We start from the raw sequence: 215,729 nt of genomic DNA on the forward strand, positions 1-215,729 counted from the left end.
AAGGGAGTACACTCTTGCCACGATATTTCATCCTGATCGCCCTGTTGTGGCTGCCAGCTGCGCTAGCAAATACCTATCGTGTCAATATCAGCGAAGCTTTGTCATATACGCTCGGGCAGCAGCAAATCACAGCGATGTTCAGCGCCATTTATGCACCATTGGGGATCCAACCGGAATTTGAGTTCTTGCCAAGCGAGCGGGGCCTGCAATTGGTGAATGAGGGTGAACTGGATGCGGAAGCCGGACGCGTTGACTTAGTTGGTGCACGCTATGCTAATTTAATCGCTGTGCCTGCACCACTCGGTCAACTCAAATTGATGCTGCTTTGTACAGATCCAAAGTACTGTGACCTGTCTTATGAAACAGACCTGGCAATCATTGCCGGTAATCTGATCACAGTTTGGTTTTGTCAGCAGCACCAGCTCAATTGTAACCGGGTCCAGAATGACATATCAGCCTATCAGGCACTGAGCCGTGGCCGCGTCAATCGGATATTAGCCACAGATAAATATGCCTTGGGCTCCTTATGTGAGTCCGGATTGACCACACTGTATAGTAAAACGGCCTCAGCACGTACTTTTACCATCTATCATTATGTTCATAAAAAGCACCAGGCTCTGGTACCGAAACTCAGTGCCCACATAAAAGCAATAAGAAAAAGCGGACAACTCAGGCAATATGCAGAGCGACTGGAAAACGCCTTTTCTCAGTGTCAGGGGCAGCTGATCTCACTAGACTAAAGAACAGGCGGTCGTACCTTAGCCATATGTGAGTTAAGGTTCAATGTCATGCATTTGAGATTGAATAATTGAAAAGACAGCCCCCTGAGGGTCAGTGATCACAGCAAATCGACCAACCTGAGGGATATCCGTCGGCGGCACACACACTTGCCCACCCAGAGTCCGGGCTTTATCGGCCATGGCATCGCAATCCAGCACTGCAAAGTAGGCCATCCAATGTGCGGGGATCTCATCTCCCCATTCTTCACTCATCTGTAACATGCCCGCCACAACTGTGTCGCGTGCGCTGAACAACACATAATCCATGCCTTCCATAGGCTTATCTTGCGCCTGCCAACCCAGTAGTGCACTGTAAAATGCCCTACTTTTTTGGCTACTCCGTGTCGCCAACTCAAACCAATAAGGCACATTAGCTTCCAGCTCTCGGTGGCACCCCGGGTGCTCTTTTGCCTGCCAAAGCGCAAAATGGGCCCCCTCTGCGGGTTCCTGTAACATCACCATTCTGCCCGCTTCAGGCACATCATGCGGGCCGGCAATGATTTCAGCGCCCAGTGCCTGGGCTCTGTCAGCCATCTCATCCACATTCTCAACCGCGATATAGCTCAGCCACTGGCTCTGCGCACCCGCTTCTTTCTGCTGCGGCATCATCTGATACATAGCCGCAATATCATCGCCCTGTTTTTGCAGCATTGTATAATAAGTGCCCTCTCCAATTGGTTGATCGTCAAACCCCCAGTCAAAAAGTTGCGTGTAAAAGGCTTTCGCCTCCTGCCAATTGCTGGTGCACAGCTCTGCCCAGCAAAACGCCCCCACCCGGTTATAAGAAACTAATGCCATATTGCACCCACTGATAAAATACCATTCACCGCTTAAGTGAAGCACTGGATACACGATTGAGCAATAATTAAGTCACCATGCACCTAATAATGCAGAACAAATTGCACACCCAACTCATGGTTTTCATAATCACGATTTCGCTCTAGTTTAAAAGACAGATTGAACATACTGTCCTGGGTCATAAACCAGCTCAGGGAAGTATTTAAGTAATGACTGCGGCTTGACTCGGCGACAGCACCGCTTATCGCCCCCAACTCCAGCGTAAATTTACTGTCTACCAGTACATCTGCCGATAACCCTGCAGTGGCTTCGATATAGCCACGGGTATGGCTGACATCCGATGTCAAACCGCCACCCAGTAACCAATAACCCAATATGTCTCTGTGTAACTGATATGATTTGCCAGCAAGACCTGAGAACTCCAGCAACGACTTTTCATCGAGCTGTTGTGTTTTTTGTGGCCGGTAACCAAAGTACACTTGTGAAGATAATTGTCCAAATGCAGGTAAAGATGCCGCTAAAGATCGCGCTTTATAGAGCGTCAACTCATCCAGGCTCAAACTTTGCGCATCAAAATCATAAGCCAAAACGGTATAGCCCATTTGTAGTTCTGATTCCGACAAATACTGCCGAGTATCACTTTGCAAAAAATGTCCAGCGGGTAACCAGCCTAGTTTAATTACATCATGGCCATTTCTTTGCCTCGCAAATCGCAGATCAAAAGAAGAATCTTGGGGAGCCTTAGTTGGCATTTTATGATGCATCAAATTAAGCTGATGTTGATCGACTTCAGCCTGAAGATCCGCAACATAAGTCTGTGCACGCTCGGAGACAGAAAGGTACTTTAGCGATCTCATCAGGTACTCTTTCTCAAGCGGCGTTAATGACACCTGTCCCAAGGCAGACAAATCACTGGCAAGCAACTGATCCATTCTAGCTAGGCTGGAGGCTGGTAGCTCTTCAGACATGGCATGTACGAGCCATAAATCCGATGCATCGACATGAATTGTATCTACTTGCTTATGTTTTGTAGCTGCCTTTACAACATCCAAAGGTGACACAATACTGCCTTTTTCATCGATAATATCGATATTGAGCAAAGCCAGAAGTTCAAGCGTCATCGTAGCGCAGTTATACGATTGAAAATAGTATACTAACTCTTTACCTTTAAGCTCCCATAAGTGTAACTGCAATAACGATAGCTTTTTAGGGTCTGCCTTTAATTTATACTGCCACAAGCTGCGTTGTTCAATATCACGATACTTCACCAAATCTTTGGAAAATGGCCGCACTGAGAAAAACCCAGGCATTCCCGTGTAGGTACTCTCAACCAGTAGTTTAAGTGGGTTGAATGTGGTGATTTCCGTAAAATAAGCCAAAGAGTGGGCCACGTCCGTCCCTTTGTGATTTTTGCCTTCGGCCTTAAAAAATATATGCCCCATCATACTGGATGCAGACGTCACCACTTCTGATGCAAAAACCAGTGTCAGTGAATCAAAGGGAACATAATCAAGAAACTTTTGTAATTCAGGGCATTGTTGAGCCATATCGGGGGAAAGTATCTGCCCGGTGGCTTGCGATATAAGCGTCACTCGCGCAGGAAACTGGCAATAAGCAAGGCGAAGATCTTCATTCATTAACGCCAGTGTTTTATCCAACTCAGCCTTTGCCGAGAAGTGGCCAGACTCAGCAGAAAGTACAAACTGTGGGTCCTTAATCTGAGGCATACCGTTGTCATCTAAATGAAGTAACAGATGCCACTGTTTTGAATTAGCAAGACGCTCCAATGGTGCTGTGGTATGTGCAACAGACTGCACCGTGAATAAAAAAAAAGCTGTTATAAAACAGCTTAATATTTGTTTCATATTGGAACTACAGCTTAGTTATCACACTGGATTTCTACGCTATCTGCATAGTCCCACATTTTACCTGTTGAGGAATCTGTGGTTGAACCAAACACGCCTCCGATAAGGATGTTACCGAAAAATGCAGGCGTAACAGATTTCTTAATTGGTGTTTCAGAAGCACAGCCCGCAGCAGTGGTTCTGATCACTTTATCCTGACCATCTCTCAGCACCTGAACGGCACCTGGGGTGTTTGCTAGATTACCATCAGCAGTCACTTCAACAACTTTACCTGTGTTTGTTGTTACCTGGATAGTTTGCATATCAGAAGTCATAACGCTTGCGCAGCCAGACAACATTACTAGTGCAGCAGCAGGGATAATTGAGTATTTCATTTCCATTTATCTTTATATTAAAAAAGTTACCCAAATTCTACACGCGAGCACTAACCTGTCAATAAAAATGTTCATTATACATTCAGAAAAAACAAAAAATTGAATAAACATCAACCAAAAAAACAATCTCTGAATATTAAACATTTAACATTAATGAAATGAACAACGCTCTCGTCAAATACTGAGAATATAACTACTCAAATTACGGCTAAAGAAGCGTATTTAGTGATTATAAGATCGTATATTAATCATTAATTAATCAGCTTTACTACTCTCTTTCCTAATTCAAATTCATGTCGGGTTATAATCATGGTGCACTGCACAAGTCGCAACAATGGTAACTGTGTTCCGTGACAAATCATCGTATCGCCTGATGCTAATACCGCAATCTCTTTCGCAAGGGTGGAAAGTGTACGACAGAAGTATCTGGAGTACTTTTGAACAGCTATGCTGGCTCGAAGAGCGTAAGGCAAGAAGCACGGAGTCACCACCGCTTCGCAGCATGAGGAGGTGAGCGCACGGACCCACATGGATGCGGGGAAGTAGAATAATGCAGGAGCAATTATCGAGATGCGCGATGGGCACCGCTACAAGGATGTACTTCCACACCGCATTTTCCATCGCCATATCTCAGGCATTAAAAAAGGCCGCCTAAGCGACCTTTTTCAAAGTGTTACTGCAATCTGTAGATTATTCTACGATTGTAGCTACAAGCACCTACATTACCCTGTGGAAGGCGCCACCTTCACATGATGGCTTTCACTCAGGCATTAAAAAAGGCCACGCTCTTTATTAGAGAATGGCCTTTTTCACAATGCTTATTGCATCACTACTGTTGATTACTCAACGATAGTTGCAACTAGCACCTACATTACCCTTTAGAGAGTGCCACCTATCGTGCAAAGGATAATGACACAGTGCTTGCACTGGCATTTCCTTTGCGCAAGGTGAAGTGAGCCAGTTTAACCAGACACACTACTTTCCTCATATCTCAGGCATTAAAAAAGGCCACGCTCTTTATTAGAGAATGACCTTTTTTACAATGCTTATTGCATTAACTAAAGTCGATATTACTCAACGATAGTTGCAACTAGCACCAACATTACCTTGTAGAGAATGCCACCTATCGTGCAAAGGGCTAATGACACAGTGCTTGCACTGGCATTTCCTTTGCGCAAGGGCGACGAGTGAACGAAGCACCGCTTCGCAGCACGAGGAGGTGAGCGCACGGATGCGCGATGGGCGTCGCTACAAGGATGTACTTCCACACCGCATTTTCCATCGCTATATTTCAGGCATTAAAAAAGGCCGCCTAAGCGACCTTTTTCAAAGTGTTACTGCAATCTGTAGATTATTCTACGATTGTAGCTACAAGCACCTACATTACCCTGTGGAAGGCGCCACCTTCACATGATGGCTTTCACTCAGGCATTAAAAAAGGCCACGCTCTTTATTAGAGAATGGCCTTTTTCACAATGCTTATTGCATCACTACTGTTGATTACTCAACGATAGTTGCAACAACACCAGCACCTACTGTACGGCCACCTTCACGGATCGCGAAACGTAGACCTTCGTCCATCGCGATTGGAACGATTAGCTCAACAGTCATCTTGATGTTGTCACCAGGCATTACCATTTCTACGCCTTCTGGAAGCTCAACGTTACCAGTTACGTCAGTTGTACGGAAGTAGAACTGTGGACGGTAGCCTTTGAAGAATGGAGTATGACGGCCACCTTCATCTTTAGACAGTACGTATACTTCTGAAGTGAACTTAGTGTGTGGGTTGATTGAACCAGGCTTACAAAGAACCTGACCACGCTCAACTTCATCACGCTTAGTACCACGTAGAAGGGCACCGATGTTCTCACCTGCACGACCTTCGTCAAGCAGCTTACGGAACATTTCAACACCTGTACAAGTTGTCTTCGTAGTTTCTTTGATACCTACGATTTCAACTTCGTCGTTCACGTTGATGATACCAGCTTCAACACGGCCAGTTACAACAGTACCACGACCCTGGATTGAGAATACGTCTTCGATAGGCATGATGAACGGCTTATCGATGTCACGCTCTGGCTCTGGGATGTAAGAATCTAGTGCTTCTGCAAGCTCAACGATCTTGTCTTCCCACTCTTTCTCGCCTTCTAGCGCTTTAAGAGCTGAACCCTGGATTAGAGGCAGGTCATCACCTGGGAAGTCGTACTCAGAAAGAAGTTCACGAACTTCCATCTCTACTAGCTCTAGAAGCTCTTCGTCGTCAACCATGTCACATTTGTTCATGAATACGATGATGTAAGGTACACCAACCTGACGAGAAAGTAGGATGTGCTCACGAGTTTGAGGCATAGGACCGTCAGTTGCAGCAACTACCAGGATCGCGCCGTCCATCTGAGCAGCACCAGTGATCATGTTTTTAACGTAGTCAGCGTGTCCAGGACAGTCAACGTGCGCGTAGTGGCGAGTTGGAGTGTCATACTCAACGTGTGAAGTTGAGATTGTGATACCACGCTCACGCTCTTCTGGAGCGTTATCGATTGATGCGAAGTCTTTCGCTTCACCACCGTATACTTTTGCAAGTACGTTAGTGATTGCTGCAGTTAGGGTAGTTTTACCGTGGTCAACGTGGCCGATAGTACCAACGTTAACGTGCGGTTTCGAACGTTCAAACTTTTCTTTTGCCATGACGGAACCTATAAGTTTTGTGTATCTAGATTACATATAAAAATAATCCACACGCCACAACGGCGGCAGATTAGAATTATTCAGTACAATTATAAATGTTTTTATGACAAATCAAAGGAAGTATTTAGGAAGATCCGAAGACTGGTGCTGATAGGCAGATTTGAACTGCCGACCTCACCCTTACCAAGGGTGCGCTCTACCAACTGAGCTATATCAGCACACCAGAAAACTGGAGCGGGCAGCGGGAATCGAACCCGCATCATCAGCTTGGAAGGCTGAGGTAATAGCCATTATACGATGCCCGCTTTAGGAACCTGTTCTTAACTACCTCTAACCGTCAAGAATAAAGTGGTGGAGGGGGCTGGATTCGAACCAGCGAAGGCAGTGCCGTCAGATTTACAGTCTGATCCCTTTGGCCGCTCGGGAACCCCTCCACGTCAAAAAATTCTTGTCTAAAGCGTTGCTATTCAAAAACTGGTGCCGACTATCCGAGTCGAACGGATGACCTACTGATTACAAGTCAGTTGCTCTACCAACTGAGCTAAGTCGGCACTGCTTTAGTACGGGGCGAGATATTAGAGGAATGGCCGGGACTATGCAACACCCAAATCAAAAAAAATCACAGATAATTGTTTAAATGGTCACATTTACAGCAAAAACTTGTATTGCAGGCAAATTATTATGCAAACTGCTGATATTTACGCCAGTACATCAAACCTTGCAGGACCAAAATATCGTTATATGTACTGGGGCGGACCAAGTGTTGTTGCATTAATTCGCCGTATCCACCGGCGCATACAATCACAGGATCCTCGTTCGACTTGCTCAGGTAAAACTCCAAAGCACCAAGCGTCGCAACCAAGGCCCCATTTTTTATCGCATTTGGTGTGTTCTTGCCGAGCTCTGGCAAAAATAAGCTGGTATCGTCACTGAATACTTTCTGAGTGTTTGCAACCAAACTACTGAGCATCATATCCAGACCCGGTAAGATCCAACCCCCTAAGTGCTGCCCTTCACTATTTAACACGTCAATTTTACTGGCGGTCCCACAATCCAGTATCACACAGTACTGCTGTGGATAAAGGTGATAGCAAGCCACCACGGTCAGCCACCTATCTATACCCAGATTTTCAAATTGCGGATAAGCGCACCGCAGTTCACCCAATGTCGCGTTCACAGTCGCATAATAATGAGGGATAGCCAATTGCTGCGCGCGTTCTATCAATGGCGCCACCAACTCGCCTTTACCAACCTGAGCGATCAGCACTTCCTCTATCTCTGACCAGGGAATATCCGTCTCATCAACCAGGGTGATCGTCTCTCCTGTCAGAGTCGCAGTTTTCAGTGCCGTGTTACCCACATCAACTAACAGCTTCATGACAACTCCTTACGCACAGAAATTTCTCCCCCATAATAGGTCTTCAGCTCACCATCCTGACGCAGCACCAACCCACCTTGCTGATCGATGCCTTCACAAATACCCCGCCATTGTCTCTGCCCGGTAGTCAGTGTCACTGCCTGCTGGCGATATACGTTCAATGCGTTCCACTGCTCACTCATTACACTCAGCCCATGACGCTGATAAATCTCCAGGCGCTTTTGCAAACACAAAGTCAGCACGGCCACCAGCTGATTTTTATTTACCGCACTGACGTGCTGGCTCAGATCTGTCCAGGCCTGATCTATCGCCCCGGCAGCACTGTCTGGCATCGCCACATTCAGACCGATACCAATCACCAGATGACAAGGGCCTTCAACCTGACCGTCCAACTCGACCAAAATACCCGCCAGTTTCTGTTCATTCAGATAGACATCATTCGGCCATTTCAGTTGTACCTCCAGATCAAATAACGCCTTGAGCGCATCATATACCGCCAGTCCGACGGCTATTGATAACCCCATGGCAGCCTGCATCCCCTCTTCCAATTGCCAGTAGCAGCTATAGTAGAGATTGGCACCAAACGGAGACTGCCACTGACGTCCTCGCCTGCCGCGCCCTGCCTGCTGCATTTCCGCAACCAGCACTTGCCCACGTGGAATTGGCTGCTTAGCCTGAATACGGCGCATCAGCTCGCTATTGGTTGAGTCAATAATTGAATGCACTTCTATCTGACATGGCGTGTCGCTGAGCTGCTCCCAGCTCTGACGGATCTCGGCTTCCTCTAATAAAGGCAGGCTATTATTGAGCCGATAGCCTTTGCCCGTCACCTTAAAGATATCAATGCCCATTTGCTGCAAAGACTTAATATGCTTAGACACCGCCGCGCGGCTGATCCCCAGCTGCTCGCCCAATGCCTGTCCCGATACAAATTCACCGCACTTCAGGGCATGTAAAATAGCCAACTTATTACCATCTGGTGCTTTAACCATAGTGCGCTTCCTGTATTGTAATTTCACCTTGATGGCCTATCAGCCTGACTTCATGCTCCAGCACAATGCCAAACTTGTTGAATATCATCTGTTGAATATGGCTGATCACTGCTTTGAGATCCTCACCACTGCTGTTCCCTTCGTTTACCAACACCAGAGCCTGGCGCTCATATACTCTGACGCCCCCCTGTTGATAGCCTTTTAACCCGGCGTGTTCAATCAGCCAGCCAGCGGCCAGTTTGCAGCGCTTTGCGTCTACCGGATAAAGGGGTAAATCAGGGTAGCTTTGCGCCAGGGCTTGAGCTTGCGATTTGTCAATTACTGGGTTTTTAAAAAAGCTTCCAGCGTTTGCCAGCGTCTGCGGGTCGGGCAACTTACTGCGCCGGATTGCCATCACTTGCTTTGCGACTATCTCAGGTGTCACCGTCTCATTGCGTAATGCCTGTAACGGCCCATAGTGCAACACAGGTTGCCATGGCTTGGGTAAATGCAACGTCACTTCAGTGACTATAAAACAGTCTTTCAGGGCGTGTTTAAAGACAGAGTCTCGATAGCCAAGCTGACATGCCGCTTTATCCAGTGTTTTCAGAGCCCGACTGGCTATATCAAATCCGCGTACCTGATATAATAGATCTGCCAGCTCCACCCCATAAGCACCAATATTCTGGATCGGAGCCGCGCCCACAGTACCCGGGATCAGCGCTAGGTTCTCCAGCCCACCAATGTTGCGTGTCAATAAATGCATCACCAGTGCGTGCCAGGATTCGCCAGCGGCCGCACGCACAACATAGTGTTCGGCCTGCTCCTCTACCTCCACACCCAAATTTGCCATCTGGATCACGGTGCCCTCATAATCTGCGAGAAACACACTGTTGCTGCCTTCACCCAAAATATAAAACGGCGTACAAAAATCGTGGTCGTAAAGCTGCGCCGGATCGGTGATACGCAGTAAGGTACGACATGATGCCGGTAACGAAAATGTATGTAATGACTGCAAAGACGGCACGCCCGACCCCTGTAACAAATGCAAAATTGCCGCTAGTGTAGCCTATCCGAAGCTCTGACGCATCAAGGTGTCATTTTGGCACTTAAGTGGTATAACAACGGCTCTACTCACATCATGAGCAAGGATAATAATGAAACTTTCTGCCCTAACCTTTGGTCTTGCCTTAGCAGGCCTGTCACACACCGCGCTGAGTGCTCAGGCGGTGGACGAACACACCTATGCCAACCTCAACGACGTGATCAGTACACACCTTCACCTCGATCTGGATGTCGACTTTGCAGACAAACAGCTGGAAGGTTTTGTTGAACACACACTGGCATGGCAAAACAAGCAAGCCAGAACCCTAGTGCTGGACACGCGTGACCTTGAAATCGATAAGGTGATGTATCAGGGCAGCAACGGCAAATGGTACCCAGCGGCTTTCACACTTGCAAAACGCGATGATGTAAAAGGGTCTAAGCTGACCATTCGCTTCAAACAGCAAGCAAAAAAAGCCCGTATTTACTATAACAGCTTACCGCAGGCATCTGGTTTGCAGTGGCTGACACCAGAGCAAACCGCCAGCAAGTCCCATCCTTTTATGTACAGCCAGTCTCAGGCTATCCATGCACGCAGCTGGATCCCCGTCCAGGATACGCCAGCGATGCGCGTTACCTATTCTGCCCGTGTTAACACCCCTGAAGACGTGCGTGCGGTTATGAGTGCCGACAACAGCGGTGCGTTAATCAAAGACGGTGACTATTGGTTTGATATGCCACAAGCCATTCCGCCTTATCTGATAGCGATTGGCGCAGGTAACCTTGAATACAAAGAGATGTCGCACCAAACCGCTATCTTCGCCGAGCCGCAGATCCTGGATGCGTCTGTCGCTGAATTTAATGATACCCAGGCCATGATCGACAAAACCAATGTCATGTATGGGGAGTATGCCTGGGGACGCTATGACTTATTGATGCTACCGCCCAGCTTTCCGTTCGGTGGCATGGAAAACCCACGTTTATCTTTTATTACCCCAACCGTCGTCGCTGGTGATAAAAGCCTGGTTAACCTCATCGCCCATGAACTGGCACACTCCTGGTCAGGCAACCTGGTTACTAACGCCACCTGGGAAGACTTATGGCTGAATGAGGGTTTTACCTCCTATGTAGAAAACCGCATTATGGAAGAAGTCTTTGGTCGCGAGCGTGCGGTCATGGAACAGGCATTGGATTCCGCCCGGTTGCGTAACGTCGTCAAAGAACTACCAGCACCTGACACCCGCCTGAATCTGCGCCTGAATGGTCGCGATCCAGACGACGCATTCAGCTCTATTCCGTACACCAAAGGGCAGCTCTTCCTTATCTATTTAGAGGAAAAGTTTGGCCGAAAGGTGTTTGATGCCTTTGTGAAAGGATATTTTGATGCGTATGCGTTCAAATCGCTGACCACAGCCGAGTTTGTTCAATACATAGAGAAACACCTCATCAACAAACACCCTGGCATTGTCAGCATGGATAAGGTCAATGAGTGGATCCACGCGCCAGGCTTGCCTGCAGATGCACCTAACCCCACTTCTGATGCGTTTGACAAAGTCGATGCTGCTACTAAAGCCTGGTTAGAAGGCAACAGCACATTAGACAGCATACCCACCGCGAGCTGGACAGTGCATGAGTGGCTGCACTTTATCAATAATCTGCCACGCGATCTGGCCGAGAATAAAATGGTCGCGCTGGACCAGGCGTTTGGGTTAACTGACTCAACCAACGCGGAATTGGCGTTTGCCTGGTTCATGCTCGCAGTTGGCAACGGCTATGAGGCCATCTACCCGGCACTCGACAAACACCTCAGCGGTATTGGCCGTCGCAAGCTGATTGTTCGCCTGTACAAATCACTCGTTGCTAATGGTAAACGTGACTGGGCCTATCAGGTGTATCAGAAAGCCCGTCCGGGTTACCACCCATTAGCCCAGGGCACCATTGACGCTATCTTTGCGAACTAGTTAGTATCGCAGCCAATAAAAGTGCAGCCTCACCGGGGCTGTACTTTTTCTAAAAACGCCGCGCGCTGCGCCGGGCTGGCTTGTTGCCACCAAAAGTCCAGCATTGCTGCGGCATCAGGCTTTCCAGCCTGAGGTGCCACGGGCGGCTCTACCGGCAAAGAGTCTGAAAATTGCGGTTTCACTGGTGCCGCCTCTGGCATAGGTTCGGTGGTTGGTACGGCCCGCACCTGCAGTTGATGTGCAAGCGCCTTTATCGGTGTGCGTGTGCCATCAGGGGCCTTCAGCCAGAGTCTGGGCTGCTTTGCAAACTGCTTAGCCGCTTTTAGTGTGTCGGCCCGATCAAACCCAACCTGATAGCCACCCAGCTCCTCGACCTCAACACTCACCCAAAATGGTTTTGATTCAATCACTTCATGATCGTCATACCCAATCTCGTACAAGTCCGTATACTTGACTTTTACCTGGTGCGTGCCCGCGCCGAGCGTCAGATCCCGCACTTTATTAAAGAAGGAATGCTCTATTTCCTGTTGCCCGACCTGTAGCGGTAACAACTCTTCTGGAAAAGATAATTGCGCTGCCACTGCTCGACCACTCAGCAGGCTGAGTAACAGAAAGTAAAAAATGCGTTTTTTCTTCATAATTCCTCTTTATTTTGTTGTTAATGTGGCTGACACTTAGCTTTGAACCCAAAATAGCCACAGAGAATTCAAGCGCTCAGTTAAGGCCAACATACCCGCTCCACTGGTATGGGTATTCGGTTTTCAGGTGACCAAACTCTGAACAACACTTTTCGCTTGTATCTTACTCTTTGCACGCTATGCTGATCAGCTAAACTATCGTCTACAAGGAAAAATAATGAGCCAAGAAACAATTTTTACCAAGATAATTAATCGGGAAATTCCCGCCGATATCCTGTTTGAAGATGATCTGGCCCTGGCATTTAAGGACATTAACCCACAAGCGCCCTTTCATGTTCTGGTGATCCCAAAAACCCCCATCGCCACCATGAATGACATTAATGAAGAAAATGCACACCTGGTTGGGCACTTATATCTGGTAGCAGCTAAACTTGCCAAAGAGCATGGTTTTGCAGAAAACGGATATCGCGCAGTCATGAATTGCAACAACGATGGCGGTCAGACCGTTTACCACATTCATTTACACGTGCTTGCCGGGAAAGAAATGGGCTGGCCCCCATACCAGGATAAGAAAAAAGTACTAGGCTAAATTATTCTTTGTTAATGAATGTAATTTACTAACATATTAGCAAATAAAAAATTAAAATTATAAATTTCATAGCCTTAGTTATTTCGCTAAGGCTTTAATTCGACAACAAGATCAGAAATGCCACAATATATAGCAGAACAATCTATTTATTGATGTGATTTCTAATACAAAAGGCCTGAATCACGTGATAGCATTGCGTAATCAGACAGAATGAGAGTGTTTTCCACATGAGCAGTACTGCATTTTTATTGCTAGACAAAGAGCCTATTAACACCATAGGCGTCAATGTATTACAACCATTGCTGAAAACTCAGGGGTTGGACGTAATCACTGGGACCGATATTTCAGATGTACCAGAGAACACTCGTTTGCTCTTCATCGAAACAGCCGTCAATGACGCCTGGGGTCAGTTGAAAGAACAGCTGGTTAACCTGAAAGTCAGTTGTGACATTGTCCTGTTTAACCTGGATGAGAACCCTGAGCTGGCCAATCGCGCATTGCTCAGCGGTATCCGTGGTGTCTTCTACACCACAGATAATGCGGATGTGCTGATGAAAGGTATTCGCCTGCTGATGGAAGATCAGCTCTGGTATCGTCGCGAAATTATGTGTAATGCATTAAACCGTATGTTGCAGTTTAATAAAGATGCGCTACACAAACTGACCGAAGGGGATATTGAGCCGGTTAAACTCACAAAACGTGAAAAAGCCATTATTACCCTGATGAGTAAAGGGTCAAAGAACAAAGAGATTGCCGAAGATCTGAACATCAGCCCACATACGGTGAAGACGCACTTGTATAGTGCATTCAGAAAAACGAAATGCCGGAATCGAATCGAATTATTGTCCTGGGCGCAACAAAATATCCCAGACGAGATCCGCTAACCGCCTTCTCTACTGTATCCAGTGTCGGGTCAACCCCGACACTGTCTACCGCTTTACTGATATCTCACTTGCTTTTATGCTAGCAAAGTCGATTGATTGCTAGGGCACACCATGCTGGATCCCAAAACTCTGTATGTCACCAGCGTCGTCATGACGGCGATGATGACCCTTCTAAATTATCTAACATGGCGGGCTAATAAAGACACCCCCGGCACTGTGTTATACATTTTTTACCCTATGGTATTGTTTGCCGGCATTATCGGCTTTGCGCTACACAGCCACTTCCAGCAGTGGCAGACCATAGGCATTGCAAACGGTCTGTTATTTGCGGCATCCGTGCTGCATTGCTGGGCGATCAGCCAGTTTCTCGGGGTCCGAGATAAAGCCTTTCAGTTTTATCTGATAGTCACAGGGGTTTTATTTTGTGCCCTTGTTTATTTCAGTGCTGTAGCGCCGGGCCTCAGACAGCGTATTCTCATCTCCGATCTTCAGCATATCGCCGAGGCCCTGCTGTTACTGTACTACTTTATCCGCTATGCCCATCCTCTGTATCCCAACGGCAGTATTGTCTATCTCATCGTACTGAGCTTTATTCTGTGTGTGTTTACTGGCCGAACTTTACTCATGGGGGAGATCCACCATGGTAACCTGCTGGACAGTCCCTGGTTCACCATTACACTCTTTTTCAACGGCGTGCTGGCACCTATTTTCTATGCCACTGGCATGGCAATTTTATGTAATGAGCGTCGCGAACATAACCTCAACCGATTGACAGAAAAAGCACAACAAGACCTTGAGATCCGGGGGCTGTTCTTGTCCACCGTCAGCCATGAGATCCGTACCCCGCTCAACGGCATCCTGGGCAGTGCGCAACTGGTACTGAACCGCATTGGGGATCAGGCCAGTAAAGCCTACTGCGAAGCCATTATTAACTCCGCTGAATCACTCAACCTACTGATCGATAAAGTGCTCGACTATGCCAGTCTGGAACAAAGTGACGAAGTGCTGGCCGCCGAGGACATTGAATTCAAGAGTTGGCTAAACAACCTGTGCCTGCTGATGACACCCATGGCTGAGCAACGCGGGCTGACCTTTACCCTGGTGTACGACATGCCCGAGCAGGTTTGCTACTACTGCGACCAGCAAAAGCTGCGTCAAATCCTGCTGAACTTGGTTGGCAACGCCATTAAATTTACCGATCAAGGCGAAGTAAAGGTCTGTGTCGAGCTGATCAAAGAAGGCAATATGGAACACCGGGTGCGTTTTAGCGTGATAGACACCGGTCCGGGCATTGAAGAAGAGGACATCGAAAAACTGACCGAGCCATATGTCCAGAGCAGCGCGGGTAAAACCAAAGGCGGCACCGGACTTGGATTAGCTATCACAGCACGCCTGCTGGATAAAATGGGCAGTCAGCTCGAGATCATCAGTGAACTGGATAAAGGCAGCTCCTTCAGCTTTGATCTCACCTTAACGGTCGGCGAGCTCAGCCTGGTCGAAAAGCGCCATCACAATGTCGACTACGCGACCGGCCTGGATGTTCTCTTGGTGGAAGATCTCGACCTGAACCGTAAAATAGCCATCGAATTTATGGCCATTGATGAGCACCGAATTAAGCTGGCCAACGATGGCCAAAGTGCCATAGAACAACTTACGGAGCATGCCTTTGATGTTGTTCTGCTGGATATGAACTTGCCAGACTTAACGGGTCAGGAGGTGCTCAAACGGCTTAAGAACATTGAGCATAAAAATCGCCGCACCCCATTTTTAGCCTTTACCGCAAGCCTGAGCCCCGAAGAGGTTAAAGAGTACCTGGCACTGGGGATTCGTGACGTTGTGGGCAAGCCGATTAAACAAGATAAACTGCGTCAGGCCATTAGCAACTCGCAAAAGGCGCAAACCCCTGACATCAGCGTCGAGCTCAGCGACACCCTGTACGACGAGAGTGCGGTGGGCTCCCTGAGCGGCTTCAGTGAAGACGAAGTGTCTTCCATTTACAATGAATTTGTTTTGTCCGCCCGCACGAAACTGCGCCACATTCAGCAATTACTGGATGAGGACGATCAACAGTGCATCAAACTCCTGCACCGACAGGCCAGCACAGCGCTGCAACTGGGTTTCAATCGCTATGGTCTGACACTCAAGAAAATTGAGCGCAGGCTGCTGGATAAAAAACGCTGTGACGAGGAACTGGCCGATGCCATGGTGTTGTGGCAACAAAGCCTGGAAGCCTATTTGCAGTACGTACGGCATCAAACACTCAGCTGAGGTGAAACGCTGAAAGCCAAACGCACAAAGCGGTACTTTTATCGCCGCAATGTCGACTTTATTGGAAAATTTAGTCATTCTAACCGACACAGGGTACCCGACGACCCAGATAACAAGAAATCTGAAGGAAATTTATAAAATGACACTACATAAATCATCGCTGGCCATTGCCATCGGTGCGGCCATGATTGGCCTTAGCACGCCCAGCGTGGCAACTGCCACAGAACAGGCATCACAGGCGAGCACCAAAGAGTGGAATGTACTAAATCCGCCAGGTGACAAGCAAACCATTACCATAGACACCAATGAAACGACCTGGAGTAACCTGGACGTCAGCCCCGACGGTAAGTCCATTATCTTTGATATGCTAGGTGACATTTACGTCATGCCTATTAAAGGTGGCAAAGCAACCGCCATTACCAGCGACAGAGCCTGGAACTTCCAGCCTAAATTCTCGCCGGACGGCAGCAAAATCGCCTTTATTTCAGATCGCGAAGGCGCTGAAAACCTGTGGGTGATGGACGTCAATGGCGACAACATGCGCAAAGTCTCTGATGAGTCTCACAACCTGCTACATAACCCAGCCTGGTCGCCTGACGGTCAGTACATTGCTGTCAAACAAGGTCAGGTAACGGGCCGTACCATTCCGGGTGGCTCGATCCGCATGTATCATATTTCAGGTGGTAAAGGCGTTGTCGTAAGAGATCGTTTGCACGGCGCAAAATCACAGAAGAACATCGCTGAGCCCGCTTTCTCAACCGATGGTAAGAAGCTCTATTACTCCGTCGATGCCACTGCAGGCGTACGCTGGGAATACAACAAAAATGCACTGGGTTCAGTGTTTGAAATCCGCTCCTGGGATCTGGCCACCGGTGAAGAAGAAACCGTGATCCGTGGCTCCGGCGGTGCAATTCGCCCAACGCCGAGTCCAGATGGCAAATCTCTGGCGTTCGTGAAACGTATTGAAAATGGCGAGGTGATGCAAAGCGCCTTGTATATCAAAGATCTGAAATCCGGTATCGAAACAGAGATCTTCTCTGGACTGGACCGTGACCTGCAAGAAGCCAATGGTGCTCAGGGTAATACTCCAGCATTCGCTTACACGCCCGATGGCAAAGCACTGGTTTTCTGGGCCGCTGGCGTCTTCCATAAGGTAGATATTGCAAGCAAACAAGCCAAAGTGATCCCGACCCGCGTGGTTGCTGAAAAAGAGATTACCCCGGCACTGAAATTTGCCGTTGATGTGGCACCGGATGCATTCAAGGTCAAGCTGGCACGTTGGTCACAAATTTCACCAGACGGTAAAACCGCGCTGTTCCAGGCACTGGGCCACCTGTACACCAAAGACATCGCCTCTGGTAAGGTACGTCGCGTTACCAAACAAAACGATCATTTTGAGTTCTACCCAAGCTTCTCACGTGATGGTAAGTACATTGTATACACCAGCTGGGACGATCAGGACTTAGGCGCCGTACGCATTGTTTCAGCCAGTGGGGGTAAAGGCCGAGTGATCACTCAGGACCCGGGTCACTACATCAACCCAAGCTTCTCGCCAGATGGTAAACACGTACTGTATCGCAAAGTGACTGGTGGCTACCTGCTCAGCGGTGACTGGTCGATGGAGCCAGGCATCTATCTGACCAGCGCCAAAGGTGGCGAAGCCAAGCGCATCATTAAGCGTGGTGACAACCCACACTTTGGTGCGGAAAAAGACCGTATCTATTTCAGTGTGATGAGCGATGAAACCCATCGCGAACTGAAATCAGTCGACCTCAGCGGTGAAAAAGAACGTTCACACTTCAAAGGCGACTACATTTTTGATTATCGCGTCTCTCCGGACGGCAACTATGTTGCTTTCATCGAGAACTTCAACACCTTCGTTGCGCCCTTCACCAGCACAGGTAAAACCTTGTCTATCAACAAGGGCACTAAATCATTCCCAGTGCAACAAGTCTCTAAATACTCAGGAGACTTCCTGAACTGGAAGGCGGACAGCAGTGCCCTGACCTGGGCCTTTGGCCCGACTTTATATCAGCGCAAGCTGACCGATACCTTTGCGTTTTTGAAAGGTGCCGTAGCCGAGGCTACACCTTTAACTGCCGAAGGCATCGACCTGAGCTTTGAGAAAAAGGCCGACAAGCCTGAAGGCATATTGGCCCTGGTTGGTGGTAAAGTCGTGACCATGCGCAACGCCGACGAGCAACAGGAGATCATCGAAGATGGGGTAGTGTTGATTGAAGAAAACCGCATTATCGCGGTCGGTACCCGCAGTGAAGTTGAGATCCCGAGCAAAGCCAAGGTAATGGATATCACAGGTAAAACCGTGATCCCGGGTCTGGTCGATGCGCACGCCCACGGCAGCTATGGCAGCTACAACCTGCAACCTGAGCAAAACTGGAACCAGCTGTCTAATGTCAGCTTTGGTGTGACGACCATTCACGATCCATCGAATGACTCTAATGAAGTCTTCTCTATGGCTGAATTACAACGTGCCGGCCTGACCGTAGCACCGCGTATTTACTCCGTAGGCCGGATCCTCTATGCCGGTAATGCACCTGGGTACAAAACGCCGATCAGCAACCTGGAAGATGCTCAGTTCCACGTTAAACGTCTGAAAGACGCCGGTGCAATCACGGTTAAGAGCTACAACCACCCGCGCCGTGATACCCGCCAACAAGTGCTGGAAGCAGCAAAGCAGATGGAGATCATGGTAGTACCAGAAGGCGGTTCTAAGTTCCAGCAGAACATGAACATGATCATCGATGGTCACACGGGTCTTGAGCACGCCCTGCCAATCCCGAACATCTATTCAGACGTCACTCAGATGTGGAGTCAGACAGAAGCGGGCTTTACACCCACCTTTAACGTTGCCTACGGTGGTATCAAAGGGGAAGACTATTTCTATGACACCACAGATGTGTGGAAGAATGAACGCCTGGCAAGCTTTGTTCCGGACTACATTCTGAACCCGCGCTCTGTTCGTCGTGAAAAAGCCCCTGAGCACCACTACAACCACATCAATGCAGCTAAATCTGCCAAGCAATTGCGCGACAAAGGCGTAACCGTGCACATCGGCGCACACGGCCAGCGTGAAGGTCTCGGTGCACACTGGGAACTGTGGTCAATGGCACAAGGTGGCTTTACACCATGGGAAGCGCTGCGCAGCGGTACCATTGACGGTGCGAAATACCTGGCAATGGACCATGATATCGGCACCATTGAAAAAGGTAAACTTGCCGACTTAGTGATCATCGACGGTGACGTCCTGAACGACATCCGTGAATCAGAAAAAGTCGCTTATACAGTACTGAATGGTCGAATCTATGACGCCGCGACCATGAATGAAACCGGCAATTATAATGTGAAGCGCCAGCCGCTGTTCTTCGAAAATGGCAACAAGACGCCAATGCATCCGGCTACGGAAGCTTATATGGAAGAGAAAGCACATAAATATCACTGGAAACACTAATATCTGGTCATTTCATTCATAAAGCAGCCGAAAGGCTGCTTTTTTTTCACTAAACACCACATTTAAGCATTTATCTTCTGGCAACAAGGCCTTACACGCATCTCTTTGTCCCGATCCATGTGCTGGATATTGTCGAGAACTGTTCTAAACTGTGTCACTGAATAGGATACTCTGTCGTCAAGCTCATGCTATGATGGCTGTGTAACGAGGTCGTCAATCTAGGTTTTATCGGTCAGCCTCACAGGTATATCAGCGAATACAAGGAGCAGGGAGCATGTCTGATCTCAGCCACTTTTTTAAGTCACTTAACCTGACGCAAAAATTGATCTCGGCCTTTCTACTGGTCGCCCTGATCCCCACCGCCATCATTATCGCCATGGCGCTGATACAATCATCCGATGCAATGAGCCGGCAAGTCTATGCCCAACTGGGCGCGGTAGGCGAAATTAAAGAAAGCGCCATTGAGCGCCATTTCAATGGCGTCCAGGACAAGCTGGTATCGCTGGCTGTCAATCCCTATGTCCAACAGGCGGCTACAGATTTTATGGGCGCCTATGGCGAAGTTGAGGATGCAGTTGCCACCCCCACCAGCCTGACACGCTTCTACCGTGAGCAGTTTGCGCCCCAATTTAAATCACTCAATGAGCAGGCTGCGCCCCCCGCAATATTGCTCTCGGAATTATCACCTCAGGGGATCACTTTACAGACTCGCTACCTGGCCGAGAACCCTCACCCTCTGGGCGAAAAAGTCAACCTGACCAGCAGCGGTGTTGATGATGCGTATGATGAAATACATAGCCAATACCACGCATTTTTCACAAAAATTGCCGATGTTTACGAGTTCTACGATATTTTTATCGTCGATAACCTGAATGGCAATGTGATCTATTCGGTTTACAAAGAGAGCGATTTTGCCACTTCGTTACTGTACGGCCCCTATGCACAAAGTAACCTTGCCAAGGCATTTCTGGCAGCCCGCGAGCTCACCAAAGAAGGAGAAATGGCCTTTGTTGATTACGAGCAATACCTGCCTTCTTACAATGCTCCGGCAAGTTTTGTTGCTGCGCCTTTGGTCATCGATGGTCAGGTATCAGCCACACTAATCTTCCAACTCTCCATTGACGCCCTGAATACCATCATGACTGAACGTCAAGGATTGGGTGAGAGCGGCGAGACCTACCTGGTTGGCCCGGAAGGCCTGATGCGCTCAGATTCTTATCTGGACCCGGTTCATCACTCTGTGACCGCCTCATTCCGTCACCCTGAAAAAGGCACAGTGAATACCGAAGCATTTAAGCTGGCCATGCAGGGGCAACAAGGGCAAAAAGTGGTGCTGGACTACAATGGCAATCCTGTGTTGTCAGCATACACATCTGTAGACGTATTTAATGTACGCTGGGCCTTGCTGGCTGAAATTGATGAGGCCGAGGCCTTCGCCCCCATTAATACTTTGCGTACTCAGCTGCTTATCGTACTGGCGGCCTGTGTGCTGATGATCATTCTGGCCGCATTCTGGTTTGCCCGAACCTTGACCCGTCCGGTTCATGCGCTGGTCAATACCATGCGTCAGGTAGAAAAAGAAGGCGACTTTGCACTACGCACCAAGATTGACACCAAAGATGAAATTGGCCGCTGTGGACAAGCATTCAACTCACTACTGGACGCACTGCAATTGTCTATTTCGGAAACAAACCGAGTTATGGACCGCATGGCGGCCGGTCGCTTTGATGACCGGATCAGTGCTCCCTGTAAAGGCGAGCTGGATACCCTTAAACGCGCCACCAATGATTGTGCCCAGAGCCTGCAAAGTGCACTGAGTGACATCGGCCAGGTGATCCACGCCATGTCGGAAGGTCAGTTTGATAAACAGTTGCAGTCAGACATGTGTGGCGACCTGGCAACCCTGAAGCAGCACATCAACAGCTCAATGCATTCAATCAATACCACCATGACGGAAATTGTCTCCGTGATGTCGGACATGGAGCAAGGCCACTTTAGGGGACAAGTACAGGTAGAAGCACAAGGTAGCCTGCAGCAACTCAAAGTAAGCGTCAACAATTCCGTGAGCAGCGTCGCCAGCGCCATAGATGGACTGGCAGCGATGATGAGCGCACTGCGCCAGGGCGATTTTAGTAAGCGTCTCGAATTGCCGCTGCGTGGTCAACTGGAAGAGCTCAAAGAAGACACGAATTCCAGTGTCGAAAACCTTGCCGCCATTATCGAAGACATTGGCCATACCATGGCTGCGGTCAGCGAAGGGGACTTTAAACAGGAAGTATCAACACCAGCTCAGGGGCAGCTTGGTGATTTGAAAGAGCACATAAACGTGTCGGTCAGCAGTGTTGATGAAGCCATCAGTGAGATTTCATCTGTGATGATGGCAATCAGCCGTGGCCGCTTTGATCGCACCATCAACTCACCCATGCGGGGCCAGCTGGACACCCTCAAAGGCGATATCAACCACTCGGTCAATAACCTCAGCCGTGTTATTGAAGAACTGGCCAGCGTGATGTCAGCCATGAGCCAGGGTGATTTTACCATCCAGATAGAATCCGACTTGCAGGGTCAGTTACTGCAACTTAAGGAAGACGTGAATACCTCAACAACCACGGTCTCTGATGCCATCAATGAAGTCACCCGGGTACTCGGGGCACTGGCTAAAGGACAGTTAAACGAGCAGATCAACGGTCACTATGAAGGTGTGTTTGAAACCCTGCAGCGTGACGTGAATGCCACCATTGCCAAGTTGACTGAAGTGATTGAAGGGATCCAGTATGCGGCCGGCCAAGTCACGCAGAGTGCTGGCGAGATAGCCGCCAGTAACACCGAGATCAGCCAGCGCACTGAGGAACAAGCAGCCAACCTGGAAGAGGCCAGCGCAAGCACAGGCCATATGCTGGAAGAACTGACTCAGGTTGCACAACAATCCGGTACGGCTGTGGAATTGGCCAGCAACGCGGAGACCATCGCCAAAGAAGGTGGCTCCTTATCGCAGGACACGGTTGATGCCATAGGCGAAGTTAACCGGGCCAGCAAAGACATTAATGAAATCGTGTCGGTGATCGACGCGCTGGCATTCCAGACCAACTTACTGGCCCTTAATGCTGCCGTAGAAGCTGCCCGCGCCGGCGAGAATGGCCGGGGTTTTGCCGTGGTTGCCAATGAAGTGCGTGAATTAGCGGGCCGCAGTGCCGCGTCTGCAAAGCAAATTAAAGAGATCATCGCTAACAGCAACGAAAAAGTGGAACAAGGCACTCAACTGGCGAATAACTCAGGCGATAAGCTGCACCAGATAGTGCAGGCAGTTGCCGATGTCAGCCAGAATATAGTGAAAATCAATCAGTCGACGACCACGCAGCAACAGTCCATCAAAGAGGTAGACATTGTGGTGCAACGCCTGACCGATTTAATTCAGGAAAACTCAGCCATTACGGAAGAAACCATGGCTGCGGCCAGGCAAATGGCGGATCAGGCGAATGCAATGCGTGAGTTGCTTGGCTATTTTTCGATAGCCTCGCCACAGCAATCAGCGCTGGCTCCTCCTGAGCAGGAGCTGCTCATCCACAGCTACAATGCATCTTAGGTCGTATCGGCAGGTATGCCAGATTTAACTTAGCGCGACGAATTCATTCGTCGCGCGGTCCTTTTTCCAATGCGGGTAACACGAAGTCATCTGCATCAAGGTGAGCAGGAAACCCTTGTTTAAAGGTTTCCAGTGACGCCTTTTCCAGACTAACTACGAGTACATCGGCAGCGTCATCCGGGGCACCGGCCAATAATGCGCCTGTAAAGTCATAAGCGGCGGTGCCACCGTTGTGCGCCGTTCCATAGCCATCGTCACCAATACGATTGCAGCCCAGCACATAACACTGATTTTCAATTGCTCTGGCTTGCAATAAGGTATCCCAGATCCGACGTCGCGCAGCAGGCCAGTTAGCCACATTGATCATCACATCATAATCATTGCGGTTACGCTGGAACACCGGAAAACGCAGGTCATAGCATACCTGGGGTAAGATCCGAAACCCCTTTACCTCAACAATGACCCGTTCCTGTCCGGCATGCACATAATCCCCTTCTTTACCCAGACAGAATAAATGGCGTTTGTCATAATAGCGCACGGTGCCATCCGGCCAGCACCAGTAAAAACGGTTGGCTTTCTTTTCGCCCAGCTCCACCAACACACTGCCCGCCACGACGGCCTGCCAGCGCTGTGCCAGCTGGTGTAAAAAAGCCAGAGCTTCTCCCAGGTCAGGTGGCTCGGCACACGCTTCAGCCAATGCAAAACCGGTTGCAAAGGTTTCTGGCAAAATGATCAGATCGCAACCACTGAGTTGCGCCTGCTGTGCATCCAACAGCCTTTCCAGCTGAACAAAGTTATTCTGGGGAGCCAGCCACTCAATGGCCTGCTGAACCAGAGCGACAGTTAAAGCTGACATAAACGCTTCGCCGCCTCCAGTAAGGTGTTATCTTCTTTGGCAAAACACAAACGGATCACTTTATCTGTACTGCCGTCGGCATAAAATACGCTCAGCGGAATAGCGGCTACCCCGACTTCTTCCACCAGATAATCACAAAAGCGCACATCATCCAGTGACGAGATAGCACTGTAATCCAGCAACAGGAAGTAGCTCCCCTCGCTGGGTAAAATAGTAAACCGCCCGGGTTTAAGCGCCTCAATGAGCAGATCGCGCTTATGCTGATAAAAATCAGCCAACGCATCCACATGCTCAGGCTCTTCATTAAGCATGTCTGCCAGTGCCAGCTGCGCTGGCGTAAAACAGGAGAAGGTTACATACTGATGGATCTTACGAAACTCCTTGCTCAGCGCCTCTGGTGCGATGCAATACCCCAGCTTCCAGCCAGTACAATGGAAGGTTTTACCAAAGCTGGCCACCACCATCGCACGCGCAGCCAGCGTCGGGTCACGCAACGCACTCAAATGTGGCTGCGCATCAAAGGTAATGTGCTCGTAAACTTCGTCGCTGATCACATACAGGTCATGCTCAATCACCAGGGCCTGAAGCGCTACCATATCTGCTGCTTTGAGTGTTTTCGCACTCGGATTATGTGGCGTGTTAACAATAATAGCGCGAGTTTGAGGTGTGATAGCTGCCGCAACCTGCTGCCAGTCAACCTGGTAATCAGGCGCCTGCAAAGCAATGTGCACACTGGTGCCACCTGCCAGCTCTATCGCCGGATGGTAAGAGTCATAGGCCGGGTCAAACACGATCACTTCATCACCCGGGCGCACCAGGGTCTGAATGGCAACAAACAAGGCTTCTGTGGCGCCGGCAGTGACTGTGACCTGCGCCTCGGCGTCGATCTGCGCACCGTATTTGCGCTCTGCCAGGGCCGCTATTTGCTGCTGCAGCGCCGGCACACCGGGTGATGGCGCGTATTGGTTCATCCCCGCTTGTACATGCTGAGTCAACCGCAGTTTAAGGCGCTCTGGCGCATCAAATTCAGGAAAACCCTGAGACAAGTTCAGTGCACCGTGCTGATTAGCCAGCGCAGTCATCTTAGAAAAAATACTGGTGCCTACATGAGGTAATTTACTTTCCACTGCCAAGTCCTCGTTTGTGTGTGGTGTAACGGCCCGAGCGATGCTATCATTGCTGCAAATAGAAGTATAGCCGTCTAAAATTATCCACGATGTTACTCGTGAGAGGTAAGCGTATGCAATCAGCACAAGCGAAACATGCCCTGATAGACGCCGGACGTTGGCTCAGTGAGCAAGGCTGGGTACCGGCAACCGGGGGCAACTTTTCCATTAGAACAGAGCAAGGCTTTGTTGTCACGGCCAGTGGTCATGACAAAGGGGCGCTGCAACCCGAGCATTTTCTTGAGTTCAATACCGAAGGCACACACATCGCAGGAACCGGTAAGCCCTCAGCCGAAACCGAGCTGCACCTTGCCCTGTATGCACTCAGTGCGCGTACACACTGCATCTTGCATACCCACTCCGTTGCGGCAACAGTTCTGTCTCGCCTAACAGCAGAGCACAGCCTGAACATTCAGGGGTACGAAATGCAAAAAGCCCTGCATGGTTTCACCAGTCATCTGGAGACCCTGGCTATTCCGGTTTTCGACAACGATCAGGATATTCCAGCCCTGGCACGTCGGGTGGCTGAATACCATGCCCACACGCCTGTGCGGCACGGGGTGCTGATCCGCGGCCATGGACTTTATGCGATGGGGGCAGACATCAGTGAAACGCGTCGTCATATCGAGGCACTGGAATTTTTGTTTAACTGCGAACTGACGCGCAGACAACTGGAAAAAAACGCATGATCAAAGCAATTTTGACCGACATCGAAGGCACCATTACCCGTATCTCTTTCGTCAAAGAGATCCTGTTCCCCTATGCCGCAAACAAGCTACCCGATTTCGTGTGCCAGCATGCACACACCCCGGAAGTGACTGCACAGCTGGATGCAGTGCGTGCTGAACTGAACGCACCACAAGCCTCACTGGATCAGGTTGTCCAGACGCTACTCAGCTGGATCGCTGAAGATAAGAAAGTCACGCCTCTGAAACAATTACAGGGCATGATCTGGCAACATGGCTATCAAAATGGCGATTTTACCGGCCATATTTACCCAGATGCGCACCAGTTTTTGTCTACCGAACATGCTGCGGGCACTGCACTCTACGTCTATTCGTCTGGTTCAGTGCAGGCCCAACAACTGCTGTTTGCCCATTCGGACTATGGTGATATGCGTCCCTTATTCAGTGGTTATTTTGATACCCGGATAGGTGCCAAACAGCAACCCGAGGCCTATCAGGCCATCGCCAGTCAGCTATCCTTTGCGGCGCATGAAGTGCTCTTTCTGAGCGATGTGGTGGCCGAGCTGGATGCGGCAAAAGCAGCAGGCATGCAGACCTTGCAATTATGGCGTGACGGACAGCCACGGGCGCAGGCACATGCCTTTATTGAAGATTTCAGCCAATATAATGCACAGGAGTCACGATGAGCCAATTGACCATTTACCATGATCAGCACCCGGATAACATTGAATTCCACAGTGATGCACACAACCAGATAGCCGCTCAGCTTGCTGAGGTGGGTGTCCGCTTCGAGCAATGGCAGGCCGCCTATGAGATTAACCAGACGACATCACATGATGACATTCTTGACGCATATGAGCAGGACATTAATCGCCTGAAAACACAGGATGGCTATCAGACTGTAGACGTGATCTCTTTGCCAAAAGGTCACCCCGACGCGCCCGTTATGCGTCAGAAGTTTCTGTTTGAGCACACCCATAGCGAAGATGAAGTACGTTTTTTTGTTCAGGGTCAGGGGCTATTTTGCCTGCATATTGGCGAACGGGTTTATCAGGTTCTTTGTCAGCAGGGCGATTTGATCTCAGTACCCGCGATGACACCTCACTGGTTTGATATGGGCAGCGACCCTCAGTTTACCGCAATTCGGCTGTTCAACAATGAACAGGGCTGGGTCGCACAAAGTACTGACAGCCCTATCGCCGAGCGCTTTCCGTTGCTGGATTAAAGCGCTCGCCCGGCACGGTGTCGTCATACCGTGCCTAAAACGCCCGCCGCCACGTCCTGCGGATAATACACGCCCGTATCCAGTACCCAGGCCGTGATCAGCTCAGCTGGTGTGACATCAAAAGCCGGGTTATACACTTGTGCCTGTACGGGTGCCCACTGACAGTGACCAAAGCTGCCACTCACCCCAGTCACCTCGCTTTCAGCGCGCTGTTCAATCGGGATCTCTGCGCCCGAGGCACAGCCAATGTCCAGAGTTGTTACCGGGGCAACGACATAGAAAGGGATCTTATGATAGTGGGCCAGCACAGCCAAATTATAGGTGCCCACTTTATTGGCAAAGTCGCCGTTCGCAGCAATGCGATCAGCCCCGACAAAAATTTTATCGACCTTGCCTGCTGCCATCAGACTGGCCGCCATATTGTCACAAATCAAGGTATAAGGGATCTGCCACCGCGCCAGCTCATATGCAGTCAGTCGTCCTCCTTGCAATAATGGCCGGGTCTCATCAACCCAGATATGGATGTCCGCATGCTGACGGGCAGCATGATGGATCACGCCCAAAGCGGTGCCCACCCCAGCAGTGGCCAGCGCGCCGGTGTTGCAATGTGTCAGAATATTATCTGAGGGTTCGACCAGCTGCGCACCCAATGTGGCCATTCTGTCGCACAGTGCACAGTCTTCTTCAAACAATCGCTCCGCCTCCGTCACCACAGCCAGGGCAAAGTCTTGCTGTTGCAAGGCAGTGCGCAGCCTCGCCATGCAGTGCATCAGATTCACTGCCGTCGGGCGGGTGGCTTCCAGCTCGTCAATTGCCTCACTAAGCTGAGTTTTACTGTGACCCTGCTCCGCCAGGTAAGCAACCAGCAGACTCGCTGCTAAACCAATCAAAGGAGCGCCACGCACTTTCAGCGTCAGGATCAGCGACGTCATTTGCGCCACACTGGTGCAATGATGCCATGTCTCCTCATGTGGCAGTAAATACTGGTCCAGCACCTGAACCCTACCAGCCTGATACTTCAAACTCCGCGCAACTAGCTCTTTCACCGTTGTTTACTCCGATTTGCTCCTGACGACTGCCCATTCATATCGATGGACAGGCAAGTATGAAGTCTGGCACTGACCGTGCCGTTATGACCTCTTTGTGTCATCTGTCACCGACGAAATTACTTCATCTCGACAGTGCCCGATTGAAAAAACGAACGGCTCTATTCTACATCAAGATCTAAAGATGTATAGACTTCTAAACGTTTGCAGGTATAGAATGCTGATCTAATTTTATGCTATCTGGATGATCCAAATGAGTGCTTATCAGGCGTTTGACAATGACAAGGCCATTGAATACATCAATAACCTGGGGGGGATGTTCCCACCAGACGCACAGCTGAACTGCTATGAGTTTGGCGATGGCAACCTGAACCTGGTTTTTCGGGTCACTGATCAACATAACCACAGCGTGATCCTTAAGCAGGCGTTACCCTACGCGCGCTGTGTCGGTGAAAGCTGGCCACTGACACTTGATCGGGCCCGCATTGAAGCCAGCGCCTTACGTCGCCATGGTGAGGTTTGTCCCACCCATACTGTCAGGGTATTGCACCACAACAGTGAGCAGGCAGTGACGATACTTGAAGATCTGGGTCATCTGAAAATCTTACGCAGTGAACTCAACGCCGGGCGTACTTTTGCCAATCTGGGTCGGGATGTGGCCCGCTATCTGGCCACAACCAGCTTTTATCACAGCGATTTCTACCTCACGCCTGCAAACAAGAAAGCCCTGATCCAGTCTTTTACCAACCCGGAATTGTGTGCCATCACAGAAGAGTTATTTTTTGACGACCCCTATCAGGATACCGAGCGTAACCACTATCCGGATGCGCTGAGCAAAGAGGTCGACAAGCTACGTCACAATACAGCATTAAAACTGGCCATTGCTCAGCTCAAGCAGCGTTTCTTGTCTTCTCCGCAAGCGTTACTGCATGGTGATGCACACAGTGGTAGCCTGTTTGTCGATGACACAACCACCAAGTTTATTGATCCGGAATTTGCCTTTTTTGGTCCCATTGGTTTCGATCTCGGCTCTTTTATCGGTAATTTGCTCCTCAATTTCTGTGCTCAGCATGGCCGTATCAGTGAAGCGTCAAAGCGTCGTGATATGCATACTTACTTGTTGCGCACCATAGATATCTGCCTGGGTGAATTTGACTATCAATGGCAGACGTTGTGCGAACAACATGGCACAGACAGTACATTGCAGGCACCTGGTTATACGGCATTGTTTCTGCGTGATGTATTACAAGACGCCATTGGGTATTGTGGCAGTGAGATGATCCGCCGCACCATCGGGCTTGCCCATGTCAGCGATTTGGATGAAATTGAAGATGAGCAGGCACGCCTGCTAGCACAGCGCCTGGCATTGGAGGTCGGTGAACAGCTGATCCTGAATGCCCGCAGCTGTCAAAGCAAAGACGCCTGCTATCAGTTGATCATCAGCGTCTTACAGTAATATCTGTAGCACCTGGATCAACTCAGGCCAGGCTCAGAGTTGATCCACCTGCCCGTTACTATGTCTGGCTTGTGTTTTGCGCCGACGCAATATACTTATCGATCTGCGTTTCCAGGACATTTAACGGCACAGAGCCATGACGCAGGATCTGATGGTGGAACTCACGAATATCAAAGGCATCCCCTAACGCCGCCTCGGCTTTCGCACGCAAACGTTTAATGGTCAACTCACCGACCTTGTATGACAATGCCTGACCTGGCCAGGATATGTAGCGATCCGTTTCTGTCTTCACATTGTGCAGCGACAAAGCCGTATTATCACGCATAAAGTTCATCGCCCGCTCCCGGCTCCAGCCAAACATGTGCATTCCGGTATCCACAACCAGGCGAGCTGCCCGCCACATTTCGTAGGTCAGGCGGCCAAAATTGCTGTACGGGTCCTGATAAAAGCCAGCTTCCAGACCCAGATATTCAGCATACAAGCCCCACCCTTCTCCAAATGCAGAGATATAGGAATCGCGACGGTAATCAGGTAAATAGTCCAATTCCTGGTTCAGCGAAATTTGCAAATGATGTCCCGGCACCGCTTCGTGCAGGGTCAGGGCTTCAAGCACATATAAAGGACGCTTATCTAACGCATAGGTATTGACCCAGTAAAAACCTGCGTCAGTGTCCTTGCTTGCCCCCAGATATCGCCCGGTAGTGTACTTAGGTGCAATGGCATCCGGCACCGGCGCAACCCCATAAGGGCGACGCGGTAGTGTATGGAATAACTTAGGCAACTGCGCATCCATTTTCTTGGCAATGAAAGCGGCTTCTTTAAGCAACTCTTCTGCACTGCTGGCGTAAAACTGCGGATCGGTTCTTAAGAACTGGACAAACTCGGCAAAGCTCCCGTCAAATTTGGTTTGTTTGATGATCTCCATCATTTCACTTTTGATCCGGGCCACTTCTTCCAGCCCCAACGCATGCACCTGTTCAGGTGTCATCTGTGTGGTCGTAAAGTGCGCGGTCCGATTGCGGTAAAACTCAACGCCATTCGGGGTGCTGGAGATACCAATGTCATCACGTGCACCTGGCCTGTACTGCTCGACAAAAAATGCCAGATACTCGCGATATGCCGGGATCACCTGCTGTACGATCACTTTCTGTGCCTGCTTTTGTAAGCGCTCAAACTCGTCATCTGGTAGGCCGCTGCGATTATGCTTGAAAGGACGGAAGTAGGTCGACTCCGTCGCCTCATCGACAATAAAGGCCTCAATAGATGCCTCGTACCCAGCCAATACTGCTTTTGGCTGAGTCAGGCCTGTTTCAAGCCCCTTACGCATCCAGGCAATATTTTCTGCAAAATAACGCGGCACTTCTGCCAGTTTACTCAGATACAGCGCATAATCATCGCGGGTTTTAAACTCTGTACCACCCAGTAGCCTCGGCAGACTGCTGTGAAAGCCGCTTTCAGACTTAAGTGGCATGTAGTGCGCATTGAAGCGATAGCGATCTACCTTGTCCTGGATCTGAGCACGCAGAATGATCAGGTTTATACGATTTTCTTCACTTAATTTTGTTTCATCCAGTGCGTCTATACGCTGCAAAAAGGCTACGCGCTCGGCATTTTTAGTGGCCAGATAGGCTGCACTCAAATCCGGCAGTAAAGTGCTTCCCTGTGCCTGCTTGTCATTGCGAAATACCATGACTTGCTGAGCTAAAGTCGTAAATTGCTGGTCAGCGCTGACCTGAGTTAGTTCACACCCTGCCAGGCCCAGTGCCAATGTCACTGCGCACAAAGAGCGGGATAGGGTTGTTTTCAGTGGGAAGCTCACGTAGATGTTCCTTTAACAATATTGTGAAATTTGCGCAACACATAAACATGCTCGAGATGGGCTTGCAACTTAATACGACCAGTGGCTACTTTGAGCCATCAATGCCCCTGCAACGCCCAGTCAAGGAGACAATAAAAAAGTGATTACTAATTCAACAACACCCATAAAAAGCAATAAATTTGTCTCATTACGCGGATTTTTGCTTTTCAAAACTCTACAGAGCGATTAATGTAGCCGCAACGAAGCCAGGTATCTCATAGGAACCGTTTCGAGTATTTCTGCCAAGTATTTAACAGCAACTGATTATTGTGGTAAGTAAAATGATGTTCCATGATCCCATGGCAATAGCACAAGAAAAAATGACCAAAGTTTGTCAGTTTCTGGAACAGAATCAGCTGCCGCCTACCCCCCTAAATTACCACATTGGCTATGTCTATATCAGCCAGACTCATCGCGAGCTCAATGAACAGCTGGATCGCGATATCCGAAACCGTGCCAACATCGACAGTATTTACATTGAGCAGCTCTACTACGAGCACCTGCAAAAAGAGCATCAAACTGAGGCAACGCTCATCCAGCAAGTTGGCGGCATGATCGATCACCTCAGCGACTCAGCGCAGCAGTCTCAGCAAAGCCTGATTGGATTTGCTAAACAGATCAGCCACTGTATCCACAATCTCGATGAGCATAACGTCGTTAAAACGCGGGCGGCCTTAACTGACTTCAGCGCCCACACAGAGCAACTGCTCAAACAGCATCAGCAGTTTAAAAACGCTCTGCGCAAAGCCCGGGAGCTACACGAAAAACAGCAGCAACAATTGCTGACTCTGCGCAAGCAACGCATTTTAGACCCACAAACGGGTTTGTATAAACGCCACTACCTGGGCCATAAAACCCAACTATGGCTGACCCAGGATAAACCCGTTTTTGCCATTTCCATCTTAATCGAAAACCTCGACGACTTTAGTCAGGGGTTTGGCGAGCTGATCGGCGAAACTGTATTGCAGCGGGTCGCAAAAAGGATCAAAAAGTACGTACTCCACAGCGGCTTGCCGGGACGCACAGGCAGACAGGAATTCACCATTGTGCTGGCAGACTGTGACGCCGATACGGCCCAGGTCGTCGCGCAAAAAATTCGTCGTGGCGTGAGTCGCCTGAAATTTGTCAGTGCCAAAGGCGATGTCTCGTTTCCCGACATTGATTTGGCCATTGGCATTGCACAACATCAACCCGAGCACGATTTCAATACCCTGGCCCAGCGTGCTGCCTTTGCTGCCAAAAAAGCCCAGTCGCTCGGTCAGCACTACTATGTCTCTGCCGCTACATAACATTTCCTCAGTTCATCCGGCTTCAGTGCAGCGGCCTGTTGATTAATCTGCTTAAATTGCTGACACCGATTGCGCTCACTGAGTGCTATCAAGTACACTATTAACACCCAGATCCGGCACAAATAACACACATGAAAGAAGCAAACCGCGACACCACACACTTTGGCTATCAAACAGTAGCAACGCAGGAAAAGGCCTCAATGGTGGCCGACGTTTTCCATTCTGTGGCTGCAAAATATGATGTGATGAATGACCTGATGTCATTCGGGATCCATCGCTTATGGAAGCGCCAGACCATTGCGTGCTCTGGTGTCAGACAGGGCCACAAAGTTCTGGATCTGGCCGGTGGTACCGGTGATCTGACAGCCAAATTCAGTGAATTGGTGGGTGAAACAGGTCAGGTGATCCTGGGCGACATCAATGACTCCATGCTACGTGTAGGCCGCGATAAACTGCGTGACTTGGGCCGGGTTGGGAATATCGAATATGTGCAAATGAATGCCGAAGCACTGCCCTTTCCGGACAATAGTCTGGATGTGATCACCATCGCCTTTGGACTGCGCAACGTCACAGACAAAGATAAGGCACTGCGTTCCATGTACCGAGTATTGAAGCCAGGTGGTCGTCTGTTGGTGCTGGAGTTCTCTAAAACAGACAACGAAGCGCTGTCGAAGCTATACGATTTCTACTCATTCAATATCCTGCCAACTATGGGTAAATTGGTTGCCAACGACAGCGAATCCTATCGCTACCTGGCAGAGTCTATCCGTATGCACCCAGACCAGGAAACCCTGAAAACAATGATGGAAGAAGCAGGCTTTGAACAAGCGAGCTACCAGAACCTGACGGGCGGTATTGTGGCGCTTCATCGAGGCTTTAAATTTTAATTTCGAAGAAGCAAGGAAATTGTATGTGGATCACGCTGCTCACCGCCGTTGCCGAAAGCGCACTGGATCAGCTGCTGAACAAAGAACCTGATTTAGCACTGCAGCTGGCTCCCACGCAGCACAAAACGCTGGCGATCACCTTAACCGATCTCGGCTTGTGCTGTGCGCTGCACTATGTGGGTGAACAACAAGGGAAACCACATTGTTTTGTCTATGGAAACTACCAGGACAAAGCCGACTGCCACATCACGACCACCTTATCGACCTTAGGTGAAATCTCAGATCCCAGTCAGCTGACGCGTCTCATCCGTGAGGAAAAGCTGGATCTCGAAGGCGATTTACAACTGGCACAAAGCTACAGCAAAGCATTTTCCGGCCTCGATATTGACTGGGCAGAACACCTTTCACGTCATCTTGGCGATGCGCCGGCCCAACTGCTGGTCGAGCGCTGCAAGACAGCCACGCAACGTGGTGGCAGTCATCTCAAGACGCTACAACGGACCTTTACACAATTGTGCCAGGACGAGCTGAAAGTAGCCGTTCACCCGCTGGAAGTCCGCCAATTTAAATCCCATACGCGACAGTTGGCTCAACAACTGGCGGCGCTGGAACAACGTATCAACGCGTTAAGCGAATTATAAGGAGCTGGGTTTGTCCATCGCTCGTCTGTATCAAATCGGTAAAACTTTTCTTAATTACGGCCTGGACGACCTGCTTCCAAGGCACAAGCAACCCTGGTATGCCCGGGCGATTAGACGTAGTTTATTTTGGCTACCCAATCAGCACAGCGACAAACCCGTCGGTGCCCGCCTCAGACTGGCACTGCAAACATTAGGACCGGTATGGGTCAAGTTTGGCCAAATGCTGTCAACGCGTCGCGACTTACTGCCACCCGACATTGCCGAAGAACTCGCCCTGTTGCAGGACAAAGTTGCCCCTTTCCCTGGCGATCAGGCACAAGCACTGATAGAAAAAGCACTGGGCCTTAATAGTATCCACGATGGTTTTGTCGAATTTGAACAAACACCGCTGGCCTCGGCTTCTATCGCGCAAGTGCATTGCGCCAAGCTAATCGTTGAGGAAGAATTAAGAGAAGTGGTGGTCAAAGTGATCCGCCCGAATATTGAAAAACAAATCCTCGCGGACCTGTCTTTGATGGAGCGTTTTGCTCATCTGCTGGCCAGCCTAATCAGTGCCGGTCGCCGCCTGCGCCCGGTCGAAGTGGTCAGGGAATATCGAAAAACCCTGCTCGATGAACTCGACCTGATGCGTGAAGCCGCTAATGCCATCCAGCTCAGACGTAACTTTGAAGGCTCGGCTTCACTTTATATTCCAGAAGTGTACAGTGATTATTCAAGACGCAATGTCCTGGTGATGGAACGCATTTACGGTATCCCTGTATCGGATACAGAAGCACTGCTGGCCCAGGGCACCAATATGAAGGTGCTGGCTGAGCGCGGGGTCGAAGTGTTTTTTACCCAAGTTTTCCGCGACAGCTTTTTTCATGCCGACATGCACCCGGGTAACATTTTTGTGTCACGCGAAGATCCGCATAACCCGAAATATATCGGCATTGATTGTGGTATCGTGGGCACCTTAAATCGTGAAGATAAACGCTACCTGGCAGAGAACTTCATTGCCTTTTTCAACCGCGATTACCGTCAGGTTGCACAGTTACACGTCGACTCAGGCTGGGTACCCCCCGACACCTGTGTTGAGGAGTTCGAGTTTGCTATTCGCACTGTGTGCGAACCAATCTTTAACAAACCACTGGCCGAAATTTCGTTCGGACATGTACTGGTTAACCTGTTCAATACCGCTCGGCGTTTTAATATGGAAGTGCAGCCCCAACTGGTGTTGTTACAGAAAACCCTCTTATACGTTGAGGGTCTGGGCCGCCAGCTCTATCCACAGCTGGATTTATGGAAAACGGCCAAACCCTTTTTAGAAAAGTGGGTGCAGGATCAGGTCGGTCCTCTGGCAGTGGCCAAAAAACTCTACACCAACTTGCCATTTTGGGCTGAAAAAATGCCTGAGCTGCCAGATCTTATCTATCAGAATCTGAAGCGCAGCCAGCGTCAAAGTGCACCCATTGTGCAACAAAACCACACAGACACCCGTGCATTGCTACTTGGCCTTGCCGCAGCAGCGCTCACCATTGTGGCTGGTTTGTGCTTTGTTGATGAGCGTCAGCTCGCAAGCGGAATCTGCGCTACACTGGCAATTGCAATATTTATTAAAGCATGGCGCAAAACAGGGTGATATTTTACACACTCGGCGTATAATCTTTCTTAATTCAATAACACATTAAATGGAGTAGACATGGGTTTTGGTGGTATCAGTATTTGGCAGTTGCTTATCATTCTGGCCATTATCGTGCTTTTGTTTGGGACGAAAAAACTGCGTGGCATTGGTAGTGATTTGGGCAATGCGGTAAAAGGCTTTAAAAATGCAGTGTCTGAAGACGAAGAAGAAAAAAAGTCAGAAAAAACGGATAGCAAAGAACAGCTGACCGATCAGGCTGCACAGGCTAAAACAACCAGCGAAAAAGAAAAAGACAAGGTGTGATCTGACATGGGGATGTGGGAACTCGTCGTAGTGTTGATCGTTGGCCTGGTTGTGCTCGGGCCAGAACGCCTGCCTGTTGCGATCAGAACGGTCAGCCGCTGGATCAACACAGTCAAATCTGTTGCCAATTCCGTCAAGGCGGAAGTAAGCGAAGAGCTGAGAGTACACGAGTTGCATAGCAACCTGAAAAAAGCCGAAGAACAGGGCCTGGACAATATTTCCCCAGGTCTCAAACAATCGGTTGAGGAGTTGCAGCGTGCGGCAGAGTCAGTACGCCACAGCTACAGCAAGTCTCCAGATCCGTCGAAAAACGACAAAGATCCGTCCTCTCAAAACTAACCGTTTACGAGTTTTTGCATGTCAGATATGACAAATAGTGGCTTTATTGGCCACCTTATTGAGCTTCGAAACCGTCTAATTAAGGCGCTTCTAAGCATCCTGATCATTTTTATTTCTTTGGTTTATTTTGCCAACGATATATATGCATTTGTGGCAGCCCCACTGGTTGAAAGCCTGCCCGCAAACAGCACTATGATAGCCACAGATGTCACGGCCCCTTTCTTTGCCCCCTTTAAACTGACCCTGTTTGTATCACTGTTTCTGGCAGTGCCTATGATACTGCATCAAATCTGGGGATTTCTGGCACCCGGCCTGTATCAGCATGAAAAACGCATGCTGATGCCCATTCTGCTGTCCAGTATCCTGCTGTTTTACGCCGGTATTGCATTTTGTTATTTTGTCGTGATGCCCATTATTCTCGGCTTCTTTACCGCCGTGGGTCCCGACATGATGACCCTCTCTCCGGATATCAGCAGCTATCTTGGCTTCATTTTGAAGTTGTTCTTTGCATTCGGCGTTGCATTTGAAATACCCGTGGCCATTATGCTGTTGTGCTGGAGCGGTGTCACGACCACACAAAGCCTGGCACAAAAACGGCCCTATATCATAGTCGGCGTGTTTGTCGTCGCGATGTTTTTAACGCCTCCCGATGTGTTATCGCAAACACTACTCGCCGTTCCGATGGCACTGCTGTTTGAATTGGGGTTATTGTTGGCCAGGCTGTACAGCAAAAAGCCCGTCGCAGAGGAAGAAAGCCATGAATAAAATCACATTTTTGCTGATCGGTGCAGTGATACTTACCGCTGTGCTTGGCATACAACCAGCTCAGGCCAAAGGTAAATTACCGCATAAATTGCAAGCATGTAGTCAGCAGCAATCCGACGACAAGCGCTTAGCCTGTTACGATCAACTGGCCGCTGACTATGCCAGTAAGCCACACCCGGTACGCTCTAAGCCGCCAGCAACGAATGCCAAGTCTTTTGGCCTGGAACACAAACAGGACAGCGAACAGACAGTCAACGCAACTGTGGTGGAGGTGAGCAAATCCGCCAATGGATTACGCCGGTTTACGCTCGATAACCAGCAATGCTGGCAGCAGATCGGCACACAAGCCTTCTTTGCAAAAGAAGGGGACACAGTGACCATTCGTCGTGGCTCATTCAATTCTTTCATCATGCAAAAAGATGGCTCTAACCGCTCAATAAAAGTGAGAAGGGTAGATTAAATGGCGACCTTTATTGATGCTGGCGTCAACCTGACCAGTACACAATTTGATACCGATCGCACAGCCATCCTGACCCGGGCGGCGGATCAGGGCGTAGAATCTATGTTGCTGATTGGATGTGACTTACTCACCAGTGAGCAAAGTCTGGCGCTGGCACAAGAATATAACCAGTATGCGACCGCAGGTGTGCACCCTCATGATGCCAAAGACGTGCCGGACGATTTCATCGCCCAGCTGCGCCACCTGGCAGCCCAAGATCACGTAGTCGCTATTGGCGAGTGTGGGCTCGACTTCAATCGTGACTACTCACCGCGCCCGGTGCAACAACTGATCTGCGGTGTGCAACTGGAGCTGGCTCAGACACTCGACATGCCAGTGTATCTGCATGAACGCGAGGCATTTGATACGCTCAGTGCCATGCTGGACGAATTTTCCCTGCGCGGTGTACTACATTGCTTTACTGGTGATAGGCACGCTTTGCGCCATTACCTGGATTATGGCCTGATGATTGGCCTGACTGGCTGGCTGTGCGATGAGCGCCGGGGTGAAACCTTACGGGAGTTAGTGCGTTATATTCCAAAAGATCGGATCCTGCTGGAGACCGATGCGCCCTTCTTACTTCCCAGAACACTCAAACCGAAACCGAAATCCCGCCGTAATGAGCCGGCTTACCTGCCAGAGATTGCACATCATGTTGCGGCGCTCAAAGGCATTTCCCTGACGCAACTGGCCCAGCAAACCACGGAGAATTTCAAAACCTTGTTCCAGATATCAGGGAACAATGCCTGATGGTGTGGCGCTGGCTGCTACTTTTTCTGTGCTTATCCGGTGCTGCTCAGGCACTGGAGGTATCTGCTGAATTTAAGCAACACCAGGCATTGTCCTATCAGTATGCTTTCAGCCAGGCCGACACCATTCAAACATTACTGGCCAGTGATCCACACTGGCAACCAGGTCAGCGCCAGCCGTTAAAACCGCCCGCAAATACCCAAGCCTGGATCCGCGTATCTTTACACAACCCGGGCCCCATTGAGGTGCCCCTGCTACTGAGTATAGATAACAACTTACTGGATAAAATCACCGCCTACATCCGCCATGATGATGCCTCTTTTCTGACTCTGGCGTTGGGTGACGCGCTGCCACTAATGCAGCGCCCCATTAAACACGAAGCCCAGCTCATTCCGTTAGAGCTGCCGGCACAGAGTCACAGTCAGGTCTACTTGCAGCTCAGCCATCATGGTACGCTGAATATCCCCTTGAGCCTCTGGCATCCAATAGAGTACCTCAAGTACAAGAGCAAGTTTAATCTGGTCTACGGGATACTGGCCGGATTTATACTGGCCATGATCGCCATTAACTTTACCCTGTATAGTTTTACTCGCCGGCGCTATTTTTTACATGGCACACTCATTATCGGGCTCTTCTGGCTGCTCATAGTGCACCTATATGGTTTTGGCTACCGTTATCTGTATGGTTCACACGTCTGGTTGCAACAATATGGTCAAAGCCTGCTGGTGATGTTCTCCACACTGGCCCTGATCCCCATTCAACGCAGCAAAGCACTGCCCAACCTGCTGCCAATAAAATATGACCGCAAGCTCACGCAACTGCTGATACTGGGTCTGATCTTAACCTTACTAAGCCAGCTCCTGCCGCTGACACAAGCCACCTTTGCAGCCTATGGCATGGCACTCACACTCGTATTAGGATATATCGCCTGCACCCTGCGCAGCCGTTACCGTCGCACCACCAAAATCACGGCCCTACTGATCTACATTATTATGTTAATCACCCTCAGCTATCAGTTTGGTTTTGAATTGGGTTTATTTGGTGGCGCTCAATTGGACCGCCCGGTGACTTATATCTGTTACTTGATCCTGAGCCTCTATATCAGCTTTGTGCTGACTCGGCAGTTCATACTTGAACGTGAAAAGCACATCAAGACACAGCAACATAAGCTCGCCCGTACTCAGGCAGAAGACGCCCTGCTCAAAGAAAAACTGAAACTCCAGGAACAGGCACAGGAAGAGCTGGAAAACAGCATTGATGAACGCACTTTTGAACTTCAGGTGACGCTGAGAGAGCTGGAAGAGAAAAACCATGAGCTGGAAAAGCTCAACATGGAAGACCCCATGACCAAAGTAAAGAACCGTCGTTACTTTGATAAGCGTCTGATGATGGAAGTCCGCCGTTCTCGTCGGGAACAAACGACGTTGAGTCTGATCATTCTGGATATTGATTTCTTCAAAAAAGTAAACGATAACTACGGTCATCTTGCCGGGGATCACACCATTTGTGCGTTCGCGCGGCTCATAGAGAAACACCTGAAAAGACCCCATGATGAAGTATTTCGCTATGGCGGTGAAGAATTTGTGATCCTGCTGCCCAACACCTCACAGGAAGGCGCGTTGGAGCTGGCCGAGCAGATCCGCCAGGCCACTGAAGCCCATGAGCTGAAAGTCGCCGGTCACCATATTAAATTTACCACCAGTGCCGGGGTTTACAGTGCCATCGCACAGAACACCAACAACCCCACACTATTTACCGATTTGGCTGATAAAGGCTTGTACATGGCCAAACAACAAGGCCGCAATCGGATCTGTATTTACCAACCTAAGCAGGAGACTTAACGTGGCTCAGTCAGGACTGGATCTTTTTCCCTATACGCGTATGCGCCGTATGCGCAAAGACGACTTTTCCCGCCGTATGATGTGTGAAAACACGCTCACGGTAAACGATCTGATCTATCCGGTGTTCGTCCTGGAAGGCAAGAACCGCAAAGAAGCGATCCCTTCTATGCCCGGCATTGAGCGTCTGTCGATCGACCTACTGGTAGAAGAAGCCAAAGAACTGGTGGCGCTGGGTGTACCGGCTGTCGCCATTTTCCCGGTTACCCCTGGCGACAAAAAATCCTTACATGCGGAAGAAGCTTATAATCCTGAAGGGCTGGCACAACGCACCGTACGCGCACTTAAGAGCGAGTGTCCGGAGCTGGGAGTGATCACCGATGTAGCGCTTGACCCATTCACTACGCATGGCCAGGACGGCATCATAGACGAAGCGGGTTACGTGATAAACGATATCACCACTGAGGTACTCGTCAAGCAGGCATTGTCTCATGCAGAGGCTGGTGCTGATATTGTCGCCCCCTCAGATATGATGGATGGTCGTATTGGTGCTATCCGTGATGCGCTCGAGGAAGTCGGACACATTCATACCCGCATCATGGCCTATTCTGCTAAGTATGCATCCAGCTATTACGGCCCGTTCCGCGATGCAGTTGGCTCAGCAGGCAACCTCAAAGGGGCGGATAAGAAGACCTATCAGATGGATCCGGCTAATTCTGATGAGGCGTTACGTGAAGTCGCATTAGACCTTCAGGAAGGTGCTGACATGGTGATGGTTAAGCCAGGCATGCCATATCTGGATGTGGTACGCCGAGTAAAAGATGAATTCGGTGTGCCCACCTTTGCTTATCAGGTGAGCGGCGAATATGCCATGCACAAAGCGGCTATCGACAATGGCTGGCTGGCAGAAAAACCAACCATTATGGAGTCATTACTCGCTTTTAAACGTGCCGGTGCCGATGGCATTCTCACCTACTTTGCAAAGCAAGCCGCTATCTGGTTGAATGATAAATAAATAATAGGTGATTATTAAAAAAGGAGCAATAAATTGCTCCTTTTTTGCATTTTTACGATTAACATTGTGTCATTTTTGTGTAACATAGCCCCCGTAAGCTTATGTACCCATTTGGGTTTAAACTACACACGGGAAAAACCATGATAAAAACAAAATTCACTCCACTGGCACTTCTTGTGGCCGCAGCTACTGCCCCTGTGCAGGCTCAGGTCATCATGTCAGAGTACATTGAAGGTAGCTCGAACAATAAAGCAGTAGAGCTTTTCAATACTTCAGAAAACGCAATATCCCTGGACGGATATACGCTTAGCTATTATTCAAATGGCAACACAGATCCATCAAATACCATTGAGCTTAGCGGTGAAATCGCAGCAGGTGGTACTTATGTCATTGCAAACAGTAGCGCCGTTGATGCAGTACTAAGTGCTGCACAGCTAACAATAGGTGGCAGCTGGTACAATGGCGACGATGCGATTGTATTACGTAACGGTGATACGGTGCTGGACAGCTTTGGCCAGGTTGGCTTTGACCCAGGCAGTAACTGGGAAAATAATGGTGTTGCAACAAAAGACAAAACACTACGTCGCAACCTGGAAGTGACAACCGGTCGCACAACCTTTGACGCGGCATTCGATCCAAGTGCCGAGTGGATACAGTTCGATAAAGATGATTTTTCTGGCCTAGGTAGCCATAGCGGCGATACCGGCGGTGGTGATGACGGTGGCGACGATGGTGACACGCCAGAGCCTTTAGTGTGTGGAGAAGCCGCCACAGCCATTAATGCTATTCAGGGTAATGCAGACGAAAGTCCGCTTAAAGATCAAATTGTGACCATTGAAGCTGTGGTCACAGCAGACCTGCAAGAAGACAATCAGCTTAAAGGCTTCTTTGTTCAGTCACTGGCTAATGACATGGACGAAGACAGCATGACCTCAGAAGGTCTATTTGTATACTATAAAGATGTCGACGTAAACGTTGGTGACCAGGTACGTGTTAAGGGTACGGTTCAAGAGTTTTACAATGCCACTCAGCTGGGCAATGTCACTCAACTAGAAGTCTGTGGCAGCGCAGAAATTCAGGCGCAGGTGCTGACCCTGCCAGTCTCCGAAGTAAGCGATCTGGAGGCCGTAGAAGGCATGTTAGTTAGCCTGTCAAATGACATGGTTGTGGCAGATACTTATAACTTAGGTCGTTATGGTGAAGTTGGCTTAGCAACAGAACGCCTTTACCAGGGTACACAATTAGCGATGCCTGGTGATGAAGCCAATGCACTGGAAGCAGAAAACAAAAAGAAGTTCCTGCTGATGGATGATGGTTCAACCGTTCAGAACCCAGAAGTGATCCCATATCCAAGTACCGGCCTGGATGCTTACAAAACCATCCGTCTGGGTGACACGGTGTCTAATGTGCAAGGGGTTATTGCTTACAGCTTTGGCCAATACCGCCTAAACCCAACCACAGCCCCGACTTTCAACAACACCAATGAACGTGCTGAAGCTCCAGAGCTTGAAGGTGAAGGTGATCTGCGTATCGCCAGCTTCAACGTCCTGAACTATTTCAATGGCGACGGCCAGGGTGCAGGATTCCCAACACCACGTGGTGCAGACACAGCAGAAGAGCTGGTCCGTCAGGAAGCAAAACTGGTATCCGCTATCACTGCGCTGGATGCCGATGTTATTGGTCTGATGGAGATCGAAAACGACGGATTTGGTGAGCACAGTGCCATTGCTGATTTAGTGAGAGCGATTAATGCTGAGTCTAATTACACCTATGCATTTGTCGACTTCAACACCGACACAATTGGTGGTGACGATATCACAACAGGCATTATCTACCGCACCGACACAGTAGAAGAAGCGGGTACTGCTAGCTTCACAACTGCTGTGCCGTTTGATTACAGCAACCGTCCACCTACGGCGCAAAGCTTCCGTAAGCTGGACAATAATGAAGAGTTTACCGTTGCCGTTGCTCACCTCAAATCGAAAGGTTGTGGCAGCGCAGAAGGTGATAACGCTGATCAGGGCGATGGTCAGGGCTGTTGGAATGTCATCCGTACTGAAGGCGCAAACGCGTTCGCAGACTGGCTGGCGACCAACCCAACAGGTAACGACGATGAAGACGTTATCCTGGTAGGTGATATGAACGCCTATGCAATGGAAGACCCGATGCGTGCCTTCGCGGATAAAGGTCTGAGCAATGTTATGACTCATGTGGACGGTAACACACAGAGCTACTCTTATACCTTCTCAGGACGCTTGGGTAGCCTGGACCATGCCGTGGCATCACCTTCACTGTTAGCTAAGGTCACAGATGCGACAGACTGGCACATCAATGCTGATGAACCACGTATGCTGGATTACAACACTGAATATAGAACGGATGCACAAATTGCCGCGCTATACGCACCACATGCCTACCGTGCATCTGACCACGATCCAGTGATTGTAGAGATTAAAACAGAAGCCGCCGCGCCGCCCGTTGATCCACGCCCAGTGATTGCAGCTGGTCAAAGCTTCGACGTAGCAGAAAACACACCGATAAACACTGCTATTGGTATGCTTGAATTCTCAGATGCAGATGCTGACGAGACGCCGGTAGAGCGCTTTATTGTAACTGGTACAAACGTCATTTCGGTCAATGAATCTGGTCAGGTTGTTGTTGCCGGCGAACTGGATTATGAATTCGATAACCGAATCGAGTTCATGGTTCAGGCACAAGACAGTGCTGGTAACCTGTCAGAGCAAGTACAGGTTGTTGTCAACGTTAAAGATATCAAACAAGGTGATGACAATGACGGCGATGATGACTCAGGCAGCCTGGGCTGGTTAGCCCTGTTTGCGGCACCTCTGGCGCTGCTGCGTCGTCGCACAAAATAAATGTGAGTGTGATGGCTGAAGCATGTAAAAGTGCTTGAGCCATACCTGCATTAAAGAAGATAGAAAAATGCGCCTTACGGCGCATTTTTATTTACTCTCAGTTTTTAAATCAATTCACTTGGTGAAGCGAAGTGAATTGATAGCTCATCAAGCTTTCACTTGATGTTTTCTCCCCGATATAGGTACCGACAGTACCTGAGCTGCTTTTTGCAGATCAGCATCATCAATAGACCAATAAGGAAAGGACAATCTTCGGTTGTTATGAAGGACAACCTTTAAACATTGCAATGGACCCAGCTTTTGTAGCTCCAGTGACGCTATTTCGTCTGCGTGCACATATCGTGTTTTCACCCATGTGCGATAACAAATTCCTGCTTTATCAATATGTACAAAGCGCTTGTCGGTCAGTGTCATCAGCACAATCAAAGCGACACCCGACAGGGATACAACCACCAGTGACGATGCTACGCCGTGAAGCGCCACCAAGTTCATCATCACATAACACAGCGAAATACCACACACTGTGGCTAAAATGGCAAACCAGCTGATATCCAAATCTATGGTTCTCATGAGTACCTCCCAATTTTACTCAATCACAAACAGAATCGACTGACTCTGGACACTAATGATAAAGTTGCAAAGTCCCTAAATCAAGTCCGTTTATGTGATTTTTAGCAATAGTTGGACTACCCTGACAGGCGGGAAAAAGTGGCATGATTTTATTTATATTTTTGTTTCATAGGATGAATGAACTACTGAATTGTGCAACATAGCAGAAAATTCAGGCATTAAAAAAGGCCGCGAATGCGGCCTTTTTTCAGAAATCAGTCAACTAATTACTTAGCTGCTTTTTTCTCTTTCTCAGCTGCGATTACTGCGTCAGCAACGTTTGCCGGGCAAGGTGCATAGTGAGAGAATTCCATTGAGAACTGACCACGACCAGACGTGATAGTACGCAGGTGACCGATGTATCCGAACATTTCAGATAGCGGTACTTCACCTTTGATACGAACGCCAGTTGCGCCAGCTTCTTGGTCTTTGATCATACCACGACGACGGTTAAGGTCACCGATTACGTCACCTACGTTGTCTTCTGGTGTGAACACGTCAACCTTCATCACAGGCTCAAGAAGTTGAGGACCTGCTTTAGGGATTGACTGACGGAATGCGCCTTTAGCTGCGATTTCGAAAGCGATAGCTGATGAGTCAACTGCGTGGAAACCACCGTCGAACAGCTCAACTTCAACGTCTAGTACTGGGAAGCCAGCTAGAACACCTTCGTCCATCATCATCTTGAAGCCTTTCTCAACTGCTGGCCAGAATTCCTTAGGAACGTTACCACCAACAACTGAAGATGAGAAAGTGTAGCCAGAGTTAGGCTCACCAGGCTTAATACGGTAGTCGATCTTACCGAATTGACCAGAACCACCAGACTGCTTCTTGTGCGTGTAGCTATCTTCAACTTCTTGCGTGATAGTTTCACGGTAAGCAACCTGAGGCTGACCAACAACAAGTTCAACACCGTAAGTACGCTTAAGGATGTCAACTTTGATGTCCAGGTGAAGTTCACCCATACCTTTAAGGATGGTTTCGCCTGAATCTTCGTCAGTTTCAACCTGGAATGAAGGATCTTCTGCAACCATCTTACCGATCGCGATACCCATCTTCTCGTTACCACCTTTATCTTTAGGTGCTACCGCGATAGAGATTACCGGCTCAGGGAAGATCATCGCTTCAAGTGTACATTCGTGCTTAGGATCACATAGTGTGTGACCAGTCTGAACGTTCTTCATACCAACAACCGCGATGATGTCACCCGCTTGTGCTTCAGTCAGTTCGTTACGCTCGTCTGCTTGCATCTCAACCATACGGCCGATACGCTCTGTTTTACCAGTTGCAGAGTTAAGTACTGTGTCACCTTTTTTCATGCGACCAGAGTAGATACGGATAAAGGTCAGGGCACCGAAACGGTCATCCATGATCTTAAACGCAAGCGCTTTAAGCGGCTGCTCAGCGTCAACAGTTGCAACTTCACCAGTAGGCTCACCAGTGTCTTTGTCTGTAAGCGGCTGAGGATCAACTTCTGTAGGTGCAGGTAGGTAGTCTACAACTGCATCTAGTACTAGTTGCATACCTTTGTTTTTGAATGCAGAACCACAGTAAGTTGGGAAGAAAGCAAGGTCACGTGTACCTTTACGGATACATGCTTTGATTTGCTCAAGAGAAGGCATTTCACCTTCCATGTATGCTTCCATCAGGTCGTCGTCTTGCTCAACCGCAGTTTCGATCAGCATTTCATGGTATTCTTCAACTTTGTCAACCATGTCTGCAGGAACGTCTTGGATCTCGTAGTTTTCAGGAAGACCAGTCTCATCCCAAACGTACGCTTTCTTCTCAAGTACGTCTACAACACCACAGAACTCGTCTTCGATACCGATAGGCAGCGTCATAACAAGTGGGTTAGCAGCAAGTACGTTTTGAACCTGATCTACTACGCGGTAGAAGTCAGCACCCATACGGTCAAGCTTGTTTACGAAGATACAACGTGCAACTTCTGATTCGTTCGCGTAACGCCAGTTAGTTTCTGACTGAGGCTCAACACCGCCAGATCCACAGAATACACCGATACCACCGTCAAGTACTTTCAGTGAACGATACACTTCAACTGTGAAGTCAACGTGTCCAGGAGTGTCGATAACGTTTAAGCGGTGGCCTTTCCACTCACAAGTTACCGCAGCTGACTGGATTGTAATACCACGCTCAGCTTCCTGCTCCATGAAGTCAGTTGTAGACTCACCGTCGTGTACTTCACCGGTTTTATGAATTTTACCAGTAAGCTTTAGTATACGCTCAGTGGTGGTAGTTTTACCCGCATCAACGTGCGCGAAAATACCAATGTTTCTGTACTTTGATAAATCTGCCATTGTTTTGCTCTATTTAAAGTAGAAAAATTATTCGGCGGGAGTATATCACCTCTTTAGGCGAACATCATCCTTCAAGTCGTCTAAAATGCAATCAATTTGAGAAAAAAGTGGTTTCCAATGGAATGTATTTTGCTTATATGGCTTTTATGCGTTCTAAAACACCGTCAGATAAAGGCTGTCCCCATTTTGTTCAATGACCAAAGTGTCATGAACAGGCCAAATAAGCGGTCATTTTAATGATCTAAATGACCGCTTATTACTACTCAGACTTACCTAAAACAGGGGCTTTGACGATGATCTCGCCCCTGAGCATAACGTCTCCTTTAAGCCCGTTAAAACCAGATAAACAAACCCAGGATCAGCCCAACCCCCAATAAAGGCACTAAGACAGTCAACACCGCCAACGGCCAGTACGCATCCTGATGCTTCTCGCCACAGATCGCCCGCACTGTGGTCACGACATAACCATTGTGCGGCAAAGTGTCGAGCGCGCCTGAGCTGATCGCCACCACCCGGTGAAGCTGACTGGCATCCACGCCTAAGTCGAGATAATGTGGCGCCACCAATGGCAGGGCAATGGCCTGTCCACCCGATGCCGACCCTGTCAGTGCAGCAATCACGCTGACCGCAATCGCGGCGCCGAGCAGTTCGTTGCCGGGAATACTGGTCATCAGGGCAACGGCCTCATTAAAGGCCGGCGTGCCTTTGGCAACCGCACCAAAACCGACCACCGCAGCCGTGTTTCCGATCGCCACCAATGCCCCTGTGGTGCCTAAGTTCACCGCCTGAGATAAATTATGAAAATGTCTGAAGTTAATCGCTAATATCGTCAGCACTCCACCCAGTAATGCGACGATCAGCGCGTTTTGCTGGAGAGTGCTATGCAGAGTAAATGACAAAATCAACACGACCAGCAAGGGCAATAAACCCGTGATCGGGTGCGGTAAGTTGCGCTGGATCTGTTCCGGGTCATTGTCCCGCGCGACAAAACATTCGCCATTGGCCACCGCCCGGCGGATCATCCAGCTTAAGAGTACATACCCTAATCCCGCCATAAAAATGGCTACCACCAGGCTTTCCTGCCAGGCAGCATAAGGCGAAGTCCCCAGATATTTGATTGGGATCCAGTTCTGGATTTCGGGCGACCCCGCAGAGGTCATGGTAAAGGTCACGGAACCAAATGCCAGCACCGCCGGGATAAAGCGTCGGGGTAAATTGGCATCTTTAAACAGACTGAGCGCCATCGGATAGACAGAAAAGGCCACAATAAACACGCTGACGCCGCCATAGGTCAATAAGGCACAGGCCAATACCACAGCTAACACCGCGTATTTCATGCCGATTTTGCCAATCACATAATGGGCAATGGCATCCGCAGCCCCGCTGTCTTCCATAAATTTGCCAAACAGGGAGCCCAGCAAGAACATTAAAAACCAGGCTTGCAAAAACCCGGCAAATCCGGCCATATAGAGAGACACAAAGGGTTGGCCTGCGGTGGCATTAAAAATAGCAATGTCACTGGTCAGGGCCACGATTAATGCGCACAGAGGCGCAGCGATAAACAAATTGACCCCTCGCAGGGTCAGGCCAATCAGTAACGCCAATGCGCCGATTAAGCCAAGTAAACTCAGCATACATGTCCTGTTGATTTTTTGTTATTTAAGGTTAGTTATACGGCAATTTGGCACTGGGATCGAGCACCCCAAGCAGATCCTCACTGAGGGGCATCACCGACTATCGAATAAGTATAAAGGGAGCACACTATGGCTAAAAAGATCACTTCTCTGGGAACACTCTTTGCTCTGGCGCTGACCACCAGTGCCTGTGCACAAGCGACGGAACGCGCAACCTGGCTGTGGAAAAAAGGCGGAGATCCGCTGGGGGCATCCGCCATGATCACCAGCCAGTCGACGCAGCAGACGCTGATCGATTTGCTGCAACAGCAACATATCACTGCCGTCTATGGCTCCTACGGACAATATACACAAACGCAGTCTCAGGCCGTCGCACAGTGGAACCAGGCACTGGCTGCGCATGGCATTCAGTCACATTACCTGATGGCGCAAAATACCTGGGTTTTCGCGCAAAATCACAGCAAAATGCTCAACAAATTACAAACTCGTCTTATCGATTATCAGCGCAATGCTGCGCCTGATGCTGAATTTACTGCACTGCATCTGGATATTGAGCCTCATGCACTGGCTGAATGGAAGCAAGGCACACCCCAGTCTCGTCAGGCGTTGTTGTGGCAGCTCATTGATACATTCAGAGCCATCAGAGCTTTGCTGGATGATCAGGGTATGGCGCAATTAAAGCTGTATGCCGATATTCCCACCTGGTATGACAGCTCGGCTAAAATTGGCTGGGCCGATCAGGGGACGGCCTTTTTCGCAGCACTGGAGGAGGTACTGGATGGGATTTCAATTATGGCTTACGAGCGGGATAACAGCACGTCCATTTTAAATGCCACTGCTGATGAACGGGCACTGGTCTCCCCCACGTTTTCGGTGAGACTCGGCGTAGATGTCAGCAGTACCTGGCAGGATCCGGCCCATTTACACCGGGTCATTGGCGAGCTGGAAGCCACGCAACAGCGCGTCGATATTCACGATGCCACCGACTACTATTACTGGCTGCAAGCACACTAAGCCCACGTCTTTACTCACCCTGATGCTCGCATGTCAGTGTTACCCGCACGTGCGACGTCATGGTGTGTGCCTGCTCTTTGCAATGATAACCCTGTCTTTGAGTAAAGCGGTGCAGCTCCTGCTCATCATCGCGCTGATCCGCATCATTCCAGTTCGCCTCGTAGGTTACCGAAAATGACGTTGGGCTGAGCGTGGTAAACTGAAAGTTATCGTTCACCAAACAAAGACCCGGTCGCGCCTCACGAGTGCAGGCCTGTATAGGGATCACCGAGCCGGATTCTGGGGTCGTAGAAACGATTAACAATTCAAAAATGTTCTGGTCAAATGAAGTCAACTCCTGAAATGTCACATCCGTTTCCAGCAGCATACGAGTTGTATTGAAACTCGGCCAGCACCCCTCAAGCACATTTTGACAGGGCAGAACATCCGCTTTGTCTGACACGCCGACCGCCTCTCGTGGCATCGCCCATTCCAGATCACGGACCATTTGCCGCACAAAGCGTGAGTCATCACATTGCTGATCCTTGCACTGTGCCCAAAAGCGAAGACGTATCATTTGCCCTGAATGTGGTACAGGCAATGTCTCCAGATAAATTGTGTGGCCCTGAGAGGCAAATGAAAATAACTGGGTGTTGATATCAAAAGAGTCCAGAGCATATGCAGGCAGGCTGAGTGCGGCTACTGCTGCAACTGGCAAAAAACAGGGGGTCATCATAAATTCCTTTTTGCAATTCAAGCAAACCCAGAATAACAACTTACTTGTTTACAGAATAGATACTCCCCATGCATAAATTCATAAAATAGCACCGTACTACAATACACAACACACCAAAAACATAAATGAGAATTATTTTCAAAAAGCAATTGACAGGCACAGAGATCTAATTGATAATCACTCTCAACAAAGTGACTTGACGGTTCATTTTGTTACTCTAATTGTTTCTCGACCCTGAAACGCGTGTCGCGCACGATAACAGCATTGGTTGTTAATGAGTTACATTGACGCCCCTTGGTGTAACTCAACAACCACCTTCTATTTTACTTGCTACATTGCTCATATCGGTGACGGTAGATATGATCCCAAAAAGCCCTCCTCAGGGCTTTTTTCATTTCTGAACGAAGGCAGACTCCCTTTCGTATTCTCCCTGACAACTAAGTGCCAGCCACATCATCAAAAACGCCTGTGTAATGCCCCGCACAACATCAACGGATACAACTGCAAGAAGGAAGAGAAAAACCAAATGAGAACTATTTTCAAAAAGGCATTGACAGGCACAAAGATCTAATTGATAATCACTCTCAACAAAGCGAGATTGACGGCTCACTTTGTCGAAGTACGTAATTTGTTTCTCGACCCTGAAACACGTGATGCGCACGTAAACAGCACAGGTTGCAGGTGCTATGTATTAACGCCCCTTAATGCAGGATACTTGCAACCAACTTACTATTTTACTTGCTACATTGCTCATATCGGTGACGGTAGATATGAACATAAAAAGCCCTGCTCGGGGCTTTTTTTATGCCTAAAATTTACTGCCTGATGATCCAATCACAAAAACGCAAATGAGAATTAATTTCAAATAGATGTTGACTCCTGGAAAGAACTAATTGATAATCATTATCAACAAGGCGAGATTGACGGCTCAATTTGTTGATGTTTTAACTTGTTTTCGACCCAGAATAAGTACGTGTTGCTCACGCAAAAAAGCTTAGGTTGCAGGTGTAAAGTACCGACGCCCCTCGGTGTGGCTCACAGGCAACCAACTTACTATTTTACTTGCTACATTGCTCATATCGGTGACGGTAGATATGAAATCAAAAAGCCCTCCTCAGGGCTTTTTTTATGCCCGGAATTTAACTGCCTAACACAGAAGAACCTAAATGAGAATTAATTTCAAATAGGTGTTGACACTGAATCAAATCTAACTGATAATCATTATCAACAAAGCGAGATTGACGGCTCAATTTGTTGTAGTACTCAGTTTGTTTCTCGACTCAGAAGTACGTGTTGCTTACGCAAAAAGCTCTGGTTGAAGGTGAAAAACATTAACGCCCCTTGATGTGGCTCACAGGCAACCAACTCACATTTTACTTGCTACATTGCTCATATCGGTGACGGTAGATATGAAATCAAAAAGCCCTGCCCCGGGCTTTTTTTATGCCTGATTTTTGCTTCAAGCCCACAGATTAACGACGGTTTTTACGCGCACGAGCACGGCGCTGACGTTTTTCTTCTTCTTTGGCTGCTTTCTTCGCCTCTGCGGCCAAACGCAACTGGGCCACCATTTCTTCTTCCTCATCCCGCATTTGTGGTGTTTCCATGGTGATACGGCCAATGACGGCATCGCGCAGTTCGTTGATCAGGATCTCCGACATTTTGTGCGTATCGACCTGATTGCCACCGCGAATACAGCCACGCTTACGTCCGGCCATTTCAATAAAAGTCCAGTCGCACTCGGGCAGCTCGTCAATTTTATAGCGTGCCTGCAACAGTTGAGGGTAGGCCTGTAACAGATACTCTGCGGTATAACTGGCCACTTCCTCATAATTGATTGCAGTATCACGAATGGCGCCGGTGGCAGCCAGACGATATCCCGAGTTTTCGTTTTCTACTTTAGGCCACAACATGCCCGGCGTGTCATACAACATAATGCCGTCTTCCAGCTTAATACGCTGTTGGGCCTTAGTGACCGCCGGTTCGTTACCCGTTTTAGCCACAATTCGTCCGACCAAAATGTTAATTAAGGTAGATTTACCGACATTGGGGATCCCCATAATCATGGCCTTTAGCTGCTTATCCTGACCCACTTTTTGCGGTGCCAGCTTCTTACACAAGGCATTGATCCGCTGTACCTCGTTGCCCTTGTCATGGCCAAATGCGAGGGTTTTGACGCCATCTTCGCGCTCAAAGTAGTCCATCCAGGCCTGGGTCTGCTCAGGGTCGGCCAGGTCAGCCTTGTTCAGAATTTTGATGACCGGCTTGTCGCCGCGCAACTGCGCCACCATGGGGTTTTCACTGCTGTAGGGTATACGGGCATCCAGCACTTCAATAATCACATCCATCTGCGGCATGATCTCTTTGATCTCATTGCGCGCCTTGTTCATATGTCCCGGAAACCACTGGATACCTGTTCTGCTCATCGTTTTCTACCTTATTAAATCTGGCTGTGTCAGACTGTAGACGCACAGAAAACATACTTTCTGCAACCCGGCCACGCGACACATGAATAACGCATAGTGTACTATAAACGTGGATATTGGGGGATCAAAGATGCAGCAACAGGTTACACCAAACAGGGAGCATGTGTTTTGAAAGGAAACTGGGACAGAGCCGCGGTCAAAAGTGTCTTTTACACCGGCCTGCTGCTATTACTGGGTATTGCGGCTTTGATGTTTGGTGACTTCCCCGGTCCAATCGAAACGGTGCGCCTGTTTACCACCATCGCGCTCCTCTCTGCATTTTACCTTGCTTTCTCTGTGATAGGCTGGCTCACTATCGGGTTGCCGGTTCACTGGCTGTGTGGCCGCTATACCAATGGTCATCTTGTTTTCTACGCAACCCTGCCTGCTATACTGCTGATACTCTCGCTGACTTATAACGGACCCTGGTTACTGCCTAGCTGTGCGCTTTTGCAGGCGTGTCTGTTCCGTTACTACCTGCACCGTGGTTAGTGCAGATCCGCCTCACTTTCCCCGCACAAATTGTGTATTTACCGATATAATGGCGTTTTTGCTAAATTGGACAGGCAATGGCACTCAAATCAACTATTTTAAAGGCCAACCTCTCGCTCAGCGATATGGACCGTCATGTGTATCAGGACATCAGTGTCACGCTGGCACAACATCCATCAGAAAACGCCCAACGCGTGATGGTCAGGCTACTGGCGTTTGCACTGGAATATCAGGATGGACTCAGTTTTAGTAAAGGCTTATGTGTCGAAGATGAGCCGGATATCTGGCTAAAAAACTACAGTGACGAAATTGAGCTATGGCTAAGTGTTGGCTTACCGGAAGAAAAATGGCTGAAAAAAGCCAGCAATCGAGCCAAACAAGTGGTACTTTATACGTATGGTGAGAACAATCAGGGCCCATGGTGGCAAAAGAACCAAAACACCCTGCGCCAGTATAGCAACCTAAAAATCATCAGCCTGCCATATAGCGCCACCAGCGTGATGGCTGAAATGCTAACGCGTACAATGGCGTTAACCGTCACAGTGCAGGATGGCGAGATTTGGTTCAGTGATGAGCAACACAGCGTGCATCTGATCCCCGAAACACTACAAGGATAAGCTCACCCGGGTGCAAAAGAGGTAAAAACAATGGCAGTAACCAAAGTGGTCGTCTTACATGGATTGTATATGTCTGGATTTGTCATGCGCCCGCTGTGCGAGCGCCTGGAAAAACTTGGCTTTGACATCCTCAATCTCAGCTACAACACGCTGACACCCGACAGACACGCTATCTTTGAACAAATCGATGCCTTTGTTGCGGGCCATGATGCCGCGTTGGTCTGCCACTCCATGGGTGGCCTGGTGGCCCGGGATTACCTCACTCACAATTCAGCCGCCAGTGCGGCCATCAGCAAAGTGATCACCCTGGGGACACCACACAAAGGCAGCTATATCGCCAAACACATGCATGATCACGGCTTCGATATGCTGCTCAAAAACAGTGTCGAATACCTGCTCAGCCAACAGCAAAACTGGCCGTTTAAAGCCAAGCTCTATAGTATCGCCGGAGACTTGCCAATTGGTCTGATGCCGCTGTTGAAAAAAGGCAGCCGTTCCGATGGCACCGTGCTGCTGGACGAGACCAAATTGCAGGGCATGGCCGAGCACAAGATCTTTCGTCTCAGCCATACCACCTTAATTTATTCCCGGACGGTGCTCGATTACATCGTCGAAGTACTCGAACGTAATCAATGATCGCCGTTGGCTGCAATTTTGTAAGCCACCAATGCGATGATCCCCACAATCAGAGGAATGGGCGCAGCAATATATCCAAACGCATCTGAATTTGCATAGCTGGCACCTGCCAGGTGGCCAACCAGGCCCACAACAAAGGTCAACAGTGCTATCACCACGACAGCGATTTCGGATTTATGTTGAGAAGGGGTTTTACCTTGCATGATACGCTCCTTGGGTGCTGCACAGTATTTGTGCTCTGACACACCGAAATAATAACCTAACGGGATGGCTCAGATGCGCACTTAAATTACCCTGAAAAAATACACGCTCTGTGCCTGTTAAGTTCATTATGCGCCTCTGAATCGTGGAAATTTTGACCTGAATCAAAACGCTGCTGTGGCAAAAATACAACCCATTTTACGTTTGAGATAGATCAACTTAGCTGTCGTTGTTGGGGTGCGGCGTGTCAAATTGGCAAACTTTAAGCATCCTTAACACCCACGCTAAGCGCTTGCTGTACCTTCTTTTTTCTAACAAGGAGACACGCGTGTGGCAGCACTGTCTTCAATAATCTCGATACCGGCAATCGACTTTTCCCATTTGGCATCTGCCGCCTTTTTAGTCACACTAAGCATCAATCAGACGCATCATGTCGCGTCCTCTTTTTTAACCACAGTACAGGAGTAAACAATGAGCAACAGCATTGGATTAGACAGTCAGAAAAGTCAGGCACTGGTAGGCAGCCTCAATACCCTGTTAAGTAGTTACCAGATCCAATATATGAATGCCCGCAGTGTTCACTGGAACATCAAAGGCCGTAACTTCTTCGAGTTACACGTTAAGTTTGAAGAAATTTATAACCAGTTACTGCTTCAGGTCGATGAAATCGCAGAGCGTATCCTGACTATTGAAGGCACCCCTTTGCACGCCTTCAGCGATTATCTGGAGCACAGTCAAATCAGTGAAGCGAAAGGGATCAGTGATGGTCAGGAAGCGGTAAAACGCTTACTGGATGGCTTTACCACCTTGATTAAAATGCAGCGCAATATTCTGGAGCAGGCAGGTGATGCCAGCGATGAAGGCACCGCAGCAATGATGAGTGATTACATCAAAGAGCAGGAAAAACTGGTGTGGATGCTTAAAGCGTATCTCGCATAATACCAATTAACTTAATTAAGTGGAGGGCACGCCCTCCACCTCAAACAAGGCGGCTCAGCTCAGCCAGGACGTCGCCTCACGATAATGCGGGTGCTGGACCAGGTAAGCATCGGCATCCAGGTAAAATAACACTTTCACCGGCTGTGTCTGCCACAATTGTGTCAATAATTGACGCGACACCGCATTCACCCCGATAAAATCAATTTCCTGATAACCGCGCTGGGCCACATCCGCAAAATACACCTGCAATGCAGCCAGACTGTCTGCGGTTGCCAGTTCACACTGGGTCAGATTTATCACCACGCGCTGAAGCTCACCAGCGGTACAAGGCGCGATTTCAGTCAGCACTTGTTGCTCAAACGCCCGCACTCCTTCACGATTAAATGCGCCAACCAGATCCACAAATATCACTGGCGGCACAATGTCGATTTGCCATTTTCCATGTGCTGAAAACATACCTTGTTCTCCAAACGTTTGTATCACCTGTGTCACGTTTTCTGGCAAACCGGCTGACAGATGCCAACCGACGGTTGCACCAGTTAGTGTTCTAACAAGCCAATAAAGAAAGCCATTTCCAGGGCTTTTTCACGCAAACTCTTAAAGCGACCTGAAGCACCGCCGTGCCCTGCATCCATATCGGTTTTAAACAACAGTTGATTGTCATCAGTTTTTAACTCACGCAGCTTAGCCACCCACTTCATCGGCTCCCAATACTGCACCTGAGAATCATGCAGGCCAGTTGTTACCAGAATATTAGGATAGTCCCCTGCGCGCAGGTTGTCATAGGGTGAGTAGGCTAAAATGGTGCGATAATCCGCCTCATCATTGGGGTTTCCCCACTCGTCATATTCATTGGTGGTCAGCGGGATGCTTTCGTCCAGCATGGTTGTCAATACATCCAAAAACGGCACATGACATCCGATACCACGATAGAGCGCTGGCGCCTGATTCACCACGGCTCCCATCAGCAGGCCACCGGCACTGCCACCAGAGGCAAATACTTTATCCGCAGCACCGTACCCTTGTTCAACCAACGCCCGGGTTACATCTTCAAAGTCGTTAAAGCTGTTTTGTTTATGCGCTTTTTTACCTTGCTCATACCAGTGACGACCCAGCATTTCTGAACCACGAATATGCGCAATGGCATACACAAAACCACGGTTCAGCAGACTCAGCGTATTACTGGAGAAGTTCGGATCTATGGTGATCCCATAAGCACCATAGCCGTACTGCAACAAGGGGTTGGTGCCATCTTTATTGAATTTGTCTTTGCGGTAGACCAGAGACACCGGCACCTCAACACCATCGCGCACAGGAATATGTAATCGCTCGGACGCATAGTGATCCGGGTTAAACTCACCCAATACACGTTGCTGCTTCTTCAAGGTCTTTTTGCCCCCTTCCAATGCAAAATCATAAATACTGCTTGGGGTAGTCAGGCTTGAATAATAGATCCGAACCACCTGAGCGTCGGGCTCAGGGTTATAGCCCAGGCCAGCGTAGAAGCAGGCATCATCAAATTTCAGCTGATAACTGTGCCCGGCATAATCGTGCACCACAAAGCGGATCTGGCCGCGCTCGCGCTCTGTCACCACATAGTGGCTGTTGAACAACTCCATGCCCTCAAGCAGCACATGTTCTCGGTGTGCAATTAGCTCTTCCCATTGTTCCGGCTCTGCCAGCGTATCTTTGGTAGCACGCAACAGGCGAAAGTTTTTTGCTGCCCGGTTCGACACCAGGTAGTAATACTCGCCCAGCTTATCCAGCCCATATTCATGACCCGGCGTGCGTGCCAGCAAAGGCTCAAACTTACCCAGAGGCTCATCAGCCGACAACGCCAGAATGTCTGTGGTTTCCGTTGCCGCCAGATGAATGTAGATTTCGCTTTCATCTCGGCTCTTGCCCAGGCCCATATAGAACTGACGATCCTGTTCTTCATACACCAGCTGGTCGTCACTTTGCGGCGTACCCAGGACATGGCGGTAAACCTGATAACCCAGCAGGGTTTGCAAATCTTTACGGACATAAAACACGGTTTTGCTGTCGTTGGCCCAGACCACTTCCCCTTCGGTTTCGGTCAGTACGTCACTCAGCATCTCGCCGCTTTGTAAGTCTTTAAAGCGCACAGTATAAATACGCCGGCCATCCGTATCTTCACTGTAGGCCAGCAAATTGTCATTGGGGCTGACGGCAATGTCACCCAGTTCAAAAAACTCGTATGCCTGCGCCAGCTGATTGACATCCAGTAGTAACTGCTTGTCTGTCATGGCTTCATCGCTGCCACGATAATGACGCGAGTATTCATCGTCGCCTCTGACTTCGCTCATATACCAAAAACGCCCATCCTTAACCGGCACCGTGCTGTCATCTTTGACAATGCGACCTTTCATTTCTTCAAACAACTGGTCCTGCAGCCCTTTATGCGTTGCCATCATCGCCTCACAATAGGCGTTCTCAGCATGCAAATGGTCTAATATCTCGGCGTTCTGACGTTTATCGTCACGCATCCAGTAGTAGTTGTCTGTCCTTTGATGTTGGTGATGTGTCATGGTGTGTGGCACTTTTTTAGCCACTGGCGGGGTCAGGGTTTTGGTCACTCACTTGTTCCTAATTTGTTAAAAACCGTTGTAATCCTAACATAGCAAATAAACGCCTGAGATGTCATTTAATTCACTGTGAGCCGCTGAGATTCTATCTGAAAACGAAAAAGGCCAGCGAATGCTGGCCTCTGAATAGTGAACGCGGCTTTATTTCATTACACAGACCATTTGCAACACCCTGCCCCCGCCTGTATCTGTATAAGCTGGGATACATTCGTACTCTAGATGGTGCAGATAGTCTCGAATATCCTTCTCCCGCTGCCAGTATTTTTCACTGTCGCCTCCACCAGAGCCATCACTCACGGGAACAGATACCGCGATCTTGCCACGGTTTAAGTCACGAATTGTCACATCGATCTGTTCTTCGCAATCTCCGGGGACTATCTTACATATTGAAAAGGGGATTTTCTGACCTCGCTTATTATAGGAGCTAAAGCGGTATGTCTTAAATTTACCATTCTCGTCTGCACTATCTGCCTTTAAAAAATCAGCCATGGCACCAATCGATTGTGAGCCTGTTGCCTGAGCCATTGAATGTAGGAACGTCTGCAAATAACTAGGGTGACTGGATTGTGGTTCTGGACGATATCCACCTCGCCTTTGAATATCATCATTACCAGTTTTCAACCCTCCTTCAGAAGATTCAATTCCCATTGGTATACACCCAGGTGTAACATCACAAGGATCAAAAGGTACATAAACATATTTATAGAATTTTTTGTATTTTAATGCTGCAACAAAATCATCCATCATTTGCATACTGAATGCATTTGAATGGCACCGAGTATGGTTGCGATCACATACAGTTGAAAAAATAATGCGCTCAAAGGGTGAGTATATATTATCTCTTTTGAGATCAACTTTGACCTCAATTCCCTGAGATTCAAAGTACAACCCTCTAAATTCCGGGTCCATCGGCATAGATGCCAATGCCGACAAAGATGAAAGCAAGGTCAGTAACGCCAGGCCAGACCTAAAAAATGTTGATTTCATGACTATCTCCTTATTTAAAATCAACGCAAATGTAACACCAAAAAAAACACCTATTCAACAATAATTAACCAAAATAGAAACACCCCCTGAATCACCACTGAGTTGCGCACATAAAAAAGGCCAGCGAATGCTGGCCTCTAAAGATTGTAACTCTGGCAGATAGTTAGCCTTGCGGCTGACTTGCCCTGCTGTTAGTAACACGACGTGCGGCTTTACCAAACACACCGAATACCCCGCCAAATACCTTGCTGATATCAATTAAAATGATATACAGGCACGGTACCAGCACTAAGGTAATTAAGGTCGCAAACAGCACCGCAAAGCCCAGTGATACCGCCATGGGGATCACAAACTTAGCCTGTAAGCTGGTCTCAAAGATGATGGGCATAACACCGGCAAAGGTCGTGATAGACGTCAGGGTAATTGCCCTGAAACGCGCACATCCAGCTTCAACCACGGCATCTTTCAGCTTCACGCCTTCTTTTCTGACCTGGTTCACATAATCGGTCATGACCAGCGAGTCATTGATCACAACCCCTGCAGCCGCAATCAGACCATAGGTCGACATCATGCTCATATCCAGACCAAAGAACCAGTGGCCCCAGATGGCACCAACCAGGCTGAACGGGATCACCGACATAATGATTAACGGCTGACCATAACTCTTCAGCGGCACCGCCAGTAAGATATAGACAATGAACATACCGGCAATGAAGAACATCATTTGCTCGTTGGCCTGCGCCTGATCTTCTTCGATATCACCGCCCAGTTCGGTCTTCACCTCAGGGAACTGTTCAAACAGCTTAGGCAACAGGTTATTTTTGATATTCTCAACCACCTGATTAGGTTCAATCACCTGCTCATCAATGTTGCCGTAGATATACACAGTGCGGTAGCCATTTTCACGACGAATATAGCTCACACCCGGGCGCTCCACGAACTCAACCACATCGCCCAGCATCACATCTTTGCCCTCAGGCGTTGTGATGACCGTATGCTTCAGGGATGAGAAGGCTTCCCTGTCCAGGCGCGGGTAACGCACCATCACTTTGATTTCTTCACCATCGCGGATCACGCGCTGCGCTTCACCACCATAGAAACTCATGCCGACCTGGTTAGCAATGTCTGACAGGCTCAGGTTCAAATCGTACGCCACCTGCTTGAGCACCAGCTGCACTTCTTTGCTTTCCGGGTCGATACTTGAACTCACATCAAACAGACCCTTTTCTTGTTGCAGCATAGAAATAAACTGGCGACCCGCAGCATTGAGCATATCGATGTCCGGACCATACAGCAGATAGCCAAACTCGCCCTGCCCCTGGCCTTCATCGTTAACGTCATCAATCACGAGCAAAGACTTCACACCAGCAATGTCCGGCATGTTTTCACGCCAGCGGCGCGACAGCTCAAAGGCATCAAACGGACGGTCGTCTTCTTCTACCAATACCGCCAGCACGTTGCCTTCTGTGCGACCCTCATTCCAAACCATGATGTCTTTGATCATGCCCTGTCCATACTCCTGCTCGATCTCGTCTTCCACCTTCAACATCATGTTTTCGATGGTGGTCAGCGCTTCCAGCGTTTGCGAGTCCGAGGCGTTGTCGTTCAGGGTCAGTTTTACCATTGGGTAGTCGTGCGGTACTTTGGGCATCGCCACAAACCTGACCTGATTCGAGGTGATCAGTGATACGCTCAATATTAGCATACCAACAAAGCCACACAGCACCGTCCAGCGCCACTGTACACAGGTTTCGATGAGGTTTCGGTAAGGCCCATTCACAAAGGCGAAGAAACGCGTATTGAACTTCGCACGCCAGCTGCCCTCACGCATCGGTGAAAACTTGGTATGGCCAATGTGTGCAGGCAGGATCCACTTAGACTCAATCAGACTGAAGGCCAGACACAGCATGACCACAACCGCAATCGATTTAAAAAATGCCGCTTCCGGGCCACTCGACAACACCATAGGGGCAAACACCGCCATGGTCGTCAACACCCCAAATGTGGCCGGAGTAGCGACCCGTTTCGCGCCAACAACCACGTTATTCACGCCAGGTCCTTTGCGCTCAATTTCGGTATAGGCGGCTTCACCGATGACAATGGCGTCATCCACCACGATCCCCAGCACCATGATAAAGGCAAACAGAGACACAATGTTCATGCTGATCCCAAATACCGGCATCATCATAATAGCACCCAGGAAACACACAGGCAGACCCACCATAACCCAGAACGCGAGCTTAAAGCGTAAGAAAATGCTCAGCATAATGGCGACCAAAATCGCCCCCTGGAACATGTTCTTTTTCATCATGGCCAGACGGGCTTCAAGGTAGTAAGTCATGTCCACGAAGGCAGTTAACTCAACTCCTTCCGGTAGCGTTTCATTCTTCGCTTCAATGTAGGAATGGATCGTATTGGCGATCGGCACCATGTTTTGGTCATTGGTTGCTTTAACCGACAGGTAAGCCGCATTCACGCCGTTAAGTTGAAAGTAGAATTCGCCTTCAATAAAGGCGTCTTTAATGTCTGCAATATCCTGCAGCAGCACTTTAGCGCCATTTTCGCCCACTTTAACCGGGATACGGCGGAACTCGTTACCACGGTATTTCTGATTTTCGACCCGTACTGAGATCAGGCCTGAATTGGTGCGGATCTGACCGGCTGAGACATTGGTTGAATAGCGACTGATCGCCATGGCCACTTCTTCCATCGACATGTTGTAACGGCGCAGCGCGTCCGGGTCAACTTCAATGGCGATTTCATATTCCGGCATATTACGATCGACCAAAGAAATATTAGACAGCTGCAACAGCTCGTCTTCGACTTCTTTCGCCAACGGCTTCAGTTGTGTCAGAGGCAGATCAGCCACCAGAGCCATCTGTACAACATCCTGAGTAAACTCTATTTGTTGCACACGGATCGGTTCCATCGAGGCCGGGAAGGTTGCGATACCATCGACCCGGGATCGTACTTTGTCGGCGACGTCGGCCAGCTCTGCACTGGTATCAATCTCCAGTTGCACACTACCGCCGTTACGGTAGGCACGATACACCGCCTTATCTATTTCCGTAACATCCTTAAGTGCTTCTTCTACCTTTATCAGAATGCTTTCTTCAATTTCCTGTGGCGAAGCGCCCGGGTAGGTCGCATTAACCGAGATGAGATTAAGCTCAATACTCGGAAACATCTGGCGCTGGATCGTAAAGTAGCTGATGATCCCCATGATCAGGATAAATATCATCATCAGGTTCGCAGCGACCGGGTTATGGGCAAAGTAGGCTATCAGCCCCGTTTGCTTTGGTGTAGGTTGTTCACTCATTATCCGTCCCTGCCGTTATAGCTTTTCCAGGCCAGAGCCCTGTGCATTGGATTCGTCTGCACCCGCAACTTTCACCGCCATACCACGTTGTGGATACTCAGGTAAGGTGACAACCACCTTGTCGCTGTTGTTCAGTCCGGCACCCACCAGGAAGTATTCACCTTCCTCACGGACCACCTGCACCTCACGAGGCTCAAGTTCCGCATTGTCATTAAGTAACCAGACCGTCTGGTTATTGACCAGCTCTTGCGGCAAACGATAAATTTGTTTGAGCGTTTTACCTAAAAAGCTCACCTGCACATAAGTACCAAACTTCACTTTTGGCTTGTCACTGTTCAGGCCATATGGATCTTCGATACGCACGACCAGATTGCTCATGCGTGTTTGCGTATCAACCGTGCCCAGGTCACGATGGATCTGCGCTTCGCGGGTAAAGCTATTCACGCCTTTGTTAAACACCGTTGCTTTGGTACCACCCACGGTTTCAGGTAAAAACACTGAATCGAACCCAGCGATGGGGATCACCACTTCAGCCTGCTCAATGTTATTAAGCTGGGCAACGACACTGCCCGTTGACACAAACTGACCCAGGCCCACGTCACGAGACACAATCAAACCGTTGAATGGCGCAACCACATCACAATTATCCAGATCACGCTGAGCACGCATTAATGCGGCCTTAGCGGATTTAACCGCAGCCTTGGCACTCATCACCTGAGGTTTACGCAAAAACAGGTCGGTGTGTTTTTTGTTTGGAAAACGTTTGGCTTCATCTGCTGCCACGTCTGCTTGTGCCTGCTCTTCGATCAAGGCTGCTTCAGCACTGGCCAGCTGAGCTTCGGCCTGTAAAACCGCCGCTTCGTAATTGTCTTTTTCTATGCTGAGCAAAATATCGCCCTTCGCAACCACGCCGCCGGCCAAAAAGCTGGGATGCCAGTAAACGACTTCGCCAGCTACCTGAACAGACAACTGGGTTGTTTCAAGCGGTGTGACTTCACCATAGCTCTGAATAAGAACCTGATGATCCTGTGCCTGAACGGATTCGACCTGTACCACAGGACGTGTGTCCACGACCTGTTTATCTTCCTCACCCTTTGCGACCGCGTTGATGGCTGAAAAGCCTGCCACCCCAAGGCCCAACGCCACAACGGGAAAGATCCATTTTAGTGCTTGTGCTTTCATGACTTTACCTATTGATATTTTCCTACCGCCTATCTTACCAATATAGAGACGTTCAATAACGTGACATTTGTAAGAATCTGTTACTGATTTAGCAAAAATCTTTCAGCCGGCTTTTAGTATGGTAATAGTCCAGCAATAAAACCATTAAAAACATAAAGGTAACAGCCATTAAAAAGCTGGTTACCAGGCCCAGCAACGCCGTTTTAAACACCCAGCACAGCAGAGTAAGTAACAACAATGCCACAAAAGCAACTGGTAAGACCTGACAAAACCGCCTGATCAATTGCTCTTTTAGCAACGTGCCCGCCTTGGCACCCACCTGCCACTTGATGTGCCACACAGGTGCAGACAACAGCGCCAGGTAGCCCAACACCCCATATAAGCCTGCACCGACCAGCAGCAACATCAACAGACTCAGGGTGATACCCGTATAGGCACTGAGCCGGGCCGATTTACTCAACGCAGCAGCACGCGCCGTCATACTGGTTAACTGAAATACACTTTGCGTAGTATCTTGTACGCGCAGCAGGGCATTCAGATCAGATTTTGCGAGCGACTGCCCCGGCTTCAGCCGGATAATCAGATTACTGACAAAAAAGTTGTGTGGCAGATACACTATGTCCGGCGTCCCCAGTGTCGGTGAATAGATATCTTCGACAATGGCTTGTAATCTGACCGGACGCTGATTACGAGAATACAAAGTGGTGCCGACATCTTGCAGCGTCAAACCTAGCTTACCTGCCAGACTTTGGTTAATAATCACCACCTCAGCTGGAGTATCCAGCGTCAGTTGTTCCGCACTGAACGCCTGACCTGCCAGCACGCGTTGGCCAACGGTGGCAAAGTAGCCCACGCCACTCCATTGCCCAAAAGCGGTCAGTTGCCGGGCACTGTCTGGCACTGTGCTGATAGGCTCGACCCACGACATTTCCAGAGGATCATTGGCAGCCAGACTGACCGCGGCTATCTGGGGCTGAGCCAGCAAGGTTGCAATATTGGCTTCACTGAGCTGACGTCGTGCCCGGGCTTTTTGTTCACCGCGCTCAAAGTCCAGTTGCTGCATCTGCACGTGAATTAAGCCCTTGTCATCAAACCCCTGTGCTTTACCTATCTGTGCACCGTAATGACTTAACAGCCAGATGCTAAAACACAGCACCACGATGCCTATCGTCAATTGTGCATTGATCAGTAATTGACTGAGCCAGCCCGGTAATTGCTTTACCTGACCTTTACCTGAGCCACTGAGTTGCTGCCTGAGCCCACGTAAGTCAACAAAGGTAAAGACACTGCGAGCAAACCCCCAGGCCAGTAATAACGCCACAAACCACATCCCCAGGTAAGCAGGCCAGGACAATTTCAGCCAGGTAATGCTGCCCAGAATATCCTCCCCCCAATATTGCACCAGCGCCATCAAGCCCGGTGCCAGCCCCGTTGCTACCAGAGCCGCCAGTGCAAACAGCGCAACTGCATGGCACAACACCTGACGAAACAATCGGGACTGACGCGCCCCCAGTGCCAGATGTAACGCCAGCTGAGACTGGCGGCTTTTAAAATCCAATAAATAAAGTGCAAACAAATTGCACAGGGTCACTACGATTACGCCCAATGCAGCGCCAACCAGCCATTGCCCCATATCCTGTAGCGCCCCTTTGAGTTTAGTGTCGAGCGGGCTCAGTGTCAGATGAAGGGTTGTTTCACCAAATCCATATTGCTGTGTCAATGCATTGATGCGGGCACTCAGCTGCATAGCTTCTGAATGTAATACCCTGGAGGCCTGAGGTAAGGTCCTGCCGACCAGCAGTACATTATTACGGATCGCCATATCGGCAAACGGGGTCATGTCGGTCGCGGTGTGACTAAAAAAGGGTAAAAAGACATCACTATACTGTGCAGCCCGAAACAGCTCCGGCTCCCGGCTGTCCTCGGCCAGAATGCCCACCACCTGAAAACGCCGATCATCGAGCTGGATCACCTGCCCGCTGGCCTCCTGGCCCGGCAAATAACGGTGGGCAAAACGCGCACTGACAACGGCCTGAGCAGCACTTTGCGCTTGCTGCCCTTGTAAAGACGACGCAGCAAAATAATCGCCACTTTGCAGTGACATATTAAACAAGGAAAAATAACCGGGCTCGACCAGTGCCGTCGCAATTTTAGGCTGTTCGGGATGATCCACATACAACATATCCGTGTAATAAAGTGGCGTGGCCAGCTCGAATAACCCATGCGTTTGATGCAAATGCCAGGCAGCGGGAACAGACAGCGATTCGCTGAGGGTTACCTCACCCTGCTCATTGCGCAACTCACCATCTACCCAGGCAAGCTGCTCTGGTGCGTCATAAGGCAATGGACCATGTGCCTGCCAGGCAATCACGCCGGCGACCAACAAGGCCGCCATGGCGCTGGACAACAACACAATAAAAAACACCGTCATACGCCAACGGGTATGCAACGCCTTCAGCGCGTCCTGAATATCTAACCACATTTCATAGCATTCCTTCAGGCAATCGCACTGCGTGCAGTGCGATGAGTGTGACTGCCGCCGACGATTTCACCATCGAGAAGACGGATCTGCCTCGCTGCCATATCGGCATACCTGGGATCATGCGTCACCATACAAATGGTCGTCCCTTGCTGATGCAGCTGCGCGATCAATTGCATCACCGCGTCACCACTTTTGGAGTCGAGGTTACCTGTGGGTTCATCCACCAGTAAAATGCTGGGGTGTGCAACCAAGGCCCGGGCAATGGCAACCCGTTGCTGTTGTCCACCAGAGAGCTGATCTGGCTTGTGCCCGGCACGATGCGACAACCCCACCTTGTCGAGACAGCTTTGTACGCGACTGTGCACCTCTGCACGTGATAATCGGGTCTCGCTATAACGCAGCGGCAATGCCACATTATTAAATACCGACAACTCATCAATCAGATTAAAAGACTGGAAAATAAACCCGATGTGGCGGTTTCTTAATTCTGCTCGCTGATCGGCGGTCAGGCTGCCAACTTCAATCCCCTGAATAAGGTATTGCCCACTGCTGGCTTCATCCAGCAAGCCCATAATAGACAACAAAGTGGATTTACCACATCCGGACGGGCCAGAGATGGAAACAAACTCGCCTTGCTCTATGGTCAGGCTCACCTGACGCAAAGCATGTGTTTGCAGTGCTTCGGTTTCGAATACCTTGCTGATGTGCTGCATTGTTATTATCTGTGTCATACTATCCCCGCTGACAAACCGACACCCCATTGTGCCATAGTTGTCCTTTAAACCCTTAATTCAGTGCAACCTGCACGCCCTGTTGTGCCAGGTTACTCAAATCAGAAATAATCCAGCGTTGGTTTTTTTCGGCGCCCTGCTCTATCACCACATAGCGACCAGCCAGCGCGCCAAATTGCACCGTCTTCAACTCAGTGGTGTCGTCTTCACGCAGACGATACAACTGCACTGTCTGCTGTTCACGCACATTGGCCGGACGACGAATATATAAAGCCTGATCCAGCTCAGCCACGGTGATACTGGCGTCAATACTGAGCATAGGTCGGGCCGCTTTGGGAAGCGCCTGAGGGAGCGCAACTTCCACTTTCACGCTGTTTTCTGCCACCACAGGATCAATCCGCCCCACGGTGCCTGTGACCTGTTGCTCACGGATCCGCACGCTCACCGTCTGCCCCGGCAGTACTTTTTGCACCTGCGACTGCGGCACGCGCAGCTCAGCCAGCAGCTGCGTCTGGCTGCCGATCAATGCGGTTTCGTCGCCCACTGTCAGGCGTTGACCCACCGCCAGTGGCATACGCTCCAAAATACCCGCAACGGGGGCCGTGATAGTCAATGCAGCTAACCTAGCACGGCTGCGCGCCAGCTCCTGGCGCCGGATAACAATGCGCTGCGATGCCAGCTGCTGCGCACTGGCATGGAGCTTTTTTAGCTGTTCCAGACGCTGTCGTGCGCTCTGCATTTGACGGACCAGATTGGCAACACGGGACTGAGTCTGAGCAAATGCCAGGTGTGAAATAATCCCTTTTTCAGCCAGCCCCTGCTCAGCCTGCTGCTGTAATTGGGCAGTTGCCAGATCTCCGGTTAATTTATCCAGTGCCGTTTGCTCACTAAGAAACTCCCGCTGCTGATTCAGTGTGAGCTGTTGCAGTGCCATCTCACTGCTTTGCAAAGCCTGTTGTGCCTGCGCAACCGCCAGTGACAGGTCCGGATTATCAAGCGTCGCAATGACCTCTCCGACGGATACAGACGCGCCTGCTTTAAGGTGGATCTGTTTCACCACCGCATCACTGTCGGCAGTGATCAAGTGTTGCTCCGCACTGCGCAGCACGCCAAAGCTGTCCACGCCAATCAATAGAGGCCCATTTTCGACAGTTGCAATCAGCACTTCATGCCGTCCCAGTCGGGTGATCTGATCGCTGGGGCCAGCCAGCCAGACACTCACACCAAAAACACAGGCGACCAGCCCCCACATCCAGCGACGCCAGCGCTTGGTGGGTTCAGGCGGTTTAATTACATCCATTCTCAGCTCCGTAAATATTATCTCTGTCACCCTTGCAGCCAGTTTCGTGCCAAAATTTTATAACTTTAAAATCATGAAGTTAAATAAATCACACTGCCAATTTCGGCGAAAGCGGACGCGTTGTCCGGAATTGGAACGGGAGCAAAGAGGGTCATGACAGATGGCAAAAGCGGTTGCTTCATTTCGCTGTCACAGTCGGGCAAGAAAAAGGGGGAAGTCGCAGACTTCCCCCTTACTCGGGACGGATCCTATTACGGACCTCAAGTAATTAATATGTGCTTTGTAAAAGCACTGTCAGTATTATTGCAAGTCGTACACACTCTTACTGCGGTTGTTCAGCCAGGCTTCAAAGGTGGTTTTGTCTACCAGATCAGCTATCAGACCCTTAAACTTACTATAGCCTCGCCGCTCGTTGAAGTACCTTAATCTGAGTACTTCCTCATGACGCGATGACATGCCGCTGGCCGCTTTGCGTACTGCGGTATCAAAATAGCCAGATTTGTGATTCACGCTCGACAGGTAACCACTGATATCTCGATCACTCCATTCGTTATACGCAAAGTCATTACCACTACCGCCGCCACCCGACGGAATTTCATCACCGCGAACAAAGAGAATATCGCCGCCGTTTCCTCCATTCAAACCAATGTCAGAGTATGTAGAAATGGCCGCTAAAAAGTCTTTGCTACCGCCCCCACTCAGTTCACAATGGCCCCATTCACAGACAATGATATCCTGGCCACTGCCACCCCAGGCTTTAGCTCGGTTGCCCCATGAGCCACCGCCTGAATCGACCAACAGGTCAGCGCCTGAATTACCGTACAATCGATCTTTATTACCGTCATTGCCGAAGATAATATCGTCACCATTACCACCGCTCAGGTTATCGCCATCTTTATTGCCAAACAGCACATCGTTACCATTGCCGCCTTCGATTTTATCTGCACCATCACCATTAGTGCCACTGAGACTCACTTTGTGCACGACGCCATCATGATCGGTCGCAATTTCTGAACCACCCGCAATCCAGTCGTTACCATCGCCCGCTTTAATCGTGTCTTTGCCGTCACCACCAAAGATCAAATCGTTGCCGCGCCCGGTATAGAGTTGGTCGTTACCGTTTAAGCCGTAAACCGTCATGTCCCGACTAACACTGGTTGCTGACAAAATATCGTTGCCATTTGATAACTGCACCTCGACCTCTTCAACTGCATTGCTAAACGAACAGTGCTGATAACCTGCGGAGTAAGCAAAGACATATTCCTCGTGCTCTTCAACATACAACATCAGGTTGCTGTCCAGTGCACGCAGTTTCCACACCCCATTGTTCAGCTCACTGTCAAAACTACCAGTTTGCACATGACAACGCGCGTATGCAGCGATCAGGCTGTCTGGTACATCACCCTCAGGTGTACATGAGTATTGCTCAATACCAGTGATATTGCTCTGGATACTGCCGCTTGACCCTTCGGTCAGACAGTCCATGCCCGTGCCACCGTCTACTTTCTCATAATCGCCATAGGTGTAAATGGTGTCATCGCCTTTACCGGCGTACACGTAATCCACTTTATTACCAGTTAAAATGGTGTCATTGCCATCACCGCCATACACCAGCTGGTGCCAGTTCAGTGCGGTACCATCATATTCTTCACCACTGTCTAACAGATTTACCTGAAAACCATTGTGGTTACTCACATCAAAGGTTTCACAGCTGTCAGCATAATACACAGTCACCAGGGATTCATCGCCTTCGGCCGTTAGCTTCTCACCTGTCAAACTCGGTGAGACCGACAGATAATTCATATAAGGGTTTGATGAGTTATCATCCGCAATCGCAATCTTGCTGCGGTCCAGACCCTCACACTGGGCGGGCGCATAGTTGGTACAGCTGGTTGCTTCTACATTTTGAATATTGCTCTGGATTGTCCCTTCGCTGCCCTGCTCAGCGCAATCTGCCCCGGGACCACCGTCAACACGCTCATAGTCACCAAATGAGTAAATTTGATCATTACCACCATTGCCGTAAATGTAGTCAACCTTGTTGCCGGTAAGGATTTTATCATTTCCTTCGCCACCAAAGACCTGCTGGTGAAAGTCCAGATTAATACCGTTATAAGACTCTCCACTGTCTGGTAAGTTGACGTGCAATCCGTTGTAGTTACTGCCATCCAGCACTTCACAGCGACCATTGTATGTCACCACAATAGTAGACTGGCTACCCGACACGGTCAGCTCGGTGTCGGCCAATTTAGGGCTCAGTGCCAGATACGTCATAAATTGATTTTCAACATGCTCACCAACGTCTATTTGAGTCCGATCCAGCTCACCACAGGAGGTGCCCGTCTCAGCCAGACGCAGCGCCTGTGCATTATTTGGCATCAGGGTCAGCGACAGTGCCACTGCCAGGAGTGCTTTTTGATAAACCACCATGTTAGTCTCCATGAGTTAAGTAAAGATTTGCGCAAAGAAATCTTGATCATGGAATTTATAAGCCACAATTGTGCAATCACTATGGACTCAGACTGGGTAAAAAGGATGAGTTTTTCAATCTATCCTACTGGTCAAGAGCACTGCACAGCCTGCCTTTTTTATTTCAAAAGTACTTTGCTGCTCACATCCGGAGTGAGTTAGCGCAGGTTAGCCAGCAAAAAACGGGGAATTTACTACCCATTTTGTCTGCAAAATACGCTGTTGAAAAAACGTCATAAAATAAATCATAGCGTCTTGGATAACACTTGTTTACATATTCACGGGTACTGGTCATGAATCCATTCATAAAGTGCATCAGGCAAGGCGCGCACCAACGTCCATTAGAAACCCTTTATAACTCATGATTTTTACCTAAATCAATGTAACTAAAACAAACTTTTAACGCGCAACCTAATCAGTATTCGGGTACAAAATAACAGATTGATACTTTACATTTTTTAAACAGCTGTTAAATTACCCCGTATAATAATAAGCAACAAAATGTAACTTCACTGTTTTAATATTCATATACGGATGTACAATGAATTCACGTCAAAGATTGAACTGGCTAAACAGCGCCCGAAGGGACATTCAGGCGTCACTGCGTAGTTTGCGAATACAACAAAAAATGTCGCAAGCCGAGCTGGCCAAGAAAATGTCCGTCCCGGTTGATCAGTCCACCATCTCCAATTGGGAAAGTGGTAAGACCATCATGGATCTGGAGCAATTGCTTGATATCCTGATGATCTTTGGTAAAGACTGGAAAAGCTTTTTTGGCTTACTGGCCGACAACGCAGAAAAAAGAACAACTAAAAAGCCCCAACAGAAAGAACCATCTATGGAACCAGAGACAGAAGACAAGGGAGAAGACTGATGCATATTGTTGAGGTATTGCTCTCTTCCGTAACACTGATTGGACTAGTCATGACATGGCAGCACTATAACGCCAGGTGGCTATTTTTAATTCTTATTTTAGTACAGTCAATTGAAGCCACAGTAAAGCCAATTGCCATTCAATGGACCCAGCATTATTACTTATGGCTGTTATTCGCCAACATTTTATACTTGTTCCTTCTTTTGACTCGCAGCGTACTTGCTCGCAGACTACACAAAGCTTCAGGCTGGAATTTCTTCAAACTTGCAGGAGAAAACTATTCATTGACTGTACCTGAATGCGCATATTATGTTTTAGCTCTTGTAGCTATGATACTTTGCGGTGCTCAGTGGATTGAAATTCAACTCTATTATTATGAAATTCTTGATTATCCATTCATTTATCACCATGTTTGGGTACCCGTTATGTATGTACTTCATGTATTGCAATCTCTATCACTCATTACATACATTTTTGTGACTAAAAGAACACAAGGAACTTTACAATATGAAAATAATTAAACGTGTTTTACTGACTCAGGTTGCAGGTGGAGTCAGTGGAGACCCTGATAGATCAACATTGCCTAGAATGGCACCGATCGATCCCCCTTTTGAGAAAAAGAAAAAAGCGCCTTATACAGGTTGAATTTATTAATTGATTCATAAACAACACTGCAACTTTATAGCCAGAGATAATATATCACCACATATGAGCACCAGCTAAATATACGCTTTATATAGTAGATATATCAGTGCTATTTACTTTTATCATCAGAACATTAAGAACACATGGAGCACCACATTATGAAGGTAATTAAAAATGAGTTTTTACCGACAATTAATGGCGGTGGGGGAGGCAATCCCAACTTGCCCGTATTACTCAAATTCGCACCGATAAACCCTCCTCTTAAGGAAAAAAAACATAGAACAGGTTAAACACGTCGATTTATTAGTCTATTCATAAAGAGGAAAGTAACCTAATGGAGATACCTATTAGGCTCCCATTAAAACACGACATGTTACCTAAAGTCTTTGGAGACGCAGCAGGAGGAGGTAAACCTGAACTACGAGATGTTGAAGCAGTAATACGGATTAAAGAGCCAGGTAAAAAATTTAAGTCACTCATGAGTATGAATTTATTAATAAAAGCAAGGCCAGCACAACAGTAAATACAAAAGGATATCTTCATATGAAAAGAATCAATCGAGACAATCTAGGCCATATTTTTGGTGGTTTACCTGCAAATTCAAAACTACCAACATTGCCAAAAAGCGCACCAATAGATAAAACAAAGCTCTCTGAAAGTACGCAAAGCTAAGCTTAGGAGTACATGCTTTTTAGGCATGTGCTCTTTCTTACATACTTCAATTGATAAGAAGAGAATGAATTGGCGGTCAGGCTGCTACTTGCATGTCGAAAACGTGTTATAGAACATCGTTTAGATTTCCTTGCAATGAGCAATTCCTACTACAGTACACCAGCTAACCACAAACCCGTTGGCAGAACATCAGGATAGGTGTAAAGTCAAAGCGCAATAATAACAAAAACTGCGACCAAGCGAATGCGCTGAGTGCGTGTCTTAAGGAGTATGACTATGCCTGCTCGCCTCTGGCTAGTAAGCCTGTTCACTGTGCTGCTGAGTGCCTGTGCCAGCCCACAAAAACGTCCCACAACACCACCACCACGGCCGGACATGCCATTTAACCATGCCCTGTTTAACCCGGTTGAGGTACTCGATGAGCAATCAATTTTTACCCTGCCGGAACAAGAGCAACAAGCCTTTCTGATCTACTATCAAAAACATATTTTAGCGGGCATACGCGGCGACCGGATCATTTATGATTACCTGCATGACCAGCTGGACGAGTTCCACTATCGGGGCGAAACCTACAGCGCCACAGAATCGTTACAATACGGTGGTGGCAACTGTATTTCACTCGCCGTACTGACGCAGGCTTATGCCTTTGTGGCAGGCATAGACACCCGTTATCACAAAGTGGCCTCGGCCCCTGTGTATCAGCAAGTCGCCGATACCATACTGATCTCGTCACACTTTAAAACCAAGCTGCTGGCACCTGAGGAGCAGGAAGAGGAAGACTGGATCACGCTGGTCCGCCCGGGCACCATCATCGACTACTTCCCGGCGCAGGATGCCATATTTGTGGCATCAGCCCGGTACCAAGATCTGGTCGCCAAGTTTTACGCTAACCTGGCCGTAAAAGCCATGCTGGCAGATGAGTTTGACCTCAGTGCCGCCCGAATTCTGCGCGCCCGCAGTTATGCCCCTGACGACCCGGAGCTGATCAATATCGCTGCCGTACTGCACCGTCGGGCTGGCGATCTGAAAGGCGCTGAAACCATTTATCAATACGCCGACCAGCATCGTCTGACCAGCCACAACCTGCTATCAAATTATCTGGTCTTAGCGAAAGAGCAACAGGCAACAGCGCTGGCTGCACGCCTTGAGCAACAGCTCGAAGAGGATGCCAAAACCCCATTCGACTTTTTGATGAATGCGCGCAGTGCCATTGCCAAAGGCCAGCTGAAAAAAGCCTCCCGCCTGCTGGTTAACGTGGTAAAAGAAACCCCTTACCTGCCTGAGCCGTATTTTGAGCTGGCCAAGATCAGTTACCTGCAGGGCGACCATAATACAGCCCGTCAGCTGCTTGAGCTGGCTATAGAGAAAACCTCAGATCCGGAAAAAAGCCGGGTGTTCACCGCCAAACACAGCATGTTGCAGTCGCTTACTGAGCAGTAACAACAGCTGCGAGCTGACTGCCCCCTGACGTACGCGGCCGCTCAGCGTCTCAGCACGCAACATCATTCTCAGCCCTGAATGATGGCTTTGCCCGCGTTCAATTATTACCCCGTCATTACAGCCGCTTGGCCCTGCAACAATGGACATGTAAAGTCTCCGTTAACAGAAATATCGAGCATGCTAAACCCAAGCCGGTGACACGTAATCGCTTCTAAAATAAAGGAAGATCCTGGATATTTGCTGATTTCCTCTGAAAAACACACCTTCAGTCCACAAAACAGGAATAAATTACAGAGCGAAAATGGTGAAAATAAAAATTTTTTACCCGAAACACGCGTAGATACAGCACTTAAATGATGAGTGATGATTTACTTTATTAATTTTTTGTTATCACTTTCTTTACAACAACTGATTTTGTGATTACCTTTGTACCTGTGCGAAATTTATTCAATAACTTTTTATTCTAAAAAATCATTCAACAACAAGTGAAAAGGAACAGCAATGAAACTAACCTATCTTGTCTCTGCGCTCGGCTTACTCTCTACCGCAGCACTGGCTCAAAACACTGCGCCACTGACAGAAGCACAAATGATGCAATACACCAGTAAGGCCAGCAAAGCCATCATTGGTGCCCGTGCCGATGCCAACATTTCGCTCGGTCAGGAATTTGCGACACTCAGCAGCACAGGCAGCACAGTGATCACACGCACCATCACCCACCCTGATGCCAGCTACATCAAACTACACTTTAAAAATGTAAACTTGGCCAATGGCGGCAAACTGGTTGTGCGCTCAGCAGATGGCAGCGAACGCTACGAGTACACTGAAGCGAATATGCATGCAGCGACCGTTAACAGCAAACTGGGAGACGACGGCGTAACGAGCTTCTCAGCAATGTCTATCTCTGCTGAAACGGCAATCGTTGAATATACACCGGGTAGCGCGTCTGACTCAGGCCAAATTTCAACTCAGGCAATCACACCAGCAGTGATTGATTTCTACGACCACGGCACAGAAAACACGCCGATGATGGAAGCCATGAACGCATCAACCGACGTGGGCATTGAGTCAACATGTGGTGTTAATGAACGTCGTGACGTACAGTGCTGGGCAGGTTCAAACCCCACTGAATTTGAACGTTCACGCCCGGTTGCTCGCCTGCTGATGAACGGTAGCGGCCTGTGTACTGGCTGGCGTGTTGGCCCGGACAACCGCATGTTCACCAACGAGCACTGTGTGGGTTCTGCCTCTGAGCTGGCCAATACGGAAGTATGGTTCAACTACCAGCACACCAGCTGTAATGGTTCAAACCTTGAAACTGTGGTGAAAGTCACAGGTAAAGACTTCCTGTCTTCAGACTACACACTAGACTACACCCTGTTCACCATCAACGAGTTCAACAAAGCGGCGCCATTTGGCTACTTTGGTCTGGATGTTCGCGATGCGACACAAGGCGAGCGCATCTATATTCCACAGCACGGTTCAGGTAACCCGAAAGAGCTGGCCATTGAGTCAGATCAGAACAGCAGCGGCAACTGTGAAGCTGACGTCGTAACAGCCAATGGCCGCGGCACTGGCACAGACATGGGCTACTACTGTGACACCATTGGCGGTTCTTCTGGCTCACCGGTTCTGGCTGCATCAAGCAACAAGGTTATTGCACTGCACCACTTCGGTGGCTGTACTAACCAGGGTGTTAAAATAAGCAAAATCTGGCCTGAAGTATCGAGCCACTTCAATGGTATTCCGGATGGCGACAACAACAGCGATCCAATGCCAGTAGCCGACTTTACTGCCAACTGTACAGAACTGGCATGTAGCTTTGACGGCAGCGCGTCTAGCTCACCGAATGGCGCTATCTCTCAGTACGAGTGGAACTATGGTGACAACGCAACAGGCTTTGGCGCTTCTGTAAGCCACACTTATGCCGCTGGCGGTAACTACACAGTGTCACTAACTGTAACAGACAGCACAGGTGCAACTGCGACAACCTCGAAGCAAGTGCCAGTCTATGGCCCAGGTGGTGAAGATCAGCTGCAAAAAGGCGTAGCAAGAACTGGCCTGTCAGCTGCACGTGGCGAGATGACTTACTTCTACTTCGACGTGCCAGCGGGCGCTACCAACATCACCTTTGATATCTCAGGTGGCAGCGGTGATGCTGACTTGTACGTACGTAAAGATGCACAACCCACTACCAGCACTTATGATTGTCGTCCGTACCGTTGGGGTAACACCGAAAACTGTACACGCAACGATGGTGCAGGTCGTTACTGGGTCGGTATTCGTGCCTACAACGCTTACTCAGGTCTGAGCCTGGTTGCGGATTACCAGTAATACTGAATTAAACTTTTCTCCCTAAAAAGGCAGCACAGGCTGCCTTTTTATTTATCTGACCCTCACAACGCGTACCACAGCCCTAACCAGGCACGCAGTGAGTCCTCTGCCAGATCGCTTTCCACCCGGGCAACACCTAAATCAAAATGCAGATCGGTCATCCCGGCAGGCGCAAACCAGTTTGCCCATCCGAGCACTTGCTGACTCAGGTCAACTTGCCACTTCACCCCATAGCTTTTCGCAATCCGCTGGCCATCAAGGCGGTGGTGTTTAATAAAGAGTCTGGGCTGACCCAGTGACCAGCTGGATGCCAGTTCATAGCCGTAATAATGCCGGCCGGTGGCAAACTGAAAAGGCAGCTCGGGGCTGAGCACCAGATCGCTGCGGGTGCGACCACTGAGAATATTGTTATCAAACCCGCCCAGACGCAGCAACTGAGCGTCACGATACTGAGACTGCACACCCGCAAACCAGGGCCAGTCCCACACCTTGCCATATCCCTGCCAGTCATAACCGTGTCCCTGACTGTCACCACTCAATATGGCTGCTTTAAGACGATAGCCCAGGGCAGAATCCTGTTGGTAGTATTGCCAGCCATGCTCCAGCCCGGCCCATTGCGTGGTCATAGCCTCATCGCCTTCATCATCGTAGTGGGTAACCGCAGCAAAAGGCGCAACAGACAAGGTATCAAAGCGCCACTCATAACTCATACTGGTGCTCAGTCCTGTGCCATGCAACTTGACCGGCTGTGCCTCACCATGCTGGTGACGGCTGTCTAAGCGGTAGTTGCTCAGGTGGGCATCAAAACGCCAGTCTCCCCAGCGGTAGCGCAGCGCGGCAAAACTGCCATCCAGTACATTGTCGCTGCTCTGTGTCAGTCCCAGTTGCCAAGATAATTGCTGCAGCAGATCGCTGCCTTTGACGCCCACGCTCAGCAATTCACTGGCAGCAGTGCTGGCCTGCGCCGATAATGCCACAGACGCATTTTGCTTCAGCCACTGGTAATCACTGTGGGTAATAGCGTGCTCCTCAGCGTCATAAATCTGTGCTTCAGGCAGTACTACGGCATCGGTTTTACCCAGCGGCACAGCAAAATCCTCACTGAGGGCAGTGACCGGCTGTTCCGTGATCTGACTATCCAGCGCATGCAATCGCGTGCCCTGCGGCGTAGATTGAGTATATAACAGCGGCTGATCCGCCCGGGGCACCAGTTGTTCAAAAACCGCTTGTCCGGCTGTGATCAGATACAGGCTGTTTTGCTTTATATCGTAACGATACACACCTAGCTGGCCATTCAGGCCCGCAATAAAGTAAAGCCCTTGTCCGTCTGCTTGCCAGCTGGGTGCAGTCAGGTACTGATACCCCTGAGGCATAGGCACACCGCGCACTGTGCCGGATTGCAAGTCTTGTATATACAATTGCCAATTGCCGTTCAGCGCGGTTTTCAGGTAGGCCAGCTGACGTTTGTCAGGGGCAAGCTGCGGATAATCGTACACAGTGCCGAGGTTGCGCGCCGACAGTGGTGTGACGGTGTTGCTGCTGATCTCGACCCGCACCAATTCAGAAAATCCACTACGTACCTGCTCAGCAAACAGCGTATCTGCGTCCAGCAAGGTGAAACGGCGGATCCCCAGCGACTTCGTTAGTCGCGTCACCTCACCGCTGGGAATATGCCAGCGATACAAATCGTTGACCCGGTTACCCCGCGCCTCATCAACGCGCGCACGGGCCACAAAGTAAAGCGTTTCCTGGTTCAGCCACTGCGGATATTGTATGCCTGCAAAATCACGCGCCGCCAGCTCAGCCACTTGTTCACGCTTAAATACGGCCGGGGGCTTATCCGCAATGTCTGTGGGGTCCGCAGCCAAAATGGCCTGTTGTGCTTTGTCGAAGGCTTGTTTGGCTTCAATATTGTCTTCGGTTTTATACACTCTAAGCCAGCGCTCTGTGTCACGGCTGCGCTCTGTCAGCGCAATTTGCGAGCCATCCGGGGATAACACAGGATCGCTCGCCGCATAGTCAAACTCTTGCCATAATGGGCTGTTCAGCGTATCCAGGTCGCGCTCTTGAGTCATAGCAAGGTAGGTGTATTCCGCGATAAAGCGACGATACAGCTGTGGCGCACTTTGTCCGAATGCCCCTTCAAAGGCGCTGGCAAAGCTGCGCTTGTGTACGCCATGAACGCGCGTCCAGACAGCATCCAGTGTCTCTTTCCCATGCTTGTCCTCGAGCCAGGCCAAAAACCTCACTCCCAGCAAATAAGCCATCGCACTGGAGCGGTAACTGCCATCCCCATTGCTCAGCGCCCCGTAAGACAACAAGGCCCCCTGACGGGCAAACGCACGCAGCAAGGCCTCGCTGTAATTATCATAAAGGCGGCCACGACCCGTCAGCCGAGATTCCAACAAGGTGGCATACCCTTCTGCAACCCAGCGGGGTAATACCGCACTGGAAAGATCATAAATATCAAACCAGTCGCGCAGGTGCTGACGCCACACACTGCGGCTGGGTTGAGATAAATGGACCAGGTGGATGTATTCATGCAGGATCAATAGTTGCTGCCAGCCCGGGCTATTGGCAATCACAGAGTCTGACTGTGGCGGCGTGGTAAACAACGCCATCAGCGGGGTGCCAGTACTGGGTAATGCAAAGCCATTTGCCCCATTGATGGGATCAAACACCACCACATCGGCAATACTATCCAGGGCCCGACCCTGTTGCTGTAACACCAAATCTCTGACCAGCTCCAGCTCAACGGCTGCGGATCGCGCCCAGGCCTGCTGGGTCGGTGTATAGTGTACTCTGAAGTGCTCGGTATGAAGGGTTTGCCAGTCATTGGCGCGAGCCTGAGTGCTCACAATAAGCAGCAAATATGCAGCGCACAACGCAGCAAAAGAAGTTCTCATCAATTGCACAACCATGCTCATCCTCGATGAAGTGATCCAAAGTTGCGCTTAGTATGGCAAAAAATGTGCTTAAGAATCAGTAGGTATTTATCTTTTGAAACACTTTAACCCAATGCAGCTCAGGCATCGCTGTGCTGATCAAGCGAACTAACCATATGTAAAATGCCACCGGCGACGATAAACACCGCAAAAGCTGCAGACAAGCTCAACCCGGCGTACACTTTTGCCAGTGCCAGAATGCCCGCACTACTCCAGGCAAGCAACCCTCTGAGCCTGGCCGTCATCAAACGCGCTAGCCTCAGTTGGCTGACGCACGCAGCCGCGACAATAAATACGATTAAAGGGATTAAAACCAACATAGACCACTCCCGGATCAGGGTTTGCTGGCATGATAATACGACGGCAGCATAGGTTAAGATCAGTATGAGGGTTATTATACGCAAATGATAATTATTATCAACTAGGGAGTGTCATCTTAATAACCGCACCCGCTCGCTCACCTCGCTGTTCGTTGCCAACATCAAACTGGCCCTCATGACATTCAATCACATGCTGGCTGAAGGTCAGCCCAATGCCCTGTCCCTCGGTTTTGGTGGAATAAAACGGCGTCAGCACATTGTCGAGATTGGCAAATCCGCCCCCTTCATCCGCCACCTCTATCACCACCGCCGGGCTGAGGTAATAGCTACGTATCAGCACCTGATGACCAGCTGGTGAGGCAGTCTGGTTGGCTTCGATGGCATTTTTAACCAGGTTGATCAGGACCTGCTCAAGCAACTGCGGATCGCAATGACACTGATGCGCCTGGCAATCCAGTGCTATACATTGTGCCGGGTGCTGTGATGCAAATAAATCCTGCACTGACGTAAACAACGGGTGGAGCTGCACCTGCTGAACCTGAGGCTCAATGGCTTTACTTATCTCGCCATAACGGGCAACAAAGTGCTGCAAATGCTGACAACGCTGCTCAATGACCCCCAGTGCTTGTCGCTCTCTGGCTGAGTTTGCACGCTCCGCCAGGCTTTGCGCCAATGAACTCACCGGGGTCAGCGAGTTACGTATTTCATGACTAATCACTCGGATCAGTTGCTGCCAGGCTGCCAGCTCTTTTTGCCTCAGCGCTTTGGTAATATCCAGCGCGACCAGCAAACTGTGGCGCTTGCCTTGCTCATAAAAATAGCTGCTGTGCAGCTGCCAGCGGGCTCCCTGTGTGTGACTGACAAACTGCCACCCCTGCTGCGTTTCTTCCAGCCCCAAAGACAGGGCTGTTGCCCCTTTATAATGCTGCCAAGGTTGTCTATACAAGGATTCAAAAGCTTGATTTGCATAGCTTAATCGTGATTCTTCTGTAAAAACTAGGATCGGGGTATTGAGCTTGTCGATCAGCTGATAAATAACAAAGATCTGTGAATTATAACGCGACTTTTGATGATGTAACTGCTCGCCCAGCGCTATCAACTGCTGTTCAAATGCCGCCACCTGCCCGGAACGAAAATGGGGCCGGATCTGTTGACTGAAATCCGCCTGTTGCATGGCCTCAAGCTGCCAGTGTGCGCGCGAAAAAATGCTCTCCAACTTTGCCAGACGCTGTATTTGCAGACGCCACAATAGTCCGCTGACGCCCCCCGCTATGAGCGTACTCTGCCACCATGGCATCGCCTGCTGCCACAATAAATATGACAACAGGGCCACGACGACTAAGCCCAGCAAAGCAAGATGCACATGTAGCCCGCGCTCAAAGTTAGCTTTCATTGCGCAACCCGTATTTGTCCAGTCGGCGATATAAAGAGGACTTAGTCAGCCCAAGTGCTCGGGCTGCTTCACTGACTTGGCCCTGATGCAGTGCCAGGGTCTGTTCTATCAGGGTTTTCTCGACCTCCGCCAGCGTCCGGCCCGACGGATGTGCCCCCTCTTTATACGACAGCTCGGGTTCAGGGCTGGACAGACGCAGCTGACAGTCCACAACACCGATCTGTGTCCCTTCACTGAGCAATAAAGCTCGTTCCATCACATGGCTAAGTTCACGAATGTTACCGGGCCAGCGGTAGGCCAGCAATGCAGCCTGTGCCTCACTATCCAGTGCCTTAGTGTCGAGATTGTAACGTGCCGCGTGGCGCGCAAGCAGATAATTGGCCAGTGGCACTATGTCATCCAACCGTGCACGCAATGGCGGAAGCTCAAAGGTAAAGGTATTGATGCGATACAACAGATCGCTGCGAAACTGCCCTGCGGCCACCGCTTTTTCCAGATCACTATTGGTGGCGCAGATCAGACGAATGTCGGCACGCTCTGTGCGACTGCTACCGACCCGCTCATATTCACCACTTTCCAGCACCCGAAGTAACTTGGCTTGTTGAGTCAGCGGAATGGTCGCAACCTCATCAAGGAACAAAGTCCCGCCACCAGCCAGTTCAAAACGCCCGCTGCGCTGCGATTTAGCATCAGTGAACGCCCCTTTGGTGTGCCCGAACATTTCACTCTCAAACAAACTCTCGGGAATGGCGCCCATATTCATACTGATCAAAGGGCCATCTCGGCGTGCCGACTGACTGTGTAGCGCATCAACGAGGTAACTTTTGCCACATCCACTTTCACCACACAGTAAAACGCTGGCGTCAGTGACTGCGATCCGCTCCAGCTTCCTGAATAAGGTTTTCATGGCCTCTGAGCGCCACGTATAAGCCGGTAACGTGACCTCAGTATCTGCCACCACACTTTGTTGTGTTTGTAGCGCGCTAAGCTTACTCTGCTTTCGGATCGCATCCAGCAATTGCAGGTTTTGCCAGGGTTTTTCGATAAAGTCTGCGGCGCCCAGGCGCATCGCCTCCACGGCCAGTGTCACACTCCCCCAGCCGGTCAAACAGATCACCGCCGGTGCACCATCTAACGACTTCAACCAGCTCAAAAATGCCAGTCCCTCATTGCCGGATGTGGTGTCGCGGGTAAAATTCATATCGAGCAGGATCAGCTCTATTTGCTTACAACTCAAAAACTGCTTAGCCACGTCTGGATGCTCTGCTTCAAACACCTCAAAACCATGATCTTCAAGCAAAAATGCCGCGCTTAAGCGCACCTCCGGATTGTCATCCACAATGAGTACTGCCATCGTATTCCCTGTCCGATTATTACTGCATTCAGAATACGGGAAATTGACCGAGACGAAAAGCGTCCGACAGACGCTTGTGTCCATGCCGCAGGCACAACGCTATGAGAAGTGACCTACTCACTGGCTAAGTAGCTTAGTAGTGCCCGTGTCGAGCACGGGATGACGGGGTGTAAAACAGTGAACAGTGCAGCGCGCTAAAGTGGTACCCAGGCAAACATGGCTTGGTATAAAGCTACGAGTGGGCACACTTCCATATGGAAGGCACCCAGTTACCAAAGTGAATGATGCCAGGATCTTTAAAACGGCTCATTTCACCTTGCGCAAAGGCCGCGCTAAAGCACGACTTTGCACGATAGCTGCAAAGCGTTGCTTCGGTCTTACTGAATCCAACTGATTTTGGTGGTTAGGGTGTGGGATTCACCCGGGGCCAGTGTCACTGCATCATCCATCACATTGGCCGCTTCCAGACACAGCATAGTGTGGTATTCATCGTCGCGGAAGTTACTCAGACGTTTGGACTTTTCTATCCAGGGGTTCCATAACACACAAGAACTTGAGTGTTCGCGGCCTACTTCAATTTTGCCATCTGGCGTTTCAATGATTTGTACTTCGGATGCCTGGGTGTAAACCATGTCGGTTTCGCGGCCGAAGGTGACCACTTCGTTCTGAACAAATGGGCCTTCACCAAACTCAATATAGTTTGCCCCTTGCAACCCATCCACACGGGTTTGGGTTATTGCTGGCGTTGGAAAATAGGTGTGCAGCGCCTGTGTCAGGGTAAACGTTTCACTGCCAGTATTGGTGTTGCAGAGTTTAACTTCAAGCCGGTCACTAAGTACAAACTCGACAGTCAAACTGGACTCATAAGGCCAGAAAGTACGGTCAATAGAGACCATAGGCAAAGACAACACAATGCGAATTGCAGCATCGTCTTCTTCAACACGCTCTGCACGCCAAACCTGCTTACGCGCAAACCCATGCGCAGGCCAGTCTGGATTAGCATGCACGCCAAACCAAGGCCAACAAATGGGAATGCCACCACGAATAGATTGGCCCTCCAGGTAGGTTTCATCCTGGGATACCCATAACAGGTTTTTCTGACCTGTTGGAATGAACTCGGTGATCTGTGCACCTTGAAGATAAATTTTAGCCTGACACTGAGGTCCGTTAACGTCAAAATACTCCAGGCCGGACTCGGTACGTGCCAATTTTACTGAGGCAGAAAGTTCCATATAACACCTATTTTTAAACTAAACTGGCACTACCTTACCTAAATTGCCCGGGCGGTGTAAGAGGTACCCATCGAATATGAGTGATCTTCATCACATCCCTCGCTTATTACACCTTAAACTGGCCCACCAGGCGGGTCAGTTGTTCAGATAATCGCTGCATTTTATCGCCATTTTCGCTGGTGTTATTGGCCACATCGCTGACACTGTCGGCCGCATTTTTTATTTCAATCACATTACGGTTAATGTCTTCTGCAACGTGCTGCTGCTCCTCAGCTGCGGTGGCGATTTGTGTATTTAGATCACTGATGGTTTGAATCGACTGGGTGATTTCGCTGAACTGGCTTTGCGCAGAGTCGGTCAGCTCTACCGTTTTATCTGTGCGGGTCAAACTGCTGCGCATATCCAGCGACACCCCTTCTGTCATTTTTCTCAACTTGTCGAGCTGTGAGGCAATTTCTTCGGTTGATTCTGAGGTGCGTTGAGACAAAGCCCGGACTTCGTCGGCAACCACCGCAAACCCCCGACCATGCTCGCCGGCCCGGGCAGCCTCAATGGCTGCATTCAATGCCAGTAGGTTAGTTTGTTCAGCAATCCCACGGATCACACTGAGAATTGACATGATATTTTCACTTTCACTATCCAGCTGATTAATATCTGACGTTGCCCGCTTAATCACATCTGACAGCGCAACCACACTGTCTACTGCCTCCGACATCACCGACTGACCCAGCTCTGAAGCCTGCTGAGTTTGGGTGGCCAGCTCTGCGGCATTCGCACAACTGGATGCCACTTCGTTGGCCGTTGCCGCCATCTGATTAATGGCCGTTGCAGCCATTTCAAGGGCTTGTTGTTGCTGCGCAGTTGAACTGGTTAGTTCCTCCGACTCTGAGGCCGTAGCGCCGGCCGTTTGATTGAGCTGCTGAGCGCACGTATTAATATCTGTCACCAGCTGGGCAATCAAATTAAGAAAGCTGTTGAAGCTATCCGCCAATTTGCCGGTTTCATCTTTGCTGTCGACCTCCAAACGTTGCGTCAGATCGCCACCTCCCTGGGAGATGACGGTCAAGCCATCACTAACTTCCACAATCGGGCCAGATAACACATTCGCGATATAGTTAGCCAGTACCACAAACAAAGCCACCAGCACCACACTCAGGATCACCAGAGTCCAGGTCATGGCATTGGCCGCTGCCATCACTTCACTTTGTTCCACAAATGCAATGAACTTCCAGCCCAGCTTCTTCGACGTGTAGATACTGGCGAAGTAATCAGTATCATCAATCTGAATTTCATACAGCCCGGACTGATTACTGGCAAGGGTTTTATACAGACCGTTTTCGACCTGTTTAACATCTTTGAATCGATAATCGCTATGTTTGGCATCGACCAGAATTTTACCCGTGTCTTCCACTAGCATCAGATAGCCCGTTTCACCCAGTTTGACCTCCCGAATGATCTTAGTCAGGCCCTGCAATGAGACATCCATGCCCGTGACACCAATCTCCCGACCATTGGATCTGACGGAGCGCACGGTTGAAACAATCGCCATATCATCCGGTGCCCAATAATAAGCATCGGTCATTGCAGTTTGGCCATTGGCCGCTTGCCCGCTGCGATACCAGGGTCTGGGACGAGGATCATAGTTTGCACTCACTTCACCCTGAGGCCATTGAATATAACCACCTTCAGTGTTACCAAAGTAGATATAAGCAATCCCCGGATGGGTATCTCCAAAGCGCTCAAACAAATCATAAACGGCCTGCTCTGTCTCGCTGCCAGCACGGGAGTTAAGCGCAGTCGCGGTACTATTACCGGTATAAACCTGCACGTCGCTTTGTGCCCGGGTGAGCTTGGGATTGGTAGCCAGGAACTCGACATTCTTCGCAATTTCATCGAAGAACATACCTATTCCATTATCGACCTGAAGGGCTTCCCGACCACTCATCTCCACGAACTTATCGAGCGCCAGTTGCCGTGTCTGGGACACAATCAGCACAGCGATAATTAAAATAGGCGAGACGATGGCAACGATAAAAGCCAGTCTGAGCTTTTGCGAAATAGTCATAGAGTGGATTCCTCACGGGATGGGTTGGCTGTGCCAACACACTAAAACGCACATACCATAGCGTTGCTGATCAAATTAACGTTACTGCTCAAAAATATAGTTTATAGTTGCGCAACTATCCAAAGGATCAGGGAAAATTCCTGGTGTTCATAGCGGATTTCTTGGAACATAAGAGTGAATGGTCTAGGCTATTGAGAGATAAATTATTCTCACTAACTCAACCATACGGGTATTCTCCCATGCTAAAACGCTCTCGACTCATGACGGCTCTTTGCGGCGCTATGATGTTGTCTTCTGGTCCCGCCATTGCCAGCGAAGATGAACTGGCACAGTTAAAGAAGCAACTTGAACTGCTGCAGCAAAAAGTGCATAAAATGGAACGCGAACAGGCACGCGAAAAAGCACAGGCCAAAGCCGATAAAAAAGCGCGCCAGGCCGACCCTGCCAAGCCCAGTATCAAAGTGGGCGGTGCTGTGCGGACTAACCTCAGCCACACGTCGTATGACGACGATAACAAAAACCGCGGCGGCGATTTTGACTTCGATATTTTTCGGCTTAACTTTTCCGGCAATGTGGGCGGTTTTGGCCTCAATGCCGAGATCCGCTTTTTCGACTACATGACCGCCGTTAAGTATGCCTATTTACATTATGACTTTGCCAAAGACTGGCAGGCACAGCTGGGTATGACCAAAGTGCCTTTTGGTAACTGGCCTTACAACTCACATAATTACTTTTTTAACACCACTTACTACGTGGGGTTAGAAGACGATCACGATATGGGCGTGTTGTTTAAACGCAAAATTGCCGACAACTGGCAGCTGGATCTGGGTTTTTTCAAAAATGATGAGCTGGGCGGTGTCGATGGTTATGTAGAAGACCGCAGCGATCGCTACTCATACGACATAGTTGGCTTTCGCAAAACCGGCGATGGCATCTATGATGATCCAACCCAGCCGCTGGGCGAATACAACACCTTTGCCGGCCGCTATGCCTATCATTTCAAGCATAAAGGCGGTACCACCGAGCTGGGCGTCTCTGGTTTAAGTGGTGGCCTGCACGACGGGACCGAAAGAGCCGGTGATTACATGGCCTGGGCTATCCACTTCAACGGCAACTATGGCCCCTGGAACCTGCAATTGCAGCACGGTGAGTACGAATACAATGTCGATACACCTGCCACACGTATGGCCGTCGGCGCCTATGCATTTTTTGATTCTATTGCTGCCGAGGCAACGATGAGCAATGCCAATATCGCATACAGCTTACCGGTACAATTTGGCCCAATCACGGGGCTGCAATTCTACAATGACTACGGCATTATCTACGATAAATCGGACGACAGCGAAGACACCTGGATGAACGTCACCGGTGTTTCTCTCTCTGCGGGTGCGTTCTTTAGCTACATAGATTATGTGCTTGCCAAAAACCAACCCTTCGTGGGTGGTTCCATTGCGGGTAACAGCGATGAAACTGAGCGCCGCTTTAACATAAACATAGGCTACTACTTCTAAGTGCCACCAGCAGCGGCGTTTCGGCCGCTGCTTAACGCTTCATAGTGCATAGATATCACACACCAACTCATCACCAACTTGGGTAAATATTACACACAGCGCGAAAATATTACAGCGACTATTCGTCTGTTTGTTTTTAGCTATAATGAACAGAGTAAGTCACACCGATGATCAACACACGGGATAATACCGGGAAGGACTGCGATGAAAAAACACGCACAAAAACTATTTAACCGTTGCTTCTGGTTACACCTTGCCGGGATCTTATGTGTGGCGCTGGGTTTTATTGGCATGGCGCTGCCCGTGATGCCAACCACGATTTTTTTTATTCTGGCACTGGCTTGCTTTACCCGCTCTAACCCCAAATTAGCCAACTGGCTGCTGGCTCATCCCAAATTTGGTCCCACCCTGGCTGCCTGGCAATCCCATCAAGTTGTGCCAGTCAAAGGCAAATGGGGCGCGGGTTTAGGGATGCTATTTGGCTTTGTGATCTTATGCATGACCACCGCGCCCTGGTTTGTACTGGTCGGCGTCGCGTTAACCGAGCTGATGGTCATGGCCTATCTGCTCAGCAAACCATCCGAGTTGCCCGCCAGCTAACATTTACCACTTTGACGGTGTATGTTTGGCTTCAGGTTTTCTGCGCAGCAACGTTTTGATTGTGGGTCGTACAGAGTATCAACATCACGGCACCGCACATAATTGCTACGTCAGCAATATTAAACACCCCCGTTCGCAATTCACCGATCCCCAGATTGAGAAAGTCGATCACCGCACCATTGTTAAGCACCCGATCAATCAGGTTACTCACACCGCCAGACAACACCAAAGACAAGCCAGTGATCTGGTTACGATTCAAGTCCTCACTTTTCAATGTGTATAGTAAAATCGCCACCAACAGCAAACCAATCACACCAATAAACAACACACTGCGCAATGGCGCTGGTAATTCACTGCCTAAACTCAAAAACACACCGCTATTTTCCCGGTAGCCAAGGCGCACCAGGTCATGCCAGTAGCTGGCCATCTGCCAGCCATTTAAGTAGTCACTTGCAAACCACTTACTGAGCTGATCCAGGCACATACCTGCACCCGCTATCACAGATATCCAGTATACACGTTGTTTAATTGTCATACGTTGTTGTCTTTATTCGTTGGCAGTATGCCACTATAAAACGCGCATTGTGACACCGGCATGACAGGTTGGATGAAATATACATTGTTTAGCAGATACCATACAGAAGATTACAATTGCCCCATGACATTCGCTCCATGCTGCCAATTGAGGCGATTTCAACTACACTCAGAACAGTGAGAAAATAAGGGGGCTGGTGTGCGCAATTTCGTGCTAATGGCGTTTGTCTGGTGCCTGACATGTGCCTCTCCATTGCTAGCAAAACCCATTCTGCTGGGCAGTCATAGCGTATGGCCACCTTATGTACAGGACGATGATCGTGGTCTTAGCTATGATATCGTTGCCGCAGCCTTTGCTCGCAGTGGCGAAACCTTTGCGCTTGAAGTCGCGCCATTTAGCCGGGCAATGCGCCTGGCACAGAGCGGGAAAGTCGATGTGATCCCGGCACTTTGGTATACTCAGGCACGTGCACAGCAATTTTTCTTTAGCACCGCGTATTTGCACAATGAACTCATTTTTATCTCACTCGCCGCTCACGCCCTGCCTTTTTCTGGATTAAGATCTCTCAATGGCAAACGCGTGTGTATGATCCGTGGCTTTGCTTATCAAAACTTGGTTCGTGGGTATCCCGCTATCGGCGTGATCAGCCAGCTACATTTAAGCGAATGTCTGCAACAGCTGGCCCGGGGCCGGGTCGATGGTGTAATTGCTGATCGGTTTGCCGCGGCCTATGTAATCACCCACCATTTTCAGCAAGAGATATTCACCGTACACACTCAGGTCATCGCATCATGGCCACTTCATATTGGAATCCTCAAAACACATCCCCGATCCCGTAAGCTTATCGGCCTGTTCAATCAGGGCCTCAGCGACATCATCCAGGATGGCACCTATCAGCATCTGCTCTCGCAATATCCACAGATCGGCCAAGAGCAAGGTATTAATCCTATCTCACATTAATCACAAACATGTCTTGTACCCGTAACTTAGAGTGAATTATTGAAAGCACTGTCTATAATTTAATCACACTCTCTTGGTCCGTTGACTTAAAACTGATAGAGATTAACCTGTTAGGTCGTTATCAGTGACACCCTGGCGTGTTAGCGGTGTACGTATCAGTTCGCCGTTTTAAACGCTCCGGCATGGCATGCCCGGGTATGAAATAATGCTTACAAACAAAGTTGACTGGCAGTACCAGAGAATAATCGAACCTTGGGTGATCTGTTATGCAGCTATTACTTCATCGCGCGTTTATTCCGGTCGTTTTGCTGGTTGGACTGCACACTAGTGCAGCGCTGGCCGCACCGACACCGCTCACACAACTCCAATCAACACTCGAGCAGGGACAATTTGAACAGGCTTATGCATTAGCGCAAGCACAATTCGAGACTGCCGCTGGCGATCCTGCCTTTGATTTTATGTACGCCAGAGCCGCACTCGAAACGGGTCATTATAATGAGGCTGTGTTTGCCCTTGAGCGGGTGCTCGCCGCCAAACCTAATCATCAACCCAGCTTGTACCTGCTAGGCCTGACCTACAACAAGCAAAAGAATTACCCGCAAGCTGCCAGTACACTCAGCTCGCTACTGAATACGCCACTCAGTGATGAGTTTAGACAACAGGTAACGCGTGCGCTGGATGCCATTGAAGACAACCTTGCCAGCCTGAAACAGGAATTGAAGCACCGGATTTCATTGGCGCTGGGCCACGACAGCAACGTCAACAGTGGTACCACAGATGACCGCATAGTGATTGGCGGCCTGCCCATTTTGCTCGATGAAACTAGCCGCGAAGCGTCGGATTCCTTCACCCGTGCCAGTTATCGTTTTGATGGCCGTTGGCAACAAACTCAACATCAGGCATGGCGAGCCAATCTTCAGGTATCAGATCAACGGCACCAGGACAGCGATGAATTCGACCGAACTCAGCTCAGCGCTAACCTCAGCTACATTCAGGATATTGCGGCCTTTCAGCTGCATCTTGGTACCCAGCTGGGTGTTATGTCACTGGACTCTGCGACCTATCAGCAAGATGCAGGCGTGTTTGGTGCGCTGAGATACGCCATCAATGAACACTGGGCAGCGACCGTCAATATAAGCGCGTTTAATTTGAACAATGTCCGAGACAGTGCTCTTGACAGTCGCTTATATACTTCTGGCTTGGCCCTCAGCCGGGCAACCCGAAACTGGCTATTACGCCTGAGTGCGGGATATACCTGGCAACCAGCGCGAAACCCTGAAGGCGAGCATTATGCCCGTGACTACAGCCATTTTAGTGCCTCGATGGTGTATCGGTTCAATGATGCACATCGCCTAAATGCCAAAGTGCAATACCGGGATATTGAACACAGAGCAGCGCACCCTTTCTTTTTACAAGTGCGAGACGAAACACTGCATATTGCACACCTGGTCTGGCAATACCAGATAACACCAGCCTGGAGTCTGGAAACTAAGCTGGCTTACTACGACAAAGACAGCTCACTGCAACTGTACAGTTATGATCGTACTGAATGGTCCTTAGGAGTACATTATGATTTCTAATTTTCGCACCCGCTGGCAGCCACTCAGACACAGCACGCACCTGACTCTACTGTTATCCGGCTTGTTCTTTGCAACCGTCAGTCAGGCTGCCCCGGCGGGCAAAACCCTGATGTCCCGTGGCCAAGTAGTGGCAACAGCCAGTGACAGCGCCGAACAGCGCGCACTAAAACGTCGCAGCCCGGTTTTTGATGTCGATGTGGTTAATACCGGACAACAAAGCAATGCCCAGCTGCGTATGCAAGATGGTGCTTTAATCGCCTTAAAAGAAAACACCCAACTGATCATCAATGAATATAGCGGTTCCTCTGAAGAGGATGGCTCTGTTGTGATGGAATTAGTGACGGGCGGACTGCGCACCATTACAGGCAAAATAAAGGGCAACAAAGACAATTATCAGCTCCGCACCCCAGTCGGCAGTATCGGGATCCGAGGCACGCATTATGAAGTTGAATGGCAAGGAGATGCTCTACTGCTGGCCGTGTGGGATGGCACCATTGAAGTCAGCGTCAACGAGGAGCCGTTGCTGCTCGGGCAAGAAGGTAACTTTTCCTTTGCCAGTGTCAGCCAAAGCGGTGAAGTAACGCCCCTACTTGCACCACCATCACAACTGACCCGGCTCACGCCAACCAGCCGGGGCGCTGCCAGCGGTAACGATCCAGATGAGCAAAACGATGACAGTAACACTGAGGATACCAGCGCTGAGCTAGATGACTCTCCTGCTGAGGCAACAACACTGACTATTGCGCAAACCCCGGTAGCCACCCCTCCTGCGGCTCAGGAGGCCTTTGAAGCCGCCTTGCCCGATGTCGGTCGGGATATCTCTGATAACGGCTTTATTACGGAAGAGAGCCTCGACACCGTCGGGATCGAGCCCCTTGAAGATCTACTTGCCGAGCGCACCGGGACGGCCCTATACACCACGCTTGAACGCACCGAGTTTAACTCTACTGCTGGCGCAGTCAGCAACATCCAAATGCAGATCAATGTCGACTTCGACAATGGCACAGTGCCGCAAGGCGTGCTGTCGTTTAACGACCAACAAGGCGAATGGTTTGCCGCCTTTAATGGCCTGATCGACGCCAGTGGCATGACGCTGGGCGTCAACTTTGCCTCGCATGGGCAAAATCTGGCTGAAGGCACTATCGAAACCCAGTTCAGCGACGAGCTAAATAAGCTGCGTGGCAATTTTAATTTGAACGAAATTGATGAGCCGAGTGTTACCGCTTCTGGCTTGTTTATTTTGAGTCAACCTTAAGGGGGATGGGGGATGAAGCGCTCGCAATTACACCAACTGGGCATTCTGACACTGTTTTGTACCGGGCTTTTAACGGGTTGCTCAGGCGATGGTGACGACACAACAAACACAACACCCAACCAAAATACGACCACTGAACCACCTGACCAGGATAACGGTGCCGAACAGCCAGATACACCATCAGGCCAGGTCAGTTTGATCCCTTTTGACTATCAGCCCAAGTTCGCAAACCGTACCCTCGCCGCGCGCCAGGTGGTCAACACACAGTTTGTAAACGGAACGGGCAACGTCCTGTTCCCCGATACACAGCGTACCTACCGGGGTAACCTAACCGTCTCGCTGGATGCTATCACCGATCCGGAAGGCGTAAGCCGGGTATTGCTCGGCTTTGACAATGCAGAGCAGGCACAGGTTTTATGCGATGGCAATTGCAGCGATCCATTCGCGTTTACCGAAACGGGTATTAACCCGGCTAATTTTGCGCAGCAACCAGGTAGCCTGCAATTACAGGTCTGGGTAGAAGACAACGGCGGCAATCTGACCACAATAGCCACCCAACAAATTACCTGGTTACCACGTAGTATCGCGTTTAACAGCACGCCACGCAGTGACGGGAGCGCGGCACTGGACTGGCAGCCACTGCCCAGTTTTTTGCGCTATAACGCCTATCTGGCCGAATCACCCATTGATGATGTGCGCAACATCACCACATTACCAGGTGGCCAGCGAGTCATCGCTTTAACCGACTCTACGCACACCTTCAGTGGATTAGATCCACAAAAACACTATTACACCCGCATCACTGGCATTGACGGCAGCGGTGAAAGTGCCTTCAGCGAGTCGCGCATGCTAGCAGCCTCCAACCTGATCACCCCTGTTGCCGTTGCTGACAGCTTTAGTGGTGTTCAGTTTGCGTCACTCTCAGGCAATCTGCTGAGCAACGACAATGCCAATGGCCTGGAACCGCTGACACTGGTCACCACAGCGGTTCGCGATCCACAAAACGGTACGCTGACTCTATTTGCCGACGGCCGTTTTACTTATGAACCCCGAGAGAGCTTCTTTGGCACCGATGGATTTCGCTATCGTATCGTCAATAGCCAGGGCGTCACTGCTGAGGCCGAAGTCACCTTATTAATTGAGCGCGTTAATCAGGATCCGATCGCCTTTGACAATCACTATGCGCTGACACAAAACAGCGAGCTCACTGTCAGTGGCGCCGGGCTGCTGGTAAATGACATAGACTTCGATGGCGATGCACTCACTGTGAACACCTCCCCCGTCACCGATGTACAAAATGGCACCCTGACACTCAATGCTGATGGAAGCTTTAACTATCAACCCAACTCTGATTTTATCGGCACAGACAGCTTTGAATACCGGGTGGAAGATGGCAATGGTGGCTCAAACACAGCCACTATCACACTGCTTATAGAGACCGAAGTCAGTAATTTTCCGCCCGTCGCAGTCAATGACAGTTATCAGACTAACGAGGATGAACAGCTGTTTGTCGACCTCCCTGGCGTGCTGGAAAATGACAGTGATGCCGATGAAGATACGCTGACCTTATCGATAATAGAGCAACCCTTAATGGGCACACTAGAGCTCAGTGACACAGGGAGTTTCCGCTATACCCCGCAACAAAATAGCTATGGCCAAGACTATTTCGTCTATCAAATTGATGATGGCGCAGCCAGTGTGCAGGCTTTTGTGGTGATTGAAGTCAGCGAAGTCAATGACGCGCCTTTGGCCAACGATGACAGTGTTGAAGTCGCACAAGGGCAACCAGTCAGCATTTCGGTGGCAGCCAATGACCAGGATATTGATGGCAGTCTGAACCCAACCAGCCTGATGCTGATTGAAGGGCCCAGTCATGGTGATGTGAGCCTGAATGCAAACCGCACCCAGTTCATTTATCAGAGTGAACCGAGCTACCGGGGTAGCGACAGTTTTACCTACCAAATTCAAGATGACAGAGGGGCAACGTCCAATGTGGCTCATGTCTTTATCGAAGTCACAGGCAACAACCAGCCACCGATTGCTGTGAATGATAGCGCCACTACGACCCAAGATGTAGCGGTTGCCATAGATGTACTGGCCAACGACAGCGACAGTGACGGCAGCCTGAATTACAACAGCCTCACAGTGGTCAGCGCCCCAACTAACGGCAGCGTGACATTGGATACTGTGGAGCTGAGCGGATTTATCTATAGCCCGCAAAGCGGCTTCTCAGGCAGTGATTCTTTTACTTATCAGGTACAAGATAATGAAGACGGTCTTTCCAACACTGCAACCGTCACCATTACGGTTGAACCACTTAATCAGCCACCGGTTGCCGTGAATGACAGCGCCACAACGACCCAAGAGGTAGCGGTTGCCATAGACGTACTGGCCAACGACAGCGACAGTGACGGCAGCCTGAATTACAACAGCCTCACAGTGGTCAGCGCCCCGACTAACGGCAGCGTGACATTGGATACCGTAGAGCTGAGCGGATTTATCTATACCCCGCAAAGCGGCTTCTCAGGCAGTGATTCTTTTACGTATCAAGTGCAAGACAATGAAGGGGGTCTTTCCAATACTGCAACCGTCACCATTACGGTTGAACGGCTCAATCAGCCACCGGTTGCGGTGAATGACAGCGCCTCTGTCGAAGTCGCCCAGTCTGTCACTATCACAGTGTTGGACAATGACAGTGATGCCGATGGCACACTGCAAGCCGGCACCGTTGAGATAGTACAAAGTGCGCAAATGGGCACCACAGAAGTAAGCAGCAGCGGGGAGATCACCTATTTTCATACCGGCACGTCGGAGGGAGAGGACAGCTTCACCTATCAAGTGCAAGACAACCAGGGAGCAGTCTCCAACACTGCCACCGTGACCATTACTATCACAGCGCCGAATACAACCCCGGTGGCAGTCGATGACAGTGCACAAGTCGATAAAAATGAGGCGGTGGCTATCTCCGTCCTGAACAATGATCAGGCCAAAGGACGTGATCTACTGGTCAATAGCGTAATGGTTGTGATTGAACCGTCCCACGGCAGTGTCTCGATAGATTCAACCTCTGGCATAGCCCTTTACGTTCCCCAGTTTAACTTCGTCGGCAGTGATAGTTTTGGTTACGCGATGAGCAACGACCTGGCCGAAATCTCCAACGTCGCGACGGTTACCATCACCGTAAACGACAAAAACTACCCACCCACTGTAGAGCCCGGTTCAGCGGAGATTGAAACGGATATCAGCAATGGAACGCAGGTGCTGCAGATCAGTGCCTCCGATCCAGATGGCGACTCTCTCACCTATCAGTTGTCGGGTAACAATGCGGGGCTTTTCTCAGTCGATACAGATGGTAAAGTCACCGTTGCCGATGCCGAGCTGCTGGCTAGCAATGGAGAGCAAACCTATACCCTGACCGTCACAGTCTGTGACTCTGGTACACCTCAGCTATGTGCAGAAAGCGAGATCACTATCTCCGTCACACAAGCAGCACCGAGCTATATTGCCACTAAGCGAAGTACATTTGGTAATGACGGCAGCTTAACGGTGGCGCTCAATGCCAGCCTGGAATTCCACAACCCCGGCGAAACCATTCTGCTTAGCGATGGCAAACTGATCAGCGTCGGCGCTGTTGGCCATTTCAATGACGCCGCCAGCCGCAATATTCACCGTGCTTACGTCAGCAAGCAACTCAGTGATGGCCGCCCTGATAATAGCTTTGCGGAGGCAGGCAACTTCCAAAGTAGCTTCGGCATCGAGATTGAGAGCATTCCACAGGATGTCTGGGCAAAAGTAGCGGCTGTTGATGAACAGGGGCGTATTTATGTGGCAGGTTACGTCAATTTCTTAAGCTCACAACAACTACTCTTATTCCGTCTGCTCGGCGATGGATCATTGGATACCAGCTATGCCAACAACAATGGCTATATGATCTTACCTTTAGGCAGCAACGTGTTTGTTACCCCCGTTGCTATTGCGCTGGAAGACAATGAAACCCTCACCGTTGTGAGTAATATCAGAGCCACCAGCACCGCAACAACAGGTACAGTGACGCTGTCCAGGATCACAGCTCAGGGCGAGGTCACCACAACCCAATCGCTGGCAGAAACGCCCACCAAGAATGCACGAGGTATGGTCACTTTGCCTTCTGGAGACTATCTGGTGTACGGCGAGATTACGTCGACCGAAACGGGTGAGGATGTGATGTTAATGCGCCTCACACAAAGCACGCTGGCTCCGGATAGCAGCTTCCAGAGCAACGGTCTGCTACAAATCAATATCACCACAGTGCCCGAAGGCGCAGACGGCACCAAGTTCAATGACACTGCCCGTCATGTGCAGATTAAAGACAGTAATACCCTATTGGTTACCGGGCTGACAACACTGGACGAATTTGGCGAAGAACGCTCTGCGTACTTACTGCAATTGAGCATGGATGGCGTGCTGGACACGGCCTTTGCTGGCACAGGTAAACGCGTCTATCTGCTCAGTGAACTCCCCACAGACTCAGACAATGATATCTCTGGTTATGCTGCAACCGGCATAGGGATCGCAGCGGATAGCGATACTTACTATCTGGCCATTCAGCGCAGTTTCTTTAGTAGTGATCAGGCAGTTCAGGTAATCAAGGTTGGCCTCAATGGTGATGTAGATACCAACTGGCTCCCTGGCAGCAATGGCTACAGCCTGTATCATGGTACCGGGCTCAAGATATTCGATTTCCTGGAAACCCAGGGTGGGTTGTTATTCAGTGGTCAGAAATTCAATCATCTGGGTAACAACTACCTATCAGAGCTCTGGCTTGGTGAAATAACCACAGCAGCCGAACTGAACCCGAACTTTGGCTCTTTTGGTCAACGTACTGTCAGTGTCGGCCGTCGAGACGAATCCTTTGTCGCCGGACAAGTATCGACCTTTAGCGCCTCCTTAGGACATCTATTGCTCGGAGGCCAGGCAGCAACCTGGCAAACCACACCACAAACCGTGCCGTACGTACTGAAACTCGATAGTGTGGGCCAACGGACGAATACCTTTGCCAATCTGGGCTTGGTATCCACTGTGCCCGCTACAACTTTAGGACCTATGTCCAGCGCCACCGTGGGTGCCATTAAGGAAAACAGCACAGGCGACGTTTTACTTAGTGCCTCTGGCAACGTCTCGGTATCAGCGGGGGATGAGCAAGCCATGGCAACACTGAATAAGTTCAGTAACTTAGGAGCTCTGGATAGCGGCTTTGCCAACAACGGTGTGCTGAGCTTGCTCGCCAGCGAGTATCAAGCAGAGTCTACCGCATTAGAGCTAACTCAGTTAACAACGCTGCCGAGTGGGAATATTCTGGCCCTGGGTCAGGCAACAGCCAGTTGTTATGTGCACAGTATAGCCTTTGTCATCCCCAGCTCTGGTAGCTTACCTGCTCACTTTGATTACCCCATTCCGAGTGGTTACAGTTGCAGCCCCAATGCACATAAAGTATCTATGATCCATACTGTAGGAAGTAGCCTGGTCGGCGTTGGCCAAAGTCAACCGGGGCCGACGGCACCTCAACTGCTGCTGGCCAAAGCCAATGAAGCAGGCGTCCCCGATACCAGCTTCGGCACAAACGGCCTGGCGTTACTCGATATCGGCCTGAGTGTGGGTGACGACATCACCATAAGGGGCTCAGTGGTGGATGCCAGCCAGGGCTTTATCGTCTTTGGCCATGCAGGCACTAAGAACTTTATCGTTCGGGTGACCAGTACCGGCGCACTGGATACCAGCTTTGCGACTGGAGGGGTACTGATGTTTGAACAAATATCCGGTGAAGCTGTGCTGATCAACCAGGCCTGGATCGAAAGCAACGGTAAATTATTGTTGTTCGCCCAGGCAAGCAGCTCTAAATCCCTGTATGTCGGTCAGCTATTACTGAGTGAATCACCGGGAAGTTGGGATACCAGTTTTGATGAAGATGGCACACAGCTATTCAGTAGCGCAGTCAGCGGTGAGCTGAAAACCGTCATACAGCATAACAGCAGTACGGAGTTTACCTTTGTCCTGCAACAGTCTTCTCCCGCAAGGGTGAGTTTACAAGCCGGCCAGGTCGTTCAACAGTGACGCATTAAGTAATCAGTCACCAAAGGGTTAGGTATGAAAATAAAGTTTTATGGTGTGCGGGGGTCCACCCCCACACCGGGGCCAACAACCGTCCACTACGGCGGTAACACAGTGTGTGTAACCCTTGAAAGCGATGCTGGTAAGCGTATGATCCTGGATGCGGGGACCGGGCTTAGAATACTAGGCCAGGAGGTGATGCATACCCGCCAACCTTTTTACATCTTACTGAGCCACAACCACTGGGACCATATTCAGGGTTTTCCGTTTTTCATTCCCGCGTACATTGCAAAACGCCAGATCACCATTGTACCGGGTGTCACAGAAGAGTATGCTCCTGACGCCATTTTAAAGCAAATGCAGGGGAGCTATTTTCCCGTGCCACATAACACCTTAGCTGCCGATATTCAGGTAACGCCACAAGTGAAGGACCACTGGCAGTATGAAGACTTTGACATTCGCCGCTGCGCAATGAACCACCCGGGTGGTGGCAGTGCCTACCGAATTGCTGCAGACGGTATCGAGGTGGTCTACGCCACTGACAATGAGCTGAACCCGCCGGGTCTGCCTGTCACCTCATTTCAACAGTGGGTTGATTTTGTTAAAGACGCAGACTACCTGATCCACGATGGCCAGTTTGTACCGGATGATTATCCGCTTAAGCACGGCTGGGGCCACTCACTGATCAAAGATGCGCTGCTCCTGGCCGAACAAGGGGCTGTGAAGCACCTTGTGCTGATCAGCCATGATCCGGACCGCAGCGATTCAGCGCTGGATCAGATAGCCGCAGACATTCAGCGCCAGAACCGGCCTTTCAAAACCATTCTGGCTCGCGAGGGACTAACACTGCCATGAGCCTCCCGCGATTATGGCGTAAATACTATCAGCAATGGCTCTGTGGCCTCTGCCTTATCATCCTATTTATCGCCTTACAATTGCTCACACTATCCCCGGCCTCGCCCTATGGCGACGCCTTAAAGCGCCTTGAAGGGCTAGGTTACGACCTGCGTTTGAAATCGACTCTGTCTTTGCACTCGCGCTCTTTCTTACCTATTGTGATTGTCGATATCGATGAACCCAGTCTCAAACAAGTCGGTCGCTTCCCGTGGAGCCGCCATGTGATGGCACGATTACAATCTCAGCTGGCTGATGCGGGCGTAGCCGTCATTGCCTACGACATCTTATTTTCAGAACCGGAACTGAACCCGGCGCGGCAAGTGCTCAGCCACCTTGATGAGCAAACCACTGCCAATGTCTCTCATACGTTACATGCTCTGGCCCCAACCATAGATGCCGACAAAGCCTTTGCCAGCCGCTTACAAGAAACGGACACTGTACTTGGCCTGTTGTTCGAGCATCAGCCTGACATTCTCGTTGGCACGTTACCAGAGACCATTTTTTTCAGCGCCATTCCTGCTGCTGCGTTGCCCGTTCCCAATTTCGCCGGGCATGTTGCCAATGTCTCCGAATTACAACAAAACAGCCCGGGAAGTGGCTTTATTAACAGTGCCCCAGACAGCGATGGCTTTATTCGTAACTCGATGCTGCTGGCCAAGCATCAGGGTCAGCTCTATCCTGCATTAGCACTGGAAGCCGCGCGACTCTACACCATGGCCGAGCAAGTCGAGGTAGTCACTAAACCCTTTGGTACCGGGCACAGCGTTGAGGGAATACGCCTGGGTACAGCACTTATTCCAACAGACGACTATGGCCGGGTCAATGTCCCTTACCGAGGCCCCGCCTTCAGCTTTCCGTATGTCTCCGCCGCCGATGTCCTGAACGGCCAGATAGACCCCGCACTGTTCGATCAGGCCATTATCTTTGTCGGTACGTCCGCGGTTGGTCATGCCGATCTAAGAACGACGCCTGTGGGTGTCCAGTATCCCGGAGTTGAAGTCCACGCTAACGTACTAGAGGGCTTGGTTTTTCCAGAGCTATTACCGAGCAGACCCAACTGGATGGATGGGGCGGTGATCATGCTATTGCTGTTACTGGGCCTCCTGTGCGTCTTTATTTTACCCCGCCTCGAAGTATTGGGCATTGCAGTCTTTACCCTCTGTGTGAGCGGATTATTTATCACACTGAGTGCTTATTTATGGGTCAAGCTCCGACTGGATTTACCTCAAGTGGCAGTGCTGGCTATGTTGATTAGCCAGGCCATGATCCTGGGCAGCCTGGGGTTTGTCAGGGAGCACAAAGAGCGACTTCAGATAAAATCAATTTTCGATCAATATGTCCCGCCTGCCCATATTCAGGCGATGTTAGACAACCCGGACAGTGTGTCTATGGAAGGGGAAAAACGTGATATCACCGTGTTGTTTGCTGATATTCGCTCCTTTACCACTATCTCTGAATCCCTGGATGCAGGTCGGCTCAAGTCTTATCTCAATCAGTATTTCTCGCCCATTACACGGATCATCTTCGAGCACCAGGGCACCATAGACAAATATGTGGGCGACATGGTGATGGCGTTTTGGAATGCTCCCTTGCCTGTTGAGGCGCACCCTGAACTGGCGGTGCGCTGTGCCATGGCGATGCAAGATCAGGTTGATGCGCTGCAAGAACCTATGCGCCAACAATCGTTGCCCCCGTTTAAAATTGGTATTGGGCTCAATACCGGCGATATGAATGTGGGAGATATGGGGTCCGAATATCGTCGCGCCTACACGGTACTTGGCGATGCCGTGAATTTGGGCTCCCGGCTTGAAGGTCTGACGAAATACTATGGTGTGGGCATTCTTATCAATGAAACGACGTATGCACAATGCTCAGGCCTGGTATGCCGCCCAATTGACAAAGTTAAAGTCAAAGGCAAAAACCAGGCCGTCACGGTATATGAACCGATTTGCAGTCATGAGGCGTTAACCCCAGCCATACGCGAAGAACTGGACGCCCATGAACAAGCCTGGTCACTTTATTTATCACAACAATGGCAGCAGGCTCAGGCAGCATTTACTAAACTTAAAGAACGCTCACCAGAGCGAAAAATCTATACGCTACTTAGTGAGCGGATCTTGGTCTTACAGGCTAACCCGCCCGGTGAGCAGTGGGATGGCAGCTACACCCATACATCGAAATAGCAGGTGAGTTATGGAACAGCATATTCGAAACATTGCAAATAAGTTTGAGCAGGCAGGCTCACAGGTCGCGCTGCAACATCTACTCAAATTGGCCATTGAGCTGGCATCGGAGCACGATACAAGTCGACTCCTGGAAAACATCCTGCTTTCGGCGATGGAACTCAGTGCAACTGATGGCGGTACCATATATTCCGTCACGGAAGACATGCAACTGCAATTTGCCACACTGATCAATGGGCCTTTGGATCTACACATGGGCGGTACCTCCAATCAGCCAATCCCCTTTCCTCCGATCCCTATCTATCTGGACAATGGACAATGTAACGAAAGTGCCTTAGTCGCGCTGGCTGCGGCAAAGCGGGAAATGATCAAAATAGACGACGTATACGAATGCCAGGAATACGATCTATCCGCAGCACGAGCGATGGATGCAAAAACGGGCTATCACACGCAATCCGTGCTCACCATTCCATTACTTAATCATGAGCAAGAGCTTAACGGAGTGCTGCAACTGATCAACCCGCACAGCAAGGGTGAGATAGTCCCTTTTTCTAAACAGCAAACCGACATGATTTGTTCCATTGGTGCGCTAGCCGCTGTGGCATTGACCAACCGTCAGCTTATCGATGGCATGGAAACCTTGTTTCAGGCATTTACCCGCCTGATTGCAAAAGCCATAGACGAAAAATCGCCTTACACCGGGGGGCACTGTCGACGCGTGCCAGAACTCACCATGATGATTGCCGAAGCAGTACATGACGCCACATCAGGTCCCATGGCCGATTTCTCCATGACGGAAGCCGATCGGGCCGAGCTGTCATTAGCAGGTTGGCTGCATGATTGTGGGAAAATCGCCATTCCTGAATATGTCATGGATAAAGCCACCAAACTTGAATCGGTAAACGACAGAATCGCGCTGGTAGATACCAAAATTGAACTGGCAAAGCGCGACCTTGAACTCGACTATACAAAACGTATTTTCCGTTTTGAGCGGGATGGTGACCACGCTCAGGTCAATTACCTTAGAGTGGAGTTAGAGGAAAAACTCACCCAATTGGAGCAAGATCGCCAATTTTTACGACATGCCAATATCGGTGGAGAATTCATGCGCGACGAAGATCAGCAACGCGTAAAAGACATTGCCGAACAAGCGTCAGTGCGGATAGGCTCAGAAATACAACCCCTATTAACTGAGAACGAAGTCTATAATCTGAGCATTGCACGCGGCACGTTAACTGCCGAGGAACGTAGTATCATCAATCGCCATATGGACATCACACTGGAAATGCTTGAAGCGCTCCCCTTCCCAAAACACTTGCGCCGTGTGCCTGAATTTGCCGGCGGTCATCATGAAAAGATGGACGGCACTGGATACCCTAGAGGGCTATCACGTGAGCAAATGTCGATCCCCGCCAGGATCATGGCCATTGCCGATATTTTTGAAGCGCTCACGGCGGCAGATCGCCCCTATAAAGATGCGAAAAAGCTCAGTGAATGTTTGTTCATCATGGGGAAAATGAAACTAGGCGATCACATTGACCCAGACTTATTTGACGTCTTTGTTGATTCGAAAGTCTATTTGAAATATGCGCATCAGTTCCTAAAACCTGACCAAATTGATGAAGTGACGCACGAGCAGATCCCCGGCTATGGGAAAAAACAGGGCTGAAAAACAAAAACCAATATTGGTGGGTATTGGCAACTAGCTGTGACGACATGTTGTTTAACAGCCCCATATTTAATGGTGACATTGTTATCGTTGTTATTATTTAATTTGGAATACGATCTTCCTTTTACAGCAAGCAACACCTGTTAATGCTATTGATGAATCTAACCAGCAATACAACGGCAGTAGGACCGCTGCATCACTGGCAATCACTCCTTGATCTTCATCAGTCAATCCTTGTAACAATCCAGAGCACTGACAATGCGAGTGGTAGGTAGTCACTCTGTGCTTCCAACACTATTCCTGTTGCTCTCCCTGTGTTGGTCCGGATTTCTATATTATTGTTATTATTTCACCTACATGTTGCATAAGGTGCAACATATGTACCCCAAAAGACAACAAGACAATTTAGCGATACATCCTAAGCTAACGCCAAACACTGCAGTTTACATACAACAGAGTTTGATACTTACTTCTTCCAATCCTTGGAAAAAAGCATTGTCGGCATCTCACTTTCAATCCTTGATAGTGCTAACAAACTACACAGATTGCCGACTAAGTTACAACCTTTCATCAGTCCCTGTCCGGTTGTCGTTAACTCGGAACCAACTATAGAAATTTATCGCAATTTTCTAAACAACTGTTACATCTATTTTTTATAACTAAAAAAATAAGCCATTATATCAATGGCTTATTTTTAGAATTTTAAAGGCGTTGCTGGACTAATTGAATATTGAGTTAGCGCAAAAATTTTTCATGTGGCTTATCACAGTCTAGAATTCCACAAACCCAGATAGGGTTTTGTGGACCTTTTTCGTCTGCATACGTAGAAAATGACCCAACAACGGAGAAAAGAGAGATAATGGCTATACAGATTGTTTTTTTCACACTAATGATCCTTTTGTTTTTTATTAAGTAGAGTGAACAAGGAGAATAGAGCGAGGGTGCGTAACCCAAACACTCGGCCCCTTTTCAGGTATCATCTTAGTGATCTATTTTAATTGTTGCAATAGAGGTATCATTTAATTGCACTGACAGTGACAGGACTTTATCTCCACTTATATCTGCCGCTATGGTGGGGTAAAGAGCGAAAAAGCGCTCTTCATAAACGAGATGCGAATCCGTCTGCCAGTTGAGTTTGTGCAGATAAGTATTACGTTCATCAAATGCCGTCCAGATAATATGCTCACCCCGGACGTACCAACGGCTAATATATCTAAAGTCAATTGGATGATTCAATGCCCTAGCCGGGCCAGTAAGGGTAGGTAGATAGAAAAGCTGTGCATCAATGGGCTCAGCGACGATATAGCCAGTCCCTGCAGGGCGGATAGAGCGATAACCGGATAACAGCAGGCTACTGATTTTAGAGCCTATATCATAGCTTTGTATTTCCCACTCACCCGCTACATTGACCCCGTAATAAATAGCACTGCCGTCTGCACTGAACGCAGCATCGCTGCTGGTCTCCATAGATGAGGTAATATAACTAACCTGACGGTGTTCAAACGAGTAAAATGCCAGCTTGGGACCTTCCTTAAACAAAATCCCACCAGCTTGATACGATACATCCAGTAATTCGACATTCTCATCAGAGCTGTAATAAGAATCCATCTCTCTGTTGCTCATTGTCATCCTGCCAATGGTTGTGATCCCGTCTTTTAAGTGCATCACCCATCGATGTTCATCTGACAGTTCATCATACAGCATAGCGACAACCTGAGGCGCGGTATTGATGATCTGCTGGACTTCTAATTGTGGAACCAGTTGATGTTCTATATACAGGCGCTTCGCCCGGCTAAACTCTTTTTGTAGCAATACAACATCTGCCCCATCATGGGTATCAAAACTGCGCAACACAACATCGCCGTCTTCGATCAACCTGATTTGCTCCCCGGTCAGGGTGTCAACCTGGAAAAACGCACCTGCGGCCATAACCAGCAAAGACGTATTGTTTTTCCACTCAACGCCGTACAACTTATGCTTAGTGCTGTAGATCAGGGTTTCTTCTTTGGTTGCTAAATCAAATAACAAGATGTGGAACTGACCTTTGATCTTTTTTATCAAAGCCAGCTTCTGTTTATCTGGTGACAAGCTTACATCATACAATATTTCACTTGCATCACTGGGGGCCAGCATACGCAAGTACTCTCGTGTATGCAGGTCAAGCGCGTACAGGGTCATTTCACTTTCCAGATCCACTAACATAGGCAATAGCAGCTCTGATGCATGACGGCCACGAGAAGGGTCCCCTACCGCAACCACGCCTTCTATCAGGGTGACCCTCCCTGACTCAGGTTCAGACAAGGTCAGCGGTAACAACTGAACAGACGTTTTCCCACCACTTAGGTCACTGTATATTATAACTTTATCATTCTGAGCAAACTGCACACGCGCGGCATTATTGGCATGATAGGTGAGCTGTCTGATCTTGTTATTTTGTCGGTCAAGCAAATATACCTGCCGGTCTTCCTCGATAGAAGTGCGACCAGAAAAAGCAACATATCGACCATCTAGAGACACCGATAAGTCATGTTTTTCGCCATTAAACCCCGTTAGTGGATCAAGATCGCCGACGTTTGCCAACTGGCTGTCCAGCACATACTTAGTGATGACATCATATTTCGTCCACCCGATTATCGCAGACAGAAATATAACCAAAAACATCAATAACTTATAAACCAGCCCTGATGATTTCTCTAATCTGGGCGGTTGCTTGTCTGTCGTATTGATAAGCGCTTCCGACACGTCGTTTGACGCACCGACGGTGCCACTATCAAGGCCCTCATCAGGCAGTGTTGCAACGTTAGCTTCTTTTGTGGGGTGGGCTGCGGCCTCAAGCGCTTCGACTGGCTCAATATCGCAGATTAACTTGTAGCCGCGCTTTGATACTGACTTTACATAGCGGGCGTTCGCAATATCATTATCACCCAGAATCAATCTGAGCTTTTTAACAGCACTACGTACTGCCGTATCCGATACCACGCGATCAGACCATACTTGCTGGTGCAACTCTTCAATGCTTACGTATCTGTCTTTGTTTTCATACAAATACAACAAAAGCGCCATGACCTTAGGTTCAATAGCAACCTCGCTGGCATCGCGATATAAAACCTGATCGCTCAGATCCAGAACAAACGCTCCGAGTTTTGTCAGTTTAATATCCATTAACGAAGACATGGCATCCCATCAAAGTGGTCAAAATTTCCAGTTATTGATGGACGATTAGACGGCCAAACCCAGCGCACAGGAGAGACGCTCAGGCCCTACTAGGACACCTCAGGCAAGGCATTATTCCAATAAATAAGAGTATTCTAAAATTTCAAATCGTCACAACGTATTAGACTAACAGGGAAAAGAAATGAAGTTCAACTAAAACCTGACAAACTCATAGCAACTCAGGTAAAAACTCATTACAAATATGACTAATAATTTCTATTTTCGCAATTCAATACACGAAAGGCCAGTTACTCGCATAAATGATCCACATTTGTGCCTCTTCCATGATCTGACCATTTTGCTTTTAATAGCCCCGCGTGCATTAACTCAAATGTGCTTTTCGAACGCAGTTTAATAGCTCATTGGCCACAGACATTTGTATAGATTTGGATCGCGTCACTCTTGGCAAAACTGATAGCAACCTTATCCTGGGAGATAAACGCCGCAGAGGTGGGAGCCTGTCCGCCGCCAATATCGAGTTGTGACTCATGCAGCCAATGGGTATCACCGTGACGTTTAAAAATATGAACCTGATCCGCAGACTCCGACATAGCCAGCATACATTGCCCCGCAGAGTCAAAAGCCAAACGTGATACAGCGCTCAGCTTTTGGTTATCTGACACCTTCAGCTCTGTAGAGGATGTATAATTGCCCTGTGGATCAGGAGAATAGGCAAATACACTTTGCTTATCCGCCACTAACAAACGCTCGGTCCCAGGTACAAAAGTCACAAGTACCGGCTCGATTAACGCTCTTTGGTGCCCGATAGATAAAGTTTGCTGCAACTTAAGTGGCTGTGAGCCTGATACCTCAAACAGCGCAATTTGATTTGCCTGCATGCCCGCCACGGCGACTTTCTGGCCGCTATCAGATTGCGCGACCGACACTGCGCCACCCAGTGCATTGACGTCTTTGGCCCGAATTGTCTGACGTGTGCTCAGCTGTCCCTGTGTGGAAGTCAGTTGCACCAATGCCTGCGACACATTAGCCGCCACATAACTGATACCAGCGGCATCACCAACAATGGCATATGGCCCTAACAGAGCCAGTTTATCCTCTTGTGTTGAAATGGGCTTACCCTGTCTGAACACGCGCTGGATATCAATTCGGTCAGATAAACCTGACTGCAAAGTCAATGTATCATTACGGCCCAACCGAAACTGTGCAACGGCACCACTGTAAAAGCTAACAACCTGAATATCCCTGTCAGCTCCCACAAACGTCATATCCGATGCACCGATGAGCATACCTCCTGCGCGTTCACCTGACATCATATCCAGCATAGTCAAAGAGTGATCATCGCCGACACGATATGCAGTCAATGCATCATCATCCGCGCTGACTGCATACAGCACCTTGTCAGTGTCATCAAATAACAGCCGCCGAACATTATCCAGCCCATCGATGCCACCTTGGTTATCTACATAACGATGCAACAAAGCAGCGCTTTTTTTCGGCTCATCAGACGTTGCGCATCCCGCGATCAAACCACTCATAACAACTGCGACACACAGCCCTTTAAGGCAGCGCTTTCGTTTTCTATTTGCCAATAACATAGTACTCCTTTGGGATAGATATTTAAGTAGCTGTATTAAATTAAAAAACGTCAGGCTATGCGCTGGGCATGACCTGACGCATATACTAACACTCTTTAAACCGCTCCCTGTCTTTCACTATCTGCTTAACCAGTTTGCCAAACGATTTTTCTTTGGCACGCCTTTGTGCCATGGTGGAAGTATTAAAGGCATTTTCTCGGTTCAACTTAAGGTAGTTCTTTAGCCGTCTTTGACTCAGCTCGCCGGATTCAATCGCGCGATGCACTGCACACCCGGGCTCCTGATCGTGCTGACAATCATTAAACCGGCATTGCTTACTAAGCAGTTCTATATCAGCAAATGCCGAGCTGATCCCCGTATCGCAACCACCCAGTTGCAACTCCCGCATCCCCGGCGTATCGAGCAACAAAGCACCTGATGGCAAGGTAACCAACTCCCGGTGCGTCGTTGTGTGCCGTCCTTTTCCGTCGTCCTCACGGATCCTGCCAGTTTGTTGATGGTGTACCTTCATCAGCGTATTTGTCAGCGTTGACTTGCCGACGCCCGATGACCCCAGCAATACGACCGTCTGGCCTTTGGTGAGCCAGGGAGACAAACGTTCAGCACAGTCGGACGCTTGCGTATTCAGTGCCAGCACATCCAGGCTGGCGTCAAGCTCGCGCACCATAGTGAGTGCCTGATCCGTATGGTCAACCTGATCGGCCTTAGTCAGCAGAATGACGGCTTGTACGTCCGAGCTGTGCACCATTGCCAGGTAGCGTTCCAGTCGGTTCAGATTAAAATCTTCATTCAGTGAGCACAAAATAAAGGCCGTATCGACATTTGCCGAGATTAACTGCCACTCTCTGTGTGCCCCTGGCGCCTTGCGTCTGAAACAACTTTGTCGCTCCAGCATGCGGATATGTCGCTGCTGATTGTCCACCAGTATCCAGTCACCAACGGCAAGAGTATCCATGGCAGGTGTTACCGACAGAGAAAAGCTCCCGGTGTCGCTTTGCACTGAAATACGGGTTCGGTGTACCGAGACTACCCGCACAGGACAGGCATTACTCCACTCTTCAAGTGTAAGTTGTTGTTGAAAAAAGGGTGTCCAGCCTAAGCTGGCGAGTATCTGAAAATTGGTCATGACGACCCCTTAACAATGATGTTAATAATTGACAAAGGGGCTGAGTGCCCCGGTAGATACCGGGCGAAAAGAAGTGCTGGCTAGACTAAATTAATTGAGGCCAGTCTGCCCGGTCGGTTTGGTTACTATCATCATTGTCCTCCTGGGTGTTTTTCCGTCAATTCCGACCACATCATATCGGATCGACGCACAGAGTCAATGTATCCTTAAGGGGAGGTGAAAGGGTATCACACCCCAACAATCAACATCTTACCTTGTGCCATGCCCTCTCGCTCACAGCTTAAATCAATTCGACTGTCGAGTGGATACTGATATAGGCGTTCCAGTTTAGGGTGAGTTTTAGTTAGGAAAGAGCAGCTTCTGACAAACAAACTCATTTTGCTTTGTTTGTCGACGAATGCATACGCCGTTTTAGCCAGCGCCTCTTTGCACGCCGCCATAATTTCCGGATTCACCTGATTTAAATGAATGGCTTTGTGCGCTTCTTCTTGTGGGATCACTTGCAGACTGCTGGCTAACACACACGCCGCATAAATATCTAACACTCCAATCACCCGGGGTTTCTGACTGCCCCGTTCAGCATACACCACCATCATACATGGTACTTTGCTTTCATCCAGTTGCTGCGCTTTGATGGGTTTCAACACCAGTGAGCCACTGATATTTTTCTGCATCAGCCGTTCAAGTAAATCAGTTTTCGGCAAAGCCAGCTCTTCTCTGAGCGGCACAGCTTCATCCTCAGCAATCACTTCGTTGGCTTCCTGCTCCAACACCAAAGGCATAATGGCGCTACGCAGCGCATCATCACTGAAAGGTTTTGACAGGAAAAAAGCACAGCCCAAGGACGTTGCATAGTCAATTTGCGCCGTATCATCGACGGTGGAGATCATCGCCACAGGGAGATCAGGGTGGCTGACACGCACTAACTCCAGCAACTCTATGCCGGTTTTATCCGGCATGTGCCAGTCGGTCAAAATGATTTGGGGCTGCCAGCTGGTTATCTGTGCCAATGCATCATCGACACGGCTGGCACACTGCAAAAGCAGCTTGCGGTACTCAAACTGTTGCAAGGCCCGGCGGATGATCTCACAGGTCGCATGGCTGTCGTCAACGATCAGGACTTTCACTCTTTACCCTAACGCAATTATTCTTCTTCAGTATAGGCAGAATTTTGAACGAAAACTAAACTTATCTTATTGATAAACAAAAGCGGCGTATCTCAGCTCATGGTTCCTCTCGAAGTTTACCAGTACGTAGCACTGAATGTGGGGCTTTTGATCCTGGCGGCCTGGTTCTATATTTTGTTGTTGATTTTAAGAGAGTTTCGTCATTTTGCCGGGACTTTTTTGAGCCACAAACAGGGGGCACCCGCCAACAATGAACTACTTGCACAGTGCCGTGAGGCCGTGGCCCGTGCCAGCCAGTTTTCTCAGCAACATAGCCAGACCATTTCTGAACTTTTGCAGGTGCAAATGACGCTGGAAAATCAATTGTCACAGATCCGCGCATCCACCGCGGATCACATCACCAAAGAAGAGCAAGGCTCCATCAATGAATTAAATAAAAAGCTGATCCGCTCTCATAAACTCATTAAACGCCTCAAAGGCGAGCTAGACAACAGTGACAAAAAGCTCCAGCACGTCAGCTCCAAACTGGAGCATCAGTTCCAGTCTACTGACACCTTGCGCCAGGCCAATACGCAATTACAAGAAGAGCTGGAGCAACTGAAGCAAACCAAAGCCAGTACCTCCGCCAATACCATGAGCGATCAGCAAACTCAGACATTGCTCAACCAATACAAACGTCAGATCGAGGAGCAGAATCAGTTGATAGATCAACTCTCCGTAGAACACGAAGGGGACGGCAGCAGTGCAGAAGTGGCCGCCCTGAAAACCGAGCTTGAACAAACCCGGCAAAAACTGAAACACCTGAGTAAAGAGAAAAATTTTGTGGAAAGTCGTTACCTTGAAGCCATTAAGCAGACTAAACCAGAATAACCACTGTCCAGTCATGGCAGGTCATCTATACTGGTTATGGATGTATTGGTATCACCTCAACGCACTGATACCGGAGGGTTGGCAGTGACAACATTAAGGCGAGTATGGCATGCAATTCTGATTACTTTATTGTCATGTACTTACCTGATTTCCAGTCAGAGTTGGGCCGCCGCTCCAGTCTCTCAGACGAACATAGCCCAGACGCAAACAACCAGCGTAAACACACCGTTTTTCGACACCGGTGAACTGATTTTTCAGACCATAGGCGACAATGAGCAAATCCCCAAAGGCGTGGTCACCGCGCTGGCTCAGGACCGGGATGGATTTATCTGGATCGGTACCCAGTTTGGCTTGATCCGTCATGATGGCTACCGGTTTGTGCCTTTTCAACATGATCCGCAAGACCAGACAAGCCTGTCTGGCAATTTTGTACGTACGTTATGGACCGCCCAGGACGGACGGATCTGGGTCGGTACCTTCTCTGATGGCGTGTCTGTCTATGATCCCAAAAGTGGCCAGTTCAGCCGCTTTGCACATCACCGCTCAGCAACAGGTGGCTTGCCTCACAATACAGTGCGTTCACTGACAGGCGACAATCGGGGTAATCTGTATGTTGCCACAGACAACGGGCTGGCGCATATCCAGACACAAACAGGCCAGGTAACACGGCTACGTGTTGAAGGCTGTGATATACCACTGCAACAACCCAGGCTCCGCTCAGTCTTGCTGACAGACACAGATACCTTGTGGCTGGGCAGCAAAAGTGGTTTATGCCGTATCACCTTGCCTGCTTTACGGGCAACTCAGAATGTGGACTGGCAGCAACCACTGGCTGGCACAACCTTGTCAGCCTTTAATCATCAAAATGTATTTCGGTTGTTTCAGGCGACTGATCGATCCATCTGGATTGGCACCACAGATCATGGCGCGGCGTTTTTCGTACCCGGCGCTGACGAGGTCAAGCGGATCACGCATCGCCCGGATGATCCTTCCAGCCTCAGTTATCACTGGGTCAACGGCATTGCACAGCCTAATGATCAGGAGATCTGGTTAAGCACGTCCGGCGGCGGTATCACCGTGGTGGATGCCACAACTGGCGCGGTAAAGCGCCATATTCGTCATGATCCCCTGAATCCCTACAGTATTAACCTTGACTCTATGGGTGCCCTGCTCGTTGACGCGTCCGGACTTATCTGGGCAGGCACCTGGGGCAATGGACTCAATCGCCACAACCCGCACAATGGTGCGTTCAGAACCTTTGTCCGACGGCTCACCTACCCTCATTCGCTAAGTCATGTCGATGTGCGCAGTTTTGCCGAACTCAGTAACGGCTTGATATGGGTTGGCAACGCTCAAACGGGGATCGACATCATAGATCCGCAGATCGGTGTGGTAGCCGGCCACCGTCCCGATCCATCGGATCCAACCAAACTGGACGATGGCTACGCCCGAACGATCCGCCAAACCTTTGATGGTCATATCTGGGTCGGCTCGGCAAACACCGGGTTGTACCATTTTGATCCTGATACCCAGCATTTCACACGCTTCAGTAAAGCTGATGGCCTGCCCGGCTATCAGGTTGTCACCTTGCAGGAAACCCCAGGTGGCCAACTCTGGGTCGGTACTGGCGAAGGGCTGGCTCTCATGGATATTAATACGCGCCAGATCCAAACCTTAAATCACTTCAGTGATTACACCATTTTGTCAGGAAAATCAGTGCTGAGCATGACCTACGCGGCCCCAAATTATCTGTGGGTAGGGACCCGCAATGGCCTGTTTGTACTCGATTTAGCCGCGCACAGTGTCACGGAGATCAGTGCCCAGACCGGTACTACAGAGACCTTGTCAGACAACTATATCAATAGTCTGCTGATTGATAGTCAAGGGCACCTGCTGGTTGCCACGCCACATGGGCTCGACAAACTGGTCCACTTTGACGGTCAGCACGCCCAGTTCGAATCTTTGGATCAATTAGTTGGCAGACCAACCGGCACAGCGGGCAATCTACTGGAAGATGATCAGGGGCGTCTCTGGAACGGTTATGGCTGGATAGATCCCGTAAATCGCGGTTATGCAGACTTAAGCGTCGCCGATGACTGGGATACCGGAACAATGTGGACCGGCTCTTATACTAAGCTGCGTAATGGCACTTTGCTGTTCGGCGGAACGAAAGGGATCCTCTTGTTACGTCCTGAACTTTGGACTTCCTGGGAGTATCATCCCCCCCTTGTGATCAGTGAACTGGCGGTCAATAATCACCCCGTAACCAACACCAACCAACTGACCCTGCAACCCAATACCCGCAGCTTTTCAGTCGAGTTTGCGGCACTGGACTATACGGCACCACACAGCAATCGCTATGCCTATCAGCTCATAGGTTATGACGACAACTGGATCCAGGTGGACGCCAGCAAACGCCATATCACCTATTCACAGTTACCCCCTGGCGACTACCAGCTCAGGATTAAAGGGAGCAACCGCAAAGGTCAATGGAGTCAGCATCAAATAAGCCTGGCCATTACTCAGTTACCGACCTGGTATGAGACCTGGTGGTTTCGCCTGGGGCTACTGCTGCTGATCACCTCTTTGTTATACAAGGCGTATTTATGGCGAATAAAAGAACTCAAACAGCAACAAGTTGTGCTGGATAATCTGGTTCAGTCCCGCACTGAAAATATCACCATGCTGGGCACCATAGGCAAAGACATCACCTCTACTTTAGATCTCTCCTCGGTACTGGAACGTGTCTATAAACACGTTAATGAGTTGATGGGCGCAGACGTCTTTGTGGTCGGGATCCTGGACACCGAGAATCAGCGCATATCCTGTCGACTGGCGATTGAAAAAGGGCAAAAGCTACCTGAATTTGAATATGCTTTGTCCGACACCCAGCGCCCTGCTGTGTGGTGCGTCACCCACCAAAAAGAGCTCAGGGTCAATCAGATCAGCGAACTGACGCAGTTTGTTAACCACATTGCAGCGCCGGTTAGCGGCGCCGAGAGTGAGTCGCTGGTTTACCTGCCTCTGATTATTGATACCCGGACCATTGGCTGTCTGACCGTGCAGAGCTTTCAGCCATGTGCTTTTAGCGACAATGATGTGCAAATGCTGCGTACGATCGCCAATTACACCGCTATTGCCCTGGCAAACGCCGACGCAGTGGCCCAGCTTGAGAGTACCTTCAACCAGCTACAAACGGCCCACGAAGACCTCAAAGTCACGCAGCAACAACTGGTACAGCAGGAAAAAATGGCGGGACTGGGCCGTCTGGTTTCCGGCGTTGCCCATGAAATTAATACGCCGCTTGGGATTGGCATTACGGCTGGCTCTTATGCCAGCAAAGCGCTGGCAGAATGCGAGCAAAAACTGGCTGACGCACGACTCAGCAAAGACAACCTGGAGCAGTTTCTTGCCACACTAAAAGAAAGCCTGCAGTTGCTGGAATCAAACCTAAATCGTGCAGCACAGCTAGTGAAAAACTTTAAACAGGTGGCTGTTGACCAATCCATAGAAGAGCTCAGCACCATCAACCTACCGGATTATCTCAACGATGTGCTAACCAGTTTGCACCCTAAGTGGAAACATTCCCAGGTCACGGTGAAAACCGACTTTCCAGCAGAGGCTCGCTTGTCCACTTACCCGGGTGCCATCGCCCAGATCCTCACAAACCTGGTCGACAACGCCATTAAACATGGATTCGATGATGGAAAACAGCCTGGTACTATCTGTATTACAGTGAACGACCAACCGCAGCAGCTCACCTGGACAGTATCTGATGATGGCGCTGGCATGAGCGAAGAAACGCGGGATAAAGTCTTTGAACCGTTTTACACCACCCGACGCAGCAGCGGCGGCACCGGGCTGGGTATGCACATCGTCTTTAATATCGTGACGCAAAAGCTCAAGGGCACCATAGAATGTAGCAGTGAGGCCGGACAAGGCTGTCGCTACACCCTAGTGCTTCCCAAGTCAGTCGGTTGACACCCATTTGGATTAAAATCAGACACGCGTTTGCAATTAACACCGCTTTTCAGGTGTACTCTGTCAGCCCCTTTGCTCAAGTGATGTCGGCAAGTGCAATTCGATATTGGCAATCACCTGGTTACATATTGACGATTGAATTATTGCCCGAAGGTTCTGCTCAAGGTACATTCGTACGTTAAAAGAACAAATACTATCAGCCTTCGAAAGGTGTCAGGCCGTTCATTTGAGGCCGTCATCTACGTCGGTTGCCAACCCACTCACAGGTTAAATAAATACAATGAACACGGCGCAAACACCATCAGTCAGATCCATTAAACTGGCCGCATTTTTTGACATTCTTCCCCTATCTATTGCCGTGATCCCTTGGGGAGTTTTATGCGGCTCATTGGCCATTCAGGTTGGCCTGAGCCCGTTACAGTCCCAGTTGATGTCCTTGCTGGTCTTTGCTGGTGCAGCGCAACTTTCTGCCCTGACTCTGGTGGGTGTCGGTGGCGGGATCGCCGCCACTTTGGGGAGTACCGCGGTGATCAGCTCACGCCATTTGCTGTACTCGGCCACCTTTCGCCATGACGCGCTAGGTTTGCCGCTACATCATAAAATCCTGATGGCCTTTTTGCTCACTGATGAAATGTTCGCGGTCACTGAAAATAAGCGTAACGAGCTAGGTCATTTCCCGTTGGATTATGCGCTGATCTCTGGTGCCACTTTCTATGTTATCTGGAATCTCTCCACACTGGCTGGCATTGTGGCTGGCACCAGTATTCCTGACCTCGACAGCCTAGGACTCGAATTTGCCATTGCTGCTACCTTTATTGCCATGGTAGTACCTAATATTAAATCATCGCCGGTGCTCATCGCAGTACTGGTATCGGCCTGTAGCGCCGTGCTGCTTCACAAATTCGATGTGCCTAACGGCCTGCTGCTGTCTGCACTATTCGGCATGGTGGTTGGCTACCGTTTAGACAAAGAAACCAGCTAGGGGGCAAACCATGAGCTACGATCTAATATTTTTAATGGCACTGATCACCTTCTTTATGCGTTATGCCTTTTTTATGGAAAAGCTACCCGTCAAACTCGATCTAAGAGTCCAACGGTTTTTAAGTTATACCGCCCCCTGTATTTTGACCGCGATGGCGGCACCCATTGTATTTGGCGAAGTGACATTCAATACGCATGATCTTGCTAATCCTTTTTTGCTGGGGGGAATACTGACCATCATGCTAAGCCTGCTGGTGAAAAACACCCTGTTCGTTGTATTGGCGAGTATGGGCATCTTCTTCGCACTAAAAGCCCTGTTGTGAATACATACAATGGCTGACCTAACTATAGTGAATAGCGAGTTTGGCGATTATTACAAGCTTCGATAGAGCATCACCTAAAAACAAGGTAGCAACATATTTACATCAAGTGTTGAATTTAATTAATGCATGCAGAATAATATTGTTTTTATAAAAGGACCAAACAAATCATGAAGCTCGTTTCCATTCTCACATTATCTTTATTGCTACCGCTCGCGCCAGCAGCTTTCGCCGCAAAAGGCGTCGGTCAAGTTGAACGTATCTATCCAAGTGGCGGTAAAGTATTCTTCCGTCTCAAAGGCGATGAGTGTAAGCAAAGTGCCAATGCCGGCAATACCTACTGGTATTTTGAACTCGCAGACGCCACAGCAGGGGTGAACGTATCTATGTTACTGGCTGCCGCAAACACATCCAAAACGATAAAGATCGGCTACCCTTCCTGTGACCCGACAAAAAACCAGAAAATAAATTACCTCTATCAAGATTTTTGATTCACCAAGGCATAGCACCCTATAAAAAATAAGAAACAGATGGTTTATCCCATTGCCTTTTATTGTGCTATGCCTTTCATGCCAATTGATCCCCATCAAGAGCTTTTATTACAAGTAGTTGGCTCATCTCGGTCGATCGAACTATAAAAATAAGACACGCATATGAAAGTTTTAACACGCTTACTCTTGTGGCTTACACTCGCTACCAGTTTTCAATCGTTTGCTATCAGCAGCCCAAGCTTTAGCCTCAGTACATATAGTATGTACCGGGGGAACACAGTAACGCTGTCCTGGAGTCGTCCCAGCGGGACACAGTATTTCAATCTATGGGTACTCAAGCCTGGCGATACCTGGCTGAAATTCAGAGGGGGTTACACCAGCACCTCCTTTAACCGTTATATCAATAAAAACGGCACCCATACTTTTTACGTCGAGGCGTGTGATGCCAGTGGATGCAGCGCATCAGGGTCGGCATCCGTCACGGTCAGTGAACCGCCTCCGCCTGGGCCGAGTGCAGTGCGGGGGTTCTCTTTATCCACCTCACAAATATACACTGGCGGCAGTGTGATGCTGCAATGGCAACCGCCGAGCAGCTATTCAGGTTCACTTTATTATCGCTTACGCACTAAAAAGCCAGGCGGAAACTGGTTTGTATTTCGAGACGTTTCGACCCCAAATTTCCTCCGCTCAGGGATCAATCTGGCAGGGACTCATTATTTCCAGATCCAAGCCTGTGATTCTTGGAACCAATGCAGCTACTCCTCTGTACACAGCCTCTCAGTGCTATCACCGCCCCCGGTACCAGATGCGGTTACCGGGCTGTCTGCCAGCAAGACGCAACTAAATTATGGTGATTCCGTTAAAATCAGTTGGCGTAAACCCGGCAACATCAGTGATACGACTTACTACGATGTCTATATCACTAAGCCAGGCGCACAACCCGGGCTGCCAGATGAGCATTTTCTTTGGCATGATAATTTCAGAGCGACTGAGCTGACACGTAATGAGATTTACCGTCGGGGTGCAACCAAAGTGGGTATAGTGCCGTGCAACGTGCTCAATCAATGTGGCCCATTACGTGAAGTCAGTTTCACGGTAGGCGGCACGCTACCACAACCCACATTTACCCGAAATAAGTCTGTCATTCGTCAGGGAGAACAAGTCACTTTCAACTGGTCGCTCCACCCCTATTACAAAGACACGGTCAGTTATACGCTCTACCAACATTCGCAAGGAACGACGCGTAAAATAGCAGGCCCACTGGCGGCGACCGTACAAAGCTTTACTCATACACTCAATGAAGTGGGAAGCAGCACTTTTTACCTTGAAATGTGTAACACCTATGGTGAATGTAACAATAAATCACTCACTGCGTTGACCGTGCGGGCGACGCCTGTGATCACCCAAGCCGCGGTAGTGCAGTTGGCCGTCAATAAATCTGATATCACTTACGGTGAGCATGTCGCACTATCATGGCAACGCCCGGCAGGCTACGATGAAAACAGTGGGCTGGTATTTGATGTCTATGTGACTAAGCCCAGTCCGAACCCAGGTGAAGCAGATATCCGCTTCCTATGGCGTGATAACCACCCGTCTCTTACATTAACAAGGGGCCCCAATTATCGTCGTGGCACCATTAAGGTAGAAGTCGTGCCATGCCTGGCAGAACAATGCGGTTTGAGCCGTTCCGTGTCTTATACCCTCAGCGGTAACACGCTGCCTGCAGCGACACAGTTTACCGTTAAACAAAATACCGTGTTTGCCGGAAAGGGGTTTGACTTTAACTGGCAGTTCCCTGAGTTTTTTCAAGAAGCCGTGACCACTCAATTATGGGTCAAAGCGCCAGAACACACTGCGCTGCAAGAATACCAAGCCAATGCACCTTTGCATGCCCCGGGCCAGTATACTTTTTATCTTCAGTACTGTGATCAGAAGGCGCCCACAATATGTAATGACTACCTCAGTCACCCTGTCACAGCAACGGTCAAACCGATCAAAGTTGCGAACCTCAGGGTTGATAAAGCCAACATCAATTACGGTGATTCTGTCACAATCTCCTGGGACAAGCCCAATGGCTATACAGAAGCCCTTACCTATGATGTATATATTACCAAGCCCAGCTCGGAGCCTGGCCAACCAGATCAGCGGTTTTTGTGGCAGCGTGCCCTCACTGATACTCAGGTAGTACGAGGTCCGAATTACCGCCGTGGTCAGATTGGTGTGGAAGTACATCCTTGCCTGCCCGATGGCAGCTGTGGTGAAGTCACGACAACACAGTACACACTTAATGGCACCACCCTGCCTGACGCAATACAATTTACCAGTGAAAAGCCCGAGTATTATCTGAACGAATCGGTGTCTTTCAACTGGCAAATGCCAGAGTTTTTTAAAGAGCCCATCACTGCCAAACTGTGGATGACTTCTCCCGGCAGCCAAACCATCAGTCTGTACACCTCGGGCACCGGTCTGACGCAAAAAGGCACCTATACCTTTTATCTGCAAACCTGCCTGACCAACTACAGCACCGTGTGCAGTAAACAGCGCAACACTGCCACCTCAGTCGTAGTCAGTGACAATGCCGCCTTGCTCAAAGTAGAGGATCTAACGGTGTCCGCCAGCGACATCGTTTATGGAGAATCTGTCACCCTATCGTGGAAAAAGCCATCCGTTTACCAGCAAGATATGGTCTATGATGTTTACATCACCAAACCCAGTCAGTATGCCGGGGAGCCCGAACAGCGTTTCCTGTGGCAGGATAATTATACCGGCACGTCACTTGAACGGGGGCCTAACTTTCGACGCGGTGCCATCAAAGTCGAAGTGCAGCCTTGTACCTTATCAGGGCAATGTGGCCAATTGTCTGAAGTCGCTTTTCAGCTCACAGACAGCCATCTGCCCACGGTCACCTTTGAACCACTGCCGGAACGCGTCTTTACACACCAAACGGTCACACTGCAATGGCAGATCCATGAGTTTTTCCAGGAACATGTCAGTTACACGCTGTATGTCAAACCACCAGGTCAGCAACAGCTAACCATGCTGGGGGAATTCGACTCACGCACCGAACAATCGCGTTTCCAGTATCAGTTCACCGACGCTGGCGAGTACATTTTCTCTGTTCAGGCCTGCGATAAGAAAACCAATGGGGCTATCTGTAGCATCCTGGAAAGTTCAGAACTGGTGGCAAACGCGGAGCCTCTGAGGCTCACATTGAGTGTGGAAAATGGCAATCTGCAATGGACAGACGTTGCACAGATCAGCCACTACTTGCTGGAAGTCGCTGACTGCACGCAAGGCTGCACCAATAGCGAGGTACTGAACTGGCAAAATATTCCTCTGTCAGGCGCACAGACTCACTATGACGCAAGCAAGGTGACCGGGCTGAGCGCATACAGGGTTAAAGCATGTTTTAGCGATACCATTTGTAGTGGCTGGAGCAATCAAGTACTGCACGACCCGGATGCAAGACTCCTGACGGGCAAAATCGCAGAGCTCAATACCATCTCTTCCCTGGTTCGGATACGCATTAAAGGCGATACCTGTAAACGCGCAGAAAACGGTCAGTTCTGGACACTGGACCTACTGACACCGGCTGGGAGCGTGACGTACAACCTACTTAGAACCGCTCATCTCCAAGACCGCGCTTTGGTCTTCTCTCTGCCAACCTGCCAGGCAGATAGAGATCAGCCAATTATCGAGCTATATCAGGATTACTGATAGGCCGATGCAAAACGACCCATAGTCAAAAAACGGGCCCATCAAAAGGGCCCGTTTTTTCAAGGCTAACCAGCCCTGGCTAGTTTGCCTGTAGCTGGGCAAGTTCCTCACGTGCACGGCGGGTATCCTTGTGACAGCGGTTGATGTGGGCTTGTACTATATCTCGTTTACCTTCAAGGCCCGGAATATCAAGCCAGCTGGTAAAGGTACGTGTCACCAGCGCACTGTCTTGCTCTGAGCACCCGGTGATAAAATTGTAAGGAAACCACTGTAACTGATCATCCACAATACGCGCCTGAATGCGTGCTTTGTGTCGCTGTATATAGTCAGCAGCTACCGCTCTAAGTGCTGGCTGAAAGAGCGGAAACTGAAAGCGATAGTCAATCACAAAACTGCGCGTTTTATCACTGAGTAGAAAATCATAAAACAGGGTAACCTGATTTGCACCTGTCACATATCCGAGTGCATTAAGCAAATCTTCCTGCACCGCCCGGGATTCAGTGTCAAACAACCTCAACAAGCGCCGGTACTCCTTATCTGTGCTGTTTGCAGCCACAACACGCAATACACTCACACGGTGCTTAAGTTCAGCAAGTGGTGTGCGCTGCATGTATTGCCGGGCAAAATGAATCGCTTCGGGCGATTTAAGATACACCCCATAGAGCAACAGCCAGTCACCCCCGCTGTCCTGCTCAAGCCGTGCCTGCCATGTGGTGTGCGCAGGCAAATGCTGCTGTAAAAAGTCCGCAAACTGCGACTGTAAACTGGCTGGGATCTGCGCCACAAAAGCATCACTGATTACCTCCAGCGCTTTGCTGGCCTCCAGGCTATCAGCAGGTTGTGCGCGCAGCAACTGAGTCAGCCCGTGGATGTACTGGACATAGCTCAGCAAGCCCGCTTTGGTCAACGCTTCGCGGTTATCCATATCCGCCAGCCGGTTGGCCATGGTGCGCAGAGTCAGCGGGAACAGCGCATTACCAGACTGATCATGACTACGAAAATACCCAACGCCCGCAGGGTCGATCAGGATCGCCGCAGCCGGATTAATCCCCTTTAAAGACATAGATGGCGCAGACAGGACCAACCTGTGCTGCGTGATTTTATCGCCGTCCCAGCTGTGTACTTCGATTGGAATAGTCCAGTGTTTTCCCGCCTCTCCCTGAAAACTCCGCTGCGACAGGACTAATTGCTCCGCTTGTTTAGCGACACTCAATAATGGGTAACCTGACTGAGTCAGATAGCTCTGAACAATCTCGTCTACGCGCAATGAATTAGGAAACAGACGTGTGAAATCTTCGGTTGTCGCATGCCCGCCCTGATACGTACGCACATACTTACGCATTGCCTGTTTCATTCGTGCCTCACCGGCATGATTTTGTATCATGTTCAGCAGCGCACGCCCCTTGGTATAATAAAGCGCGCCTGTTCCTTCGTTGTCAGCGCGGGTTTGTACCAGACGCTTCAGCGCCGGGGCACTTTGATTGTCATCACCGAACGCCCTGACCTGAGGCGTATACGTACAGGCTGCATTATCCGGGTAATGATGATTCACGACTTTGGCAGCAAAAAACTCACTGAACGACTCATTAAGCCAGTAATCGTCGTACCACTGCATTGTCACAGTGTGACCGAACCAGGTATGGGCCACCTCATGGGCGATCAACTTGCGAAAGCGACATAAGTCTCCCTGGCTGGCATCCTGCGCAGGCAGCTGATTGCTATTCAGCGCGATCAGACTGACATTTTCCATCCCGGCCAGTGTGCCTATCGGCGCGATAAAGAAATCGAGCCTGTCATAGGGAAACGGAGAATCCAGATAGTCGGACAAATATCGAATGGTCTGATTGATCAGTGTGCCCAGCTCTGTCGGAACATGCTGGCGTTCACTTTGTGGCATATACACCGTCGTTTCAACCCCGGCATCGCGCAGGGGGATTGCCTCAAATACGCCGACCGCCAGGGCCAATACATCGGTATTTATTTTCGGCGTCGGTGCAAACCGGATCAGCTGCCTGTCGCCGTGGCGCTGTGTATTAACCGGGCGTGTATTGTGTAAGGCCTGCATATCGGCCGGGATATCTAAGCTCAGAGTGAACACGGTTTTGATACCCGGATCATCTACCCCCGGAAACACCCGACGTGCTTCCATCTCCTGAAACTGCGTAAACAGGGTTGGTTGTCCATCATCGCCACCCACCTGATACAGTCCCTGCACACTATCTACACCGCCAACCAAACCGGAGAATCGTATCGTCAGCTCTGCGTTGCTTTCTAGCTTAAAAGGCAATGTATGACGCACGATATCAAAGCGATCCGGTGCCACCACAGGTAACGCAATTCGTTTGTCGCGATACCGCAGCTCAATCTGACTCAGTGTCAAGCCAAGAGAATGATAAGCAATATAATCAGTAGGTTGAGAGAAGTTATAAACAAGTGTGGTTTCACCGCTAAAGGTGCGTTCACCCGGCGAGATCGTCAGCTTGATGTGCTGCTGCCCAACCGATATCCCTTTTGCAATTCGGTAATCCGTTGCCAGAACTGGCTGTGAAAAAAAGGTCATTAGAAATAAAAGAGCGACCGCGCCTAATCTATAAGTCATTGTTATTATTACTTCCTGTAGATCCGATCCCTTCATACTACGCCAAACCAGGTGCCCAGAAAAGCACCACAGCATGAGTGAATTTTCGAATTATTCATCATTTTTACGTATTTGTGTAATTTGCATTAACAATGGGTTGCAAATTGAAACATCAAGGGGTAGTTTGATCCTCAATGGGGTACAAAATAGACAATAATCCAGACCTCATTGCATTAGATGCAGCAAACATAACAAGCAACAACAACAAAAATCAGTAGGAAGCAACATGAACAAGACATTTAGACTTACCTCGTTAGCCATTGCCTTATCTGCACTATCATCAACCGCCGTCAACGCACAGGAAACCAAGCAATATATTCTTAAGCAAAGTGACTTAGCGATTTTTGCACCGCAAACCAGTCGCTTTGCCCGTGCCGCCATTGCCCACGACTTCGCAGCTGAGCCAGCTGCAGAAGTACTGTCAGATGATGAGCAAGGCACAGTCGTTACCATGGAGCTGACTGCAGAGCAGGTCGCACAACTTAAAGCGTCTGGCCAGTACGCCTATATTGAAGAAGATTATGAATATGTGCCTTTCTCATCGACCACCAACGCAGAAGTCTCACCGTATGGCCTGGCCGAAGTACAGGCACCTTTGTTACAAGACACCAACGCCGACTTGTTTAAAGTCTGTGTGATTGACTCTGGTTACGATCTGGGCCACCCGGATCTGCCCCAAAACGCCACAGGTTTTACCGACTTGCCTGGCGGCCTGACCTGGGATCAGGATGGCTCAGGTCACGGTACACACGTTGCCGGTACCATAGTCGCACTGAAAAATGGCCAGGGCGTCGTCGGCGTGCTACCGAATGATAAAATTGGCGTACACAACGTGCGCGTTTTCGATAACGATGGTAAGCAAGGTTTGACCTCTCGAATTGCCCGAGCGGTTGATAACTGTGTCGAAAATGGTGCAAAAGTCATCAATATGAGTTTAGGTGGTGGCAGCCCAAGCCAGTACTTCCAGGACCGTTTGCAAGCCGCATATGACAAAGGCGTGCTTATCATTGCCGCAGCCGGTAACAAGGGGGACAGCACAGTCAGTTACCCTGCCAGTTACGAAACCGTGATGTCAGTGGCGAATATTGACGAAAACCGCGTGAAAAACGCTACATCACAGTATAACGCTTATGTAGAAATTGCAGCGCCAGGTACCAACATCCTGTCAACGGTACCACGTGGTACCGGTGTGGCGGCTGGCGTAACAGCCAACGGGGTATTTGTTAAAGCCGGCGGCATGACCAACTCAGCAGAAGGTAACGTCAGTGCTGAACTCGTCGACTGTGGCCAGGGCCTGAATGCCTGTGCCGCGACGCGCAGCATCTGTTTAATTGAACGTGGCGGTGCCTCTTTCAAAGACAAAGCGGCCAACTGTGAAGCCGGTGGTGGTGTTGCAGCCATCATCTACAACAATGCAGCGGGTTCATTCAGCGGTACGCTGGGTGACGGCGCGCATGGTGTGACCATTCCGGTCATTTCTTTGTCTCAGGAAGACGGTACGGCACTGAAATCCTCTGTGGGTGCCACAGTGCAAGTTCAGCTCGAAGCCATTCTGGATTACGATGAAAAATCGGGTACCTCTATGGCAAGTCCACACGTGGCCGGTGTTGCTGCCCTGGTCTGGAGCCAACACCCAAGCTGTACCAACGTAGATATCCGTAACGCCCTGAATGCCACGGCAATCGATTTAGGCTCGGCGGGTCGTGACAATGAATATGGTCACGGCTTAGTACAGGCCAAAGCCGCGTCTGACTATATTGCTACTAACGGTTGTAGCGGCACACAAGAAAACCAACTGCCAGTTGCCAGCTTCACAGTAAGCTGTACCGACTTGGGTTGTAGCTTTGATGCCAGCACCAGCCGCGACCCGGATGGTCAAGTCCTGGCTTATGACTGGAATATCGACGGATTTGCTACAAGTGGTGTCAACGTCACGTACGCATTTGCCAATGCCGGCAGCTATCAGGTATCACTGACAGTGACAGATGATGCGGGTGCTACGCACACTGTCTCTCAGTCAGTCGCAGTCACTGATGGCAACAACAATACTGGCTGTAGCGGCCTGGAAACCTGGTCTGCCAGCAAGATTTACCGTTCAGGTAATGAAGTTGCCTACAACGGTCGCAAATACCACAGCAACTGGTGGCACCGTGGCAAAAACCCAGCGCAAAACTCTAACGTGGGTAATGCCTGGAAAGTCTGGACTGATTTAGGCACTTGTAACTAAACACCCCACGATTTATTTTTGAGAGCTAGCAGTCAGGCGACACTTAGGTGTCGCCTTTTTTATGGACCACATGCTGTTGTCGCTGACCCCATTCACACAGCATATCCAGGATCGGTCTGAGCTCATCCGACAATCCGGTACTGGTGTATTCCACTCTGGGCGGCACTTCGGCATACACCTCACGAGAGACCAACCCGTCCGCTTCAAGCTCCCGTAATTGCTGAGTCAGCATCTTTTGCGTGATTTTAGGAGTGCGCTTTTTCAGCTCACCAAAACGCAGCGTGCTGTCGCGCAGGTGAAACAGGATGATCACCTTCTACTTGCCGTCGATCACAAACACCAATTTACTGATGCAAAATAAACTGATGCGCACACAGAAATAGTACATTGAGTAAAAAAAGACTCACACAAAGCTATTCAAAACACTCGATGAATGTTTAAATTAAACAAACAGTTAACATTTTTATTGGATTTAAAGGAACTATCATGAAGAACTATCTTAGCCGTACGCTATCACTTTGCCTGCTCTGTACCGCCTCACTATCCCTCGCACAAACTCAGTCTATCGAATACTACATGGCTGGCCTACATAACCAGCAGAATACACACAACAACGATCCGCTCGCCAGCACCACTGTCCCAGACTTTGGCATTCAGGCCATTGGCCCGGAGCTGGATGAGACAGACGTCAGGTATGGTTATGCAGTAGGGTTAACGTTTAAGGTGGGAACGCGTTTTTTGAGCCGCTGCTCTGGTACTTTACTCACTCAGGACTGGGTATTAACAGCCGGGCACTGCGTGGATCAGCACACGCTGCATACTCTTTTTAAGCTGAAAGACGACGACGTGCTAACACACAAAATTATGTTGATCGGGAATACAGATATCCGCGATGATGAAGGTAATCAGACGCATTTTATTGATATTAAAGGTCAGGCCGATGCGCAGCCACAGCTGCATGTTCACGCCGAGTATGCTTTTCCGTCGTTACAAAATGCCGAAAAACGCATCGCTTTTGCCCAGGATGATTTTGCCGTTTTCCAGCTCAACTCGGCGGCGCCTGCGGATTATATCCCTGCCTTCCTGCCATCCAGATATAGCTTTACCAGACATCAGGTAGAGGGCAAAAAACTCACCGTGGTAGGTGCCAGCCCTGTGTATGGCGATTCCGATCAGACCGATGGCACGCTGGACATCACCTTCAGAAAAGCACGTCCAACCGTGGGCGCGGGTGATGGTGCTGAACGCGATGCGTTTCGCGAAGACGAATACAGACACAATATCCTCTATACAAATCGCCTGTTATGCGGCGGAGATAGCGGCTCCTCAATCACCACCCGACAGCGTCCGGCCACTGTGTTAGGCGTCACCTCGCAAGGCAGCAATGCGCAAAAAGGGCAATGTGGTGGCGGTGATAACTCGCAAGAAAACTTTAATCTGTTTGGCGCAGTTAACCTGGAGAACAACCCGGCCCTGGTCGATATTCTGGCCCACGCCGGCATCGATTATTTACAAAACACCGTGTATATCTCGGACACACATTATACCGGTGTATTTATTGATAACCCGATTGAGGCCCAGGGCAGAGACGCTCGGGCGGTGATTGACCTGAAAGCCATCAGCGCCCTGTCACGCTCAGTGAAAGCAACCGTGATTGGGATCAGAGCTGACGGCTCCTTTACAAAGCTAGGCAATCGACGTTTAAAATCCCACCGATATCAGGGTACTGCTGAGCTCAGACTCAACCAGTTAGATCAGTATGCAAGCTTGCTTGTCGCCTTTAAACCGTCCAGAGTCGATCACGGTGCTGAAGTGTCCGTCAATGTGATCCGCCAGCCATAAGTCAGTCTTTAAACACCCACGTAGCAGCCGGCGCAGATAAACCTGAACCGGCTTCTGCCGATCACACAGTGAAGTGCGGTTAAAGGCCATTGAGGATGTGAAGCCCACTTTTTGCACCTCATCAGGGTCATTTTACCTATGCAGGGCCTTAATCCAGATTTAAAAAAGGTCTGGGTTGCCAGCCTAACTCGCGCATAGCCTTATCACTTGAGAACACCTGTTGCAGTGCATAGCCTTCTGTCCAGCTACCATACTGCTTTGCCCACTGCGCCGCCTGCCCACATTCAACCGGCTGCTCAGACAGCTGCCGTAACAAACTCGCCAGCGGGGCACGATGCTCCGCAGAGCCAATGTATTCTTCTCCCGATTTTCCTCGTTCGAGTACCAACCGATATAACTCAGCCAGATTCTCACGCTCAACCAGCGACCAGGTTTGTGCTTCGTCCGTCGGTAACACGGGGTGGCCACAGCGTTCTATTTCCCAGCTCAGGATGGGCGGTAAATAGTGCTCTTCCTCGCACACCACATTGACCGGGCTGACAACGCGTAGGTCGATGTTTTCTTTATCAGATAACCAGGCGATGTTATCCAGCATCCACTGAAAATCGGCCACTGAGTGCTTTGGTGTGGTTTCGGTGATCACCGCATCATGGCTGCCATAGGCCCAACACCCAGCGGTATAGACCAGTATGAGTGGCGTAGTGCGTGTTAAGGCATACTCAGCCACAGCCTGCATCAGCGTCGCATCGATCTCGCCCATCTTGTCATCAAAGGTACAGGCGGTATGGATAAACGCATCACAGTTGGTAAGCTCACTGAGCCAGGGTTGCGGCCCAGTCAGTGACCCCGTCACTGCTGTTGCGCCCAGTTGCTCGGCTTTATCGACGCTGGTTGCATTTCTGCATAACACCTTGACCTGATAACCGTGCGCTATCAACTCCTGCACTATCGCACTGCCGATATTGCCTGTTCCGCCAGTCACAAATACCGATTTGTGTTTGCTCATCTGTTTCTCCTTTCAGATTTAAAAACATACAACCACAGTAGCGCAATATGTACCCAAATATCTACACTGTCGTATTTGTTAAAGCGCCCGCGGCGTCTATTCACGCCACCTGAGATCAGGCCACCGTATCAGAGCGGATCACCCGGCTGGCCCACACAAACGCCAGCGCAAGTAAGCCGTTGGTATAAAAGTCCAGCGCTAACCCCACTTCAGCCCCACACAACATGCCCACCAGTAACATCAGGCTCCAGCATACAACGGGGACAGACAACGCCATGCCCAGCGTGCGCGATGCAGGGTCCTGCAGGCAGACAAGCGCATTGCAAATAAAGGCGCCCACCATCGCAACCATAAACAGACCTATCAGCGCCTGCATGCCAACACCTCTGGTGGCATCGCCCAGCACTGCGCTGGCAATGACCCAGCAGGCCCCAATACTCAGTGCCAGCAAAGCCGCCAGTGCAAACCCCGCACCCCACTTTGCCAGTTTCGGCGCTCGCGACACAATTCGAGGGTGCAGTTTATACAACCCCAGGACACTGGATGCGAGCCCGATAATCGCCGGGATCGCGGGCCACAAAATGGACAGCTGATATCCGGAAAAATGACGCGCCCATAAACACAGGGTGTTGATTAACATAAAACCACCGGCAATCAGAAAAAATCGGGCATCCCAGGATGTAGGTGTGTGCTGAACGTTTTGCATTGTCTTCCTCGTATTGAATGTTGTTAACCGTGAACAGGTGAGGTCATACAATGCGAAGAAATGGACGGTAAGTCGTTTGAATGGGCCCGTTCGAACTTTTTCTTTCAAATAATTTCAGTAAGTTAGTGAATAGTCTTGGCAACATAAGCGCTTAAAACCTCGATACCCTGCTACTTTTTCAGTTTTTCGAGGGGCTATCCTCCCCCTGATAATTGACGCGTAATCCGAACAAACACACACTAAACATCAATAGCGAGACGCTCTGCTGCTATGTCTGCGAAGGTGCCTGCACCTAAATTGTAAACAGGTGCAGTGTCTAAACATACGAATCTGATACCCGGAACAAGCACAGCTTTACAAGAAAAGAGTGAATATCATTGGCGTACACTTTAAGCAAAAGCACTCACACAAGCAGCACGACTGTGACACCCCGAATAAACATGCCAACTATGAACACACTGTGCGCCAGCTCGAAGTCATTCCACGAGCAAAGTTTCGGGACACGGGTTACCAAAAAGTGCCCTGGTAAGCAATTTGTGCCTTCTTGCAAAGGTGGTTACTATTAATTACCATGGTTACCAGATGAGACTTAAACCCTGAATTACAACTGAGGAGCACCCCATGTTGAAAACCCTAAGCGCAGCATTACTTTTACTGGTCAGCACCGTCACTTTGGCCGCAGGCAAAGACGCCCCTAAAATCCAGTTTGATCAGTTAAAAAAACCAAACTGGAGCGAGCAGGAATTAAGCAATGCTCGCCTGGTCACCGACTTTGTACAAAACCTGATGAACGACCATAACTTTGATTATGTACTGGCACACTACAACGACAGCGCCTACGTGCAGCACAACCGCAACTTGCCGGATAAAATCCCGGGTCTGGTTGGCTTCTTACAGGAATTTGTTGAGAGCTACCCGGACTACAGCTACGACGTAAAACACATCTACACAGACGGCGACTTCGTAATTTTTCACTCTCACGCCACACTAGATAAAGATCACCGTGGCAATGACCAGAAAGGCATGAACATCATCGACACCTGGCGCATCGAAGACGGCCGCATTGTAGAACACTGGGACTCAATCCAGGCCCTGGATCTGTCAATGCGCATTTACTCACTTTTCAGCGGTGGCGACATTAAAAATGACAATGGCGTGTTTTGATGGAGAATTTTGATGGGGTGAGTGTGGAGAAATGAGAGTGCGATATGAATTTGAAGTCGCTCAGAATCACCCACAAAAAAGGCGCTTTAGCGCCTTTTTTCGTGTGGGCTAGCAATAAAGTTTCATACTGAATGAGGCTGTAGGCTCTTGGTCTAGGGCTGAAAGTTCAAGGTTCCACATTAAAGACTCATACTAGGCTTAGAATTTCTCGGCGGGCTTAGCACATATCACGTAATAAAGTATCATCCTGTCATCGCTCCCATAAGATGATAGGATCACTGGAGGGCATAGCTCGTTGAACCCAAAGCCGCTAGCAAAAGCGAGGATATCAACCTCTAGAATCGCCCGAAAATACGAAGACGGGAAGATCATGGGGTTGTGATTCAGAATTTTAAAAGACAGTGTTAACAGGACTTCCTCCGCTCGTATTGCTTGGTCAAACATCAAAGTGTCATACTAAAAACTTGAAGTGCAGGACAAATTTGCCCTGCACTTCAATGAGATACCATATATTATTTTATTACTCTATCGACTCATCTTCATTTAAAGCCTGATACAAAAAGCATACTTATTGTAGTTTGTGATAAACTGGTTGCGATTTTTTTGTCAAGGATAGTTAAGTCAAATGAAGAAGCCTCCCGAAATTATCTACTTGAACTCACGGACCAGAAAAAACCTGAAGCGAAAGGGAGCACAATACTGCTTGTCAAAGCGTCGTAAGCTGAAGGTCCTAGGATTCGAATACATCAAAGCCCCTGAAGTAATAGATTTGTATTCACCCCAAAATTATCATCGTACGCTTAGCTTTCTAGATGAAATTGAGCAAAGATCATCTTTGAATTCTGTAATGCTTGTTTTTTCCGAAACAGAACGCATATCAGCAGCAGCGCTTTTATTAATTTTCTCTAGAATTGAACTTATAACTAAGCGATTAGCGAAAACATGTATACGAATTCAGTCTTCAACACTAAATAGTGCTGTAAAAAAGGCGATAAACATGTCTGGACTCGTTGATATGACATTGAATAGGAAGCCTCGCCACAACAAAGCGAATTGGACATTACCAATCATAAAGGGAACGGCTGAAGGTGAGGAGTTCGAGTCTGTCGTCGATCACATAATTGAAAATATAATTGAAAACTGTACAGCAGAGATGGAAAGAAAGGTAGGTTCAGCGGTTAGTGAGACTGTTTCTAATGTAAAATTACATGCGTACCCCTCGGCAGACAATGACAGCAACAACAAAGCATGGTGGTTGATGTGTTCCGAAATTGAAGGGTCCCTCTATCTCGCTATATATGATTCTGGTGTAGGGATACCAAAAACAATTCACAAAAGAAGTTGGATAAGCGACTTTATAGTAAATAGTGCCCCGCACTTGGTAAAGGCTTGGACGAGTCATCGTGACGTAGACAAGATAAATATCTCTATGGAAGCTGGAAGGACTCAAACAAAAGAGAAAAAACATGGAAAAGGTAGTAAGAGCATAAGGGCCCTCGTAGAAGAAACCCCTGACGGTAAATTGTGGGTTTTTAGCAACAATGGCCTTTACCAAATAGATGAAAATAGTGCAATACACCTCGTTGAGCATGAATCCTCAATCCTGGGCACTCTAGTACAATGGAATATAAAAATTAGAGATTAAAGACAATGAAACCGTTAAAAAAAATTAATGTTGTGGAAGACTTTTACCCTAGGCCAAAATGGAGGTACAGAAGAGAAGGTGAAGGAAGCGGGGAGCAGTTTCGAGACGAACACCTAAAAAAAGCTTTTGATGAATATGAAGTAATTGAAGTTGATTTAACAGGCTATAACAGATATGGGCCCTCTTTTATTTCTGAAGCTTTTGGAGGGTTGATCCGTAATTTAAAATTAGACATAGCAACTCTCGAAAAACGTTTAATTATAAAACATGATTTACTCCCGAGTGTTGTCGAGATGTGCTGGGCCGAACTGAAAGAAGCGGCAGAGGAATAATGGAGAATAGTCTATCAAATTACATCTCACCTCTACTCATTGTGATAGGCTGGTTAGTTATCTTCTGGAATGCCAACCGTACAGCAAAAAGGAGTGAAATTCGAAGCCTATGTGATAAATGTATAGACATTATCGAGAAGCTTTATGAATCAATACAAAGCACTGAAGATACTAACAACACCTTGGAAACTCGCGTGGTTCATACGATTTCATTACTTGAACTAAAGGGAAAGCACCTTCAGGCCAAATCTAATATTATTTTCTTCGACAGCTCCAAATTTGCAAAAATCAAAAGCCTTAGTGATAAACTAGAAGAAAAAGATGAAATACAAGAGCTATTGCTGGACATCGTTGAGGATATTGAAAGTAAGTTCAACGAGATTTATGCCACTACCAATATGCTTCGCAAACATTCCTATTTTATTACCACCTTTTTATGGATAACAGCAGTCCTCTCACTCTACTTTTTAGCGGTTGATATGCTTATAAACTAAAGAACCAGCGGAAAAGGTTAGAGAGTAGTCTTCACATACTAGCTTTGTCTATACCACTACTCATAACACAGCCGTAACTATTAGTCAGTTGCGCGCTTTCGCATCTGGGTTAGAGCGAATGGATTTGCTTGTTACCTGGTTTTGAGTGGACTTTATAACATCTCTGTGCAGAGATTGACCTGAAACAAAAAGCACAGCAACACCACCTATAACTATGTATATATCAATGCCTCCAATTAATGCCTTGATAGAGGGAAAAAATGGACTTGCAGCCAAAGCTAAACCACAGACAATGCCGCTAGAGTTGAGTAGTGAACTAATCAATACGGCATTATTAACTTCCTTTCCAGTTTGCCAACAGCGAACTAAGTAAATACAGATCAATACAGTAGCAATAGCAACTGAGGGAATTAAAATTGCCTTATCCACTTTTCTTATCCTTCTTCTTTTTAGAATCGTTAGCAGCCTCACCTAAAAACGCTCCTACTATCCCTCCTAAGAGTGCGCCAAAAGGGCCCCCAACTGAGGCTCCAAAAATTGCACCTCCCATAGCCGCGCCGGTAGTACGAGTATTCTCTTCTTCCGATCTGCTTTCTTTTTCCTTGTCGTCGCTCAAAACTCACTCCTTAATTTGTGAAAAATCTAAAGCCTATATGTTGCTTTCAAACCTACAAGCGATTGAACAGCATGCTTTTTTTACCGCCTAACGGCTAGCCGAATGCACTAACCAGCTAACCTCCATATCTCTGTTGTTCTAGCTACCGTATTTAACGCAATGGAATAGACACTTGCGTTCTTGTTCTTAGCGGCTTAAGTACCTGATACTTACGAACTATATGATCATAAAGCTGTGGTGTATTTTCAGCTCTCACAGTAATAATCAGAACAAAAGGTAATGAATGACCTTTTGAAGGAGCTCCTTGCTCTCTTTCCTGATGATTTATTTCAAAGCTTGGATTTTGCAGCTCTTCTAGTTCAAACGAAACTTCGTTAGATAGTGTATTTTCCCATTTGTGGCCATCCTTTCTGAGGTCTTGTTCATTCTTTGGATGAAGGGTACTTTCACTAAAGAAAGGAATCGTGTCTTTAACCCCCCCGACAGGCCTAAAAATGACACCTACACCGCTTCGAGTGTAATTGTAAGGGTGTTGTGGATCTGTTTTGGTTGCGTAGCAAAGAGTTGCCTTGATATACACTTTACCCTTTATATCCCCAGCCTCCGGCAAAGGAACTAGCGCTTTTATGTAGTTGCTTGAGAGCAACTCTCGCTCATAGATAATCGTAGCTTCGTTATCCTGTGTGTATAGAATATCATCTATGTTTGACCTAATTTTCCCCCACCCAACGTGTTGCCATTTATGATTATTAACGTCAGCCCTGTGAATCAATAATGCCTTACTCACCAATGGACTAATATCTTTCTCTATCGAAGCCTTTATAGCAATAGCTTGTCTAAGAACAGAAGGAGCTGCATAGCTAGTACCCATATTTGGGTAAACACAGTTGGTAAGTGGTGAGTATATATCCATCGGCTCTGAGTTACTTCCTCCAAAAGCCACAACATCAGGCTTTACAAGCCCCGGGCTCCTTCCTGGACCAATACTGCTATAATCTGCCAAATTCCAAAAGTCATCATTATCACTTGACGTCGAACCGACAGAAATGGCATTTACCATGTCTGCTGGAGATTGAATCCTTGCCATTTCGTTTCTGAGATTCCCATCATTACCGACAGCCACCGACATAAGTGTTTTTCCGGTTTCAAGATAAGGCTCTAAAGCAGAAGTCCATGAGTGAACTTCATCATCATCAATAGGATTTCTAGGTCCTATACTCAAGTTGACGAAGTCATAATGCTTGTTGCTTAAAACGTCAACGATACGCCTTAGTACATCGAGACTATCAATGTCACAACTGTCAGTCGATGGGTCGATAACACGATAATGGTCTATGTTTGTATATGGCACGGGGAGCTCTGTTTGATCTGGCTCAACGGAGCCAAATAGAAGTATTGATGTCACTTCAGAGCCATGAGCAATATGCTCTTGAAGAGGCTGATAATCTGAAAAAGAGTACTCTTGAACCCATTGAGATAGAGTGTTGCCTCCAATTCCTCCATCAAATATAGCTACTTTGATGTCGTTGCTCTCAGCTTTTTTTATTGGCAACTTAATTTCCCGAGTTGCTTCCTTTCCTTTGAGTGATACCGGGTTTAAAAGGCCTATCTGTGGCATTTTCCTAATTGATCTGAGATAAGAATATTCTGACAATTTGTCTAGGGTTGGTTTATTACAGGTTACGGATAAAAATGATAACCCCCCAACAGAAACCCCTTTCTGATGGTCGACTTTACAGCCACTTTCTTGGGAAAACTCAGAAAACTGAGTAAGAACTTTAGCGCTTTCGAGGTTAGGAGTATGAAAAGCAAATTCGAACTTTGACACATCATCCTCTACGTTGCCTATTATTTTGTCTCGCCCTGCAAAAAGATTAATATCCTCCAACCTACAAAAATCTTTCGTATGAGTCGAATTTAAAGAATCACTCTCAATTGCTGCTATCAATCTTGACAATGATTCCCTTGACACTGAAATGTATAGGCAATTTGTTGAATACAAATCCTTTTTTTTCTTAGTACCTACTCTGCGAGGTTTAACCTTAACCTCTTTACTGCCTATATCCAGCACCGAAAATTTTGATAACAAACTAGTCGGATAGTAGCTCTTAGCTAAGTGAGTAGGATGAATAATCAACTTACCCACTATTTTACCATCGGCTAGTGCCTTTTCTGGTAGCCGTTCAAACTCTTTTTCAAGTTCATATAGCTTAGGCAACAAGAAATCTTTGTTTTCTTTATAGTCATAAAAAAACTTTTCTACTGGGCCAGAGTTTGGCCGTTCCAATTTTGATGTTAACGCCTCACCATAACCCAATAAAAAATTTCTAGCCATAATTCAGTTTTCCTTGCAATTCCCGTTGATTAAGTACTGCTTGTTCTTTAATTAATGAAGAAACTCTTTGTCTAGTAACTCCAATCTCTTCAGCTATTTTGATTTTAGCCCACCCCTTTAAGTGCAGCTCATATGCAACTTCTCGCCTAATATCAGGGTCATTAGGCAAACCAGGTAATGCTAGAGCCTCTTTCAGAGAAAGAACTATCGAACTACCTTCTAAAATCGCATCCTTCTTTGCTTCTAAAAGCTTTTTTTCTATTATTGCTATAGAAGTATTATCAATCCCAGCAGAGAGCCACTCTGCAACAACTTCGCTGATATCCCATGAGATAACATAGTTTTTGACCTGTTCACTATCTGGAAAATCGAACTCAACAACACTATCGAAGCGTCGCCATATTGCAGGGTCCAATAATTCGCCATGATTTGTTGCCGCTATCAAAACTGAAGATAAAGGCCAGTCATCAATTGATTGTAAAAGTACAGTAACTAGCCTCTTAAGTTCTCCCACATCTGTTTCATCGTCTCTCTTTTTTGCAATTGCATCGAACTCATCAAGTAGCAACACGCAAGGGAAAGAACTCGCATAATTTAAAACTGCCTTGATATTGTTCCCTGTTTTTCCTAAATAGCTGCTCATGACTGTCGCCAGATCTAATGTCAAAAGAGGCAAGCCCAGCTCTCTTGCAACCCAATTCGCAGTTAGCGTTTTACCTGTTCCTGGTGGACCAGACATAAGTAAAGAACGTGATGGCAATAGCTGTTCGTTCAACAACTCTTCAACTTTAAGCCTCTCACGGAGGAACCTTTCGACTTTCCTCTGTATGTTTTCAGACCAATTAGGCTCTCGTTGTAACGTAACTGGAAACTTCTCAATTAATAGCTGCTGTCTCGTATCCGGTTCAACAGGTGAAGGTAATAAGTTTTCTTTAGAGGAAACGGAGCGAAGAATGCCAAACTCGGATAAGCTGCTCCCTATTTTTTGAGCAAACAATGGGTAATCCTCTTTGACTTTACTCGCAAACTTCCTAATTCTTAGCTCAAAACTTTGAGCATCTCCCTTTAAACCGTCTTCAATTGCTAGTAATAAAATATCTTGTCCAGAAAATTTAGTGCTCATTGCACACCCCAACCATGTAAATTAAACACAGTATAAAGCAAATATAACACTAATTCACGCCCGATTTTACATCACAGACCAAATATAACACACAAAGAGCAAAAAATAACACCATAGATATAGAGTGTTCATTCATTACTCTAACATCTTGGAAAAACGCTCAGCCCACCTCCACACATCTTCATCACTCAGTTTTCCTTCATTTTTAGATTTCTGATGCGAAATGCTCTTGTGGTTACCCGCGCCAACCAGTTCATCAAAGTACTTATTTGGCCAACGGAACTGTTTGCTGAGTAATCCTCTTCCTATCTCAGCTATAAAGTCTCGTAACTGTCCTTTTAGCGCTAATGCTCGCGCTGAAATGACTTTGGTGGCTAGTGAAGCTTTGTCATCTGAGGTATCCACCTCTAATAAGAAATAGCCTTCGCTTTGATATTCAATCCGTACAATAGCCATACATCTAGGCGAACCATCTACCATAAGGTGACTCTCACTGCGCCCCACTGCTGGTAGCTTACGAACAATGTGCTTATTTTGCTTAACACCATGTTCTTTCTCTAATATCTCCAGCATTTTGAAGAAGCCATCGAATTTATTGTGACTCAAAGCGTCGTTATCAGTTTGATCATCTAACCCATCAATGGCAGCTCGAGGCTTATCACCTCGTGAGCTTGGGTCATCGGTGCTTACTTCGGGTGGTAAGGTACTGGGTTTTTCCTCGTCTTCCTTACCGCCTGAGCCATTACGAGCTTTTGTGTAGACTTTACGAGTGTGTGGTACTCTGTTGTATGTGCGCTGCGTTGCATCACAAAATATCAACGCAGACTCGTTATCTTCGCTACCGTCACTGTCTTCATCTATTTCTCTCTGTGTCGGTAACTGCGGATAGGTGCCACCTTTCCCCTTACCAGAACCTCTCTTGTTCTCAATAAAGTTTGGGTGTGCATAGCCAATGTCAGTAATATCTGGAAAGTACAAACCATCGATGGCTTCTATACGGTTAATAAACCAGGTTTTTTCATCTGGCGACTGCCAACCTCTGGCCGCAATGCTTACCCCTTCAAGTTGAGGCGGATCAAACCGGAATTTCCACTGTTGATACTTTTCTGTTATTACGCTCTCATCCAGGAGATATGCATAGATGCTCTGAAAAGAATGCTTTACATCGTCGTCGAGCAGCATCCAGGCTATCTGATGCCTGAACTCATCATTGTCGAACAAGATTTTCGGGCACAGTGATGTTGGTAAGGCATTGATCATCACATCAGGCTGAAAGTCACCTTCGAGCTCAGGGTCGTAGTCAACGTCAAATTCAAAGTCGAGTGCGTTATGGATCAGAGCCGCATTTGCCAAATAGTTATTGGTAAAGAACAGTGCTCTGGCCAGTTCAAGCTGAGGAAGGTAAATTGTTTTACCCTCGGACCTGAACACAAAACAATTTTGAGATTGTTCATTGCTGTGCCTGAACTTAACTAAACCACACTCTTCAACTGTTCCCCTCTCCCAAAGATCACGTTCGGGCAATGTAATTTCGACTGAAAAGCCAGGCGGTGTTGCCGTGGAAGTTTGGTTGAGTACAACCTGGCGGCTTAAATATGGTAGCTGGCTAAACTTAAGGGATTTGCGATGGGAGTTATTAAACTGAACTCCAATGCTCCATGTCTTACGATCGTGGTACTTGAAAACGTTGCCGAACCCCTGGATCCTGGCGTTATCTGGTAGATTTTTGAATCTGCTCGTTTGCTTCATTCGTTACAACACATCCCAATAACTCCGCCGTGATGGGGCGGATCCTCTCCTTACTGAGCCGTGCTAAACGCTGAATGCGCCAACTTCTATAGTCATGGTGATGTCGAACACAATTAATACATGCCACAGCGATACGACGGCATTGGTACTCCTCTATAGTTTCACAGTATTTATTAAAAAACAATTTACACAAAGGCAACCTTTCTAATTGTTTGATCTGGGACAATGGAATATTTACATGCAAAAAGTACCAGTTTTTTGTCAACCTTGGGACTTCCAGACTAAGTTCCAGCGTATTTCGCAGCCTGATAAGTCGCTTTACGTATGCCAGATCACGCTGGTACCAATCTACTTTCGGCATACGCTTAATGCCTTGTTGCGTGTGCGCTTGATTAAACGCCATAAGCCAGGATTTATCATGTCGATACAACCATATATACAGATCTGCAAAGCCACTTTGTCTGGCCCCCTTAACACCGAATCTGGCTACTGCATGCTGCCATTTTTGCCGTTTGGCAAGCTCAACGATGTGAGGTGCTACCGCAGGTTGATTGCCTGGTTCCTGGCCATAATATATTTGTGAGATATCAGTCAGTAAACCAGCAATGTCCAGGTGCTCATCAAAAAATGCCTGCAAAACCAGCAAGTGCTGCAAATAACTAAATGCTTTCCTGTGCTTTCTAAATAATGTCTTGAGCCAGTTTGAATCAACGCCATCATCAATGCTCAGCCCAAGCCTGCTCAAGCCAAGAGCACCCCAGTATTTATGCACGATATGACTGACCCCTGTATGGTCAATATGTTTACCATGATTTAAACCAAGACGCGTCGCCAGCGCTCGGTAGAATGCACTCCACTGCTCTGGATAAATATCAACCTCAGGCGCATCTAACAGAACCTGTGTGTATCCCGCCAGTCTTTGAAATTTAGCAGGCAACTGCTCGGCCACAGCAGCAGGGAGCACACTCGGATTGAGAGCAGAAAACACATGCTTATGAAGAGAGTGAACATGTACAGCACTCTGCATTAAGCTTCCGTGTACTGGACAACTCACAACCCCGGGAGCCTGCCAGAGACGATGCCAGTACCACTCTTTATATTTATCGAGCTGCATTGCCAGGCAACGCGGACAGTACTTTAAATACACAGGGCTTTTTACAACCGAGGCGGCTTTCCCAAGCTGCAACTCTGCGGAGCAACCGTTACCAGAGAGCAAGTCATTTTTCACTCGCTGAGCAATTTCTGGATGAACAAAGGGGGCATACAGCGGGTACAATGTGTATTGCCTCAACAGCTTTTCGGCCGTTAGTTTTGCATTTCCCTGGTAGTGGGAAGCAAGCAATTGCAAATGGCCCTGCAATGCCACAGCAGCAACAAACGTCTTGCTGCCAAGCAGATTGTAGAGCAGTTGTTTAGGTGAAAGCTCTAAGCTATATACACCATACCGAGCGATAACACTGTAAATCAGCTCATCGCGATACGGGATGGGTAAATCAAACACCTTACACGCTCTGTTTAAGCCACGATTCTATATCGAATATCTTTCCCTGATGCTTGTAATACTGATAAAGCTCGCCGGATTGCTTTTTGTGTTGGGAATAACCAAACCGTAAGTCGTCACCAGGCAATGTATGCCAGTCCTTGAGCTTGATGAGTGCTGGCTTCTCTTTGGGTTCTTCCACTTCGATTGGCGTTTGCTCATACCATTCTAGAACGAGTGGAATAAGCCCTCTTACCTGAAGGTTTGGATAATCTTCAATGGCTCTTTGCACTAACGGGACCAATAACTCAGATTCACATCCCATGCCTAGCAAAAGGTTATAAAGCCGCATGGCCTCTGAGTCGCTGGCAAAAGGTAATGTGTCTGACTTAGTAGCGGCAACTTCAGAGATCTGTTTGCTCAATTCTAGCAATCGCTTATCAATCTCTTTGTATTTCAAATCTGAATATTTGGCGATACTCCTGACTTTTCCCGATTTAAGTGCTTCAATCATCGGATGAATAGGCTGTAGTTCAGACTCGTACACCTTCATAAGTAACTTTGAAGATAACCGTTCAACTCCAGTGATAATTGCACGAAGCTGCGCAAGTACAAATAACTTAACCACGATATCCAGCACACCTTGAGACAGCTCAAACCAGGTGTTGCGGATCTCTTCAGTGAGCGGCTCATCGCGATGGATCAGCCACTGATACTGCCAAAGCTTATCGGTCAACAGTCGCCACTCGGTGGGCTTTGGCTTACCCGTTGTTTTATCGATTCTATTTTTATGCTGTGGCAGGGGTTCCCACACCATAGAGCCAATCCCAGTACTACGCCTTGCAGATTGCAACTCAAGTTCAAATATGGGCCTTGCTTTGGGAGTGCCAACTAAAATCACCGGCACACCAATAATATTCACCAAGGCCACAAAGAACTCGAGCATTCGTTCTTGCCCTTCTTTTTGCTTACGGCCTAAACGCTGAATTTCATCAATAACTAACACGCCAATAGCATATTGATTCGCGACTTGCCCCATAAATGACAACAGCACCTCAGTACTATGGCGTTTGTAACCGTATCTCTCAGTGAGATCAGTATTGAGATGTTTATCTACCTCTTTAAAGAAGTTTAAGCAGAGACTTTTTAATGACCCATCCACAGGGCATTCAATACGCAAATAGGTGAGTTGGTAAGTGTTATATTGTTCGTGATAGATCGCTTGCGGGTAGGTGGCCAGTATTCGTAGCACACTGGAGCTTTTACCACATCCAGAGCAACCAATAAGTGATAAACAACGTGCCGTTGAGGGCGCTTCGGCAAAACGAAAGCTACTAATGTCTCCCGTCATCAGCCGCTCGTAGCCATTTTGCAAGTGTTGTTGTAACTGGCCAGTAGCGATGTTTCTGGCAACATAGCCACCACGGATCATCAGCGCTATTTTTTCTTCTAACGCCACATGCATCGAAAGCGGCTGAAAGAAGTCATCAAGCAAGCCACATAATTCATGAGCACGCTGCCTTGCATCTAAATAACCGGCTGCGGGATTGTATTTTACCTTACCCTCCAGTTTAGTTTTTAGCTCTTCTATTTTGCTCACTCTTGGCAACGCTTCGATAAACGGATTGCCTTTGTAGCGCTCAATCTCAGACTTCTGATACATCGCGCGGAAGATGTTGGGTGGTAAAGTCATACGTCGCCATCCTCCCCAAACAGTTGATCTGAAAAGTCAGGAAAGTCCAAATCATCATCCGGTTCAGAGAGATAATGCACTTGAGCCGATTTGCTGGTATCAATTTCTACTGGCTTATGGGCACGTGCTTTACGTTCTTTGGCTTTTTCTTCAGCTCGATTATCACGAATATTGCGAATACGCTCAGCATCCGACAAACCAATATGTTTTGGTGCGGCCTTTTCAGCCTGCTTAACCACATCGATCACTTGACGTTCCAGAGCACGCTTTTGCTGATCAGCTATCAGTTTTGCATCAGCATGAGTGTGTTTTAAATCATCACTTTGCTGCCATACATCCCAGAAGCTCGCTCCGGAAAACTGCCTTGAACGTGTGGCTAACTGGCATACAAAATAATCGCTGCTGTTAGGACCGCAGTAAATATAGATATGATCAGCTATCGCCAGATCATATGCTACTTCCACACTCTTGGGCCGTTTAACGTCCTTACCCCGATGCATCCAGCCCAACTTCAAAAGCTCCGCGCTGGTGTAATACAAACCAAATATACAAGCACCTGACTCAGATATGGTTGCGCGAGCTCTCGGCATCAGTGCTACACGGAGATGCTCTGCCTCAGGCTTTCTCAAACGGCCAGTACGATGTTGCAGGCCCCAATTCCAGATGGCTAACGGGTTATTTTGCAAGTCCGCTGGCATATCTGCGGCTTTATCATAGCTTTCAATTACGTGATATTGGTTGTGATAAAGTACTGACGCTAAAATAATTCTGGTGAACTCTTGAATCGTAAGCTTGGCATCCAAGCGATAATCCCGGTCTCCATGCTTTTTGGTCTTGGTGCCTGTGACCACACCTGGTGCGAACGGCTTGAATGCTTGCTGAAAAGTATTAAATGCTCTTTCGACGATGCCTTTTGCCTCGCTTCTGAATGGGGGGGTATTTTCAAGGCGAACGCCAAAACCCTTTTCCAGGCATTCAATTTGATGCCCCATTAGCTCGCCTCTGTCAGCCAACAATGCGGTAGGTAGGCCTATACAAGGCCATTGCTCTGGTGATACATCAAAGCCAAACTCGCGGCAATAATCTGTTTTATCAGTCGCAGCCATATGAAGTGCTTGAATGGCGGCTGCATACGAAGGGTTTTCAAAGCCGACATAAAACCCCGCCACCATGCGACTGAATACATCGATTACCATGTAAATTACTGGGCGACCAACGATATTGCTTCGTTGGGAGTCAGACACAAGGTAAATATCTGCAATTGTTGCGTCAATCTCGTAGCGCATTCCCGGGCCTAAAACATCTGCAACGGCGGTACCTGTTAAAGGACGTATGTCTTTTTGCAGTTTGATCTTTCCGGCCTGAGCCTCAATTTTTTCTACCTGGCGATATTCGCGTTTGTAAAAATGCTCCATTTGCCAATAAGTCGGTAATTCCTGTTCCGGAAGGTCAGGAAAGTACTGCTGATAAATATCTTTTAGTCGATTGTGGGCATATCTGAAGGACTTACTTTTATCAGTCAGTACATGGCGCTCAATGGCAATACGAAACAGTTTTTCAGTAAAGTCATCAATCAGGGCACCGGTACCTTTCATATACTTACGAGGCCTGCCTAACTTTGTTGTTGTGGCCCGGCGTTTTTTGCCCTTTGCCCCTGAGTTTTTATAATCCGGTAACAGTGCATTAGGGATCTGGCCTCGCTGCCAGTAGCGACGTGCAAAACGATAGATTGTCTGCTTAGTCTTGCCCGTATCTACCATTACCTGATGAACCACTTTGCCACGCGCTTTAGGCTCATAGAAGTCTTCAAGTTCTACCAAGGGCTTAATTGCCGCATAGTTCTCATCGCGTTTTACCTGTGCTGTAGAACCGGATTCTGGTATGACAGTAATGATGTCGCTATATGGGTCCGCCGCACGTTTTAGTACTTCATTCTGAAAGCCTTGCTCCAATTCAGCCAATTCAACGAACTCAGGGAAGGCCTTATCATCATGGACTTTGATCCAAATAGCGTAGTACTCAAACACCACTAGTATGCGATACAAGGTCTGTTCGTATTGCAACACTTCATTGATTTGAAACACGAAACACCTCCTGAATTTGCTCAACATTACCTAATCGGAGTTGACCCACCTGAAGCTTTTGTACTGGCGTAAAAATATCGAAGGTAAAGTACCTGTCAGCCAGCAAAGCTCTTATTTCAAACAACGATTCCCCTAAGTCTAGTCCATAAGCGGTATCTATCTCTTTGCAGGCATTTATAAGCGTTTTAGCTGGATGTTTTGCAAAGTAATCGGCATAGAATCTGGCTTGCTCAATGGCTGAGTCTTCAGCTTCTTCATGCTCGCCTTGCAATGGATAAATCCACTCAACATTCGCCTTAACCACTTTGGGGATCTCTTGCTCAGTGACTATTTGCCAGGGGATTTGCTTTTCAAGCCAAAAGCGCTTTTCGAGCTCGAGTATTTCTATTTTTCGCTGATCTTCAAATGAGCTGACGTATTTGGCCTGTAGCGCAAAGTAGGGAAGATCTCTTGAGGTTGTTTCAACAAAGAAGTCACTTGAAAGGTATTGGTCAACGCCACGAACATTTGGGTGCTTGATACCCGCAGATTCCGCTAACTCAAGCGTTATCTCGCGCTCTAAAGGGAACTGCTCTTTGACTTGCAGCACATCCTGCCGCCACTCAAGCAAATAGAACAGGGATAGTTCAAGATCGGATAATAAATGATGAGTGCGTTTTGATTTATAACCAAAAACCCGATGTACACGGCCGTCTGAAGGTGCATCGTAAACAGTCAACCAAGGCTTGTAATCTTGATTGTCACCGGCACCGCGGCCTTCTTTGATCCACTTACGATACTGAGCCTCTGTATGGCCAATCTTCCTAGACATAATATACCGCTATAACTGATTGAAATTTCAGCATAGCTAGAGTGAAAGTGTGATGCAAATTTATTCATTGATGGAATCACTGTGAGCGCTCAATTGCAGCGAAACATCAACTAATTCTAGCCAGAATGAAATTTACCGTTGCCCTACTGAACCCTCATAAGTTTATCTCGACCACTGCCTTCGCCAAAAGGCACAATGCAGCAATCAGTAACGATCCGCCCCGGCAGGCAGACTCTATACAACGTCCCTTAGCAATTAACCTACACGCCTCATCAGCTCCTTTTTTACTCATGACACCACTAACTTCAATCTTGCCTTTATCTCGTAATTTCATATGAAGACACCTTAAAAATTCATTTAATGGACACAAGCCACTCTAGCAGAGTCGGAAAGATGAATTTGCTGTACAGCAAAACCTTAAAAGACCACACAACAAAGGGGTTCCTCGGTGGAAAATACCGCTAAGAAATACACTTACCAGCTCTTGGCTTGATGACATCATTATTAGTAATTGGAGCAGGGAAGTATTTTAACCTGGGTTAAAAAAACTAAGCAGAACTGGTATGAACGTGAAAGGCTAGATAGCAGAGGCTAACAAACTACTGGTTTACTTCTAGGGATTAGAAATCATGAACAGCAACCTGAAAGGAAAAATTGCGGCTCCCCTTAGACACACATGAAATAAAAATATCCGTGTGTTATGACATCTGAGAGGAAAACCGCAATATGAGTATGAAACTTTATTACTTAGGATGATACTTTAATACTTAGTATGAATCTTTATTCCTAAGTCACATTTCGATCAATCAACCTAACCCAACTTACTCTACCGTAACTGACTTAGCCAGGTTACGTGGCTGGTCGACGTCAGTGCCTTTGATCACGGCAACGTAGTACGACAGTAGCTGTAGCGGGATTGTATAGACAACGGGTGCGATGATGTCTTCTACGTGGTTCACGTTCATTACACGCATAGTGTCGTCTGATGCGAAGTTGGAGTCTTTGTCTGCGAAGACGTAGATGATGCCGCCGCGGGCGCGGACTTCTTCAACGTTTGACTTCAGCTTTTCAAGCAGCTCGTTATTTGGCGCGACGACGATGATTGGCATGTCGGCGTCGATCAGGGCCAACGGGCCGTGCTTCAGCTCGCCTGCGGCGTAGGCTTCGGCGTGAATGTACGAGATTTCTTTAAGCTTAAGTGCGCCTTCCATTGCGATTGGGTACTGTGAACCACGACCCAGGAACAGTGAATGATGCTTGTCGGCGAATTCTTCTGCCAGCGCTTCGATGCCTTCGGCCATGTTCAGTGACTCTTCCAGTTTGTTTGGCAGGGTCTTGATGGCGTTCACGATCACGCTCTGGTCGCGGCCTTTTTCCTGTGCGATTGACGCAGTTAGCATCAATAAGCCCACTAATTGCGTTGTGAATGCTTTAGTTGACGCAACACCAATCTCGGCACCAGCTTTGGTCATAAAGGCCAGATCGGATTCGCGTACCAGTGACGAGCCCGGGACGTTACAAATGGTCATAGAGGCCATGTAACCCTGCTCTTTCGCCAGGCGCAGTGCCGCCAGCGTATCGGCAGTTTCACCAGACTGAGAAATGGTCACAAGTAGGCTATTTTCGTGTACGAACGACTCACGATAGCGGAATTCAGAGGCTATTTCGACATTACAGCTTACGCCTGCGTATTGCTCAAGCCAGTAACGCGCCACCATGCCAGAGTGGTAAGAGGTACCACAGGCAATGATCTGCACGTGTTTAACGTCTTTGAAGATCTGGTTTGCCTGGTCGCCAAATGCGTCTACTGACACTTTGTCACCGTCTAAACGCCCTTCCAGCGTATTACGCACGGCCATTGGCTGCTCGTAGATTTCTTTGAGCATATAGTGGCGGTATTCGCCTTTGCCCGACACGTCCTGAGAAATGTTGGATTCAACCACTTCACGCTCAACCGGCTCGCCGTTGATGTCGTAAATTTCGACTGTTTCGCGGGTGATGCGCGCCACATCGCCTTCTTCTAAGAAGATAAAGTTACGTGTCACAGCAAGCAGGGCCAGCTGATCAGAAGCGATGAAGTTTTCACCCAGACCCAGGCCGATCACCAGTGGGCTGCCAGAACGGGCAACGATGATTTCGTCGTCGTTGGCTTTGTCGAATACCACTGTACCGTAGGCACCTTCCAGCTGCTTCACTGCCGCTTTGACTGAGTCTAATAAAGAAGTGTGCTGCTGACGCAGTTGGTGGATCAGGTGGACCATGACTTCGGTATCTGTGTCAGACACGAACGTATAGCCGTCGTCTTTTAATACTGAGCGCAGTGACTCGTGGTTTTCGATGATGCCGTTGTGGACCAGCGCGATCTCTTCATTAGAGATATGTGGGTGAGCGTTTACTTCTGTTACACCACCATGTGTTGCCCAGCGTGTATGCGCAATACCCGTATGACCGCTAACGCCAGCCTCGGCCACAGCCGCTTCCAGGTTCGCCACTTTACCGACTGCCTTAACCGTATTCAGGGTGCCTGCATTGCTTAATGCCACACCCGCTGAATCGTATCCACGGTATTCAAGACGCTTTAAACCTTCGATCAAAATACGGTTAACAGGACGTTCTGCTACCGCACCAACTATTCCACACATAAATTCTCCATTATTTGCACTTTGTGTGTTGTCACTCTACCTCTGCACAGATCAACTGCACGCCACGGGCCTCGATCGCCTGGCGCAAGTCAGCAGCCAGGTTGTTGTCGGTGATCAAGGTCGTGACCTGATCCCAGGGCAATTCTAAATTCGGTATTCTGCGGCCGATCTTTTCAGATTCGACCAGTACAACCACGTCACGGGCCGCTTCGGCCATGACCTGGCTAAGTCCCACCAGTTCGTTGAACGTGGTGGTGCCCCTTGCTACATCAATGCCATCGGCACCGATGAACAGGGTGTCAAAATCGTAAGAGCGCAAAACTTGCTCGGCAACCTGCCCCTGAAAAGACTCCGAATGCGGGTCCCAGGTGCCACCGGTCATCAATAAGGTTGGCTCGTTTTCCAGTGCCAACAAGCGGTTGGCAATATTAATGGCATTGGTCATCACCACCAGCCCGCGCTTTTGCGCCAGCTCCGGGATCATCGCCGCCGTTGTGCGGCCGCTGTCGATGATGATGCGGTGATGATCTTTAATCAATGTAGCTGCCGCTCTGGCGATTGCCACTTTACGTAGCGTATCGCGCTCATCATCGCCTTTGGCGACTATCTCTTGTGGCAGCGCCACCGCACCACCGTAGCGACGCAGTAACAGGCCGCTTTTTTCCAATGCGGTTAAATCCTTTCGAATCGTAACTTCTGATGTGGCAAATTCACTGGCTAATGCCTCTACACTGACTTCGCCCTGAGAATTCACCATGGCAAGGATTGTATGTCTGCGTTGTTGTGTATTGCGTTTGGTCATCGTGGTTTTATATTAGTTATAAGTTTCGTTTCGAACGTTGCGAAATTATAGTCGAAACTTACGATTCGAAACAAGTTAAATTTTAATCATGGTTTTTAGGTTTGGGATTGAGTATGAATTGGGCATAAAAAACCGAACGGCTGTGCGGGTTGTGAGTGGTTCCCGGCTCTTTGGCCGGGATGACGTTAGAGGCTCGCAGGCCGCAATGACTGCTGTTGTGGTCAATAAAGCGCGATGCGACTTTATTACGCTTGAATGATAGCCAGTTAGTTTGACTTCACATCCGTTAGCAGGATGCTAAAATACGCGGGTGTATCAAATATGGGAAATTGTGGTGTCGGCTCGGATCAGACAAGAATGGCTACTTTCGCTGTGCGGCTGGACGCTGGTGATTGGCTTTCTGACCTTTATAGACTTGCTACACGACTGGTCGGTCCCAGAAGACGAGCGCCTCAATAACCCGCTGTGGTGGGCGGTGCAGGAATGGGGGCTATGGTATCTGTTGTCTCCGTTGGTTTTCCGCGCACTGGCGCAGCTTGAGCCAGCTCCCCGGGTAAACACCCATTTATTTTTAAAAATCATGGCAGGCGCCTACCTCATAGCCATGCTGTTACAGGCTCTATTTGATCTGGTGGCACTGGACGACCCCATCGCCTATACCCTCTATTACTTTGCGCCGGCACATCTACTGGTCCTGTTTGTCCTCACCATTTTGTGGCACACCCAATTTCGCACCATTGCAGAACAAAACCAGGCGCATCCGGTGCTGTGGGCAGATCAGGGCAAAGACAAAGCGCCGGTCGCGTTTGATGATATTACTCATGTCACGGCGGCCAGTAACTATATGGAGATCCATACGCGCACACAGCAATACCTAAAACGTGGCACACTCAAAGAGCTGATGGCACAGCTGCCACCTCAGTTTATTCGTACCCACCGCTCCCATGTGGTCAACCTGTACGCCATCGACAGGATCCAGAACAAGCCGTCTGGTAGTGCCATTATTCAGCTCAGCGGTGGTGCTCAGGTTGCGCTAAGTAAAGGCTATAAACAGGATGTAAAAGCACGGTTTGCACAAAAAGTCTGAAATGCACCCTGTCCATTCGTCCCACATCCGCCGGGATTAGCAAACGCCTCACATCCATTCATCCCTGCCAGCCACAACTGGCCCCTAAGCTTTTGTTTCTCTTGGTTTGAATCCCTTAAAATAGGACAAACTTTCAAGGAGCGTTATATGTATCCAATTAAATCAGCTCTGCTGTCCTCGCTGCTGGTGTGCACCCTGTTTACACCGGTTTATGCGCAGCAGCAGGCCGACAAAGTGTTTGATCAGGCTACGCTGGCCCAGTTTAATGCCCAGCATGCCCTGGATCTGCTCAACCAGCTGCCCACTTTCGTGCTGAGCGAAGGCAACAATGAGCGTGGCCTCAGCGGTGCCAGCAGCAATGTGCTGATCGATGGCACCGTACCCTTGTCCAAATCCGATTCCATTGAAACCCTGCTGCGTCAGCTGCCAATCAGTCACATAGCCAGCCTAGCACTCTATACCGGCCAACATCCGTTCAGCCAGCTCAGTGAATACACTCAGGTGGTGAACATCACAACCAAAGCTCAGGGTGCCACCCTTGACTGGCGCGCCAAATTGCAGTCACAGCACAGCTACCATGAGCTGAGCGAAGCCATGCTGAGTATGCAAACCCGACTTGCTCGGTGGCAACACACGATGAGCGTGAAATGGGTGAACAACCATGCCTATTCGTCTGGTGAACTGGCGCTGTTTTCCGATCCACTGCAACAGCAGGCCCCTGAGGTGCAGCAGGAGCATTTTTCTGAACGGCAACAGGGGGCTCAGCTCGCTCTGATCAGTCGTAAACAGCTCGAACACGGCACATTGCAACTGAATGCTTCGGCACAACACATCGACTGGCTGACCCGCTATCGCTGGACACCAACTGCACCTGCCCCCATGAATGGCACAACCGACGACGAAGCGGAGAAGGAATACGAGCTGGGTTTTGACTGGCTAAGAGAGACAGCCTCAGAGTGGCAGCTTCAGCTCACAGGCCTTGCCAGACGTGAGCAATCGGACTTGTCTATACAGGAATGGCAACGCCTGGAACCGGCATTAACCACCTTTGAGCAACGTGAGCATGCGCGCGAGCAGGTACTCAGACTGGCTTATGGCAACCCGACCCATGCGCTGCAACCCAGTATCGGTATCGAAGGCAGCTACAACTCGGTCACCGCCGACACACAGGACGATGGCGACGTGCTCAGCAGCAAGGTCACCGAAACACGATTTGAGCCGTTTCTGGCCGCCAGCTGGCAAATTGCACCGCAATGGCAAGTATCGGGCAAACTCGCGCTGGAGCAGGCAACCCTGAAATCCGGTATTCACGCTGAGCAGACGTTAAAACATCGCCTGTTAAAGCCTCAGCTTAAACTTGGCTACGACCTCAGTGAAGCCTCACAACTGACTTTCAGCGCTCAGCACCAGGTCGAGCAGCTGGACTTTGGACTGTTTCAGACTTCCCAGAGCAGTGGCTTTGTGCGCACGCAAAATGGCAGCGAGCAGCTCAAACCCATGCAGTACACCGAGCTGATGCTCACCTGGCAATATGCCCGGGCCGATCTGTTTGAGTTTACGCTCAGCCCGCTTTATCAGTGGCAACAGGATATCCACGAATATCAGCTGCAAGCCAATGGCAATGGTGCCATCGCTAACGCCGGGCGCGCCCGCTACTTTGGTCTGGACAGCGAGTGGAGCTTTAATACCAGCCGCCTGCTCAGTGCCAGCCGCATTGAACTGAGCTACACCTGGCGCGATGCGCGTTATGAAGACCCATTGACAGGCACGCGACCCATTACAGATCTGACCCCGCACGAGTTGATCATTGGGTTCCGTCGCGATCAAACTCGGTTATCCTGGGGCGTTGAGGCCTTTTTGCCTACCCGTCTGCGAGAATATTTTCATGATGAAGTTTTTACAGAGCGCGCCAGTACTGAGCTCAGTGCATTTGTACAGACCCAGATTGGACAGGGGTTGTCACTCAGGGCCGAGATGAACACCTTGAATAACGCAAAATATCAATATGTCAGAGCACTTTACGCGCCGGACCGCAGCCAGCCACTGGCAAGTAAAGAAGTGCTGGATGAAAATATCCAGCCGCAATTCAGCCTGACACTCAGTGGCCGCCTCTAGCCGGGGACGGCCACTGGCCGTTGCAGAAAAATTCAGCCATAATGAGTTTGATAAATATAGTTAAATACAAGGAAGAACACCTATATGACAAGACTCATCGGCTTTTTGCTCATCATTTTGGTATCGGCATGCACGCAGGCCAGCATCACCCCCTGGATCCCATTTGAGCTGGACAATGGCCACATAAAAGTCCCGGTGACGGTGGCTGGAAAACAAAGCATGGCTATCCTGGACACCGGTGCCCAGCTCAACGCCATCAACCAGAATTTTATCGACTTCCACCAACTGAACCTGGCGCACCATGGCCATGTCCAGATCCAGGGAGTGCATGATACTGAACGCAGAAAGCAATATGCCAATGTCGACGTGGAGATATTTGGGATCAAAACCAAACTGAGCCAGCTGGCAGGAATAAACATGGGCAATGCGCAGAACAGCCTGCTGATTGGCTCGGGGTTTTTCAGCCAGTTTGTGGTTCAGATTGACTACCCCAACAGCCGCATACGTATGGTGACCCGAGATGTGATAAACGTCGCCAAGCACGAAAACATCAAAACCCAGCCACACAAAGGCTCTGGTTTACCGATTGTTCAGGTTGAGATGGCTGGCAAAAAAGTCTGGCTGTTACTGGATACCGGCAGCAACAGCGGCGTGTTGATTAGTCGCCGCCTTGCCGAGGGGCTGGACTTGATCGGGCCGGAAGACAAGCAAATGGTGTCGCAGGGTGTCAATGCGCAAAGTGCGCTGCGAGCCACCCAACTGGAAGAACTCACATTCGGTCCATTTGTGTTGTCAAACGTACAACTTGCCTACCCGGAAAAAGGCCATAAACTCACTTCCCTTAAGCAATATGCACACACTTCAAGCATGATCAAAGGCAAAAGAGTCAAAGGCATACTTGGCTACGATGTGCTTAAGCATTTTCTGGTTACACTGGACTATGCACGTGGCAACATGCATTTGAGCGTACCAGAGAAGCTCTGAGCGGATATTTTCTGCTTAACCGGGCCTGCTCGTCTATACTTAATGACCACAGTAAGTAAACACGAGGAGGTCCCATGACTCATCGTATCAGTGCCTACTTAGACACACACCTCATCCCTTATCGCGTCATCGAACACGTCGAAAGTCAGTCGTCGTTTGGTTCAGCTTATCTTAGCCAGATCCCCTTACCCCAATTGGCCAAAGCGGTAATGCTGGAAGACCACGAAAGTAAACGTCTGATGGCTGTGCTGCCAGCCAATTACAAAATCAGCCTGAGCAGCCTCAGTGACGCTCTGAAACGGCGTTTTCACCTGATGAAAGAACGCCAGGTATATCGGTTGTTTTCTGACTGCAGCCCAGGGGCAGTGCCGCCCATTGCCGATGCGTATCACCTGGATACGGTCTACGACGACCTACTGCTAAACCAGCCCCATGTATACATAGAATCAGGTGACCATCGTCACCTGTTAAAGCTCGCACAGGCCGATTTTCGCCAGTTGATGGAAAACGCCAAACATCTGCGTTTTAGCCACGAAACGATGCATTGACATACTCCTGCGCCTTGCAACGCAGGCGTGTGGCTAGAGTGTTTCTTTGTTTAGGGGCATCACAAATCGGCAATGGCCGTCGCTGACATTGCCGATCATTTCATCGTAGGCCGTTTCCATATCAAACGTTGCCTGCGTAGCACCCAATTCAGCCAGCACCAGTTCGGCTTCGCGCAGGGAGTTGTAGGTCATGGTCTTGCCCTGACGATCAGTCAGTAAATGATAGTTGCCCAGCGCATCCAGTCCACCGGCAAGATAATGGTTAGAGTCGGCATAGCTGAGGATCACGGCATCCATATGGTTCTGATCAAGCTCGTTTTTTAGTTCGGAACGTAACATAAAAGCCCCCTGACGGTACACAGTTAAGATGCAGGGCTGAGCCCTGATCACAAAGGTAAGTTTAGCTCAATTTACGTACAGTTCAGGCAGAGCGATCAACCTGGGCCAACAAGAGTGGCAAAAATTCCCAACTTATATACAATCAAAACAAACAATAATAACGCCGAATAGCCGATGTCAGTCAGAATTTTTCTCCTGCTGTTAACCCTGATATTACTCAGCGGTTGTCAATCTACCCGCTCAGAGCACGCCCCGGAAGAACACCTGACCGGTCACACTACACCCGTGGCCCACATTGAACCTGACCGGCCTTTGCCTGCACTGCCAACGCCCCATACCAGCGATGACGTCTGGCAGCGTATTCGCATGCAACTCAGCTTTGCCAGCTCGACCCACCCCAGAGTGCTGAAGCGGGTTAACTGGTATCTGCAACACCCCAAGTATATGCATACCATCAGCGATCGCGCCCGGCCGTACTTATATTATCTGGTGAATGAAGTTGAACGTCGCGGCCTACCCATTGAACTGGCCCTGATGCCGCTGATAGAAAGCGACTTTAACGCCCAGGCCTACTCAGAAAAACATGCCTCCGGGCTATGGCAATTGACACCTTTGATTGCAAAACACTATGGCGTGACCATAAACCCCTGGTTTGACGGACGACAAGATCTGCTCCAGTCGACCCAGGCGGCGCTCGATTTTCTGGTGTACCTGCACAAACGCTTTGACGGAAACTGGTATCATGCCATTGCAGCCTACAATACCGGTGAAGGACGGGTCGCCACCGCCATCGCCCGCAACCGCAAGGCAGGTAAACCCACAGACTTTTTCTCGCTGAGCCTGCCAAAGCAAACCCGACATTATGTGCCTAAACTACTGGCCGCGGCCGCTTTGCTAAAACAGCAGCGTATGCACTTTCCGGCCATCGACAATCAGCCCGCCTTTACCCAACTGGCTCTGGAAAAAGCCGTGATCCTGCCCGACCAACACGACTGGGCAGAACTAGAAGTCCTCAACCCCGGTTTTCGACGCTTTCCGGTGCTGCTTAACGGACCAGGTCATGTGCTGGTGCCCACGGCTCGGGCGCAAGAGTGGCAACTGGCCGCCACTGAGTTTCAGGCACTGCCAGATTCACGCTGGCGGCAAGTGGTGGTTCGCCGGGGCGACAGCCTGAGCCGGATTGCCGGGCAACATAATGTGTCAGTCAGTGAGCTGCGCCAGTTTAATCAGCTCGATAGCGATATGATCCGCATTGGTCAGACGTTACTGTTACCGTCACGCGAAGAAAAACTGGACTATGTAGTCAAACGCGGCGACAGTTTGTGGCGCATCGCAAAGCAATTTGGCGTATCGGTCAAGGACCTGAAGCGCTGGAACCAGCGTGACAATAACCGCCTGCGGCTGGGAGAAACACTGGCCATTCATCTCTCAGCGCCCTAACCAACTGTGAAAAGGACACGCCGCATGACACAACAGGAAACCACATCAAACACTCAGCATGACGACCAAAACGTGACGGTTTTACCAGATCCTGACCAGCCGGACGAGATTCATCACCCCAAATCCAAGCGGTTTTTTCAGGGTAAGCAACTGCGGCTGTCTCGCTCCAAAATGAATACGGTGCTGGCCTTGTGTGCCATGTTGATCTCAGCGGCCTCTTTTTACGCCACCTATATGCAGGCGAAAGCTGCGCAGGAGCAGGTAGCTGCGGCAGAGCGGCAATTGGAAGCAGAAACCTGGCCCTGGCTGCAATTCAACTACAGCAACTTTGATCTCGAGTCAGAACGACCCAGGATCACCGTAGGCATCCTCAACTCGGGCACCGGCCCGGCCCTGATAAAGTGGGTGCAATACCATTACCGGGGCCAGACCTACGACTCCATCATCGCCCTGTTTGATGCCTGCTGTAATATCAGTGCGTATCGTGAAGCACTCGACAGCGCGCAGCAGGATGACAATGACATTAACATGCTGGCCAAATTTGGCTGGTACGTTACCAGTCGGGCCGAGCACTCGCTGCTTGCGGATGGCGCCTCTCTGCCTCTGTTCACCATGCAAAAAAGTAATTTTAACAACCGCTTATGGGATAAAATCGACAGCATGTCTGAACAAGTCGAGGTCTATACCTGTTATTGCTCACTGCTTGAGCAGTGCTATATTTCTACAGTCGACTCGCATGTATCCCCGGTTTCCGATTGCACCGCGGGTAAGCTGACACTCGCGCAACGTGATAATTCATCCACAGTGGAGCATTAACGGGTTTGTTAAAACGACTTTTATCTAAACATCGTACGTCATCACCTGCCGTGAGGCACATTTGCCACTTTGAAGGCGTGATCGACCACTTATATTTAGATACCCGGAGTAATCCCACCATAGGTGTGGGCTTTCATGTGACCTGCCAGGATGCCTTTACCCGGCTAAGCTTACGGGACAAACGCACCAACAAACCCGCCAGTCGAGCGCAAAAACAGCAAGAATACAACACATTAAAACGCCTGCCCGCAGGGAAAACAGCCCGATGGTATGCGCAACACTGTACTTTGCACCTGCCACACAGTGAGAGTATGCGCCTGCTTGAGCAACAGATCGCTGCTTTTGAACACGAACTGGCGCGCCTGATTAATCCCCAAAATGGTTATATCCGCGCCTATCAGCAACTCCCAAACAGTGTTCAGCTTGCTTTACTGGACCTGGCATATAACCTGGGCACACCCAACCTCAGCAGCCGCTGGCCCAAACTCTTGGCCGCCTTGAAACGAGAAGACTGGCGACAGGCCGCGGATGAATGCGCACGTAAACACGTGAGTAAAGCGCGTAACCAGGCCACCCGGCAGTTGTTTATACAAGCTGCTAGCGGCGATAACCTGATAGCCAGGCTGTTCCGCCGGCTGTGGAGCAAGCTGTGCCGCTCGTGACGCTGGCCGATCTGTTTTTTCGTTTTAATGCCATCGGATTGCTGCTTGCCCTGATGTTGTTTAACTGGCCCAGATTGAACCAGGCTGAGCGCTGCCTCAGCACGGCACTGGCACTCTGCCTGAGCCTGTTTTTACTCCTCACTCAGCCACTGCCCGAATGGCGCTTTAATCCGCTGCGTAACCTGTTTCTCGCGGGGACCGAACTATTGCCACTGATGCTCTGTGCATCGGCCTGGTACCTGATCAACCAACGCGTTCCATGTTCGCTGAACAAATCCTGGGGGCGCTGGTTGCTTGGCGGATCCCTGCTGGCCAGTAGCAGCGTCTTCCTGCTCTACGGCAGCGATACCCATTGGCATACGGTGATGCATTTGCTCAGTGCGCTGGCGATGTGTGCCACTTTGTATTATTGCCTGGCCAATTTTAATGATGATCTGGTCAATCACCGCCGTCACCTGAGGTTAATTTTAGCGACCTTTGCCCTGCTACACTGCTTGTTGCTGGTCGGGTTTGAGCTCAGCGCCAGCCTGATCCGGCGCGACCCGCTCTTCCTGCTGGCGAATGCTATCCTGGTGTTTTGTTTATTGCTGTTGGTGACCTGTCTGTCACGTCCGTCACGCACATCTCGCCAGGTACATGCACAGGCTGACACCCAGCCAGTCCCGGTAAAATGGCAAAGTACCTATCAGGCGCTGAATACCTTGCTTGAACAGGGCATCTATCGTGAGCCAGAACTGACCATAGGGACCCTTGCCGAGCGCCTGGCGATCCCGCCTCACCAGTTGCGTGTGCTTATCAATCAACAACTTGGCTTCAACAACTTCTCACAGTTTGTTAATCAGCATCGCCTGACGTATGCCGCTAAACAACTGCGAGATGTGACACAGGCCCGCACAGCCATCCTGAGCATCGCCTACGAGGCTGGGTTCAATTCGATTGGCCCGTTTAATCGCGCTTTCAAGCAGTTTTATCAGCTCACCCCGGGGGAATACCGCAAGCAAGCCCTTAATCAGCCGCAGATAAGTGAAAAGACTCTATAGGCTGATAGATCAGCCCCCGGGTATCACAACGATATGAATGATAAAGATGAAACTGCGTAACCGACAATATCAACGGGGTCATTGGCGCATGCACCACAGGCTCAGTTTTGTGACCGCGAAATAAGGTAATGTGCGGCGAGAAAGGCAAGCGATCGCGATGTAGCCCCAGCTCAGTACCTAAAGCCCGTAGCGGCTCAGCCAGCGCACGTAACTGTGATGGCACCGGCTCGGGGCGTAAATAGAAAATCCCATTGCCCGACCAGTAACCCGTATGGGCAAAGGTGAGGGTAAATTCAGGGACCTGCAATTGATGGGCAAACGCCACCAACTCTGCGTCATGCTGCGCCTCAACCTGGCCTAAGAAAGCCAGGGTCAGGTGCCAGTTTTCCTGCTTAGTTGGGGCTTTGCTGGCACTCACTTGTGTCCGCAGCCAGGCAGCAATCTGCGCCTGACCGGGCTCATCTACTTCAATGCCAAAAAACAGGCGTTTTGTCATACGTTACTCCCGGTTGTTAACCTGAGTATCGCTCAATACCGGTTTTTTCCCAACCTCATGCGTCCATCGGACAGTTACTGTGCGCGGGCATAGCGTCGCTCAATAAACAGGCCAAGCAGGCCGGCAACGAACAACACCATGCCGATAAACTGCATCCAGGCATTGCCCGCACGCGGCACGCTGCGCTCTTGATCTGCCTTTAGTTCAAAGTAGCGGCGTCCATTTTCTACCGGTTGTACAAAGGCACTGCCGCGATACTCAAAACTGAAAAACAATTCTGGTGCCTGACGTTTTTGGTACATTAACCGCATTGCGTCAAAGTCTTCCCGACTTGCTATTTCAGTTTCACTGACATAGCGCGACCAGCGGGTATAAAGATCCAGCGGCTCTCCCTCGCGCAGTTCACCATGAGAAAAGTACTCGTACTGATGCTCCGGCAGAAAAATCGTCCGATAGCCACTGTAAAACAGCGCACAGCCCAATGAAATACACACCAGTGCCGTTATCAGCCAACTGCGTCTGCGCGCCAGCCGGTGCTTATCCAGATTCTGATACCAGGCCTCAATATCCGGGATCTGCGTGAGATTCTGTCTGTCTCCTTGCTCAGTCAGCCCCGCCATAAAGCTGTCCAGATCCAGTTGAAGTGCTGCCAGCAGTTTTCTGAACACGTCATTAGACGGTATGGAGTGGTCGTTCTCCAGTTTCGATAAATAACTCTGCTCGACCGTCATTTGCGTTGCCAGTTGTGGCTGACTCAATGCTTGCTGTTGTCTTAATTGTTTGATGTATTGTCCGAGTGTCATGACCAGGTCCTTATGTTGTTAGAATTATGGCCAGTCTTGGTAAGTCATGGATTAATGACAAGATGAATATCCAAGCATACGCAGGAATACAGCACCATACCAGCCTCAGACCACTTAGGATCCAGGAAAAACCGGTGAAAACTATCGAAAAAATCGCGTGACATTGCACACGACATCGCACCATTTACCTGTCATTTTTAATTTCGGCTAGCATTTTTCATTTTAAGTAAGATTTAAAAGCTTTTTTATCAGATAGTTAAATAAACTTATTGCGTTAAGGAAAGAAAATGAAATCCCTAATTAGTGTGCTGATCTTACTGCTGACTACGCTACTACTCTATTTCGGCTGGCCCGTTTACCAGTTTTTTGCTTTTAATCTGCAAAAAGTACCGGTACTGGCCTCAGCCACACCTCTGCCCGCAGGGCCGCTGCCCTATCAGGCAAATCATGCGTCCGGGCATGCGATTTTCGCCAGCAAAGCCGAAGCAATACTCAACACAGTCCGGGCCGCCAGTAATGCGCCTGGGATCTCGGCGGCCGTGGCCTATCAGGGGCAGCTGATCTGGCAGGGCGCTTTGGGCTATGCCGATATTGCGACACGCACACCACTGACGCCAGAGCATCAGTTTCGCATTGGCAGCACCTCAAAAGCGGTAACCGCCACATTGATGGCCAAACTCATGCAAACTCAGGGCTTTCAATTGGATACTCCCCTAAGCGACAGCCTGACGCCGCTCCCGAATCCGGCATGGCGAGATATTACGGCGCGCCACCTGGCATCGCACAGCGCCGGATTACCTCATTACAAAGGCAACGAAGACTTACTGGGGTTTTATCATTCGCTCAGCCTGACTCATCAATTTGATCGAGTACAGGATGCCGTGGCCTTATTTGATGAAGGCCCGCTGCGCTCAGTACCGGGCGACGCCTTTTATTACTCCAGTTACGGCACAGTGCTGCTGAGCGCGGTGCTGGCGCAGCATGCTCAACGGCCGTACCTGGATTTATTGCAACATCATATATTCAGGCCACTGGGTATGACACGCAGTGGCGCTGAGTCGACCGCTGACAAGCTGGCCACCTTTTACTTTAATCGTCGTGGGCAAGATACACAGTATATTCCGTGGCGCACAGTGAATCTCAGCCATCGCCTGGCCGGTGGCGGTTTGATCAGCACACCGAGCGATCTGGTGCGGCTGGGCAGTGGTTATCTGGACCCCAGCTACTTACACACCGATGTACGTGCACAGATCTGGGCACCACAGCGCCTTAATCACGGCAAGGTGAATCCGCAAAACTATGCACTGGGGTGGCGCCGTCATGAGTACCAGCCTGGCGATACGCCATTATTTACCTACTACCACCACGGCGGCGTATCACGCGGATCACAAAGTATGTTGATTGTGGTGCCTGAGCATCAGCTCAGCGTGGCGGTCAATATCAACAGCAAAACCAAACCGTTCAGAACTTTTGGCCAGGCGTCATTATTACTGGCTGACGCTTATGTGCAGCTAACAGCGCAGGCTCAGCGTGATGTACCCGATAAGCTTGTCAGCGCAGCCTCCAGTACTGCGTCTTTACCGGCAAAATAGTCCTTTGCCATCAGAGCAACTGGCAGGTCAGGCGCCACCCATACCCGGCTGTCCTCTGCTGCTCCCTGTTGATGAAATTGCGACGAGATCACACCTATTTGGCCACTGTAGGGTAAAGTAAACCAGCCTGCTTCGCCGATGGCATTAGGCCGAGTACCTGAGGGTTCGCCAACCACAATAGCGCTGGTCAGCTTATCGATCCCCATTAGCAGATCATGGCCAGCCGAAAAAGTATTACGCCCTGCCAGGATCATCAACTTGCCATCTGGTTTGAGCGCCTCAAACAGCACCGCTGTGGCGATGGTACTGGGCAACAAAAAGCCATTTCCCCCGCTGTTATCGCGCAGATCCAATATAAAGTGTTCGGCTTGCCCGGCCAGCAAGCGCTCACGCAGTTGCTGATTAAAGACATCCAGCGACATATCCTGGCGTTCATGCACCGCATTAAAGTTCACATACAGCGCCTTGTGAGCAGGCAATAGTTTTGACCAGTAAGGGCCTGAGTGCGAGTGCTGGCGTGGTAACTTAGGAAAGCCATTGAACTGAATAGCTCGCGGGGTCAGTATCTGTTGCTGTGCTTGCTGATCCTGGCCTCGGACTGTCAGTGCGATTTCATTGGTCTGTTCAATGATCCCCAGCCCTTGTAATACCGGGGCGAGACTCAAATAGTAGGGCCCCAGCCAGGCTTGCTGCATATTGTTGTCTCGCGGATTGACCTCTCCCGTTTTCGCCAACGCCTGTAACGCAGGTGTGTTGCCTATGGTCAAAACCTGCATGCCGACAAGATGCTGATACTCTGCGTCGGCCGCCACAATAAACAGCCCCTCCTCAAACAGATAAAACTGCACGGGCAACTGCTGATAATTACCCACTTTGCCCCATGCCGGAATGATAAAGTTGTGGCCATTTTCCAGCATGCCGAGCAGCTGCATCAGCTCAAACACAATTTGCTGATCGCGCAAAGCGGGAATGCGCTTATCAATTTGCGCCACTTTGTGCGCAAAGGCCTGCTCACTCATGCGATGAAAGGCCGATACATGTAAACGCCGGATCTCTGCGGCCAGATAATGCAGATCATAGCGCCAGCGTGCATCTCTGTCCGACTCCGCTGTGGGCTCTGCTCCCACTAACCGGCGAAAGTCGACATCCTGTGCAAATGCAGCAAAATGTAGATTCGGCTTGCGACTAAACACACCGCGGCCCGTTAGCGAAGGTTTATCATCCCAACGCGCCTGGAGCGCTCGCTCCAGCCACATCATGGCATTGTGCTTGTCTTTGAGCGCACCATAGAGTTCCGCCAGGGTCATCATCATATCATTGGGGTTATCATGCCATTTAGGCAAACGTTGCAGCCGCACGCCCAACTGCAATGCCTTTTTGAGGGGCGCAATGGCGTCCTGCCAGCGTTGTTGCTGCCGATAACCCAGGCTCAGTAAATACCAGGTGACCCCATCGTTTTGGTAGTCTTCGGTCAGCGTGGTGGCCAATTTAACGACCGCAGGCCAGTTTTCCTGCTCAACCAGCGTGAACAGCTGCTCTTTACTATGGTAATAGCCAACCGGATCGCGCACCTGATTGGGCAAAACTGGGATCTGATACGCATCGTTATGATACCCGGGCGTGCCTCGCAATGGCGTTGCCTGTGATTGCTGACCACTCAATACGATGAGTCCAAGTAGTCCAAAAATGACTTTATACATTTGGTTCTCCTTCTAATCTGAGAACCAATGTATTGAAAAATTTACTTTTATTCGTTCAGGATCCGGTTTCTGTACGTGTCAGGTTAATCAGACCGTTGACTGTGCACGACAAAGCGTACGATACCGGGTGGGCGTCATGCCCGTGCGTGCTTTGAAGGCCTGATTGAAGGTCGACTTGGCATTAAACCCATTGTCCATCGCAATGCTGAGTATCGAGACCTCAGCGTACGCCGGATCGGCCAACTGTTTCTCTATCTGCTCAAGCCTGATTTCATTGATATAATTAGAAAAGTTATTATTCGAGACCGAATTAATCGCCCACGAAACCTGCTTAACACCCAGTGATAGCTGATCCGCAATGTGCTGAATACTCAGCCTTGGCTGACAAAATAATGCCTGCTCCCTTATTTGTGCATCCACTGCTTCAAATATCGACTGGGCTAACTGCTTGTCCTGGGCCGCTTCTTCGGGCTGACTCAGTGCCTGATACTGTGCCAGACGATTAAAAAAGTGCGGCTGCTTTATCACCCTCACCAGCAACAGGGACAAAATGCCAAAAAAGCCCACCTCATGCGCAAAATACCAGTAGGCTTTCCATGGCATGGGCGTTATGGGCTGAACATTCATGCGCACAAAATCAGTCAGACTCAGTACAACATAACCGCCGAGCAACCAGGTCAGCCAGTTCAGGCCAACCGTAGGTGCGTCAGCATGTACCTGATACACCGTGTCACGATAGTCACGCAGCAGCTTCAAAGACGCCACCAGATAGCACAGTAGCATTACGCTACCCAGTGCAATAAGCGGCTGAACAAAATCGGTCAGGCCCAGCGAAGCTAACGGCAGCAGTAAATGACGGCCAGACTGCAGGACACTTCCAGATGCCCCCACCAATGTTCGGACACTGAGATACCAGACAGGCCCCATGGCCACAGTAAAAGCCGGGGTAATGACATACCCTGCCAACGAATAACCAGCACTTTCAAGCACGTTGGCAACACAGAGTAAGGCCTGAAATACAAAAAAGAGCACCAGGCAACGGCTTTTCGGGTTTTGCCACACGAGTATGGCAGCAAAGCACATTTGCCAGGCAAAGATCACCTGAAACAAAGTCAGCCCTGAAATACTAAGCGGGGTGAGCATGTTTAACTCTTTATTATTGTTATGATTTACTTCACAGTTATTTAAACTGTACTGTCTCGTTGCTGCGCACATAGGTACGCTGCTCTGGCTCAGTCCAGGTGCCCTGCTTGAGATACTGGGTGGATACCGTAAAGCGACCCTCTTTAAACCGACTAATGGATTTTACCTGAGTAATGCCATCTTTGCTGCCGGTCACGTCCTCAACGGCCGCAAACTCAGTAGGACTGAGTACGTCTATCGTCCCCTGCGTATAAAACCCGGCGGTGGTGAAATAGTAAAAAACCAGGGCGCTTTTACTCTTATCCCAGAAAATCAGAGACTCCCCACCATACATACCCGCATTAATAGAATGCAAAGTACGCACAGCCGTACCATTCAGCGCGCGCTCCCAGCGACTGATATCACGCATCGGCGGCTGGCCTGCCGGCACCGCGAAATCGGCCTGCCAGGTCCCAAGGAAAGGCTGAAAGACCGCCAGCTCTTGAGCGAGCTGCTTGGGGGGATCGTCTGCTGCCAGTCCAGATAGGCTGCACAAGCCCAGTGCCAGGGTATAGATCCAGTACTTTATGATACGCGTCATGAGGTCGTCCTTTGTTGTGATTTTACTAAAAAGTAGCCAATGGACCCTGAAAACACAAAAAGCGCCCCTAAAGTAGCCCTCAAGGTGCGCTTTTGTCTCTTAATTGCTTAATCGGCTTTTTTATCGGCCGAAAAGTACTTACGACGCAGCATATCGTGGATCACCAACTCTTGCTCACGACCATAGGCCTTGAACATTCGGTTATTGTGCATATGCAGTAACGACCCCAGTAACGTATCTTTAGTGCAATTGAGCTTGCCTTCATCGATCATACGATTCAAGACCGTCACTACTGGCTCTGCTGCCAGCGCCCATTGCGACAAGATAGTAAACAACGCCTGTTGCGCTTCATCCGCTTGTGCCTCAACCTGCAAAGTCAGCAGCGCAAAATCTTTATCCAGTTGTGCTTCATAATCACGATATCGATTCCCCAGCTGCTTACGCAGTGCACTGGTTTCATTAAACTCTCTGCCAAAACCGTCGCGTAACTGGCTGATCAGCGCAAACCGACCCGCTTCATCGTATTCAAACAAATCCAGCAGTTTATGGGTGTGTGCCAGCGCCATACGCCAGCGCACATCTTCACCGTACTCATCAATCAAGACACAGGTTTTAGCGATCAGCTCACTGTCATACATAAACAGCGACTCTACCAACGCCATAGATTCAGGTCCGCCGTAACGCTCCACTTCGCGCTCGTAAGTCATCAGTTCGACTTTATGTAGCTCGCCGCTCTCAACTTTGGGATCCAGCAGGGCATTTAGTTTAGGCAACAGCTGACCGCATAACAGCCCAGGGTCACCATGGAAACGCAAACGCAGATGCCAGTCCGGATCGCCATAGCGAATAAAGAACCACTTGTCGTAGAGGTCACCACTTTGCTCAATCATGGGTAACAATTCTTCCGTGAGCAATTGTTCAACCAGCGAATTACCCGAGTATATCTTCAGGCTTAACCACTCAGATCCCGCACTAAAGCGACGTTTTAACGGGGCTGCGGTAATGTTGCCTAATGGATCATCGCTGAAGTGACGATGTGGTGGCGCATACTCGTTGGAAAAAGGAATAATGACTTCATTGCTGTAATGATCGCCTTGTGCATCAACCACTCTGGAGGGAAAATGCTGACTGATCACTTCTTTGAGTTCAACCCGACGATGGCCTTTTGTCTCAGCCAATAAAATCGCAAACATATCCGGGTTACGTAAATCCAGCTGTAACACATTGTCAGACATCGCAAAGCTGACCTGCGGGTCAAGCTGATAAGTTGCCAGTAAGGCATCCAGCTTAGCACGATCGAACTGACCTTTTTTGCTGATGGCTTCCAGTTCAGTTCTGTCGATCCGCCAGGTTTTTTCGCTCAGGATCAGGTTATCCAGCATCAGGCGTGGCACGAACGATGCCCGCTCCAGACTGGCTGGCAACTTAAACTGCGGTGGTCTGCCATCCTGATGTTGTAACATACACAGAAACTTATAAGCACTCAGGCTGCGAGCAGAGTAGTTATGTGCGCTCGACAATCGAGGCACCACCTGTTTGTTAAGTCGTTTACTCCAGAGCTTGACTTGCTGCCCCTCTACCCAGACATATAGATCACTGAGAGGGATCTGATATTCATCATCCAGTGCACTGTCGGCCAGGAACACAATTTCATACTGGCGCAGGTGCGGACGCGCGATGACATTACCGGGACGCCCTTCCGGCATGTGCACAACTTCAGCAAAGATCACCTCGTCGCTGTGCGCCTGTTCGGCTGCCAGGTGTGCCACCACATTGTTTTTAAGGCCCTCATCCAGATGACAAAAACGGCCCAGCAAATTGGCCGCAGAAGGACCATAACAGCCATTAAACTTGTTGACCGGATTGCCACGTTCATCCTGATACAGACTCACCATAATAGCGAATGAATACGGGAACTTAGTGACAGCTTCTTTGTTGGTGATTTTTTGCTTCAGTTCTTTGCCACGCAATACCACACAATCTTTACCGCGATTTTGAGGCTGACTCAGGGCATCTTCAACAATGCCATCCAGCACGCTGACTTCCGGCATAGTCTGCTGAGCAGAGCCGCCTCGGGCCAGATTTAGTCCAGCCACCAAAGGGGCCTCGTAACCGGTTTCAGTAGAGATGCCTATCCCGGACTCGTCGTCGAGGATTTTATCAAGCGGAACAAACTGACCTTCAAAACGGGCATTAAACTGGGTCATAAACTGACTCAACGAGTTGCCCTGCTCAGAAACACTCAGACCGGCGATCAGTTCCAGTTGTTTTTGCAAGCGCAAGACTTCCTGCTCTGCAAGCTGGCAGTCATTAAAACTCCGATATATATCACTCTGGAAGAGCTTATTTTCCTGTACCTTCACCGGCAGACTTTGCAGATGAGTCAGCAATTGTTTATAGGGCGCGATATCCCCGGTTTTTTGTGCATCCAGCGTATCAATTTGTGCCAGTGCCGTGGCGAGCTTATCCGCCGTGTCGAGTTCTTTTATTGCGGTGATGGATTTTAATAGTGCGCGATCCGGTGATGCACCAGTTAGAGGCAGTGGGATATCAGCCAGTAACACGCCCTCATCAATCAGGTCCTGGATGTAGGCTTCCACTTCTTCCTGATCGGCTTCATCGTATTCGGCACAAAACTGCGCCACCAGGGCATTGAAGCTTTTGCCATCGCGTGCGACGTCCAGCACAAAACGGAAGTACTCGTCACTTTCAACCGCGCTCAGTCGATACTGCATGGTCTCTTCAGACAGATAAGTTTCTATGTAGCGACACTGCTCAGCGATAAAATAGTGAGAAGAATTCGGCTTATACGTCAGCGTATCTGAGCGTGAGGCATGCTTGATAAAGTGATCTTTCAGCGCAGTGAGATAAAACATATCGAGCCGGGTTTTACGGCTGTCCTGCGTTAACTCAGCAACGTTCAGTTCGGTTTGCGGCGCAATGCTGCCCTGATGGATCCCGGAAAACAGGCCAAATGGGGTGGGTCGGGAGCACATGCGAACCATATATTTGATTAGCGCATGCGCCACTTTTTTTCCCTGCTTCGAGTCGGGTTTGGTACGCCACTGCTCAATCCGCTCAAGCAGAGACGGACTGGCCAGGTAAATGGCTTCTTCGACCCCGGGCGTGGCCAGCCAGGCTGCCAGCAGCACATTGGTGTCGGTATTGTCCTGCCCAAACTGTGCCAGTTGTTCCAGCCCCAGGCGAGGCGTACGAATTACAAAAAAATTATCACTTTTTAGTTGTTTAGACATCACTCACTCCCTATGCCATTAACAAACAATCAACCCAACCTGTGTCGTCATCAAACAAAGTGGTTAAAGCCAGGCCTATGCCGGCATACCCCATCAGAAAACCAAAATCTTCGTTGTATGCTTTATCTAAGCCGTTGTACGAATACAGAGATTCGACACCCCGCTCGGTGTATTGCCTAAGAGAATAATCAACCCAGTATTGCATTGCCTGAACGAAACGTGGGTGCGGCATGAGTTGATTCAGGATCTGGTAAATCACCGCCATACCATAAAAACCATGACAAAGGCCGGCGTCGGTAATATGACCGGACTGCTCATCGCGCCCGGCAGCATGTAAGCCGATTTCGAGAGCTCGCTCAACATAGCTCGGGCGATCCAGCTGCTGGCCAACCCGCGCCAGTGTCATGGCAATGGTCAGGTCACCATAACACCAACCCAGGCGTGAATGATGCTCGCCCCCTGCGCTGGAGCCAAAACACGAATGCGAGGTACAGTCTGTACTTTGCTGCTCTAACAGCCAATCACAGGCGCCCAGCAACAGGTTTGTCACTCGCTCTTTTAACGCCGGGATCTGCACCGCGGGCAACAGCGCCGCGATGATCCCAGGCACACCATGTGCCAGGCCGAGGTTATATTCTGGCTCGGTGGGCTCATCTTTATTAAAGCGATACACTGACTCTTGTGGTTGTGACCAGGTAATATGGCCATTATCAAACCGGGTGGCTGTGCTTTCTAACCCGCTGACAATCACATCATACAGGGCCGTTTGATCAGACTGCTTAGCACGACGGGAGGCATAGGGAGCAAACCCGGACAGTCCGAGTACCATTTCAATTTCACCCTGCCAAGGTTGATGATCCAGTGATTCACGAAATAGTTCGTCGACTTCTTCCAGTAGCTCTGGATCGTAATTTTCTGGATCGGCCTGATTCAAGTATTCCAGCAGCCAGGCTTGCCCCGCCAGACCATTACTCAACTCAAAACTCTGCTGATCCAACCCTTCCTGGAGCGCTTCCAGCTTCTCAGTAAACAGTGCTTCGTCGACCAGGCTTGCATCGTACTCATAGGCTTTATATAAAAACAGCAATTGACCAGCTAACCCACTCAGCAAGCCATGAGGTAAATTGGCATCTCGTACGCTGGTACTGACTTTGTCTGTGATAATTGCAAGAAGGGTGTTGATGGTGTCGCGCTGCTGCGTCGACAGTGAAAATTGCTCAGCCATGTTCATCCTTAATCTATTCGTCTTTCGTTATTGTTATCGTGCCCGCGTCGATAAGCATGCACCCGTAATGCATGCTTACTCGTTGTACCTGTGGAACCTTCTTTGACGTTAACCTAAAATATCCGCCTGCTCAACCGCAACCACTCATAATTTTTACATATTGAAAACAATACCGCGGTGCGTTATTCACACACAGATTCTTCCTCCTGTGCATAGGGATCCGGTATGTCTGGCTTCTTCAGCCTGACTTCCCGATCAGCTGACGCAATGGTTTCTTTACGATGCGCAATAATCACCCGGGTGATATCCAGGCGCGACACCGCTTCATTGATGTCTGACTCCAGGTTAGTATCCAGGTGACTGGTTGCTTCGTCCATAAACAGAATTTTGGGCTGTTTATACAAGGCACGCGCCAGAATAATACGCTGCTTCTGACCCCCTGACAGGCTTGACCCCATGTCTCCAATCAGACTGTCGTAGTTCATTGGCATCTGGCTGATATCATCATGGATCGCGGCAAGTTGGGCACAATATACAACCCGTTCCATATCGATCGGTGTATCAAAAAAGGCGATGTTATCCGCCACAGAGCCAGACAGAAGTTCATCGTCCTGCATCACCGCCGCAATTTGCTGACGATACTGACGCGCACCGATCTGTTCCATAGGCACACCGTCAATCAGTATCTCACCACTTTTTGGCAGATTCAGGCCCAGCATAATTTTCAGCAAGGTCGATTTACCACAACCAGAAGGGCCGGTGATCGCCACGGACTCACCCGCTTCGATGGTCAGGTTAAGATCGTTCAGCACATTCGGGGTCGCATCGGAATAAGAAAAGCTGATATTACGTAACTCTATCTGACCCTTTACCTGATGCTGTTTGACTTGATCAGGTTGGAGGATCTCCTTGTCGGTCAATGCGATATCAGCAATACGGTCAAAGTGCAGCCCGACCATTTTAAATTCAATGAGTTTCTCAATCAGGTTCGCTGTTTTGTCCATAAACTGGCGCTTATACGACATAAACGCAAACAACATCCCGGTACTGAAACCGCCATCCAGCACTAAGTGCGCCGCCAGATACACCACCAGTATGTTCTCAATTCCAAACAGCGCCCGGTTGATGGCGTCGTAGCCAATCTGAAAGTTACCCAGACGAATGCTCTGGTTAATGGCATTGGCATAGCGGTTTTGCCACTGGCCTTCGCGTTTTACTTCTGAGCCAAACAGTTTGATCGTCTGAATGCCCCGCACGGTTTCCATGAAATTGGAGTTTTCTTCCGCACGCGCCATGATCTCTTGCTCACTGATATTGCGAAACGGTCGGTACATGGCAATGCGCACAATGGCATAGGCCACCACCGCTGCTAAGACCACAGCCGACAAAGTGGGGCTGTAAAAGAAGATCATGGCCAGTGTGATGATGGCCATCAGCCCGTCAATTATGGCTTCAATCACCCCAGTGGTGAGGATTTGCTTCACCTGCTGCAAGGAGCCAAAACGGGACACTACGTCACCCATATGGCGTTTTTCAAAATACGAAATCGGCAGCCGCACCAAATGATGGAAGAGGTTTGCACCGAGCTGAATATTCATCTGGTTACCAAAGTGCAGCAAGGTAAAACCCCGCAGCGCATTGGTGGCGATTTCAAATACCAGCACCAGGAAAAAACCGGTGGCCAAGACAGTTAATAAGTTCGTATCCCCGGTTAACACCACATCATCGATCACTAGCTGAATATAATATGGGGCAGCGAGGGTGAAAATTTGCAGTAAAATAGACAATAAAAAGATCAGCGTCAGTGACCGTTTCAGGCCGGTGATGCGGCTCCAGAAATCCGAAAACTGCAAACTCGGTTTCTTTTCTTTCTTTTCAAAACTCTTGGTCGGAGTCAATTCAAGTGCCACGCCGGTAAAATGCTTGGACGCCTCCGCCATAGTATACGTTTTCTCGCCCGACGCCGGGTCATGGATCACGATGCGTTTTTCGTTGGCCTTTTTCAGCACCACAAAGTGATTCATATCCCAGTGCAGGATACAGGGTGTTTGCAGTGCATCAAGATCTTCGAGTTCTATACGCAGCGGACGCGAACTCATTTCTAACTTTTCAGCAAAATGCATAATATCCAGCAAGGTTGCGCCCTCGATGGAAATACTGAACTTTTGCCTCAGTGAGGTGAGGTCGCTGTGATAGCCATGATACGCGGCCACCATAGCGAGACTGGCAAGGCCACATTCGGCGGCCTCAGATTGCAAAATGACAGGCAGTGACTTCCTTGACCAGAACTGTAACTGCTGTACCGGTGATTCGTCTTCAACGTGCATAAAAAGCCTTTTTATTCTTTTAGTTGCAGCCTACAGCTGTCCTTTAATACTAAACACGGGATCAAATAACCAACGCAATAAAGAGCGTTCTTCGACAATGATATCAGCATCGAGCATCATCCCGGCCCGCAGCGGCGTCTCCTTGCCATAAGCGGTGATCTGCTGCGCTTCCAGCGCCACCACAACCCGGTAGGCGGGTTGCTGTATCACACCCGGTGTGCTGGTTTCATCTGGCAGGATCACACTGTTACTGACTTGCTCAACGGTGCCGTTATAAATGCCAAACTTCTCATATGGAAAGGCGTGGTAACGCAGTTTGGTTTCCTGACCGAGGTTGATAAATCCAAATGACGATGTCGGCACATAAATGATCGCCTGCATCTGGCTGCCTTGCGGCAAAATACTCAGCAGGTTTTGCCCTGCATTGACACTCTTACCCACCTTACCCAGCAAGCCTGTGACCACTCCGGCTTTCGGTGCTCGCAGCTCTCCAAGGCGTTGCTGTTCAACGGATGATAACTGGATCTGCAGATCTGCCTGTTGGGATTCCAGCTGGCTGAGACGCTCATTATGCTGCAATGGCAGTTTTTCCAAATCAGTATCGTATTGCTGGATTTGCGATGCCAATGTCAGCCGCTCCGACTGAATGCTGGATGCCTGCTGTTGTAATGACAACAAAGTGTCTTTTTGTCGCTGTAATTCCAGTTCAGAAATATAACCGGTGCCTTTGAGCGTGCTGATCTGGCGCACCATCTGCTGATTCAACTGGAGTCGCTTTTCGAACGTACTCGCCTGGCTATCCAGTTCTTTCAAACGCGCTTCTGCAGTGGCTTTTTGTTGCCTGAGCTCAGTCAGTTCAAGCGCTTGTTGACGTTTTTGCTGCATGATCTGCTGCTGCAAGTTGCGCAACTGAAAATTATATTGATTGAGCAGCGCCTGATTAAGCTCCAGTGACTGAGTGCTGTGCTTCGCTGACGCAACCCGTAATAAGGGTTGATCCGCTTCCACATGATCCCCTTCAGACACCAGTACTTCAGCAATAATGCCGGTTTGTGGGGCAACCAGCTTAAGTACGCCGGTATTGGGCTCGATGACTCCAGAGACCCGCTCTTTGCGCGCATAACTGCCACTGGCAAGAAAGATGATGCTAATAACAACGACGATCAGGATAAGTAAAGCCAGTGTCTTGAACACGGGTGGTTGAACTAAACTTACAGCTCCTTCTAGCCGGTGTCTTTTACTCTCTAAGACTTCTTTTCTAAAGAGATTTTCCATAATTAACTAACACCCGATTGTTTAAGTTTTTTATTGTTAAATTTTAATTAACTCTCCGTAATGTACCACTTTGACCTGCAGAAAGGAAACTACGAAAGCGCGTCGGAAAAATCCCCCACCCCAGAATCAAAAACGGGAGCCTCAGCCCCCGTTTTCTCAGCTTTTTTTAACCGGTCTTTGCCAGTTACCAATATTACGCTGCTTGCTTCTGGCTACCGCTAGTTCCTCATCGGCGACTTTTGCGGTGATCACCGAGCCTGCGCCGACTGTTGCTGTCTTGCCAATCTCAACCGGTGCGACCAGCGAAGAATTTGAGCCAATAAATGCACCGTCACCAATGAGGGTCTTTGACTTATTTACCCCATCATAGTTACAAGTGATGGTACCGGCACCGATATTCACTTTTTCTCCAATCTCTGCATCGCCCAGATAGGTTAAGTGGTTTGCTTTGGAACCTTTACCAAGACGCGATTTTTTCATCTCAACAAAGTTGCCAATGTGCGAATCCGTTTCCATCACGGCGCCCGGACGTAGTCGCGCAAATGGCCCTAAAGTACACGAGTCGCCAACCTTTGCATCTTCGATCAACGTGTTCGCTTTAATGACAACACCATTACCGATCTGACAGTTTTTTAGCACACAGTTGGGTCCGATAACGACATCATCACCGAGTTCAACCTGTCCTTCAAAAACAACATTCACATCAATCTGAACGTCCTGACCAGTTTTCACCTCACCACGCACATCAATACGGTTTGGATCTGCCAGGCTGGCACCATTTAACATCAGGGTTTCAGCTTGCCCACTCTGATACGCACGCTCTAGTCCGGCAAGCTGCACACGGTTATTCGCCCCTTCCACTTCCATCGCATCATCAGGTTGTGCAGAGGTAATCTCAACGCCATCCTGATGCGCCATCGCCACGATATCAGTCAGGTAATATTCGCCTTGGGCATTGTTCTGTGACAACTGACCCAGCCACTTTTTCAGTAATTCACCATTGGCAGCCATAATACCGGTGTTGATCTCCTGAATTGCAAGTTGCTCTGGTGTCGCATCTTTTTGCTCAACGATCCCAACCAACTTACCATTTTCACGCAACATACGGCCATAACCCATTGGATTATCAAGGTTCACCGTCAACACAGCTAATCCCTTTGCTGGCGTCACTTCAAGTAGGCGTTGTAATGTAGACAGGCGTGTTAGCGGTACGTCTCCATATAAAATCAGCACAGTGTCATCGTCAGCAATATGTTCTTTTGCCACCGCAACCGCATGGCCAGTACCCAGTTGCTCAGCCTGATGTACCCAGTTTACCTCATTGTGGCTCAACGCCTGTTTTAACTGCTGCGCACCATGACCATACACCAGATTAGTCGTACTCGCGCCCAACGCAATCGCATTATCAATTACGTGTTGTACCATCGGCCGGCCTGCGACAGGATGAAGTACTTTGGGTAACTTTGAACGCATGCGAGTACCTTTGCCCGCGGCTAATATTACTGTTGTCAGTGCCATTGAACAGAATCCTTAATTATTTATTACCACTTATCCGCCCCTGGGTACGGAGTTATACGATAGCAACTTTCTAATGCCTGCAATTGTAACCACCTTTTTGCTCTATTATAAGAACCAAAGCATCATAACTAGCAAATTGAAATGACTGTATGTGTCTAACTGGAGAGGTTCATGACTGTGCTTGGACGGTTCAAAGGTAATACGATCCTTGCAATAGCACCTTTTTCATTCTTTCGATTTTTGACATGTAGCTCTCCTTGCTGACTTTCCACCAATGAGCGACATAGCTCTAAGCCCAGTCCCTGGCCATTTTCTTTTGTACTGTAAAATGGTGTTTGGATATTGTCGAGGTTTTGAATACCACACCCTCTATCTATCACTTCAATAAATACCTGGTTAAATTTCGTAAAACAATTTAGCACCACTGACTGACCCGGCTCACTTGCTTCAAATGCATTTTTGATTAGGTTGATAAGCGTTTGTTCGAGCAAGTCAGGATCTGACACAAATTCTATCGGATCACAGTGCAGCTCCAGCTTACCCTCAGGAAAAAGTAACTTAACTCGTTGATATATGCTTTCAATGCTGGTTATCTGATAGTTCGGTTCAGGCCTTTTACTACAATGAACATATGCATTTATAAATGACAATAACCCAACCGCTCTATTGTGAATGATATGTAGGATCTTCTCACCTTCTGGCGTTAGCGCCTCATTGTCGATAAGAGATAGGCTCAACGATTGAATTGGTGTGAGAGAGTTACCAACCTCATGTTTAATCACACGGATCAGTTTTTGCCATGCTTCAGCTTGTGTCTTTCTGATGGTAGATTGTTGATCAATAAAGATTAATAGTTCGAGAGCCGTACCATCATGATAAAGCTTGCTATGTCGGATCTGCCAGCGTCGGTTGATATCCGCATCGACGAATTCCCATACACCCTCGACTTGGTGCAAGCCAAAACGGTCCGCGAGTTTCTTTTTCTGTAACTGCCATGCATAACCAGAAAAATTAGAAAATGCGCCATTTGCTCTAATTAGCTGGCTCTTGTCATTGAGTATGAGCATTGGCAGGTCCAGCTCTTCCAGCAAATCGTAAATGATCAGCTTGCTCTGATCGTAGCGAGTATGCGCTAAATGAATCTCTTTGCTGAGTTCAGCCAGCTTGTCTTGAATATCAAGCCCGACGCCATTTTGAAATCGTTGCCTTACCCGACGACGATGATCACCATTAATGAGTGCGTCCAGGTGCCCATTAATGCCGATATAAAACCCCAGTAATCGATTGTACTGAGCCATCGCTAGATAACCAAATAAGATACTAAAAGGCAACGCCATAGCGATACTTAGTACCGCCTGAGAGGTCGTTAGCCAGACAATAGTCACGCAGGCGAGCGTAAGCAGGGTCCCCCAGCAGCCTAGTATCATTAAGACGATGCGTTCCAAAGACGTTTTAGCCATATTTTATTTGATACTTTTCCATTCTGCGATACAGAGCACTGGTACTTAGCCCCAAAATTTTAGCCGCTTCAGCCGTACAACCATCCGTTTTTTCTAGCGATTTGATAATTAGCGAAGATTCAGCTTCCGCCAAAGTTGTCAACGGATGGTTCGAAGCCTGACTTGGCACAGGCGTTATATTCAGCACTTCTCTGTCAATGGTCTCCGACGAACAAAGCAATACGGCACGTTCCATCACATGACTCAGCTCTCGAACGTTGCCCGACCAACGATAGCCTTCCAAGGCACTGACAGCACTAGGTTTAATTTTAGGTGCCGGTCGGTTATATTTTTTACTATGCAAGTTTACAAAGTGTGTCGCCAATAAACTGATATCTTCTCGTCGTTCTCTGAGCGGCGGCATCGTTACTTCAAATGTATTAATACGATAATACAAATCTTCACGAAATATTTTCTCTTCGATGAGGGTTCTCAACTCGGCGTTGGTTGCGCATATAAGACGCACATTTGCATGCTGCGTGGTGCTGCTTCCTACCGCCTCATACTCCCCGCTTTCCAGCACACGTAGCAACTTACTTTGCTGCATCATTGACATATTTGCAATTTCATCAAGCAATAAGGTCCCTTCATGTGCAATTGAGAATCGACCTATGCGATCTGATTTCGCATCTGTAAACGCACCTTTAATATGCCCAAACATTTCGCTCTCAAATAAGTCATCCGGGATCGCACCCATATTGACAGACACCAGGTTTTTATCACGCCTGGGTGACAGGTTATATATGTACTTTGCCAGAGAGCTTTTCCCAGTCCCATTCTCACCCAGGATGAGTACAGAGGCATCCGTTTCGCTGACCCGCTCTACTTGCTGCATCACTTTTTTCATTGCAGGGGAGTGCCAAAGTATTTCTGTACTAGACTGCTCGGCAAGCTGCTGAGCTAAACCTTGTTTTGACTTTTCCAAGTTTTGTAGTTTTATTTGTTGCTCTAAAATTTGAAAAAGGCGCTGGTTTTGCCAAGGCTTTTCAATAAAATCTGCCGCTCCAAGTTTCATTGACTGAACAATTAATTCTGTATTCGACCACGCGGTCATCACGACAATAGCCCGGTCAGGGTTACGCTCACGTAACTTTTTGAGCAACGCCAGGCCGTCACTACCTGAAGTTGTGTCAGACGTATAATTCATGTCCATTAACACCAGGTCGGGATTACCATTACGATCTTCGAGCAAGCCCTGCTCTATCGTCTGCGCATAGCTGACTCGAAAACCTTTTTTGCTCAAAATATATTCAAGTGAAAGGCAAATATCTAGTTTATCATCCAGTACTAAAATATGAGGAGGAGTAGACGGCATATAAAAATCCTTGTATTTCACAGAGCTTAAAAAGCTACTGATAAAAACAACATTATACTTACATTTTAACCCAACACTGTGCCCACTTAAAGATCATTCACACTATGCTAGATAGCTGATGAGTAAAAAAAAGCATACCAGAAATCATTCCCACCATGACCTTCAGACACACAACCCAGTCGTTGCAATCACCACTGTGACAGCAGCGAAAAAAACACATACAACTGAATTTAATAAAGAAATTGCTCAGTTAGTTGCCAAAGTTGGGATTGAGGTTGCCGCCAGAGGTTTAAGTATTAATGAGTCGAAAATCAATAACAGGCGAAATAAACTCCAGCAAAAACAGCGCAGCCCAGTCTGAGGCCGAAGCTGGCCCACAGGTAATATCGTTCATGGCGACCGTATCGGCACATATTGCTCAAGCGGCATTCGATAGCTAAGAATAAAGAATTAGTTAAGGCATAGCATAAACAGGAAAGAGGATTGTTGGGACATAGAAACAGACTAAGTCATACTCACTGTGGTGAGCTGATCTTTAATGGGATTGATCAAGTGTCTCTATGTTGATCTGTCGTTCGTCATTAGTCAGTATTTTCTAACAATCAGCGTCAGTAACCTACTAGGATCATGGTGTTTCATCATCAGTGTCCAGTCCTATAACTGAAATAGTGAGGGCTGAGAATACGTGCTAAAAAATGGCCAGCAGTGAAATAAAAAATAAAGCATTTTCAAAAACTTAAAAAATACAGTATAGGCAATTATGTTGCAACTTACGGTGGAGTAATACCAATTTTCTCAATTAGGTGTTCTATTTTGAGGCGAGAAAATAGGGTCGATAACACCGCTCCCACGGCCTGCTATCGCTGAGGCACCTACGTCCATATAGGCGAGGCTAAAGTTTGCGAGCTTATACCTTAGGTAAAGGTTCTAAATGAGAAAACCTCAAAGCCGTTAACATTAAATTTACTCACTTCCAATTGAACAGGGATTAAGTGAAATAAGTATAAGCTCCCTACACATATTTTCAGACAAAAAACCGTGATACAGACCGAACAGATTTGAGGCAAGCGTTGCCATTAGTGCACTTAGACTGTCCCTTTTTGTTGTTCAATCAATTGTAGTAATTACTCTGAGGTCATGCGTTTAGATATGTTCAACTTCGAATTAAGTTCAGAGCGTATTATATGAACTGGACGTACTCAGAAACCAGAAAATATTTAAGCGAAATTTATTATAGATTAACTATATAGGTGCTTTAAAAAAACAGCTGGTGTAAAATACCCTAAGCATAAGGAAATTGGTAGCCTGCCACCAGCAGCCTACCGAGTTAAATGCGTAAACGACAGTTTAGAAATGCCTTACATTGGAGTTGAATTAAGGCTAAGTAAAAACTACAATAATTAGTAAAAACTACAATAATTAAATTAATTAAACAACCAAGGAAAACAGGGTTGGAAACTTCTATGTCAATAAAAAAAATAAATGATGTAACTTTCTTCGATTTAAGAAACGTACAAAAAAACCATATCGAAAGTGGCCCATTCGAAAGCGGAGTTTATGAAGTCAATGATATTATAGTTGACTTTAGCACCAACCAATTAACAGATCCTTACGGCAGGAAAACCAGACTCGAGCCTTTGATTATGGAATTACTGGCTTTTATGATAAAAAATACAGGTTCTTATCTTAGCTGCAATGATCTCATGCAGCATGTTTGGTCAGGTAAGATTGTTTCAGATAATACAATCAGAGTGGCAATGAAAAAACTTAGGGATGCAATGGGCGATAATCCAAAACTGCCTAAGTTTATAAAAACAACACCGAGTAAAGGCTATATACTAATTGCTCAGGTATCCAAAAAAGAGTTTAATCATAACAACATACTGCCAATTTCAAATAAACTGATAATGTCTAGAGTTGGCAAGCTTTTTTCAAACTTTTTCATTAGATAAATAACTCTTCAACTCTAGTTTTGGCTAGCTCTGATAAGTTCCATCAGAGCTAGCATTCTCTTAATCATCATTGCGCAATGAGTAAACTGGACTCCTATTCGCTACGCCATTCAGTGAAATTATTGATATCATGATGGATAGTAATAACGTCAGAGCTATTGCTGACAGAGAAGGAAACAAGTCTACATTAAAGTTTGTAAAATCCACTTTCCTTTTTGCTACTTCAAAAAGTAGCATTGCCATCACACTAATAACCACACCCCAAATTATTGCTTTACTGTTGTCTTTTAAGACGTCTTTAACGATATGCATAGGGTTAGCGCCAATAGCCATCCTAACTCCCAGTTCATACTGACGCATTTTAACGTTATAACTTAGAATGCCATAAAGGCCTATTGCAGCTAATAGTAAAGTTAAGATAGATAGTGAGATTGTAATTACAGCCGTAGCCACATCTCTCTTTAATATTCTATAGTGCAAATCTTCCATACTATAATATAGAAACACTCTAAAATTATTATCATAATCACTAACTAGATTTTGCAAAGACTGTTTACTTAATGGGGCTTCTCCTTGCCTTTTTACAACAAAGCTAAGTTTTTCTACCTCAGATGGCAGGTATAGCATTTCGTCAAAGGCTCTGCCAGAGGGGTTATTAACATCTTCGACAACTGAAATAATTTTGTAAGTCACTCCGCTATACATGAGAGGCTGATTTATTGCGGAAAACTCATCCCCATATAATGCCTTTGCCAAAGTCTGGCTTACCATAACCACTTTACTATTATTTCTGACTTCCATCTCTGTAAATTGACGACCTGTAATTGTTTTTTGTGAGAAAACCTTCTGAAGATCGTTGTCAGAAATTAATACATTTGTTCGGATATAATCATTCGGTCTATCGGGGTGTAGTACTGAACGTGTCATACGAGGAGATAAAGGAGTAGCACTTATAATTGAAACAGCCTCAACTTCAGGCATAGCTTCAATCAAGCTCTTCAACTCTTTTCCTTGCTGACTCATTGAAAGTTCGCTTAAGTCTTTATTACCAGTACTCACAGTAATATAATAAGTGTCTTCCGTATCAATACCTAATGACTGTGTAATTTTAGTCGATGCCTCAAACATCAAAGAGAAATTAGTTGAAAGTAGTATAATTGCTAACGTAATTTGGCTTGCGGCTAGCACAACACGTAGTCCCGACGAAATTTGCAGACCCGAACCTTTCCCGCTTGATTGCAACATACCATTTAACCCTCGGTAGTTGACAGCAAGGGAAGCTGTACCTGCGAAAATAAAAGAAAGTATGATGCCGCATATGAGCATAAATACGATAGATGGCAGATCCAGGCTCATTTCATCTAATCTAGGCAGCTGCCCTGCTGCATTTTGTTGCAACAAGTAAATACCACATAGAGCAATGGCTATTGACAATAATAAAGCACCAAATGTTAAACACATCGACTCTGCTAACATTGCCCGAAAAATATGCTGCTTTTGAGCCCCCAGCGCGGCTTGAATGGCCAGTTGACGACGCTTTTCAACAATTCGTGACAAAAATAGATTCGTCGCGTTCGCTACCGCTATAAGTAATAAAGCTAACACCCCGGCAAAAAATAGCGCACTTGTTGTTTCACTATCTCCAATAATAGCTTCTTCAAAAGTTAATAGCCTTGCTTGCAAACTAACGCCTTTCCAATATTCAGAGCCTTGAGTGTTTCTTCTGAAACCAGCATCAGAGAGACTAGTAAGTTCATGCTGCGCTTGTTGTAATTCTAGGGATGCCTTTACTTTTCCAACAAACTGGATATGTGGTAAAAAGTCATCCCAGCTAGTGCGCAGTTCCGCGTGAATGGAATTGTAGTCCCAGGGTAAGTAAACAAGACTTTCTGACTTAAACTCAGTTAACTGCGGCTGTTGAAAATCTGCGGAAAGTACGCCTACCACAACAAATTGAATATCCTCCACCGCAACCGTTTTCCCTAAAACATCAGGTTCACGATTAAAAATTGTCTGCCATGCTTTATCGGTGAGAATGACCGACGGTTTATATTGATTAAGCCCTTCAGACTCATTAAACGCACGACCCAATTGCATTGACGCCGTCGTGATTTCGAAGTAATCCGGCGTAACATAGCTAGCATTGACCCGGGGCATACTACTAATACTGGTTATTTGCGTTATATCACTTGAGATCAGCGCCTTTTCATCAAAGGCCTTACTTTTTCTGTACCACTCCAACAGGCTTGGGTAACTTTGAAAGCCTTCTCCACTTGATTCATAGCTTTTAATTCGTACGTGGTTTGCAACAACTAGACGCTCATGATCGTTATAAACAAGCGGTTTAACAAATATTAGGTAGTTTAAATTAAAAGCAGTTATTAATGCGCCCAGCGTGATCCCTAACGTCAGAATAATCGTGAAACAAAATGCTGGAACTTTTAGTAGACTGAAAAAGCTTAATTTTAGTTCGTGCAAGAAGTAGTTCACACAGCCTCCATCACATTTTGTTTTTGCTCTACAATTTCACCATCCAATAGATGCAGTTGACGGTGGGCCATATCTGCGTATCGAGCATCGTGAGTTACCATGCAAATAGTGACGCCTTCTTTGTTTAATTGTTCAAGCATCTCCATCACAATATCACCATTTTTGCTGTCCAAGTTTCCTGTTGGCTCATCCACCAAGAGAATTGCAGGCTCAGCAATCAAAGCTCGGGCAATAGCCACCCTTTGTTGTTGACCACCAGATAGTTGATTCGGTTTATGGTCAACCCTATGACCTAGATCGACCCTGGTAAGGCACTTTATTGCGCGCTCACGTGCCTCATTAAGAGGTACTGGTGGGTTTTGGTACTTAAGTGGTAGCGCAACATTATCGATTACACTTAGCTCATCGATTAAGTTAAACTGCTGAAATACAAAACCTATTTTTCTATTTCGAATTGTTGCTGCATCAGTAAGCGTTAAGTTACTGACATCTTCGCCTTCAATCAGATATTGCCCACTTGATGGAGGAGCCAGCAACCCTAGTAGTGATAGCAGTGTAGATTTACCGCAGCCTGAAGGCCCAGAAATAGAGATATAATCACCTTCATATATGTCAAAGCTAATATCTCTCAAGGCATGCGTTTCCATCTCTCCTGTATAAAATACCTTTGAGATTTTTTTTATTTCTATTTTTAATTTTTTCATTTTTTGGCGGCTCTTTATTGTTTGATTACGATAGATTCCGCACTTGCGAGCGCAGAAGTGTCAGAAATAATGTATGTCTCACCAATATTTACATTTGAGAGTATTTGAATGTATTGGCCACTTTCTACACCAAAGGTGACTTCTTTCGCTGAGGCTTGATTTAGCCCTTCTGCAACCAGGTATAACTTTGCTACAGAATTTGGCTGAATATTTGCTGGTCGTTTTATGAAGAATGTATCAGGTATCGATTCTATTTCGATGGTGCCATCAATACTGAGCTCAGGGCGAATATTGCTAGGCAGCTCCCCCTCCATTTTTATTTCTACACTCACGGTACCTTCAGTAACCACTGGGTCAATTCGCGCTACATTGCCCTCAATGATCTCTTTGCGAGTGTTGATCTTTGCCTTTTGTCCTAGTTTGATCATATCAGCTTGGGTTTGAGGAACCTTGATAATTCCCACTAGGTTTTCAGTACCAGAGATAAGCGCTAGTTGTGCACCTGATGAAACGGTTTGGCCTAACGTCACAAAAGATTGTTGAAGCACACCGCTCATACCCGCTTTGATTGTAAGGCGGTCTAGTTTATCTTTAGCAATCCGTAAGTTGCTTTCCGCTTGTTTAATGATTTCTTTTTGCATATTTATAGACTCAGTATGAATTAGCTTCAACTGTTCAATTTGATCTCTATAAATCGCAAGTACTTTGCTCATTTGCTGAGTCTTAATATCACTTTCAGCAAAATTTAATTTAGATACGATGCCTTTTGTTGAGAGATCGGATTGGGCCTGAAAATTTAAATTCGATATCTCATAACTGGCTTCCAGCTCAGCGTACTTCACTTTCTCTGTCATAATTTCTCGTTTTTGCGACAGTTCAATTTGTTTTAAAGTGGCATATTCCTTTGTGAGCTCTTGACTTGCTATCAAGACATTTTCTTCTATTTCTGGATTGCTTAATTTTAGAATGACACTATCTGGCTGCACACTCGCGCCAGGCTTAAGCAGCACTTCCTCGACCGTCGCTTGAGAGCGGGACGTGATGAGTTTTTGATCGTTTGATTTAAACTCTCCGTACCCATCAACACTCACTATAAACTCCCCTTGCTGTACGTTCGAAAATAGACTTTCTTTGCGGAGAACTTCGACGCGGTCATCAGTTGTAATAAGTAACCAGCATAGTGCTAAGATCACGAAGAAAACCATCGCGATAGCCCGCTTATATGCTACGTTCTTCTTTTTTGAACTACTTTTGATTACATCCATTTTTAACTTCTCATGCTATTTACAGAAAAACTCACCTAACAAAGCACAATTTGTGCCAAAATATAAGCACCTGTTTTTGTTTGATTTTTTCTGTTTTCCTCATTGGTTTTTGCGATTTTAAGCTACAAAATCGAAATGCTTTGTGATTTTGAAGCGTCTGTATATATCTGAAGGTTCAACAGGTAACTCCAGGGTCAGGACGGAGCATTGCGTGGTATGACAAACGTCAACGAATCGGAGTAGCTAGAGTAGGCAGGGGCGTTCACCAGGTTACTTTAAAACAGCTGAGTTTTTGCGAAAGTCAAACACTGGTAACAACATCATCTTGCCAGTCAACTTAATGAAGGTTACGAAGCCTCATAACCTTCATTAATACTCAAAGAATAAGCCTGTTTAACTCAACAAACGACTAAGCGATGAGGGCGGCCTTACGCTTAAAGCCAACCTCTTCTGCAGGCTTAGTCGCTGTAATGTTATTCGAATGCACAGAGCGCTGTTGAGCACTGTAGCTTTCGGTCAAATGAACCAGCCGGGCCATTTTCATCACAATGCTGAAATGCGCAGGATTTGATGATTTGCCACTGGCTAACTGGTCGACAATAGATAAGGCTTCTTTATGATCCCAAATATTTGAGTTACGGGATTCAATGGAATCCAGTTTATCTCTTGCCCAAGCAAGTGTGTTGGGATTGTAGAAGTAGCTTTTCATATCAATGAATCCAATCTTGCTTTTCTTCAATCGCACACTGTCTGGCAATTTCCCAGCCATAGCATGACGCAACAAGCGCTTAGTAAATCCATGTTTTAGTTTGCTTTCTGACGGCAGTGAGAATAAAAATGTAACCAGTCGCCAATCCAAAAATGGCGTTCTGGCTTCTACACCATGCGCCATTGAAGCATAGTCAAATGAACGCAATATATTTTGTAAAAAGCCATAATGCACATCGTGATATAGCATGGTATTTAAGTGATCAAAGTGCTCAGGATAGTGCTCTTGGTCATTTGTATAACTCTGCGGCTGATACTTGGCCGAAAAGCGCCCCTTAAATGCATCCGCAAAGAGCCTTTTAGAGTGCCCCCAGCCTTCCCAAGGTTTCAGAGAGTCAATATTTAAGCTGATACTGCGACCCAGCATAGTCAAATCAAAGATCTTGGCTAAATTAGGCATCCCGGCAAATGCATCATGCATTGCGGGCGTAAAGTGATAGCCATACCCTGCCATTAACTCATCCATTCCATGACCATCCAATGACACCACTCGAGATTGTTGCCGCATGCTCTTATAGAGTAAATACGGCCCCTCTGATGCAGCCTCGATATCTTCGTAGCAGCTAGTGAGGCTCTCTAACATATCAACATCCTGATATAAATTAGAGTGCACTTCTGTTAACTCAGCACCAGCTTTTTGGCAGACTTCCCGGGCTAGGTGCGTTTCATCTAACCAACCTTGTTTTCCAATAACGAACCCACTTAAAGGCTCTTTATCATCCCCAAGAACATCCCTGGCTGTTAGCATGATACTGCTTGAGTCCATTCCACCACTTATCGGAATACCATATTTGGTATCTGTACTTAAGCGCAGACGCACAGAATCTTCCATGAGTTCTTGTAATTTCGCCACTTGTTCTTCAAAAGTACTTGGTGGTTGAGGCAAGTGCAGTAACGTATTCCACCAGCGTTTCATGCTTATTTCGCCTGTACTTTCCACTTCTAAATAGTGTCCTGCCGGTATCCGTTGTACCTTACTCAGTATCGTTTTTCTTAACTCTCCTGATTGACCTAAAAACTGACGTTTTATCAGGTCAGTATTGTGCTGTAAATCCGCACCTGGCAGTAACGCAAACGCTTTTAATTCAGACGCAAAAGCAAACTGATTATCATCCTTGTAATACACGCAAGATTTGATAGCAAATCGGTCAATACAAATGCGTAACTTGCCTTCAAAGCTATCCCAAAGTGCCATAGCCCACATGCCATTGAATCGAGTAAAACACTCAACGCCCCAATGGGCATAGGCATACAACGCAACCTCAGTATCTGAGTCAGAGAAGAAGTGGAAACCAGCTTGCTGCAACTCAGTTCGGAGCTCTCGATAGTTATAGATTTCTCCATTGAAACTGATTGCGTAGCGGTCTTGTAAAGTCATTGGTTGAGCACCATTTTGACTTAAATCGTGGATTGATAACCGACGATGACCTAACCCTAGATTATGTTTTCCATCGATGAAAATATCTCCACTGTCGGGCCCTCTGTGCTCTAACGCATCGTTAAACTTCGTTAAACTTACAGGGTCGACAGGCTGTCCATCAAAGCGCCAAATACCAGTAATACCACACATCAGCTTCTCCTTACACTTCTTCGGCTAATTCTTGTTTTATATTAAAAATTTTCCTAAATTCAGGGCTGCTTTTTATGAGGTAATCTAAGCTACCTTCTTTAACAACCTTACCTTGGTCAATCATAAATATTCTATTAGCCTTGCTAATGGTCTCTAGGCTGTGAGTTATTATTATCACCGTATTACTTTCTGATATTTCGTCTATTGATTTGAGAATTTCATGCTCAGACTCAACGTCTAAGTTAGACGTCACTTCATCAAGAATAAAAATTGGTGAATTTTTCAAAAATAAACGTGCAACGGATAGTCGCTGTCTTTGACCAGAGCTCAGTTGATAGCCATCCTGCCCGATAAGCGTGTCGACACCTTGTGGTAACTTACTGATAAAAGAAGTGCAATTGGCTTTCTCTAATGCATGATAAACGGCTTCATCAGTTGCGTTTGGGTAAACCATCCGAACATTTTCAAAGATAGAGGCGTTAAAGAAAAATGCATTCGCGACGGCAGTATTAACATATTCACTAATTTGATCTGCTGATGCATCATTAACTTTTAAATCTCCAATTCTTATTTCACCTTGCTGCACTGGAAGCATCCCAGATAACAGCAATGCCAGAGTCGATTTGCCTGCCCCATTCCCTCCGACAAAAGCAACCCTCTCTCCTTTTGCAATAGACATAGATAAACCTTTTAACACAGGCTTCTTCTCGCTCTCGGTGTAGCAAAAGCTAACGTTATCCAAACAAATATAATCTGTATTCGAGCGGCTGGGTGCTTCCGTCTTATCACTCGCTTGGTGATTCGGGAGTCGGCTTTCCGGGGCCATATCAAGAATTTTGTAAAGTCGTCTTAAACTAACGACGCCGCTAGATATATCCAGAACGGTATGTGAAAGAAAACCTATAGGCTGATACAGACGCTGAGTGAATACAGTGAAAGCGACTAAGGTACCTATTGTTAGCTCTTCCTGTATCAAATGCTTACCAGCGAAGTAGTATACGAAAACAATGCCCAGTCCAGATAACGCAGAGAAGGAAACTCGATTCGCCTGAAATAACATAGCGATTGTGACTCGTGTTTTACGGATGCCAGTTGCAATCGTAGAGAACTTTTGAAATTGATTGTCTCCAATGCCATTTAACCTTGAAAACATAAAGCCATTGACTGAAAAGTCTTCCGCAATTTTGGAGTTCAATTGATCGCCAAAGTTAAATGAGTCTTTTGATTTTTCATTAATTGCTTTAGTAACGAAGTAAAGAATCAAAAAATACACCGGCACTGTTACGATTGAAATTAGCGTGAGCTGCCAGTTCATATAAAGCATAAAAGATGCGGCAAGAATCAAGGTAATGACATTGGTGATAATAGATGGAATGGTTCGAGCTAACGCTACCTGAATATTTATCAAGTCAGTGTTAAACCTAGAGAGTAACTCTCCCCTTTCAACTTTTGAGAAAAAAGACAGAGGTAGTCGCTGTATGTGTTGATACATGTGACACCTAATATCAAAACAAAAACCTGAGCCAAATCGACTAATAAAAAGCTCTTCAGCTAATCCAGACAATGTTGACAGCACCAGGATACCAATAGAAATCAATATTAAGTTTGTTAGCTCCTGGAGATCTTTATTTGGGATAGCTGAATCAATAATCTCCTTATAAATAAGAGGAGGTGAAAGGTTAAGTAAGACAGATAATGCCACAAAAAATATAGCCATCATCACGGAATATTTATACGGGTAAAGGAAGGTGCTGAGTCGCTTGAACAAAGACAAGTTACTTTCTTGTTGATTTTGGGCTGCTTTCATGGGATCTGCTTGCTGAATTAAGTTTCATTAGGACAAGCAATGACTGCTTGTCCTACGGTGTGCTTGTGAATTATTTTGAAGAAGTATTGCTTAGGAGCTTCTTTCCCTTCTTAACTTCAGCTAGTAATTCATCAAAATCAGGGTAATTATCATCTCTCTCAACCAATGCGCCTTTGATAGGCATTAATGGAATGAGTTCTTCAAACAGTTGCCATACTTGATTAGGTATAGATTCAGAATGAGAGTCAATAAGTTTACCGTTGTGCCAAACCCCACCAGCAAGGTGCGCCTGAACGACAGCATCAAGTGGTAGTTGTTTAGCTCGCTCAATCGCATCGAAGCCAAAATTTACGCTATTAGTGTAAAGATTCGTCACATCGAGCAACATGCCACAGCCCGTTTTATCAACAAGCTGGTGCAAGAAATCTTCTTCACTCATTGTCGAACCCGGAATTTCCAGTGTCTTAGTAATGTTTTCGATGACAAACGGAATTCCCAGAGTATCTTGAACCATATTTATATTATCGACGGTATATTTTAGCGTGACGTCATTGTATTGAATCGGTGATAAGTGACCTAAATCAATACCTGGGCACTCCGTTGTTGCCAAGTGGTCGCTGTAATAAGGCGCATTCAAGATATCTACAACATCTTTAACATTAGATAAAAACGTTTTTGATACTTTGCGTGCAGACCCCACCGATAAAGAAACACCATGAGGAATAATGGTGAATTTCTCTGCCATTTCCGTTAATGCGTCGATAGACCGTGGAGAGGTACCAATATACTTTTCAGTAATAATCTCCAAAAAGTCAATTTCATCTTCATTTGCTAAAATATCATTATGGATCTGGTATCTATAACCTAAGCCAGCGCCTAAAAAAGGTAGCAAGTCTATTGATTTACTGATCATGAATGACCCCTTTTATTGCGATATGAGCAGCAACTCATTAGAGTGGAAGAATTCCAACGCTTGCTTAAGATCTTCACTACAACCACTGATACCAGTCTGAGTCTCAAAATGATCCAATAATTGTGCAAATGTAAGCTCACCTTTGATCATGCTTATTAGCGAGCCGGCAGCTGGATTAAGAGACAATAGTTTCGCTTTAGGAGAAGTTGGTACAAAATACATGACCATAGCAGTTTCTTTCTCTTCGACGTTTGCAGGGATCTCGTCCTCATCAAGCAATTCGATCAGTTGTGCTAAGTCATAGTCAAGTTTCAACAACGTCGCTGAGTCAACAAGCTTTATTTTGGTGTCATTCTCAATTGTCGTGCTTGCGTTTTTGGCATTGATGTATTCAAAATCATCTTGATTTGTCGTGGTTAGATTCAACTGATTTCGAATATTTTCGAAACGGATCAACTCAGCGGTATAATTTGGAATATCGTCTTGCGAACCGTTAATGCTGTCCTCTAAGAACTGACCAAATTTAGATACAAACGCAAGTTTACTTTCCCCTGGATATGCAGGGTTGACGTTATAGAAACGGTCAAACAGCTTAAATAGTGCAGGCTCGCCAAGCACCTTTAATGTATATTCATAGCTTGCTGTGTTTCGCTTGAAGTTTTTCATCTTCAGGCTTGATGCATACTGTTCCAGAGCTTTTTTCTCAATATTTCTGATTGCCTGCTTTTCTTCATCCGTTAGCTGATATAAAGCCTCAGTAACATCTGGTGCAACATCATTTAGTTTTCGAAATACGTCATCTGTGTACAAGCGATTGACGAAAGATTGTAATTCCAGTGCGCTCATCTCTAATTCTCTTCTTTTTATATTTTCAAATGCTTCGGTAAACTTATCGCTAATCGATTCTGCTATCTCATCAAAAGAGGGATAAAAATCCTTTGCGACTTCATAGCAATTTGCACCAATTTGTTTAGCTTTATCAGGAAAATCGAGTACAAAACTGATCTTTTCAGCCAGTGCATCTGTGTCTTGAGGATCTACCACAAGTAAGTTCTCGCCCGGCTCAAGCTTGTCCTTCACACGCTGCTTTTCATAAATTTCATCAGATACAATCAGACATTTACCACAACGCATAACTTCAACAGCAACGCCTGGCATATGGATAGGGATTGCGAAATCACGTTCTAAGAAACAAACCGCATCGCATAAATTGATAAATTCTGGCACTTGCCAATGCGGCATGAATGGTAACCAAATGGTATTTTCTTCAATGCCAGCTTCTTTTACTTTATTGACAAACTCTTTTAGCTGGTGCGCATGACCATTAGTGAGGGCTAAGAAGTTGAACTTTTTACCGCGTTTCTTTAACTTGCCCAAAGACTCGATGAGATCGTAACTGCCTTTGCTAATACCGACCTTACCGTAGATACCGATACTACTGGCTTCACTATCATAGTTTTCATAACCAAACTGTTCTCTAAGCATTGAATATATCGGCTTGCTCAATGCATCTTTTGTACTGATTAGATACTGTTCTAAATCAAGCGCTTTGCGCTCTGGATTGTAGATGAATTCAGGGCAGGTTGGCGGTGCAAAAGGCATGACATTGTATGGTTCTACACCTGCATGATAAAAACGACGAGTCGTGGAGCCACTGGAAAAAATAAATCCTGCTTTACTGAACATCTCATGGTAAAGGGTGTTGTGCTCTGGGTTTTTAAGCAGTCGGCCTACATCACTACCAGCATGCTTCAAGCCAAACGGAACACCAGTCGCTTGTGACGTGACATAAGCTGCAACGCCGTATGGTTCAAAATAGTGACCTAGGATAAAGTCACACTCATATTTACGGACAACGTCAATAGCTATATTAGAAAGCTTTGATACGAAAGGGTTAGCATAAGGGATATATTGGTACTTAGCTTTTTCATTTGTGTAATGGATATGCAGATTGTTCTTTACATCAGCAAATGGAGTACCTGACATATCATCAGGAATACGTCCTAATGTTATTCTAAACTCTTCTTCAGTTTCAGTCCCGTTGCTGATCAGATGCACCTGATGGCCTTGCTTAGCCAATGCATAGCATAGCCAGAAGTTTAACTGCGCCACTCCCCCTTGAATTGGAGAGACTTTTCCTATTATACAAATGTTCATTACAATGCCTTTTAGTACTTTGCTTTATTATTGATTTTTATTTCTGCACTCGGTGTAGTTGAAACTTTAAAAGAGGCGTACTACGCCTCTTTAGCTGTTAGCAATTACATTTGTGCCATGTAGTAACAGCCTGAACAACCAGTACAACCGCCACAATGGCCGCCTTCTGGAGATACATCACCGTTTTTGCTAGTAGCTTGAGCTGCTTCAAAAATGCTGTTTGAAAAAGACATAATTTCTTCCTTTTTGTTTAATGGTTTTTTATTGAGTTTGACAAGTAGGGCAACCAGTACAGCGGTAACCTTCACACAAATCACCGGGGTGACTTGTAGAGAGCGATGCTGCATGAACGTCATGTTGAAAAGACATAACTTATCCTCTACTCCGTGTGTTTTTTTAATTAAAACTCAGCCTGAGCTTCACAAGCGCGACAGCCTTTACAGCCAGCAATGTCTACATCACCAACGCTTTGGCTAACTTCTGAAATTACAAATAGTGAATTAATCATCATTTATTCCTTTTTTATTAAATAGTTCAATGGAACGTGTTACTTACAACCCTAATTGGCCGTACTCATACCTTACACTGTCTCGAAAGCTACAAATAAAGTGCGTTCCTTATTCGGTGAGTGGTGCATGTGATACTCACATAAGCGCCAAGCCACCATTCATTTTTATATGGCTGTGCGTAACGCACTGCCTTGTGTGACAAAAAATAGTGTGAATTTACTCATTGACCAGTGCAGCTCAGTGCACTCAAATCAATTCCAGATTCGACCTATCGTTTGACAGGGTGAACTTACAAGATTAAGTGAGTGAACCAAAAGTGAATAAACGTTAACAACCATTAGCAACAACACAAACAAAATGGTAAGTGCATGATATTAAAGCTTTTTAAAATAAAAAAGAGATAAAAGAAGAACAAAAAAAGCAACAGAATAGTGACATTTTAAAACACTAAAAACGCATGGTTAAAAATAGTGCAACCTAAACTTATAAAAACCAACAAGCAGGGGCGATTTGATCTGTCCATTATTTCTGGACACCTGCCTGAATTAAGTACAACCTTCACTTTGGTTTCTTACATATGACGTATTAAATATGGTTACTTCTTGAAAGCTTGCCTGACAGGTCTTAATCGTTTTTGGCAAACGCAGCAATACAATACGACATGAGAAGTCTTTAACGCCGTTGGCGCCATTTTTACTCCTTCAAATTGAACAGGTATTAAGTGAAATTGGTATAAAGCAAAGTGTGAGCATAGTTGTGATACAGAAGCATGTATAAATGTGGCACAGATAACGTCATATTTGCTCCGTCAAATTGAACAAGCAATAGGTGGTGGTATAGATGGCAACCTCAATTCACACAGCTGACGGTTGCTCCCTGACGAGAAGCCACAAGTCTTTTTCAGCTGTGGCCATATGATTCGATGGTAAGCATAACATTAGCGTCAAAGCACCGTGAAATGGCCGTGACCATACCAAACAAAAGCCCGATAATCGCCTCGATACCAGAGAATCTCGTTGCAGTTGGTTTAGGCTCTGCCCATTTCATCGCGACGGATTGCCATAAGTTTGAATAAACAATTAATTGGTGTGATTAGGGAGTGCGGATCCGACTAACAGAGACTCATTTATAAAGTGTGAATATGGATATCATCACAATACAAGCATCTAAGCCAGCCTACATGGTGAAATACGGACTTGTAATACCAATTTGCTTAATTAAGTGATCTATTTTGAGGCGAGAAAATAGGGTCGATAACAAGGCAAAAATTTTGCTATTTAGTTGTTCTAAATAAGAAATTTTTAACGCCGTTAGCGTCCTATTTGCTCCTTCAAATAGACCAGGTATTAAGTGAAATTGGTATAAAAGTCATTAACCGGGAAAGAAATAGCCATGGCTGCTCAAGGCATGCAGCACAGCCTGTAAGAATGTTGCTGATAAATGTTAGAGAACCGAAATGCCTTTACCTGGCATCTAAAAAAATAAACCCCACTTAAAAAGTGGGGTTTATTATCAGTCTGAAACCCACGTAGAGTGTGGGTTTTTTAAACCAGATAGGTGGCTGCTTATTTGCGCAGCTGGCGTAGAAGACGTAGCTGAGCAAGAGCTTCTTCAAGCTGCATTGCAGCTTGCTGGTAATCCAGCTCGCCTGCAGTGCCTGAAGCCAATTGCGCTTCCGCTTCACGTTTAGCTTCTTCAGCAGCTTGCTCGTCAATTTCTTCCGCACGGATCGCAACGTCAGCAAGGACAGTTACGGTCTTAGGTTGAACTTCCAGCGTACCACCTGCAACATAGATAAACTCTTCAGTTTTATCTTCTGTTACTAAACGTACCATACCAGGTTTTAGGCCAGTCAGTAGTGGTGCGTGACCCGGGTGAATACCCAGCTCACCTTCACTACCTGTCACTTGGATCGCAGTCACGTCGCCAGAGTACAAACTCTTTTCAGCGCTCACTACGTCAAGGCGTACTGTCATTGCCATAACAACCCCCTAATTACATGTTTTTGGCTTTTTCGATCGCTTCGTCGATTGAGCCAACCATGTAGAAAGCCTGCTCTGGCATGTCATCGTATTCACCGTTTAAGATGCCTTTGAAGCCAGAAATAGTGTCTTTCAGTGAAACGTATTTACCAGGTGCACCTGTGAATACCTCAGCAACGAAGAACGGCTGAGACAGGAAACGCTGGATTTTACGTGCACGAGATACAACTTGCTTATCTTCGTCAGATAGCTCGTCCATACCTAGAATTGCGATGATGTCTTTCAGCTCTTTATAACGCTGAAGTACAGTCTGAACGCCACGTGCAGTCTCGTAGTGCTCGTTACCGATTACTAGCGGGTCAAGCTGACGAGATGTTGAATCTAGTGGGTCTACCGCAGGGTAGATACCTAGAGACGCGATATCACGTGAAAGTACAACGGTTGCATCAAGGTGCGCGAACGTCGTTGCTGGTGACGGGTCAGTCAAGTCATCCGCAGGTACGTATACGGCCTGGATTGACGTGATTGAACCAGTCTTAGTCGATGCGATACGCTCCTGTAGTACACCCATCTCTTCTGCAAGAGTTGGCTGATAACCTACCGCTGAAGGCATACGACCTAGTAGTGCAGATACCTCAGTACCCGCCAGCGTGTAACGGTAGATGTTATCTACGAAGAACAGTACGTCACGACCTTCGTCACGGAACTTCTCTGCCATAGTCAGACCAGTCAGAGCAACACGCAGACGGTTACCCGGTGGCTCGTTCATCTGACCGTATACTAGCGATACTTTGTCTAGTACGTTTGAGTCGTTCATCTCATGGTAGAAGTCATTACCCTCACGAGTACGCTCACCAACACCGGCGAATACAGAGTAACCGCTGTGCTCGATTGCGATGTTACGGATAAGTTCCATCATGTTTACGGTTTTACCTACACCAGCACCACCGAACAGACCAACTTTACCACCCTTCGCGAACGGACATACAAGGTCGATTACCTTGATACCTGTTTCAAGTAGCTCAACTGAGCTGCTTTGCTCTTCGTATGAAGGTGCAGCGCGGTGGATTGACCAACGCTCTTCTTCACCGATTGGGCCGGCTTCATCAATTGCGTCACCCAGTACGTTCATGATACGACCAAGTGTTGCTGTACCAACTGGAACCTTGATTGGCTCAGCTGTACCTTCTACTGAAGTACCACGGCGCAGACCGTCAGTACTACCAAGTGCGATACCACGTACCACACCGCCACCTAGCTGCTGTTGCACTTCTAGTGTCAAACCAGCCAGGTCGCCTTCTGTAACTTTTAGTGCGTCATATACGGCTGGCACGTTGTCTTGTGGGAACTCGATGTCCACAACGGCGCCGATAATTTGGACGACCTTACCTAAACTCATGTCTATTCCTCTCGTTAAACTTTGCCGAAGCGTTACACGGCAGCTGAACCAGATACAATCTCACTGATCTCTTGTGTGATTGCAGCCTGACGCGCCTTGTTGTATACCAGCTGTAACTCATCAATCAGGCCACCTGCGTTATCTGTTGCGGCTTTCATCGCAACCATACGGGCAGCTTGCTCAGAGGCAGCATTCTCAACTACACCTTGGTAAACCTGAGACTCAATAAAGCGCACTAGTAGTGTCTCTAGAATCGCCTCTGGGTTTGGCTCATATAAGTAATCCCAAGCGTGAGCTGATACTTCTTCTTCAGCTTTTGGCAAAGGTAATAACTGATCGATAACAGGCTCTTGCTTCATTGTGTTCACAAAGTTGTTGTACACAACGAATAAGCGATCAATTTTGCCTTCTTCGTATGCTTTTAGCATCACTTTAACAGGACCAATTACGTCCTGAACGGAAGGCGCATCTCCTAACCCGGCTTTTTTGGCTTCTAGCTCACCGCCAAAACGCTTAAAGAAACCGGCAGCTTTGCCGCCAAGGGTTGCAAATGTTGCATCAACACCCTTTTCTTTCCACGCTTTAACGTCTTTCGCTACATACTTAAACTCGTTTGAGTTCAAGCCGCCACAAAGACCACGGTCAGTAGAGATAACGATGTAACCTACTCGCTTCACCTCACGCTCAATTAAGAACGGGTGTTGGAAGTCAAGGTTAGCCTGAGCAATACGACCGATCACTTTGCGTAAGTTTTCAGCGTATGGGCGGCTGGACGCGACGCGTTCCTGTGCCTTCTTCATTTTAGAAGCGGCAACCATCTCCATTGCGCTGGTGATCTTCTGAGTATTCTTGATACTCCCGATCTTGCTTTTTATCTCTTTTCCGCTGGCCATGACTCTTTCTCCGAATCTGGGTGAGTAGTTAACTACTCACCTTCATAACACATTACCAAGTTTGCGTAGACTTGAACTTCTCTAGAAGTTCTTTCAGCTGCGCTTCGATCTCGGCGTTGTAGTTACCAGTTTCATTGATTTGAGTCATTAGCGCTGCGTATTCGCTTTTCGCGAATGCGATTAGGCTTGCTTCAAAATCAAGTACTTTGTTGATTTCGATGTCTTGCAGGTAGCCTTTCTCAACAGCGAATAGAGACAGAGACATGTCAGCAACAGACATTGGTGCGTACTGTTTCTGCTTCATTAGCTCTGTTACGCGCTCACCGTGCTCAAGCTGGGCACGTGTTGCATCGTCAAGGTCAGAAGCGAACTGAGAGAACGCCGCTAGTTCACGGTACTGAGCTAGCGCTAGACGGATACCACCACCTAGTTTCTTAACGATTTTAGTTTGCGCTGCACCACCTACACGAGATACCGAGATACCAGCGTTAACAGCTGGACGGATACCTGCGTTGAACAAGTCAGTCTCTAGGAAGATCTGACCGTCGGTGATTGAGATAACGTTGGTAGGTACGAATGCAGAAACGTCACCACCTTGAGTTTCAATGATTGGCAATGCCGTCAATGAACCTGTTTGACCTTTCACTTCACCGTTGGTGAACTTCTCAACGTAATCAGCGTTAACACGTGATGCACGCTCTAGAAGACGTGAGTGAAGGTAGAATACGTCACCTGGGTATGCTTCACGGCCCGGTGGACGCTTAAGTAGTAGTGAGATCTGACGGTAAGCAACAGCTTGCTTAGACAGGTCATCATATACGATTAGCGCGTCTTCACCACGGTCACGGAAGTATTCACCCATAGTACAACCAGAGAACGGTGCCAGGAATTGTAGTGCAGCAGACTCAGATGCTGATGCAACAACAACAATGGTGTTCTCAAGAGCGCCATGCTCTTCTAGTTTACGTACTACGTTAGCAATGGTCGAAGCTTTCTGACCAACCGCAACATACACACACTTAACGCCTGTGTCTTTTTGGTTGATGATAGCATCGATAGCCAGTGCTGTTTTACCAGTCTGACGGTCACCGATCACTAGCTCACGCTGACCACGACCAACTGGGATCATAGAGTCGATAGACTTATAACCAGTTTGTACTGGCTCGTCTACTGATTGACGCTCGATTACGCCCGGTGCGATTTTTTCAACTGGCTCAAAACCATCGTTGTCTACCGCGCCTTTACCGTCAATCGGCTCACCTAGTGTGTTTACAACACGACCTAGCAGACCACGGCCTACTGGTACTTCAAGGATACGACCTGTTGATTTAACTTTTACGCCTTCTTTAAGGTCTGCGTATGGACCCATTACTACCGCACCTACTGAGTCGCGCTCAAGGTTCAATGCGATAGCATAACGGTTGCCAGGAAGCTCGATCATCTCACCCTGCATACAGTCAGCAAGACCGTGGATGCGGATGATACCGTCGGTAACAGATACGATAGTACCTTCGTTACGCGCTTCACTTACAACTTCAAACTGCTCAATGCGTTGCTTGATCAGTGCAGAAATTTCTGTGGAATTAAGTTGCATGCTCTTTTTCCCAATTACGATTGTAGCGTCGTCACAAGACGATCTAACTTGCCGCGAATAGAGCCGTCAATGACGGTATCGCCAGCTTTAATGACCAGACCACTTACGATGGTTTCGTCGATGCTACAATTCAGCTTAACTTTGCGTGCGAAACGTTTCTCAAGTGCCGCGACCAATTTTGCTTGCTCTTCTTCGGCAAGCGCTGCTGCTGAAACGACGTTAACGTCGATTTCTTTGTCATAGTCTGCTTTAAGTTCAGCAAACAAATCTGCAACAGCTGGAATGGCGGCTAAACGCTCATTTTCGGCCATCAGCTTGATAAGATTTTGGCCTTGTTCGTCGAGTTGCTCAGCGCATAGCTTGATGAATACATCAGACTGCTCTGCTTCGGTAGCAATGCCACCCAGTAGCAGCTGAACCTGTTCATCGCGGGCCACTTGGCCTGCGAAGAACAGCATTTCATTCCAAGCTTCAACTGTGCCTTTCTCAACGGCAAGTTCAAAAGCCGCTTTAGCGTATGGGCGAGCGATAGTAGTCAATTCAGACATGCTCATACCCTCTACTTAAAGCTCAGCGACAAGTTTTTCAACGATGTCACTGTGTGCGGCTTGATCGATTTCACGCTCTAAAATCTTCTCTGCACCAACCACAGCCAGAGTCGCTACTTGTTGACGTAGCTCTTCTTTCACGCGGTTGCGCTCAGATTCGATCTCAGAGTGTCCCTGAGCAATGATTTTCTCACGCTCTTGCTGACCACGAGTTGTCTCTTCGTCAACAATCAGCGTTGCACGCTTTTTAGCTTGTTCAATGATTTCGCTAGCTTGAGTTTTCGCTTCTTTCAGTTCTTCAGCAGCTTTTTCGCGCGCTTGCTCAAGATCTTTTTCAGCTTTGTCAGAGGCAGCTAATCCATCTTCGATTTTCTTCTGGCGAGCTTCAATCGCACCATTTAGTGGTGGCCATACGAACTTCATACAGAACCATACGAAGACCACAAATGCGATTAATTCACCTATTAGAGTGGCGTTTAAGTTCACGACCGCTCCTCCTTACTTGACAGTTGTTCGTTTCAGGTATTTTGCAATATTAAAGAGCGAACAACATGTACATAGCGATACCTACACCGATCATTGCAACGGCATCGATAAGACCAGCTAGGATGAACATTTTAACTTGTAGTTGAGGCGCAAGCTCAGGCTGACGAGCACATGCTTCTAGGAACTTACCACCCATGTTACCGAAGCCTAGTGCAGTACCGATTGCACCAAAACCGATTAGTAGAGCAACAGCGATAAGTTTAATAGCAACTGCGATTTCCATTTTTATCTCCAAAGTTTCAATAGTAAATTAAAGTTAAAGTTTAAAAAATTCTTTTATTTCAGCTAATTAGTGGCTTTTTGTGCTAGCCATGCTGAGGTAAACGATAGTCAGCATCATAAATACGAATGCTTGCAATACGATTACCATGATGTGGAACACAGCCCATACAAAGTGCAGTGGAAGCTGCATCAGGCCGATTGCACCGATCAGGATGAAGATCATCTCACCTGCATACAAGTTACCGAACAAACGCAGTGCCAGCGAGAAAGGCTTAGCAACCAATGCGATTGTTTCAAGTAGCAAGTTACATGGGATAAGAATTGCCATCACTAATTTGTTCTTTGAGCTGAACGGGTGAAGCGTAAGCTCAGCAATGAAGCCGCCCAGACCTTTGATACGAATTGAATACCCGATCATCAGAATAAATACGCCCAGTGCCAGTGCAGCAGTCATATTCACGTCTGTGGTCGGTACAATCTTCATGTAAACATCATGTGGGTCCATACCAAATGCTTGCTCACCAACGAAGCCGGCGAAAGCAGGTAGGAAATCAACTGGAACCAAATCCATCAAGTTCATTAAGAACACCCAGACAAAGATAGTCAGGGCCAAAGGCGCGATCAGTTTGCTATTGCCATGGTAAGTGTCTCGCACGTTATCACCAACGAGCTCAACAACCATTTCAATAAAGCACTGGAATTTACCAGGAACGCCTGTGGTGGATTTTTTAGCGGCACTTCGGAAGATCCATAAGAATATAAGACCTAAACCGATGGACCATGCGAGGGTATCTATATGCCATGTCCAGAAACCACTGTCCGCACATGCTTTATTGAAGGCCAGACCGGCATCGGTCGAACACATCTTGGCATTGGTCAAGTGGTGCTGAATATGGCTCGATAGAGTCACTTCTTCTGCAGCCATTGTTTTATCCTAAAAGTTAATGATTAAAAAAAATCAGAACCAACCATTGTGTCAGCATCACCAGCATATAAGTGCCGAAAAACGGCAGCATGACGACTGGAAAGTGCTTAAAAATGAGCGCAAAAAGCACAACAGTTAGCAAAAATTTTAATCCGTTTCCTCGTTTCAAAGAGGAATACACTTGATTTGCCTTACTGGCACCCATAAATCGGAATGCATAAGCGGCAAATACAAAATTAGGGAGTACCAGCACCGCACCGCCAGCCAACGCCGACAAGCCTGCTTCCACTCCCCAACCAATAAAAACTATTACTGCAGCAATGATAGCTACGAGACCCTGATACAAAACACCTTTTAATGCGGCACGCCGATATGGGCTTGCTAACGAATGAGTCACTTATAATTAACCTTAATGACGCTAAATTTTATCAGGGCTAGAAAACTGGCGAAATTATACTTATTTCTGCTCAATTTGCAACTTGACGAGACGAAATGTAACGCTTTTCGAGCGCCCATTTCGCCTTAAAAGGTAAGATTACGAGGGTTGTTGAAAATCGGGCTGGATACGCCCCAAAATTCCGTCTAATTCATCTAAATTTGCATAAGAAATCACCAGCTTACCTTTGCCTTTTTGGTTATAATTTATCTCCACTTTGGCCCCCAGGTTCTCTGCTAGCTGTTGCTCAAGCAGTTTAACGTCCGGATCTTTCTCTTTTGCTGGTTTTTTCTCCACGGGCTCTAACATAGCACGCACCAGTTTCTCGGTTTCACGGACCGTTAGTCCTTTAGCAACCGCGGTTCTGGCCGCTTCCGATTGCTGCTCACCGGTCAGTGCAAGTAGACAACGGGCATGACCCATTTCAATATCACCATGTTCCAACAAGATTTTTACATCATCATTGAGATTATTGAGACGAAGTAAATTGGTCACTGTGGTACGTGATTTGCCTACGGCGTCAGCAACTTGCTGATGGGTTAGTTCAAACTCGTTCAGTAATCGGTCGAGTGCAACAGCTTCTTCCATGGCGTTTAGATCTTCACGCTGAATGTTCTCAATCAGCGCAATGGCCACTGCGGCTTCATCCGCAACATCTTTGATGATACAGGGCACCACATCCAGCTCAGCAAGCTGCGCAGCGCGCCAGCGTCGTTCACCAGCAATGATTTCGAATTGGTTTTCAGCGATCGGGCGCACCACTATCGGTTGTAATACACCTTGTGCCCGGATCGAACTGGCAAGCTCTTCCAGCGCCTGTTCAGACATGTCCTTGCGCGGCTGATATTTACCACGTTGCAAATACTCAATGGGCAACCGTTGTAATTCCTGATCGGTCACCTCATGGTTTTGCGTCGTCTGCTCGGGTTCAACGGCACGCTCGGTGCCCTGGGTTTGTGTGACTTCAGGCTGAGCAGGTTGAGGCGCAGCAGGTTTTGCTGAACTCAACAGGGCATCCAGACCTCGACCCAAACCGCGTTTTTTCACCGACATTATTTTTTCTTCCTCTTAGGCAACAGCTGCTGCTTGTTTTTCCTGACGGCGGAGCATTTCTCCGGCCAACGCCAAATAGGCTTTGGCGCCACTGGATGCTCTGTCATAGTACATCGCTGGCGCACCAAAACTCGGCGCTTCTGCCAGACGCACATTGCGTGGGATCACCGTGCGGTATACTTTTTCACCAAAGTGCTGTTTCAGCTGTTCAGATACATCATTCGCCAGGCGGTTACGTGGATCGTACATAGTACGTAAGATCCCCTCAATCTGTAAATGGGGATTGACCAGCTTAGAAAGCTGCGTGATGGTATCCATCAGCGCTGTGAGTCCTTCCAGTGCATAATACTCACACTGCATAGGCACCATAACAGAGTCAGCTGCCGCCATTGCGTTGACCGTCAGCATATTCAAAGAAGGCGGACAATCAATAAAAATAAAATCGTACTGGTCCAGCACCGATTCCAGTGCATTACGCAAACGCACTTCGCGGGCGAACAATTCCATCAATTTAACTTCTGCCGCGGTCACATCACCGTTAGCAGCAATTAAATGGTATTCGCCGGACGTTTCTTTGCTGATCACGTCCTGAATGGGGGTCTCTTCGATCAAAAGATCGTAAATGGTTGCTACTTCACCATATTTGTCAACACCGCTGCCCATGGTCGCATTACCTTGTGGATCCAGGTCAATCAGCAGGACCTTACGCTTGGTCGCAGCCATGGAAGCTGCCAGGTTAACTGCAGTAGTGGTTTTTCCCACACCGCCTTTTTGGTTTGCGATCGCAATGACTCTAGCCACTATGTCCTCGAATACTAGTCTTTTTTCAGAATGATTAAATGACGTTCACCATCCAGCTCGGGGACCTGTAAACTAATATCACGTTCCAGAGTCACACCGGCAGGCAGGCTATCCAGTTCCTGCTGCGGAAACTGACCTTTTAACGCCAGAAAGCGGCTTTCGTCATCGACCAGATGTCCACACCACTGAACCATATCCTGCAAAGAGGCAAATGCACGGCTCAGTACACCGTCTAATTTAACACTTGGTTGATATTCTTCAACACGAGACTGAACGGGTGTGACGTTTTCCAGTCCAAGCGCATGTTTTACCTGGGTTAAAAAACGTACACGCTTACCAAGGCTGTCGAGCAAAACAAAATGCGTATCGGGCAGGGCGATGGCCAGTACAATCCCAGGTAATCCGGGTCCGGTACCCACATCGATGTAATTTTTGCCGCTCAGGTGAGGCGCAACGACTAACGAGTCCATGATGTGTTTAACCATCATTTCTTGTGGATCGCGCACTGAGGTCAGGTTGTAGGCTTTGTTCCATTTATCGAGCAGCCCGACATAATCGACGAGCTGCTGCTTCTGTTGTTCAGTTAGCGTGATGTCCGTACGGGCTAACAGGGCTGTAAGTTGTTCTAATAACACAGTCTTCCGTTTGTTGTTACGCAGACTTGCGTAACAACCCTTGCTTCTTCAGATACACTAATAATAGCGAAATAGCAGCAGGGGTGATACCAGAAATGCGAGACGCCTGGCCGATTGTTTGTGGTCTGGCTTCTGACAGCTTAGCCACCACCTCGTTTGACAGACCGCTGACCTGAGCGTAATCGAACTCAGCCGGTAATAGCGTTTCTTCGTGACGCAGTTGTTTGTTGATCTCATCCTGCTGACGTGCAATATACCCGGCGTACTTAGTCTGTATCTCAACTTGCTCCAGCGCCTGAATATTGTCCTGTTCGCTGGCCAACCCTTCAATCTGCATCAGTGTGTTATAACTGACTTCCGGGCGACGGATCAGATCTTCCAAACTGGCTTCACGGGTCAGTGGCGACTTCAGCAATTCATTCACCTGCGCCAGTGCAGGATGATCTTTGTGGATCCAGGTGTTACGCAGTCGCTGCGTTTCCTGCTCCATGACTTCCAGCTTATTGTTGTAAGCTGCCCAGCGCTCATCATCCACTAAACCCAGTTTACGGCCTTGTTCTGTCAGACGCAGGTCGGCGTTGTCTTCACGTAACAGCAAACGGTATTCAGCACGGCTGGTGAACATGCGATACGGTTCTTTGGTCCCTAAGGTTGCCAGGTCATCGATCAAGACTCCGGTATAAGCCTGATCACGACGCGGTGTCCAGGCATCCAGACCCTTAACTTGCAAGGCCGCATTCATACCGGCGATTAAGCCTTGTGCGCCGGCTTCTTCATATCCGGTGGTACCATTGATTTGGCCAGCAAAGAACAGACCATTAATAAATTTGGTTTCCAAAGATTGCTTCAGGTCACGCGGATCAAAGAAATCATACTCGATGGCGTAACCAGGACGACAAATATGCGCATTTTCAAAACCCTGAATTGAACGCACGATCTCCAGCTGAATATCAAACGGCAAGCTGGTGGAGATCCCGTTTGGATACAGTTCGTAAGAAGTCAGCCCTTCCGGTTCAACAAAGATCTGATGTTTCTCTTTATCAGCAAAACGAACGATCTTATCTTCAATAGAAGGACAATAACGAGGCCCAATTCCTTCGATCACACCGGCATACATAGGTGAGCGATGCAGGTTTTCACGGATCACGTCATGGGTTTTCTCATTGGTATACGTGATGTAGCAAGGGATCTGTTGTGGATGATCCGATGTTTTACCCATAAATGAGAATATCGGCGTTGGCGTATCACCTGGTTGTGCTTGCATCACAGAAAAATCAACAGTGCGTGCATCGATACGAGGTGGTGTGCCTGTTTTTAGCCGATCAACACGGAAGGGCAGTTCACGTAAACGCTGTGCCAATGCAATTGAAGGCGGATCGCCTGCACGGCCACCTTTAAAGTTTTCCAAACCAATGTGGATCTGGCCACCAAGGAAAGTACCGACTGTTAATACTACCGTTTCGGCACTGAAGCGCAGTCCCATTTGGGTAACAACCCCTTTCACCTGATCCTGCTCAACGATCAGATCATCACACGATTGCTGAAAGATCTTCAGGTTTTCTTGGTTTTGCAAAATATCCTGGATCGCCGCTTTATACAGTGTGCGATCTGCCTGAGCACGAGTCGCTCTTACAGCAGGACCTTTAGATGAGTTCAGAGTACGGAACTGGATCCCGCCTTTGTCGATCGCTTTGGCCATTGCGCCACCTAACGCATCGATCTCTTTTACCAGATGACCTTTTCCGATCCCGCCGATTGCTGGGTTACAGGACATCTGTCCCAGGGTGTCCATATTGTGTGTTAACAATAAGGTATTCATGCCCATACGTGCTGCAGCTAATGCTGCCTCAGTACCTGCATGACCACCACCAACAACGATAACGTCAAAATGCTCGTGATAAATCATTTACGGGATCCTACTTAAAAACAACCAGCAAATTTCGAAAGGGTGCGTATTCTACCCAGAAAAACGCAGAAGTGAAACGTTTAAATTTTAATCAGGGTCAAAAGGATCACTTAAATATATATAAGGATCTTTTTAAAGATCTTTATTAGATCTTACTATTAGATCAGCCCGGATCTGTGAATAACGATGTATTCCTTATTTGATCCAAAGAGTTAGTTCAGATCATATGGTGTGAATTAGATCGGATCATCACGATGAAAAGCTTTGATCAAAGTGGCTATTTATTCACAGCCTAAGATCCAATGAAAACTATCCAATGGATAAGTATGTTTAGATCCGCAGTTAGATCAAGGGTTATCCACAATGCGATCTAAGAAAGAGTCATTTTGTGAATAACTTCTGTGTAAAAGATCTCATCACTGATCCGCTTATCGGATTAACTGGCCTGATCCAATTGCTGTTTTAATGTGGGCAACCAGGCGATGGCGGCATCTTCCGGCAGTGCTTCATCTTGTACATCGATCTTTAATACCGGTAAAAGCTGCTGTGCGCCTTTATCTGACAATAGCTGCGCACAGTTACTGGCGGCCAGATTAAAGGTGTCATAACTTGAGTCGCCAATACCCACTACGGCAAATTGCACATGGCTCAGATCTTCATGATCAGTCAGTTGCTCTATAAAAGGCAGCAGGTTGTCCGGATAGTCGCCGGCACCATAAGTAGATGTGACCACCAGCCACAAAGAATGCTGACAGGCACTCAGGTCCGGTTGTTCATGCAGTTGCGTGTTGAATTCACTGGCATCAAGCTGCTCGGCAAGCTGTTCTGCAACGTACTCTGCGGAGCCCATTTGGCTACCTATGATGATCTCAATATTGCGCATGCGGCGTTAGATCCTGATTACTGACTCTGGGCGTATTCGCGACATCTTAATGACCTTCACAGAGAAGTAAAGCCTTGATCTGAGTTTGGGATAAAAAAATCTAGCGCAATTAGTAATCAAATTACACAGTTTTGAAATTAATACATATTAATCAGTGGTTTAATAAAATATTCCAAATGCTAACCCGGTGTGCTTGTTGTGGATAAACCGCGAATATCCTGATGCTTTTTGGGGTTATCAGGCCCTACAGAAATGCCTGTAAAGGGTCAAAAGCAGGGCAATTTTTAGCTTGTGGATAGATTCTGGTGCATAAGGCGATCTGATCGTCTTTTCATGACAAGAAAGAGGATCTATAAAGTTTGATCTATATAATGAAATAATCTAAAAAATGGCGATCTTTTTCACATCGTTGACAGGATCGGGTGTTTGGCGTTGCTGTTTATGTTGTACAGCCACCTCTAAATGATGGTGTGATGTGAGTATTTTTGCTCGCCAGAGCACTGTTTGCGACACCGATGTTCCTTTATGAAATACAAATATTGACAGAAATGCGCGGTTTTTCATCAATTACTCACAGTTTGCAGTGTGATCTGAGCATAATCTAGGCGCAGTTTTCAAAGGAGCAAACGGATGAAATCACTCAACTTGGGCGCTGCGCTGATCTGTATCGGTGTGCTGAGCGCATGTGTTAGCCGCAATGAACGGCCGGCCATTACCATTGAACAACCTGAATTGACGGCAATCGCGATGACTCAGGTGACGCTGGCAGCCAGGGTCACTGATAAGGATGATAACCTGAAATCAATCGCCTGGCGTCAGGTCTCAGGGCCGGATGATGCTGTGCTACATGTATCGGGTGATCAGGCACAAAGTATCGATGTACGCCTTCCCACAGCCGCCGGCGAATATACTTTTGAGATCACTGCCACGGATGAGCTTGATGTCTATCAGAGCAAACGTTTCACTGTGATCGTAAAGTCGCTGCAAGAAACCGTCTTTGTGCAACTTGATGATTTGTTATCGCAGATTTACGAAGCGGATAAAGCCTTGATCCCTGGCATCCAGGCCCTGATAGATTTCAATCAGGATGGAGTTGTGTGGCGAGGTGCTGTTGGCTATCGGGATGCACAGCAGACTCAGGTGTTAAAAACAGATACGCCGTTTCGCATTGCCAGTATTTCTAAGTTATTAAGTGCAGCAGTGACCTTTTCCATGATTGACGAAGGACTATTTACGCTGGATACGCCGATCACAGCGTTGATCTCGCCAGAGGATATGCCCTTGGGTTATAGCATCGAGGACTTGCATGTTGCTCAGGGCGTGAAACGTGGGGGATCACTTACGATCCGGCAACTATTAGATCAAAGTACCGGGATCCGTGATTTTATTTCCTATTTGCATGACCCGTTAGCGCCAGACACGCGTTCATTTATTGCGGCACTGCAAGGCGGTGAAGATGATATTCCGGCGCTATGGCGCTCTGATTTGCTTATTGCCGATCTGCTAGAGCGTGGTTTAACACAAAACCTGGAGGCTATGCCGGGAGAAAAACACCTGTATGGCAACAGTAATACCGATTTACTCGCCTGGGCACTGGAAAAGCACACCAAAAAGCGCTTTGAGCAGCTGTTATATGAGCGTGTGTTGCAGCCGCTCGGTATGGACAACACTTATATGGATCGGCATGAACCGATGCGTGGTTCAGAGCAGATAGCGCACCACTACTTTTATATTCCTGAACATGAGGAGATCCCCTCTGAACTGAGTGGTAATCACAATGTGGTTGCACTTGAGGTGAATACCTCTTTTGCCTGGGCTGGCGGCGGGATGGTCTCCACACTGGATGATCTCAATGTGTTCATGACGGCTCTTCATCAGGGGCATTTGGTTGAGGATCCTCAGTTACAAACGGAAATTGCCGAGCACTGGCTGAGCGAAGTGCCTGAAGAGGACGTTCAGGAACATTATGGCCTGGCGCAGGAGCGGTTTGATTTTGAGGGCTATTCCACAATCGGACATTCTGGGTTCTGGGGCACTAACGCAACATTTGTTGAGCCGCTGGCGATCCGTATGGTCACGGCAAGCCATCAGGTATCTGCGGAGAGTTTTTATGAATTTGAGCAAGCTGCCATTGCGTTATTTCACGAACTGGGCATAAAAGGCGTGGCGCCGCTCACCAAAGATACTCAGTGACGGAAGAGTAAGACGCACCTAAGCGGTGCGTCTTAGTATTGTATTACTTACCAATACAGAAAGAGCTGAAGATCTTACCCAGCAAGTCGTCGGAGGTGAATTCACCGGTGATTTCATTAAGGTATTGTTGTGTGAGTCGCAGTTCTTCAGCCAGGATCTCGCCGGCAATGTGCATTTCCAGCTGAGTCTGGCCAATCTCCAGATGTTCTGCGGCACGTTCCAGCGCGTCGAGGTGACGGCGACGTGCCATAAAGCCACCTTCGGTTGCACCGGTAAAGCCGATACAGGCCTTGAGATGTTCACGCAACAGATCAATCCCTGTGCTGTCTTTAGCACTGAGGCGGATCAGGGCATGACCATGATCGTGACTGGTACCGGTCTGTTCACCACTGAGGTCAACTTTATTGCGGATCACGGTGATGTCCATGCCGGCAGGCAGTTGTTCAATAAACTCTGGCCAGATCCGGGCAGGATCGGTTTCATTGGTTTCGGTACCGTCAACCATAAATAGCACGTGATCTGCGGCGCGGATCTCATCCCAGGCACGCTCAATACCGATTTGTTCCACTTTATCCGGACTGTCGCGCAGGCCTGCTGTGTCAATGATGTGCAGCGGCATGCCATCAATATGGATATGTTCTCTCAGTACATCCCGGGTGGTGCCGGCAATATCGGTGACAATAGCAGCTTCACGGCCTGCCAGCGCATTGAGCAGTGATGATTTACCTGCATTTGGCCGACCCGCGATCACCACTTTCATGCCTTCACGCATAATGCTGCCTTGCTTGGCCTGTTGGCGCACCACACTGAGCTGCGCGATGATGGCGTTCAGGTCGCCAGCCACTTTGCCATCAGAGAGAAAGTCGATTTCTTCATCCGGAAAGTCAATGGCCGCTTCCACATACATGCGTAAATGGATCACTTGTTCCACTAGCGCATTGATGTGTTTTGAAAAGTCACCTTGCAGTGAGTGCAGGGCACTTTTCGCCGCTTGCTCGCTGGTTGCATTGATCAGATCGGCAATGGCTTCGGCCTGAGTCAGATCCAGTTTATCATTCATAAATGCGCGTTCAGAGAATTCACCGGGTTTGGCGAGTCGCACGCCTTCGACCTGGCTGATCTCTTTAAGCAGCATGTCCAGCACCACCGGACCACCATGGCCCTGAAGCTCAAGCACATCTTCGCCGGTAAAGGAGTTTGGACCTTTAAAGAACAGCGCAATGCCCTGATCCAGTTGCTCTCCCTGAAGTGTCTGGAATGGCAGGTATTCCGCATAGCGGGTTTTTGGGCATTTTCCGAGTATTTTGTGCGCGACCTGCTCAGCCAGAGTACCTGAAATTCGAATTATGCCGACGCCGCCCCGACCCGGTGCGGTTGCCTGTGCGGCGATGGTGTCTTGTGCGATCATTATGACCCTTGAAAACAAACTCTAATTATCGCTAAGTGTACAGCAAACGTGCGCTGTGAGGTATAGTAGAGGCGGTTCAGATATAAGGATATCCACTGTGGTTGCTTTCGCTCAGTTTCATTTTGATGCAGATAAACAGATATTAAGCCATGCGCAACAAGTTGTGCCATTACGACCTAAAGTTGCTCAATTACTGCGGTTTTTATTGGCCCGTCCACAGCAAGTGATCGCGCGTGAGACGTTGCTGGATGCTTTATGGCAACATGGTGAATATCGTGATGCAGCGTTGACGCAAAGTATGGCTGAGCTGCGCCAGGCACTGGGGGATGATGCACAACAGCCGAGGTTTATCCGCACCGTACCGCAGCAGGGCTATCAATGGATCTGCCCACTTACTCAAGTGAACCGCAATAAGCGCTGCATGATATGGGCGACTTTTTTGAGTATCGCGCTGTTGATTATCGGGGGAGTCATTGGTTATGCCAGTCAATCTGCGCCTAAGCCTGTTATGGCGCAGGAGGCGCGACCTGCTTTGACCATTTTGCCGCTGAACAATGATACCGAAGTGGCCGCCAATGCGTGGTGGGGGTATGCATTGCATGCAGCACTGGTGGCACGCTTGCAATCTGACTATCAGCTAGTCCCGCCGGCCCAGCAGGCAGAAGTGAATAGTAACAAACAGGTAGCGCTCACCTTGTCCCGTCAGCAACAGCGTTATGTACTGACCATCAGCTCCGCAGGGCAACAGCAAAAGGTAGTGGTTGAGCAGCTTGATATGGCGTTTGACAGCGTGGCAGATCAGGTCATTGCTGCACTGAACTTATTGCCTGATGGGCACGCCAGCCAGACCCGTCGGAGTGAGACAGCATCCCAGGACTATTACCGTGGCTTGCAGGCCCTGGACGAACAAGGCAGCAGACTGGCAAAGTCATATTTTGAGGCTGCCTTGACCCAACATCCTCAGCATCTGGCTGCGCAGCTCGAATTGGCCCGCATTACCTGGCAACAGGGAGAGCTGGCACAGGCCAGCGCAGTGTTTACCAGCATGGACGTGAGTAACGCGGCGCCTGCAATCAAGGTGCGCTATTATCTGTATCAGGCAGAGCTCAGCAAGGCGCAGGGTCATTACGCTCAGGCACTGACAGATGTGCAGTTGGGGCTGGATCTTGCGCAGCGTCATCAACTATTGGAGCAACTGGCTACGGCGTATCAGTTGCAGGCCGATCTGCTGTGGTTGGATCAACAGTGGGATGCACACAGTAAGGCCCTGAACTCGGCATATGCCCTAATTGGCAGCCGCGCACTGGCTTATCAGGATGCGCAGCGTGCGTTTTACCTGGCTAACCCGCCTGTTGCCGGGCCTGAAGAAAAGCGCTTACTGGATCTTCAAAGCAGCCGAGAAGTGTTACACAATACAATCACCTACTATCGCCAGTCGCCGCAGCGTTTGCTGCTGGCACGCGCTTTGTTTGCTTATGGCCAGAATTATCTGGTGCCAGTTGTTGAAAGTGAACCCAGTTTACTGGAAGCGCTGGAGATTGCATCCAATCTGGGCGAAGACTATCTAAGAAAGCAAATACTTACTTACCTTGGATTCTATTATATTCAGCTTCACAGAGGGGATGAAGCCCTTACGTACCTGGCGCAGGTTGAGCCGGATCCCCAGTGGCTCCCTCAGTATGAATTGCACTGGTTACTGCGTGGCATGGCCATCATGGATGGTGCGCTCACTCACCGTGACGCGCCGGGGTTGGCCAGTGCCATAGAGATATTTGAGCAACTGTTGGCCTGGGATAAAGTCTCTGTAATGACCGCAGCACATGCTCAGTTGATGCTGGGTTGGAGTCTGATAAGACAAGGTGAGCTGGAACAGGCTGAAGCACATGTCATGCAAGCACGGGCAGTGTATCAGCGGCTGAACCTGGCAGATACGCTGAGTTATACCCGTTATACTCAGATGTATATCCGTTTATTGCGTGGTGACGCTGAGGCTGCACTGGCCGTGATAGTCGATCCGCATAATGCCAGTCACCTGGAGCTGTTGTATGGCGCGGCGGCGGCCTGGTTCGTTCAGGACAACACTTTGTCATATCAGTTGAGCGAGCTGCTTGCTGCGCGGGAGCACAGTGATGCTCTGATCGCGCAGCTGAGTCAGATCAGGGCAGGATCAGAGCATACTTTCCAGTTAGTCAGTACAATCCTGGATAAGCCTTATAGCGTCTATTGTCAGAGCAACTGGGCACTATAAGGGAAAAGACGGTACCCGGTTAGCCCGGTAAATCACTTTACCTTGTTTGTTTTGCACCACCCAGTAGGGCAACTCGGTCACCGCAAAGTAGCGAAACAGCTGATTGTGGCTGTCGAAGAGTATTTCATGATTTACTTTGAAGCGCTGTTGGTAGGCGATGACCTGAGCTTGATCGACATAAAATGGTTTGATCACGCTCACTACCGGGTAGTTAATCTGCTCTGACAGGTGGTTATTTTGTGCGATCCTGCGTTCACAATCCGGTATATGCTGAAATGGACACAGGCTGTCACTGAAGAACAATACCCGAAAATCAGCATCGGGTGCAGTGGGATCAAAGCGCTGTCCGGACAAGCTATGGAGTGCTTCTTCTCGCGGGGAAGTATCAATGAGGGCTGTTGCTGGCAGTGTGCCCAGTGCCTCCCGTTGTTGCACTTGATCCTGTTCAACCACCAGCCGATAAGGGGTCTGCCTGACGCTATAGCGGATCGCCAGTTGATTGTGGGTGTCGATTTGTAGCGTGACATAGCCTGGAAACAGGGCGGTAAACTGCTCCACACTGGCTTGATTTATGTTGATGTCCGGGTGAATGAAGCGGCGCTCTATACCCGACTGTTGAGGGGGTAAGGCGGTTTGCTGCATATATTCATCCCAGATGGTAATAAAAATATATTCAATGGATGAAGCGGCTGTCCGCTGACTGAGTATGAGCATAGTCAGACTCAGCAATAGGGTGATCGGGTTTAGCAATTTCATGGTTTTACTCCTGACTGTGTTGCCAGGTGTTGTTTAAGCTCATCGGTCAGCAGGGCGCTGCGATAAATTTCTGTGCCATTGGCATCGAGTAAAATGTGCTGAGGCGTACCTGTGACCTGATACTGATGTGTGATGTCACCTGTGGCATCGAACACCACAGGAAACGGGTAGTCATGGCGCTTTATATAGGTTTTGATACCCTGAATGGTCTGGTTAAAGCCGACATTCACAGCGATGACCTGATAGCGGCCCTGACTTTGTTCATAGGCTTGTTGAAGGTGGGGCATTTCTTCAATGCAGTAAGCGCACCAGGTAGCCCAGAACTTCAGATAAGTCATCTTCCCTTTACTTGATATCGCCTGGCCTTGCAACGTATCAGCCTGTAAAGGGGGATAAGATTTGGCGGTGGCCGTGACTGAGAGTGCCAGTAGTAAGATGCCTGTGAGGATTTTTGTCATGATGGTCTCCATAATGGTTTCCTTGCGTTATAGCCAGCTTTTGCCAGCCTGAATAAGAAAATATTGCGCCATGAGCAGCAGAAGTAGTGCGCTGGCAGTGGGGACATGCGTGAGCCAGGCGCCCGCGCGGGGCAAACGAGCTAGAAACTGACTGCTCAAGCCGGCCAGCAACAACAGGCTGCTCATGCCCAGGGCGAAACTAAATAGCAGCAGAGCGCCAAATAGCAGGTGTCCGCTGGTGGCAACAAACAGCATTAAGCCCCCGAGCACCGGAGAGGTACACGGCGCTGCGACCAGTGCACTGGTCATGCCCATCAGCAATGGACCCTGTGTGCCTCGAAATCCCAGGCCAGAAAAGTGCGGAAAAGTCAGCCACCCTTTATTCACCAGTGCCAGATAAATGAGCACATTGGCAAAGCCAACCTGTATCCAGGGGTTGGATGCAACCACACCAAACAAGCTGCCACTCCAGGCTGCGATGCCACCCAGTAGTGCGTAGATTGCGGCAAAGCCGAGACAATACTGAAGCGGTGCCAGTGTTTGGGTGCGATATCGGGTGAGGGTGGCCAGCGTAATGGGCAATAGAGGATAGACACAGGGTGTAAAGCTGGTTAGTACACCACTAAACAAAGCCAGAGGCAGCAGCCACCAGCTAAGGTGTGCGGTGTGTAATGCGTCTAACAGAGAGAGGTCAAACATAGTGTGCTCGTTAAGTTGTAAAGAGTGAGCACAGCATGCAATGCAAGCGCCGATCCCCCTATCAAAGTGACCTAAAATTATCCTCAAAATTTATCAACATCTTGATTCTAATGATTAAGCTGAAAGAACTTAGTTGTGAGACTGTGAGACTGTGAGACTGTGAGACTGTGAGACTGTGAGACTGTGAGACTGTGAGACTGTGAGACTGTGAGACTGTTCAGGGATTATCACAGGCATAAAAAACGGCCCGTGGTGGACCGTTTTTCTTGTATGTGTATTTGGTAATTAACCGCGGACTTTCATGCCCTTTTTCTCCATGCCACGATAGATATACAGCATCTGGGCAATCGAGATTAGGTTAGAGACCAGCCAGTACAGTACCAGGCCAGACGGGAACCAGATAAAGAACACTGAGAAGATAACCGGCATCCAGGTCATCATCTTTTGTTGCATTGGATCTGTGACAGTCATAGGTTGCAGCTTCTGAGTCAGGAACATACTGGCACCAAACAGGATAGGCAGCACATAGTATGGGTCTTTTGAAGACAAGTCAGTCAGCCACAGCATAAACTCGGCATGACGCAGTTCTGTTGACTCCAGGAATACATAAAACAGTGCCAGGAAGATAGGCATTTGCAGCAATAGTGGGAAGCAGCCACCCATAGGGTTTACTTTTTCCTTGCGGTACATCTCCATCATTGCCTGACCAAATTTCTGACGGTCATCGCCATAACGCTCTTTCAGTGCCTGCATTTTTGGCTGCAGCATACGCATTTTAGCCATTGAGGTATATTGCGCTTTGGTGAGCGGGTAAAGGAATGACTTAACAATAATGGTGATAGCAATGATGGCCAAACCCCAGTTGCCTAATCCACCGATGTTAATATCAAACAGACCAAAGAATGACCCTTCACCAGAATATAAGAACTTCAATAGTTCAAGCAGAGGCTGAGAAATAAACCACAACCAACCATAGTCGACAGTCAGATCCAGATCTTTTTGTAAAGCTTCCAGCGCATCCATGTCTTTTGGACCCATGTAGTAAGTCGCGGTGAGCTGCGCTGTAGCATTGCCCTGAATGTTTGTTGCTTCGCCTTTCACACCTATGATGCTGTTGTTATTGCGTAGCGAGCTGTAAATGGTGTTGTTTGTTGTCTGACCGGGTACCCAGGCACTGACGAAGTAGTGCTGGATAAAGGCGATGTAACCACCCTGAGTGTTTTTGTTCAGGTTTGCTTCGGCCATATCAGAGAATGAGTATTTCTCGTAAGGCTCGTCACTGGTACCATAAGCTGCACCCAGATAAGTCTGGTCAACCATGCTGCCTTTTTCCTGCACTGTGCGCTTGATTTGCGTATACAGTTGCACTTGAACCGGGTCGGCAGTTGAGTTGGTTACATCGTATTCCAATGCCACATCATACTGACCTGGTTTAAATACATAGGTCTTGTTGAACTGAACGCCTTTGCTGTCAACAAACGTCAGCGGCACACGCAGTTCATCACCGCTTAATGTGTAGCTGGTTTGTTCGCTTTGATAGACCGGGCGACCCTGGCTTGATGCATCCGGACCATTCAGGCCGATCAGGCCGCTTTGTGCGAAGTATTCTTTACCTTCGAACTCACCTAATAGCAGATAAGGTTGGTCGCTGCCATGGGTTTCGGCGTGCTGTAGTAATTTCGCCTCGACGATGTCACCACCACGGGTGTCAATTTTTACTGCCAGTACATCGGTGGTTACCGAAATGACTGAGCGAGTAGCCACAGTGGCCTGCATTGGCACATCAGCCTGACTGGAAGCCGGTACGTCGGCTTGGTCATTGTTTGCGGGGCCGGCCACTTGTTGTGTGACGGCACTGGTATCAGCATTGGCTGCGGTTTGTTCCTTTGACCACTCTGTAAAGAGTAAAAAGGAAACCAGCAGCAAGCCGATAAATAAAAACGTGCGTTGCGATTCCATAACAGCTCTTATTTCTCGTGTTGTTTATCTTGCGTTGATTTAGCAGGCACGGGATCAGCCCCACCTGCACTTAAAGGGTGACATTTTAATATGCGTTTAAGCGCTAACCAACTCCCTTTTGCAATTCCATGTAAATTAATTGCCTGGATTGCATAATGAGAGCAGGTCGGAGTATAACGACAGTGTGGTCCCAACAGCGGACTGATAAAGCGCTGATAAAAACGGATCACACCTAATAGCAGTGTTTTGATCAGTGTCTGGCATACTTTGAATGGCCACCGGATCCACGCTCTACATTGCTGCACTATGCGCGATGAGGCTGTGGAGGAGGAGTGATTCATGATGATGCCGTCAGACTGATAACCATTTCCGAAAAATCAATGGGAAATTGGCGATTAAAAGGTGAGCTAACTTTACCTTATCGGGGTCAAAATAGCCATTGAGCCCTATGCGATTTTAGCGAATTCACAATAAGTTGAACTCGAGTAATTGGCGGTTACCCCTGGTTTATGAGGTAAACGAATAACGCGTTCAGGCATTATTGCATTATACGAGCCTGGCTTGAGCATGCGCGTAAGTTCAGTTGTTGTGAGACTAGGACTGTTTGGGATTGTGTTGTTTAGACGCTGGGCGTTTTTTACCTGGACGTTTACGAGGTGGTGGCTTAGGAGCACCAGGTTTACAGCGTTCATTTACTTTACGCCATAATTTCGCCAGTTGTTTGCTGAGCTCTTCATTTGACTGATCGTCAACGCCTGTTTTTACCATCAGAACAATATCAATGTTGTCCAGCTTATGACGGTTTAAGCGGAAGCTTTCACGGGCAAGGCGTTTAATGCGATTGCGTTGGCAAGCTTTTTTACAGCGTTTTTTAGCTACAGTGAGTCCAAGACGTGGGTGTCCGGCATCATTGGGTTTCGCTAAGAGTGTAAAATAAGGAGTTGCTGCGCGAGCGGGGTCGTTAAATACTCGGGAGTAATGCGAGGGAGTTAACAGACGTAACTCCCTGCTGAAGCTAAAGTCTTCCACTTATATATTAAGCAGAAAGTACTTTACGGCCTCTAGCACGACGACGTGCTAGTACTTTACGGCCATTCTTCGTTGCCATACGTGCACGGAAACCGTGAGTACGCTTGCGTTTTAGAACGCTAGGTTGAAAAGTTCTTTTCATAACTAATCCATCCGATCGGTTAAAGTTTAAAACATCCTATGCAGGTCGCGATCCTGGCACAGGTGCCATTGCGAGCGCGAGATATTAATGCCGCGGCGTAGGAAAGTCAATCATAATCGCGCCATCAAGCATAGATTTTAGCCATAAATAACAAAAAACGGTCATTCTGGCGGTTATCCTCTGAGGTAAACGCTCCGCATTATACCTTTATACTATATAGAGTGGGATCAAAATCCGCAGATTTAGCGATCCATTTGGTTCGTTCAGATCGGATCCGATCTGTGCGTGCGGGTGTGATCAACTTAGATCGGATCAAAATAAGGTTTTCCACACAGCTTGGGTGAAAAGTGGCAACATCCTCTGGAAAACTTAAAATGATCGTGTTTTTTAGATGAGATCTTGGCGTATTTTTGCTAAGATCAGTAAACAGGGTGAAAAATAAAATCCCAACAAAAACAATTGGATGTATTTGTTTCTAGGAAAGATCCTGATTTTTAAAAAAGTCAATATTGATGTTGTGGATAAGATCCCCTCATAATACCCGGCTTCCACCTATGTATTTATGATAACAAACAAGCATTTCCGTCGATCCTTTGGATTAGCTGTGTATAACCTTGTTGGTAAATCTGGCAATATCCTTGGTTTTTATGTACGGGAATATTAACTATTTCGGAGTGCGAC

The 215,729-nt window shown here is 48.3% G+C and carries 167 protein-coding genes and 4 tRNA genes; 69 read left to right on the forward strand and 102 right to left on the reverse strand.

Annotated elements, in window-relative coordinates; all coding sequences use genetic code 11:
- Positions 1-14: 14 nt before the first annotated feature.
- On the forward strand, positions 15-740 hold the full coding sequence (locus CWC22_RS18750) for a transporter substrate-binding domain-containing protein (protein ID WP_125564772.1): 726 nt from the start codon (positions 15-17) through the stop codon (positions 738-740).
- Between the two features lie 33 nt (positions 741-773).
- Here CWC22_RS18750 and CWC22_RS18755 read toward each other — a convergent pair whose 3' ends face one another.
- The 11 genes from CWC22_RS18755 to murB form a co-directional block, all read right to left on the reverse strand.
- Positions 774-1,577, reverse strand: coding sequence for a VOC family protein (locus CWC22_RS18755; RefSeq protein ID WP_138539815.1), 804 nt, complete (start codon positions 1,575-1,577; stop codon positions 774-776).
- Between the two features lie 83 nt (positions 1,578-1,660).
- Positions 1,661-3,442: a DUF4105 domain-containing protein gene (locus CWC22_RS18760; protein WP_138539816.1), complete on the reverse strand. Its 1,782-nt coding sequence runs from the start codon at positions 3,440-3,442 to the stop codon at positions 1,661-1,663.
- A gap of 14 nt (positions 3,443-3,456) precedes the next feature.
- A complete protein-coding gene (locus CWC22_RS18765; protein WP_125564777.1) occupies positions 3,457-3,816 on the reverse strand; it encodes an adenosine deaminase in 360 nt (119 codons plus the stop codon).
- 1,500 nt (positions 3,817-5,316) lie between these two features.
- Entirely contained in the window at positions 5,317-6,501 is a 1,185-nt protein-coding gene (gene tuf, locus CWC22_RS18770) for an elongation factor Tu (protein WP_010387468.1), read from the reverse strand.
- Between the two features lie 142 nt (positions 6,502-6,643).
- Positions 6,644-6,719, reverse strand: a tRNA-Thr gene (locus CWC22_RS18775).
- A gap of 12 nt (positions 6,720-6,731) precedes the next feature.
- Positions 6,732-6,806: transfer RNA gene (locus CWC22_RS18780), tRNA-Gly, on the reverse strand.
- 44 nt (positions 6,807-6,850) lie between these two features.
- Positions 6,851-6,935, reverse strand: a tRNA-Tyr gene (locus CWC22_RS18785).
- A gap of 41 nt (positions 6,936-6,976) precedes the next feature.
- A tRNA-Thr gene (locus tag CWC22_RS18790) sits at positions 6,977-7,052 on the reverse strand.
- Between the two features lie 128 nt (positions 7,053-7,180).
- Positions 7,181-7,879 carry a type III pantothenate kinase gene (locus tag CWC22_RS18795; RefSeq protein ID WP_138538030.1) on the reverse strand — a complete coding sequence of 233 codons (699 nt, stop codon included), beginning with the start codon at positions 7,877-7,879 and terminating at the stop codon, positions 7,181-7,183.
- Positions 7,876-8,871 (reverse strand): bifunctional biotin--[acetyl-CoA-carboxylase] ligase/biotin operon repressor BirA, encoded by a 996-nt coding sequence (birA, locus tag CWC22_RS18800; protein ID WP_138538031.1) that lies wholly within the window; start codon positions 8,869-8,871, stop codon positions 7,876-7,878. The genes CWC22_RS18795 and birA overlap by 4 nt, the downstream gene beginning before the upstream one ends.
- Positions 8,864-9,877, reverse strand: a complete 1,014-nt coding sequence (murB, locus tag CWC22_RS18805; RefSeq protein ID WP_138538124.1) for a UDP-N-acetylmuramate dehydrogenase — start codon at positions 9,875-9,877, stop codon at positions 8,864-8,866. Before murB ends, birA begins: the two co-directional genes overlap by 8 nt.
- A 130-nt stretch (positions 9,878-10,007) precedes the next feature.
- On the opposite strand from murB, the gene CWC22_RS18810 reads away from it, so the two are divergent.
- The gene (locus CWC22_RS18810) at positions 10,008-11,855 is read left to right on the forward strand and encodes a M1 family metallopeptidase (protein ID WP_138538032.1); all 1,848 of its coding nucleotides are present in this window, start codon (positions 10,008-10,010) and stop codon (positions 11,853-11,855) included.
- 29 nt (positions 11,856-11,884) lie between these two features.
- Here the strand turns inward: CWC22_RS18810 and CWC22_RS18815 are convergent, their stop codons facing one another.
- Positions 11,885-12,493 carry a DUF2057 domain-containing protein gene (locus tag CWC22_RS18815; protein ID WP_138538033.1) on the reverse strand — a complete coding sequence of 203 codons (609 nt, stop codon included), beginning with the start codon at positions 12,491-12,493 and terminating at the stop codon, positions 11,885-11,887.
- 217 nt (positions 12,494-12,710) lie between these two features.
- Between CWC22_RS18815 and CWC22_RS18820 the strand changes: the two genes are divergently transcribed.
- The 5 genes from CWC22_RS18820 to CWC22_RS18840 all read left to right on the forward strand — a co-directional run bounded on the left by CWC22_RS18820 (position 12,711) and on the right by CWC22_RS18840 (position 23,286).
- Positions 12,711-13,082: a histidine triad nucleotide-binding protein gene (locus CWC22_RS18820; RefSeq protein WP_010385032.1), complete on the forward strand. Its 372-nt coding sequence runs from the start codon at positions 12,711-12,713 to the stop codon at positions 13,080-13,082.
- 227 nt (positions 13,083-13,309) lie between these two features.
- Positions 13,310-13,966 carry a helix-turn-helix transcriptional regulator gene (locus CWC22_RS18825; protein WP_010385031.1) on the forward strand — a complete coding sequence of 219 codons (657 nt, stop codon included), beginning with the start codon at positions 13,310-13,312 and terminating at the stop codon, positions 13,964-13,966.
- Between the two features lie 111 nt (positions 13,967-14,077).
- Complete coding sequence (locus tag CWC22_RS18830; RefSeq protein WP_010385030.1) at positions 14,078-16,234, forward strand: ATP-binding protein; 2,157 nt, start codon at positions 14,078-14,080, stop codon at positions 16,232-16,234.
- A gap of 139 nt (positions 16,235-16,373) precedes the next feature.
- Positions 16,374-19,703, forward strand: a complete 3,330-nt coding sequence (locus CWC22_RS18835; RefSeq protein WP_138538034.1) for an amidohydrolase family protein — start codon at positions 16,374-16,376, stop codon at positions 19,701-19,703.
- 274 nt (positions 19,704-19,977) lie between these two features.
- Positions 19,978-23,286 carry a methyl-accepting chemotaxis protein gene (locus tag CWC22_RS18840; protein ID WP_138538035.1) on the forward strand — a complete coding sequence of 1,103 codons (3,309 nt, stop codon included), beginning with the start codon at positions 19,978-19,980 and terminating at the stop codon, positions 23,284-23,286.
- Between the two features lie 43 nt (positions 23,287-23,329).
- Here CWC22_RS18840 and CWC22_RS18845 read toward each other — a convergent pair whose 3' ends face one another.
- Entirely contained in the window at positions 23,330-24,142 is an 813-nt protein-coding gene (locus CWC22_RS18845; RefSeq protein ID WP_138538036.1) for an amidohydrolase, read from the reverse strand.
- Positions 24,130-25,224: a methionine aminotransferase gene (locus CWC22_RS18850; protein ID WP_230090660.1), complete on the reverse strand. Its 1,095-nt coding sequence runs from the start codon at positions 25,222-25,224 to the stop codon at positions 24,130-24,132. Before CWC22_RS18850 ends, CWC22_RS18845 begins: the two co-directional genes overlap by 13 nt.
- A 158-nt stretch (positions 25,225-25,382) precedes the next feature.
- On the opposite strand from CWC22_RS18850, the gene CWC22_RS18855 reads away from it, so the two are divergent.
- From CWC22_RS18855 to CWC22_RS18865, 3 genes are read left to right on the forward strand one after another with little or no spacing between them, the layout of a single operon-like run.
- Complete coding sequence (locus CWC22_RS18855) at positions 25,383-25,997, forward strand: methylthioribulose 1-phosphate dehydratase (protein ID WP_125560936.1); 615 nt, start codon at positions 25,383-25,385, stop codon at positions 25,995-25,997.
- Entirely contained in the window at positions 25,994-26,680 is a 687-nt protein-coding gene (gene mtnC / locus CWC22_RS18860; protein WP_138538038.1) for an acireductone synthase, read from the forward strand. The genes CWC22_RS18855 and mtnC overlap by 4 nt, the downstream gene beginning before the upstream one ends.
- Positions 26,677-27,219 carry a 1,2-dihydroxy-3-keto-5-methylthiopentene dioxygenase gene (locus CWC22_RS18865; protein ID WP_125560939.1) on the forward strand — a complete coding sequence of 181 codons (543 nt, stop codon included), beginning with the start codon at positions 26,677-26,679 and terminating at the stop codon, positions 27,217-27,219. Before mtnC ends, CWC22_RS18865 begins: the two co-directional genes overlap by 4 nt.
- A 23-nt stretch (positions 27,220-27,242) precedes the next feature.
- On the opposite strand, the gene mtnA is transcribed toward CWC22_RS18865, so the two are convergent.
- Positions 27,243-28,265: an S-methyl-5-thioribose-1-phosphate isomerase gene (mtnA, locus tag CWC22_RS18870; protein WP_138538039.1), complete on the reverse strand. Its 1,023-nt coding sequence runs from the start codon at positions 28,263-28,265 to the stop codon at positions 27,243-27,245.
- Between the two features lie 253 nt (positions 28,266-28,518).
- Between mtnA and mtnK the strand changes: the two genes are divergently transcribed.
- On the forward strand, positions 28,519-29,721 hold the full coding sequence (gene mtnK / locus CWC22_RS18875) for an S-methyl-5-thioribose kinase (RefSeq protein WP_138538040.1): 1,203 nt from the start codon (positions 28,519-28,521) through the stop codon (positions 29,719-29,721).
- A 58-nt stretch (positions 29,722-29,779) separates the two neighbouring features.
- Here the strand turns inward: mtnK and CWC22_RS18880 are convergent, their stop codons facing one another.
- Positions 29,780-31,540 (reverse strand): DUF885 domain-containing protein, encoded by a 1,761-nt coding sequence (locus CWC22_RS18880; protein WP_138538041.1) that lies wholly within the window; start codon positions 31,538-31,540, stop codon positions 29,780-29,782.
- A 320-nt stretch (positions 31,541-31,860) separates the two neighbouring features.
- Between CWC22_RS18880 and CWC22_RS18885 the strand changes: the two genes are divergently transcribed.
- From CWC22_RS18885 to CWC22_RS18940, 12 genes are all read left to right on the forward strand, one after another.
- On the forward strand, positions 31,861-32,868 hold the full coding sequence (locus CWC22_RS18885; RefSeq protein WP_125560947.1) for a GGDEF domain-containing protein: 1,008 nt from the start codon (positions 31,861-31,863) through the stop codon (positions 32,866-32,868).
- A gap of 131 nt (positions 32,869-32,999) precedes the next feature.
- Positions 33,000-33,755, forward strand: coding sequence for a bifunctional demethylmenaquinone methyltransferase/2-methoxy-6-polyprenyl-1,4-benzoquinol methylase UbiE (gene ubiE, locus CWC22_RS18890; RefSeq protein WP_049865660.1), 756 nt, complete (start codon positions 33,000-33,002; stop codon positions 33,753-33,755).
- A 23-nt stretch (positions 33,756-33,778) separates the two neighbouring features.
- The gene (locus CWC22_RS18895) at positions 33,779-34,396 is read left to right on the forward strand and encodes a ubiquinone biosynthesis accessory factor UbiJ (RefSeq protein WP_138538042.1); all 618 of its coding nucleotides are present in this window, start codon (positions 33,779-33,781) and stop codon (positions 34,394-34,396) included.
- Between the two features lie 10 nt (positions 34,397-34,406).
- A complete protein-coding gene (ubiB, locus tag CWC22_RS18900; protein ID WP_138538043.1) occupies positions 34,407-36,017 on the forward strand; it encodes a ubiquinone biosynthesis regulatory protein kinase UbiB in 1,611 nt (536 codons plus the stop codon).
- A 60-nt stretch (positions 36,018-36,077) separates the two neighbouring features.
- The gene (gene tatA / locus CWC22_RS18905) at positions 36,078-36,323 is read left to right on the forward strand and encodes a Sec-independent protein translocase subunit TatA (protein ID WP_125560953.1); all 246 of its coding nucleotides are present in this window, start codon (positions 36,078-36,080) and stop codon (positions 36,321-36,323) included.
- A 6-nt stretch (positions 36,324-36,329) separates the two neighbouring features.
- A complete protein-coding gene (gene tatB / locus CWC22_RS18910; RefSeq protein ID WP_049865663.1) occupies positions 36,330-36,662 on the forward strand; it encodes a Sec-independent protein translocase protein TatB in 333 nt (110 codons plus the stop codon).
- 18 nt (positions 36,663-36,680) lie between these two features.
- Positions 36,681-37,427 (forward strand): twin-arginine translocase subunit TatC, encoded by a 747-nt coding sequence (gene tatC / locus CWC22_RS18915; RefSeq protein ID WP_125560955.1) that lies wholly within the window; start codon positions 36,681-36,683, stop codon positions 37,425-37,427.
- Positions 37,420-37,887 (forward strand): hypothetical protein, encoded by a 468-nt coding sequence (locus CWC22_RS18920; protein ID WP_138538044.1) that lies wholly within the window; start codon positions 37,420-37,422, stop codon positions 37,885-37,887. Before tatC ends, CWC22_RS18920 begins: the two co-directional genes overlap by 8 nt.
- On the forward strand, positions 37,888-38,676 hold the full coding sequence (locus CWC22_RS18925) for a TatD family hydrolase (RefSeq protein ID WP_138538045.1): 789 nt from the start codon (positions 37,888-37,890) through the stop codon (positions 38,674-38,676).
- The gene (locus CWC22_RS18930; protein ID WP_138538046.1) at positions 38,676-40,517 is read left to right on the forward strand and encodes a sensor domain-containing diguanylate cyclase; all 1,842 of its coding nucleotides are present in this window, start codon (positions 38,676-38,678) and stop codon (positions 40,515-40,517) included. The genes CWC22_RS18925 and CWC22_RS18930 overlap by 1 nt, the downstream gene beginning before the upstream one ends.
- 1 nt (position 40,518) lies before the next feature.
- On the forward strand, positions 40,519-41,529 hold the full coding sequence (gene hemB, locus CWC22_RS18935) for a porphobilinogen synthase (protein WP_125560963.1): 1,011 nt from the start codon (positions 40,519-40,521) through the stop codon (positions 41,527-41,529).
- A gap of 140 nt (positions 41,530-41,669) precedes the next feature.
- Complete coding sequence (locus tag CWC22_RS18940) at positions 41,670-44,405, forward strand: ExeM/NucH family extracellular endonuclease (protein ID WP_138538047.1); 2,736 nt, start codon at positions 41,670-41,672, stop codon at positions 44,403-44,405.
- A 147-nt stretch (positions 44,406-44,552) separates the two neighbouring features.
- On the opposite strand, the gene CWC22_RS18945 is transcribed toward CWC22_RS18940, so the two are convergent.
- The 3 genes from CWC22_RS18945 to CWC22_RS18955 all read right to left on the reverse strand — a co-directional run bounded on the left by CWC22_RS18945 (position 44,553) and on the right by CWC22_RS18955 (position 48,963).
- On the reverse strand, positions 44,553-44,975 hold the full coding sequence (locus CWC22_RS18945; protein WP_125560967.1) for a hypothetical protein: 423 nt from the start codon (positions 44,973-44,975) through the stop codon (positions 44,553-44,555).
- A gap of 266 nt (positions 44,976-45,241) precedes the next feature.
- Positions 45,242-47,329 (reverse strand): elongation factor G, encoded by a 2,088-nt coding sequence (gene fusA, locus CWC22_RS18950; RefSeq protein ID WP_049863889.1) that lies wholly within the window; start codon positions 47,327-47,329, stop codon positions 45,242-45,244.
- 332 nt (positions 47,330-47,661) lie between these two features.
- Positions 47,662-48,963 (reverse strand): GntP family permease, encoded by a 1,302-nt coding sequence (locus tag CWC22_RS18955; RefSeq protein ID WP_010385000.1) that lies wholly within the window; start codon positions 48,961-48,963, stop codon positions 47,662-47,664.
- 129 nt (positions 48,964-49,092) lie between these two features.
- Between CWC22_RS18955 and CWC22_RS18960 the strand changes: the two genes are divergently transcribed.
- Positions 49,093-49,977 (forward strand): hypothetical protein, encoded by an 885-nt coding sequence (locus tag CWC22_RS18960; RefSeq protein WP_138538048.1) that lies wholly within the window; start codon positions 49,093-49,095, stop codon positions 49,975-49,977.
- 10 nt (positions 49,978-49,987) lie between these two features.
- Here CWC22_RS18960 and CWC22_RS18965 read toward each other — a convergent pair whose 3' ends face one another.
- Positions 49,988-50,692, reverse strand: coding sequence for a hypothetical protein (locus CWC22_RS18965; RefSeq protein ID WP_171045050.1), 705 nt, complete (start codon positions 50,690-50,692; stop codon positions 49,988-49,990).
- A 1,472-nt stretch (positions 50,693-52,164) separates the two neighbouring features.
- Positions 52,165-53,118: a ribosome biogenesis GTPase YlqF gene (gene ylqF, locus CWC22_RS18970; protein WP_138538050.1), complete on the reverse strand. Its 954-nt coding sequence runs from the start codon at positions 53,116-53,118 to the stop codon at positions 52,165-52,167.
- Positions 53,119-53,214: 96 nt separating this feature from the next.
- On the opposite strand from ylqF, the gene CWC22_RS18975 reads away from it, so the two are divergent.
- The 3 genes from CWC22_RS18975 to CWC22_RS18985 all read left to right on the forward strand — a co-directional run bounded on the left by CWC22_RS18975 (position 53,215) and on the right by CWC22_RS18985 (position 54,902).
- Positions 53,215-53,649, forward strand: a complete 435-nt coding sequence (locus CWC22_RS18975; RefSeq protein ID WP_195879836.1) for a hypothetical protein — start codon at positions 53,215-53,217, stop codon at positions 53,647-53,649.
- Positions 53,650-53,726: 77 nt separating this feature from the next.
- Positions 53,727-54,266 (forward strand): YaeQ family protein, encoded by a 540-nt coding sequence (locus CWC22_RS18980; RefSeq protein ID WP_010384996.1) that lies wholly within the window; start codon positions 53,727-53,729, stop codon positions 54,264-54,266.
- Positions 54,267-54,296: 30 nt separating this feature from the next.
- Positions 54,297-54,902: an alpha/beta hydrolase gene (locus CWC22_RS18985; protein ID WP_138538052.1), complete on the forward strand. Its 606-nt coding sequence runs from the start codon at positions 54,297-54,299 to the stop codon at positions 54,900-54,902.
- Here the strand turns inward: CWC22_RS18985 and CWC22_RS18990 are convergent.
- Positions 54,896-55,105 (reverse strand): hypothetical protein, encoded by a 210-nt coding sequence (locus CWC22_RS18990; RefSeq protein ID WP_010384994.1) that lies wholly within the window; start codon positions 55,103-55,105, stop codon positions 54,896-54,898. The genes CWC22_RS18985 and CWC22_RS18990 overlap by 7 nt on opposite strands.
- Positions 55,106-55,574: 469 nt before the next feature.
- On the opposite strand from CWC22_RS18990, the gene CWC22_RS18995 reads away from it, so the two are divergent.
- Positions 55,575-56,042: a Dps family protein gene (locus CWC22_RS18995; RefSeq protein ID WP_125560981.1), complete on the forward strand. Its 468-nt coding sequence runs from the start codon at positions 55,575-55,577 to the stop codon at positions 56,040-56,042.
- Positions 56,043-56,096: 54 nt separating this feature from the next.
- On the opposite strand, the gene CWC22_RS19000 is transcribed toward CWC22_RS18995, so the two are convergent.
- The 9 genes from CWC22_RS19000 to CWC22_RS19040 all read right to left on the reverse strand — a co-directional run bounded on the left by CWC22_RS19000 (position 56,097) and on the right by CWC22_RS19040 (position 71,079).
- Positions 56,097-56,498, reverse strand: a complete 402-nt coding sequence (locus CWC22_RS19000) for a hypothetical protein (protein ID WP_138538053.1) — start codon at positions 56,496-56,498, stop codon at positions 56,097-56,099.
- An 83-nt stretch (positions 56,499-56,581) separates the two neighbouring features.
- Positions 56,582-58,591: a S9 family peptidase gene (locus tag CWC22_RS19005; protein WP_230090661.1), complete on the reverse strand. Its 2,010-nt coding sequence runs from the start codon at positions 58,589-58,591 to the stop codon at positions 56,582-56,584.
- Positions 58,592-58,789: 198 nt separating this feature from the next.
- Positions 58,790-59,635, reverse strand: a complete 846-nt coding sequence (locus tag CWC22_RS19010; protein WP_138538055.1) for a hypothetical protein — start codon at positions 59,633-59,635, stop codon at positions 58,790-58,792.
- Positions 59,636-59,798: 163 nt separating this feature from the next.
- The gene (locus CWC22_RS19015) at positions 59,799-62,954 is read right to left on the reverse strand and encodes an efflux RND transporter permease subunit (protein ID WP_138538056.1); all 3,156 of its coding nucleotides are present in this window, start codon (positions 62,952-62,954) and stop codon (positions 59,799-59,801) included.
- Between the two features lie 15 nt (positions 62,955-62,969).
- A complete protein-coding gene (locus CWC22_RS19020) occupies positions 62,970-64,136 on the reverse strand; it encodes an efflux RND transporter periplasmic adaptor subunit (protein ID WP_125560991.1) in 1,167 nt (388 codons plus the stop codon).
- 88 nt (positions 64,137-64,224) lie between these two features.
- A complete protein-coding gene (locus CWC22_RS19025) occupies positions 64,225-66,618 on the reverse strand; it encodes an ABC transporter permease (protein ID WP_138538057.1) in 2,394 nt (797 codons plus the stop codon).
- A 14-nt stretch (positions 66,619-66,632) separates the two neighbouring features.
- Positions 66,633-67,349, reverse strand: a complete 717-nt coding sequence (locus CWC22_RS19030) for an ABC transporter ATP-binding protein (protein WP_230090592.1) — start codon at positions 67,347-67,349, stop codon at positions 66,633-66,635.
- Between the two features lie 55 nt (positions 67,350-67,404).
- Entirely contained in the window at positions 67,405-68,649 is a 1,245-nt protein-coding gene (locus CWC22_RS19035) for an efflux RND transporter periplasmic adaptor subunit (protein WP_138538058.1), read from the reverse strand.
- 300 nt (positions 68,650-68,949) lie between these two features.
- Positions 68,950-71,079 (reverse strand): calcium-binding protein, encoded by a 2,130-nt coding sequence (locus tag CWC22_RS19040; RefSeq protein ID WP_138538059.1) that lies wholly within the window; start codon positions 71,077-71,079, stop codon positions 68,950-68,952.
- Positions 71,080-71,659: 580 nt separating this feature from the next.
- On the opposite strand from CWC22_RS19040, the gene CWC22_RS19045 reads away from it, so the two are divergent.
- The 5 genes from CWC22_RS19045 to CWC22_RS19060 all read left to right on the forward strand — a co-directional run bounded on the left by CWC22_RS19045 (position 71,660) and on the right by CWC22_RS19060 (position 74,749).
- The gene (locus CWC22_RS19045) at positions 71,660-71,992 is read left to right on the forward strand and encodes a helix-turn-helix transcriptional regulator (protein WP_230090593.1); all 333 of its coding nucleotides are present in this window, start codon (positions 71,660-71,662) and stop codon (positions 71,990-71,992) included.
- Positions 71,992-72,513 carry a hypothetical protein gene (locus CWC22_RS19050; RefSeq protein ID WP_138538060.1) on the forward strand — a complete coding sequence of 174 codons (522 nt, stop codon included), beginning with the start codon at positions 71,992-71,994 and terminating at the stop codon, positions 72,511-72,513. The genes CWC22_RS19045 and CWC22_RS19050 overlap by 1 nt, the downstream gene beginning before the upstream one ends.
- The gene (locus CWC22_RS19055; RefSeq protein WP_157576752.1) at positions 72,500-72,637 is read left to right on the forward strand and encodes a hypothetical protein; all 138 of its coding nucleotides are present in this window, start codon (positions 72,500-72,502) and stop codon (positions 72,635-72,637) included. Before CWC22_RS19050 ends, CWC22_RS19055 begins: the two co-directional genes overlap by 14 nt.
- A 543-nt stretch (positions 72,638-73,180) precedes the next feature.
- Complete coding sequence (locus CWC22_RS24575) at positions 73,181-73,309, forward strand: hypothetical protein (RefSeq protein ID WP_268253658.1); 129 nt, start codon at positions 73,181-73,183, stop codon at positions 73,307-73,309.
- A gap of 276 nt (positions 73,310-73,585) precedes the next feature.
- Positions 73,586-74,749, forward strand: coding sequence for a hypothetical protein (locus tag CWC22_RS19060; protein ID WP_138538061.1), 1,164 nt, complete (start codon positions 73,586-73,588; stop codon positions 74,747-74,749).
- Here the strand turns inward: CWC22_RS19060 and CWC22_RS19065 are convergent.
- Entirely contained in the window at positions 74,681-74,896 is a 216-nt protein-coding gene (locus tag CWC22_RS19065) for a hypothetical protein (protein ID WP_138538062.1), read from the reverse strand. The two genes, CWC22_RS19060 and CWC22_RS19065, sit on opposite strands and share 69 nt — an antisense overlap.
- Positions 74,897-75,250: 354 nt before the next feature.
- Here CWC22_RS19065 and CWC22_RS19070 point away from each other — a divergent pair, with 354 nt between their 5' ends.
- Complete coding sequence (locus CWC22_RS19070; protein WP_125561003.1) at positions 75,251-77,083, forward strand: PKD domain-containing protein; 1,833 nt, start codon at positions 75,251-75,253, stop codon at positions 77,081-77,083.
- 62 nt (positions 77,084-77,145) lie between these two features.
- Here the strand turns inward: CWC22_RS19070 and CWC22_RS19075 are convergent, their stop codons facing one another.
- The 6 genes from CWC22_RS19075 to CWC22_RS19100 form a co-directional block, all read right to left on the reverse strand.
- Positions 77,146-79,989 carry a TolB family protein gene (locus CWC22_RS19075; RefSeq protein ID WP_419144621.1) on the reverse strand — a complete coding sequence of 948 codons (2,844 nt, stop codon included), beginning with the start codon at positions 79,987-79,989 and terminating at the stop codon, positions 77,146-77,148.
- 119 nt (positions 79,990-80,108) lie between these two features.
- Positions 80,109-80,348: a hypothetical protein gene (locus CWC22_RS19080; RefSeq protein WP_125561007.1), complete on the reverse strand. Its 240-nt coding sequence runs from the start codon at positions 80,346-80,348 to the stop codon at positions 80,109-80,111.
- Positions 80,349-80,445: 97 nt separating this feature from the next.
- Positions 80,446-81,741 (reverse strand): sensor histidine kinase, encoded by a 1,296-nt coding sequence (locus tag CWC22_RS19085; protein ID WP_138538064.1) that lies wholly within the window; start codon positions 81,739-81,741, stop codon positions 80,446-80,448.
- Positions 81,731-83,095, reverse strand: a complete 1,365-nt coding sequence (locus CWC22_RS19090; protein WP_138538065.1) for a sigma-54-dependent transcriptional regulator — start codon at positions 83,093-83,095, stop codon at positions 81,731-81,733. Before CWC22_RS19090 ends, CWC22_RS19085 begins: the two co-directional genes overlap by 11 nt.
- 377 nt (positions 83,096-83,472) lie before the next feature.
- On the reverse strand, positions 83,473-84,327 hold the full coding sequence (locus tag CWC22_RS19095) for a D-hexose-6-phosphate mutarotase (RefSeq protein WP_138538066.1): 855 nt from the start codon (positions 84,325-84,327) through the stop codon (positions 83,473-83,475).
- A 106-nt stretch (positions 84,328-84,433) separates the two neighbouring features.
- Entirely contained in the window at positions 84,434-86,392 is a 1,959-nt protein-coding gene (locus CWC22_RS19100; RefSeq protein WP_125561015.1) for a methyl-accepting chemotaxis protein, read from the reverse strand.
- 239 nt (positions 86,393-86,631) lie between these two features.
- On the opposite strand from CWC22_RS19100, the gene CWC22_RS19105 reads away from it, so the two are divergent.
- Positions 86,632-87,903, forward strand: a complete 1,272-nt coding sequence (locus CWC22_RS19105; RefSeq protein ID WP_138538067.1) for a carbohydrate porin — start codon at positions 86,632-86,634, stop codon at positions 87,901-87,903.
- A gap of 204 nt (positions 87,904-88,107) precedes the next feature.
- The gene (locus CWC22_RS19110; RefSeq protein WP_010384960.1) at positions 88,108-88,503 is read left to right on the forward strand and encodes a YbaN family protein; all 396 of its coding nucleotides are present in this window, start codon (positions 88,108-88,110) and stop codon (positions 88,501-88,503) included.
- Positions 88,504-88,534: 31 nt separating this feature from the next.
- Here CWC22_RS19110 and lspA read toward each other — a convergent pair whose 3' ends face one another.
- Positions 88,535-89,038: a signal peptidase II gene (gene lspA, locus CWC22_RS19115; RefSeq protein ID WP_138538068.1), complete on the reverse strand. Its 504-nt coding sequence runs from the start codon at positions 89,036-89,038 to the stop codon at positions 88,535-88,537.
- A 198-nt stretch (positions 89,039-89,236) separates the two neighbouring features.
- Between lspA and CWC22_RS19120 the strand changes: the two genes are divergently transcribed.
- From CWC22_RS19120 to CWC22_RS19150, 7 genes are all read left to right on the forward strand, one after another.
- On the forward strand, positions 89,237-89,998 hold the full coding sequence (locus CWC22_RS19120) for a substrate-binding periplasmic protein (RefSeq protein ID WP_138538069.1): 762 nt from the start codon (positions 89,237-89,239) through the stop codon (positions 89,996-89,998).
- Positions 89,999-90,264: 266 nt separating this feature from the next.
- Positions 90,265-91,578 carry a CDC27 family protein gene (locus CWC22_RS19125; protein ID WP_138538070.1) on the forward strand — a complete coding sequence of 438 codons (1,314 nt, stop codon included), beginning with the start codon at positions 90,265-90,267 and terminating at the stop codon, positions 91,576-91,578.
- Positions 91,568-92,833, forward strand: a complete 1,266-nt coding sequence (locus CWC22_RS19130; RefSeq protein ID WP_138538071.1) for a FecR domain-containing protein — start codon at positions 91,568-91,570, stop codon at positions 92,831-92,833. The genes CWC22_RS19125 and CWC22_RS19130 overlap by 11 nt, the downstream gene beginning before the upstream one ends.
- Positions 92,834-92,845: 12 nt before the next feature.
- A complete protein-coding gene (locus tag CWC22_RS19135; RefSeq protein ID WP_138538072.1) occupies positions 92,846-98,923 on the forward strand; it encodes an Ig-like domain-containing protein in 6,078 nt (2,025 codons plus the stop codon).
- Between the two features lie 33 nt (positions 98,924-98,956).
- A complete protein-coding gene (locus tag CWC22_RS19140; RefSeq protein ID WP_138538073.1) occupies positions 98,957-99,775 on the forward strand; it encodes an MBL fold metallo-hydrolase in 819 nt (272 codons plus the stop codon).
- The gene (locus CWC22_RS19145; protein WP_138538074.1) at positions 99,772-102,000 is read left to right on the forward strand and encodes a CHASE2 domain-containing protein; all 2,229 of its coding nucleotides are present in this window, start codon (positions 99,772-99,774) and stop codon (positions 101,998-102,000) included. Before CWC22_RS19140 ends, CWC22_RS19145 begins: the two co-directional genes overlap by 4 nt.
- A gap of 10 nt (positions 102,001-102,010) precedes the next feature.
- Positions 102,011-103,669: an HD domain-containing phosphohydrolase gene (locus CWC22_RS19150; RefSeq protein WP_138538075.1), complete on the forward strand. Its 1,659-nt coding sequence runs from the start codon at positions 102,011-102,013 to the stop codon at positions 103,667-103,669.
- Positions 103,670-104,650: 981 nt separating this feature from the next.
- On the opposite strand, the gene CWC22_RS19155 is transcribed toward CWC22_RS19150, so the two are convergent.
- The 4 genes from CWC22_RS19155 to CWC22_RS19170 all read right to left on the reverse strand — a co-directional run bounded on the left by CWC22_RS19155 (position 104,651) and on the right by CWC22_RS19170 (position 110,691).
- Positions 104,651-106,843: a winged helix-turn-helix domain-containing protein gene (locus CWC22_RS19155; RefSeq protein WP_138538076.1), complete on the reverse strand. Its 2,193-nt coding sequence runs from the start codon at positions 106,841-106,843 to the stop codon at positions 104,651-104,653.
- Positions 106,844-107,241: 398 nt separating this feature from the next.
- Positions 107,242-108,438 carry a hypothetical protein gene (locus tag CWC22_RS19160; RefSeq protein ID WP_195879837.1) on the reverse strand — a complete coding sequence of 399 codons (1,197 nt, stop codon included), beginning with the start codon at positions 108,436-108,438 and terminating at the stop codon, positions 107,242-107,244.
- A gap of 85 nt (positions 108,439-108,523) precedes the next feature.
- A complete protein-coding gene (gene rsgA / locus CWC22_RS19165) occupies positions 108,524-109,564 on the reverse strand; it encodes a ribosome small subunit-dependent GTPase A (protein ID WP_138538078.1) in 1,041 nt (346 codons plus the stop codon).
- A gap of 227 nt (positions 109,565-109,791) precedes the next feature.
- Complete coding sequence (locus CWC22_RS19170) at positions 109,792-110,691, reverse strand: response regulator (RefSeq protein WP_125561042.1); 900 nt, start codon at positions 110,689-110,691, stop codon at positions 109,792-109,794.
- A 99-nt stretch (positions 110,692-110,790) separates the two neighbouring features.
- Between CWC22_RS19170 and CWC22_RS19175 the strand changes: the two genes are divergently transcribed.
- The 6 genes from CWC22_RS19175 to CWC22_RS19200 all read left to right on the forward strand — a co-directional run bounded on the left by CWC22_RS19175 (position 110,791) and on the right by CWC22_RS19200 (position 121,051).
- Positions 110,791-111,561, forward strand: a complete 771-nt coding sequence (locus CWC22_RS19175; RefSeq protein ID WP_138538079.1) for a chromosome partitioning protein ParA — start codon at positions 110,791-110,793, stop codon at positions 111,559-111,561.
- 84 nt (positions 111,562-111,645) lie between these two features.
- On the forward strand, positions 111,646-115,542 hold the full coding sequence (locus CWC22_RS19180) for a two-component regulator propeller domain-containing protein (protein ID WP_195879838.1): 3,897 nt from the start codon (positions 111,646-111,648) through the stop codon (positions 115,540-115,542).
- A 280-nt stretch (positions 115,543-115,822) separates the two neighbouring features.
- A complete protein-coding gene (locus CWC22_RS19185) occupies positions 115,823-116,524 on the forward strand; it encodes an AzlC family ABC transporter permease (protein WP_138538081.1) in 702 nt (233 codons plus the stop codon).
- A gap of 10 nt (positions 116,525-116,534) precedes the next feature.
- On the forward strand, positions 116,535-116,846 hold the full coding sequence (locus CWC22_RS19190; RefSeq protein ID WP_138538082.1) for an AzlD domain-containing protein: 312 nt from the start codon (positions 116,535-116,537) through the stop codon (positions 116,844-116,846).
- A gap of 167 nt (positions 116,847-117,013) precedes the next feature.
- Positions 117,014-117,334, forward strand: a complete 321-nt coding sequence (locus tag CWC22_RS19195) for a hypothetical protein (RefSeq protein WP_138538083.1) — start codon at positions 117,014-117,016, stop codon at positions 117,332-117,334.
- 162 nt (positions 117,335-117,496) lie between these two features.
- Positions 117,497-121,051 carry a chitinase N-terminal domain-containing protein gene (locus CWC22_RS19200; protein ID WP_138538084.1) on the forward strand — a complete coding sequence of 1,185 codons (3,555 nt, stop codon included), beginning with the start codon at positions 117,497-117,499 and terminating at the stop codon, positions 121,049-121,051.
- 79 nt (positions 121,052-121,130) lie between these two features.
- Here the strand turns inward: CWC22_RS19200 and CWC22_RS19205 are convergent, their stop codons facing one another.
- The gene (locus CWC22_RS19205; RefSeq protein WP_171045052.1) at positions 121,131-123,650 is read right to left on the reverse strand and encodes a M1 family aminopeptidase; all 2,520 of its coding nucleotides are present in this window, start codon (positions 123,648-123,650) and stop codon (positions 121,131-121,133) included.
- Positions 123,651-123,915: 265 nt separating this feature from the next.
- Here CWC22_RS19205 and CWC22_RS19210 point away from each other — a divergent pair, with 265 nt between their 5' ends.
- On the forward strand, positions 123,916-125,916 hold the full coding sequence (locus CWC22_RS19210; RefSeq protein WP_138538086.1) for a S8 family serine peptidase: 2,001 nt from the start codon (positions 123,916-123,918) through the stop codon (positions 125,914-125,916).
- A 43-nt stretch (positions 125,917-125,959) separates the two neighbouring features.
- On the opposite strand, the gene CWC22_RS19215 is transcribed toward CWC22_RS19210, so the two are convergent.
- Positions 125,960-126,229: a winged helix-turn-helix transcriptional regulator gene (locus CWC22_RS19215; RefSeq protein ID WP_230090594.1), complete on the reverse strand. Its 270-nt coding sequence runs from the start codon at positions 126,227-126,229 to the stop codon at positions 125,960-125,962.
- A gap of 173 nt (positions 126,230-126,402) precedes the next feature.
- Here CWC22_RS19215 and CWC22_RS19220 point away from each other — a divergent pair, with 173 nt between their 5' ends.
- Entirely contained in the window at positions 126,403-127,758 is a 1,356-nt protein-coding gene (locus CWC22_RS19220; protein WP_138538087.1) for a trypsin-like serine protease, read from the forward strand.
- A gap of 148 nt (positions 127,759-127,906) precedes the next feature.
- Here CWC22_RS19220 and CWC22_RS19225 read toward each other — a convergent pair whose 3' ends face one another.
- Positions 127,907-128,764 (reverse strand): NAD-dependent epimerase/dehydratase family protein, encoded by an 858-nt coding sequence (locus CWC22_RS19225; protein ID WP_138538088.1) that lies wholly within the window; start codon positions 128,762-128,764, stop codon positions 127,907-127,909.
- A gap of 115 nt (positions 128,765-128,879) precedes the next feature.
- Positions 128,880-129,470 (reverse strand): hypothetical protein, encoded by a 591-nt coding sequence (locus CWC22_RS19230; RefSeq protein ID WP_138538089.1) that lies wholly within the window; start codon positions 129,468-129,470, stop codon positions 128,880-128,882.
- A 367-nt stretch (positions 129,471-129,837) separates the two neighbouring features.
- On the opposite strand from CWC22_RS19230, the gene CWC22_RS19235 reads away from it, so the two are divergent.
- From CWC22_RS19235 to CWC22_RS19255, 5 genes are all read left to right on the forward strand, one after another.
- The gene (locus CWC22_RS19235; RefSeq protein ID WP_171045053.1) at positions 129,838-129,999 is read left to right on the forward strand and encodes a hypothetical protein; all 162 of its coding nucleotides are present in this window, start codon (positions 129,838-129,840) and stop codon (positions 129,997-129,999) included.
- A 92-nt stretch (positions 130,000-130,091) separates the two neighbouring features.
- Positions 130,092-130,634, forward strand: coding sequence for a nuclear transport factor 2 family protein (locus tag CWC22_RS19240; protein WP_138538090.1), 543 nt, complete (start codon positions 130,092-130,094; stop codon positions 130,632-130,634).
- A gap of 997 nt (positions 130,635-131,631) precedes the next feature.
- Complete coding sequence (locus CWC22_RS24465; protein WP_230090595.1) at positions 131,632-132,279, forward strand: hypothetical protein; 648 nt, start codon at positions 131,632-131,634, stop codon at positions 132,277-132,279.
- Between the two features lie 5 nt (positions 132,280-132,284).
- Positions 132,285-132,611: an STAS-like domain-containing protein gene (locus CWC22_RS19250; RefSeq protein WP_138538092.1), complete on the forward strand. Its 327-nt coding sequence runs from the start codon at positions 132,285-132,287 to the stop codon at positions 132,609-132,611.
- Positions 132,611-133,105, forward strand: a complete 495-nt coding sequence (locus tag CWC22_RS19255) for a hypothetical protein (RefSeq protein WP_138538093.1) — start codon at positions 132,611-132,613, stop codon at positions 133,103-133,105. The genes CWC22_RS19250 and CWC22_RS19255 overlap by 1 nt, the downstream gene beginning before the upstream one ends.
- Positions 133,106-133,189: 84 nt before the next feature.
- Here CWC22_RS19255 and CWC22_RS19260 read toward each other — a convergent pair whose 3' ends face one another.
- The 12 genes from CWC22_RS19260 to CWC22_RS19315 all read right to left on the reverse strand — a co-directional run bounded on the left by CWC22_RS19260 (position 133,190) and on the right by CWC22_RS19315 (position 148,440).
- Positions 133,190-133,534, reverse strand: a complete 345-nt coding sequence (locus CWC22_RS19260; protein ID WP_138538094.1) for a hypothetical protein — start codon at positions 133,532-133,534, stop codon at positions 133,190-133,192.
- A complete protein-coding gene (locus CWC22_RS19265; protein WP_230090596.1) occupies positions 133,527-133,721 on the reverse strand; it encodes a glycine zipper domain-containing protein in 195 nt (64 codons plus the stop codon). The genes CWC22_RS19260 and CWC22_RS19265 overlap by 8 nt, the downstream gene beginning before the upstream one ends.
- Before the next feature lie 151 nt (positions 133,722-133,872).
- Positions 133,873-136,056, reverse strand: a complete 2,184-nt coding sequence (locus CWC22_RS19270; RefSeq protein WP_138538095.1) for a S8 family peptidase — start codon at positions 136,054-136,056, stop codon at positions 133,873-133,875.
- Positions 136,049-137,179 (reverse strand): AAA family ATPase, encoded by a 1,131-nt coding sequence (locus tag CWC22_RS19275; RefSeq protein WP_138538096.1) that lies wholly within the window; start codon positions 137,177-137,179, stop codon positions 136,049-136,051. Before CWC22_RS19275 ends, CWC22_RS19270 begins: the two co-directional genes overlap by 8 nt.
- A 135-nt stretch (positions 137,180-137,314) precedes the next feature.
- Positions 137,315-138,928, reverse strand: coding sequence for a Tn7-like element transposition protein TnsE (locus CWC22_RS19280; protein ID WP_138538097.1), 1,614 nt, complete (start codon positions 138,926-138,928; stop codon positions 137,315-137,317).
- The gene (locus CWC22_RS19285; RefSeq protein WP_138538098.1) at positions 138,891-140,429 is read right to left on the reverse strand and encodes a TnsD family Tn7-like transposition protein; all 1,539 of its coding nucleotides are present in this window, start codon (positions 140,427-140,429) and stop codon (positions 138,891-138,893) included. Before CWC22_RS19285 ends, CWC22_RS19280 begins: the two co-directional genes overlap by 38 nt.
- A 1-nt stretch (position 140,430) precedes the next feature.
- Positions 140,431-142,101, reverse strand: coding sequence for an AAA family ATPase (locus CWC22_RS19290; RefSeq protein ID WP_138538099.1), 1,671 nt, complete (start codon positions 142,099-142,101; stop codon positions 140,431-140,433).
- The gene (locus CWC22_RS19295) at positions 142,098-144,185 is read right to left on the reverse strand and encodes a Mu transposase C-terminal domain-containing protein (RefSeq protein WP_138538100.1); all 2,088 of its coding nucleotides are present in this window, start codon (positions 144,183-144,185) and stop codon (positions 142,098-142,100) included. The genes CWC22_RS19290 and CWC22_RS19295 overlap by 4 nt, the downstream gene beginning before the upstream one ends.
- Positions 144,169-144,996, reverse strand: a complete 828-nt coding sequence (locus CWC22_RS19300; protein WP_138538101.1) for a TnsA endonuclease C-terminal domain-containing protein — start codon at positions 144,994-144,996, stop codon at positions 144,169-144,171. The genes CWC22_RS19295 and CWC22_RS19300 overlap by 17 nt, the downstream gene beginning before the upstream one ends.
- Positions 144,997-145,150: 154 nt before the next feature.
- On the reverse strand, positions 145,151-145,330 hold the full coding sequence (locus CWC22_RS19305) for a hypothetical protein (protein WP_138538102.1): 180 nt from the start codon (positions 145,328-145,330) through the stop codon (positions 145,151-145,153).
- A gap of 487 nt (positions 145,331-145,817) precedes the next feature.
- Positions 145,818-147,638 (reverse strand): glutamine--fructose-6-phosphate transaminase (isomerizing), encoded by a 1,821-nt coding sequence (gene glmS, locus CWC22_RS19310; RefSeq protein ID WP_138538103.1) that lies wholly within the window; start codon positions 147,636-147,638, stop codon positions 145,818-145,820.
- A 31-nt stretch (positions 147,639-147,669) separates the two neighbouring features.
- Positions 147,670-148,440: a DeoR/GlpR family DNA-binding transcription regulator gene (locus tag CWC22_RS19315; protein ID WP_010384921.1), complete on the reverse strand. Its 771-nt coding sequence runs from the start codon at positions 148,438-148,440 to the stop codon at positions 147,670-147,672.
- 334 nt (positions 148,441-148,774) lie between these two features.
- On the opposite strand from CWC22_RS19315, the gene CWC22_RS19320 reads away from it, so the two are divergent.
- The 4 genes from CWC22_RS19320 (at position 148,775) to CWC22_RS19335 (ending at position 153,174) form a co-directional block, all read left to right on the forward strand.
- Positions 148,775-149,527 carry a LytTR family DNA-binding domain-containing protein gene (locus CWC22_RS19320; protein ID WP_125561091.1) on the forward strand — a complete coding sequence of 251 codons (753 nt, stop codon included), beginning with the start codon at positions 148,775-148,777 and terminating at the stop codon, positions 149,525-149,527.
- A 147-nt stretch (positions 149,528-149,674) separates the two neighbouring features.
- The gene (locus CWC22_RS19325; protein WP_138538104.1) at positions 149,675-151,642 is read left to right on the forward strand and encodes a TonB-dependent receptor; all 1,968 of its coding nucleotides are present in this window, start codon (positions 149,675-149,677) and stop codon (positions 151,640-151,642) included.
- 84 nt (positions 151,643-151,726) lie between these two features.
- Positions 151,727-152,626, forward strand: a complete 900-nt coding sequence (locus CWC22_RS19330) for a pepsin/retropepsin-like aspartic protease family protein (RefSeq protein WP_138538105.1) — start codon at positions 151,727-151,729, stop codon at positions 152,624-152,626.
- 74 nt (positions 152,627-152,700) lie between these two features.
- Positions 152,701-153,174, forward strand: coding sequence for an aminoacyl-tRNA deacylase (locus CWC22_RS19335; protein WP_010384914.1), 474 nt, complete (start codon positions 152,701-152,703; stop codon positions 153,172-153,174).
- Between the two features lie 33 nt (positions 153,175-153,207).
- Here the strand turns inward: CWC22_RS19335 and CWC22_RS19340 are convergent, their stop codons facing one another.
- Complete coding sequence (locus tag CWC22_RS19340) at positions 153,208-153,513, reverse strand: DUF6482 family protein (protein ID WP_010384913.1); 306 nt, start codon at positions 153,511-153,513, stop codon at positions 153,208-153,210.
- 174 nt (positions 153,514-153,687) lie between these two features.
- On the opposite strand from CWC22_RS19340, the gene CWC22_RS19345 reads away from it, so the two are divergent.
- From CWC22_RS19345 to CWC22_RS19360, 4 genes are read left to right on the forward strand one after another with little or no spacing between them, the layout of a single operon-like run.
- Positions 153,688-154,953, forward strand: coding sequence for a LysM peptidoglycan-binding domain-containing protein (locus CWC22_RS19345; RefSeq protein ID WP_138538106.1), 1,266 nt, complete (start codon positions 153,688-153,690; stop codon positions 154,951-154,953).
- Between the two features lie 24 nt (positions 154,954-154,977).
- Complete coding sequence (locus CWC22_RS19350) at positions 154,978-155,769, forward strand: hypothetical protein (RefSeq protein WP_138538107.1); 792 nt, start codon at positions 154,978-154,980, stop codon at positions 155,767-155,769.
- 5 nt (positions 155,770-155,774) lie between these two features.
- Entirely contained in the window at positions 155,775-156,431 is a 657-nt protein-coding gene (locus tag CWC22_RS19355; protein WP_138538108.1) for a glycoside hydrolase family protein, read from the forward strand.
- Positions 156,419-157,471, forward strand: coding sequence for an AraC family transcriptional regulator (locus CWC22_RS19360; protein WP_138538109.1), 1,053 nt, complete (start codon positions 156,419-156,421; stop codon positions 157,469-157,471). The genes CWC22_RS19355 and CWC22_RS19360 overlap by 13 nt, the downstream gene beginning before the upstream one ends.
- On the opposite strand, the gene thpR is transcribed toward CWC22_RS19360, so the two are convergent.
- Both thpR and CWC22_RS19370 read right to left on the reverse strand, forming a co-directional pair.
- The gene (thpR, locus tag CWC22_RS19365) at positions 157,437-157,967 is read right to left on the reverse strand and encodes an RNA 2',3'-cyclic phosphodiesterase (RefSeq protein WP_138538110.1); all 531 of its coding nucleotides are present in this window, start codon (positions 157,965-157,967) and stop codon (positions 157,437-157,439) included. The genes CWC22_RS19360 and thpR overlap by 35 nt on opposite strands.
- A 74-nt stretch (positions 157,968-158,041) precedes the next feature.
- Positions 158,042-158,770: a helix-turn-helix domain-containing protein gene (locus CWC22_RS19370; protein WP_125561109.1), complete on the reverse strand. Its 729-nt coding sequence runs from the start codon at positions 158,768-158,770 to the stop codon at positions 158,042-158,044.
- 287 nt (positions 158,771-159,057) lie between these two features.
- On the opposite strand from CWC22_RS19370, the gene CWC22_RS19375 reads away from it, so the two are divergent.
- A complete protein-coding gene (locus CWC22_RS19375; RefSeq protein WP_138538111.1) occupies positions 159,058-160,362 on the forward strand; it encodes a serine hydrolase domain-containing protein in 1,305 nt (434 codons plus the stop codon).
- Here the strand turns inward: CWC22_RS19375 and CWC22_RS19380 are convergent.
- The 10 genes from CWC22_RS19380 to CWC22_RS19425 form a co-directional block, all read right to left on the reverse strand.
- Positions 160,296-162,062: a hypothetical protein gene (locus CWC22_RS19380; protein ID WP_138538112.1), complete on the reverse strand. Its 1,767-nt coding sequence runs from the start codon at positions 162,060-162,062 to the stop codon at positions 160,296-160,298. The genes CWC22_RS19375 and CWC22_RS19380 overlap by 67 nt on opposite strands.
- Positions 162,063-162,149: 87 nt before the next feature.
- Positions 162,150-163,205: a helix-turn-helix domain-containing protein gene (locus CWC22_RS19385; RefSeq protein WP_171045054.1), complete on the reverse strand. Its 1,056-nt coding sequence runs from the start codon at positions 163,203-163,205 to the stop codon at positions 162,150-162,152.
- Between the two features lie 37 nt (positions 163,206-163,242).
- The gene (locus CWC22_RS19390; RefSeq protein ID WP_171045055.1) at positions 163,243-163,785 is read right to left on the reverse strand and encodes a hypothetical protein; all 543 of its coding nucleotides are present in this window, start codon (positions 163,783-163,785) and stop codon (positions 163,243-163,245) included.
- Positions 163,786-163,892: 107 nt separating this feature from the next.
- On the reverse strand, positions 163,893-167,039 hold the full coding sequence (locus tag CWC22_RS19395; protein WP_138538114.1) for a lantibiotic dehydratase: 3,147 nt from the start codon (positions 167,037-167,039) through the stop codon (positions 163,893-163,895).
- Positions 167,040-167,049: 10 nt separating this feature from the next.
- Positions 167,050-168,264: a lanthionine synthetase C family protein gene (locus CWC22_RS19400; RefSeq protein WP_138538115.1), complete on the reverse strand. Its 1,215-nt coding sequence runs from the start codon at positions 168,262-168,264 to the stop codon at positions 167,050-167,052.
- A gap of 182 nt (positions 168,265-168,446) precedes the next feature.
- Positions 168,447-170,591 carry a peptidase domain-containing ABC transporter gene (locus CWC22_RS19405; protein ID WP_125561120.1) on the reverse strand — a complete coding sequence of 715 codons (2,145 nt, stop codon included), beginning with the start codon at positions 170,589-170,591 and terminating at the stop codon, positions 168,447-168,449.
- A gap of 30 nt (positions 170,592-170,621) precedes the next feature.
- Entirely contained in the window at positions 170,622-171,785 is a 1,164-nt protein-coding gene (locus CWC22_RS19410) for an HlyD family secretion protein (protein ID WP_230090597.1), read from the reverse strand.
- Between the two features lie 237 nt (positions 171,786-172,022).
- Positions 172,023-173,384, reverse strand: coding sequence for a bifunctional UDP-N-acetylglucosamine diphosphorylase/glucosamine-1-phosphate N-acetyltransferase GlmU (gene glmU, locus CWC22_RS19415; RefSeq protein ID WP_138538117.1), 1,362 nt, complete (start codon positions 173,382-173,384; stop codon positions 172,023-172,025).
- A 155-nt stretch (positions 173,385-173,539) separates the two neighbouring features.
- On the reverse strand, positions 173,540-174,844 hold the full coding sequence (locus CWC22_RS19420; RefSeq protein WP_138538118.1) for a sensor histidine kinase: 1,305 nt from the start codon (positions 174,842-174,844) through the stop codon (positions 173,540-173,542).
- The gene (locus CWC22_RS19425; protein WP_125561129.1) at positions 174,837-176,198 is read right to left on the reverse strand and encodes a sigma-54-dependent transcriptional regulator; all 1,362 of its coding nucleotides are present in this window, start codon (positions 176,196-176,198) and stop codon (positions 174,837-174,839) included. Before CWC22_RS19425 ends, CWC22_RS19420 begins: the two co-directional genes overlap by 8 nt.
- A 118-nt stretch (positions 176,199-176,316) precedes the next feature.
- Here CWC22_RS19425 and CWC22_RS19430 point away from each other — a divergent pair, with 118 nt between their 5' ends.
- Positions 176,317-176,559 carry a hypothetical protein gene (locus CWC22_RS19430; protein WP_138538119.1) on the forward strand — a complete coding sequence of 81 codons (243 nt, stop codon included), beginning with the start codon at positions 176,317-176,319 and terminating at the stop codon, positions 176,557-176,559.
- A 1,102-nt stretch (positions 176,560-177,661) separates the two neighbouring features.
- Positions 177,662-178,150, forward strand: coding sequence for a winged helix-turn-helix domain-containing protein (locus tag CWC22_RS19435; protein ID WP_125561133.1), 489 nt, complete (start codon positions 177,662-177,664; stop codon positions 178,148-178,150).
- A 60-nt stretch (positions 178,151-178,210) separates the two neighbouring features.
- Here CWC22_RS19435 and CWC22_RS19440 read toward each other — a convergent pair whose 3' ends face one another.
- From CWC22_RS19440 to mioC, 22 genes are all read right to left on the reverse strand, one after another.
- A complete protein-coding gene (locus tag CWC22_RS19440; RefSeq protein ID WP_138538120.1) occupies positions 178,211-180,640 on the reverse strand; it encodes an ABC transporter permease in 2,430 nt (809 codons plus the stop codon).
- Entirely contained in the window at positions 180,637-181,344 is a 708-nt protein-coding gene (locus CWC22_RS19445) for an ABC transporter ATP-binding protein (RefSeq protein WP_125561137.1), read from the reverse strand. Before CWC22_RS19445 ends, CWC22_RS19440 begins: the two co-directional genes overlap by 4 nt.
- Before the next feature lie 14 nt (positions 181,345-181,358).
- Positions 181,359-182,609: an HlyD family secretion protein gene (locus CWC22_RS19450; RefSeq protein WP_125561139.1), complete on the reverse strand. Its 1,251-nt coding sequence runs from the start codon at positions 182,607-182,609 to the stop codon at positions 181,359-181,361.
- A 409-nt stretch (positions 182,610-183,018) separates the two neighbouring features.
- Entirely contained in the window at positions 183,019-184,947 is a 1,929-nt protein-coding gene (asnB, locus tag CWC22_RS19455) for an asparagine synthase (glutamine-hydrolyzing) (protein WP_138538121.1), read from the reverse strand.
- A 10-nt stretch (positions 184,948-184,957) separates the two neighbouring features.
- Positions 184,958-186,754 carry an ABC transporter ATP-binding protein gene (locus CWC22_RS19460; protein WP_125561143.1) on the reverse strand — a complete coding sequence of 599 codons (1,797 nt, stop codon included), beginning with the start codon at positions 186,752-186,754 and terminating at the stop codon, positions 184,958-184,960.
- A gap of 70 nt (positions 186,755-186,824) precedes the next feature.
- Positions 186,825-187,667 carry a DUF692 domain-containing protein gene (locus tag CWC22_RS19465; RefSeq protein WP_125561145.1) on the reverse strand — a complete coding sequence of 281 codons (843 nt, stop codon included), beginning with the start codon at positions 187,665-187,667 and terminating at the stop codon, positions 186,825-186,827.
- A 12-nt stretch (positions 187,668-187,679) separates the two neighbouring features.
- Positions 187,680-189,824 (reverse strand): glycosyltransferase, encoded by a 2,145-nt coding sequence (locus tag CWC22_RS19470; protein WP_138538122.1) that lies wholly within the window; start codon positions 189,822-189,824, stop codon positions 187,680-187,682.
- A 104-nt stretch (positions 189,825-189,928) separates the two neighbouring features.
- Positions 189,929-190,171 (reverse strand): hypothetical protein, encoded by a 243-nt coding sequence (locus CWC22_RS19475; RefSeq protein ID WP_138538123.1) that lies wholly within the window; start codon positions 190,169-190,171, stop codon positions 189,929-189,931.
- Between the two features lie 1,727 nt (positions 190,172-191,898).
- Positions 191,899-192,315, reverse strand: coding sequence for a F0F1 ATP synthase subunit epsilon (locus CWC22_RS19480; RefSeq protein ID WP_010384877.1), 417 nt, complete (start codon positions 192,313-192,315; stop codon positions 191,899-191,901).
- Positions 192,316-192,328: 13 nt separating this feature from the next.
- On the reverse strand, positions 192,329-193,714 hold the full coding sequence (gene atpD / locus CWC22_RS19485) for a F0F1 ATP synthase subunit beta (protein ID WP_010384876.1): 1,386 nt from the start codon (positions 193,712-193,714) through the stop codon (positions 192,329-192,331).
- 32 nt (positions 193,715-193,746) lie between these two features.
- A complete protein-coding gene (gene atpG / locus CWC22_RS19490; RefSeq protein ID WP_010384875.1) occupies positions 193,747-194,607 on the reverse strand; it encodes a F0F1 ATP synthase subunit gamma in 861 nt (286 codons plus the stop codon).
- A gap of 52 nt (positions 194,608-194,659) precedes the next feature.
- Positions 194,660-196,201, reverse strand: coding sequence for a F0F1 ATP synthase subunit alpha (gene atpA / locus CWC22_RS19495; protein ID WP_010384874.1), 1,542 nt, complete (start codon positions 196,199-196,201; stop codon positions 194,660-194,662).
- Positions 196,202-196,215: 14 nt separating this feature from the next.
- A complete protein-coding gene (atpH, locus tag CWC22_RS19500) occupies positions 196,216-196,749 on the reverse strand; it encodes a F0F1 ATP synthase subunit delta (protein ID WP_010384873.1) in 534 nt (177 codons plus the stop codon).
- 15 nt (positions 196,750-196,764) lie between these two features.
- Positions 196,765-197,235, reverse strand: coding sequence for a F0F1 ATP synthase subunit B (gene atpF / locus CWC22_RS19505; RefSeq protein ID WP_010384872.1), 471 nt, complete (start codon positions 197,233-197,235; stop codon positions 196,765-196,767).
- A 49-nt stretch (positions 197,236-197,284) separates the two neighbouring features.
- Complete coding sequence (gene atpE / locus CWC22_RS19510) at positions 197,285-197,518, reverse strand: F0F1 ATP synthase subunit C (RefSeq protein WP_008222392.1); 234 nt, start codon at positions 197,516-197,518, stop codon at positions 197,285-197,287.
- 66 nt (positions 197,519-197,584) lie between these two features.
- Positions 197,585-198,442, reverse strand: coding sequence for a F0F1 ATP synthase subunit A (gene atpB, locus CWC22_RS19515; protein WP_010384870.1), 858 nt, complete (start codon positions 198,440-198,442; stop codon positions 197,585-197,587).
- Positions 198,443-198,458: 16 nt separating this feature from the next.
- Positions 198,459-198,839 (reverse strand): ATP synthase subunit I, encoded by a 381-nt coding sequence (locus CWC22_RS19520; protein WP_125561151.1) that lies wholly within the window; start codon positions 198,837-198,839, stop codon positions 198,459-198,461.
- A 138-nt stretch (positions 198,840-198,977) separates the two neighbouring features.
- Positions 198,978-199,931: a ParB/RepB/Spo0J family partition protein gene (locus CWC22_RS19525; RefSeq protein WP_125561153.1), complete on the reverse strand. Its 954-nt coding sequence runs from the start codon at positions 199,929-199,931 to the stop codon at positions 198,978-198,980.
- 15 nt (positions 199,932-199,946) lie between these two features.
- A complete protein-coding gene (locus CWC22_RS19530) occupies positions 199,947-200,732 on the reverse strand; it encodes a ParA family protein (RefSeq protein WP_010384867.1) in 786 nt (261 codons plus the stop codon).
- 14 nt (positions 200,733-200,746) lie between these two features.
- On the reverse strand, positions 200,747-201,367 hold the full coding sequence (rsmG, locus tag CWC22_RS19535; protein ID WP_125561155.1) for a 16S rRNA (guanine(527)-N(7))-methyltransferase RsmG: 621 nt from the start codon (positions 201,365-201,367) through the stop codon (positions 200,747-200,749).
- Positions 201,368-201,383: 16 nt separating this feature from the next.
- Positions 201,384-203,273 (reverse strand): tRNA uridine-5-carboxymethylaminomethyl(34) synthesis enzyme MnmG, encoded by a 1,890-nt coding sequence (gene mnmG, locus CWC22_RS19540; protein ID WP_138539805.1) that lies wholly within the window; start codon positions 203,271-203,273, stop codon positions 201,384-201,386.
- A gap of 436 nt (positions 203,274-203,709) precedes the next feature.
- Positions 203,710-204,156, reverse strand: a complete 447-nt coding sequence (mioC, locus tag CWC22_RS19545; protein WP_125561159.1) for an FMN-binding protein MioC — start codon at positions 204,154-204,156, stop codon at positions 203,710-203,712.
- 630 nt (positions 204,157-204,786) lie between these two features.
- Here mioC and CWC22_RS19550 point away from each other — a divergent pair.
- A complete protein-coding gene (locus tag CWC22_RS19550) occupies positions 204,787-206,349 on the forward strand; it encodes a serine hydrolase domain-containing protein (RefSeq protein ID WP_138539806.1) in 1,563 nt (520 codons plus the stop codon).
- Positions 206,350-206,392: 43 nt separating this feature from the next.
- Here the strand turns inward: CWC22_RS19550 and mnmE are convergent, their stop codons facing one another.
- Entirely contained in the window at positions 206,393-207,757 is a 1,365-nt protein-coding gene (gene mnmE / locus CWC22_RS19555) for a tRNA uridine-5-carboxymethylaminomethyl(34) synthesis GTPase MnmE (RefSeq protein ID WP_125561163.1), read from the reverse strand.
- A 97-nt stretch (positions 207,758-207,854) separates the two neighbouring features.
- Here mnmE and CWC22_RS19560 point away from each other — a divergent pair, with 97 nt between their 5' ends.
- Complete coding sequence (locus CWC22_RS19560) at positions 207,855-210,005, forward strand: winged helix-turn-helix domain-containing protein (RefSeq protein ID WP_138539807.1); 2,151 nt, start codon at positions 207,855-207,857, stop codon at positions 210,003-210,005.
- Here CWC22_RS19560 and CWC22_RS19565 read toward each other — a convergent pair.
- From CWC22_RS19565 to rpmH, 7 genes are all read right to left on the reverse strand, one after another.
- Positions 210,000-210,761 carry a TlpA family protein disulfide reductase gene (locus tag CWC22_RS19565; RefSeq protein ID WP_230090598.1) on the reverse strand — a complete coding sequence of 254 codons (762 nt, stop codon included), beginning with the start codon at positions 210,759-210,761 and terminating at the stop codon, positions 210,000-210,002. The two genes, CWC22_RS19560 and CWC22_RS19565, sit on opposite strands and share 6 nt — an antisense overlap.
- On the reverse strand, positions 210,758-211,219 hold the full coding sequence (locus CWC22_RS19570; protein WP_138539808.1) for a TlpA family protein disulfide reductase: 462 nt from the start codon (positions 211,217-211,219) through the stop codon (positions 210,758-210,760). The genes CWC22_RS19565 and CWC22_RS19570 overlap by 4 nt, the downstream gene beginning before the upstream one ends.
- A gap of 27 nt (positions 211,220-211,246) precedes the next feature.
- On the reverse strand, positions 211,247-211,918 hold the full coding sequence (locus tag CWC22_RS19575) for a cytochrome c biogenesis protein CcdA (protein ID WP_138539809.1): 672 nt from the start codon (positions 211,916-211,918) through the stop codon (positions 211,247-211,249).
- A 285-nt stretch (positions 211,919-212,203) separates the two neighbouring features.
- On the reverse strand, positions 212,204-213,877 hold the full coding sequence (gene yidC / locus CWC22_RS19580; protein WP_125561171.1) for a membrane protein insertase YidC: 1,674 nt from the start codon (positions 213,875-213,877) through the stop codon (positions 212,204-212,206).
- An 8-nt stretch (positions 213,878-213,885) separates the two neighbouring features.
- Entirely contained in the window at positions 213,886-214,218 is a 333-nt protein-coding gene (gene yidD / locus CWC22_RS19585; RefSeq protein ID WP_230090599.1) for a membrane protein insertion efficiency factor YidD, read from the reverse strand.
- A 253-nt stretch (positions 214,219-214,471) separates the two neighbouring features.
- Positions 214,472-214,906 (reverse strand): ribonuclease P protein component, encoded by a 435-nt coding sequence (gene rnpA / locus CWC22_RS19590; RefSeq protein WP_125561173.1) that lies wholly within the window; start codon positions 214,904-214,906, stop codon positions 214,472-214,474.
- A 7-nt stretch (positions 214,907-214,913) separates the two neighbouring features.
- The gene (gene rpmH, locus CWC22_RS19595) at positions 214,914-215,048 is read right to left on the reverse strand and encodes a 50S ribosomal protein L34 (RefSeq protein ID WP_010384852.1); all 135 of its coding nucleotides are present in this window, start codon (positions 215,046-215,048) and stop codon (positions 214,914-214,916) included.
- Between the last annotated feature and the right edge of the window lie 681 nt (positions 215,049-215,729).

Origin of the sequence: Pseudoalteromonas rubra (assembly GCF_005886805.2) — a bacterium.
GTDB lineage: Bacteria > Pseudomonadota > Gammaproteobacteria > Enterobacterales > Alteromonadaceae > Pseudoalteromonas > Pseudoalteromonas rubra_D.

Excerpts from the sequence above, each read along its gene's own strand:
- ubiE (WP_049865660.1), top strand. The coding sequence starts at position 33,000 with ATGAAAGAAGCAAACCGCGACACCACACACTTTGGCTATCAAACAGTA.
- CWC22_RS19525 (WP_125561153.1), bottom strand. The coding sequence starts at position 199,931 with ATGTCGGTGAAAAAACGCGGTTTGGGTCGAGGTCTGGATGCCCTGTTG.
- CWC22_RS19470 (WP_138538122.1), bottom strand. The coding sequence starts at position 189,824 with ATGAACATTTGTATAATAGGAAAAGTCTCTCCAATTCAAGGGGGAGTG.
- glmU (WP_138538117.1), bottom strand. The coding sequence starts at position 173,384 with ATGGCACTGACAACAGTAATATTAGCCGCGGGCAAAGGTACTCGCATG.
- CWC22_RS19370 (WP_125561109.1), bottom strand. The coding sequence starts at position 158,770 with ATGACACTCGGACAATACATCAAACAATTAAGACAACAGCAAGCATTG.
- CWC22_RS19025 (WP_138538057.1), bottom strand. The coding sequence starts at position 66,618 with ATGTGGTTAGATATTCAGGACGCGCTGAAGGCGTTGCATACCCGTTGG.
- CWC22_RS19075 (WP_419144621.1), bottom strand. The coding sequence starts at position 79,989 with ATGAGAACTTCTTTTGCTGCGTTGTGCGCTGCATATTTGCTGCTTATT.
- yidD (WP_230090599.1), bottom strand. The coding sequence starts at position 214,218 with ATGAATCACTCCTCCTCCACAGCCTCATCGCGCATAGTGCAGCAATGT.
- CWC22_RS19065 (WP_138538062.1), bottom strand. The coding sequence starts at position 74,896 with ATGTCCATTGTTGCAGGGCCAAGCGGCTGTAATGACGGGGTAATAATT.
- CWC22_RS19575 (WP_138539809.1), bottom strand. The coding sequence starts at position 211,918 with ATGTTTGACCTCTCTCTGTTAGACGCATTACACACCGCACACCTTAGC.
- CWC22_RS19110 (WP_010384960.1), top strand. The coding sequence starts at position 88,108 with ATGAAAAAACACGCACAAAAACTATTTAACCGTTGCTTCTGGTTACAC.
- CWC22_RS19055 (WP_157576752.1), top strand. The coding sequence starts at position 72,500 with ATGAAAATAATTAAACGTGTTTTACTGACTCAGGTTGCAGGTGGAGTC.
- atpG (WP_010384875.1), bottom strand. The coding sequence starts at position 194,607 with ATGGCCAGCGGAAAAGAGATAAAAAGCAAGATCGGGAGTATCAAGAAT.
- CWC22_RS19040 (WP_138538059.1), bottom strand. The coding sequence starts at position 71,079 with ATGGTGGTTTATCAAAAAGCACTCCTGGCAGTGGCACTGTCGCTGACC.
- CWC22_RS19280 (WP_138538097.1), bottom strand. The coding sequence starts at position 138,928 with ATGAAGCAAACGAGCAGATTCAAAAATCTACCAGATAACGCCAGGATC.
- CWC22_RS19175 (WP_138538079.1), top strand. The coding sequence starts at position 110,791 with ATGGTTCCTCTCGAAGTTTACCAGTACGTAGCACTGAATGTGGGGCTT.
- atpH (WP_010384873.1), bottom strand. The coding sequence starts at position 196,749 with ATGTCTGAATTGACTACTATCGCTCGCCCATACGCTAAAGCGGCTTTT.
- CWC22_RS19220 (WP_138538087.1), top strand. The coding sequence starts at position 126,403 with ATGAAGAACTATCTTAGCCGTACGCTATCACTTTGCCTGCTCTGTACC.
- CWC22_RS19460 (WP_125561143.1), bottom strand. The coding sequence starts at position 186,754 with ATGAAAGCAGCCCAAAATCAACAAGAAAGTAACTTGTCTTTGTTCAAG.
- CWC22_RS19430 (WP_138538119.1), top strand. The coding sequence starts at position 176,317 with ATGAGTAAAAAAAAGCATACCAGAAATCATTCCCACCATGACCTTCAG.
- CWC22_RS19155 (WP_138538076.1), bottom strand. The coding sequence starts at position 106,843 with ATGTCTTCGTTAATGGATATTAAACTGACAAAACTCGGAGCGTTTGTT.
- CWC22_RS19445 (WP_125561137.1), bottom strand. The coding sequence starts at position 181,344 with ATGAAAAAATTAAAAATAGAAATAAAAAAAATCTCAAAGGTATTTTAT.
- CWC22_RS19095 (WP_138538066.1), bottom strand. The coding sequence starts at position 84,327 with ATGGAACTTTCTGCCTCAGTAAAATTGGCACGTACCGAGTCCGGCCTG.
- CWC22_RS19240 (WP_138538090.1), top strand. The coding sequence starts at position 130,092 with ATGTTGAAAACCCTAAGCGCAGCATTACTTTTACTGGTCAGCACCGTC.
- CWC22_RS19205 (WP_171045052.1), bottom strand. The coding sequence starts at position 123,650 with ATGACTTATAGATTAGGCGCGGTCGCTCTTTTATTTCTAATGACCTTT.
- CWC22_RS19100 (WP_125561015.1), bottom strand. The coding sequence starts at position 86,392 with ATGACTATTTCGCAAAAGCTCAGACTGGCTTTTATCGTTGCCATCGTC.
- mnmG (WP_138539805.1), bottom strand. The coding sequence starts at position 203,273 with ATGATTTATCACGAGCATTTTGACGTTATCGTTGTTGGTGGTGGTCAT.
- CWC22_RS19135 (WP_138538072.1), top strand. The coding sequence starts at position 92,846 with ATGAAGCGCTCGCAATTACACCAACTGGGCATTCTGACACTGTTTTGT.
- CWC22_RS19145 (WP_138538074.1), top strand. The coding sequence starts at position 99,772 with ATGAGCCTCCCGCGATTATGGCGTAAATACTATCAGCAATGGCTCTGT.
- CWC22_RS19045 (WP_230090593.1), top strand. The coding sequence starts at position 71,660 with ATGAATTCACGTCAAAGATTGAACTGGCTAAACAGCGCCCGAAGGGAC.
- CWC22_RS18820 (WP_010385032.1), top strand. The coding sequence starts at position 12,711 with ATGAGCCAAGAAACAATTTTTACCAAGATAATTAATCGGGAAATTCCC.
- CWC22_RS19130 (WP_138538071.1), top strand. The coding sequence starts at position 91,568 with ATGATTTCTAATTTTCGCACCCGCTGGCAGCCACTCAGACACAGCACG.
- CWC22_RS19435 (WP_125561133.1), top strand. The coding sequence starts at position 177,662 with ATGTCAATAAAAAAAATAAATGATGTAACTTTCTTCGATTTAAGAAAC.
- mioC (WP_125561159.1), bottom strand. The coding sequence starts at position 204,156 with ATGCGCAATATTGAGATCATCATAGGTAGCCAAATGGGCTCCGCAGAG.
- CWC22_RS19290 (WP_138538099.1), bottom strand. The coding sequence starts at position 142,101 with ATGACTTTACCACCCAACATCTTCCGCGCGATGTATCAGAAGTCTGAG.
- CWC22_RS19070 (WP_125561003.1), top strand. The coding sequence starts at position 75,251 with ATGAAACTAACCTATCTTGTCTCTGCGCTCGGCTTACTCTCTACCGCA.
- CWC22_RS19350 (WP_138538107.1), top strand. The coding sequence starts at position 154,978 with ATGACACAACAGGAAACCACATCAAACACTCAGCATGACGACCAAAAC.
- CWC22_RS18885 (WP_125560947.1), top strand. The coding sequence starts at position 31,861 with ATGATGTTCCATGATCCCATGGCAATAGCACAAGAAAAAATGACCAAA.
- CWC22_RS19080 (WP_125561007.1), bottom strand. The coding sequence starts at position 80,348 with ATGTTGGTTTTAATCCCTTTAATCGTATTTATTGTCGCGGCTGCGTGC.
- CWC22_RS19150 (WP_138538075.1), top strand. The coding sequence starts at position 102,011 with ATGGAACAGCATATTCGAAACATTGCAAATAAGTTTGAGCAGGCAGGC.
- CWC22_RS18810 (WP_138538032.1), top strand. The coding sequence starts at position 10,008 with ATGAAACTTTCTGCCCTAACCTTTGGTCTTGCCTTAGCAGGCCTGTCA.
- CWC22_RS19300 (WP_138538101.1), bottom strand. The coding sequence starts at position 144,996 with ATGTCTAGGAAGATTGGCCATACAGAGGCTCAGTATCGTAAGTGGATC.
- CWC22_RS18930 (WP_138538046.1), top strand. The coding sequence starts at position 38,676 with ATGGTGTGGCGCTGGCTGCTACTTTTTCTGTGCTTATCCGGTGCTGCT.
- CWC22_RS19195 (WP_138538083.1), top strand. The coding sequence starts at position 117,014 with ATGAAGCTCGTTTCCATTCTCACATTATCTTTATTGCTACCGCTCGCG.
- CWC22_RS18985 (WP_138538052.1), top strand. The coding sequence starts at position 54,297 with ATGGCAGTAACCAAAGTGGTCGTCTTACATGGATTGTATATGTCTGGA.
- CWC22_RS18840 (WP_138538035.1), top strand. The coding sequence starts at position 19,978 with ATGTCTGATCTCAGCCACTTTTTTAAGTCACTTAACCTGACGCAAAAA.
- fusA (WP_049863889.1), bottom strand. The coding sequence starts at position 47,329 with ATGGCAGATTTATCAAAGTACAGAAACATTGGTATTTTCGCGCACGTT.
- CWC22_RS18825 (WP_010385031.1), top strand. The coding sequence starts at position 13,310 with ATGAGCAGTACTGCATTTTTATTGCTAGACAAAGAGCCTATTAACACC.
- CWC22_RS19335 (WP_010384914.1), top strand. The coding sequence starts at position 152,701 with ATGACTCATCGTATCAGTGCCTACTTAGACACACACCTCATCCCTTAT.
- CWC22_RS19475 (WP_138538123.1), bottom strand. The coding sequence starts at position 190,171 with ATGCAGCATCGCTCTCTACAAGTCACCCCGGTGATTTGTGTGAAGGTT.
- CWC22_RS19565 (WP_230090598.1), bottom strand. The coding sequence starts at position 210,761 with ATGAAATTGCTAAACCCGATCACCCTATTGCTGAGTCTGACTATGCTC.
- lspA (WP_138538068.1), bottom strand. The coding sequence starts at position 89,038 with ATGACAATTAAACAACGTGTATACTGGATATCTGTGATAGCGGGTGCA.
- CWC22_RS19325 (WP_138538104.1), top strand. The coding sequence starts at position 149,675 with ATGTATCCAATTAAATCAGCTCTGCTGTCCTCGCTGCTGGTGTGCACC.
- yidC (WP_125561171.1), bottom strand. The coding sequence starts at position 213,877 with ATGGAATCGCAACGCACGTTTTTATTTATCGGCTTGCTGCTGGTTTCC.
- rpmH (WP_010384852.1), bottom strand. The coding sequence starts at position 215,048 with ATGAAAAGAACTTTTCAACCTAGCGTTCTAAAACGCAAGCGTACTCAC.
- tatB (WP_049865663.1), top strand. The coding sequence starts at position 36,330 with ATGGGGATGTGGGAACTCGTCGTAGTGTTGATCGTTGGCCTGGTTGTG.
- CWC22_RS18940 (WP_138538047.1), top strand. The coding sequence starts at position 41,670 with ATGATAAAAACAAAATTCACTCCACTGGCACTTCTTGTGGCCGCAGCT.
- CWC22_RS19465 (WP_125561145.1), bottom strand. The coding sequence starts at position 187,667 with ATGATCAGTAAATCAATAGACTTGCTACCTTTTTTAGGCGCTGGCTTA.
- atpB (WP_010384870.1), bottom strand. The coding sequence starts at position 198,442 with ATGGCTGCAGAAGAAGTGACTCTATCGAGCCATATTCAGCACCACTTG.
- mnmE (WP_125561163.1), bottom strand. The coding sequence starts at position 207,757 with ATGATCGCACAAGACACCATCGCCGCACAGGCAACCGCACCGGGTCGG.
- CWC22_RS24465 (WP_230090595.1), top strand. The coding sequence starts at position 131,632 with ATGTCTGGACTCGTTGATATGACATTGAATAGGAAGCCTCGCCACAAC.
- CWC22_RS19015 (WP_138538056.1), bottom strand. The coding sequence starts at position 62,954 with ATGAGTGAACAACCTACACCAAAGCAAACGGGGCTGATAGCCTACTTT.
- CWC22_RS19200 (WP_138538084.1), top strand. The coding sequence starts at position 117,497 with ATGAAAGTTTTAACACGCTTACTCTTGTGGCTTACACTCGCTACCAGT.
- CWC22_RS19225 (WP_138538088.1), bottom strand. The coding sequence starts at position 128,764 with ATGAGCAAACACAAATCGGTATTTGTGACTGGCGGAACAGGCAATATC.
- birA (WP_138538031.1), bottom strand. The coding sequence starts at position 8,871 with ATGGTTAAAGCACCAGATGGTAATAAGTTGGCTATTTTACATGCCCTG.
- CWC22_RS18895 (WP_138538042.1), top strand. The coding sequence starts at position 33,779 with ATGTGGATCACGCTGCTCACCGCCGTTGCCGAAAGCGCACTGGATCAG.
- CWC22_RS19005 (WP_230090661.1), bottom strand. The coding sequence starts at position 58,591 with ATGACACATCACCAACATCAAAGGACAGACAACTACTACTGGATGCGT.
- CWC22_RS19425 (WP_125561129.1), bottom strand. The coding sequence starts at position 176,198 with ATGCCGTCTACTCCTCCTCATATTTTAGTACTGGATGATAAACTAGAT.
- mtnK (WP_138538040.1), top strand. The coding sequence starts at position 28,519 with ATGAGTGCTTATCAGGCGTTTGACAATGACAAGGCCATTGAATACATC.
- CWC22_RS19255 (WP_138538093.1), top strand. The coding sequence starts at position 132,611 with ATGGAGAATAGTCTATCAAATTACATCTCACCTCTACTCATTGTGATA.
- CWC22_RS18835 (WP_138538034.1), top strand. The coding sequence starts at position 16,374 with ATGACACTACATAAATCATCGCTGGCCATTGCCATCGGTGCGGCCATG.
- CWC22_RS19035 (WP_138538058.1), bottom strand. The coding sequence starts at position 68,649 with ATGGATGTAATTAAACCGCCTGAACCCACCAAGCGCTGGCGTCGCTGG.
- CWC22_RS19420 (WP_138538118.1), bottom strand. The coding sequence starts at position 174,844 with ATGGCTAAAACGTCTTTGGAACGCATCGTCTTAATGATACTAGGCTGC.
- CWC22_RS19390 (WP_171045055.1), bottom strand. The coding sequence starts at position 163,785 with ATGACGCGTATCATAAAGTACTGGATCTATACCCTGGCACTGGGCTTG.
- CWC22_RS19385 (WP_171045054.1), bottom strand. The coding sequence starts at position 163,205 with ATGCTCACCCCGCTTAGTATTTCAGGGCTGACTTTGTTTCAGGTGATC.
- CWC22_RS18990 (WP_010384994.1), bottom strand. The coding sequence starts at position 55,105 with ATGCAAGGTAAAACCCCTTCTCAACATAAATCCGAAATCGCTGTCGTG.
- CWC22_RS19230 (WP_138538089.1), bottom strand. The coding sequence starts at position 129,470 with ATGCAAAACGTTCAGCACACACCTACATCCTGGGATGCCCGATTTTTT.
- CWC22_RS18920 (WP_138538044.1), top strand. The coding sequence starts at position 37,420 with ATGAATAAAATCACATTTTTGCTGATCGGTGCAGTGATACTTACCGCT.
- CWC22_RS19375 (WP_138538111.1), top strand. The coding sequence starts at position 159,058 with ATGAAATCCCTAATTAGTGTGCTGATCTTACTGCTGACTACGCTACTA.
- CWC22_RS19395 (WP_138538114.1), bottom strand. The coding sequence starts at position 167,039 with ATGTCTAAACAACTAAAAAGTGATAATTTTTTTGTAATTCGTACGCCT.
- CWC22_RS18865 (WP_125560939.1), top strand. The coding sequence starts at position 26,677 with ATGAGCCAATTGACCATTTACCATGATCAGCACCCGGATAACATTGAA.
- CWC22_RS19275 (WP_138538096.1), bottom strand. The coding sequence starts at position 137,179 with ATGAGCACTAAATTTTCTGGACAAGATATTTTATTACTAGCAATTGAA.
- CWC22_RS19085 (WP_138538064.1), bottom strand. The coding sequence starts at position 81,741 with ATGAAAGCTAACTTTGAGCGCGGGCTACATGTGCATCTTGCTTTGCTG.
- asnB (WP_138538121.1), bottom strand. The coding sequence starts at position 184,947 with ATGTGTGGTATTACTGGTATTTGGCGCTTTGATGGACAGCCTGTCGAC.
- CWC22_RS18945 (WP_125560967.1), bottom strand. The coding sequence starts at position 44,975 with ATGAGAACCATAGATTTGGATATCAGCTGGTTTGCCATTTTAGCCACA.
- CWC22_RS18815 (WP_138538033.1), bottom strand. The coding sequence starts at position 12,493 with ATGAAGAAAAAACGCATTTTTTACTTTCTGTTACTCAGCCTGCTGAGT.
- glmS (WP_138538103.1), bottom strand. The coding sequence starts at position 147,638 with ATGTGTGGAATAGTTGGTGCGGTAGCAGAACGTCCTGTTAACCGTATT.
- CWC22_RS18965 (WP_171045050.1), bottom strand. The coding sequence starts at position 50,692 with ATGATGACCCCCTGTTTTTTGCCAGTTGCAGCAGTAGCCGCACTCAGC.
- thpR (WP_138538110.1), bottom strand. The coding sequence starts at position 157,967 with ATGACAAAACGCCTGTTTTTTGGCATTGAAGTAGATGAGCCCGGTCAG.
- CWC22_RS19210 (WP_138538086.1), top strand. The coding sequence starts at position 123,916 with ATGAACAAGACATTTAGACTTACCTCGTTAGCCATTGCCTTATCTGCA.
- CWC22_RS19185 (WP_138538081.1), top strand. The coding sequence starts at position 115,823 with ATGAACACGGCGCAAACACCATCAGTCAGATCCATTAAACTGGCCGCA.
- CWC22_RS19125 (WP_138538070.1), top strand. The coding sequence starts at position 90,265 with ATGCAGCTATTACTTCATCGCGCGTTTATTCCGGTCGTTTTGCTGGTT.
- CWC22_RS19305 (WP_138538102.1), bottom strand. The coding sequence starts at position 145,330 with ATGAAATTACGAGATAAAGGCAAGATTGAAGTTAGTGGTGTCATGAGT.
- CWC22_RS18855 (WP_125560936.1), top strand. The coding sequence starts at position 25,383 with ATGCAATCAGCACAAGCGAAACATGCCCTGATAGACGCCGGACGTTGG.
- CWC22_RS19400 (WP_138538115.1), bottom strand. The coding sequence starts at position 168,264 with ATGGCTGAGCAATTTTCACTGTCGACGCAGCAGCGCGACACCATCAAC.
- CWC22_RS18960 (WP_138538048.1), top strand. The coding sequence starts at position 49,093 with ATGGCTAAAAAGATCACTTCTCTGGGAACACTCTTTGCTCTGGCGCTG.
- CWC22_RS19380 (WP_138538112.1), bottom strand. The coding sequence starts at position 162,062 with ATGTATAAAGTCATTTTTGGACTACTTGGACTCATCGTATTGAGTGGT.
- CWC22_RS19160 (WP_195879837.1), bottom strand. The coding sequence starts at position 108,438 with ATGTTATTGGCAAATAGAAAACGAAAGCGCTGCCTTAAAGGGCTGTGT.
- atpA (WP_010384874.1), bottom strand. The coding sequence starts at position 196,201 with ATGCAACTTAATTCCACAGAAATTTCTGCACTGATCAAGCAACGCATT.
- CWC22_RS18755 (WP_138539815.1), bottom strand. The coding sequence starts at position 1,577 with ATGGCATTAGTTTCTTATAACCGGGTGGGGGCGTTTTGCTGGGCAGAG.
- CWC22_RS19405 (WP_125561120.1), bottom strand. The coding sequence starts at position 170,591 with ATGCACGTTGAAGACGAATCACCGGTACAGCAGTTACAGTTCTGGTCA.
- CWC22_RS19340 (WP_010384913.1), bottom strand. The coding sequence starts at position 153,513 with ATGTTACGTTCCGAACTAAAAAACGAGCTTGATCAGAACCATATGGAT.
- CWC22_RS19450 (WP_125561139.1), bottom strand. The coding sequence starts at position 182,609 with ATGGATGTAATCAAAAGTAGTTCAAAAAAGAAGAACGTAGCATATAAG.
- atpE (WP_008222392.1), bottom strand. The coding sequence starts at position 197,518 with ATGGAAATCGCAGTTGCTATTAAACTTATCGCTGTTGCTCTACTAATC.
- CWC22_RS18795 (WP_138538030.1), bottom strand. The coding sequence starts at position 7,879 with ATGAAGCTGTTAGTTGATGTGGGTAACACGGCACTGAAAACTGCGACT.
- CWC22_RS18995 (WP_125560981.1), top strand. The coding sequence starts at position 55,575 with ATGAGCAACAGCATTGGATTAGACAGTCAGAAAAGTCAGGCACTGGTA.
- CWC22_RS18830 (WP_010385030.1), top strand. The coding sequence starts at position 14,078 with ATGCTGGATCCCAAAACTCTGTATGTCACCAGCGTCGTCATGACGGCG.
- CWC22_RS19190 (WP_138538082.1), top strand. The coding sequence starts at position 116,535 with ATGAGCTACGATCTAATATTTTTAATGGCACTGATCACCTTCTTTATG.
- CWC22_RS19020 (WP_125560991.1), bottom strand. The coding sequence starts at position 64,136 with ATGAAAGCACAAGCACTAAAATGGATCTTTCCCGTTGTGGCGTTGGGC.
- CWC22_RS19010 (WP_138538055.1), bottom strand. The coding sequence starts at position 59,635 with ATGAAATCAACATTTTTTAGGTCTGGCCTGGCGTTACTGACCTTGCTT.
- CWC22_RS18980 (WP_010384996.1), top strand. The coding sequence starts at position 53,727 with ATGGCACTCAAATCAACTATTTTAAAGGCCAACCTCTCGCTCAGCGAT.
- atpD (WP_010384876.1), bottom strand. The coding sequence starts at position 193,714 with ATGAGTTTAGGTAAGGTCGTCCAAATTATCGGCGCCGTTGTGGACATC.
- CWC22_RS18850 (WP_230090660.1), bottom strand. The coding sequence starts at position 25,224 with ATGACTGCGCTGGCTAATCAGCACGGTGCACTGAACTTGTCTCAGGGT.
- CWC22_RS19480 (WP_010384877.1), bottom strand. The coding sequence starts at position 192,315 with ATGGCAATGACAGTACGCCTTGACGTAGTGAGCGCTGAAAAGAGTTTG.
- CWC22_RS18845 (WP_138538036.1), bottom strand. The coding sequence starts at position 24,142 with ATGTCAGCTTTAACTGTCGCTCTGGTTCAGCAGGCCATTGAGTGGCTG.
- CWC22_RS24575 (WP_268253658.1), top strand. The coding sequence starts at position 73,181 with ATGAAAAGAATCAATCGAGACAATCTAGGCCATATTTTTGGTGGTTTA.
- CWC22_RS18760 (WP_138539816.1), bottom strand. The coding sequence starts at position 3,442 with ATGAAACAAATATTAAGCTGTTTTATAACAGCTTTTTTTTTATTCACG.
- rsgA (WP_138538078.1), bottom strand. The coding sequence starts at position 109,564 with ATGACCAATTTTCAGATACTCGCCAGCTTAGGCTGGACACCCTTTTTT.
- ylqF (WP_138538050.1), bottom strand. The coding sequence starts at position 53,118 with ATGAGCAGAACAGGTATCCAGTGGTTTCCGGGACATATGAACAAGGCG.
- CWC22_RS19050 (WP_138538060.1), top strand. The coding sequence starts at position 71,992 with ATGCATATTGTTGAGGTATTGCTCTCTTCCGTAACACTGATTGGACTA.
- CWC22_RS19550 (WP_138539806.1), top strand. The coding sequence starts at position 204,787 with ATGAAATCACTCAACTTGGGCGCTGCGCTGATCTGTATCGGTGTGCTG.
- CWC22_RS19060 (WP_138538061.1), top strand. The coding sequence starts at position 73,586 with ATGCCTGCTCGCCTCTGGCTAGTAAGCCTGTTCACTGTGCTGCTGAGT.
- CWC22_RS19000 (WP_138538053.1), bottom strand. The coding sequence starts at position 56,498 with ATGTTTTCAGCACATGGAAAATGGCAAATCGACATTGTGCCGCCAGTG.
- CWC22_RS19105 (WP_138538067.1), top strand. The coding sequence starts at position 86,632 with ATGCTAAAACGCTCTCGACTCATGACGGCTCTTTGCGGCGCTATGATG.
- CWC22_RS19570 (WP_138539808.1), bottom strand. The coding sequence starts at position 211,219 with ATGACAAAAATCCTCACAGGCATCTTACTACTGGCACTCTCAGTCACG.
- CWC22_RS19270 (WP_138538095.1), bottom strand. The coding sequence starts at position 136,056 with ATGGCTAGAAATTTTTTATTGGGTTATGGTGAGGCGTTAACATCAAAA.
- CWC22_RS19140 (WP_138538073.1), top strand. The coding sequence starts at position 98,957 with ATGAAAATAAAGTTTTATGGTGTGCGGGGGTCCACCCCCACACCGGGG.
- CWC22_RS19090 (WP_138538065.1), bottom strand. The coding sequence starts at position 83,095 with ATGGCAGTACTCATTGTGGATGACAATCCGGAGGTGCGCTTAAGCGCG.
- tatC (WP_125560955.1), top strand. The coding sequence starts at position 36,681 with ATGTCAGATATGACAAATAGTGGCTTTATTGGCCACCTTATTGAGCTT.
- CWC22_RS18955 (WP_010385000.1), bottom strand. The coding sequence starts at position 48,963 with ATGCTGAGTTTACTTGGCTTAATCGGCGCATTGGCGTTACTGATTGGC.
- CWC22_RS19345 (WP_138538106.1), top strand. The coding sequence starts at position 153,688 with ATGTCAGTCAGAATTTTTCTCCTGCTGTTAACCCTGATATTACTCAGC.
- CWC22_RS18925 (WP_138538045.1), top strand. The coding sequence starts at position 37,888 with ATGGCGACCTTTATTGATGCTGGCGTCAACCTGACCAGTACACAATTT.
- CWC22_RS19330 (WP_138538105.1), top strand. The coding sequence starts at position 151,727 with ATGACAAGACTCATCGGCTTTTTGCTCATCATTTTGGTATCGGCATGC.
- CWC22_RS19315 (WP_010384921.1), bottom strand. The coding sequence starts at position 148,440 with ATGACCAAACGCAATACACAACAACGCAGACATACAATCCTTGCCATG.
- tatA (WP_125560953.1), top strand. The coding sequence starts at position 36,078 with ATGGGTTTTGGTGGTATCAGTATTTGGCAGTTGCTTATCATTCTGGCC.
- CWC22_RS18765 (WP_125564777.1), bottom strand. The coding sequence starts at position 3,816 with ATGAAATACTCAATTATCCCTGCTGCTGCACTAGTAATGTTGTCTGGC.
- tuf (WP_010387468.1), bottom strand. The coding sequence starts at position 6,501 with ATGGCAAAAGAAAAGTTTGAACGTTCGAAACCGCACGTTAACGTTGGT.
- CWC22_RS19250 (WP_138538092.1), top strand. The coding sequence starts at position 132,285 with ATGAAACCGTTAAAAAAAATTAATGTTGTGGAAGACTTTTACCCTAGG.
- CWC22_RS19030 (WP_230090592.1), bottom strand. The coding sequence starts at position 67,349 with ATGACACAGATAATAACAATGCAGCACATCAGCAAGGTATTCGAAACC.
- mtnC (WP_138538038.1), top strand. The coding sequence starts at position 25,994 with ATGATCAAAGCAATTTTGACCGACATCGAAGGCACCATTACCCGTATC.